The sequence below is a fragment of the Sphingosinicella sp. CPCC 101087 genome, assembly GCF_004151485.1.
GTDB lineage: Bacteria > Pseudomonadota > Alphaproteobacteria > Sphingomonadales > Sphingomonadaceae > Allosphingosinicella.
In genome coordinates this window covers 279,409-459,962 of the sequence record NZ_SBFF01000002.1, presented here as the reverse complement: position 1 = coordinate 459,962, position 180,554 = coordinate 279,409, and the positions used below count along the sequence as shown (strand labels likewise).

156 protein-coding genes, 2 tRNA genes and 1 pseudogene (1 of these 159 running past the window's edge) are annotated in these 180,554 nt (G+C 67.1%); 90 read left to right on the top strand and 69 right to left on the bottom strand.

The window, feature by feature from the left end:
- A partial coding sequence (locus EKM57_RS05360; RefSeq protein WP_165357188.1) for a FecR domain-containing protein occupies nucleotides 1-921 on the bottom strand: 921 nt, incomplete at its 3' end.
- 176 nt (nucleotides 922-1,097) lie between these two features.
- Between EKM57_RS05360 and EKM57_RS05355 the strand changes: the two genes are divergently transcribed.
- Nucleotides 1,098-2,780: a ShlB/FhaC/HecB family hemolysin secretion/activation protein gene (locus EKM57_RS05355; RefSeq protein WP_129791426.1), complete on the top strand. Its 1,683-nt coding sequence runs from the start codon at nucleotides 1,098-1,100 to the stop codon at nucleotides 2,778-2,780.
- Between the two features lie 179 nt (nucleotides 2,781-2,959).
- Here the strand turns inward: EKM57_RS05355 and EKM57_RS22645 are convergent, their stop codons facing one another.
- Both EKM57_RS22645 and EKM57_RS05350 read right to left on the bottom strand, forming a co-directional pair.
- Nucleotides 2,960-3,094 (bottom strand): hypothetical protein, encoded by a 135-nt coding sequence (locus EKM57_RS22645; RefSeq protein ID WP_256386856.1) that lies wholly within the window; start codon nucleotides 3,092-3,094, stop codon nucleotides 2,960-2,962.
- 172 nt (nucleotides 3,095-3,266) lie between these two features.
- On the bottom strand, nucleotides 3,267-3,923 hold the full coding sequence (locus EKM57_RS05350) for a DUF4893 domain-containing protein (protein ID WP_165357187.1): 657 nt from the start codon (nucleotides 3,921-3,923) through the stop codon (nucleotides 3,267-3,269).
- Between the two features lie 234 nt (nucleotides 3,924-4,157).
- On the opposite strand from EKM57_RS05350, the gene EKM57_RS05345 reads away from it, so the two are divergent.
- The 8 genes from EKM57_RS05345 (at nucleotide 4,158) to EKM57_RS05310 (ending at nucleotide 8,925) form a co-directional block, all read left to right on the top strand.
- Nucleotides 4,158-4,481 (top strand): hypothetical protein, encoded by a 324-nt coding sequence (locus tag EKM57_RS05345; RefSeq protein WP_243450894.1) that lies wholly within the window; start codon nucleotides 4,158-4,160, stop codon nucleotides 4,479-4,481.
- Between the two features lie 128 nt (nucleotides 4,482-4,609).
- Nucleotides 4,610-4,744, top strand: a complete 135-nt coding sequence (gene rpmH, locus EKM57_RS05340) for a 50S ribosomal protein L34 (protein WP_129791470.1) — start codon at nucleotides 4,610-4,612, stop codon at nucleotides 4,742-4,744.
- On the top strand, nucleotides 4,741-5,100 hold the full coding sequence (rnpA, locus tag EKM57_RS05335; protein ID WP_243450902.1) for a ribonuclease P protein component: 360 nt from the start codon (nucleotides 4,741-4,743) through the stop codon (nucleotides 5,098-5,100). Before rpmH ends, rnpA begins: the two co-directional genes overlap by 4 nt.
- A complete protein-coding gene (yidD, locus tag EKM57_RS05330; protein ID WP_129791424.1) occupies nucleotides 5,100-5,312 on the top strand; it encodes a membrane protein insertion efficiency factor YidD in 213 nt (70 codons plus the stop codon). Before rnpA ends, yidD begins: the two co-directional genes overlap by 1 nt.
- A gap of 21 nt (nucleotides 5,313-5,333) precedes the next feature.
- Complete coding sequence (gene yidC, locus EKM57_RS05325; RefSeq protein ID WP_129791423.1) at nucleotides 5,334-7,133, top strand: membrane protein insertase YidC; 1,800 nt, start codon at nucleotides 5,334-5,336, stop codon at nucleotides 7,131-7,133.
- An 8-nt stretch (nucleotides 7,134-7,141) separates the two neighbouring features.
- Nucleotides 7,142-7,777, top strand: a complete 636-nt coding sequence (gene yihA, locus EKM57_RS05320) for a ribosome biogenesis GTP-binding protein YihA/YsxC (protein WP_129791469.1) — start codon at nucleotides 7,142-7,144, stop codon at nucleotides 7,775-7,777.
- A 21-nt stretch (nucleotides 7,778-7,798) separates the two neighbouring features.
- Complete coding sequence (locus EKM57_RS05315; protein WP_129791422.1) at nucleotides 7,799-8,470, top strand: glutathione S-transferase family protein; 672 nt, start codon at nucleotides 7,799-7,801, stop codon at nucleotides 8,468-8,470.
- Nucleotides 8,467-8,925, top strand: coding sequence for a nuclear transport factor 2 family protein (locus EKM57_RS05310; protein WP_129791421.1), 459 nt, complete (start codon nucleotides 8,467-8,469; stop codon nucleotides 8,923-8,925). Before EKM57_RS05315 ends, EKM57_RS05310 begins: the two co-directional genes overlap by 4 nt.
- Before the next feature lie 146 nt (nucleotides 8,926-9,071).
- Here EKM57_RS05310 and EKM57_RS05305 read toward each other — a convergent pair whose 3' ends face one another.
- The gene (locus EKM57_RS05305; protein WP_129791420.1) at nucleotides 9,072-9,521 is read right to left on the bottom strand and encodes a cupin domain-containing protein; all 450 of its coding nucleotides are present in this window, start codon (nucleotides 9,519-9,521) and stop codon (nucleotides 9,072-9,074) included.
- A gap of 81 nt (nucleotides 9,522-9,602) precedes the next feature.
- Here EKM57_RS05305 and dapE point away from each other — a divergent pair, with 81 nt between their 5' ends.
- Nucleotides 9,603-10,754 (top strand): succinyl-diaminopimelate desuccinylase, encoded by a 1,152-nt coding sequence (dapE, locus tag EKM57_RS05300; protein ID WP_129791419.1) that lies wholly within the window; start codon nucleotides 9,603-9,605, stop codon nucleotides 10,752-10,754.
- Here the strand turns inward: dapE and EKM57_RS05295 are convergent.
- The 4 genes from EKM57_RS05295 to EKM57_RS05280 form a co-directional block, all read right to left on the bottom strand.
- Nucleotides 10,739-10,990, bottom strand: coding sequence for an excalibur calcium-binding domain-containing protein (locus tag EKM57_RS05295; RefSeq protein WP_129791418.1), 252 nt, complete (start codon nucleotides 10,988-10,990; stop codon nucleotides 10,739-10,741). The genes dapE and EKM57_RS05295 overlap by 16 nt on opposite strands.
- A 94-nt stretch (nucleotides 10,991-11,084) precedes the next feature.
- Nucleotides 11,085-11,651: a Smr/MutS family protein gene (locus EKM57_RS05290; protein WP_129791417.1), complete on the bottom strand. Its 567-nt coding sequence runs from the start codon at nucleotides 11,649-11,651 to the stop codon at nucleotides 11,085-11,087.
- Nucleotides 11,629-12,834, bottom strand: coding sequence for a murein transglycosylase A (locus EKM57_RS05285; protein WP_129791416.1), 1,206 nt, complete (start codon nucleotides 12,832-12,834; stop codon nucleotides 11,629-11,631). The genes EKM57_RS05290 and EKM57_RS05285 overlap by 23 nt, the downstream gene beginning before the upstream one ends.
- 69 nt (nucleotides 12,835-12,903) lie before the next feature.
- Nucleotides 12,904-13,527 carry a Tim44/TimA family putative adaptor protein gene (locus EKM57_RS05280; RefSeq protein WP_371414121.1) on the bottom strand — a complete coding sequence of 208 codons (624 nt, stop codon included), beginning with the start codon at nucleotides 13,525-13,527 and terminating at the stop codon, nucleotides 12,904-12,906.
- Between the two features lie 221 nt (nucleotides 13,528-13,748).
- Here EKM57_RS05280 and secB point away from each other — a divergent pair, with 221 nt between their 5' ends.
- From secB to EKM57_RS05260, 4 genes are all read left to right on the top strand, one after another.
- Nucleotides 13,749-14,261, top strand: a complete 513-nt coding sequence (gene secB / locus EKM57_RS05275; protein WP_129791414.1) for a protein-export chaperone SecB — start codon at nucleotides 13,749-13,751, stop codon at nucleotides 14,259-14,261.
- A 43-nt stretch (nucleotides 14,262-14,304) separates the two neighbouring features.
- Nucleotides 14,305-15,879: a murein biosynthesis integral membrane protein MurJ gene (gene murJ, locus EKM57_RS05270; RefSeq protein WP_129791413.1), complete on the top strand. Its 1,575-nt coding sequence runs from the start codon at nucleotides 14,305-14,307 to the stop codon at nucleotides 15,877-15,879.
- Entirely contained in the window at nucleotides 15,879-16,883 is a 1,005-nt protein-coding gene (trpS, locus tag EKM57_RS05265) for a tryptophan--tRNA ligase (protein ID WP_129791412.1), read from the top strand. Before murJ ends, trpS begins: the two co-directional genes overlap by 1 nt.
- A gap of 209 nt (nucleotides 16,884-17,092) precedes the next feature.
- Nucleotides 17,093-17,758, top strand: coding sequence for a DUF4136 domain-containing protein (locus EKM57_RS05260; protein ID WP_129791411.1), 666 nt, complete (start codon nucleotides 17,093-17,095; stop codon nucleotides 17,756-17,758).
- A 72-nt stretch (nucleotides 17,759-17,830) separates the two neighbouring features.
- On the opposite strand, the gene dnaA is transcribed toward EKM57_RS05260, so the two are convergent.
- The 3 genes from dnaA to mutM all read right to left on the bottom strand — a co-directional run bounded on the left by dnaA (nucleotide 17,831) and on the right by mutM (nucleotide 20,836).
- Nucleotides 17,831-19,219 carry a chromosomal replication initiator protein DnaA gene (gene dnaA / locus EKM57_RS05255; protein WP_129791410.1) on the bottom strand — a complete coding sequence of 463 codons (1,389 nt, stop codon included), beginning with the start codon at nucleotides 19,217-19,219 and terminating at the stop codon, nucleotides 17,831-17,833.
- Between the two features lie 436 nt (nucleotides 19,220-19,655).
- Nucleotides 19,656-19,919 (bottom strand): 30S ribosomal protein S20, encoded by a 264-nt coding sequence (gene rpsT / locus EKM57_RS05250; protein ID WP_129791409.1) that lies wholly within the window; start codon nucleotides 19,917-19,919, stop codon nucleotides 19,656-19,658.
- A gap of 101 nt (nucleotides 19,920-20,020) precedes the next feature.
- Complete coding sequence (gene mutM, locus EKM57_RS05245; RefSeq protein WP_129791408.1) at nucleotides 20,021-20,836, bottom strand: bifunctional DNA-formamidopyrimidine glycosylase/DNA-(apurinic or apyrimidinic site) lyase; 816 nt, start codon at nucleotides 20,834-20,836, stop codon at nucleotides 20,021-20,023.
- Nucleotides 20,837-20,894: 58 nt separating this feature from the next.
- On the opposite strand from mutM, the gene EKM57_RS05240 reads away from it, so the two are divergent.
- Genes EKM57_RS05240 through EKM57_RS05215 form a run of 6 tightly spaced genes read left to right on the top strand, consistent with a single transcriptional unit; the run spans nucleotide 20,895 to nucleotide 26,042 of the window.
- Nucleotides 20,895-21,623 (top strand): class I SAM-dependent methyltransferase, encoded by a 729-nt coding sequence (locus tag EKM57_RS05240; RefSeq protein WP_129791407.1) that lies wholly within the window; start codon nucleotides 20,895-20,897, stop codon nucleotides 21,621-21,623.
- Between the two features lie 34 nt (nucleotides 21,624-21,657).
- On the top strand, nucleotides 21,658-23,190 hold the full coding sequence (gene ubiB, locus EKM57_RS05235; protein ID WP_129791406.1) for a 2-polyprenylphenol 6-hydroxylase: 1,533 nt from the start codon (nucleotides 21,658-21,660) through the stop codon (nucleotides 23,188-23,190).
- Between the two features lie 4 nt (nucleotides 23,191-23,194).
- Nucleotides 23,195-24,388, top strand: a complete 1,194-nt coding sequence (coaBC, locus tag EKM57_RS05230) for a bifunctional phosphopantothenoylcysteine decarboxylase/phosphopantothenate--cysteine ligase CoaBC (RefSeq protein ID WP_129791405.1) — start codon at nucleotides 23,195-23,197, stop codon at nucleotides 24,386-24,388.
- Nucleotides 24,389-24,392: 4 nt separating this feature from the next.
- A complete protein-coding gene (locus EKM57_RS05225) occupies nucleotides 24,393-24,815 on the top strand; it encodes a DoxX family protein (RefSeq protein WP_129791404.1) in 423 nt (140 codons plus the stop codon).
- A gap of 34 nt (nucleotides 24,816-24,849) precedes the next feature.
- Nucleotides 24,850-25,287 carry a dUTP diphosphatase gene (dut, locus tag EKM57_RS05220; RefSeq protein WP_129791403.1) on the top strand — a complete coding sequence of 146 codons (438 nt, stop codon included), beginning with the start codon at nucleotides 24,850-24,852 and terminating at the stop codon, nucleotides 25,285-25,287.
- Entirely contained in the window at nucleotides 25,284-26,042 is a 759-nt protein-coding gene (locus EKM57_RS05215; protein ID WP_129791402.1) for a HesA/MoeB/ThiF family protein, read from the top strand. The genes dut and EKM57_RS05215 overlap by 4 nt, the downstream gene beginning before the upstream one ends.
- A gap of 48 nt (nucleotides 26,043-26,090) precedes the next feature.
- On the opposite strand, the gene EKM57_RS05210 is transcribed toward EKM57_RS05215, so the two are convergent.
- The 4 genes from EKM57_RS05210 to plsY form a co-directional block, all read right to left on the bottom strand.
- The gene (locus EKM57_RS05210; RefSeq protein ID WP_206185297.1) at nucleotides 26,091-26,624 is read right to left on the bottom strand and encodes an SHOCT domain-containing protein; all 534 of its coding nucleotides are present in this window, start codon (nucleotides 26,622-26,624) and stop codon (nucleotides 26,091-26,093) included.
- A 93-nt stretch (nucleotides 26,625-26,717) separates the two neighbouring features.
- Entirely contained in the window at nucleotides 26,718-29,261 is a 2,544-nt protein-coding gene (gene topA / locus EKM57_RS05205; RefSeq protein ID WP_129791401.1) for a type I DNA topoisomerase, read from the bottom strand.
- Nucleotides 29,262-29,423: 162 nt separating this feature from the next.
- Nucleotides 29,424-30,506 (bottom strand): DNA-processing protein DprA, encoded by a 1,083-nt coding sequence (dprA, locus tag EKM57_RS05200; RefSeq protein WP_129791400.1) that lies wholly within the window; start codon nucleotides 30,504-30,506, stop codon nucleotides 29,424-29,426.
- 1 nt (nucleotide 30,507) lies between these two features.
- Complete coding sequence (plsY, locus tag EKM57_RS05195; protein WP_129791399.1) at nucleotides 30,508-31,122, bottom strand: glycerol-3-phosphate 1-O-acyltransferase PlsY; 615 nt, start codon at nucleotides 31,120-31,122, stop codon at nucleotides 30,508-30,510.
- Nucleotides 31,123-31,211: 89 nt separating this feature from the next.
- On the opposite strand from plsY, the gene murI reads away from it, so the two are divergent.
- Together murI and hemA are read left to right on the top strand one after the other, a co-directional pair.
- Nucleotides 31,212-32,009 carry a glutamate racemase gene (murI, locus tag EKM57_RS05190; RefSeq protein WP_129791398.1) on the top strand — a complete coding sequence of 266 codons (798 nt, stop codon included), beginning with the start codon at nucleotides 31,212-31,214 and terminating at the stop codon, nucleotides 32,007-32,009.
- A 103-nt stretch (nucleotides 32,010-32,112) separates the two neighbouring features.
- Nucleotides 32,113-33,327 carry a 5-aminolevulinate synthase gene (gene hemA / locus EKM57_RS05185; protein ID WP_129791397.1) on the top strand — a complete coding sequence of 405 codons (1,215 nt, stop codon included), beginning with the start codon at nucleotides 32,113-32,115 and terminating at the stop codon, nucleotides 33,325-33,327.
- A 130-nt stretch (nucleotides 33,328-33,457) separates the two neighbouring features.
- Here the strand turns inward: hemA and EKM57_RS05180 are convergent, their stop codons facing one another.
- The gene (locus EKM57_RS05180; protein ID WP_129791396.1) at nucleotides 33,458-34,315 is read right to left on the bottom strand and encodes a DUF5694 domain-containing protein; all 858 of its coding nucleotides are present in this window, start codon (nucleotides 34,313-34,315) and stop codon (nucleotides 33,458-33,460) included.
- A gap of 127 nt (nucleotides 34,316-34,442) precedes the next feature.
- On the opposite strand from EKM57_RS05180, the gene rpiB reads away from it, so the two are divergent.
- From rpiB to rpsD, 5 genes are all read left to right on the top strand, one after another.
- On the top strand, nucleotides 34,443-34,901 hold the full coding sequence (rpiB, locus tag EKM57_RS05175) for a ribose 5-phosphate isomerase B (protein ID WP_129791395.1): 459 nt from the start codon (nucleotides 34,443-34,445) through the stop codon (nucleotides 34,899-34,901).
- Complete coding sequence (gene glyA / locus EKM57_RS05170; protein ID WP_129791394.1) at nucleotides 34,898-36,205, top strand: serine hydroxymethyltransferase; 1,308 nt, start codon at nucleotides 34,898-34,900, stop codon at nucleotides 36,203-36,205. The genes rpiB and glyA overlap by 4 nt, the downstream gene beginning before the upstream one ends.
- A gap of 3 nt (nucleotides 36,206-36,208) precedes the next feature.
- Nucleotides 36,209-36,661 (top strand): transcriptional regulator NrdR, encoded by a 453-nt coding sequence (gene nrdR / locus EKM57_RS05165; RefSeq protein WP_129791393.1) that lies wholly within the window; start codon nucleotides 36,209-36,211, stop codon nucleotides 36,659-36,661.
- A 295-nt stretch (nucleotides 36,662-36,956) separates the two neighbouring features.
- Nucleotides 36,957-38,048 (top strand): TrmH family RNA methyltransferase, encoded by a 1,092-nt coding sequence (locus EKM57_RS05160; protein ID WP_371414118.1) that lies wholly within the window; start codon nucleotides 36,957-36,959, stop codon nucleotides 38,046-38,048.
- A gap of 205 nt (nucleotides 38,049-38,253) precedes the next feature.
- The gene (gene rpsD, locus EKM57_RS05155) at nucleotides 38,254-38,868 is read left to right on the top strand and encodes a 30S ribosomal protein S4 (protein ID WP_129791392.1); all 615 of its coding nucleotides are present in this window, start codon (nucleotides 38,254-38,256) and stop codon (nucleotides 38,866-38,868) included.
- Between the two features lie 55 nt (nucleotides 38,869-38,923).
- Here rpsD and EKM57_RS05150 read toward each other — a convergent pair whose 3' ends face one another.
- Nucleotides 38,924-40,903, bottom strand: a complete 1,980-nt coding sequence (locus EKM57_RS05150; protein ID WP_165357186.1) for an alpha/beta fold hydrolase — start codon at nucleotides 40,901-40,903, stop codon at nucleotides 38,924-38,926.
- Nucleotides 40,904-41,030: 127 nt separating this feature from the next.
- Between EKM57_RS05150 and EKM57_RS05145 the strand changes: the two genes are divergently transcribed.
- From EKM57_RS05145 to aguB, 3 genes are all read left to right on the top strand, one after another.
- Nucleotides 41,031-42,677, top strand: a complete 1,647-nt coding sequence (locus EKM57_RS05145; protein ID WP_129791465.1) for a M28 family metallopeptidase — start codon at nucleotides 41,031-41,033, stop codon at nucleotides 42,675-42,677.
- A 148-nt stretch (nucleotides 42,678-42,825) separates the two neighbouring features.
- The gene (locus tag EKM57_RS05140; RefSeq protein ID WP_129791391.1) at nucleotides 42,826-43,803 is read left to right on the top strand and encodes an agmatine deiminase family protein; all 978 of its coding nucleotides are present in this window, start codon (nucleotides 42,826-42,828) and stop codon (nucleotides 43,801-43,803) included.
- 151 nt (nucleotides 43,804-43,954) lie between these two features.
- Nucleotides 43,955-44,803 carry an N-carbamoylputrescine amidase gene (aguB, locus tag EKM57_RS05135; protein WP_129791390.1) on the top strand — a complete coding sequence of 283 codons (849 nt, stop codon included), beginning with the start codon at nucleotides 43,955-43,957 and terminating at the stop codon, nucleotides 44,801-44,803.
- A gap of 375 nt (nucleotides 44,804-45,178) precedes the next feature.
- Here the strand turns inward: aguB and EKM57_RS05130 are convergent, their stop codons facing one another.
- Nucleotides 45,179-45,838: a uracil-DNA glycosylase gene (locus EKM57_RS05130; protein WP_129791464.1), complete on the bottom strand. Its 660-nt coding sequence runs from the start codon at nucleotides 45,836-45,838 to the stop codon at nucleotides 45,179-45,181.
- Between the two features lie 137 nt (nucleotides 45,839-45,975).
- On the opposite strand from EKM57_RS05130, the gene folK reads away from it, so the two are divergent.
- Both folK and EKM57_RS05120 read left to right on the top strand, forming a co-directional pair.
- A complete protein-coding gene (gene folK / locus EKM57_RS05125) occupies nucleotides 45,976-46,482 on the top strand; it encodes a 2-amino-4-hydroxy-6-hydroxymethyldihydropteridine diphosphokinase (protein WP_129791389.1) in 507 nt (168 codons plus the stop codon).
- Nucleotides 46,483-46,496: 14 nt separating this feature from the next.
- Nucleotides 46,497-46,572 (top strand) — tRNA-Lys (locus EKM57_RS05120).
- A 495-nt stretch (nucleotides 46,573-47,067) separates the two neighbouring features.
- Here EKM57_RS05120 and EKM57_RS05115 read toward each other — a convergent pair.
- Nucleotides 47,068-47,523: a hypothetical protein gene (locus EKM57_RS05115; RefSeq protein WP_129791388.1), complete on the bottom strand. Its 456-nt coding sequence runs from the start codon at nucleotides 47,521-47,523 to the stop codon at nucleotides 47,068-47,070.
- A gap of 254 nt (nucleotides 47,524-47,777) precedes the next feature.
- On the opposite strand from EKM57_RS05115, the gene EKM57_RS05110 reads away from it, so the two are divergent.
- Together EKM57_RS05110 and EKM57_RS05105 are read left to right on the top strand one after the other, a co-directional pair.
- Nucleotides 47,778-48,497: a response regulator gene (locus tag EKM57_RS05110; protein WP_129791387.1), complete on the top strand. Its 720-nt coding sequence runs from the start codon at nucleotides 47,778-47,780 to the stop codon at nucleotides 48,495-48,497.
- Nucleotides 48,494-49,909 carry a cell wall metabolism sensor histidine kinase WalK gene (locus EKM57_RS05105; protein ID WP_129791386.1) on the top strand — a complete coding sequence of 472 codons (1,416 nt, stop codon included), beginning with the start codon at nucleotides 48,494-48,496 and terminating at the stop codon, nucleotides 49,907-49,909. Before EKM57_RS05110 ends, EKM57_RS05105 begins: the two co-directional genes overlap by 4 nt.
- A 78-nt stretch (nucleotides 49,910-49,987) precedes the next feature.
- Here the strand turns inward: EKM57_RS05105 and EKM57_RS05100 are convergent, their stop codons facing one another.
- From EKM57_RS05100 to EKM57_RS05090, 3 genes are all read right to left on the bottom strand, one after another.
- A complete protein-coding gene (locus tag EKM57_RS05100) occupies nucleotides 49,988-50,179 on the bottom strand; it encodes a hypothetical protein (protein ID WP_129791385.1) in 192 nt (63 codons plus the stop codon).
- A gap of 244 nt (nucleotides 50,180-50,423) precedes the next feature.
- Complete coding sequence (locus tag EKM57_RS05095) at nucleotides 50,424-50,975, bottom strand: EF-hand domain-containing protein (RefSeq protein WP_165357185.1); 552 nt, start codon at nucleotides 50,973-50,975, stop codon at nucleotides 50,424-50,426.
- Between the two features lie 126 nt (nucleotides 50,976-51,101).
- On the bottom strand, nucleotides 51,102-53,261 hold the full coding sequence (locus EKM57_RS05090) for a TonB-dependent receptor (protein WP_129791463.1): 2,160 nt from the start codon (nucleotides 53,259-53,261) through the stop codon (nucleotides 51,102-51,104).
- 207 nt (nucleotides 53,262-53,468) lie between these two features.
- On the opposite strand from EKM57_RS05090, the gene bla (EKM57_RS05085) reads away from it, so the two are divergent.
- Both bla (EKM57_RS05085) and EKM57_RS05080 read left to right on the top strand, forming a co-directional pair.
- A complete protein-coding gene (gene bla / locus EKM57_RS05085; RefSeq protein WP_243450893.1) occupies nucleotides 53,469-54,638 on the top strand; it encodes a class A beta-lactamase in 1,170 nt (389 codons plus the stop codon).
- Between the two features lie 58 nt (nucleotides 54,639-54,696).
- A complete protein-coding gene (locus tag EKM57_RS05080) occupies nucleotides 54,697-55,302 on the top strand; it encodes a TetR/AcrR family transcriptional regulator (protein WP_129791383.1) in 606 nt (201 codons plus the stop codon).
- 67 nt (nucleotides 55,303-55,369) lie between these two features.
- Here the strand turns inward: EKM57_RS05080 and EKM57_RS05075 are convergent, their stop codons facing one another.
- Together EKM57_RS05075 and EKM57_RS05070 are read right to left on the bottom strand one after the other, a co-directional pair.
- Complete coding sequence (locus EKM57_RS05075) at nucleotides 55,370-56,833, bottom strand: aldehyde dehydrogenase family protein (RefSeq protein ID WP_129791382.1); 1,464 nt, start codon at nucleotides 56,831-56,833, stop codon at nucleotides 55,370-55,372.
- Between the two features lie 183 nt (nucleotides 56,834-57,016).
- Nucleotides 57,017-58,741: an acetolactate synthase large subunit gene (locus EKM57_RS05070; RefSeq protein ID WP_129791381.1), complete on the bottom strand. Its 1,725-nt coding sequence runs from the start codon at nucleotides 58,739-58,741 to the stop codon at nucleotides 57,017-57,019.
- Nucleotides 58,742-59,008: 267 nt separating this feature from the next.
- Between EKM57_RS05070 and EKM57_RS05065 the strand changes: the two genes are divergently transcribed.
- The 4 genes from EKM57_RS05065 (at nucleotide 59,009) to EKM57_RS05050 (ending at nucleotide 68,494) form a co-directional block, all read left to right on the top strand.
- Complete coding sequence (locus EKM57_RS05065; RefSeq protein WP_129791380.1) at nucleotides 59,009-60,385, top strand: multiheme c-type cytochrome; 1,377 nt, start codon at nucleotides 59,009-59,011, stop codon at nucleotides 60,383-60,385.
- Nucleotides 60,386-60,408: 23 nt separating this feature from the next.
- The gene (locus EKM57_RS05060) at nucleotides 60,409-62,337 is read left to right on the top strand and encodes a heme-binding protein (protein WP_129791379.1); all 1,929 of its coding nucleotides are present in this window, start codon (nucleotides 60,409-60,411) and stop codon (nucleotides 62,335-62,337) included.
- 158 nt (nucleotides 62,338-62,495) lie between these two features.
- A complete protein-coding gene (locus tag EKM57_RS05055) occupies nucleotides 62,496-64,331 on the top strand; it encodes a hypothetical protein (protein WP_243450901.1) in 1,836 nt (611 codons plus the stop codon).
- Nucleotides 64,332-64,342: 11 nt separating this feature from the next.
- Entirely contained in the window at nucleotides 64,343-68,494 is a 4,152-nt protein-coding gene (locus tag EKM57_RS05050) for an LVIVD repeat-containing protein (protein WP_129791378.1), read from the top strand.
- A gap of 138 nt (nucleotides 68,495-68,632) precedes the next feature.
- Here the strand turns inward: EKM57_RS05050 and EKM57_RS05045 are convergent, their stop codons facing one another.
- Together EKM57_RS05045 and EKM57_RS05040 are read right to left on the bottom strand one after the other, a co-directional pair.
- The gene (locus tag EKM57_RS05045) at nucleotides 68,633-69,274 is read right to left on the bottom strand and encodes a response regulator transcription factor (RefSeq protein WP_129791377.1); all 642 of its coding nucleotides are present in this window, start codon (nucleotides 69,272-69,274) and stop codon (nucleotides 68,633-68,635) included.
- On the bottom strand, nucleotides 69,271-70,434 hold the full coding sequence (locus EKM57_RS05040) for a sensor histidine kinase (RefSeq protein WP_129791376.1): 1,164 nt from the start codon (nucleotides 70,432-70,434) through the stop codon (nucleotides 69,271-69,273). The genes EKM57_RS05045 and EKM57_RS05040 overlap by 4 nt, the downstream gene beginning before the upstream one ends.
- Before the next feature lie 157 nt (nucleotides 70,435-70,591).
- Between EKM57_RS05040 and EKM57_RS05035 the strand changes: the two genes are divergently transcribed.
- Nucleotides 70,592-72,535: a TonB-dependent receptor gene (locus tag EKM57_RS05035; RefSeq protein ID WP_129791375.1), complete on the top strand. Its 1,944-nt coding sequence runs from the start codon at nucleotides 70,592-70,594 to the stop codon at nucleotides 72,533-72,535.
- A gap of 22 nt (nucleotides 72,536-72,557) precedes the next feature.
- Here the strand turns inward: EKM57_RS05035 and EKM57_RS05030 are convergent, their stop codons facing one another.
- From EKM57_RS05030 to EKM57_RS05015, 4 genes are all read right to left on the bottom strand, one after another.
- Nucleotides 72,558-73,415, bottom strand: a complete 858-nt coding sequence (locus EKM57_RS05030; protein ID WP_129791374.1) for a phosphodiesterase — start codon at nucleotides 73,413-73,415, stop codon at nucleotides 72,558-72,560.
- A gap of 95 nt (nucleotides 73,416-73,510) precedes the next feature.
- Nucleotides 73,511-75,382, bottom strand: a complete 1,872-nt coding sequence (locus EKM57_RS05025; RefSeq protein ID WP_129791373.1) for a cytochrome c3 family protein — start codon at nucleotides 75,380-75,382, stop codon at nucleotides 73,511-73,513.
- Between the two features lie 13 nt (nucleotides 75,383-75,395).
- Nucleotides 75,396-76,241: a hypothetical protein gene (locus tag EKM57_RS05020; protein WP_243450892.1), complete on the bottom strand. Its 846-nt coding sequence runs from the start codon at nucleotides 76,239-76,241 to the stop codon at nucleotides 75,396-75,398.
- 82 nt (nucleotides 76,242-76,323) lie between these two features.
- Nucleotides 76,324-78,762 (bottom strand): NAD(P)-binding domain-containing protein, encoded by a 2,439-nt coding sequence (locus tag EKM57_RS05015; protein WP_129791371.1) that lies wholly within the window; start codon nucleotides 78,760-78,762, stop codon nucleotides 76,324-76,326.
- A gap of 147 nt (nucleotides 78,763-78,909) precedes the next feature.
- Here EKM57_RS05015 and EKM57_RS05010 point away from each other — a divergent pair, with 147 nt between their 5' ends.
- Nucleotides 78,910-79,857 carry a tetratricopeptide repeat protein gene (locus EKM57_RS05010; protein ID WP_165357184.1) on the top strand — a complete coding sequence of 316 codons (948 nt, stop codon included), beginning with the start codon at nucleotides 78,910-78,912 and terminating at the stop codon, nucleotides 79,855-79,857.
- A 100-nt stretch (nucleotides 79,858-79,957) separates the two neighbouring features.
- Here the strand turns inward: EKM57_RS05010 and EKM57_RS05005 are convergent, their stop codons facing one another.
- Nucleotides 79,958-80,629 carry an OmpA family protein gene (locus tag EKM57_RS05005; protein WP_206185296.1) on the bottom strand — a complete coding sequence of 224 codons (672 nt, stop codon included), beginning with the start codon at nucleotides 80,627-80,629 and terminating at the stop codon, nucleotides 79,958-79,960.
- Nucleotides 80,630-80,895: 266 nt separating this feature from the next.
- Here EKM57_RS05005 and tagH point away from each other — a divergent pair, with 266 nt between their 5' ends.
- Complete coding sequence (gene tagH / locus EKM57_RS05000) at nucleotides 80,896-82,059, top strand: type VI secretion system-associated FHA domain protein TagH (protein ID WP_129791369.1); 1,164 nt, start codon at nucleotides 80,896-80,898, stop codon at nucleotides 82,057-82,059.
- 182 nt (nucleotides 82,060-82,241) lie between these two features.
- On the opposite strand, the gene EKM57_RS04995 is transcribed toward tagH, so the two are convergent.
- The gene (locus EKM57_RS04995; protein ID WP_129791368.1) at nucleotides 82,242-84,284 is read right to left on the bottom strand and encodes a serine/threonine-protein kinase; all 2,043 of its coding nucleotides are present in this window, start codon (nucleotides 84,282-84,284) and stop codon (nucleotides 82,242-82,244) included.
- 4 nt (nucleotides 84,285-84,288) lie between these two features.
- Entirely contained in the window at nucleotides 84,289-85,041 is a 753-nt protein-coding gene (locus EKM57_RS04990) for a PP2C family serine/threonine-protein phosphatase (RefSeq protein WP_129791367.1), read from the bottom strand.
- Between the two features lie 346 nt (nucleotides 85,042-85,387).
- On the opposite strand from EKM57_RS04990, the gene EKM57_RS04985 reads away from it, so the two are divergent.
- Nucleotides 85,388-85,463 (top strand) — tRNA-Glu (locus tag EKM57_RS04985).
- 304 nt (nucleotides 85,464-85,767) lie between these two features.
- Nucleotides 85,768-86,268, top strand: a complete 501-nt coding sequence (locus EKM57_RS04980) for a GNAT family N-acetyltransferase (protein ID WP_206185295.1) — start codon at nucleotides 85,768-85,770, stop codon at nucleotides 86,266-86,268.
- Nucleotides 86,269-86,396: 128 nt separating this feature from the next.
- Here EKM57_RS04980 and EKM57_RS04975 read toward each other — a convergent pair whose 3' ends face one another.
- Nucleotides 86,397-87,563: a hypothetical protein gene (locus EKM57_RS04975; protein ID WP_165357183.1), complete on the bottom strand. Its 1,167-nt coding sequence runs from the start codon at nucleotides 87,561-87,563 to the stop codon at nucleotides 86,397-86,399.
- A 659-nt stretch (nucleotides 87,564-88,222) separates the two neighbouring features.
- On the opposite strand from EKM57_RS04975, the gene EKM57_RS04970 reads away from it, so the two are divergent.
- The 4 genes from EKM57_RS04970 (at nucleotide 88,223) to EKM57_RS04955 (ending at nucleotide 91,016) form a co-directional block, all read left to right on the top strand.
- Nucleotides 88,223-89,104, top strand: a complete 882-nt coding sequence (locus EKM57_RS04970; RefSeq protein WP_129791364.1) for a creatininase family protein — start codon at nucleotides 88,223-88,225, stop codon at nucleotides 89,102-89,104.
- Between the two features lie 151 nt (nucleotides 89,105-89,255).
- Nucleotides 89,256-89,639 carry a hypothetical protein gene (locus EKM57_RS22125; RefSeq protein WP_206185294.1) on the top strand — a complete coding sequence of 128 codons (384 nt, stop codon included), beginning with the start codon at nucleotides 89,256-89,258 and terminating at the stop codon, nucleotides 89,637-89,639.
- 349 nt (nucleotides 89,640-89,988) lie between these two features.
- Complete coding sequence (locus tag EKM57_RS04960) at nucleotides 89,989-90,549, top strand: DUF1579 domain-containing protein (protein ID WP_206185293.1); 561 nt, start codon at nucleotides 89,989-89,991, stop codon at nucleotides 90,547-90,549.
- Nucleotides 90,546-91,016: a DUF1579 domain-containing protein gene (locus EKM57_RS04955; RefSeq protein ID WP_129791362.1), complete on the top strand. Its 471-nt coding sequence runs from the start codon at nucleotides 90,546-90,548 to the stop codon at nucleotides 91,014-91,016. Before EKM57_RS04960 ends, EKM57_RS04955 begins: the two co-directional genes overlap by 4 nt.
- Before the next feature lie 34 nt (nucleotides 91,017-91,050).
- On the opposite strand, the gene EKM57_RS04950 is transcribed toward EKM57_RS04955, so the two are convergent.
- The 3 genes from EKM57_RS04950 to EKM57_RS21780 are packed head-to-tail and all read right to left on the bottom strand — an operon-like array spanning nucleotide 91,051 to nucleotide 93,397.
- Nucleotides 91,051-92,706: a GMC family oxidoreductase gene (locus tag EKM57_RS04950; RefSeq protein ID WP_243450891.1), complete on the bottom strand. Its 1,656-nt coding sequence runs from the start codon at nucleotides 92,704-92,706 to the stop codon at nucleotides 91,051-91,053.
- A gap of 40 nt (nucleotides 92,707-92,746) precedes the next feature.
- A complete protein-coding gene (locus EKM57_RS04945) occupies nucleotides 92,747-93,220 on the bottom strand; it encodes a DUF3237 domain-containing protein (protein WP_129791360.1) in 474 nt (157 codons plus the stop codon).
- Nucleotides 93,221-93,241: 21 nt separating this feature from the next.
- A complete protein-coding gene (locus tag EKM57_RS21780) occupies nucleotides 93,242-93,397 on the bottom strand; it encodes a hypothetical protein (protein ID WP_165357182.1) in 156 nt (51 codons plus the stop codon).
- A gap of 247 nt (nucleotides 93,398-93,644) precedes the next feature.
- Between EKM57_RS21780 and EKM57_RS04940 the strand changes: the two genes are divergently transcribed.
- From EKM57_RS04940 to EKM57_RS22755, 3 genes and pseudogenes are all read left to right on the top strand, one after another.
- Nucleotides 93,645-94,574 carry a MarR family winged helix-turn-helix transcriptional regulator gene (locus EKM57_RS04940; protein ID WP_165357181.1) on the top strand — a complete coding sequence of 310 codons (930 nt, stop codon included), beginning with the start codon at nucleotides 93,645-93,647 and terminating at the stop codon, nucleotides 94,572-94,574.
- A 361-nt stretch (nucleotides 94,575-94,935) separates the two neighbouring features.
- Entirely contained in the window at nucleotides 94,936-97,260 is a 2,325-nt protein-coding gene (locus tag EKM57_RS04935; RefSeq protein WP_129791358.1) for a TonB-dependent receptor, read from the top strand.
- A pseudogene (locus tag EKM57_RS22755) lies at nucleotides 97,260-98,333 on the top strand (spinster family MFS transporter); the annotation flags it as partial. The gene EKM57_RS04935 and the pseudogene EKM57_RS22755, both read left to right, overlap by 1 nt.
- A gap of 281 nt (nucleotides 98,334-98,614) precedes the next feature.
- Here EKM57_RS22755 and EKM57_RS04925 read toward each other — a convergent pair.
- Nucleotides 98,615-100,081, bottom strand: a complete 1,467-nt coding sequence (locus EKM57_RS04925; RefSeq protein ID WP_129791357.1) for a PLP-dependent aminotransferase family protein — start codon at nucleotides 100,079-100,081, stop codon at nucleotides 98,615-98,617.
- A gap of 60 nt (nucleotides 100,082-100,141) precedes the next feature.
- On the opposite strand from EKM57_RS04925, the gene EKM57_RS04920 reads away from it, so the two are divergent.
- Nucleotides 100,142-100,783: a YitT family protein gene (locus EKM57_RS04920; RefSeq protein WP_129791356.1), complete on the top strand. Its 642-nt coding sequence runs from the start codon at nucleotides 100,142-100,144 to the stop codon at nucleotides 100,781-100,783.
- Nucleotides 100,784-100,820: 37 nt separating this feature from the next.
- On the opposite strand, the gene EKM57_RS04915 is transcribed toward EKM57_RS04920, so the two are convergent.
- The 7 genes from EKM57_RS04915 to EKM57_RS21770 form a co-directional block, all read right to left on the bottom strand.
- Complete coding sequence (locus EKM57_RS04915) at nucleotides 100,821-101,249, bottom strand: nuclear transport factor 2 family protein (protein ID WP_129791355.1); 429 nt, start codon at nucleotides 101,247-101,249, stop codon at nucleotides 100,821-100,823.
- The gene (locus tag EKM57_RS04910) at nucleotides 101,242-101,730 is read right to left on the bottom strand and encodes a nuclear transport factor 2 family protein (protein ID WP_129791354.1); all 489 of its coding nucleotides are present in this window, start codon (nucleotides 101,728-101,730) and stop codon (nucleotides 101,242-101,244) included. The genes EKM57_RS04915 and EKM57_RS04910 overlap by 8 nt, the downstream gene beginning before the upstream one ends.
- Nucleotides 101,727-102,809, bottom strand: coding sequence for an aromatic ring-hydroxylating dioxygenase subunit alpha (locus tag EKM57_RS04905; RefSeq protein WP_129791353.1), 1,083 nt, complete (start codon nucleotides 102,807-102,809; stop codon nucleotides 101,727-101,729). Before EKM57_RS04905 ends, EKM57_RS04910 begins: the two co-directional genes overlap by 4 nt.
- On the bottom strand, nucleotides 102,806-103,855 hold the full coding sequence (locus EKM57_RS04900; protein WP_129791352.1) for an amidohydrolase family protein: 1,050 nt from the start codon (nucleotides 103,853-103,855) through the stop codon (nucleotides 102,806-102,808). Before EKM57_RS04900 ends, EKM57_RS04905 begins: the two co-directional genes overlap by 4 nt.
- Before the next feature lie 24 nt (nucleotides 103,856-103,879).
- A complete protein-coding gene (locus EKM57_RS04895; protein ID WP_129791351.1) occupies nucleotides 103,880-105,349 on the bottom strand; it encodes a carotenoid oxygenase family protein in 1,470 nt (489 codons plus the stop codon).
- Nucleotides 105,346-106,821 carry an aldehyde dehydrogenase family protein gene (locus EKM57_RS04890; protein ID WP_129791350.1) on the bottom strand — a complete coding sequence of 492 codons (1,476 nt, stop codon included), beginning with the start codon at nucleotides 106,819-106,821 and terminating at the stop codon, nucleotides 105,346-105,348. The genes EKM57_RS04895 and EKM57_RS04890 overlap by 4 nt, the downstream gene beginning before the upstream one ends.
- A gap of 282 nt (nucleotides 106,822-107,103) precedes the next feature.
- Nucleotides 107,104-107,268, bottom strand: a complete 165-nt coding sequence (locus EKM57_RS21770) for a hypothetical protein (protein WP_165357179.1) — start codon at nucleotides 107,266-107,268, stop codon at nucleotides 107,104-107,106.
- 194 nt (nucleotides 107,269-107,462) lie between these two features.
- On the opposite strand from EKM57_RS21770, the gene EKM57_RS04885 reads away from it, so the two are divergent.
- Nucleotides 107,463-108,050, top strand: a complete 588-nt coding sequence (locus EKM57_RS04885) for a superoxide dismutase family protein (protein WP_129791349.1) — start codon at nucleotides 107,463-107,465, stop codon at nucleotides 108,048-108,050.
- Nucleotides 108,051-108,205: 155 nt separating this feature from the next.
- Here the strand turns inward: EKM57_RS04885 and EKM57_RS04880 are convergent, their stop codons facing one another.
- The 4 genes from EKM57_RS04880 to EKM57_RS04865 form a co-directional block, all read right to left on the bottom strand.
- Nucleotides 108,206-109,474: a copper resistance protein B gene (locus EKM57_RS04880; protein WP_243450888.1), complete on the bottom strand. Its 1,269-nt coding sequence runs from the start codon at nucleotides 109,472-109,474 to the stop codon at nucleotides 108,206-108,208.
- The gene (locus EKM57_RS04875; RefSeq protein WP_129791347.1) at nucleotides 109,471-111,204 is read right to left on the bottom strand and encodes a copper resistance system multicopper oxidase; all 1,734 of its coding nucleotides are present in this window, start codon (nucleotides 111,202-111,204) and stop codon (nucleotides 109,471-109,473) included. The genes EKM57_RS04880 and EKM57_RS04875 overlap by 4 nt, the downstream gene beginning before the upstream one ends.
- Nucleotides 111,205-111,291: 87 nt before the next feature.
- Nucleotides 111,292-111,576, bottom strand: coding sequence for a hypothetical protein (locus tag EKM57_RS04870; RefSeq protein WP_129791346.1), 285 nt, complete (start codon nucleotides 111,574-111,576; stop codon nucleotides 111,292-111,294).
- Nucleotides 111,577-111,615: 39 nt separating this feature from the next.
- The gene (locus tag EKM57_RS04865) at nucleotides 111,616-111,942 is read right to left on the bottom strand and encodes a hypothetical protein (protein ID WP_129791345.1); all 327 of its coding nucleotides are present in this window, start codon (nucleotides 111,940-111,942) and stop codon (nucleotides 111,616-111,618) included.
- Nucleotides 111,943-112,055: 113 nt separating this feature from the next.
- Between EKM57_RS04865 and EKM57_RS04860 the strand changes: the two genes are divergently transcribed.
- From EKM57_RS04860 to EKM57_RS04825, 8 genes are all read left to right on the top strand, one after another.
- Nucleotides 112,056-114,431, top strand: a complete 2,376-nt coding sequence (locus EKM57_RS04860; protein WP_129791344.1) for a heavy metal translocating P-type ATPase — start codon at nucleotides 112,056-112,058, stop codon at nucleotides 114,429-114,431.
- Nucleotides 114,428-114,814, top strand: coding sequence for a Cu(I)-responsive transcriptional regulator (gene cueR, locus EKM57_RS04855; protein ID WP_129791343.1), 387 nt, complete (start codon nucleotides 114,428-114,430; stop codon nucleotides 114,812-114,814). The genes EKM57_RS04860 and cueR overlap by 4 nt, the downstream gene beginning before the upstream one ends.
- A gap of 79 nt (nucleotides 114,815-114,893) precedes the next feature.
- A complete protein-coding gene (locus EKM57_RS04850) occupies nucleotides 114,894-115,697 on the top strand; it encodes an inositol monophosphatase (RefSeq protein ID WP_129791342.1) in 804 nt (267 codons plus the stop codon).
- A gap of 289 nt (nucleotides 115,698-115,986) precedes the next feature.
- The gene (locus EKM57_RS04845) at nucleotides 115,987-116,346 is read left to right on the top strand and encodes a Rap1a/Tai family immunity protein (protein ID WP_129791341.1); all 360 of its coding nucleotides are present in this window, start codon (nucleotides 115,987-115,989) and stop codon (nucleotides 116,344-116,346) included.
- Between the two features lie 243 nt (nucleotides 116,347-116,589).
- Entirely contained in the window at nucleotides 116,590-117,000 is a 411-nt protein-coding gene (locus EKM57_RS04840; RefSeq protein WP_129791340.1) for a GreA/GreB family elongation factor, read from the top strand.
- Between the two features lie 176 nt (nucleotides 117,001-117,176).
- A complete protein-coding gene (locus tag EKM57_RS04835; protein WP_129791339.1) occupies nucleotides 117,177-117,728 on the top strand; it encodes a hypothetical protein in 552 nt (183 codons plus the stop codon).
- Between the two features lies 1 nt (nucleotide 117,729).
- Complete coding sequence (locus EKM57_RS04830) at nucleotides 117,730-118,176, top strand: META domain-containing protein (RefSeq protein WP_129791338.1); 447 nt, start codon at nucleotides 117,730-117,732, stop codon at nucleotides 118,174-118,176.
- A complete protein-coding gene (locus tag EKM57_RS04825; RefSeq protein ID WP_129791337.1) occupies nucleotides 118,154-118,489 on the top strand; it encodes a hypothetical protein in 336 nt (111 codons plus the stop codon). Before EKM57_RS04830 ends, EKM57_RS04825 begins: the two co-directional genes overlap by 23 nt.
- Before the next feature lie 141 nt (nucleotides 118,490-118,630).
- Here EKM57_RS04825 and EKM57_RS04820 read toward each other — a convergent pair whose 3' ends face one another.
- The 4 genes from EKM57_RS04820 to bla (EKM57_RS04805) form a co-directional block, all read right to left on the bottom strand.
- The gene (locus EKM57_RS04820) at nucleotides 118,631-119,050 is read right to left on the bottom strand and encodes a hypothetical protein (protein ID WP_129791336.1); all 420 of its coding nucleotides are present in this window, start codon (nucleotides 119,048-119,050) and stop codon (nucleotides 118,631-118,633) included.
- Between the two features lie 395 nt (nucleotides 119,051-119,445).
- Complete coding sequence (locus EKM57_RS04815; RefSeq protein ID WP_129791335.1) at nucleotides 119,446-120,777, bottom strand: cyclopropane-fatty-acyl-phospholipid synthase family protein; 1,332 nt, start codon at nucleotides 120,775-120,777, stop codon at nucleotides 119,446-119,448.
- 99 nt (nucleotides 120,778-120,876) lie between these two features.
- Entirely contained in the window at nucleotides 120,877-121,689 is an 813-nt protein-coding gene (locus tag EKM57_RS04810) for an alpha/beta hydrolase (protein ID WP_129791334.1), read from the bottom strand.
- Between the two features lie 198 nt (nucleotides 121,690-121,887).
- Nucleotides 121,888-122,793, bottom strand: coding sequence for a subclass B3 metallo-beta-lactamase (gene bla / locus EKM57_RS04805; protein WP_129791333.1), 906 nt, complete (start codon nucleotides 122,791-122,793; stop codon nucleotides 121,888-121,890).
- A 115-nt stretch (nucleotides 122,794-122,908) separates the two neighbouring features.
- Between bla (EKM57_RS04805) and EKM57_RS04800 the strand changes: the two genes are divergently transcribed.
- Nucleotides 122,909-123,781 (top strand): LysR family transcriptional regulator, encoded by an 873-nt coding sequence (locus tag EKM57_RS04800; protein ID WP_129791332.1) that lies wholly within the window; start codon nucleotides 122,909-122,911, stop codon nucleotides 123,779-123,781.
- A 19-nt stretch (nucleotides 123,782-123,800) separates the two neighbouring features.
- On the opposite strand, the gene EKM57_RS04795 is transcribed toward EKM57_RS04800, so the two are convergent.
- Together EKM57_RS04795 and EKM57_RS04790 are read right to left on the bottom strand one after the other, a co-directional pair.
- Nucleotides 123,801-125,060, bottom strand: a complete 1,260-nt coding sequence (locus EKM57_RS04795; protein WP_129791331.1) for a PepSY domain-containing protein — start codon at nucleotides 125,058-125,060, stop codon at nucleotides 123,801-123,803.
- An 11-nt stretch (nucleotides 125,061-125,071) separates the two neighbouring features.
- Nucleotides 125,072-127,237, bottom strand: coding sequence for a TonB-dependent siderophore receptor (locus EKM57_RS04790; RefSeq protein ID WP_129791330.1), 2,166 nt, complete (start codon nucleotides 127,235-127,237; stop codon nucleotides 125,072-125,074).
- Between the two features lie 250 nt (nucleotides 127,238-127,487).
- Between EKM57_RS04790 and EKM57_RS04785 the strand changes: the two genes are divergently transcribed.
- Both EKM57_RS04785 and EKM57_RS04780 read left to right on the top strand, forming a co-directional pair.
- Nucleotides 127,488-130,031, top strand: a complete 2,544-nt coding sequence (locus EKM57_RS04785) for a PAS domain-containing protein (RefSeq protein ID WP_165357178.1) — start codon at nucleotides 127,488-127,490, stop codon at nucleotides 130,029-130,031.
- Nucleotides 130,032-130,179: 148 nt separating this feature from the next.
- Nucleotides 130,180-130,968, top strand: coding sequence for a hemerythrin domain-containing protein (locus EKM57_RS04780; protein ID WP_165357177.1), 789 nt, complete (start codon nucleotides 130,180-130,182; stop codon nucleotides 130,966-130,968).
- A gap of 83 nt (nucleotides 130,969-131,051) precedes the next feature.
- On the opposite strand, the gene EKM57_RS04775 is transcribed toward EKM57_RS04780, so the two are convergent.
- The 3 genes from EKM57_RS04775 to EKM57_RS04765 form a co-directional block, all read right to left on the bottom strand.
- Nucleotides 131,052-131,600 carry a sugar O-acetyltransferase gene (locus tag EKM57_RS04775; RefSeq protein WP_129791327.1) on the bottom strand — a complete coding sequence of 183 codons (549 nt, stop codon included), beginning with the start codon at nucleotides 131,598-131,600 and terminating at the stop codon, nucleotides 131,052-131,054.
- Between the two features lie 93 nt (nucleotides 131,601-131,693).
- Nucleotides 131,694-132,218 carry a DUF1993 family protein gene (locus EKM57_RS04770; RefSeq protein WP_129791458.1) on the bottom strand — a complete coding sequence of 175 codons (525 nt, stop codon included), beginning with the start codon at nucleotides 132,216-132,218 and terminating at the stop codon, nucleotides 131,694-131,696.
- A 231-nt stretch (nucleotides 132,219-132,449) separates the two neighbouring features.
- Nucleotides 132,450-133,196, bottom strand: a complete 747-nt coding sequence (locus EKM57_RS04765; protein ID WP_129791326.1) for a helix-turn-helix domain-containing protein — start codon at nucleotides 133,194-133,196, stop codon at nucleotides 132,450-132,452.
- A gap of 147 nt (nucleotides 133,197-133,343) precedes the next feature.
- Between EKM57_RS04765 and EKM57_RS04760 the strand changes: the two genes are divergently transcribed.
- The 15 genes from EKM57_RS04760 to EKM57_RS04690 all read left to right on the top strand — a co-directional run bounded on the left by EKM57_RS04760 (nucleotide 133,344) and on the right by EKM57_RS04690 (nucleotide 157,673).
- Nucleotides 133,344-135,338 carry a serine hydrolase domain-containing protein gene (locus EKM57_RS04760; protein WP_129791325.1) on the top strand — a complete coding sequence of 665 codons (1,995 nt, stop codon included), beginning with the start codon at nucleotides 133,344-133,346 and terminating at the stop codon, nucleotides 135,336-135,338.
- A 40-nt stretch (nucleotides 135,339-135,378) separates the two neighbouring features.
- Entirely contained in the window at nucleotides 135,379-136,389 is a 1,011-nt protein-coding gene (locus EKM57_RS04755) for a dipeptide epimerase (protein ID WP_129791324.1), read from the top strand.
- The gene (locus EKM57_RS04750) at nucleotides 136,386-137,732 is read left to right on the top strand and encodes a peptide MFS transporter (protein WP_129791323.1); all 1,347 of its coding nucleotides are present in this window, start codon (nucleotides 136,386-136,388) and stop codon (nucleotides 137,730-137,732) included. The genes EKM57_RS04755 and EKM57_RS04750 overlap by 4 nt, the downstream gene beginning before the upstream one ends.
- Before the next feature lie 87 nt (nucleotides 137,733-137,819).
- Nucleotides 137,820-138,971, top strand: a complete 1,152-nt coding sequence (locus tag EKM57_RS04745; RefSeq protein WP_129791322.1) for a dipeptidase — start codon at nucleotides 137,820-137,822, stop codon at nucleotides 138,969-138,971.
- 96 nt (nucleotides 138,972-139,067) lie between these two features.
- On the top strand, nucleotides 139,068-141,410 hold the full coding sequence (locus EKM57_RS04740) for a TonB-dependent receptor (protein ID WP_129791321.1): 2,343 nt from the start codon (nucleotides 139,068-139,070) through the stop codon (nucleotides 141,408-141,410).
- 38 nt (nucleotides 141,411-141,448) lie between these two features.
- The gene (locus tag EKM57_RS04735; RefSeq protein WP_129791457.1) at nucleotides 141,449-142,510 is read left to right on the top strand and encodes a DUF1611 domain-containing protein; all 1,062 of its coding nucleotides are present in this window, start codon (nucleotides 141,449-141,451) and stop codon (nucleotides 142,508-142,510) included.
- Nucleotides 142,510-143,652, top strand: coding sequence for a hypothetical protein (locus tag EKM57_RS04730; RefSeq protein WP_129791320.1), 1,143 nt, complete (start codon nucleotides 142,510-142,512; stop codon nucleotides 143,650-143,652). Before EKM57_RS04735 ends, EKM57_RS04730 begins: the two co-directional genes overlap by 1 nt.
- Before the next feature lie 100 nt (nucleotides 143,653-143,752).
- Nucleotides 143,753-145,267, top strand: a complete 1,515-nt coding sequence (locus EKM57_RS04725; protein WP_371414117.1) for a serine hydrolase — start codon at nucleotides 143,753-143,755, stop codon at nucleotides 145,265-145,267.
- A gap of 46 nt (nucleotides 145,268-145,313) precedes the next feature.
- Nucleotides 145,314-146,936 carry a serine hydrolase gene (locus EKM57_RS04720; RefSeq protein ID WP_129791456.1) on the top strand — a complete coding sequence of 541 codons (1,623 nt, stop codon included), beginning with the start codon at nucleotides 145,314-145,316 and terminating at the stop codon, nucleotides 146,934-146,936.
- Nucleotides 146,937-146,964: 28 nt separating this feature from the next.
- The gene (locus EKM57_RS04715) at nucleotides 146,965-148,686 is read left to right on the top strand and encodes an amidohydrolase family protein (RefSeq protein WP_129791318.1); all 1,722 of its coding nucleotides are present in this window, start codon (nucleotides 146,965-146,967) and stop codon (nucleotides 148,684-148,686) included.
- Nucleotides 148,687-148,733: 47 nt separating this feature from the next.
- Complete coding sequence (locus EKM57_RS04710) at nucleotides 148,734-150,245, top strand: serine hydrolase (RefSeq protein WP_165357176.1); 1,512 nt, start codon at nucleotides 148,734-148,736, stop codon at nucleotides 150,243-150,245.
- A 47-nt stretch (nucleotides 150,246-150,292) separates the two neighbouring features.
- Nucleotides 150,293-151,021: a helix-turn-helix domain-containing protein gene (locus EKM57_RS04705; RefSeq protein WP_243450886.1), complete on the top strand. Its 729-nt coding sequence runs from the start codon at nucleotides 150,293-150,295 to the stop codon at nucleotides 151,019-151,021.
- Nucleotides 151,022-151,162: 141 nt separating this feature from the next.
- A complete protein-coding gene (locus EKM57_RS04700) occupies nucleotides 151,163-153,046 on the top strand; it encodes a CocE/NonD family hydrolase (RefSeq protein ID WP_206185292.1) in 1,884 nt (627 codons plus the stop codon).
- A gap of 244 nt (nucleotides 153,047-153,290) precedes the next feature.
- Complete coding sequence (locus EKM57_RS04695; protein ID WP_129791315.1) at nucleotides 153,291-154,376, top strand: DUF1611 domain-containing protein; 1,086 nt, start codon at nucleotides 153,291-153,293, stop codon at nucleotides 154,374-154,376.
- Nucleotides 154,377-154,958: 582 nt separating this feature from the next.
- Entirely contained in the window at nucleotides 154,959-157,673 is a 2,715-nt protein-coding gene (locus tag EKM57_RS04690; RefSeq protein WP_129791314.1) for a TonB-dependent receptor domain-containing protein, read from the top strand.
- A gap of 182 nt (nucleotides 157,674-157,855) precedes the next feature.
- On the opposite strand, the gene EKM57_RS04685 is transcribed toward EKM57_RS04690, so the two are convergent.
- The gene (locus EKM57_RS04685) at nucleotides 157,856-158,524 is read right to left on the bottom strand and encodes a TetR/AcrR family transcriptional regulator (protein WP_129791313.1); all 669 of its coding nucleotides are present in this window, start codon (nucleotides 158,522-158,524) and stop codon (nucleotides 157,856-157,858) included.
- Nucleotides 158,525-158,626: 102 nt separating this feature from the next.
- Between EKM57_RS04685 and EKM57_RS04680 the strand changes: the two genes are divergently transcribed.
- Genes EKM57_RS04680 through EKM57_RS04670 form a run of 3 tightly spaced genes read left to right on the top strand, consistent with a single transcriptional unit; the run spans nucleotide 158,627 to nucleotide 160,704 of the window.
- Nucleotides 158,627-159,535 (top strand): CPBP family intramembrane glutamic endopeptidase, encoded by a 909-nt coding sequence (locus EKM57_RS04680; RefSeq protein WP_165357174.1) that lies wholly within the window; start codon nucleotides 158,627-158,629, stop codon nucleotides 159,533-159,535.
- Between the two features lie 13 nt (nucleotides 159,536-159,548).
- Nucleotides 159,549-160,013 (top strand): Rrf2 family transcriptional regulator, encoded by a 465-nt coding sequence (locus EKM57_RS04675; protein WP_129791311.1) that lies wholly within the window; start codon nucleotides 159,549-159,551, stop codon nucleotides 160,011-160,013.
- A complete protein-coding gene (locus tag EKM57_RS04670; protein WP_129791310.1) occupies nucleotides 160,003-160,704 on the top strand; it encodes a class I SAM-dependent methyltransferase in 702 nt (233 codons plus the stop codon). Before EKM57_RS04675 ends, EKM57_RS04670 begins: the two co-directional genes overlap by 11 nt.
- A 21-nt stretch (nucleotides 160,705-160,725) precedes the next feature.
- On the opposite strand, the gene EKM57_RS04665 is transcribed toward EKM57_RS04670, so the two are convergent.
- A complete protein-coding gene (locus EKM57_RS04665; RefSeq protein ID WP_206185291.1) occupies nucleotides 160,726-162,087 on the bottom strand; it encodes an amidohydrolase family protein in 1,362 nt (453 codons plus the stop codon).
- Between the two features lie 315 nt (nucleotides 162,088-162,402).
- Between EKM57_RS04665 and EKM57_RS04660 the strand changes: the two genes are divergently transcribed.
- Entirely contained in the window at nucleotides 162,403-162,621 is a 219-nt protein-coding gene (locus EKM57_RS04660) for a hypothetical protein (RefSeq protein ID WP_129791308.1), read from the top strand.
- A 34-nt stretch (nucleotides 162,622-162,655) separates the two neighbouring features.
- Here the strand turns inward: EKM57_RS04660 and EKM57_RS04655 are convergent, their stop codons facing one another.
- The 4 genes from EKM57_RS04655 to EKM57_RS04640 are packed head-to-tail and all read right to left on the bottom strand — an operon-like array spanning nucleotide 162,656 to nucleotide 166,841.
- Nucleotides 162,656-162,949, bottom strand: coding sequence for a hypothetical protein (locus EKM57_RS04655; protein WP_129791307.1), 294 nt, complete (start codon nucleotides 162,947-162,949; stop codon nucleotides 162,656-162,658).
- A gap of 1 nt (nucleotide 162,950) precedes the next feature.
- Nucleotides 162,951-165,530: a cytochrome c oxidase subunit I gene (locus tag EKM57_RS04650; protein ID WP_129791306.1), complete on the bottom strand. Its 2,580-nt coding sequence runs from the start codon at nucleotides 165,528-165,530 to the stop codon at nucleotides 162,951-162,953.
- Nucleotides 165,527-166,507 carry a cytochrome c oxidase subunit II gene (gene coxB, locus EKM57_RS04645; RefSeq protein ID WP_129791305.1) on the bottom strand — a complete coding sequence of 327 codons (981 nt, stop codon included), beginning with the start codon at nucleotides 166,505-166,507 and terminating at the stop codon, nucleotides 165,527-165,529. The genes EKM57_RS04650 and coxB overlap by 4 nt, the downstream gene beginning before the upstream one ends.
- Nucleotides 166,470-166,841 carry a cytochrome c family protein gene (locus EKM57_RS04640; protein WP_129791304.1) on the bottom strand — a complete coding sequence of 124 codons (372 nt, stop codon included), beginning with the start codon at nucleotides 166,839-166,841 and terminating at the stop codon, nucleotides 166,470-166,472. The genes coxB and EKM57_RS04640 overlap by 38 nt, the downstream gene beginning before the upstream one ends.
- Before the next feature lie 65 nt (nucleotides 166,842-166,906).
- Here EKM57_RS04640 and EKM57_RS04635 point away from each other — a divergent pair, with 65 nt between their 5' ends.
- Nucleotides 166,907-167,611 carry a c-type cytochrome gene (locus tag EKM57_RS04635; protein ID WP_165357172.1) on the top strand — a complete coding sequence of 235 codons (705 nt, stop codon included), beginning with the start codon at nucleotides 166,907-166,909 and terminating at the stop codon, nucleotides 167,609-167,611.
- On the opposite strand, the gene EKM57_RS04630 is transcribed toward EKM57_RS04635, so the two are convergent.
- On the bottom strand, nucleotides 167,520-168,179 hold the full coding sequence (locus EKM57_RS04630; protein WP_129791302.1) for a cytochrome b: 660 nt from the start codon (nucleotides 168,177-168,179) through the stop codon (nucleotides 167,520-167,522). The two genes, EKM57_RS04635 and EKM57_RS04630, sit on opposite strands and share 92 nt — an antisense overlap.
- A 4-nt stretch (nucleotides 168,180-168,183) precedes the next feature.
- Complete coding sequence (locus EKM57_RS04625; protein WP_129791301.1) at nucleotides 168,184-168,936, bottom strand: cytochrome c oxidase assembly protein; 753 nt, start codon at nucleotides 168,934-168,936, stop codon at nucleotides 168,184-168,186.
- An 85-nt stretch (nucleotides 168,937-169,021) separates the two neighbouring features.
- Between EKM57_RS04625 and EKM57_RS04620 the strand changes: the two genes are divergently transcribed.
- Nucleotides 169,022-171,463, top strand: a complete 2,442-nt coding sequence (locus EKM57_RS04620; RefSeq protein WP_129791300.1) for a membrane-bound PQQ-dependent dehydrogenase, glucose/quinate/shikimate family — start codon at nucleotides 169,022-169,024, stop codon at nucleotides 171,461-171,463.
- Between the two features lie 50 nt (nucleotides 171,464-171,513).
- Nucleotides 171,514-172,554, top strand: coding sequence for a sodium:calcium antiporter (locus EKM57_RS04615; RefSeq protein WP_129791299.1), 1,041 nt, complete (start codon nucleotides 171,514-171,516; stop codon nucleotides 172,552-172,554).
- Between the two features lie 12 nt (nucleotides 172,555-172,566).
- On the opposite strand, the gene EKM57_RS04610 is transcribed toward EKM57_RS04615, so the two are convergent.
- Nucleotides 172,567-173,007 carry a PilZ domain-containing protein gene (locus EKM57_RS04610; RefSeq protein WP_165357171.1) on the bottom strand — a complete coding sequence of 147 codons (441 nt, stop codon included), beginning with the start codon at nucleotides 173,005-173,007 and terminating at the stop codon, nucleotides 172,567-172,569.
- A 568-nt stretch (nucleotides 173,008-173,575) separates the two neighbouring features.
- On the opposite strand from EKM57_RS04610, the gene EKM57_RS04605 reads away from it, so the two are divergent.
- From EKM57_RS04605 to EKM57_RS04595, 3 genes are all read left to right on the top strand, one after another.
- Nucleotides 173,576-175,051: an AMP nucleosidase gene (locus tag EKM57_RS04605; protein ID WP_129791454.1), complete on the top strand. Its 1,476-nt coding sequence runs from the start codon at nucleotides 173,576-173,578 to the stop codon at nucleotides 175,049-175,051.
- Nucleotides 175,052-175,225: 174 nt separating this feature from the next.
- Entirely contained in the window at nucleotides 175,226-178,645 is a 3,420-nt protein-coding gene (locus tag EKM57_RS04600; RefSeq protein WP_129791297.1) for a TonB-dependent receptor, read from the top strand.
- Nucleotides 178,642-179,178, top strand: coding sequence for a cytidine deaminase (locus tag EKM57_RS04595; RefSeq protein WP_371414120.1), 537 nt, complete (start codon nucleotides 178,642-178,644; stop codon nucleotides 179,176-179,178). The genes EKM57_RS04600 and EKM57_RS04595 overlap by 4 nt, the downstream gene beginning before the upstream one ends.
- A 9-nt stretch (nucleotides 179,179-179,187) precedes the next feature.
- On the opposite strand, the gene EKM57_RS04590 is transcribed toward EKM57_RS04595, so the two are convergent.
- Both EKM57_RS04590 and EKM57_RS04585 read right to left on the bottom strand, forming a co-directional pair.
- Nucleotides 179,188-180,138: an isopenicillin N synthase family oxygenase gene (locus tag EKM57_RS04590; RefSeq protein WP_129791295.1), complete on the bottom strand. Its 951-nt coding sequence runs from the start codon at nucleotides 180,136-180,138 to the stop codon at nucleotides 179,188-179,190.
- A gap of 61 nt (nucleotides 180,139-180,199) precedes the next feature.
- Nucleotides 180,200-180,554, bottom strand: partial view of a NupC/NupG family nucleoside CNT transporter gene (locus tag EKM57_RS04585; RefSeq protein WP_129791294.1) — the 3' portion only. It continues 902 nt past the right edge of the window; only the last 355 of its 1,257 coding nucleotides appear in the window; its start codon lies off the right edge, out of view; its stop codon occupies nucleotides 180,200-180,202.

The following is a 180,554-nucleotide window of genomic DNA, read 5'->3' as shown; positions in this document are numbered from 1 at the left end:
ATCGTCGACCGGCGGCGGCGGCGGAACCTCGTCGTTATCGTCGACGGGCGGCGGCGGAACCTCCCCGCCATTGTCGACGTCGACTCGATGGACGGCGTCGGCAACATCCGCCATGGCCAGCTCGAAGCTCGCTTCCTCATCATCCAGATCGAAGCCGGCCCGTCCCTCGATCAACCCGTCGGTGGTCTCGGACAGAAGAACGGGGTCCTCGGCGACGGCGACGGCCAAAGTCGCGGCCGGGGTTGAGGGTCCGACATAGGGGGTGTTCGAAGCAGGAGCCACGGCGGTCGTCACCACGCCCGCCGGAGGCGCCGACGGCGACCGGATCGATCGGCTCGTCTCACCGTCGATATTGAGCTGGTACAGGTCGTCCGCGTCGACCGACGCGATCATGCCCGGACGAATCAACTCCACCGCGCCGCCGTCGGGGGTCGAGACCTCGACCGCGCCCTCGGTGACCTGCACCGACGCGCCGGCCGGCCCGACCGTTACCGTGAAGGTCGTTCCCTTCACGACGGCCGCCAGATAGGGGGTCTGGACCCCGAAATGCGGCGTTTCTCGCCGCTCGATGCGAAACAGGGCCGTCCCCCAGTCGGAAAGCCACTGCATGACACCGCCGCGCGCCTGTCCGGTCTGGCTCGCGCGCTGCGCGAGGCCCGGCTCGGGAATCCGGATCTGGCTGTTGGGCGACACGATGACGAACTCTCGCCCTCGAACGAGCACGGCCCGCCCCTGCGCGGCGGTGGCGATCGCGGATCCGGAGGCCAGCAGCGCTCCGCGCGTTGCCGCGCGCGTGCGACCATCCTCGATGACACGGACCGTGCCGCTGACCTCGCTGATACGCCAGGCACTCGACTGCGCGGCGGCGGGCCCGCCGCTGGCCAGCATCAGGGGCGCGATTCCCAGGAACAGCTTCTTCATGTCGGTTCCCCTGGTCCCCAATGAACAATGGGACCTGTCCAGCCTGGCGGCGTAACCCGCGTGCCTTGCCAAGCCGTGAAACGATTGCGTTAACTCTCTCCTAATCCATTGTTGGCGCACAGGAATTCGATTGCCACGCAAGGGAATGTTTACGATCGCCCAGTAGGGACCGCACGATGTCGTCCGCGATCCCGACAATCTCCTCGCGCCTGCGGGGCATGTTCCTCGCGATGACCCTGCTCGCCGCGCCCTGGGGCGCATCAGCCTCGGAGATGCAGTCTCCGATCGACCGAGCCGATCCGGCCGTGGTGGCCGAGGAACAGCAAAGCGCGGAGCCGGCGGATGCTACGCAAACGCTTCCGCAAATCCGCGCGGCACCTCCGGCCGACGACGTCACGGCGCCCGAACCGGGCTTCCTCGTCGGCGCGGTTCGCGTCGACGGTTCGGGAGTGCTGCCGCCGGCGGTCTTCACGCCCGCGATCGAGCCGTATCTCGGTCGCCGGCTCGACGAAGTCCAGCTGCGCGCGCTGGCCCGCGAGATCGCCGACGTCGCGCGTCAGGAGGGCTATGGCCTCGCCAGAGCCTGGATCCCGGCCCAGTCCGTCGCGAAGGGCATCCTGCGCGTGAGGCTCGACGAAGGCCATATAGACGGAATCGAAGTCTCCGGGCCCGCACGCATCGTCGTCGACCGACAGCTGGCGCCCCTCGCGCGTGGCCGCCCGCTCAAGACCTCCGAAATCGAGCGGCGGCTGCTGCTCGCTGCCGATCTCGCCGGGGTGAGCGTCGGGCAGGCGCGCATGGTTCGCCGCGGCGACCGGAATGTCCTTGCCGTGGCGACTCGCCTCCTCCGGTCGCGCACCCGCGTTTCGCTCGACAATTGGGGCTTCGATACGGTCGGCCCCATACGTCTCCACGTCTCCACGGAGCTGAACAGCCTGGCCAAATGGGGCGACAGCTTGCGCGTTGGCGGCAGTTCCACGCCGTTCCAGCCTGCAGAGTTCAAGATGGCACATATCGGTTACCGGCTACCGGTCGATCGGAATGGAACCGAGGTCCAGGCGTTCGCCTATGTGGCGCAGAGCCAACCCGGCGCGGGACTGGGCAATCGCGACCTTGAAGGCGACAGCTACGCGCTTGAGCTTGCCATATCGCAGCCGCTGAAGCGCAGCCGGCGCACGAGCCTTTGGGCCACGGTCGATATGACCGTTCGCGACAGCGAGTTCAGGCGTGAAGGCGAGTTGACGCGCAATGACCGGATCGTCGCGGCCACCGCCAGCCTCTACGGAACGGCCCGGGTCGGAGAGGGCCGGGCGAAGGCCCGTCTTTCTCTCGTCCAGGGCCTCGATCTGCTGGATGCCACCGAGCGGGGAGACCCACTCGCATCTCGCGACGACGCCGACGGTAGCTTCACCCGGCTCGAGCTGTGGGGCCACTTCGTGCACGAGCTCGGCGGCGATTTCAGCCTGATGGCAAGCGCGGAGGGGCAGCTCGCCTTCCAGCCCTTGCTCAGCAGCCAGGAGATGGGCTTGGGCGGCCGCTACTTCCTGCGCGGCTACGACTATCGGGAGTTTGCCGGAGACCAGGGCGCCGCCGGCGCCATCGAGCTTCGCTTCGACCTGCGCGATCTGCCGCGGCCGCTGCGGCGGGCACAAATCTATGCCTATGCGGATGCCGGCCACGTTTCCAACCTGCGCGGCGGCAGAGGCGGCGGCTCCTTGGCTTCTGCCGGGGCTGGCGTGCGGGTCTGGGCCCTCCACGGCATCGAGGCCTCGCTCGAGCTGGGTGTGCCTTTGAGCGACGGCGCCGGCGGGCGTCGCCCCGATCCGCGCCTCTCCTTCACGCTCGGTACCCGTTTCTAGATTCCGCGCGCGTCGCCCGCGGAGCCGCTTCTCGCATATTTCTCCGGCGCGCTCGAGCCGCCCGGGACCCCCAAGCTTCGCAAGAAATCTGAGTTCATCGGATATCGTTCTCACACAGAATGATATATGATCAGTATCTACTTGATTTTTGACTACTTTGTTCCCCGGTGATGTGGATCTTAGGCCGGAGGTCGCCGTCGCGCGGCCAGCGAGATGGCAATGGTGCCGCCGACGATGAGGAGGCTGGCGCCGCGCGCCGCCCAGATCGGGATATGAACGAAGCGCTCCCCGATCCTCTTCAGTGCGATGAGCACGAGCAGCTACGCGAGGCCCGAACGCAGATAAACCAGCTTCACTAGCAGGCCGGCCACGGCGAAGATGTTGGAGGTGTAGATGGCCGCCTCTCTCCCATGCCGAAAACAAGACGTCCGGCAAGAGGTTGCCAAGCGGCCGTGCAGCGGCGCCGCGACGCCGAGCCGCTTCTTGTCACTCGTCCGGCTGGACCGGCGCCGGAGTCAGCTCGTAGACGTCGATGAGCACCCCATCTCGAGGCTGCGGGACCACCAGCCTGAAGCGTAGCGAGCCGACCCGTTCGAACACGCCCGCGACGTTGGTCGCCGGATCGGTGCCGTAGGGCGGCGGCGTCTCCTGTCCGTCGGTCATCATGGACCCCAGGAAGATCATGCGGCGCGAATTGTCGTCGCCCCACAAATAGCCGAACGGCCGGTCGGTCCCGGTTTCCTTGGTGAGGAAGAGGGATTCGCCCTCGACGCCGACATGGCAGAAATGCTCCGGAAAGGCGGTCAGGACGCGCTCCTGGCTGCCGGGACGCACGATTCGGATCACCCGGCACCGGTAGGCTCCGGGAGAAGGAGCCGGCCACTCGAGCGCGCCGTCGGGATCGAGCAGCCCGCCTTCTATTTCGAGCCGGCGCTCGAAGCCGGCGCGGCGCGCCTCGATCAGCGCTTCGTCCCATATCCCCTCGATCCGCCCAAGCCGCTCCGCATCCGCGCCCGAGACCATGGTCATCCAGCGCGGCTGCTCCGCGACGATCACCGCGGGCTGCACATCCGGCTCGGCCGTCGGCGTCTGACAGGCGGCGGCGGCCCAGGAGAGGATGAAGACAGAGAGGAAGCGGGACATTTGCTCCACTTGTGGCCGTTCACGCATCGCCGTTCAGCTAGCGGTGTGGATAGTAAAGAAGTCGTTAAGAAATAGCGACGGACGCGACCGCCGGAGCTTGGACGAAGGCGGAGAGCGGATGTGTAAGCTCGGAATGGTCTACTCCCCGGTCGCGACCCGAAGCCTGCGAAGAGCCGCGCCGACCGCGGTCGCGCTCGATTGCACTCGCCGCCCCCCGCCCCCACATGCGAGGCCATGAGCATCAGGCGGAAATGGTTCGCGTGGGGACGCATTCCGATGGTCAGGCAGATCCTGTTCCTCCTCGGCTGCGTGATGATCATCGTCGCGCCTCTGGTGGGCGTGATACCGGGTCCCGGCGGAATTATCGTCTTCGGCTTCGGCTTGGGCCTCGTTCTCAAATATAGCGAATGGGCGAAGCGGCAATATGTCCGATTCAAGCGTCGTCACCCGAACAAGGGGCGCTGGGCCGATTGGGGCATGAGGCGATCGAGCGCCCGCCGCCGCGAGGCGCGGCTCCGGCGCGACGGCGGCATGTCCGACCGGCTTGCCGGCGATTGACTTTGCGGGCGCTTTTGCCTATCGGCGCCATCGATCCGGCCGCCCAGGCGGGGCTCACGACTAGCCACGGCTTTCGCGGGTTCCCACAGGCGGCCCTTTTCTTTCAGCGATCTTACGAGGAATGAGCGATGAAGCGCACCTTCCAGCCGAGCAATCTCGTGCGCAAGCGCCGGCACGGCTTCCGCGCCAGGATGGCGACCGTGGGAGGTCGCAAGGTTCTGGCGGCCCGCCGCAACCGCGGCCGCAAGCGCCTGTCGGCCTGAACCCGGCGATCGGCCGGCTCACTCGCCGCGCCGACTATCTCGCCGCCAATCGAGGCCTGCGTGCGCCCACGCCGGGTTTCGTGCTCCTCGTTCGCCCGCGCCGGGACCAGGATCCCTCGATCCGCCTCGGCATCACCGTCTCCGGCAAGGTGGGCGGCGCGGTCGTCCGCAACCGGATGAAGCGCCGCTTCCGCGAACTCGCGCGCATGGTGCTGCCGCATTCGGGCATCGCCGGGGCCGATCACGTCCTGATCGGTCGCGCCGGTGGAATCGAGAAGGCCTTTCCGGAGCTGCGCGCCGATCTTGAAGGCGCACTTGCTCGCCTGAGGCCGAAGGCCGAGCGGACGGCCGCCTGATGCTGGCGCGCTTGCTCATCCTGATCGCGCGCGGCTGGCAGCTAGGGCCGTCGCGCGTGCTGCCGCCGAGCTGCCGCTACACGCCAAGCTGCTCGGCCTATGCAATCACCGCTCTTTCCCGCTATGGCGCGCTCCGCGGAGGGTGGCTCGCCGCCAGGCGCCTGCTCCGCTGCCATCCCTGGGGGGGATCCGGCGAAGATCCGGTACCATGAGCTTAGAGGGGCCCGACCCAAGTGAACGAACATAAGAACATGATCCTGGCGATCGTCCTCTCGGCGATCGTGCTGATCGGGTGGGGCTTCGTCAGCGAAATCTGGTTCCCCGCGGCCAACCCTCCCGTGACCAGGATCGAAGACGGGCGCCAGGTCCCCCTGCCGCAGCCCGGCGCCGATCCGGCCGCCGATTCGCCGGCCGCGATTCGGGACCGAGCCGTCGTCCTCGCCGAGACTCCGCGGGTGCAGATCGAGACGCCGAGCCTGCGCGGATCGATTAACCTGAAGGGCGCGCGGATCGACGATCTCGTCCTGCTGCGCCATCGTGAAGGTCTCGCCAAGGATTCCCCGCCGGTGCGTCTCTTCTCGCCGGCAGGCACGCCCAATGCCTATTTCGGCACGTTCGGCTGGATCGGCGAGGGAGTTCCGACGCCGGGGCCGGACACGGTGTGGCAGGCGAGCAATGAACGCCTCACGCCCGCCAGCCCGGTAACGCTGAGCTGGAATAACGGCCAGGGCCAGATCTTTCAGATCGAACTGACCATCGACGACGGCTATCTGATCGCTTCCCGGCAGAGCCTGATCAACCGCGGGGCCGCGCCGGTGCGGGCGCGGCCTTATGCTCTGGCGAGCCGGGTCGGCCCGTCGGCGGATCCCGACACCTGGACCGCCCATGTCGGGCCGATGGGCGTGTTCGACGGCGCGGCCGACTATGACAATGATTATGACGACATCGCCGAGGAAGGCGAGCACCGCTCCCGAAGCCGCGGCGGCTGGGTCGGTTTCACCGACAAATTCTGGCTCGCGGCGGTCATCCCCGACCAGTCGAGCACGGTCGACTCCGCGATTCGCTACAACCCGGAAACCAACAGCTATCAGAGCGAGTTCGTCGCGCCGGCTGCGCAGGTCGCGCCCGGAGCGATCGCCTCCTACCAGTCGCACCTGTTTGCCGGTGCGAAGGAGATCGAGCGTCTCGACGCCTACAGCGAAGCGCTCGGCACGCCGCTCGAGCGAGCAATCGACTGGGGCTGGTTCCGCTGGTTCATGCAGGCGATCTACACTCTGCTGAACTGGCTTTTTGCCCTGATCGGCAATTTCGGCGTGGCGATCATCTGCCTCACCATCATCGTCCGGCTGCTGCTCTATCCGGTCGCCCAGAAGCAGTTCGCCTCGATGGCGGCTATGCGGGTCATTCAGCCCAAGCAGAAAGCGCTTCAGGAGCGCTACAAGGACGATCGGGTCCGCATGCAGCAGGAGATCATGAAGCTCTACAAGGAGGAGAAGGTCAACCCGATGGCGGGCTGCCTTCCCATCCTGCTGCAGATCCCGATCTTCTACGCGCTCTACAAGGTGCTGCTTCTGGCCGTCGAGATGCGCCACGAGCCGTTCGCGCTGTGGATCCGCGATCTCTCCGTGCCCGATCCGCTTACCCCGGTGAACCTGTTCGGCTTCCTCCCCTTCCAGCCGCCGGCTCTGATCGCCGTCGGAATCCTGCCGATCCTGCTCGGCGTGACGATGTGGCTGCAGATGCGCCTCAACCCGCAGGCGCCGGATCCCGTACAGCGCCAGGTGTTCGCGCTGATGCCTTGGGTGCTGATGTTCTTCATGGCGCCCTTTGCGGCGGGGCTGCAGCTCTACTGGGTGACCAACAATATCCTCTCGATCGGTCAGCAGCGGCTGCTCTACGCCCGTCACCCGGTGCTCAAGCAGGGCCTCGATGCCGCAACTGTGACGGGCCCCGCGCCGCCTCCCCAACCGGAATCGCCGGAGCCCAAGCCGGCGAGGAGCGGACGACGCAAGCCGAAGCCGCGCAGCCAGTGAGCGGCGAGATGGAGCCGGCATCGCTCGATGACGCCGCCCGGAAGCTCTTCTCGGGACCGGTCGCCTTCCTCAAATCTGCGCCTCAGCTCCAGCATCTGCCGCCGCCGGTCCTGCCCGAGATCGCCTTCGCCGGCCGTTCCAATGTCGGCAAGTCGTCGCTGCTGAACCGGCTGACCAACCGCAACGGCTTGGCGCGGACGTCCAACACGCCCGGCCGCACCCAGGAGCTGAACATATTCGACGTCGGCGATCCGCCCCGGCTGCGGCTGGTCGACATGCCAGGCTATGGATTCGCCAAGGCGCCGAAGGATCTGGCCCGACGCTGGCGATATCTGGTGAACGACTATCTGCGTGGGCGGGTCGTGCTCAAGCGCACCCTGCTGCTGATCGACGGCCGGCACGGAATCAAGGACGTCGATCGCGACGTGATGAAGATGCTCGACGACGCTGCGGTGGGCTATCGGATCATTCTCACCAAGACCGACAAGGTGAAGCCGACCGAGCTGGCCGAGGTGGAGCAGCGCACCGCCGAGGAGGCGCGGCGGCATCCCGCCGCCTTTCCCGAGATCATCGCGACGTCGAGCGAAACCGGCGCGGGGATGGAAAAGCTGCGGTCCGCGGTGTTAGAGGCGGCGCAGACCTGAACGATCGAACATAAGGAGTGGATGGCGTTGCTCAAGCTCATCATCGGCAACAAGGCCTATTCCTCCTGGTCGCTGCGCGGCTGGCTGGCCGTGAAGCAGTCTGGCCTGCCGTTCGAAGAAATCACCGTGCCGATGTTCGACCAGAATTGGAGCAAGCGGACCGAGGGCGACGAATTCGCGCCCTCCGGCGGAAAGGTTCCGATCCTGTGGGACGACCAGACGGTGATCTGGGACAGCCTGGCGATCGTCGAATGGCTCGCCGACAAGACCGACAAGGCGCGCTACTGGCCGCGCGACGATGCGGCGCGAGGCATGGCCCGGTCCATGGCCGCGGAAATGCACTCCAGCTACCCCAATATTCGCCGCGAGCTTTCGATGAACGTTCGCAAGCAGTTCCCGACACCGAAGCTGAGCGAGCCGGTGCGGACCGAGCTGCTGCGGATCATGGAATTGTGGGCTCAGGCGCGCGCGCGCCACGGCAGCGGCGGGCCCTATCTGTTCGGCGAGTTTGGTGCCGTCGACATCATGTTCGCACCCGTCGTCACCCGTTTCGTCACTTATTCGATCCCGGTCCCGCGCTTCGCCGCGGCCTATATGGAGACGATCCTCGACCATGCCTGGATGAAGGAATGGATCGAGGCTGCACAGGAGGAACCCTGGGTGATCGAGCAATATGAGCAGCCGGTCGGATGAGGCTATGGCTCATTGCGGCTGCCGCCGCGCTGGTGGGGCTCGGTATGCCCGCTTTCGCCCAGTCCGCCCCTTCGCAGGAGGCGATGCGCGAGCTCGCCGACCGGTTCGACCGGGCGCAGCTCGGCAAGGATCTCGAGACGCTGGAGGCGATGGTTGCCGAGGACCTCGTGTTCGTCGGCAGCGATGGGCGGCGCCAGGGCCGGAGTGAGTTCATCGCAGGATGGATGGATCCGCAGGTGACGTTCGAGCCGGTGACGATCACCGACCGCTATTTCCTGCCTTTGGCCCCCGATGTCGCGGTCGTCGGCGGCGAGGCGGTGCTGCGCGGGACCGCCGGCGGCCAGGCCTTCTCCAGCCGCATCCGCTTCTCCGACACGTTCCGCCGCATCGCCGGCGAATGGAAGGCGGTCCACATCCAGGCGACACGGGTGCCGGAAGCGCGTCCGCAGGAGTAGGATGCTCATCCGCCTGAGCGGACATCGACGCGACGGAAATCGGGCGGCGCGCAGACGCAAAGGTTGCTCGCCCGTCTGATCGTGACGAGATGATGGCGGCCGGCGGACCGGCAGAGGTTCCTCGCGTCTCCGCGCCGGGGGGCTTGTCAGAAGTCGCTTCCGTCCTTGCGGACGAACCGCTGGGTGGCGCCGTCCAGGTGCATGTCGACATCGGGATAGTGGCAGTCGGTGGTCGACGCCTTGCCGAACGCGAAGAAAACGCACGGCGCATCGCTCCGGTTGATGAGGTGATGGCCGTTGGGCACGCCCTTTGGAAAGGCTGCGCAATCGCCAGCGCGAAGCAGCGTCTCCCCCTCATCCTCGACCAGCACGGCCTCCCCCTGGATCATGACGACGAACTCGTCCTCACCCTCGTGCCAATGCCGCTGGCTGGAAATTCCGCCGGGCTCGAGCACGACATGAGAGACGCCGAAGTCGGTCAGGCCCGAGGCCGGGGCCAGTCGCCGGTAATGGCGCTTGGCCATCACCTCGGCATAAGGCGGCGGATAACCGGTCCGGCTGGTCTGCTCGATCGATTCCAGGGCAAGCTTCGGCATGGCGTTTCTCCGGTCCCGTGTTAGACGGCGTCGCACGGGCAAGGAAACGGGTTTTGCGGCCCGTCGACGATCCGGAGGCGCATGACGACGACGATTGACCCGGTCGAACTGGCCGGCCGCCTGATTGCCTGCCCCAGCATCACGCCTGCCAGCGGCGAGGTGTTCGACGTGCTCGAAGCGGCCCTGCTCCCCTTGGGGTTTGCCGTGCATCGGTTCGTCGAAGGCGAGCCGCCGGACGGGCCGGTGGAAAATCTGTTCGCCACCCGCGGTTCGGGCGCCCCGCATTTCGGATTCGCCGGCCATCTCGACGTCGTTCCGCCTGGCGACGGCTGGGCGACCGACGCTTTCGTGCCCGAGCTGCGCGGCGGCCTGATTCACGGCCGCGGGGCCGTCGACATGAAAGGTGGGATCGCGGCCTTCGTTGCCGCCTGCGCCGACCTTCCCCGCCACGCCGGCACGTTGAGCCTGATCATCACCGGCGACGAGGAGGGGCCCGCTACGTACGGAACGCCGCGACTGATCGAATGGATGAAGGCCCGCGGCATCCGGCCGGACATGATCCTGATCGGCGAGCCGACCTCGGAGGCGCGGCTCGGCGACGTCGTCAAGATCGGCCGGCGCGGCTCGGTCAACATGTGGATCAAGCTGCCCGGCATCCAGGGCCATGTCGCCTATCCGCACCGGGCGGACAATCCGGTGCCCCGGCTCGGACGGCTGATCGACGCGCTTTGCGCCCTGAAGCTGGACGATGGCAATGACGCGTTCCAGCCCTCGAATCTCGAAATCACCGCCGTCGAGACGAGCAGCAAAGCGACCAATGTCATACCGGGCGCCGCCTTCGCGCAGCTCAACATCCGGTTCAACGACCTGCAGAGCGGCGAGGCGCTCGTCGAACGGGTACGGCGCACCGCCGAGGCCGCCGCCCCGGGAAGCACGGTCGAGGCGAAGATCTCGGGCGAGGCGTTTCTGACCCCGGCGGGCCCGATTTACGAGATCGTCAGCGCCGCCATTGAAGCGGAAACCGGCGCCCGGCCCCGCCTCTCAACCCACGGCGGCACATCGGACGGGCGGTTCCTGATTGAAATGTGCCCGGTGGTCGATTTCGGCCTGCCCAATGCCACCATGCACAAGCTGGACGAGGCGGCGGCGGTGGATGACATATTGGCGCTCCAGCGCATCTATGGCCGCGTCATCCGCGCAGCGCTGGGTATCGAGCCTCAACCGCCGGAATAGAGTTCGCAGGCGATTCCGTCTCCGTCCTCGTCCAGAGCGGCGCGGTAGCCCGGCTCGCGCGGGTAGATCGGGGCATCGCCCGAAGCTCGCGCCTCGCTGCAGTCGCGGAAGTAGCGCGTCGAGGATTCGTCACGATCGGTTGGGGGCTCGGCCCGCGGGACCAGGGCATGGGCGGTCAGATAGGTCGCGATCGCGACAGCAGACGCGGCAAGCACATCCCTTCCGAAGCGGGTCATGGCTCGCCAATAAGGAGCATGACTTTACAAATTGCAAATATAACGACCCAATACTGTGCCTCTACTCGGCAAGTCGCTCATACGTCTTACCAATTTACGGCGGGTTTCTTCCAGGTCGTCCGTCCCGCTTGCGCCGAAGGACGATATAAAGTGCGCCGGTGCCGCCGTGGCGCGGATGAGCGTTGCGCACCGCGGCGATGTCCGCGGCATGCCGCGACGCCTGCAGCCAATCCCCGACTGCGGCGCGGATGGCGCCGCGGACGACCGGGCGGCGATCGTCGCGCGGCGGCTTGCCGGTGACGAGCAACAGCAATCTCCAGCCACGGGCGATTCCCTCCTCCAGATTGCGGTCGAGGCGGGCATAAGCGCCGGCGAGGTCGTGGCCATGAAGGTCCACGACCGCGTCGGGTGCAACCAGGCCCCGGGCCAGGCGGCGATCCCAGCCGCCGTCGAGCGTGGTGCCAGGCGTTGCCCTGCCCGCGCCCGCCCGCTCCGCAGGCGGCACGCGTCGGCGCTGGGGTGGCGCCGCTGCTGCCGCCGAATGACCCGGATTGGAGGCCGCGGTTTCGGGCGCAGGCACCGCCATGCCTTCGAACGGCCGTACCGTCTCCACGACCTTGCGCCAGAGCGCGCGCTCCTCAGCGCTGAGGCGTCGCGCCATCGATCCGGCCGGCGAGGCGCGCGACGGTTCCGCGCGGAAGCAGCAGATAGGCGCGGCCGCGGGCCGACATTCCGCCGGCAATCTCCGCCGCCTCAGTACCGGCGCCCCAGAATGTGTCGAACCGGTTGGCACCGCGGATCGCGCCGCCAGTGTCCTGAGCGACCCAGATTCCGTCGGCCAGGCGGTTGTCCATGCCGGCGAGCACGACCGGCGCCCCCAGTGGCACGAACCGCGGGTCGGCGGCGATGCTGACCCGCGGCGTGACCGGCCGGCCGAGGGAGCCGAGCGGGCCGGGGCCGGTCAGCTCATGGAAGAAGACGTAGCTGCGATTCTCGCGCATCAGAGCGCGGCCCGCTTCGCGATTGGCCCGAAGCCAGTCGACGATCGCCTGCATGGTGATCGGGCTCTCCAATATGCCACGCTCGCGCAGCAGCCGTCCGATCGCGACATATTCGCGGCCGTTCTGCCCGGCATAGCCGATCCGCATCACCGATCCGTCGGGAAGACGGAGCCGGCCCGAGCCCTGGATCTGGAGGAAGAAGAGGTCGACCGGATCGGCCGCCCAGGCTATTTCGAGGCCCCGGCCCGCGAGCGCGCCCTCCTCTATGTCCGCTCGCTCGTAATAGAGGACGTATCGGCCATTCTCGTCCAATCGTCCCCGACCGGCTTCGCCGGTGAGGGGATTGCGGTCCAGCAGGTCGCCTGGCTTGGAGTAGATCGGCACGTCATAGCCCGGCCGACGCTCCCGCGAGCCCGGAATTTCCGGCTCGTAATAGCCGGTGGCGAAGGCATTTCCGTCCCCGACGATGACCGCCTCCAGGTGAGCGGCGAGGAAGGCGGAAGCATCCGCCTCGGTCCATGACCCCGCGGCGGCACAGGTCGTGCTCCAGTCGGAGGGGCGGGTCAGGCCGGAGGCATCGTCGCGACGGAGAAGATCGGGGCAGGAAATTCTGAACGCCTGCAGCGCGGCCGCGGCTGCGGCGGGCGAGATGCCGAGCGCACCGATCGGCGGCCCCGCCACTACTCCCGCTTCGAGCGCGACTTCCGGCTCCGGCGGCGATTCGGGAACGGGCGGGGCCTCGCGCGGGGGCGGAACGGTGCGCGCGCAACTTCCGATCGCGATCAGCAGGCCGAGCAGGAGCAGCGGGCGGAAGGTGAGCAAGGGGGAATCGGAACGCGCCATTGCCCCGCATAGCCTGCGAGGTCAGTCGATGACGAGGCGAAATCGCCGTTCGGCGACGGGCTTGCCGGTTCAGGCGACCTCGTCGGTCTCGACGAGCAGCCAGTTCGGGTCGCGGGCGTTGAGGTCGCGACGGAAGGTCCAGACATCGTGGGTCGGAATGGCGTCGCTGAGCGAGCCGGCGACGAGCTCGCCTTGCGCGTCGCGGGTGACCGCGACGACGAAGGCGTCGAAACGCACGTCGATCTGGGCCGTACGGCCGTCCAGCCGCGCATCGTCGATGGCGGCCCGCTCGATCGCTACCAGTCGGTTGTCCAGCTTGTGGCCGGCAGCCTCGCGCTCGTCGATGGCTGCCTCGAAGGTGGCGCGAACCTCGTCTCCCACCAGATGGGCCAGCTCTGCACGGTCGCCCCTCCAGAAGGCCTCGAGGATCATCCGATAGGCCGCCTGAGCGCCTTCCAGGAAGCGCGCGACGTCGAAGTCGGAATCGGCCGCGATGATCGACCGGATGCCGGCGGCGGCGCCCTGCTCGAAGGCCAGGCTGCTGGGCTCGGCAGCGCCCGACTTGGTCTCGGCCGGCGCCGTCATGGGCTCGAGGCCGGGGGTAGCCTCCGGTCGCGTCACCGGCTGCTGTTCATGACCCGTCCTTTGTCCGAGCACGGCGTAAAGCCGCAGGCCCACGAACAGCGCGATCATGGCCAGCAGCACGATTCCGACGGTCAATTCCATTCTCCTTGGCGGACTTCCTACATAGGCGCGAACCGGGTACGATTCAAATCCGCATTCCCTGCAACGAACGAGCGTGCCGGATGTTGCGCCCCGCCCGGGCGCCTGCTACCCGCGCGCAGGCGTCGCCGCGCGCCGCCGCTTCCGGCGGGGGCGCGGCATTTCCATTGTGATTCCGGGGATTTGAAGAGATGGCCGAACAGGAAGGCGCCAACGGCGCGGGCGAGCAGGAATTGGGCGTGGCGGGCGGAGCGCCGCAGGTCGGCGTCATCGCCCAATATGTGAAGGACCTTTCCTTCGAAAACCCGAACGCGCCGGCCGTCTACCAATGGCAGGGCCAGCCCCAGATGGACGTCCAGTTCAACATCGGCTCGCAGCCGGTCGGCCAGGATCTGCACGAGGTCGTGCTCAAGGTGGACATCGCCGCCAAGTCCGCCGAGGGCACCGCCTTCCAGATGGAGCTGCTCTACGGGGGCCTGTTCGCGCTGAGGAACCTGCCGCAGGAGCAGTTGCAGCCTTTCCTCCTCGCCGAGGCGCCGCGCATCCTTTTCCCCTTCGCGCGCCGGATCATCTCGGACGCGGTCGTCGACGCCGGATTCCCGCCGCTGCTGCTAGATCCGATCGACTTTGCCAGCCTCTACATGCAGCGCGCCGCCCAGCAGTCGAACGGAGGCCAGATCGGAGACGTGACCGGCCAGGCCTGAAGCGGCTGATGCTAGCCGCTGCGGCAGGAATCGGGGCTTTGCAATGAGCCTGCTCAGGTCCACCGGAATCATCGGCGGCCTGACGATGGTCAGCCGGCTTGCCGGCTTCGCGCGCGAGATGATCTTCGCCCGCATCCTGGGTGCGGGAGCCGTCACGGACGCCTTCCTGATGGCGTTCCTGCTGCCCAACACCTTTCGCAGGCTGTTCGCGGAAGGCGCCTTCTCGGCCGCCTTCGTGCCCATGTTCAGCAAGCGCCTTCACTCCGACGGCGGCCTGGATTCGGCGCGGGACTTCAGCAACGACGTCCTGTCCGTGTTCGTCCCGATCCTGGTCGTGATCGTCGCATTGTTCGAGCTCGCCATGCCGGCCGTGATCTGGATGCTGGCCAGCGATTGGCAGGCGATTCCGGGAAAGTTCGAGTTCGGCGTGACGCTGGCGAGAATCACCTTTCCCTACATCCTGCTCATCAGCCTGGTCACCGTGTTCGTGGGCATGCTGAACTCGGTTTCACGCTTCGCGCCCGGAGCATCCTTCCCGATTCTGCTCAATCTGGTGATGATCGTCGCCTTGCTCGCAGGCGCGCTGCTGCAGCGCGAGGGCGCCACGCCGGGAGACATTGCGATCCTCCTTGCCTGGTCCGTCGCCGCAGCCGGGCTGCTTCAGCTCGCCTGGGTCTATTATTGGGTACGCCGTTCGGGGTTTCGGCCGCGCATCGGCCGGCCGCGCTTGACGCCTGAGGTCAAGCGCCTGGGCTGGATCGCCCTGCCCGCCGCGCTCGGGACCGGCGCTTACCAGGTCAATCAGCTGCTTCAGGTCTACTTCCTCAACCAGCTGCCGAGCGGCGCGCTCAGCTATGTGAACTATGCCGACCGGCTCAATCAGCTCCCGCTGGGAATCATCGGGATCGCGCTCGGCACCGCCATCCTTCCCGCACTGTCCAGGCATATCGGGGGAAATGAGCGCGCGGCCGCGGACCGGGTGCAGTCCGACGCGATCGAGATCGCGATGCTGCTGACCCTGCCGGCGACGATCGCGCTCGCCCTGTGCGCGCTCCCGTTCGTCACTATCGTCTTCCTGGGCGGCCGGTTCACGCCGGGAGATGCCTTGGTCACCGCCAACGTGCTGAGTGCGCTGGTGGCCGGCCTGCCCGCTTACGTGCTGATCAAGGTGCTGACGCCGGCCTTTTATGCACGCGCCGACACCCGCACGCCCGTCTATGCGGCGCTCGTGGCGCTGGGCTTCTTCTTCGCCTTCAATCTGCTGTTTCTTTATCGCTTCGGCGTCGTCGGCGTCGCCGCCGCTAGTGCGATCGGGGCCTGGCTCAACTGCCTCATCCTCTACTTCATCCTGGTGCGCCGCGATCATTATCGCGCCGATGGCCGGCTGCTCTCCCGGATCGCGCGGCTGCTGGTCGCCGCGGCCGCGATGGCGGCAGCCTTATGGTTCGTGCGCGGCGGCATGTCGGATTATTATGCGGGCAACCTGTTCGAGCGAGTATTGGCGCTGGTCGTGCTGGTCGGCGTAGGCTCCGCCACCTATTTCGGTGTCGCCTTCCTGATCGGCGCGATCGACCGGGATCGGATCAGGGTGCTGACGAGAAAGGGAAGGAAGAATTGATGCGCGTCGTTTCCGGAATCCAGCCGACCGGCAACCTTCACCTCGGCAATTATCTCGGGGCGATCCGGCGCTGGGTGAAGATGCAGCACGAAGCCCAAGGACGCGACAATTTCCTGATCTTTCTTGCCGACCTGCACGCGATCACCGTCTACAAGGATCCGGCGGAATTGCGGGCGAACGTCAACGGCATGGCCGCAGCGCTGATTGCCTGCGGCATCGATCCCGCCAGAACTGTCCTGTTCAACCATGCACGCGTGCCGGCCCACCCGGAAATGGCTTGGATCCTCGGCTGCACGGCCAGGATCGGCTGGCTGAACCGGATGACTCAGTTCAAGGAGAAATCCGGCAAGGACCGCGAGGGAGTGAGCGTAGGCCTCTTCGCCTATCCGGTGCTGCAGGCGGCCGACGTGCTGCTCTACCAGGCCACCCACGTTCCGGTCGGCGAGGACCAGAAGCAGCATGTCGAGCTGATGCGGGACATCGCGACCAAGTTCAACACCGACTATGGCGTCGATCTGTTCACGATCCCGGAGCCGCATATCGGCGAATCGGCGGCACGGATCATGTCGCTGCGCGATGGCACGGCGAAGATGTCTAAGTCGGACCCTTCGGACATGAGCCGAATCAATCTCAGCGACGATGACGACCTGATCGCCCAGAAGATCCGCAAGGCGAAGACCGACGCCGACCCCCTCCCCGACCAGTTCGAGGCTCTCGCGGCGCGGCCCGAGGCGCGCAACCTGGTGTCCATCTATGCGGCGCTCACCGACCGGACTCCCCAGTCGGTCGTCGAGGAATTTGCCGGCAAGGGCTTTGGAGCGTTCAAGCCGGCGCTGGCCGAGCTTATGATCGAGACGCTCGCGCCAATCCGGTCCCGGCTCGAGCAGTTCGCCGCCGATCCGGGCATGCTCGAGAAATATCTCGTCGATGGATCTCAAAGGGCTGCCGAACTGGCATCGCCGACCCTCGAGGGCGCTTATCGCGCGCTCGGGCTGCCGCGCTGAAGCGGATTTTCGCCGAATGACCGCGTCGCCCGAGTCAGTGGGAAATCGCGGCTGCGCAAGGACATAGAAGGATGGCGCGGTGCGGCCGGCCGCAGGGGACGCCGGCCATGCGGGGTTGAGGACCTTCATCGGCCATTCAGCGGGACTTTGCGAAAAGGCAAGCTGTTCTATATACGGGACAAAAGTTCCCGCGTCGAAAGGCTTGCCAGATGTCATTGAGAAAGAAGATGCTGGCGCTCGCCGCGCCCGCAGCATTGCTCGCGCTCAGCGCCTGCGCCACCGGTTTTCCCGCCCAGGTGCAGCGTTTCCAGGCGATGCCGGCGCCGCAGGGCCAGACCTTCGTCATCCAGGCCGCCGATCCCGAGAAACGGGGCGGTCTCGAGTTCGCCCAATATGCCAATCTGGTTCGCCAGCATCTGACCGCGCTCGGCTACCGCGAATCGGCTACGCCGGACTCGGCGACCATGGTGGTCGAGCTTGATTATGGGGTCGACGACGGCCGTGAGCGGGTGGTGGCGAGACCCGATCCGTTCGGCTACGGCTACGGTTTCGGCTATCGGCCCTTTTACAGCCGTTTCGGCTATTATGGCCGACGCCACCCCTTCTACTGGGGCTGGCACGATCCCTTCTTCGGGCCTGGCTTCGGCGGCTACGACATCGACAGCTACACCGTTTACACGAGCTTCCTCGATCTCGACATTCGCCGCACCGCCGACGGCCAGGCCCTCTTCGAGGGGCTCGCCCAGGCGCGGTCGCGCAGCAACGCGCTACCCACGCTGGTGCCGAACCTGGTCGAGGCGATGTTCACCGGATTCCCGGGCAATTCGGGCGAGACGGTCCGGATCACGGTAGCGCCGGAGCGCGAGCGGGGCTGAGCCGGGCCGCCCTATCGGATGAGCGAAGGGCCGGGGGAACCCGGCCCTTTTCATTGTAAGCGGTGCGGGGCCTCAGCTCTCCAGCTGACGCGTCAGCAGCCGGATGTCGGCGTCGAGCTCGGCATCCTGGGCACGCAGTTTCTCGATCTGGCGGACGGCGTGGATCACCGTCGTATGGTCGCGGCCGCCGAAGCGCCGGCCGATCTCCGGCAGCGATCGCGGCGTCAGCTGCTTTGACAGATACATGGCCACCTGGCGCGGCCGGGCGACCTCGCGGGCGCGCCGGGCGCTGGTCATCTCGGCCTTGCGGATGCGGTAATGGTCCGACACCCGGGTCTGGATCTCGTCGATGGAGATACGGCGCTGGTTGGCGCGCAGGATGTTCGCGAGCACCTCGCTGACGAATTCGAGGTCGATCGTGCGGTTCTGCATCATCGCATAGGCGGCGATGCGGTTGAGCGCCCCCTCCAGCTCGCGCACGTTCGAGCTGATCCGCCGCGCGAGGAACATCACGACCTCGTCGGGGACCTTCACGTCCGGCAGCTGCTCGAGCTTCTTGGTGATGATGTTGAGCCTGAGCTCGAGGTCGGCGGCGTTGATGTCGGCGACCAGTCCCCAGCTCAGCCGCGACAGGATACGCGGCTCTATTCCGTCGAGATCCTGCGGCGCCCGATCCGAGCTGATCGCCAGCCGGCGGCCGGCCGAGATGATCTCGTTCATCGTGTGGAAGAATTCTTCCTGGGTCGATTCCTTGCCCGCGATGAACTGGACGTCGTCGATCATCAGCAGGTCGGCCGAACGCAGCTGCTGCTTGAAGCGGATCGTTTCGTTGGCACGCAAAGCGGCGACGAACTCGACCATGAACTTCTCGGCCGACATGTAGATGATCTTCGCGCGCGGCCGCATGCGGTGGAATTCGTGGCCCAGAGCGTGCAGCAGGTGGGTCTTGCCGCGGCCGGTGCCCCCATGAATGAACAGCGGATTGAACGCGACATTCTCGGCTGTCGCCAGGGTGCGGGCCGCATTGAAGGCCACCTCGTTGGCCTTGCCGATGACGAAATTCTCGAACCGGTAACGCGGCTCGAGCGCCACCGAATAGAGGCTCGCGGCCTCCTCGGGAGCAGCCGACTCCGATTCATCGTCCCGCGACGACGGAATCTCGACGACCGCTGCGGTACGCGGCGCGGCCGGGCCGACCCCGATCCTGATCTGGCGGACGTCCGGCAGGCGCTGCCGCCAGGCCAGGGCAAGCCGTTCGGAGAAATGAGTCTGGACCCAGTCGGCCATGAACTGGGACGGAAGCTCGAGCCGCAGCGTGCCGGCCTCGGCATCGAAACCGCCGAGCGCGATCGGGCGAAGCCAGCCGTCAAAGGTGCGCGCGCCGCATTCCCGCCGAAGACTCGCGCGAATCGACTCCCAGGCCGCCCCGAGCACGTCGGTTGCGCCGGTCTCCGATAACATGGCGGTCCTTTCGGCCTGCGTCTGCACCTGCGAGCACCCCCTCGAGTTTCGTGCTGCCGCTGGAAAGGCGGCGCGTGTGAGCGCAAAACTTCCCCAAGCGGCGAATCACCCCCGGGCGCCGCTGTAGAGCATCATTTTGCAGTTGCGTCCGGCGCGGATTCGCCCGGCCGGAAACTCTGTTCTAGGAACCTGAACTGAGTCCGATCAAGGGGTAAAAAAACCGTCACATCAATTAAACCGGGTTGACAGGCAAAAAAGCACGCAACTTCGTAGACTTGCAATTATTACTTATACTTTTCAATGGGTTATACTGTGCGCCGCTCCGCAGCATGGCGCGAATCGCGGGAAAACCTAGGGTTTCGCGGACGGCCTGCTGCGGGCACGAAAAAGCCCGCCGGCGAGGGCCGGCGGGCGCATCGTTCGCAATTGGGAAAGCTTAGCCGAGCGCGACGAGCCGGCGAGTCAGGCGGGACAATTTCCGGGCCGCCATATTCTTGTGCAGCACGCCCTTGGAAACGCCGCGCGCCAGCTCCGGCTGGACCCGCTTCAGCGCTTCGCGCGCCTGCTCCTTGTCGCCGGCCGCGAGCGCCGCCTCGACCTGCTTCACGAAGGTGCGGATGCGGCTGACGCGGGCGCCGTTGATGTCGGCGCGGCGGGCGTTGCGGCGGATACGTTTCCTTGCTTGCGGCGTGTTCGCCATCTGACTGCCTCGTAACTGTAAATGAAAAGGGCGCGGCTTCACCCGCACCCGCTCAGGCGAGCCATCTAGGCGCTGAAGCCGCCCAGGTCAACCACGACGCGTCAGCGTTGGCATCGCCCGCAGAAGAAGGTTGAACGGCCGCCGTCGACCCTCCGGCGGATCGGCGCGCCGCAAGCGGGACAGGCCTCCCCCTCCCGTCCATAGACCCGCCAGCGCGCGGAAAAATAGCCCAGCTCGCCATTGGGCTGGGCATAATCGCGCAGCGTCGAGCCCCCTGCCTCGATCGCCGCCCTCAGCACCGCCTTGACTGCCTCGGCGAGCCGGTCGAGCCGCGGCCGCGATATCCGGCCGGCCGGGCGGCCGGGCGCAATGCCGGCCAGGTTCAGGGCCTCGCAGACATAGATGTTGCCGAGGCCGGCGACGATCCGCTGGTCGAGCAGCATCGCCTTCACCGACGCGACTCGTCCTCTCAGGGCTCGTGCCAGATAGGCTCCGTCGAAGCCGTCGCCGAGCGGCTCGGGGCCCATGCGGAGGAAGGGCTCGCTTCGCTCCAGCGCGTCGGTCGGCACCAGGTCGAGCGATCCGAAGCGCCGCGGATCGTTGAGCGTCAGCCGCCTCCCCTCGTCGGTCAGGATCGTGACATGGTCGTGAAGCCCGGTTTCGGCAGGATCGATCCGCCACGATCCCGACATGCCGAGATGAAAGACCAGGGTGTCCCCGCGGTCGGTGTCGATCAGGCCGTATTTCGCGCGCCGGCGCAATCCGGTGACCCGCGCCCCGGTCAGCCGCTGCCGCAGGTCCGGCGGGAATGCCCGCCGGAGGTCGCCGCGCCGGAGCTCGATCGAGGCGATCTCCCGCCCTTCGAGCACGGGCGCTAGCCCCCGCACGGTCGTCTCTACCTCGGGAAGCTCAGGCATCGGAAAGTTGGATTAGAGAAGTGCACATCCTCATTCTCCCCTGCTAGAGGCACGCGCGATGGACAAGGTATCTTTCGGCCACGAGCAAGTCGAACCGGCGGAAAAGACGCGGCGGGTGCGCGGCGTCTTCTCCAGCGTCGCCTCGCGCTACGACCTCATGAACGATCTGATGTCGGGCGGGCAGCACCGGCTGTGGAAGGATCATTTCGTCCGCCTCGTCCGCCCGAGGCCCGGCGAGAAAATCCTCGACATGGCGGGCGGCACCGGCGACGTCGCCTTCCGTCTCGCCCGCCGGGGCGCGGAGGTGACCGTCGCGGACATCAACCCCGACATGCTCTCGGTCGGCATCGACCGCGCCGGGCGGCGCGGCCTGGAGGGCCTGACGTGGGCCGAGGAGAATGCCGAGCGCCTCTCCTTCGCGGACTCGACGTTCGACGCCTACACCATCGCCTTCGGGATAAGGAACGTCACCCATATCGCCGATGCCCTGGCCGAAGCCCATCGTGTGCTGAAGACGGGCGGGCGCTTCTTCTGCCTCGAATTCTCGCAGACGCGCTGGCCGGGCTTCCAGGAGGCCTATCGGACCTACAGCCGATATCTGGTGCCCCGCATCGGCCGCATCGTCGCGCAAGATGCCGACAGCTATCGCTATCTGATCGAATCTATCGAGCGCTTCCCCGACATGGCCGCCTTCTCGCGGATGATCGGGAAAGCCGGTTTCGGGAACGTCGCCGCCAGGCCGATCCTCGGCGGACTGGTCGCCATCCACAGCGGCTGGAAGGTCTGAGCATGGCTCGGCCGGACCGGATCGGCAGCCACGCATGACCCAGCCGATCGTCCATGTCTGGCGGCTCCTGAAATGGGGCCGGGTGCTGGCGCGGCACGGCGCGCTGCGCGGGATCGAGCGGGACGTCAACACGCCGACGCCCGTGCGGCGGCTGGCCCGGATCGCCCGCTTCGGCGCGAGGATCCCACCCGTGCCCACCTATTCGGAGGCCTTTCAGGAAATCGGGCCGGCGGCGATCAAGTTCGGCCAGGCGCTGGCCACCCGCCCCGATCTGGTGGGCGAGGAAGCGGCGCACGACCTCCTGCGTCTCCAGGACAGCCTGCCGCCCGCGCCGTTCGAAGCGGTCCGACGCGCCATCGAGGAGGGGCTCGAGCGGCCGATCGACGAGCTCTTCTCCCATATCGACCCGGAGCCGGTCGGCGCCGCCTCGATCGCCCAGGTCCACCGCGCCGTCACGACGGACGGCCGGCTGGTGGCGGTCAAGGTGCTGCGTCCGAACATCGAGGAGGATTTCGCCAGGGCGCTCGACACCTACGAATGGGCGGCCGCCCAGGTGGAAGCGATGGGCGGGGAAGCGGCCCGACTTCGGCCGAGGCTGGTCGTCGCCACCTTCCGCCAGTGGACCAATCGCGAGCTCGACCTTCGCCACGAAGGCGCCTCGGCCTCCGAACTCAGGGAGAATCTCGCGGCGGAGAGCGGCTTCTTCGTTCCGCAGATCGATTGGGCGCGCACCGGGCGCCGCGTGCTGACCCTGGAGTGGATCGACGGAATCAAGCTTACCGATCGCCAGGCGCTGGTCGCGGCCGGCCACGATCTCAAGGCGCTCGCCGCCACCTTGGTCCGCGCCTTCCTGCGCCAGGCCGTGATCGACGGCTTCTTCCACGCCGATCTGCACCAGGGCAATCTGTTCGCGCTGCCGGACGGCCGGCTCGCCGCGATCGATTTCGGGATCATGGGCCGGATCGACCGGCAGGCGCGGGTCTGGCTGGCCGAGATCCTCTACGGGCTGATCACCGGAAATTACCGCCGCGTCGCCGAAATCCATTTCGAAGCGCAATATGTCCCGGCGCACCACAATATCGAAGAGTTCGCCACGGCGCTGCGCGCGGTCGGCGAGCCGATCCGGGGGCTTCCGGTCAAGGACATATCGGTCGCCCAGATGCTCGACAGCCTGTTCAAGATCACGCGCGACTTCGAAATGCCGATACAGCCGCATCTTCTGCTGCTTCAGAAGACGATGGTGATGGAGGAAGGGGTGGCCACTGCGCTCGATCCCGACATCAACATGTGGGAGACTGCCGAGCCGTTCCTGCAGGAATGGGTGCGCGGCGAGCTTGGGCCCGAGGCGCGCATCGCCGACGAGATCGTCCGCAACGTGCGCCTGTTGCGCCGGCTTCCCGACCTTATCCGCCGCATCGACTATTATTATCCGCCGCCCGGCGCCGCGCCGCCCGCGCCCCCGCTCCCGCACATCGCCGTGGTCAGGCCGCCCCGCTACGGATTGGTCGTCCTGACCGCGCTGATTTCAACCGCCGCTGGCGCCGCCGCCGTCTGGCTCCTAGGTTGAGGGCATGCGGGGAAAGCGAATCCTGCTCATCGTCGGCGGCGGCATCGCCGCCTACAAGGCCTGCGAGCTCGTCCGGCTCATCCGGAAGGCCGGCGGAAGCGTGCGCTGCGTCCTGACCAGGAGCGGCGCCGAATTCGTGACGCCGATGACGCTGGCGGCGCTCTCCGAGCAGCCGGTCCATACCAGCCTGTGGGACCTCAAGGACGAGGTCGAGATGGGCCATATCCAGCTTTCCCGCGAGGCCGACCTCATCCTGGTCTGTCCGGCCACGGCCGACCTGCTCGCGAAGATGGCGGCCGGGATCGCCGACGACCTCGCCACCACCCTGCTGCTGGCCACCGACAAGCCGGTATTCGCCGCGCCGGCGATGAACGTGCGGATGTGGCTGCACGCGGCGACCCGGCGCAACGTCGCTCGGCTGCGCGCGGACGGTATCCACATTCTCGAGCCTGACGAAGGGGAGATGGCCTGCGGCGAATATGGCCCGGGCCGGCTTCCCCAGCCGGAGGCGATCCTCGCCTGGGTGGGCCGGGCGGTCGGCGACGCCGGCGCGCGGCCGCTCGAAGGAAGGCATGTCCTCGTCACCGCCGGTCCGACCCACGAGCCGATCGATCCGGTCCGGATGATCGCCAATCGCTCGTCCGGCAAGCAGGGCTTCGCCATCGCCGGCGCGCTGGCCGATCTCGGCGCGCGCGTCACCCTGGTCGCCGGACCCGTCGCGCTCCCTACGCCTGCCGGCGTGGCGCGGGTGGACGTCGAAACCGCCGATCAGATGGACGCTGCGGTGCGCGCGGCGCTCCCTGCCGATGCCGCGATACTGGTGGCCGCGGTGGCCGACTGGAAGGTCGAGGCGGCCCCGGCCAAGCTCAAGAAAGCGGAGGGCCCGCCCCGGCTCGAATGGTCCGCCAATCCCGACATCCTCGCCAATCTCGCCGCCTCCCCTCAGCGTCCGCCCTTGCTGGTCGGCTTCGCCGCCGAGACCGGCAATGTGGTCGAGACAGCCCGGAACAAGCGCTCCGCCAAGAATGCGGACTGGATCGTCGCCAATGACGTATCGGGTGATGTCATGGGGGGCGAATCCAACCAGGTCCACCTGATCACCGCCGAAACGGTCGAAAGCTGGGAACAGGCGCCCAAGACGGAGATCGCGCGGCGCCTGGCCGAGCGGATCGCCGGCCGCCTGACGGAAAGGACGTGACGGAATGCGCTGGCTGCTCCTGACCCCGCTGGCCGGATTCGGCGATCTGGGCCTTCTCCTGCTGCGCTGGGTTACCGGCGCCTTCCTCATCTACCAGAGCCACGACAATATCTTCAGCACCGAGCGGATGGAGGAATTCGAACATTTCCTCGTCCAGTTCGGCTTCGTGGCTCCGGAGATCATGGCGCCGCTGTGCGTGTGGGCTCAGTTCCTGTGCGGGATCGCGCTGATCCTCGGCCTGCTCACGCGCTGGGCCGGCCTCGTCACCACCTTCGTCTTCATCGTCGCGGTGTGGATGGTCCACTGGCCCCAGGACTTTCCGGGCTGGTGGCCCGCCTTGATCCTCGTCTTCCTCGGGATCTTCTTCGCGACTGCCGGCGGCGGGCGCTACGCGCTCGACGCGCTGATCGCTCCGAAGACCCGATGATCCACGCGCTTCGCCGACTCTGCCCGGAGAAAAGATGATCGACATCAAGTTGAAGCGGCTGCCGCACGGCCGCGACCTGCCCCTCCCCGCTTATGCCTCGGACCAGGCCGCCGGCCTCGACGTCGTGGCGGCCGAAACCCTGACACTCGCGCCCGGTGAGCGCCACGCGGTCGCCACCGGCTTCGCGATCGCCATCCCCCATGGCTATGAGGTCCAGGTGCGGCCCCGCTCCGGCCTGGCGCTCAAGCACGGCCTTTCGGTGCTCAACACGCCCGGCACGATCGACAGCGATTATCGTGGCGAGGTGAAGGTCATCCTCGCCAACCTCGGCAGCGAGCCGTTCGAGATCGTCCGCGGCGAACGGCTTGCCCAGCTCGTCCCCGCCCCCGTTCTCCGGGGCCGGTTCGAGGAGGTCGAGGACCTGGACGAAACGGCGCGCGGCGGCGGCGGCTTCGGGTCGACCGGGCGTTGACGCTCACCGACGCCCAGCTCGACCGCTACGCCCGCCATATCGTTCTCAAGGAGATAGGCGGCGAGGGCCAGCGCCGGCTGCTCGGATCGACGGTCGCGATCGTCGGCGCCGGCGGCATCGGTTCGCCGGCCGTCCAGTATCTCGCTGCGGCCGGGGTCGGCGCGTTGCGCGTGTTCGACGACGACACCGTCAGCCTCGACAATCTCCAGCGTCAGGTGCTGTTCGGCACGGCCGACGTCGGACGGCCGAAGGTGGAGGTCGCCGGCGAGGCGGCGGCCCGGCTCGATCCGGACCTTCGCTTCGAGGGAATCCGGGCGCGCCTGGGGCCGGACAATGTGGCAGACCTGCTCGCCGGTGCGGACGTGATCCTCGACGGCAGCGACAATTTCGCCACCCGGCTGCTGGTTTCGGACCGGGCCACGGCGGCCCGGATTCCGCTCGTCTCGGCGGCGATCGGCCAGTTCCAGGCGCAGATCGGCACGTTCCGCGGCTGGGAAACGGACAAGCCCTGCTATCGCTGCTACGTCGGCGACGCGTTCGATGCCGAGGATTGCGACACCTGCTCCGCGCTCGGCGTGCTCGGCGCGCTGACCGGCATCGCCGGGAGCTGGGCGGCGATGGAGACGATCCGTCAGATTACCGGCTTCGGCAGCGATCAGGCCGGCCGGCTACACGTCTTCGACGGCCTCGGACCCACACTCAAGTCGATCAGGATCGTCAAGGATCCGGCCTGTCGGACATGCGGAAAGGGATGAATCCGAGGAGCGGCGATATCGCGACCCGGTGGCCGCGCCGCCTCGGGGTCACGCTCCGAGCAGGCGCAGCGCCTCATCGATGAAGCGCAGGGTCTCTCGCGGCTGGATCGCATACGAGAGGCCCAGGCCGGCGGCGAGCGCAAGGATAATGAGCCGCCAGTCGAGCAAGCGGGACAGCAGCGAGGGGCCCTGCGCCCGGTGCGGCCCCTGGAAGGCCGACGGCTTCGGCTCGGGCACCGCCGAATGCAGCAACAGCTCGTCCGCGGGCAGCGCCAGGATCAGCGCTTTCTCCGCTTCATATTCCGACTCGCTCAGCGCTCCCTGGTCGCGCAATCGGGCAAGCCGTTCGATCGCCGTCAGCCGGTCATGGACGAGATGATATTCCGGGGATGCGGGTACGGCCGCCGGCGGCTCGAAGGAAGGCGCCGCCGGCACGGGGGCCGGCGGCGTCTTAAGCTGCACAACAGAAACAGGCGCGCAGGCGGCGGGCTCTTCCCGAGGAACCAGCGAGAGGCGAGGCATTGGAGCCGTCGCCTCACCGATCTGGTGCCCGCGGCCGATACTGAGCTTGCCGGTACGCACGACGTCACCTCTTTAAGCCAACAAGGTAAACCTCGTTGCAGCGGTTGTCGTTAACGAGGCGTCAACGCCGGCCTTCGGGATTCACGGTTCTTGCTAGGACTTCTTCTTCCGTGCGGCGGCCTTGGCCGGGGCACGCCGTCCCTTTTTCTTCGCCGGTCCCTTGGCCGCGCGCGCATCGATCAGCTGCGCCGCTTCCTCCAGGGTCAGGGCGTCCGGAGAGGCGGTGCGCGCCAGCGTGGCGTTCGTCACCCCGTCCGTGACATAGGGTCCGAACCGTCCCTCCATCAGGCGGATCTCCGCGCCGGACGTGGGATGGGCCCCGAGCACCCGCAATGGCTCGCGCGAGCCGCGGGCACGCCCGCCGCCGGCCGCCGCGTCTGCGAGCTTCGCCACCGCCGCGTTCATGCCGACCTCGAACACCTCGGCGGTCGAAGCGAGCTTCGCATATTTGCCGTCATGGGCGAGATAGGGGCCGTATCGGCCGATGCTCGCGGTGATCGGCTTGCCGCTTTCGGGATGGTTTCCGATCGTGCGGGGGAGCGAAAGCAGTTTCAGCGCCATGTCCAGGTCGAGCGCCTCCGACGGCACGTCCTTGGGAAGCGAGCTTCGCTTCGCGTCCTTGCCCTCGCCGAGCTGGACATAGGGACCGAAACGGCCGGAGCGCAGGCTCACCGTCTCGCCGGTCTCGGGATCTTCCCCGAGCACCTGCGGCCCCTGGTCCTCCTCGCCGGAATCCGCCCCGAAGCGGCGGGTGAACTTACAGTCGGGATAGTTGGAACAGGCGACGAAGGCGCCGTAGCGCCCGCCGCGCAGTCCGAGCCGCCCCTCGCCGCAGGCCGGGCAGAGCCGAGGGTCGCTGCCGTCGCCTTTGTCGGGAAACAGCCAGGGCGCCAGGAAATCGTCGAGCGCCGCCGTGATGTCGGAGGGCTTCTGCTCCATGATCTCGGCGGTCTTCGGCTTGAAGTCCCGCCAGAATTCTTCGAGCACCCGCCGCCACTCGGTGCGGCCGCCGGATATGTCGTCCAGCTCGTCCTCGAGGTGGGCGGTGAAATCGTAGGAGACGTAGCGCTCGAAGAATCGCTCGAGAAAGGCGGTCAGCAACCGCCCGCTTTCCTCCGGCACCAGCCTCTTCTTCTCCTCGCGCACATATTCGCGGTCGCGAAGCGTCTGGATCGTCGAGGCGTAGGTGGAAGGCCGCCCGATGCCGAGCTCCTCCATCTTCTTGACGATGCTGGCTTCCGAATAACGCGGCGGCGGCTGGGTGAAATGTTGCTCGGCATGGACCGCCTTCATATGCGGCCGGTCGCCGTCCCGCAGCCGCGGCAGGCGGCGCGATTCCTCGTCCGCCTCATCAGCGGAGGCATTTTTGCCGGAGCTGCGATCAGGATCGTCGCGCCCCTCCTCGTACAGCGCGAGGAAGCCGGGGAAGAGGACCACCTGGCCAGTCGCGCGAAGCGCGTGCCGGCCGGTGCCGTCGGTCAGCTCGGCGGTGGTCCGCTCCAGCCGCGCCGAGGCCATCTGGCTGGCCAGCGCCCGCTTCCAGATCAGCTCGTAGAGGCGGGCATGGTCGCCCGATCCCGCACGATCGCGGGAAAAATCGGTCGGCCGGATCGCCTCGTGCGCTTCCTGCGCATTCTTCGCCTTGGTCTCGTAGTGGCGCGGCTTGTCCGGAACGTAGCCGGAATCGTAGCGGTCGGCGACGGCGCGGCGGGCAGCGGAGATCGCCTCGGGCGCCATCTGGACCCCGTCGGTTCGCATGTAGGTGATCGATCCGTCTTCATAGAGGTCCTGGGCAAGGCGCATCGTCCGGGTGGCCGACAGTCCGAGCTTGCGGGCCGCCTCCTGCTGGAGGGTCGAGGTGGTGAAAGGCGGCGGCGGATTGCGGCTGAGCGGCTTGGTCTCGACCGATGCGACCGTGAAGCGCCCCTGCTCGACCGCCAGCTTGGCGGCCTCGGCGGTGCCCTGGTCGCCGATCGTGAGGCGGTCGATCTTCTCGCCATTGTAGCGGACGAGGCGGCCGAGAAACTCGGTTCCGTCGGCCTCCATCGTCGCCGTGACGCTCCAATATTCCTGGGCGCGGAACAGCTCGATCTCGCGCTCGCGGTCGACGATCAGCCGTAGCGCCACCGACTGGACCCGGCCGGCCGACTTGGCGCCGGGCAGCTTTCGCCACAGCACCGGCGAGAGGGTGAAGCCGACCAGATAGTCGAGCGCGCGGCGGGCGCGATAGGCGTCGATCAGGTCCTCGTCGAGGCCGCGCGGGTGCAGCATCGCCTCGGTCACGGCCGCCTTGGTGATGGCGTTGAACGTGACTCGCTCGACCGAAGCGGGCAGCGTCTTGCGCTTCTGCAGCACCTCCTGGACGTGCCAGCTGATCGCCTCGCCTTCCCGGTCAGGGTCGGTGGCGAGGATCAGGGAATCGGCCTTCTTCGCCTCGTCGCTGATCGCCTTCAGCTGGCGCGCCTTGTCGGGATAGGCCTCCCACTGCATGGCGAAGCCGTCGTCGGGATCGACCGACCCGTCCTTGGCGGGAAGGTCGCGGACATGGCCGTAGGAGGCGAGCACACGATAGCCGCTGCCGAGATATTTTTCGATGGTCTTGGCCTTGGCCGGGGATTCGACGACGACGAGCTTCATGAAGGTCTGGTCTTTCTACACGTACACGCGCGAGAGTGGTGAGGCGGCCGGCGCCGCGTCAAGGGCCGCCGCCGAGGATTCGGCGCAGGATCCGAATGAGACGCTGCGGCCCGCCTGGCCGACCGGCGCCCCTGGTCCTTCGGGTCGCCCAGCTTCGATCCTTCAGGCCAGGCTCACCCGCGCGCCGGCATGCCGCTCCAGACGCCCGGCGAGCTCGAGCTCGAGCAGCACCGTCTGGACGACGCCGGCCGGCAGTCCCGCCTGCCGGACGATCTCGTCGACGGCGACCGGAGTCGGCCCGAGCAGGTCCTCGATGCGCCGGCGCGCCGGATCGTCCGCATCGCCGGTCGCGCCCGGATCATAGCCGGCCTCCGGTTCGCGAAAAGCGACGTGGAGGGGCCGGATCGCCTCGAGTACGTCCTCGGCATTCTGGACCAGGGTGGCGCCGTCGCGGATCAGCTGGTTGCAGCCCTGGGCGCGCGGATCGAGCGGCGAGCCGGGCACCGCCATGACCTCCCGTCCGAAATCGGCCGCCTGGCGCGCGGTGATCAGCGACCCCGACTTCGGCGCCGCCTCGACGACGACCGTTCCGAGCGAAAGGCCGGCGATGATCCGGTTGCGATAGGGAAAGTGCCGCGCCCGCGGCTCCGTGCCTGGCGGCTGCTCCGCGAGCAGCAGGCCCCGCTCCGCGATGGCGCGCTGCCGCGCCTCGTTCTCGGGCGGATAGACGATGTCGATGCCGCCGGCGATGACCGCGATCGTCCCCGTATCGATCGATCCGTCATGGGCCGCCGTGTCGACGCCGCGCGCCAGTCCGGAGACGATCGACGCGCCGCGCGCCCCGAGCTCGCGCGCCAGTACGCGGGCGAAGCGGCAGGCGGCCGCCGAAGCGTTTCTCGCGCCGACCATCGCGATCGGCGTCCGAAGGGCGATATCGACATCGCCGCTCGCGATCAGCGCCGGCGGTGCCGCCTCGATCTCGGCGAGGAGGGGCGGATAGCCAGGCGAGCCGGCGAAGAGATAGCTAGCGCCGAGCCGCTCGACCCGCTCCATCTCGCGCGCGATCTGGTCGGTCCCGGCCAGGCGCGGCGGGCGCCCGCCGCCGCGCGCCGCCAGCTCGGGGATCGCCTCGAGCGCGGCCGCCGCGGAGCCGAACCGGGCGAGCAGCTGGTAATAGGTTATCGGCCCGATCTGGTCCGAGCGGATCAGGCGCAGCCGGGCAATCTGGTCGGCGCTTGCCGCCATGTCAGTCGCGGCCCGCCCCCACCTTGGGCTCGGTCCCGCCGATCAGCCGGGCGATATTGGCGCGATGCTTCCACAGCACGAGCAAGGCGAAGCCGGTGAAGAGCGGGACCAGGTCGAAGCGGCCGATCAAGGCGGCGGCGACCGGCGCCGCGACTGCCGCGCTCATCCCCGCCACGGAGGAATAGCGGGTCAGCCGCAGTCCGAGGATCCAGACGGCGGCGGCGATCAGGGCTGCCGGCCACATCAAGCCGCCGACGACGCCGAACAGGGTGGCGACGCCCTTGCCGCCGCGAAACCCCAGCCAGGCCGGATAGAGATGGCCGAGGAAAGCGGCGAGGCCGGCCAGCGGCGCGAGCATCGGCGTCTCCGGCCAGATTGCCGTCGCGAGCAGCACTGCGGCCGTGCCCTTCGCCGCGTCGAGGATCAGGGTCGCCGCGGCGAGTTCCTTTCGCCCGGTCCGCAGCACGTTGGTGGCGCCGATATTGCCGGATCCGATGGCGCGGACGTCGCCGAGGCCGGCCAGCCGGGTGAGCAGCAGGCCGAAGGGAATCGATCCGAGCCCGTAGCCGAGCAGGATGGCAAGCAAGGGCTCGGCGAGGGTGTCGAAGGTGATCATGTCGGCGCCTGGATGCGTGGGTAAGCAATGGGCCGGTGCCGCGCAACTGCGTTTGCCGAGCAAAGCCGGCGCGGTTAGAGGCGCCGTGAATGACTGCCGCGCGTCCCATCCTCCTGTTCGACTCCGGGGTCGGCGGACTTTCCGTCCTCCAGGCCGTGCGCGTACGGCTTCCCCGGGCTCCGATCGTCTATGCGGCGGACCGCGCCGGCTTTCCCTACGGGACCAAGACGGCGGCGGAAATCGAGGCGCGGGTGCCCGCTTTGCTCGGCCGGCTGGCGGAGCGCTACGATCCGCGGCTGATCGTGATTGCCTGCAACACCGCCTCGACGATCGCGCTGGACGCCGTCCGTGCCGCGCTCGACCTTCCGATCGTCGGCACCGTGCCGGCGATCAAGCCGGCCGCGGCCGTGTCGAAGTCGCGCGCGGTCGGCGTCCTGGGAACGCCGGGGACGGTGATCCAACCCTATGTCGACCGGCTCGCGTCCGATTTCGCGTCGGACTGCCTGGTGATCCGGCACGGCTCGCCCGAGCTGGTGGAGCTGGCCGAGGCCAGGCTGCGCGGCGAGCCGACCGCGCCCGACGCCTATCGCCGGATCCTGGATGGTCTCCTCTCCCAGCCTGGAGGCGAACGGATCGACACGATCGTCCTGGCCTGCACCCATTTCCCTCTCGTGCAGGCCGAGCTCGAGGCGGCGGCGCCGCGGCCGCTGACCTTCGTCGACGGCAATGCCGGCATCGCGCGCCGCACGGCCTGGCTGCTGCGCCAGGAAGTCTGGCCGGACATGCCGGGCGAGGGCGTCGCCGTCCTCATCGGGCCCGGCGCCGAAAGCGAGGAATTCCGGCGCGGGCTCGCAAGTTTCGGCCTGACGCGGATCGAGCGCCTCTAGATCGGAGCCGCTTCGGGACGCCTTCAGATTGTTGCGAGCGATTCGCGCTGGCGCTCTGGGGTCGATTTCCTATATTGGGCGCCCGAACGACGGGGACGGTATCTTGGATTATCAGCGCATCTTTGCGGAAGCGATCGAGCGGCTGCACGCCGAGGGGCGTTATCGAGTCTTCATCGACATATTGCGCAACCGCGGCTCCTTTCCCAATGCGCGATGCTTCGCCGGCCATAACGGCCCGAAGCCGATCACCGTCTGGTGCTCCAACGATTATCTCGCCATGGGCCAGCATGCGGACGTGATCGCGGCGATGGAAGAGGCGCTGCACGACGTCGGCGCCGGCTCGGGCGGAACCCGCAACATCAGCGGCAACACCCATTATCATATCGATCTGGAAGCCGAGCTCGCGGACCTGCACGGCAAGGACTCGGCGCTGCTGTTCACTTCGGGCTACATCTCGAACGAGGCGACGCTCTCGACGATCGCTCGCATATTGCCCGGCTGCATCATCTTCTCGGACGCGCTCAACCATGCGTCGATGATTGCCGGCATCCGCAATTCGGGCTGCGAGAAGCGCGTATTCCGCCACAACGATCTCGAGCATCTCGAGCAGCTGCTCGCCGAGGCGCCGGCCGACGCGCCGAAGCTGATCGCCTTCGAAAGCGTCTATTCGATGGACGGCGACGTCGCGCCGATCGCCGAAATCTGCGACCTCGCCGACCGATATGAAGCGCTGACCTATCTCGACGAGGTCCATGCCGTCGGCATGTACGGGGCGCGCGGCGGCGGCATCTCGGAGCGCGACGGGATCGCGCACCGGCTCACCATCATCGAAGGCACGCTCGGCAAGGCGTTCGGCGTGATGGGGGGCTATATCGCCGCCGAGAAGAATATCGTCGATGTCGTCCGCAGCTACGCGCCCGGCTTCATCTTCACGACCTCGCTCTCGCCGGTCCTGGTCGCCGGCGCGCTGACGAGCGTGCGTCACCTCAAGAAATCGTCCGCCGAGCGCGAAGCCCAGCAGGCGGCTGCCGAACGCATGAAGGCGATCTTCGCCGACGCGAAACTGCCGGTCATGCCGTCGACCACCCATATCGTCCCGCTTCTGGTGGGCGATCCGGCGAAAGCCAAGAGGATCAGCGACATCCTTCTCGCCGAATATGGCATGTACGTGCAGCCGATAAACTATCCGACCGTGCCGCGCGGCACCGAGCGGCTGCGCTTTACCCCCGGCCCCGCCCATAACGATGCGATGATGCGCGAGCTCGCCGGCGCTCTGGTCGAGATCTGGGACCGCCTGGAGATGAAGCTCGCGGCCTGAGGGCTGCGTCGCCCAGCCGAAACAGCGTCCTCTTCATGCCGGCGAAGGCTGGCATCCGCACGGAATTCACCGCCGGGCTGGGTCCCCGCGGAAGATCAGGCTGAGCATCGCTGCAGGCGGTGTCCAGGCGCTATTCCACCGCGGTTTCCCTCTCCTCGGCGACCGCGCGCTGGAGCCAGGGACGCGGGTCGACCGAGGTGAAGCCGGGCGTTGTCTCGGCGAAATGGGTCAGCCAGTATCGGTGGCCGGAGCCGACGAGCACGAGCAGCCGGTCGCCCGGCTCGGCGATCAGCGCCGCCTTCGCGAACATCTTGGCGTTGCGCATGTACCAGTAGCTGTTGAGCTCGGCGCCAACCTGGTCCTCGGCATCGCCGAGCGGGAGAAAGGCATAATAGCCACGCGCATGGCCCATCCGGTCGCGCGCGGGATCGTTGTGGATCAGCAACATCTCCGCGATCGAATGGTCGGCCAGCGCCCTCCCCTCCTCCGCCACCATCGCGCGGAAAAAGCTCAGCGTCTCATCGACGACGGCGCTTCGCCCATGCGCCGCGGCCCAGCCCTGCACCCGGTCGAACGGGAAATAATCGGGCTCGCCGTCGCCGCCCTGCTCGTCGAAGCCGTACACCTCGCCATGGCCGAGCCGGCGGGCCAGCCGGAAGCCGATCTGCACGACTTCGTTCCGGTCGGTCAGCAGGTCCTCCGGCCCGAAGGCGCGATAGCGCTCGACGGTGAACGGCGCCGGACGCTCCCACTCCACCAGGATCTTGGTCGGGCGCCAGCCGGCCAGCGCCTCCGCGAGGGCCTCCATCTCGGCCTGTCGGCGCGGCCTCGTGACGTCGTCCGCTTCCATGTTGGCGAGGTCGCGACCGGGATTGCCCATATGGTAGGTGCCGAGGATCATCACTTCGGCCGGCGCGGCTTCCTTCGCCACCGCCGGCGCCGCAATCACGGCGAGGCAGGCCGCCGTCCCGATCAACACTTCTCGCATCGCACCCCTCCCACTGTGTTACTACAGTCACACACTAGGCGATCCTACCCGCGGGCGCAATATGCGGTGGCGAATCCGGGCCGCATTGCCTACAGCGGGGGCCACCCGAAACCTGCGGAGTCTGCCCATGGGCGAGCGGATCGTCATCGCTTCCGATCACGCCGCGGTCGAGATGAAGGCGATGCTCGTCGCTTATCTCCAGGCCGCGGGACATGAAGTCGTCGACCTGGGACCCGGCGGCGTCGATTCGGTCGACTATCCCGATTACGGCTACAAGATCGCCGAAGCGGTCGCGCAGGGCCGCGCCGGCCGCGGCATCGCCTTGTGCGGCTCGGGCATCGGCATCTCCATCTCGGTCAACCGCCACCCGGCCTGCCGTTGCGCTCTGGTTTCCGAGCCGCTCTCGGCCCGGCTTGCGCGCGAGCATAACGATGCCAACGTCATCGCGATGGGAGCGCGGCTGATCGGGCCGGAAATGGCCAAGGCCTGCGTCGAAGCCTTCCTCTCCACGCCCTTCGGCGGCGATCGCCACCAGCGACGCGTCGACAAGCTCTCCAACCCCGTCTTCGCCAAGGAACCCGCATGAGCAGCCGACCGATTTCCGACGTCCAGCCCGACGGCTTCTTCACCGAAACCCTGCGCCGGTCCGACGGGGCGGTCGCCGACGCGATCGCCGCCGAGCTCGACCGGCAGCAGAACCAGATCGAGCTGATCGCGTCGGAGAATATCGTCTCGCGCGCCGTGCTCGAGGCGCAGGGTTCGGTGCTCACCAACAAATATGCCGAAGGCTATCCCGGGCGGCGTTACTATCAGGGTTGCGGGCCCTCGGACTCGGTCGAGACGCTGGCGATCGAGCGGGCGAAGAAGTTGTTCGGCTGCGGCTTCGCGAACGTCCAGCCGCACAGCGGCGCCCAGGCGAACGGCGCGGTCCTGCTGGCGCTGTGCAAGCCGGGCGACACCATCCTCGGCATGTCGCTCGATGCGGGCGGCCATCTCACCCACGGCGCCAAGCCGGCTCTGTCCGGCAAATGGTTCAACGCGATCCAGTACGGAGTCCGGCGCGAAGACCATCTGGTCGATTTCGACGAGGTCGAACGACTCGCCAGGGCGCACAAGCCCCGGCTGATCATCGCGGGCGGCTCGGCCTATCCGCGCCACATCGACTTCGCCCGTTTCCGCGCCATTGCGGACGAGGTGGGCGCCTTGTTCCAGGTCGACATGGCCCATTTCGCCGGCCTGGTCGCCGCGGGCGAGCACCCCTCTCCATTCGGCCACGCCCATGTGGTCACCACGACCACCCACAAGACGCTGCGCGGCCCGCGCGGCGGCATGGTCCTGACCGACGACGAGGACATCGCGAAGAAGGTCAATTCCGCGGTCTTCCCGGGCCTGCAGGGCGGTCCCCTGATGCACGTCATCGCCGCCAAGGCCGTCGCCTTCGGCGAAGCGCTCGAGCCCGGCTTCAAATCCTATGCGCGGGCGGTGATCGCCAACGCCAAGGCGATGGCCGGCCGGCTCAAGGAACGCGGCGCCGACCTCGTCGCCGGCGGCACCGACACCCACCTGGCGCTCGTCGACCTCCGGCCGATCGGGATCACCGGCCGCGACGCCGATGAGGCGCTCGAGCGGTCGGCCATCACCTGCAACAAGAATGGCGTTCCGTTCGATCCGTTGCCGCCGGTTCAGACCAGCGGGATCCGCATCGGCTCCCCTGCGGGCACCACGCGCGGCTTCGGCATCTCCGAATTCCGCGACATTGCCGACATGATCGCCGACGTCCTGGAAGGGGTGAGGGCGAACGGCCATGACGGCAATGCGGCGGTCGAAGCCGCGGTGCGGACGCGGGTGCGCGAACTGTGCGGGCGCTTTCCGATCTACCAGGACTTCTAGCCCTTGCGCTGCCCGTTCTGCGCCCATGAGAACAGCCAGGTGAAGGACAGCCGTCCGACCGAGGACGGCTCGGCCATCCGGCGGCGGCGCCAGTGCGAGGATTGCGGCGCGCGCTTCACCACCTTCGAGCGGGTGCAGCTTCGCGAGCTCGTCGTCGTCAAGTCCGAGAACCGGCGCGAGCCCTTCGAGCGCGCCAAGCTGGAACGCTCGATCGCCATCGCCTGCCGCAAGCGCCCGGTTCCGGCCGAACGGATCGAGCGGCTTGCCTCGTCGATCCAGCGCCAGCTCGAGACCAGCGGCGAAAGCGAGACTCCGTCGACCCGGATCGGCGAAATGGTGATGGAAGGACTGAAGGCGCTCGACCCGGTCGCCTACATACGCTTCGCCTCTGTCTACAAGGACTTCCGCGAAGCCAAGGATTTCGAGCAGTTCGCGGGCTCCGTTGGTGACGGGTGAAACCCCGTATCGAAGGACCGCTCATCCTGAGTAGGGACTGAGCCTGGCGAAGCCCCGGATCGAAGAACGCGAAGATGGGATTTCTCCGGACGGCCGGGATCCGCAAATCGGATTTTCTTCGTCACCGATTCTTCCCCTGCCCGCTCATCCTGAGTAGGGGCTGAGCTTGGCGAAGCCCCGTATCGAAGGACCCGCTCATCCTGAGTAGGGGCCGAGCCTGGCGAAGCCCCGTATCGAGTACCCGCTCATCCTGAGTAGGGGCCGAGCCTGGCGAGGCCCCGTATCGAAGGACCCGGTGAGGTTGGATTTCTATACCTATATCCTGCGTTGCTCCGACGGCAGCTACTACACCGGCCACACCGATGATCTGCATGCCAGGTTGGCGCAGCATCAGTCTGCGGCGCTTCCGGGCCACACGCATAGCCGTCGCTCCGTCACCCTTGTCTGGTCCGAACGCTTCCCCGATCGCGACCAGGCATTCACGGCAGAGCGGCAGATCAAGGGCTGGTCCAGGGCCAAGAAGGAAGCGCTGATCAGAGGTGACTTGGAAGCGTTCCGTCTCCTCTCGAAGAAGCCTGTCCTTCGATACGCGGCTTCGACAAGCTCGGCCGCTGCTCAGGATGAGCGGTCTGGTGAACCCGGCGCCCCTCCCCCGCCCGCCATCGTCCTCGTCCGCCCGCAGCTCGGGGAGAATATCGGCAAGGCGGCCCGGGCCATGCTCAATTTCGGGCTCACCGACCTGCGGCTGGTGAGCCCGCGCGACGGCTGGCCCAATCCGTCGGCGGGTCCGGCCGCCTCGGGGGCGGACAGGGTGCTCGAGCATGCCCGTGTCTTCGACAGCGTCGCTCAGGCCGTGGCCGACTGCCCGCACGTTTATGCGACGACGGTGCGAAAGCGGGGGCTGGTGATGCCGGTCGTCTCGCCCGAGACGGCGGCGCGCGAGATCCGGGCCAATGACGGTCCTTCGGCCATTCTCTTCGGCGCCGAGCGCTCCGGGCTGGAGACGGACGAGGTCGCGCTCGCCGGAAAGATCGTCACCGTGCCGGTCAATCCGGAATTCCGTTCGCTGAACCTCGCCCAGGCCGTGATCCTGATCGCCTATGAATGGTCCAAGGGCGCCGACCTGGCGGTGCCGACCTTGGGCGACGAAGCGGAGCCGCGGGCGCCGCACGAGCATCTCGAGGGCCTCATCGGCCAGCTCTACGAGGCGCTCGAGGCGGCCGATTATTTTCATCCGCCGGACCGCACGCCCGCGACGAAGAACACGATCCGGACGATCCTGACCAAGGCCGGCTGGTCGACGCGCGAAGTGCAGGCCATGCGCGGCATCGTCCGCGCGCTCGTGGACCCCAGAAAGGGGCGCAGGGCCAAGGGAAGGTCCGGCTAGAGAGGGCGGCCGGTTGACTTTGCACGCCTTTTCGACCATGTGCCCGCCTTCGCAATTGGCCCCGCACCCCTGGTGAAGCGGTGGCCGCGCCGGAACTGTCATGGTCCGGCGGTGCGGTTCCAGGGACATACGCCCTTCCCGGAAAGCGGGAATCGGTTCTCGGACCGGGGGGGTGGCCACGACACGAAGCAAATTGGAGTAAGACATGTCGAAGCGCTCAAGCGCCAAGTACAAGCTCGACCGCCGGATGGGCGAGAACGTCTTCGGACGTCCCAAGAGCCCGGTCAACCGCCGCGAATATGGTCCCGGCCAGCATGGCCAGCGCCGCAAGGGCAAGCTTTCCGACTTCGGAATCCAGCTCCGCGCCAAGCAGAAGCTGAAGGGCTATTATGGCGACGTAACCGAAAAGCAGTTCAAGCGGACCTTCCAGGAAGCGAGCCGCATGAAGGGCGACACCTCGCAGAATCTGATCGGCCTGCTCGAGCGCCGGCTCGACATGGTCGTCTACCGCGCCAAGTTCGCGCCGACCATCTGGGCCGCGCGTCAGCTGGTGAATCACGGCCACATCCGGGTCAACGGCCGCAAGCTCAACATCGCCTCCGCCCGGGTGAAGGTCGGCGACGTGATCGAGCTCGGGCCGAAGGCGCAGGAAATGGCGCTGGTGATGGAGGCGCAGGGCCTCGCCGAGCGCGATATCCCCGAATATGTGGTGCAGGACGGCGCCACCAAGGTGGTGTTCAACCGCGTCCCGACCCTCGACGAGGTTCCCTATCCGGTGCGGATGGAGCCGAACCTGGTGGTCGAATTCTACTCGCGCTGAGCCTGAACGGGCACGGCTGAGTTGGTGAAGGGCGGCCCGACTGGGCCGCCCTTTCTCATTCCATCGCCATCGCTTCGCGCAGGAACGCATCGCTCCGGCTCAGCATCCGCGTCCGCGCCTCGCTGTCCTGGATCGAATGATCGAGTCCCGGGAAGATGACGAGCTCGGAACGGCCGCCGGCATCGCGCAGCCGTTCGTCCATCAGCCGCGACTGGCGGTCGCTGACGTTGCGGTCGAGATCGCCGTGGAACATCAGCACCGGCACGCCGATCGCCCCGGCATTCTGTGCCGGCGAGCCTTCCCGTATATGCGCGCCGCTGCCGATGAAGTCGCGCATCGCCGCGAAGTTGGTCCAGCCCCGCCATTCCTCCTTGAGCAGGTTGAGGTCGGCGACCGGAGCGATCGCCACGACGGCCTTGAACAGGCCGGAATCGAGCACGTTGGATTGGAGCGCGGCATAGCCGCCATAGGACCAGCCGACGATCGCCAGCTTCGCCGGATCGGCGATACCTTCCGCCGCCAGCCAGCGTCCGCCGTCATTGACGTCGCCGATCGCCGTCCGCCACGCTTGGAAGCCGTTTTCCCGGAACCAGTCGTCGCCATAGCCGGAGGAGCCGCGGAAATTGGGCTGCAGGACGGCAAATCCACGGTGGGCGAAATATTGCGGCAGCCAGTCGAAACCCCATTCGTCGCGCGATTCGGGGCCGCCATGCGGCAGGACGATCGCCGGGAGCCCCCGGCCGCTGCTTCCGGGCGGCAGGGTCAGATAGGCGGGGACCTCGGTCCCGTCGCGGGCGCGGTAGGTCACGGCGCGGACCTCCGCCAGCGGCACGCCTTCGAGCTGCGGCCGGCTGAGCATGATCTCGTTGAGTCTGCGCGACTCCCGGTCGTAAGTATAGTAACGGCCCGGATCGCGATCGCTGCCGGCCCAGATCAGCAGCCGCCCCTCGTCCTCCGAAGAATCCACGAACCGGATCAGCGGCAGTCCGGGAAGCGCGCGCGACAATTGCTCGGCGAGCTGCTTCAGCTCCGGATCGAAATAGACGAGCTGGCGCCGCTCGGTGGCGAAGCTCGCGCCCACGACACGGCCGCGCCGGCCGATCCGGACGAGCCCGTCGACGTCCACCCGGTCGTGCGAGAGGACCAGCTCGCGCCGCCCCGAACCGTCGAGCGCGAGACGGTAGAGCGCCAGGCGCCCGTCCAGCTTGTCGAAGGCGTAGGCGGCATCGAGATCGGGATCGACGGCCTTGGGGTTCGGGCCGTCGCGGCTCTCGAGATTGTAGCTGCCGAGAGGAAGCCACTCGCTCGACCCCGCCCGCCGGTAGAAATAGTTGACGACGTCGCCGGCCATGCGGGTCTCGCCGCGCGGCGGCTGCATGCCCATGATCCGAACATTGCCCCGGCCGTCCGATATATAATCGGCGGCATGCAGCCGCGGCGTCTCGACCCGACGCGTGGCGAGCGTCGCCGTGTCGACGCGGACGACGCCGAATCCCTCTTGCCGGCGCTCGATATTGGTATTGGCACGCTGCTCGGGCACGAAGATCTGGCCCATCAGGACCGCGCCGTCCTCGCCCGGCAGCCAGTCGATGATCTCGCCGCCCCACAGGTTGGCATAGCGCTGGTAGAAGCTCTGGGTCTGGCCGAGCTGACGGACGTTCGATCCGTCCATGTCGAGCGCGACGAGCCGCGACACGCCGACCAGCACGCCGGGAGAATCGCTCAGGACGAAGACCGTGCAGACCAGTCGCGTGTTCGATGCCCAGCTGCAGCGGCCGAGCCGCTGCCCGACTCCGTCGACGGCGGTCGTCTGGCGGGATTCGCCGGTATCGAGGTCCACCGTGTACAGGCGCGAGGCCGGGCCCGCCGCCGGCGCGACATAAGCGAGCCGGCGCCCGTCGGGAGACATGGCGATGCTCTCGATACTCTCCCGCACGCCGAACATCGCCGCCGGATCGCTCGCCTGCGCCGACGCCGCGGCCGCCCAGGCGCCGACGATCAGCGGCAGCGCCGCCTTGCGAATCCACTGAAACATATTCCCCCCCTGAAGTCCCCTGCCGTTCTGATGCCAAGGCCAAGGGCCGCGCGCAAGGTTGCGCCGGCAGAGGCGTGCTGCCAAAAGCTCGGCCGTTCCGGACCCAGGAGAATGTGTGATGCGCTTGATGCGGACCTTCCTCTTGCCCTCGGCGGCGATGCTGATTGCGGCCTGCACCACGGCGGGCACGCCCGATAGCGGGACGGGTGCGCAGATCTCGCTACCGACACTCCAGCGGGTGACGCAGCAGCTCTCCGCCGACGAATTTCAGGGCCGCGCCCCTGGCACCGAAGGCGAGACGCGGACCGTCGAGCTGCTCGCGCGGGAATTCGAGCGCGCCGGGCTCCAGCCGGGCAACGATGGCAGCTGGTTCCAGGACGTGCCCCTGGTCGAGATCACGGCACAGGGCAGCCCGAGCCTTCGGGTGACCGGCACCGGCGGCGACATGAACTTCGCCTACCGGACCGACATGGTCGGCGCCTCCTATCGCGTCCAGCCGCGCGTCGAGCTGTCGGACAGCGAGATCGTCTTCGTCGGCTACGGGATCAACGCGCCGGAGCGCGGCTGGAACGATTATGAGGGCTTGGACGTCCGCGGCAAGACCGTCATCATCCTGGTCAACGATCCGGACTGGGATTCGCCGACGCTGGAAGGTCCCTTCAACGGCCGGGCGATGACCTATTATGGCCGCTGGACCTACAAATATGAGGAAGCGGCCCGGCAGGGCGCCGCCGCCGCCTTCATCGTCCACGATACCGCCCCGGCCGCCTACGGCTGGAACGTCGTCGAGAACAGCTGGACCGGCCCGCAGCTCTACATGCAGTCCGCCGACGGCGGCGCCGACCAGACGGCGGTCAACGGCTGGCTCACCAACGAGGCGGCGCGGCGACTGCTCTCCGCCGGCGGCCAGGATCTCGACGCTCTGGCCCGTGCCGCCCGCCAGAGCGGCTTTCGCGCCGTTCCGCTCGGCCTTCGCGCTTCGATGACGGTCGACCAGACGATCCGAACCGCCCAGTCGCGCAACGTCGTCGGGATCCTGCCGGGCACGGCACGTCCGCAGGAATATGTCCTCTACACCGCCCATTGGGACCATCTCGGCATCTGCCGCGAGGAGGGCGAGGACCGGATCTGCAACGGCGCGGTCGATAATGCCACCGGTACCGCGGCCTTGGTGGCCCTCGCCGAGGCGCATGCCCGCGCCGGCCGGCCGGACCGCTCGATCGTCTTCATCGCCGTCACCGCCGAGGAATCCGGTCTGCTCGGCTCCGCTTATTATGCCGCCAACCCGATCTATCCGCTCGAGCGGACCGTGGGCGGGATCAATATCGACAGCCTGACGATGCACGGCGACGCTCGCGATTTCTACGCGGTCGGTGCCGGCAAGTCCGAGCTCGACGCCTATCTCGAGCGCGCCGTGGCGGCCGAGAATCTGGCGCTGACCCCGGAGCCGTCACCGCAGGCCGGCTATTATTACCGGTCCGACCATTTCAGCATGGCCAAGCTCGGCGTGCCGATGGTCTATGCCAAGCTCGGCCCCGACCTCGTCAATGGCGGCCGCGCCGCCGGAGACGCCTGGCAGGCCGAATATCGCGCCAGCCGCTACCACGCGCCCGGCGACGAATATGATCCCGGCTGGGACTGGTCCGGCGCCATGAAGGAGATGCGGATCTTCTATCGCCTCGGGCGCGATCTCGCGGAAGGCGGCGAATGGCCGAACTGGTACGAAGGCGACGAATTCCGGGCGATCAGGGACCGCTCGCAGGCGGGGATGTAGGTCGTGCACGCTGCCGCGAACAGGTCCGGGCGGAGCCGTTCCGGCGAAAGTCGGAACCGGTGAACAGCCGCCTGGTTGGTTCGGCTGCCAGCCTGTTCACCAATCCCGGAAGCCGCCGGGACGACCTCATGGCGAAAGGGAGCCATAGATGAGCGCGCGCCAGCCGCCCGAATGGGCGCCGCACGATTGCGTGTGGATCGGCTTTCCGAGCCATGCCGATCTTTGGGAGACGGATCTCGAGCCGGCGCGGGAGGAAGTGGCGGCGTTCGCGCGAGCGGTGCATGCCGGCGGCCGGGGCGAGGAGGTCCGGCTGGTCGCCGCCGACCCGGATTCGGTCGAGGCAGCGAAGCGCCTCGCGCCCTTCGCGGCGATCGTCCAGGAGCCGTTCGGCGACATCTGGCTGCGCGATACCGGGCCGCTCATCCTCAAGCAGGACGGGCGGCGCCTCGCCCGCAGCTTCCTGTTCAACGGCTGGGGCGGCAAATATGAGCTGGAGGGCGACGACACGGTCGGCTTGCGCCTCGCCGAGACGATCGACCTCGAGCCGGTCCGCTACGATTGGGTGCTGGAGGGCGGCGCGATCGACGTGGACGGGACGGGCCTCGCCGTCACGACCGAGCAGTGCCTGCTCAATCCCAACCGAAATCCCGGCTTCGACGCGGCCGAGATCGAGGCAAGGCTCGAGCGCGCGCTCGGAATCGAGCGGCTGCTCTGGCTCGGCAACGGCCTGCTGAACGACCATACCGACGGCCACGTCGACAATCTCGCCCGCTTCGTCGCCGAGGGGAAGCTGGCGGTTCCGGTGCCCGAGAGCAGCGCCGATCCCAACCAGCAGGTCTATGCCGACGCCCGCTATCGGGCCGAGGCGTTCGGGCTCGAAGTGGCGCCTGTCCCCTCCCCCGGACGGGTCGAACGGGACGGCGAGATCATTCCGGCTTCCTACATGAACTTCTACGTCGGCAATGCCGCCGTGGTCGTGCCGGTCTACGGCGCCGCCAATGACGATGCGGCGGTCGAGCTGATCGGCGCGCTCTTCCCGGGACGCGAGGCGATCGGCCTGCGCGCCGACCATGTCCTCACCGGCGGCGGCAGCTTCCACTGCATCAGCCAGCAGGTGCCGAGATAGGCCGCAGCCTGCGAATGAAGCTGAGCAGCCCTCCACATTGTCCTGAGGACGATGCGACCCCATCATGGAGTTGCACCGGCCTTGCCAGCCGAAGTTCCGATCACCAAAGCGAAATTCCCGCCGTCGCGGAAATGACGGAGACATTGAGAGCATGACCACGATCAAAGTCGCCGCGCTGCAGCTCGCCTTCGGCGACGACACGCAGGAGAATATCCGCAACGTCTCCGAGCTGGTGCGCGAGGCCGCCGGCAAGGGCGCCAGGGTCGTGCTCCCGCCGGAGCTGTTCGAGGGTCCCTATTTCTGCCGAACGGAGGATGAGGGCCTGTTCGCCGGCGCCAGGCCGACCGATCGCCATCCGGCGGTGCTGGCGATGCGCGAGCTGGCGGCGGAGCTCTCCATCTACATACCGACCAGCTTCTTCGAGGCGGACGGGCCGCATTTCTACAACAGCCTGGCGATGATCGACGATCGCGGCGACGTCATGGGCGTCTACCGCAAGAGCCACATTCCCGACGGGCCCGGCTATGAGGAGAAGTTCTACTTCCGGCCCGGCAATACCGGCTTCAAGGTCTGGCCGACGCCGGACGCGACCCTTGGCGTCGGCATCTGCTGGGACCAATGGTATCCGGAGACGGCGCGCTCGCTGATGCTGATGGGCGCCGAGATCCTCTTCTATCCCACCGCCATCGGCTCCGAGCCGCACGACCCGGACCTCGACACCAGCCGCCTGTGGCGGCGGGCGATGATCGGCCACGCCGTCTCCAACGTCGTGCCGGTGATCGCCGCCAACCGGATCGGCAATGAAGGCGGCCAGATCTTCTACGGCCGAAGCTTCATCTGCGACGAGCGCGGCGACATGCTCGCCGAGTTCGGCGCGACGGAGACCGGCGTGCTCACCGCCTCGATCGACCTCGACCGCGTCAAGCGCCACCGCGCCGCCTTCGGCTTCTTCCGCGACCGCCGGCCGGAACTGTACGGCCGGATCGTCCAGGACATCTGACCCCCAGCCGAGACCACACCGGCCTCCCTCTTCTCGTCACCCCAGCGAAGGCTGGGGTCCATGCTGACTCAGCTTGAACGCCAGCCTCCGCTGGGATGCGAACGGCGACCCCGACCATCGTGCCCCCCGCCTCGATCGATCGCCTCAACCGCCAAGTGCCGCCCTCGCCTTCGTCAACCGACGCCCGGAGATGGACGGCCGATCCTCCAGCACGTCTGCCCCCCAGCCGAGACCACACCGGCCTCCCTCTTCTCGTCACCCCAGCGAAGGCTGGGGCTTCTCGTCACCCCAGCGAAGGCTGGGGTCCATGCTGACTCACCTTGAATGCCAGCCTCCGCCGGGCATGACGAACGGCCGGATCAGACCGGCCGGGGCCTAGAATCCCGCCCGCAACTCCACCGCCCGCTCGAACACCGCCTCGAACATCTCGCGCGTCAGCCGGCCCGTATTCTGATTGTAGCGCGAGCAGTGGTAGCTATCGAGCAGCAGCAGCCCGCCGGGGAGCCGGTGCTCGGCGAGATGGCCGAACTTGTAGTCGGCCTGCCGCCCGCCGGCCGTGCGCACCGCATTGACGTGGGCAATCTGGCCCAAAGCGACGAGCAGCCGCACGTTCGGAAGCACCGCCAGCGCGCCGCGATAATAGACGCTGCAATTGGCGACCTCTGCCGGCAGCGGCTTGTTGGCCGGCGGCAGGCATTTGACCGAATTGAGGATGACGCAGCCGGTCAGCCTCAGGCCGTCGTCGGTCCGCTCCCGATAGACGCCCTCGGCCAGGCCATATTTGATCAACGTCTCGTAGAGGAGGATGCCGGCATAGTCCCCGGTGAACGGCCGGCCCGTGCGGTTGGCGCCGAACATCCCCGGGGCGAGGCCGACGATGCCGAGCCAGGCACCGCGATCGCCGAATGCCGGCACCGGCGCGTTCCACCAGTCCGGATGTTCCTCGCGCAACGCCTCGCGAAGGGCGACCAGTCGCGGGCAGAGCGGGCAATCGCGCGGCGCTTCCGCCTCGGAGACGGGACTTTCCAAGAGCATGTCGGTCAGCGTCGTTTCCATCCTGGTCGAGCGGTCGTTCCCGGCAGGGGCCGGGCCCGGTGCGGATAAGGGGGACTCGTTCCAGCCGCACCGGGAGGCGATTCCCTTGGCGGGCGGTTGGGTCTAAGCGCCTCGCCATGGTCGAGACAAGCTACCTGATCGCCTTGGGCTCGAACCGCCGCCACGGTCGCCACGGCGCGCCTGCGAAGGTCGTCCAGGCCGCGATCGGCACGCTCGGCGATCTCGGCACCGTCGAGCGCGTCTCGAGGATCCGCACGACGCCTGCGCTCGGGCCCGCCGGCCGTGCCTTCGCCAACGCCGCAGTGCGCCTTCGCACCGATCTCGACCCGGAGGAGCTTCTCGACGCTCTGAAAGCCATCGAGCGCGAATATGGCCGCCGGCCGGGCCGGCGCTGGGGCGCGCGCGTGCTCGACCTCGACATCATCCTCTGGTCGGAAGGCGCGCGCGGCGGCCCCGGCCTTATCGTTCCGCACCCGGAATATCGCAACCGGCGCTTCGTTCTCGATCCGCTCGCCGATATCGCGCCCGACTGGGTCGATCCGCTCACCGGAGCCACGGTGCGGCAGTCCCTGTACAGACTTGGCCGCCTTGCTCCGGTTGACCGCGCCCTCCGCCGCTCCTAGGTGCGCTTGCGAACGGGCCCATAGCTCAGTCGGTAGAGCAACTGACTTTTAATCAGTAGGTCGCAGGTTCGAATCCTGCTGGGCTCACCATAAACCGCTATTTTATCTGCCGAGTTTTTGCGAACTCTCGGTAAGCGATTGTACGCTGTAGGTAACAGATTAGGTAACAGCGGAGATTGATTCCGGCCGTTCACCTTTTTTCGAGGGTGGCGACGATCAATGTTGCCCAGCGGGCCCTGAGGCAACCGACATAGCGGCAACATCGCTGCGCCCCTCGAATGTCGGCGATGCGAGCCGTCGACGCCCACCCGGACGCGGGAGGTCAAGACTCCTTGATATCGTGAAGCGCCCCTTCTCGGGGATCGCGTCGGCATGTCCGCGATTGCAGCGGGATGCCGGCACGGATGGCGCTCGCGCCTGCGCGCGCCAGGGCGTGCGCGCGTGGCAGGTGTCAATTTCGTCAACTTCGTACCTTTTGGCCGCCCACGAAGCCCGTGAAGGACCGAAAAAGGCAGGGTTGCGCATCGTCGCCGCACTCGGGAGGAACGAACCGGTACTAAGCCTCTAGTCCGTCCATCGCGCCCGCTACCAGGTCCGCTCGTCGACGGCGACGTGCCGGCCGATCAGCATGGCCAGAGCGGTCGAGCCGAAGAAGGTGATGGTGTGCGGTGCGCTGTCCGGAACGAAATATTCGCCGTCGACGCCCCTACTCCACCACAGGCGGTCGAAGAGCAGGCCGAGGCCGGCCATGCCGGCAAGGCCGGTGGCGAGGACGAGATTGCCGGTCCGCGCCGCGCCGAGTCGGCCGCTCCACTCGCCCTTTCCCGCCCGCGACGCCCAATGACCCGCGGCGCCGAAGACGATGAATCCGGTGAAGATCCCAAGCACGGACCAGATCGCATAAGGCGAGGCGCCGCTGTCGAAGCGCAGCGGCGCGACGTCGAACAGGAAGCAGGCGACGACGCCGATCAGGTCGGCCGCGGCCAGATAGAAGCTCAGTACGACGAGCGTCTTGAGCATGATCCTGCCGTCGTTCAGCATAGGCGCTCCCCCCTCCCCCGCACTTTAGGCGAATTCGCGCGCGCGTCACTCGCGCTTGTGCGATAAATGGGACGAGCCGGGTCGCGCTTCCGCGCACGCGGGCCGGCCCTCCCTGCCGACGAGCGGCGAGGCCGAGGGCGGGTGCGGCCGCGCCCGATCATCCGTCGGCGGCGACAGCGGACACAATTCACGACAAAGTTGCGACACACTTATGCTGGCGTCGATGGGCGGGGCGGCCTTAAGGGAGACCGTAGATGGCCGAGGAACCGCACATCCTGCTGGTCGACGACGAACGCGACATACGCGAGCCGCTCGCCGCCTACCTTTCCCGCAACGGCCTGCGCGTGTCCAAGGCCGAGAATTCGGCGGCGGCGCGGCAGACCCTGTCCGCCTTCGCCATCGACCTGGTGCTGGTCGACATCATGATGCCCGGCGAGGACGGGCTCCAGCTCACCGGCTATATCCGCGCGACAAGCAACATCCCCGTGATCCTGCTCACCGCCAAGGCCGAGGAGACCGACCGGATCGTCGGGCTCGAGATCGGCGCCGACGATTATGTCACCAAGCCCTTCTCGCCGCGCGAGCTGCTTGCCCGGATCAAGGCGGTCCTCCGCCGCGCCGGCGAGTCGGTCAACCGGGTGCGCGCGCCCGACACGGACAATTACGCCTTCGGCCCTTGGGTGCTGAAGTCGGGCGAGCGCGAGCTGGTGGACCAGGAAGGCGTCGCCATCCCGCTGTCGACCGGGGAATATAATCTGCTGCACGCGCTGGTGACGCGTCCGCGGCGGGTGCTCAGCCGCGACCAGCTGCTCGACCTCACCCAGGGCCGCGAGCTCGCGGCGTTCGAACGCAGCATCGACAATCATATCAGCCGGCTGCGCAAGAAGGTCGAGGAGAATCCGTCCGATCCCAAGCTGATCAAGACGGTCTGGGGCGGCGGCTACATGCTCGCGGCCGAGGTCAGGAAGATTTGAAGCGGTTCCTTCCGAAGAGCCTGATCGGCCAGATCGCGCTGGTGATGGCCGCAGCGATGCTGATGGCGCAGGCGATCAACTTCACCCTGATCCTTTCCGAACGCCAGAGGGTCAGCCGGGCGCAACGGGAGGGGCCGGCGATCAGCCGCTTCGTTACCTATGCGCAACGCGCCGCGCCGCTCAACGCTTCGGAGCGCGAGATACTCCTTCCGCGCCTTGGCCGCCGCAGCCGTCTCTGGGCCGACGACTCGAGCGCGGTCGCCGCGGGCGCAAGCGACCGCCATCTCGTCGACCGGCTGCGCGAAAGTGCCGCCCAGGCGGGGCTCGCCGTCCGCGAAGTCCGCGCCACGACGGACGACGACGTCAGGCTGCCCCGCCACGTGCGCATGCGGGTGTCGCCCGATCAGGGCCAGCGGATCGAGCGGCGGATGGACCGGCTGAGGATCCTCATCCTCTCCGTGCAGCTTCCGGACGGCGCTTGGATCAACGCGCGGATGATCACGTCGCGGCCCGATCCCTGGCTTGCCGCCCGCCCGCTGGCCGCCACCCTGCTGACCTATCTGATCATCCTGGCGGCCATGGTCTGGGTCGCCGCCCGCCTGGCCCGGCCGCTGCGCGACCTCACTGCCGCTGCCGAGCGGTTCCAGGGCCGGGGCGAGGCTCTCCACGTCGAGCCCCGGGGGCCCGCCGACCTCGCCCGGGCCATCCGCGCCTTCAACGCCATGGGCGAGCGGGTGAGCGCGATGCTCGACGAGAAGGATCGAATGCTCGGGGCGATCGGCCACGACCTTCGCACGCCCCTGGCCTCGCTCAGGATCCGCGCGGAGAGCGTCGAGCCCGAGGAGGAGAGGCTGCGAATGATCGCGACCATCGAGGAAATGACCGCGATGCTCGACGATACGCTGGCGCTGGCCCGATCCGGCCGCGCCGTCGAGCCGCCGCGCATCGTCGATCTTTCGGCGCTCGCCGATGCCGTCGTCGAGGAGTTCCGCGCGCTCGGCCATGACGTCGAGATGGAACCCGGCGGACGGGTGACCGGCCGGGTCCAGCCCAACCTGCTGCGCCGCGCGATCCGCAACCTGATCGAGAATGCCGTCAAATATGGCGGCTCGGCCCGCGTCGCGGTCCTCGGCGCCGGACCGGAGCCCGGCACGGACGAGAGTATCGCGATCGAGATCAGCGACCGCGGCCCCGGCATCGATCCTTCCGAGCTGAGCCGGGTCCAGGAGGCCTTCTACCGCGTGGAACCCTCGCGAAGCCGCGAAACCGGAGGATCCGGCCTGGGCCTCACCCTCGCCCGCGCCGCCGCGCAGGCGCATGGCGGCACGCTGGAACTCGAAAATCGCTCCGAAGGCGGGCTGCTCGCCCGACTGCGGCTTCCGAAGGACGGAATCGGCGACCCGCCGTCCTGAAGGGCCCGCCCGTCGCTCCGGCCTCGGCCCGACACCTTGCGCACCAGCGGTCGTCGAACGGAACGGCGCTGCGGCTACTTATTCCGGGGTTTCTTCCTTAGCGGCGAAAGCCTTGACCTTGCGCTTGCCGCACCAGAGCTCGAGCGGCTGTGGACCGCAATGGCCTTCGGCGACCCGCACGGCTTCCACGTCGTCGGGCGCGTCGATCTCCTCGAAGCCGACGAAGCGGCCTTCCGGGCCGCTCAGCACATAGAGCCGATAATAGACCACTGTTCCCCTCGCCCGGCAGGCCCGGCCGCCCTTGTGCCATGAATTCGCCGGCCATGACTTAAACGAAATCAATACCTGTCGCAGCCGGGGAAAATACCGAGGCGCGGCCGAAGCGAAGTAATGGCGCAATCGGCCCGAGACGACCGGACCAAGGCCGCCTGGCGGCGCCCGGTCGAGATGGTCGCGGACAAGAAAAAGAGCGACCCCAAGGCTGCCCTTTCCCGTTATGGCTCGCGCCGGACCTTTAGCTGGTCTGGCCGCGACGCTCCTGCATCCGCTGTTGGCGTCCCTGGCGGCGCTCCTCGGCCGTCAAAGTCCCGTCGCGATTGGCGTCGAGGCGGTCGAACCGGGCCAGCGCGCGCTCGCGCATCTGGTCGCGGGTGACGAAGCCCTGCTCGCCGAACAGGCGTTCGCCCCGACCCTCGCCCATGCCGCGTCGGCCGTGGCGCATGCCGCGCCGCTCGCCCCGCTCCGCCCGGCGCTCGGCGCGCTGGGCGCGGGACTGGTCGAACTCGGCCCGGCTGATGCTGCCGTCGCTATTGGCATCGAGACGCTCGAACATCCGGTCGGCGCGCTCGCCGCGCCGCTGCTCATGGGCCTGGCGGGCCTCCTCCGGAGTGGCACGGCCGTCATTGTTCACGTCCAGGCGCGCGAAGCGCTGGTCGGCCCGCTCGATCACCTGCTGGCGGGTGACGTCGGCATTGCGGTCGATCCGCGGCTGGGCCGCATTCTGCGCGACCGCCGCGCCGGTGACGGCAATCAGCGCCGCGCCGCCCAGGATCATATACTTGTTCATCTGAGACATCCCTCTGAAGATCGTCGATGACGCCGATATGCGAAAGCGATGTCCCGCAACTTTGTCCGGACTCATGAATGTTGTCGCAGATTGTCGCCGCGGTCGAGACCCTCGGGACCTGGAGCCCTAGAAGCTCACCCGCGCGCTCACCCTGAAATCGCGGCCGGCAAGGGGTACGAAGTCCTTGGTGAACGAGGCGTGGCGGCGGGCCTCGACGTCGAAGATATTGTTGGCCGCGAAGATGAGGCTCGTCGGATTGCGATTGCCCCAGGGCCGCCACGTCACCGAAGCGTTCACCAGGGTGAACCCCTCGGTCGGCGTCTCGAAGGCGGCGATCCGGTCCTGCTCGAAGATGTGCTCCACCTCGACCCGGCCGTCGAACTGGTCAGATTCCGCCTCGAGTCCGCCGAGCAGCCGAAGCGGCGGGATGCGCGGAACCGGGCCGCCGCCGTCGCTGATCGTCGCACGAACATAATCGGCGACGGTGTCGGCCTTGATCCGCCACTTGCCGACATAGCCGAGCGGCGCCGACGCCCCGAGCTCGACGCCCCAATAGGTGGCATCGCTCTGGAAATATTGGAAGACCGGAAGCTCGTCCTCTTCCTCGCCCGTCGCCGCCTGGAAGATATAGTCGTCGAAGCGGTTGGCGTAGACCGTCGCGCTAAGCTGGAAGCCCGAGACGTTCGCCCGCGCATAGAGCTCGCCGCCAAGGCTGCGCTCCTTGTCCAGCGTCGGGTCGCCTACCTCGAAGGCCTGGGTGGCGACGTGCGGTCCGTTCGAGAACAGCTCTTCGGCCGAGGGCGCCCGCTCGGCGCGGGAGACGTTCGCACCGACCCGGATCCGCGGCGCGACCTCGTAGGAAGCGCCGCCGGCGAGCGAGAAGGCATTGAAGGTGCGGCTGAGGCCCAGGTCGGGAGCCGAGACGCTGCTATGCTCGTAGCGCACGGCCCCTTCGAGCTCGAGCGGACCGAACTCGACCTCCTGCAGCGCGAACAGGCCGATCTGGCTGGTGTCGTTGGGCGGCACGAAGGCCTCGGCACCGATCGCCTCGAAGTCGCGGACGAAGAACTGGCCGCCGATCACGCCGCGCCAGCCGCCGCGCTCGGCCTGGACCGCCTCGATCCGGCCTTCCATGCCCTGGGTGCGGAAGATCGTGCCCACCTCGTCACCCTCGAATTCGGTATGCTCATAATCCGCCGCGGCAAGGCGGACCCTGATCCGGTCGAGGAAGCCGCCGCCCGTCTCGACCTCGGCGCGCAGGTCGCCGCGATACTGGCGCATGTCCAGCGATACCGGCACGTCTCCATGCTCGTGACCGCCTTCCTCCTCTTCCTCGCCTTCCTCCCCTTCCTCATGGGCATGGTGGGCGCCGGGACGGGCCGGCACGCCGTAGCGGCTGTCATAGATGCCGAACGAAACACCGATATTCCCGCGATCGCGGATCAGCGCCAGCCCGAGGCCCGCCGTCCAGGTCTCCGTCGCGCTGTTGGGCAGCCGCCCGCGCAGGCCGGCCAGCTCGCGCGCCTCCGCTGCCTCCTCGGCATGGCCTTCCGCTTCCTCTTCCTCGGCGATCTCGAGCTGTTCGGCCCGAAGCTCGGGTGAAAGGACGAAGCCGCCGACGCGCAGGTCGTCGGTGTCGCGCCAGCTTCCGTCGACATGGAAGACGAAGCCGTCGCCGAGGGGCACGTCGACGCCGCCCGCGACGCTGACCTCCTCGGCTGCGGACGCATAAGCGGCGATCGCGTCGACATGGGCGGGGTCGTCGGGCACGCTGCGGGGAATGCGGCGGTCGAAGACGTTGACGGCGCCGCCGATCGCCTGGCTGCCGAACAGCAGCACTGCGGGGCCGTGAAGCACCTCGATCCGCTCGGCCGTGATCGGATCGATCGTCACCGCATGGTCGGCCGAAGTGTTGGACACGTCGATCGAGCCGATGCCGTCGACCATCACCCGCACCCGCTCGCCCTGGAAGCCGCGAAGAACCGGCCGCGAGGCGCCGGGGCCGAACGACGTGGCCGACACGCCGGGCAACCGCGCCAGCGTCTCGCCGAGCTGCGGGCGCATGTCGCGAACCAGGTCGCTGCCGCTCAGTGTCGCCGTCCCGGCGAGAATATTGAGATTGCGGACGCCCGGGGCGGTGATGATGATCTGCTGGCCCAGATCCGCATGGACATGGTCCTGCGCCTCTTGCCGATCAGGGCTCGTCTCCGAATTCGCAGGGGTCTGCTGGGCCGCAGCGGGCGCGGCGGCAAGAGCGGTCGAGGCGAGCAGGAACGCAAACTTCATCATATTCTCCGGGTGGACGGTCGGGGCGGCGTAGCCGGCTGTTAGCCAACATGATACGTTATATCAACGTGACTCGCGCCTGAACAGGATTCGGTCCATCGCGCGCACGGCACGGCCTGTCGGCGCGACAAGGGGATTAAGCTGACATAAACCACGTCTTGGCTAAGATGAAAAATCTTGGGGTAGAAGGTGTTAGGAGAGCGTGGAGTGGCCAGTGGGGAAATATTTCGGAGGGCGGCGCATATCCTCGTCCTCCTTCCGGCGCTCGCGCTGAGCGGGTGCATCCCCCAGGCTCAGAGCGCGCAGGCGGTGGGCACCGGTCAGGCTCGGACGCAGGCCGACGCGCCCAAGGTGCGGCCCGCCCGCTCCGCGCATCTCGTTCAGGTCCAGCGCCGGCAACCGGCGGCGCCGACCGCGCTCGAGATCGGCCAGCGGATCCTCGACACCCGAATTCGCCAGCTCGCGCAAGGCTTTGACGGCGACGTGGGAATCGCGGTGCGCGACGTGGAGAGCGGCTGGACGACGAGCTGGAACGGCACCCGCCATTTCCCCCAGCAGAGCGTCAGCAAGTTCTGGGTCGCGCTTACCGCGTTCCAGCGGGTCGATGCCGGCGAGCTCGACCTCTCGCAACGGGTCACCCTGCGCCGCGAGGACCTGACTCTCTTCCACCAGCCGATCGCGAGCCAGATCGGATCCAACGGCTATACGACGACGCTGGGCGACCTCCTCTTCCGTGCGCTGACGCAGAGCGACAATACGGCCAATGACGCCGTGCTTCGCCGCGCCGGCGGCCCCGAGGCGGTCCGCGCGATGCTGGCGCGCAAGGGCATTCAGGGCGTCCGGTTCGGGCCCGGCGAGCGGCTGATGCAGAGCCAGATCGCCGGCCTCCAGTGGCAGCCCAGCTATTCCGTCGGCCGCGCCTTCTACCAGGCACGGAGCAACGTTCCCCTCGAACGGCGACGCACCGCCTTCGAAAGCTATGTCGAGGATCCGATCGACGGAGCCACGCCGGAAGGCCTGGTGGAGGGGCTCGCCCGCCTGCAGCGCGGGGAGCTGCTCTCCCGGGCATCGACCGAGCGCATGCTGTCGATCATGTCGCAGACCCGCACCGGGCGTCAGCGCCTGACCGGCGGCCTGGCGCCGGGTTGGCGGATTGCCCACAAGACCGGAACCGGCCAGGTGCTCGGCTCCACCCAGACCGGCTACAATGACATCGGCATCCTGACCTCGCCCGAAGGCCGTCATTATGCGGTGGCGGTGATGATCGGGCGGACGAGCGTGCCGATCCCGCGGCGCATGGAGCTGATGCAGGACGTGACGCGCGCCGTGATCTCGTTCGATCGAACCCGGGAGGCCGGCACCGCCGCTACCCGCTAGCGGCGCCCGAGCCGCCGCAAGGGCTGGACTCCTGACGCCGCGGACGTGACGATGGGTCATGGCCCGTCCGCAATCGCCCGATTACGACCTGCGCCGCGACGCGATCCTCGCTGCCGCCGCCCGCCTCTACGCGCGGCGCGGATTTCGCGGCGCTTCGATCGCCGATCTGGCAAAGGCGTGCAAAGCGTCCAAGTCGCTCATCTACCATTATTTCCCCTCCAAGGAGGACATCCTCCACCAGGTCATGACCTCGCATCTCGACGCGCTCGTCGCAGCCGCCGGCGAGGCGACTCGAAGCGGAAGCGCCGAGACGCGGCTGCGGACGCTGACCCTGGCCTTCATGCGCCTCTATGTCGGCGCGCAGGACAGCCAGAAGGTGCTGTTGAACGAGCTCGACAATCTCCCCCCCGGCCCGCGCGCGGAAGTGATCGACAAGCAGCGCCGGATCATCGCGACGGTCGAGGCGCTGGTCGCGGAGGTCCGACCGGAGACCGGGCCCCTGTCGCTGCCGCTCACCATGCTCTTCTTCGGCATGATCAACTGGACCCACACCTGGTTCCGGCCGGAGGGGCGCGTCGCCACCGACAGCCTGGCAGACATGGCCGTGGACCTGATGCTGGAGGGCTTGGGATCGCCGGCGCTCGGCAGCCGGGGCGAGACCTGAGCAAGCCGTCAGGGCGCTTGCCTTCGAACTTCCCGCGAGCGCCGCGGCGCTGCAGACGGCTCCGCCCTTATTCCCCCATCTGCCTGAGCGCCGCACCGGCGCCGCGGCGAATGACGAGATTGCGGATCTCGGTCATGTCCTCCATCGCGAAGCGAACGCCCTCGCGACCGAGCCCGGATTCCTTGACGCCGCCATATGGCATGTTGTCGACGCGATAGCTGGGCACGTCGTTGACGACGACTCCGCCGACGTCGAGCCGGTCCCAGGCGTCGAGCGTCTTGAACAGGTCGCGGGTGAAGATCCCGGCCTGAAGGCCGAACTTGGAATCGTTGACCTCGTCGAGCGCGGCATCGAAATCGGTGAACCGCGACAGGAGCGCGACCGGGCCGAAAGCTTCCTCGCGATAGACCCGGCAGTTCCGGTCGACTCCTTCGAGCAGGGTCGCCTCGAGCATCGCCCCTTCCCTCTTGCCGCCGCACAGCAGCCGGGCGCCGGCGCCGAGCGCTTCCTGGACCCATTCGTCGAGGCGGCGCGCCTCGCCTTCGCTGATCATCGGCCCGATGAAGGTGTCGCGGTCCTTGGGGTCGCCGGCGACCAGCTTGCTCGCCTTGGCGCAGAGCCGGTCCCTGAACTCGTTGTAGATGTCGGCATGGATGACGATGCGCTGGACGCCGATGCAGCTCTGGCCCGACTGGTAGAAGGCGCCGAAGATGATCCGCTCGACCGCATCGTCGAGATCGGCGTCGCGGTCGACGATCACGGCGGCATTGCCGCCCAGCTCCAGGACGACCTTCTTCTTGCCGGCGCGCGCCTTCAGGTCCCAGCCGACCGCCGGAGAGCCGGTGAAGGAGAGCAGTTTCAGCCGCTCGTCGGTGGTGAACAGGTCCGCGCCCTCGCGATGGGCCGGCAGGATGGAGAAAGCGCCCTTGGGCAGGTCGGTCTCGGCGAGGATCTCGCCGATGATGATCGTGCCCAGCGGCGTCCGGCTCGCCGGCTTGACGACGAACGGGCAGCCGACCGCGAGCGCGGGCGCGATCTTGTGGGCGGCGAGGTTCAGGGGAAAGTTGAAGGGCGAGATGAAGCTGCAGGGGCCGATCGGCACCCGTTTCCAGATGCCCTGATAGCCCTTGGCGCGCGGCGAGATGTCGAGCGGCTGAACCTCGCCCGTCATTCTCACCGATTCCTCGGCCGCGATCCGGAACGTGTCGATCAGCCGGGTGACCTCGCCCTCGCTGTCCTTGATCGGCTTTCCCGCCTCCACGCACAGGGCATATGCGAGTTCGTCATACCGTTCCTTGAAGCGGTCGACGCAATGCTGGAGAACGTTCTGGCGCTCGTAGCTCGCCATTCGCGCCATTGGCTCGGCGGCCGCGGCGGCGGCGGCGATTCCCGCGTCGATGGTGGCGGCGTCGGCTTGCGCCACCCGAAACGCGACCTCGCCCGAATATTTGTCGGTGACCTCGAGATCCGCGTTGGGCTGCTTCGCCTCGTTGGCGAGGTAGAGCGGATAGACGTCCTTGAGCTTCACCATCGTTGAGTGTCCTTAACTCCGTTCGCCCGGGCCCGTGCTTCGGTACGGCGTTTCGACTTCGCTCAATGCCTACTCAGCATGAGCGGGGATGGAAAACCCTTCCTCCGCTCATCCCGAGTAGCGGCTTAGCCCGTCGAAGCCGCGCATCGAAGCACAGGCTCGTCGCGAACGGCCTTCCGTGGGTCAGGCCGGCGTTGGACCGACCGAGACCGGTGCGGCCGCTTCGGCGGTCTCGAAGGTGAGGCCCGCAGGTCGGCCGGCCTGCAGTGCGGCGCTCAGCTCCTTGATGTCCTTGTTGAGGATCCGGTCATTCTCCGAATAATCGACCGGGCAATCGATCAGGTGGACGCCCGGCGTGTCGAGGCAGCGCTCGAGCAGGCCGGGCAGCCCTTCGGCGCTGTCGACGCGGTAGCCGCTGGCGCCATAGGCCTCGGCATATTTGACGAAGTCGGGATTGCCGTAGGTGAGGCCGAAGTCGGTGAAGCCCATATTGGCCTGCTTCCAGCGGATCATGCCATAGGCGTCGTCGCGCAGGATCAGCACGGTGAGGTTGAGCCCGAGCCGAACCGCGGTCTCCATCTCCTGGCTGTTCATCATGAAGCCGCCGTCGCCGCAGATCGCCATGACCTTGCGGTCGGGATAGATCATCGCCGAGGCCATCGCCGACGGCAGGCCGGCGCCCATCGTCGCCAGCGCATTGTCGAGCAGCACCGTGTTCGACTGGCGCGCCGGATAGTTGCGCGCGAACCAGATCTTGTAGACGCCATTGTCCAGGCAGATGATGCCGTCGGCCGGCATCGCCTCGCGCACGCGCTTGACCAGGCAGGGCGGGAAGATCGGGAAGCGCATGTCGTCGCACAAGCTCGCGCTATGCTCGAGCTCCGCCTCCCGCGCGCGCAGCATGCGGTCGAACGTCCAGGTGCCGGACGGGACGATGTCCTCCTTGATCTGCCACATTGCGTTGGCGATGTCGCCGATCACCTCGACCTGGGGGAAATAAACGGGGTCGACTTCGGCCGTCTTCGTGCTGACATGGATCACCTCGGTTCCGCCCTGCATCATGAAGAAAGGCGGCTTCTCGATCACGTCATGGCCGACATTGATGATGAGGTCGGCCGCCTCGATCGCCTTGTGGACGAAGTCGCCGGCGGACAGCGCCGCGCAGCCGAGGAACTTGGGATGCATCTCGTCGATGACGCCCTTGCCGAGCTGGGTCGTGATGAAGGGGATGCCGGTCTTCTCGATGAACTGGAGCAGCATCCGGCTCGTCATCTTGCGATTGGCGCCGGCGCCGAGCACCAGGACCGGCGAACGCGCCTGCTCGATCTTGGTGACCGCGGCGCGCACCGATTTCTCGTCCGCCAGCGGCCGCCGCACCAGGCTTCGCTTCAGCGGGCGCGATTCGGTCGTCTCGTCGGCAATGTCCTCGGGGAGCTCGAGATGGACGGCGCCGGGCTTCTCCTCCTCCGCGAGCCGGATCGCTTCGCGCACCCGGCTCGGAATATTGTCGGCGGAGGCCAGCTGGTGCGTATATTTGGTGATCGGACCCATCATGTCGACGACGTCGAGAATCTGGAACCGGCCCTGCTTGGATTTCTTGATCGGCTTCTGGCCGGTGATCATCAGCATCGGCATGCCGCCGAGCTGGGCGTAGGCCGCGGCGGTCACGAAATTGGTCGCGCCGGGGCCCAATGTAGCGAGGCAAACGCCCGTGCGGCCGGTGTGGCGGCCGTAGGTGGCGGCCATGAAACCCGCTCCCTGCTCATGCCGGGTGAGGACCAGCTTGATGCGGCCTGAGCGCGACAGGCTGTCGAGAAAGTCGAGATTCTCCTCGCCGGGGACGCCGAAGATATACTCCACCCCTTCCTCTTCGAGGCACTGGACGAACAGATCAGAGGCTTTGGTCATCTCGCCGCTCCGATGGCGCCCGCACGGGCGATGGATCATGGCGGAGGCCGGCCGAGACGGCCACGATCCGCCCGGTCCCCCCCATTTCTCCCCTTGATGTACCGAGGATTGTTTCAACTGTCATCAGCAGCTTGCAAGCCACCCCTTCGCGCGGCTCGCAAGCATCGGGGTCGGGCTTTCCGGCTTGCGCAGGTCGGGCGTTTCGGTCCATAGTTTCGGACACGTTCTGTGGCTGCTCTGGGGGAAACGGGGCGGCATGGAGGGCAGATGGGGGGCAGCCGTAAATTCTTCGTGGGCTTCGGCGCGCTGGCGTTCGCCGCGCTGGCCGGATTCCTGCTGCTCGTCCGGCCGGCCGAGGCGCCGGCCCTCGCGCAGGCCGGCGGCGCCACGTTCGTCGGCGTCGCGAGCTGTGGCGGGACGACCTGCCACGGCCGCAGCGAGGGCGACGGACCCGTAGTCCGCCAGGACGAAATCATGCTGTGGCAGGACCCGTCGAGCGCCGCCGGCGCGCACAGCCGGGCCTATGCCGTGCTGAGCGATCCCCGGAGCAAGGTCATTGCCCAGCGCCTGGGCATTGGCGAGGCGAGCAGCGCCGAAATGTGCCTCGGCTGCCATGCGACGCCCGCCGCGGCGCGCGGTGCGCGTTTCCAGCTTTCCGACGGCGTCGGCTGCGAATCCTGTCACGGCCCGGCCTCCGGCTGGCTGTCGAGCCACTATTCGGTGGGCGGCACGCACGCCAACAACGTGTCGCGGGGCCTGGTGCCGCTTGAAAATCCGCGCGCCCGCGCCGCAGTCTGCCTCGACTGCCATTTCGGCAGCGCGGACGAGGGACAGTTCGTCACCCACCGCATCATGGCGGCAGGCCATCCCCGCATCTCGTTCGAGCTCGACCTGTTCACGACACTGCAGCAGCATCACCAGGAAGATGAGGACTATCACAATCGAAAGGGCGCTATAGATTCCGTCCAGATGTGGGCGGTCGGGCAGGCGATGGCGCTCGACCGGTCGCTCGGCCTGTTCACGACGGCCGGCCGCGGCACCGACGGCATCTTCCCCGAATTCTACTTCTTCGACTGCCACAGTTGCCACCGCCGCATCTCGGACGAGCCGAATTTCCGGCCGACTGCCGTGGCCAATCCGAGCCGACCGATCCCGTCCGGCATGCCGCCTTACAATGACGAGAACATGATCATGCTCGCCGCCGCGGCTCGCGTCGTCGCCCCGGACCTGTCGCAGCGGTTCGAGCGCGACAGCCGCGCCTTCCACCAGGCGCTCGCGCGCGACCGCGCCGCCGCGGTACGAGCGGCCGGGACGTTGCAGGAAACGGTTCGCGCCCTCGCCACCGCTTTCAGCGGCGCCCGGGTGGGCCGCGGCCAGGTATTCGCGATCATCGATTCGATCACCAGCGGCGCGATCAGCCCGCGCTTCACCGATTATGCCGGAAGCGTGCAGGCGGTGATGGCGACCGATACCCTGCTCTCCGCCCTGGTCGACGAGCGCCAGGTCTCCGAGAGCTCGGCCAACGACATCCGGGTGGACATCAATTCTGCGTATCGGGCCGTCCGAGATCCCAACGCCTACAGCCCCGGTGAATTCCGCGCTGCGCTCGGACGGGCCGCCGCCGCCATTCGGAGGCTCAGGTGAGGCGTAGCGTATCGTTGATTGCCATGGCCGCCCTTCTCGTCGCCTCCTGCGGCGGCGGCGGGGGAGGCGGCGGCAACGAGAATCCCGTGCCGCCCCCTCCCCCGCCGCCGCCGCCGGCGCCACAGGCGTTGTTCCAGACGCCGGCACTGGTGAACCTCACCGTCTCCGACGTCGAACGAATCATCGCGCAGGGGGTGGCGGAAGCGCAGGCCCAGGGTCAGCCCTCCGGATTCATCGTCATCGACCGGGTCGGCAACGTCCTCGCCGCCTTCGTCATGAACGGGACCGACCTGACGCTGCGAACGCCGCCCGCTCCGAACGGCCGGAGCACCGATCTGCAGGACCTCGACCTGCCGGCGCCGGCGGCGCTTGCCGGAGGCATCTCCAAGGCGCTCACTTCCTCTTATTTCTCGTCCATGGGGGCGGCCTTCTCCAGCCGCACCGCGAACGACATCGTTCAAGAGACTTTCCCGCCATCGCGCGGCACCCGAGGCCTGGAAAGCGGCCCACTGTTCAGCGTTCAGTTCAGCCAGCTTCCCTGCTCTGACGTCGCAAGCCGCTTTCCGAACCGGGCCGGAAGCCACCGAGGTCCACTCGGCGTCGGCGCCGATCCCGGCGCCTTCCCGCTGTACAAGAACGGCGCGGTGGTCGGATCCGTCGCGGTCATCGGTGATGGCGTCTACGGATTCGATACCGAGTTTCTGGACAAGGACGGCAACGTCGAGGAGGTCATCGCCCTCGCCGCCACCGCCGGCTTCGAACCGGCGCCGCAGATCCGCGCCAACCGGATAGCGGTGGACGGCACCCTGCTGCGCTATTCCGATGCCACGCCGGCCGATTTCCGAAGCAGTCCTGGCAGCGCCCCCGCCTTCGCGTCGATCAACGGCACCGTCGGCAACCTCGTCGCCATCCGCGGATACAATGATGCGGTGATCGTGCCCGGGACGGTCTACGGAAGCGAGGAGTCCGGAATCCGCCCGGCTGCCGCCGGCGAGTATGACGTGCCGGAAGTCTGGGTGGTCAGCGACGGCGCCGGGAGCAATCGTTATCCCGCCCGCGCCGGCACGGACGGGGCCGGCGCGCTGTCCGCCTCGGAGGTGCGCGCGCTGCTCGAGGAGGCCTTCAAGGTCCAGCGCGCGGCTCGCGCGCAGCTGCGCTATCCGCTCGACAATCGTGCTCAGAACACCATGGTCGTGGTCGATACCAATGGCGAGATTCTCGGCCTGGTGCGCGGTCCCGACGCATTGGTCGATGCGATCGACGCGGTTCCTCAGAAGGCGCGGACCACGGTCTTCTTCTCCAGCCGTTTCGCGGCTCCGGACCTGCTGGCCAATCCTACGTCGGGCGTCTCCGATTATGTCGCCGCGGTACGCACCTTCCTTGGCGATCCCTCGGCGCTCACCGGCAACACGGCATTCTCGCTGCGCGGCATCGGCAATATCGCCCGGCCCTGGTTTCCCGACGGGCAGCTCGGCCGCCCGCCCGGACCGCTGTCCGGCCCGATCGAGCAGTTCAACATCTTCTCGACCGGACTGCAGTCGCGGCTGATCACCGACGACATCCTGGGGCACGTCGGCTTCGTGCTCGGCGCCAATGCCACCGATGTACCGCGGAGCTGCACGCGCTCCCCGCAGGTCAGGCCGGGCCGCAACCGGATCAATAACGGGATCACCCTGTTCGCCGGCGGCGTGCCGATCTATCGCGGCAACCAGCTCGTCGGCGCGATCGCCTCGTCCGGCGACGGCAACGACCAGAGCGACATGATCGCCTTTCTGGGCCTTCACAATGCTGGGATCCGCCTTGGCGGTTCGATCGGCAATGCCGATCCGGCGAACCGTTCCGATCGGATCCAGATCCCGACCGGCAGCACGACGACCCGGCTGCGCTGGGTGCTGTGTCCGTTCAATCCGTTCGTCGGCACCAACGAGCAGAATGTCTGCCAGGGCAAATGACGCTCGCGGCCGCCTTCGTTTCACTGCTGACGTCGGTGGATCCGGCCGCCCTTGCCGCGTCTCCGCCCGATCGGTCAGCGCCGCACCCGGCTGCCGCCTCGTCGCTCGCCCTCGTCTCCCAGGACGACGAAGTCGCTCCCACGGAAGGGGCGGCCTCGATGTCGGAGGCGCAGCCACTGCCGCCCAACGAGCGAGGCGAGCCCCCGCCCGTGCCGCTGGATGAAGAACTGATCGAAGGTCGACGGCGGCCCGACATCGAGCGCGACCTTCCCGACGCGGTCGAGCAAGTGAATCCCGGCGCGATCCGCTCACCGCCGCCGGAGGCCTTTCCGGGCTTCAACATTCCGATTCCCGACCGCTGGCGGCTTATCGAGAGTCTCGGCATCGTCACCGAACGCTGGTGGGACCCGTACAACCAGAACACGCTCAAGGGCGATCGGCCGCTGTGCATTCCGACCGAGGAGGAGCAGGAGCGGCGGCGGCAGGCCGGACAGCGGCGGTGCGCCACACCGCGCTGGCTCGGTCTGCAAAGCAATGACTGGTTCTTCGTCGCCAGTGCCGTTTCCGATACCGTGTTCGAGCCGCGCAGCTTCCCGATCCCGGTCGGCGTCCAGTCGACGCAAAATCCGGACAGCAACGACGTCTTCGGCCGGAACAACAGCATAGCGGCGGTCCAGACCTTCATCTTCGGGGCCGCGCTGATCAAGGGATCGACGGCCTACAAGCCGCCCGACATCGAATGGCGCGTGACGTTCGCCGCCCAGGCCAATTATGTCGACGTGCCGGAGCGGCGTGTGCTCGACGTACGCCCGACGGTGGGCAGCAATCGGTTCGACTATGCGCTCGGCGTGCAGGAGGCGTTCCTCGACTACCATCTGGGCGACACCTCCTATCGCTATGATTTCTACAGCTTTCGGTTGGGCATACAGCCGTTCAACCTCGATTTCCGGGGTTTCCTGTTCCAGGATCAGCAGCTCGGGTTCCGGCTGTTCGGCAATCGCGACAACAACCGCTTCCAGTTCAACCTGGCCGCGATCTGGCGGCTGGAGAAGGACACCAATTCCGGCCTCAACAACCTGTTTCAGCGGCCGCGGGACGACTGGGTCCTGCATGCGAACGTCTATCGCCAGGATTTTCCCGTCATCAACGTGACGAGCGAACTCAGCCTGACCTGGAACATCAATCGCGAACGCGGCGAGATCGAGGTCGACGACAACGGCTTCCCGGTGCGCCCGGCACTGATCGGCAATCTCCTGACGCGCAATTACGACGCATTCTACGTCGGCTATAATGCCGACGGCCATATCGGCCGGCTTAACCTGTCCGCCTCGACCTATGCCGTGTTCGGGTCGGACCGGAGGAACATCTTCACCGGCGAGAATGCCCGCATCGAGGGCTATTTCGCCGCGATCGAGCCGTCCGTCGATTTCAATTGGATCCGCGTTCGCGGCGCAGGTCTGTTCGCCAGCGGCGACGGCGATCCCTATGACGACGTCCAGCACGGCTTCGACGCGATCTTCGAAAATCCGATCTTCGCCGGCGCCGACACCAGCTACTGGGTTCGCCAGACGATCCCGTTCGCCGGCGGCGGCCGCGCGGTTTCGCTCAACGGCCGCAACGGCATCCTCAACACGCTCCGCTCCTCCAAGGAGCAGGGCCAGTCCAACTTCGTCAATCCAGGGACGATGCTGCTCGGCGTCGGTGCCGACCTGGACATTTCCCAGCAGCTGCGCGTGTCGGGCAACGTCAATCACCTCTGGTTCCACCGCACCGAATCACTCGAGGCGCTGAGGATGCAGGGGACGATCCGCCGCGACATCGGCTGGGACATCAGCGCCGCCCTCATTTACCGGCCGACGGCGATCCAGAACGTCGTCTTCCGCCTGTCGGGTGCGGTGCTTCAGCCCGGCACCGGCTTTCGCGATCTGTTCGACGATCAGCCGCAGGACGACCGCTATTATTCCGTCCTGCTCAACACCATCCTGACGTATTGAGAACGGGGGCGATGCGTTTCAGCGAACTTGGCAGAAAGGGCCTTATCGGGGCTGCGATCGCGGTCTCCGCCCTGATCGGCGCGTCCAGCCTGGGCGCGGCCGAAAAGGAAAAAGCCTATGTTCGCGACTACAGCCTGGTCCGAGCGGCTCCAGCGCCGCGCACGCAGGACTGGGCGGAGGCGGAAGCGAAGAGCGCCGGGTGCCAATCCTGCCATACGGACAGCGACGCCCACACGATGCACCGATCGCCGGCGGTCGTGCTCGGCTGCACCGATTGCCATGGCGGCAATCCGACCATCACAGCGCCTGCCGGCGCGCATGGCGCAGACGATCCGGCCTATGTCGTCGCGCGCGACCAGGCGCACGTGCTGCCGATCTACCCCGACAGCTGGCACTGGCCCTCGAGCGCCAATCCGAGCCGGACCTATACCCTGCTCAACCGCGAGGCGCCGGAATTCGTCCGCTTCGTCAACCCGTCCGACTACCGCGCCGTACGCGACAGCTGCGGCGCCTGCCACATGGAGATCATCGAAGCGGCCGAAAGATCGATCATGGCCACCGGGGCGATGCTGTGGGGCGGCGGCGCCTACAATAACGGCATCCTGCCTTTCAAGAACTACATGTTCGGCGAAGCCTATACGCGCGACGGCCAGCCCGCCCGGATCCAGTCGCCCATCGGCGGCCAGATCACCGAGCAGCAGCGCGCCCGCGGCGTGCTTGCGGAAATGTACCCACTGCCGACCTGGCACGTCGTGCCGCCGGGCGACATCTTCCGGGTGTTCGAGCGGGGCGGTCGCAACATCAATACGCAGTTCGCCGAGGTCGGCCTGCCCAATCCGACCGGATCGATCCAGCGGCTCGAGGAGCCCGGCCGGCCGGACCTCAGGCAGTCGAATCGCGGCCCGGGCACGGGGCTTCGCGTGTCGATCCCGATCCTCAACATCCACAAGACTCGCCTCAACGACCCGTTCATGTGGTTCATGGGGACGAACGACCAGCCCGGCGACTATCGTCATAGCGGCTGCGCCGGCTGCCACGTCGTCTATGCCAACGACCGCGAGCCGCGGCACAGCCTGACCTACAGCCAATATGGCCGCGACGGGCAGACGGCGACGGTCGATCCCGCGATTCGCAACCTGGTCCAGCACGATTCCGAAGGAGAGGCGGCGCACGAGGCCCCGGCCGATTCGAACCACGCAGCCGTGCGCGAGCGCGGCCATCCGATCCGGCACGTCTTCACCCGCGCCATCCCGACCTCGCAGTGCATGACCTGCCACATGCACCAGCCGAACATCTTCCTGAACTCCTATCTCGGCTACACGATGTGGGATTATGAATCCGACGCCGACCTGATGTGGCCAGGCCCGGAGAACCGCCTGCCGGCGCGCAATGCGGAAGAGGAAAGGCAATTCCGGCAGCAGCGCTATCCGGACCAGGAAGAGGTCCACGACGTGCTGGACCGCAATCCGGAAGGCGCGGCGCCCCGCGGTCTGTGGGCGGACGTCGAGTTCCTGCGCGAGGTCTACGACCGGGTGAACCCGCTGGCCCGCCACACCCAGTTCGCCGACTATCACGGCCACGGATGGAACTTCCGGGCGATCTTCCGCCGCGACCGGGAAGGCAACATGGTCGATGCCGACGGCAACATCATCCCGCCCGGGGATCCCGACACCTTTCGCCGCGAGGGCGAGGGGCTGTTCGCGCCCGTCGGCACGAATCCGGGCAAATCGGTGCACATGATGGACATCCACGCCGAGCGCGGCCTGCAGTGCGCGGACTGCCATTTCAGCCGCGATTCCCATGGCAACGGCTTCCTCTACGGCGAAGTGGCGAACGCGATCGAGATCGGGTGCAAGGACTGCCACGGCACCGCGCGCGAATATGCCAATCTGCGCACCTCCAACGTCGCCGCCCCGCCTCGCGGCACCAATCTAGAGCTGATCCGCAACGAAGACGGACGCAGGCGCTTCGAATGGGTCGAGCGCGAAGGCCGCCGCGTGCTGATCCAGCGCTCGATCGTCGATCCCAACCTCGAATGGGAAGTGAGCCAGGTCCGCGACAGCGCCGATTCCGCCCTGCCCCCTTGCGATGCTCGAGGCGACGAGGCGACGCAGGGCCCGTGCTTCAACATTCGCTCCGCACGCGCCAAGCTGATGTCGCGCAGCGGCGCGGAGACCGGCAAGTTCCTGTTCGGCGAGGGCGTCTCCGACAACGATCTCGCTCATCCGGACGACGAGATGGCCTGCTTCACCTGCCATCTGTCCTGGACGACGAGCTGCGCCGGCTGCCACCTGCCGATCGAGGCCAACAACCGCTATGTGTCGCACCATTATGAGGGCGGCCAGACGCGCAATTTCGCAACCTACAACCCCCAGGTGGCTCGGGACGAGATGTTCCAGCTCGGCCGGCACCAGACCACCAAGGGCAACATCATTGCGCCGGTCCGTTCGACTTCGGCGCTGATCCTGTCCTCGACCAACGTGAACCGCGAGCGGATCTACATCCAGCAGCCGCCGATCGCCGCGTCCGGCTTCTCCTCCCAGGCCTTCGCGCCCCACTTCCCGCACACGGTGCGCCGCACCGAGACCAAGACCTGCACCGACTGCCATCTGTCGGCGAGCAACGACAATAATGCGATCATGGCGCAGCTGCTGCTGCACGGCACCAACTTCGTGAACTTCGTCGGCCTGCACGCCTTCAGCGGCATGGAGAGCGGCTTCCAGGCTACGCGAGTGACCGAGTGGGAAGAGCCCCAGGCGGTGATCGGCTCGTACCTGCACCGCTACGCCTATCCGGACTATTGGCGCATGCATGTCGATCGCAACGGTCGCGAACTGATAGAGTGGACGCGCGGCCAGACATTCGACGAGAATTTCAGCGGCGAGACGCGCGCGCTCGAGCAGTTCGCCAACATCGTGCAGGGCACGCGCGGCGCAGTCCGCTGCCTCCAGCATCGAGGCGAATATATGTTCGTCGCGGAGGGCGATGGCGGCTTCATGGCGTACGACATCGCCAGCCTGGGCAACAAAGGCTTCTCGGAGCGCATCGTCACCGGACCGGTCTCACCGCTCGGCCACGACACGCGCGTCGGATCGACCAACGCGACCTGCATGGCGCTGCCGACCAACCAGCCGATCCGCCCCGACCGCAACGTCAGCATGGCCGAGACGGTGCGGCCGCAGCCGGACGGCAGCACGATCAGCCTGCTCGAGGAGAATCAGGAGCAGCGTTTCCATCCCATCTACGATTATGCGGTGGTGACCGACTCCGCGGAGGGGCTGTTCCTCGTCAACGTCAACACCTTGTCCGACGGCGAGCCTCGCAACAACTTCCTGCGCCGCGCGCGTCTGGCCTCGGGCGCGACGACGTGGAACGAGAACGGAGTCCTGAACGGGGCGCGCCACATCATCCTCGCGGGCCATTATGCCTACATCACCGCAGACATCGGCCTGGTGGTGGTGAACCTCGACGACCCGCTCCAGCCGCGCCTTACGGCAACCCTGCCGCTCACCGACGCCCGCGCGTCGGCCCTTCAGTTCCGCTATCTCTGGGTCACCGACGCGGAGGGGCTCAAGCTCTTCGACGTCACCGACATGTCAGCGCCGCGGCCCGTGCCGGAGGCGACCGTGCCGCTTGCAAATGCCCAGCGCATCTATCTCGCCCGCACCTATGCCTATGTCGCCGCCAAGCATCAGGGCCTGGCGATCATCGACGTCACCAATCCGGAACGGCCTGGCACACCGACCTTCGTCACCTTCGACGGGCGGATGAACGACGTCGAGGACGTGATCGTCGCGTCGACCAACGCCTCCCTGTTCGCCTATGTCGCCGACGGCCGGAACGGCGTGAAGGTGCTGCAGCTCACCTCGCCGGAAAGTCAGCCGAACTTCTACGGCTTCTCGCCGCGTCCAGTGCCGGAGCTGATCGCCTGGGCGCGCACCCCCTCCCCCGCTCTGTCGCTCTCCAAGGGCCTGGACCGCGACCGTGGAGTCGATGAGACCGGCGGCCAGATCGCCGTGTTCGGCCGGCTCGGCTCGCGACCGTTCAACCGGGAGGAGATGGAGCGCCTGTTCCTCAACAGCCGCCGCATGCCTTATTATGTCAGCGACACCGGCACGATGCAGGAATGGGTGCCGATAAGACAGGCGGCGGTGCAGCGCTGATCCTCCGTTTCCGACGAGGAAAGGCAGGCGCCTTCGGGCCGGTCGGCTGGGGTCGCACCTGGCCTGGAACCATAAGCTGAAAATCAGCGGTTCGCCGGGGCCGCTCGCGCTAAACCCCTGCGGCGGCGCGGCCGAGCGTCACACGAGCTGTTTGTGGAGCGCAACCAGGACAGCCTTGGTGCGATCGGCGACTCCGAGCTTCGAGAATATGTTCGAAACGTGGTTCCTGACCGTGCCTTCGCCGAGATTGAGGGCCGCGGCGATCTGGGAATTGGAGATGCCGCTGGTCAGTAGCTTCAGCACGTCGCGTTCGCGGGCGGTCAGCGCCTCCGGCATTTCGAAGGCGTCGTCGCGCCAGGATGCGTCGGCCATGGGTTGGATCGCGCCCGAGCTGAGCGGCGCGTAGAGAAACCTCCCGCCTGAAGCGACCGTGCGGATTCCCTCGACGAGCGTTTCGGCCGACACGCCTTTGAGAAGAAAGCCGCGGGCCCCTGCGCGCACGCCGCCGACGAGCGCTGCATCGTCTTCGAACGTCGTGAGGAGCAGAGTCGGCGGCAGGGCGTCGCGCGCTGCCAGCGCGTTTATCACCTGCACGCCATTGAGCCTGGGCATCCGCACGTCGAGCAGCAGCACGTCCGGCGTGGTGGAGAGCACGGCGTCGACCGTCTCGGCGCCGTCCGACGCCTCGGCGACGACTTCGATGCCTTCGAACAAGCCCAGCAGCGCGCGCAATCCGCTGCGGATCAGGGCCTGGTCGTCGGCCAGGCAGACGCGGATCATGCGAGCGCTCCGAAGGCGGGAATCCGTCCGCTGACGGTAAGGCCGCGACCCATAGAGGAGGTGATCGAGAGCTTGCCGCCGAGAAGCTCGAAACGCTCGCGCATGCCGGCGAGGCCCGTCCCTTCCACGAACGTGCCGCCGTGACCATTGTCGCTGCCGGTGATGTCGAGCGTTCCATCCTCGGCCTGCCGCAGTTCGATCACCAGTTCGGTCGCATCGGCATGGCGCAGCGCGTTCGTGACAAGCTCCTGCACGCACCGCAGGATCGTGTCGGCGCGCGGCGCATCGATCGCGAAGAGCTCCTCCGGGAAGATCAGCCGGACCTCGAGGCCGACGACGCCATCGACCAGTGAATGGAGCGTGTCGCGCAGGTCGACCGGCTGGATGCGGACATGGTTGACGGCGCTGCGCACCTTGTCGAGCAACCCACCGGCGAGCTCGCGAGCTTGCCGGACATGCTTGGCTGATCGCCCCTCCGCCATGCGGCTTGCGACGTCGAGGTGAATGGCGAGCGTCGTGAGGTCATGGCCAAGCACATCGTGCAGGTCGCGCGAAATTCGCACGCGTTCGGCCACCCGCGCGCTTTCGGTCACGAGCGCCTGCGTGGCCCGCAACTCATCATTGGCCTTCGCAAGTTTCGCCCTCGCGTCAGCCTCGCGTCGGGCCAGGTGCGCCGCGCTGACGGCGAAGAATTCGAAACCGAAGGTGGTGATCAGCACCAGCCAGTTCATGGCATCCGGCGACGGGACGCAGTTCAGCAGCGCCAGCAGCGCCGATTGCACGCCGACGGCCATCAGGGCGACCCGCAACGGGGCCGCCCAGGCGATCTGCCAGGCAATCACCACCATCAGCACCGTTACGATGAAACTGGGATAGATGGCGATCATGCCCATCGCGGCGGCGCTCTGGGTGACCAGCAACACGGCGTGCGCACGGCTTCCGGGATCGACTCGCGACGCCAGCACGTAGGCGCCGATCAACGCGAAGAAGCCGAACCCCATCTTGATCGGCCAATGGGCCGTCCCGCTGATCATCTCCTGTTCGAAGAAGCCGCTATAAGTCGCTTTGGCGACTGCCGCCGCGATCAGCAGCCCGCAGCCGATGCTGACGAGCCTGGTGTCGAGCCCCAGTTGCCCGGGGACGTCGCGAGGCGGTTTCATAATGTCCGGAACATATCGCCGCTTTCGACTCGTGTCACATGACGCATGTCATGGATCGGACAGGTGACGGCGCTCACTGGCCGCAACGAGCCATGGCCCACCATCATCTCGCTGCAACGAGGGGCGCTTCGCGGCGCCGGCAGCAGGCGAGGATCCAATGGACAATGCTTATCGGACTTGCGGCATCATGGCCGCGCACATCTGCGCATTCGTGGCCGTCCCGGCTCATGGGCAACGAGTCGGCGAGAATGCCGTAACGGCGGCGTCCGACGCCTTCGGCGTGAGCGTCGGCGCCGAGCGGATCGGAGTCTATGCCACGGACAATGTCCGCGGGTTCAGCCCGATCACCGCCGGCAATCGTCGCATCGAAGGCATGTATGTCGACACGTTGACGGCGGGGCTGACATCGCGGCTGGTCACCGGATCGACGATCCGCGTCGGCCTGGGTGCGCTGGCTTATCCGTTTCCGGCGCCGTCGGGGATCGTCGACTATGGCCTTCGCCCGGCGGGTGATGAATTCGTTGCCAGCGTCGTCGCCGGCCGTCCGGGCTATGGCGGCGCCTATGTCGAAGTCGATGCCCAGGTTCCTCTCGTCCGCGGGACGCTAAGCTCCGCGGTCGGGGCGGGCTATTCCAACAATGAATATTCGGACGGACGATCGACCACCGACCTGACTCTCGGAGTCATCCCGCGGCTGCGATTCGAGGGCGGTACGCTGACCGCATTCTGGACCTATGACGAGTATCGCGGCGCCAGCGGATCGCTCATGGTGACGGCCGGACCGTTCCTGCCGCCAAGTTTCGAGCCCGGCCGTTTCAAGGGACAGAGCTGGGCCGACCGCCTGCAGCGCACGCATAATTACGGCGCGATCGGCCGTTTCGACCTCGCTCGCGACTGGCGCTTGAGCATCGCCGCATTCGAGGCGCGCTCGACACGCCACCGCACCTTCATCGACCTCTTCCTCGACGTGCAGCGGGACGGAACCGCGAGCAACGTCATGATCTCGGAACCCGTACTGCCCGCCCGCTGGACGTCGGGCGAAGCGCGTCTGGCCTGGTCGCCCAGGAGCGAGGATTTCGCGCATCAGTTCGAAATGTCGCTGCGCGGCCGGGACAAGAAGGCCGAAGGCGGCGGGGGCGGGTCGGCCCTACTCGGGCCGGCCCGGATCGGGGTGCCCAATCCGGCGCCCGAGCCGCAGTTCGAGTTCCAGCCGACCACGCTCAATTCGGTCACCCAATGGTCGGCGGGTCTGTCCTATATCGGCCGCTGGCGCCGCTTCGCGGAGCTCAATCTGGGAGTCCAGTCGACGGACTATCGCCAGACCGTCGAACGTGACGGCACGACCGGCGAGACCAGGGATCGGGAACTGATCTACAGCGCCTCGGTGGCCGTACAGCCGATCGAGTGGATGACGATATATGGCGGCCGAACGATCGGCCTGGAAGAGACGCCCGCGCCGCCGCAAAGCGCAGTCAATCGCGACGATGCACCGCCCGCTTCGCGAACCGAACAATGGGACGCAGGCGTGAGGCTGACGTTCGGCGACACGCGTATCGTGGCCGGAGTCTTCGAAGCGCGACGTCCCTATTTCGCGACCGACGAGGCCAATATCTACCGGCGGCTCGGAGAACGGCGCAATCGCGGCGTCGAGCTCTCGGTGGTGACACAGCCGGTGACGGGGCTGCGCGCCGTGGCGGGGCTCATCTACTACGATCCCCAGGTGCTCGGGCCCGCCGTGACGCTCGGCCAGACCGGACCGAGGCCGTTAAACTCGACGCCCGTCAATGCGCGCCTCGACCTCGATTATGCCATCCCTCTGATCGAAGGCTTGTCGATGCAGTTGGCCGCCATCCACACGGGCGATGTCGTTGCAAGCACCCGAACCTATGCGGAGCTCGGCGGCAAACAGCTTCGGGTACCGGCCGTTACGACGCTGGACGTCGGCGCACGTTACCGCTTCGCCGTCGGAGAGGTGCCGATGGCCGCACGGGTCAGCCTCCAGAACGTCACGGGCGAACACTTGCTGCAGGTGGCCGGAAGCAACAGCTTCTTTCTGAGGGATGCGCGCCGGATCAGCTTCCAGCTGTCGGCGGACTTCTGATCGATTCTGCGGCGCCCTTCGTTCAGTGGCGCTGCTGCTTCTCCTGGCTCAGCATCCTCACCAAGGGCTGGAGGTTGGGCGTGTAGCGGGCGAGGACCTCATGATCCTGGGCGGTGTCGAAGTGGGTCGTGAGGTGTCGCCCGTCCCACAGATGAAGCGCATAGCCAGGCGGCTCGGCGACGATCATCGCCCGGTCGTCCGGCGTCTCGGGATCGATCGGGCTCAAATCGAGCGCGAGCTGCGGCGCCGTGGACGAGCAAACGACCAGGGGCGTTCCAGCCCAACTGGTCACGATCGGGCGATGGACATGCCCGGCGACCATGGCGACGATGTTGCCGCGCCCCTCGACGATGCCGCGAAGCCGCTCCACCCAGTCGGCATCTGGATCCTCGGTCAGCCAGTCGATTCCGGTCGCGATCGGCGGATGATGGAGCGCGATCAGGGTCGGCCGATCCGGCGCCTCGTCGAGCCGCTCGCGCAGCCAGGACGCGCGCGTTTCGCAAAAGCCGCCGCCGTGGCGCCCGACTTCGAGCGTATCGAGGACCAGTATCCGCAGGGAGTGGTCGTCGATCGCATATTGGATGAAACCATCCACGCTCGGAGTTTCGGGAAACAGCTCGAGAAAGGGTTCACGGCTGTCGTGATTGCCCATCAGCGGGAATGACGGGATCGGCATGCCCGCCATCGCGTCGCGGTAACGGTGATAGGATTCGATATCGTCGCCGTCATTGACGATGTCGCCGGTGACCAGCAGCAGGTCCGGCCGCGTCGACAAACCCCTCAAGGCCGCGAGGGTCGCGTCGAGGCGCTGGCGGTTGAACTCGTCCGGGTTGGAGCGGTCGAAGCCCAGGTGGATGTCGGTGATCTGCGCAATGAGCATGCGTTTGTTCCTGACCTGATTCGACCGGGCGCAACGCTCGCCTGGCCGTGGCGAGCGTGACGCTTCGACGCTTCAAATCCGTTTATCGTCTCCCGCTATCGGCTTCGTCCCCCAGCCGCCTGTTGCGACTGTACCGGAATCACCGTGGTGGTCCAGCGACGGCCCCGCACCTGCTGCCGAAGCAGCTGAGCCGGGACGCCTTCGTCCATATGGTAATCGTGGCACATGGCGCAGGTCGATTCGACCGGGAGGCTGCTCGTTTCGCCACCATGGCAGTCGCGACAGCTTGCCATGTTCGGCAACAGCAGGTCGCCGGAATCGGACGACGCATCGGCGCGATGGCAGCTGAGGCAGGCGGCCGAACCTTCAAGCTGACGCTGCCCCGGACGCTGCACCACCTGGTGAGCCTTATGGTCGAACCAGCCGTGCAGCATGTAGCGGGTCGGGAAGGCGACCGGCCGGATTCCGAACGCGCCCGAGCCAGATGCCGGTGCCTGTACCTCGTGGCAGTCGAAGCAGGCGCCGCCTTCGGAGAAGACGGCGCGCACCATCTGCTCGGCGCGCAGGCTCGTCCCGGCTTGCGCCCGCGAAGCCTGGGCGGTCGTTCGAAGCTGATTCACGTCGCCGGGCCGGCTGCGCTCGACGCTGCCGAGGGAGGCCGGCCGCGGCCGCAACCCGGTGCGATAGAAGGCGCGGATGTCGGCAACGACCTGCTGCGGTTCACCATGGCGAAGCGTGCGGACGGTCCCGTCGACCAGTTCGAAGGCGAGGCTGTGGCACATGCCGCAATCGCCCTCCATGCTGGGCGGCTGGAAGCGAACGCCGTCCGGCGTCGGCACGTGGCAGTCGGCGCACTCGAGCTGCTGCCCGAAGCCATGGCTCGGCGCGAGGCGTCGCGCCATCTGGGCGACCCCGCCGGTCTGGTCGAGATGCAAGGCGTGCGGGAATTTGAGGTTGCTGGCCTCGCGCGGCCGCCGATCGAGCGACACGCGCTGCAGCCGCGGCTGGTCGCCGTCCCAGCGCACCAGCACCAATGGCTGGAATTCGGGGTGAAGCTGCTCGAAATCGCTCGCATCGCCAAGGCCGGTATCGGGCAGGCGCGCGTCCAGATCGGCGTGGCAGTCGGAGCAGAATTGCTGCGGCGTCGCCGGTATTTCCTGCGGCCCCTCATGCTCGGTATGGCAGTCGACGCAGCGCCCCGGCGTCTGCCCGAACGCCTCCTGGATGCGCATCTGTGCGCGCCGGAAGAAGGGCAGGTCCGGAGTCGCCTGGGCGAGGCGGCGCGGATCGGCATGGTCGTGGATTGCGGTGTGGCAGGCCGTGCAGGATTCATCCCGCACCGATTCGAAGGCCTCGACGTGGCAGGCGGTGCAATTATTGGCGAGCGCGGCATGGCCTTCCGAAAGGCTTCCGCTGAGCCACAAACGATCGCCGTGGAAGCCCTGGGCGATCTGCGGCTGACCCCGTTCCTGGCTGTAATAGGCCCAGATGGGCCAGGCCAGGAACAGGCCGAGCACGAGGACCATGCCGGCCCAGGCGATCGGCCTCTTGCCCGGCATGACCGAGGCGAGGGCGAAGCGGCGCGTGTCGAATTTCTCTTCCTCGGCCTCGTCGTCCTGCGGCCGCTCCACATCGATCGCGATGTCTTCCGAACCCATTTCCTGCGGCAGGACGCGCAGGCGGAACGGCCCGATCTTGATCGTGCCGCCGGTGGCGAGATCGAGCTGGCCGAACTGGGTGACGCTGCCGTCGAGGTCGACGGTGAGCCCGGCCTCGGCCGAGACACCGAGGCGCGACGAGGAGACCTGCTCCAGCGTCGCGTGGTGGAGCGCTACGGCGAGATCGTTGAGAACAACGTCGCTTTCGGGACCGCGCCCGATCTTGAGAAGGTCGTCCGGCACCCGCGAGCTGCGGATGATCTGCCGACCTTCGGCAGTATAGCTGATGTTCCGAAGAACGAACGCCATGCCCCCTACCCCCCTACCAGTAGAAGAAGACGCTGATGATATGCGCGAGGAGCGCGACGATGAGCACGAACGTCAGCGGGATGTGCACGAACAGCCAGATCTCCAGCATGGCCCGCCGCTGGACGTAGCCCCGCACCCGCTGCAGTGCCGCCGCCTTGCGCTCGAGCAGACCGACAACCTGCTCGATCGCTTCCGCCTGCCTGCCGCTCACCTCGGTGAGCCGGCCGCGCATCACCTGCAGCGCCCGACGGTTTCCGCAACGCGGATAGCTTCCGGTCAGCCGACGCCACACCCCGCCGCCGAACGGGTCCTCGCCGAGCGATCCCAGGACCACCTCGCTGTCGGCGTCCGACAGCGGCTGGGCGGCGGCCTGGATCTGCTTGTCGAGGCTGTTGACCGCATCGATCATCTGCGGCCCGGTCATTTCGGACCGAGCATCGCTGAGCCCCTGCGGCAGCACGCTGTAGACCGAGACGCCGTAAATTCCGGACAGGATGACCAGCATCATCAGCACATAGGCGGCGGTATGGACGTTCCAGCCGAACTGAAAACCCGTGTGGAACGAGCCGATCGCGATCAAGGCGAGACCGAGATAGACGTGCGCCGAGGTCCAGGCCTTCAGCGACCATCGGCCGCGGGTGATGGCGCGCTTGCGGATGCCGAGCATCGCCAGCCACACGATCAGAGCGGCACCGAGGGTACCCAGCGTGTAGCCGAGCCAGCTGCCGCCATTATGGCGCGGCTGAACGTCGACGACGAGATAGACAAGCCACGTCAGCAGGAAAATGCCGAGCGCGACCTTCAGCCAATAGAAACGCCGGTAGCGGAGGAAGCTCTCATGAGCCACTCCCTCACCCACGACCGACCGTCCAACCCCCCTGCTCGCCACCCCGCTCGGCCCCCCTTTGGCTCTGGAACGTGTTTCGACTGCGAAACGAAGCTTAGCCTGTTTGACCCATCCTCGCCACTGTCAGGAATTCTTCCGGCGACACGCGGATAGCCGCGCCGGTAGGGCAGGCCCGGACGCAGGCCGGACCGCCGTCTATGCCGAGGCACATGTCGCACTTGATCGCCTTCTTGGGCGTCTCCGCGCCGACCCGTTTCTCGGTCCATTTCTTGTCGGCTTCGCCCGGACCCGGGCCGCTGCCGAAGAACAGCCAGCGCAGCAGGCCGGGCTTCTTCGGCGGAACCTTGGCCATGCGAATCACGCCGTAGGGGCAGTTGCGCTGGCAATTGCCGCAGCCGATGCAGGTGTCGTTGATATAGACCTCGCCGTCCGGCCCGCGGTTCAGCGCATTGGGCGGGCAATCGGCCATGCAGTGCGGATGCTCGCAATGGCGGCAGCTGGTCGGCACGTGGAGGTGGGCATAGGTGCGGCCGGCCTCCCGATCGAGCCGCGACAGGCCCTCATGGGCGTCGGCGCAGGCACGCTCGCAATTGTCGCAGCCGATGCAAAGCTTCTCGTCGATCAGCAACACGTCGGTGGCTTCGCCGATTCCGTTCTCCACCAGGAACCCGGCGACGGAGGAATACATGTCGACGACGCCGCCGAAACTGTCCTTGCGCGCCTCGACGAAGCTGGTCAGCTCCTGGCGCGACGACATGTCCTTCCTGAACTTGCTCAACAGCTCCGGCTCGCGCCTGAGCAAGTTGCGGAACGCTTCGCCGTCGAGCTTGATCACCTCGGACTTGATTGCCGCCCGCACCGTCGCGGTACGCCGCCCGCCGTCGATCAGCGCCATCTCGCCGACATAGGATCCTGCCGGCAGATAAGAGAGGAAGACCGGCTTGCCGCCGATATTCTTCTCCACGACCATCGATCCCTGGCGGATGACGAAGATGTCGTAGCCGTCCTCGCCTTCGTTGATGATCGCCTGGCCGGCGCGGATCTCCATGATCTCGGCCGAAGCCAGCACCTCGGCCAGGTCGTCGCTGGAGACCGAACCGAACATCTGAAGCAGCTGCCGCTCCGTCGAGATGCGGGTGATCTCCCGCTTCGCCGCGGCGTTGGTCGCCATCAGCTTCAACGCCGCACTGCGCGGTATTTCGATGACGATGGCGCCTTCCGCCGTCCGCACCGTCGCGCCGCGCTTGCGGCCCGAAATGAGGCCGACCTCGCCGACGATCGATCCCTGCTGGATAGGGACGGTGCGGGACGGGTCGTTCGGATCGACTTCGACCAGCACCGACCCGTCGGCGATCGCGAACAGCGACGCGCCGGGATCGTTGCGCTCGAACAGCACGTCGCCGGCGCGGTAGGCGCGCGGCTCGGAATCGAGCATGAACTCGCGCATCTGCAGCATCGACAGATCATTGAGGATGGTCACGCGGCGCCGCAGGAAAGCCAGCCATTCCGTGACGCTGCGCTGTCCCGGCAGGACGCTGAACTTCTCTTCCAGGATCGGCTCGTCGGCCGGCTTCAGCTCCCGGTTGCCGTTGATGAACTCGATGACGTCATAGCCCTGGTTCATGCAATGCTTGATCAGCGGATAGCCGGCGAGCGCGCCGATCACATAGATGCCGGGAACGGTCGTCTCGAACTCGGGCGAGAGCTGCGGATAGGCGTCGCGATCATCGCTGGTGAACTTGATCCCGCATTGCTCGACGAACTTGCGCGGCGGCGCCGATCCCATGCGGGCGATGATCCGATCGCATTTGATCTTCTGCTCGCCATCGCGCGTTTCGACATGCAGCCAGCCGGGCAGCACCTTCACGGGCGAGGTCTCGCACATCACGTTTATGCGGCCGCTTGCCTTCGCCTCCATCAGCAGGTCGACATTGGCCGTCTTGGCGCGCGCGAATTCGGCGCTGCGATTGAGGATGTAGACGGTATTGCCCTGCTCGGGATCGGCAGCAAGGCCGAGCGCATTCTCGATGCCGGCATCGCCCGATCCGATCACCGCGATATGCTCGTCGACATATTCTCCGGGATCGTCGAGCTGGTACTGGATATGCGGAAGGTCGCCGCCCTCGCAGCGCATCTTGTTCGGATTGCCCTGGGTGCCGATGCCGAGGATCACATATTCGGCCTTCACCTCCTCGCCGCTGGTCAGGAGGAGCGTGAAGTCGCCTTTCTGCCCGGTGATCTGCTTCACCTCGGCATTGAGCTTCACGTTGATCTTATGCTCTTCGGCCTGGCGGTCCCAGGTGCCGAGGATCACTTCGCGCTTGCCGGCGTCGAAGCCCATGTCCGAGCGCAGCACGAGCTGGCTCGGGGTGGCCATGACGTGCTTGCCCTTCTGATATTTGTAGATCGTGTCGGACAGATGGTCCGTCTTCTCGAGCAGCACGTGACTGAGGCCGAGCTGGGCGGCGCGCGCCGCGGCGCTGAGCCCGGCGGGCCCAGAACCGACCACGGCAATCTTGAAGGCCGACGCCACTCCCGATCACTCCCCAAATCCGCCCGCCGCGCGCAGGGCGCACGACCCCCAAGGCGCGGGCGCACACCGGCATCGGACATCCTAGCAGCTTCTTTTGGGGACGCCAGACTTGACGTCGTGATTTTTGCCGTAATGATCCGCCGACAAATGATTGAAACCACATCGCCAGGGCGGCGATTTTCGTCCGCCACGCTCGCACTCGGCGCGGCCGGCCTGCTCGCCGTCACCGCGGTCGGGATCGCCGTCTTCCGTTCGGGAGACACCGCCGAAGCCCAGCCCGAGGCGAATGCCGCCGCGGCCGATCCGGGCTCGCCCGGAACGATCGACGATGTCGTCGCCAGCCTGCAGGAGCAACTTCGCCGCGACCCTGACAATCACGGCAATTGGTTCCTGCTCGGCATGGCGTATCGCGGCAGCGAACGCTTCGCGGAGGCCGAGCAGGCCTTCCGGCGGGCGATGGAGCTGGAGCCGGACAATGCCGACTACCCGGCCCATGTCGGCGAGGCCCTGCTCCTTCAGGGCGGCGACACGCCGCCGCCCGAAGCCGAGCAGCTGTTCCGGCGCGCGCTCGAGCTCGAGCCCGGTAACGCCCAAGCACGCTATTATCTCGCCACGCTCGACGATCTCGAGGGCGAGCACCAGGCCGCTGTGGACGCGCTGATCGCGCTGTTGCGGGATGCGCCGGCGGACGCCGTATGGGAGCCGCAAGTACGTCAGGCAGTCACTGCGATCGCCGAGCGCAACAGCATCGACATAGAAGGCCGCCTGCCCCCACCGCCCCAGCCGGCGACTTCGACCGCAACCGCGGCGATACCCGGCCCGAGCCGCGAGCAGATGGAGGCAGCCCGCACGATCCCGCCGAGCCAGCAGGACGCGATGGTGCAGGGCATGGTCGACCGGCTCGCCAGCCGCCTTCGCCAGAACCCGCGCGACGCCGAGGGCTGGATCCGCCTGATGCGGTCACGCATGGTGCTGGAAGATCCTGGTGCCGCCCGCGAGGCACTGGAATCCGGCCTCTCCGCCTTTCAGGACGATTCGGCGACCCAGCAGCGGCTGCGCACCGCCGCCCAGCAACTGGGCGTACCCGCAGGCTGAGCGAAAGCCGCTCTCATCGCATTGCAAAAACAGCCTGCATGAATCTGACGAACCGAGGTTTTTGGCTCGACAAATCGGATAAGGCGGAGCGCCCGGAGCTTCAGCTGATGCGCACGGCCTCGACGCGACGATTCGCACTCGCCGATGCGGGAAGACCGGGCAACGGGCGATCATAGGCAAAGCCACGGACTTCGAGCCGGGTCGGGTCGATCCCCTGGCCGGCCAGGAAGTCGGCCACGGCCTGAGCGCGGCGCTGCGACAGCGCCTCGTTGATCGCCCGGCCTCCCGAGGAATCGGTATGCCCTTCGATGCGGACCCGGACAGTGGCGAGTTGCGGCCGCTTCAGCGCCTCGGCGAAGGCCTGGACCTGGGCCAGATCGGCCGCGGACAGCTCGGCCGAGCCTGGACGGAAGGACAGGCGTAGATCCACCCGCCCCTGCTGCTGAGTCGCCGGTCGCGTGGGCCGCTGCGCCGGACGCGAGGCGGTCTGCCGACGGTTCGGCCGCGTCGCCGGGGCCTGCGCCTTGGGGCGGCTGGTCGCCGGGCGGGTGGTCGACAGCGAGAATCCCCGCGTCGCCGATACGCGCGGCTGGCCGGCGGGCTGCGCCGTCGGATCGCCATCTTCGGTCTCGACATCGGCCTCGTCGCCGCAGTCTCCGGCGAGCGCACAGGCGAACTCGTCCGCGGTGGAAGGGCCGCTATCCTGGGAGAAGGCCGCATAGGGAACGGCCACCAGGGTGCCGGCCAACAGGGCCATACCAAGCTTGCGCATAATGCCTCCTGATCGTCGACGATCCGTGCACGGGTGTCGATGAGCGGGGAACATTAGCCCATGCGCAAGCAGGCGGCAAGGCGACGGAATGCGAGCGGCAGCACGGGGCTGGCGCTGCGGCGAACGGCCATCTCGACGTTGTCGGGCCCTTGTCACCCTGCTAGTTTCCGGCCCGGGGGGAAGGGAGCGCAGAGGATCTGCCGCCTTTCCGCTGCCGCCGCTTCCCGCGCAGCGGCGATGACAGCAGCAACGAGGTGCCAGGCCGCATGAGTTTGACGCTGACCATTCGCAATGCCGAGATCGCGCCCGAAGGCGTGACGCCCCGCTTCACCGTGGAGGGCGACAGCGCGGTGATCGGCAGGTCCAAGAATTGCGACTGGAACCTGCCCGATCCGAGCAACGTCATCTCGTCGCGCCACGTCGAGCTGCGCCGCGACGGCGATCACTATGTCCTCAAGGATACCAGCACCAACGGCACGTTCCTGAACGGCGCCGCCGAACGGCTGGCCGGCGAGCATCGGATTGCCGAGGGAGACGTGATCCGGATCGGCAAATATGAGCTGGTCGCCTCGGTCGCCGCAGCGGCCCCGCTTGCTCCGCCGCCGCTCGTGCCCGAGCCGGCGCGGGAGCCTGTGCCGGAGCGCACCGTGATCCAGCCGGCCGGCGCCGACGTCCCCGTCGGGGAGGCGGAGGACCAGCCGCCGGAAAATGTGACCGTGATGTGGGACTCGCTTGCCGACATCAACAAGGTCGATTGGGCGCGTGGCGGCCTCGGCTCGAAGGAGGAGGCGGCAACAGCCGCGGCAGCGGCGGGCGAGGCGCAGACCGCAGCCGAGCTGATCGACGCCTTCGTCGCGACCCTGGCACTCGGAGAGAGTGCGGTGCCCCGCTCGCCCGACTTGGTGAGCCGCGCCGGATCCCTGCTCAAGCGCCTTGCCGCCGGCATGGTCGTGATGGTCGAGGCGCGCGCGCGGGCGAAGGCGCAGATGGGCGCCGAAGCGACCGGCCTGCAGCTCGAGGGCAACAATCCGATCAAGTTCGCCCGATCGCCCGACCAGGCCCTGGCGAGGCTGCTGAGTCCGCCCGAACCCGGGTTCATGGATGCCGACCGTGCGGTCGAGGACGCCTTTCTCGACCTGCAGTCACACCAGATGGCGACCCTGCGGGCGATTCCGGGTGCGCTGCGCGCGACGCTCGACCGCTTCTCGCCGGGCGCCATCCGCCGCCGCGCGGAGAAAGCCGGCCTGCTGGCGCGGATCATGCCGGCGCTGCAGGACGCGGCGCTGTGGCGCAATTACGAGCGCGAATATGTGAAGGTGAAGAACGAGTCGGACGAGGCCTTCATGGAGGTCTTCGCCAAGGAATTCCGCAAGGCCTACGAACGCCAGCTGCGCGAGGGTTTCGAGGAGCCGAAGTCGAAGGGGCTCTAAGGCGGAAGCGGGGCTGCCGGTCCCCCTCACCCGGCCCTCTCCCCGGACATTCACTGTTATTGCCCGTCATCCCAGCGAATGCTGGAGTCGATTCGGCCTCGTTTTCCGGGCACCAGGTCCGCTTGGATGCCAGACTTCGCTGGCATGACGAACGGTGCTCCAGCGGTTGATCCGATGCGGCTCTATCGAGGCCTGCTGTCGCCGGAAACGCGGTCGACCGATTCGAACCAGGCCATCTCGACCCGCCAATTGCCCTCGGCGGCTGCACTGAGAAAGCGCTGCTGCCAGTCCGGGCCCCTGGAGCCGAACGGCGGCGCCACGAGATCGCTCTCGAACGGGCCTTGCCCGGACACCAGGATGATGCCCGACCAGCCCTGATGATCGAGATCGATGTTCAGGCGGTACCGGCCATTGCCCTGGTCGACGATCGGGCTGCCGGGGGCCGCCATGGCCTCCCGGAAGCTCGCCCGGTCCGGCACCAGGTTGGTGATCGCGCCGGAAGGTTCGATCGCCAGGATCGCGAAGTCGAGATCCGCCTCGCCGAAATTGAAGTCGACCACCGCATTGGCGGCCGGCCTGCCGGCATAAGGCGTGCCGGGCGGCTGCATCATCATCTCGAAGCGCGGCTCGGCGACCGAAAGGCGATAGTCGGACGACTGCCGCACCTGCCGGTAGGTGTCGAGCGCGGCGCATCCCGCCGGCGTGATCGGCGCGACATTGCCGAAATCGAGCCGAGAATCGTCGATCCCCGCGCCCGAAAGGGCTTGCGCAATCTCCCGCTGCGCCGCCGCATCGTCGCCCGCGACGCCGCGCAACGCGATTTGGAGTCCGTTCGCGCCGGATTCGATCCCGCCTATGTCGAGCCAGGTGCAATTGACCGAGGGCAGCACCGAGTTGATCGCGCCGCGGGCCGTCTCGACCGGATCCCCGGCGACGACCTCACCCCCCTCCCCGGCCACCTGGTTGGTGTCCGCCGGCCCGGTGCCCGCGACGTCCCGGAACAAGTACCAGATTCCGGCCGCGACGATGAGCAGCACCGCGAGCACGCCGACGACCAGCAGGGCCTTGGGCGGTCCGCCGCCCTGGAGCGGCGGCTGGCCGGTCGCGGCGCCGGCGCTTTCCGCCGGCGGCGGGGCGGGCGCTCCGCCGAGCCGCGCCAGAACCTCGTCCATCGAACGAACACGCTCCTTGGGATCGGGGCGAAGCATGTCCGTCAAGAGGCCGCGCAGGTTCGACGGTACCGCCGAAAGATCCGGGCCCTTGCGCCGCTTGTCGATCGCGTCGACGAGCGATCCGCTCATGTCGACATTCTTGCCCTGGGCGACGGCGAGGATGACCAGAGCGAGGCTGTAGACGTCCGTCCATGGTCCGACTTCGCGGCCATAATCGCCGAGCTGCTCGGGAGCGACATAGTTCAGCTTGCCGGCGAACCCGTCGCCGACGATCGTCGCCGAACTCGCGTCCAGATCCTTGGCGATGCCGAAATCGATGATCTTCGCCTGGTGAACGTCACCGCCGGGAAGCAGGACGTTGTCCGGCGACATGTCGCGGTGGATCGCGCCGAGCCGATGGGCGGCGGCGAGACCCGAGGCGAGCCGGCCGAGCAAGCCCGCCAGCTCCTCAGGCGTCCGTTCAACCTTGCCGAGCATCTCGCCCAGCTCGACCCCTTCGATGAACTCCGTGACGATGTAGAGGACGCCGAGCTGCGGTTCCTGGGCCAGCACCCGATACTGGACCAGGGCCTCGTGCTGCAGTTTGGTGAGGGTGCGCGCCTCCTTGCGGAACATGGCGACGACCTTCTCGTCGGCGGCCATGGCCGGCAGCATCACCTTGATCGCGACTCGCTCGTCGGTGTTGACGTTGCAGCCTTCGAACACCTCGCCCATGCCTCCCCGGGCGAGGAAACGCTTCACCTCGAAGATGTGGTTGAGCACGTCGCCGACCTTGATCGGCCTGGCTGCCTCGCGCGGCTGGAAGGCGGCTGCAGCAGCGGTGCCGGCGCCGGACGCCGAAGCTGCGGGCGGAGCCTGGTCCCCGGCGGGCGCCGCGCCCGCTGCCGGCTCCGGCGGCGGCGCCGGCTCCGGCTCCGGCACCGCGGGTTCGGCCGGGGCACCCTCGCCGGCCGGCGGCGGGGTCGGCTGGGCGCCACCGGCGTCTCCGGCCGGCATGAACACCGTCCGCTCCTCGCCTTCCTCCGGAGGCTTCCTGTCCTTGTCGTCGCTCATGCTCTCACTTCCCGGGGAATGACAATAAGGTCGGGTCGCTCGCCCAGACCGCGACCACGGTGACATTGTCCGGAGCGCCGTTGGCCAGCGTCACCTCGACCAGCTCTTCGGAGGCCGCTTCGGGCGAGCGGCGCGCAAGCAGCCGGGCAATTTCCTTCTCGTCGACATAGCCGTGCAGCCCGTCGCTGCAGAGCAGGAAGATGTCGCCTGGCCGGACTTCGCCCGTCGCCTGATCGATCGCCATCTCCTCACGCACGCCGATCGCACGGGAAAGGACGTGCCCCATCGGGTGGTTGACCGCATCCTCGGGCCGCAGGATCCCTCGATCGACCATTTCCTGCACCTGGGTATGGTCGCGGCTCAGCTGAACGAGATCGCCGTCGCGCAGGAGATAGGCGCGGCTGTCGCCGACCCAGAGGATGGCATAATGCTGATCCTGGACGAGCAGGACGACGACGGTCGAGCCCATCTGCTTGCCGCGCCGGCGGGCCTCGGCAAGGATGGCGCGATTGGCCGCTTCGATCGCTTCGACGACCACCGCGCGCGCCTGTTCCAGGTCGTTGGGAAGCTCGACAGCGGCAATCTTCTCGACCAGCTTGGCCGAGGCCCAGTCACCGCCCTCATGGCCGCCCATCCCGTCGGCAACCGCCCAGAGCCCCTGACGCTCATCGGCGCAGTAGCTGTCCTCATTATGGTCCCGGACGCGGCCTTCGTGCGTCCTGGCCCAGCTCTCGATGCGGAATGGCGCGAACTCCATGCGAGGCGCCTCGTTCACGGCCGGCCGACAGGAGCGCAACAGACGCGCGACTGATTGTTCGAACCCGTCATGCGCTTCCCCCCTGTCAGAACCACGGCATCTAAGCACAGCTTCGCGCGGCGATAAAGCGGCTCTTCCTTCGGCGCGTGCCGTTCGACGGACGGTCGCCCGGCTTTTCTCGGGCTTGCGGGCCGGGACGGGGCCGCCGGCGCCGGTACGCGGTCGACAAGCGGACCGCGTGAGCCGAGCCGAAGGTAAAGCTGATCCCAGGGAGCGGCCCTTCCTCGTGCGCCTCGCTTGACAGCGGTGGCGATACCCCCATATGCGCCCTTCCGCAGCTTATTGCGGCCCCTTCGTCTAGCGGTCTAGGACGTCGCCCTCTCACGGCGAAAACACGGGTTCGAGTCCCGTAGGGGTCACCATTTCCAAGCCAGAAGCACCTGATACCGCGTATCTTGCGTGAGTGGGCCCTCTGAGCTTCCACGATTGGCTCACGGAACCTCTGCGCTTTTGTGGGCGCTGGCCGGGTCCCCGGGAATTTCCTGTTCAACCTCGTGTCTCCGCGGTTATGGCCGGTTTGCGCCCAATCCCGCTGTTCAAAGGCCGAATAGCGGAGCTTGGAAGCTGCCAAGCACTCAGGGCCGATAGGCAGTGTTGATTGCGCGCGGCCGCATGGACCCTCGCTCGAAAGATGGAGCCGAGCGTATGAAGCGAACGCCGTTGAATGTGAGCATCAGAAGAGCCGACGGATCGGATTGGCCGGAGCTCTGGCCGATCATCCGGGAGATTGCCGCTGCCGGCGAGACCTTTCCCTACGACCGGGATCTGAACGAACAGCAAGCGCGAGAATTGTGGATCGAAACGCCACCCGGCCGGACGGTAGTTGCGGTCGATCAGGGGCAACGCATCGTCGGCTCGGCGAAGATGGGGCGCAACAGGGGTGGCCCGGGCTCCCATGTGGCGACTGCGAGCTTCATGGTGGCCGAGCATGCACGCGGCCGCGGCGTAGGCCGTGCGCTCGGCCAGTACGCGCTTTCGTGGGCTCGCGAAGAAGGCTTCCTCGCGATGCAGTTCAATGCCGTTGTCGAGGTCAACAGCGCCGCAGTCCGTCTCTGGAAGGACCTCGGCTTCTCGGTCGTCGGCACCGTTCCCGAGGCCTTCGACCACCCCACGGACGGTCTCGTGGGATTGCACGTCATGCATCGCTACGTGAACGCCGCGGATTAGGCAGCCAAGCTCGACGCATCTGGCGTGGAAGTGAGTTCTCAATGAGCAGGGCGGGCCAGAAGAACGGTCGCGACCGCAAATCGAAACGGCCGGCGTCCGAAGACGCCGGCCGTCGATGATCAGCGCGATCAGGTTCCGATCGGGGCAGTGCCCTGCGTCACGGTGGCGCTGTTGCCGGTTCCAGACTGCATGACGTCGGAGACGTTGCCGTCCGAATACTGGCTCACCGTCGCGCTGTGACCGCTGCCGGTCTGGGCGATGTCGGAGATCGAACCCACGCCTTCCTGCGTGACGGTCGCGCTCATGCCCGATCCGTCCTGCAGGATGGTGGACTGGACGCCGATGCCGCCTTGCGTGACGGTGGCTTCATTGTCGTGGAAGAACCACCCGCCGGTCTGGGTGATGCTCGAGCTGGCATTATCCGAGTCGGCCGTCTGGGTCACCCGGGCCGTGTCGCCATACTGCTGGCTGATTCCCGATGTCCCGTCGGTGCCGAGCTGGTCGACTTCGGCATAGCTCTGTTCGCCCTGAGCGACATTCGAGGTGTTGCGGGCGCCGGCCTGGTAGACGTTGGCCGTGCCGTTCGAGGTGCCGTACTGGCCGACATCGGACACATTGTCCTCGCCCAGCTGCTCGACATAGACGCCGTCATTATTGCCGAAGATGAAGACGTTCGAACGGCCGCGGTCACCCGACTGAATGACGGTGGCCGACGTGTTCGAACCGCCCTGGTCGATCGTCGACTGATTCGCTTCCCCGCTCTGCAGGTTGAGGGCGGAGTGATTGCCCTGATATTGCAGGATGGTCGACTGGTTGTCGCCGCCGCTCTGCTCGATCGTCGCATCGGCCGAGCCGCTGAGGCGCTGCCGGATTGCGGCGGTCGACCCGCCGGCATTTCCGTCCTGACTGACGATGGCCTCCACCTCGCGGGTAGCGCCGCCGTCGACCGCGATCTGATCGACGGTCGCAACGGCGGCCGAGGCCTGCGTCACGGTCGCTTCGGCGCCGCTGCTCTCATAGATGCCCGACATGCCGAAGCGCGTCTGCTCGCCGGCATTGGGCTCGCCGCCCTGATTGATCGTCGCGCTGGCGCCGGAGCCGCTCTGGCTGACAGTGGCGAGATTGTTGGTGCCGAGTTGGTTCACCTCCGAGGAGGCGCCAGAGCCGGACTGGCCGACGACCGCCTCGTTGGCGGTGCCGTCCTGGTTGACGGAAGAGCCGTTATTCTGGGCCAGCGCCGGAGCGGCCGAGAACAGGGCAAGTGCGGATACGGTTGTGTAAATGCTGCGCTTCATCTTTGTGCCTTCCCTCATATGGCAAGCTGAACGGCCGAGGCGTTGACGCGCCGCGGTCGCAGGGCGCTTGCTCGAGCATCCCTTGAACCACCCGCCCGAGCTGCCACTCGACCGGCTGGCATTCTTGGCCTGCAGATAGTTCATCGTCGCCCAGGCCCCCGGCGACGATCCGATCCAAGCTTCCCGTACGACGCTCGCGCGTGGATGAGGCGCAGCGCGAAGAGCGGGTGCCCGGATCGTTAACAAAATCTTAGTGCGGCTTTTACGGTATCGCATCCCCGACATGGGGTACGCGACGTGAAACGATCGATACTTGCGCAACCTGGCCGAGGAAATCTGGGCGGGCGGGCAAGACTGAGCCGAATCGGGACAGGCAGGGCGGAAAGATTACCGTGCGTCCGGCAGGGCGGCACGGGTCCGGCCGGCCCCCCATGCCCTTGATCAAAGTTACCGCACGCGCCTTGGGCGTCTTGAGGTGGTCGCGCTTGTCGCGCTAGGTGCCACCGCTGTGTTGCGGGAGCCCGGCCCGCGAGCCGAAGCCAGCCTCCGCCTGACGCTGTTTCGAAGGCCGCTCGTCAGCTCATCCGTCCCGAGCCGACCCGTCCCGGCTGGCCGATAGGTTCAAGACGGCGCCATGCCGCTCTGTCAGGAGTAAGCCGATGTCGTTCCACGCCCTTCTCGCTGCAACGGTCGCCCTGGCCAGTCCGGCGCCTTCGGAGCCGGCAGCGGCCCTGTTCGCCGGGACGGCCGGCGAACTCAGCCATGTCGAGCTGTCGGCCGCCGCGCAGCGCGGCGCGGTCGTGCTGTGGGCGCTCGGCGCGCTCGAGCAGCACGGACCGCACCTTCCCCTGGCCACCGATGTCTACATCCCGCAGGCACAACTGGCGGGCGTCGCGGGCCGCCTGCGCCAGCAGGGCATCGAGAGCGTGACGCTTCCGCCCTATTTCTGGGGCGTCAATCACGTCACCGGCGCCTTTCCCGGGTCGATCAACATCCGCCCCGAGATCATGGCCGGGTTGATGGAGGACGTGTTCGCCAGCCTCGAGGCGGCCGGCTTCCGCGAGGTCTATTGCCTCACAGGCCATTGGGACGCCGCCCATGTCCGGACCATATCCGAGGCGGTGCGGCGGGCTGACGCGGCCGGTTTGCGGGTCCGCTTCCTCGCTCCGACGGTGCTTGCGGACCGTCTCGGACTGACCGGACCAACCATCGTGCGGGTGGAGCTGCCGACGAAAAGCCCAGCCTTCCCCGACCTCCACGCCGGCGAGGACGAGACCTCGGCAATGCTGGCGATCCGGCCGGAGACGGTCCGGACCGACATTGCGCGTCGGCTGCCGCCGGCCGAACTCGATCCGGAAAGGCTCGCCCGCTGGCGGACCGGCGGCGAGGAGGCCCGGCGTATCACGCCGGACGGCTATGTCGGCGACCCCGCCCGCGCCGACGCCAGGCGGGGCCGCGAGCGCCACGAGGCCATCGTCGAGGCGCTGACAAGGGCGCTAACGGAATCCCGCGCCGGCCGGGGATCGACACCTCGTCCATGACCGCGGATCGGCGCGCCCATTGCCCACCCTTCCCTGCCCGCTGCTCACCGCTCGGCAGCGGCACCCCTCCCATTCCCGTTGCGGGTCCAGCGGGTCGGCGCCGTCCGGGTATCGGCATGGCCGCCAAGCCCATCAGGAAAGCCATCAGCTCATGACCCACGCGAACGCCGGCAAGCCTCTCGTCCGCTCGAGCCCGGACACGGGCCTGCACCGGCGGCCGGTCCGTCACTCTGGCGGGCCGGGCCGGGCCGCATGGGCGCTCGCCGCCGTCCTGCCCATGGCCTGCGCCAGCGGGGAATCGCGACCGGTCGATCCGGCGAGGACCGGCCTGCAGGCCCAGCCGGATACGTGCGGCGCCGCGGCTTTCGGCCATCTCATCGGCGAACCGCGATCCGCCGCGCCGGATCCGCGCGAGCGCCGCGACTATCGCCTCGCTTCCGATCGGGATCCGATCACCGAGGATTTCAACCCCGACCGGCTCAACATCTTCTACGACAGCCGGACCGGGCGGATCATCGGAATCCGCTGCTTTTGACATGCCGCGAGGCATGGATCGCGCGCCAGGCGCTCTGCGCGCATCAACGCGATCGACCACGAATCCGTGCGCATTCTGATCCCCCATTGGAACGGGGCCGGGAATCTGCCGCCGCAGCGCGCCGTGCCCAGGGCCCTCGTCGCCCGCGGCCATGACGTCCATGCACGCGGCCGATTTCGGCGCCAACGCGGGGCGGCTAACCCCGACTCCATCCTCCTCGACGCGCATTCGCTCGAGCCCAAGAAAAGAGTCCGGCCAGGAATAGCTGACACGGATTGTCAGCTACCATCCTTCATAGCGGGTCCAACAGTCGGGGAGATCCTATGTGTTGGACCATGGAGCATTCGAATTGTCACGCCGCCAGTTGCTGGCCGCGGCCGCGCTTGCAGGGCTCGCCATTCCCGGCGGAGCCGCATCCATGAGCCGCCCGCCCAGGCCGGCCGGCGCGGACGGATTCGACTTCCTTCACGGCTCCTGGCGCGTACGGCACCGGAAACTCAAGGATCGTCTCGTGGGTTCGTTGCAGTGGCTGGAGTTCACCGGAACGCTCGACGTCAGGCCGTTCATGGGCGGCCTCGGCAATATCGACGAGAATGTCCTCGACGACCCGTCGGGCCGCTATCTCGCGACGTCGATCAGGGTGTTCAGCCCCCGCGACCGAAACTGGTCCATCTACTGGGTGGACGGGCGACGCGCGGGGCTGGACAAGCCGGTCGTCGGCCGGTTCGAAGGAAAAGTCGGACGCTTCTACAACGAGGACGAGCATGAGGGGCGGCCGATAAGGGTCCGCTTCACCTACGAGGATCTGGGGCCAGAGCAGGCGCGGTGGAGCCAAGCCTTTTCCGACGACGCAGGAGCCTCATGGGAGACGAACTGGACGATGGACTTCGTTCGGGAGGCGCGGACGTGAGCGACGCCGGCAACGCCTTCGCCTTCCAGACCGGAACCTGGCGGGTGCGTCACCGAAAGCTGTCGGGTCGGCTCGTCGGAGCAACCGACTGGGTCGAATTCGACGGCACCTGCAGCGCGTGGGAGCTGCTTGGCGGGGCCGGCAATGTCGACGACCATTTCCTGAACGATCCGGCCGGGCCGTATCATGCCGCGACCTTCCGCCGCACCGATCCCGACACGGGGCTCTGGTGGATCTGGTGGATCGATCCCCGCTACCCGTCGCTCGAGCCGCCGGTCAGCGGGCGATTCGTCGATGGCGTGGGCACCTTCCATGCCGATGACCAGCTTGGCGGCCGCCCGATCAAGGTCCGCTTCATCTGGTCGGAGATCGATTCGAACAGCGCGCGCTGGGAGCAGGCATTTTCAGGCGACGGCGGAGAAACCTGGGAGACCAACTGGATCATGGCGTTCGAACGGACGGCGTGATCGCGCCGGAACGTCTTCCCGCCTGACCTGAGGCTCAGGCGGCCGCCTGCAGGTCCAAGTCGTCGCGCGGCAGCGAACGGCCGCGAACCAGGTCGGCCGCCTTCTCCCCGACCATGATCGTCGGCGCGTTCGTGTTGCCGCCCGGCACGGTGGGCATGATCGACGCGTCGCACACCCGAAGGCCCTCGATACCGTGGACCTTCAGCTTCGGGTCGACCACCGAGTGCGAACCGATTCCCATTGCGCAGGTCCCGACCGAGTGGTGCGACGTCGCGATCGTTTTCCGAAGGAAATTCTCGATCTCCTCGTCGGTCTCGATCGCCGCACCGGGGCGGACCTCGCGGTCGACCAGGCTTGCCATCGGCTCGGTGCGGTACACGTCACGGGCGATCCTCACCCCCCGGATCAGGGCGTCGACGTCGCGCCGGTCGGCCATGAGGTTGAGCGTGATCCGCGGCGGATCGGCGGGATCGGCGGAGCGCAGCTTCATCCACCCGCGGCTGGCCGGTTGCAGCAGGCAGCCGACCGCCGTGACCAGATGCTCCTGCCGCCTGCCGATTCCAGGAAACCAGGGCTTCGCATCCGCCCGTACCGGATTGAAGTAGAATTGGAGGTCGGGCTGCTCCAGGCCGGGGCGCGAGCGGATCTCGGCGTGGCAGGAGTTGCACTGGCTGGCGAGGACGCCCGTTCCGAACAGCGCCCAGCGGACCAGCGAGAGCGCAAGCCGGTCGACCCGCAACTCGTTCAGCAGCGAGATCGGCTCGCGCGTCGCATATTCCACCCAGAAGGCGGCATGCTCCGAGAGGTTGGCGCCGACCCCCGGAAGGTCGAACAGCGGCTTGATGCCGAGCTCGCGCAGATGATCGGCGGGCCCGATGCCGGAGAGCATCAGCAGCTGCGGCGAATTGTAGACGCCGCCCGCGAGCAGCACCTCGCGCTCGGCGCGGACCGTCTCGGCCGTTCCGCCGCGGCGATATTCCACGCCCACGGCGCGCGCATTCTCGATCTGGATGCGGGTGGTCAGTGCGCCCGTGCGGACGGTGAGATTCGGGCGGCTCGTGACCGGATGCAGATAGGCCTGGGCTGCGCTGGAGCGGCGGCCGCGGCGCGTGGTCGTGGTGTCCCCGCCCCCGAACCCCTCGGGAAAGGCGCCATGATGGTCGTCGGTGATCGGATAGCCGAGCCGCTGCGCCGCCTCCATGTAGGGCTCGTGCAGGAGCTTTCGCGTGTCGATCCGGCTCACCTGCAAGGGCCCGTCGCCGCCATGCCAGAGATTCTCACCCCGCCAATTGGTCTCGGAGCGCCGGAAATATGGGAGGACGTCGGCGAAACCCCAGCCCTCGCAGCCCATCTGGCGCCAATGGTCGTAGTCGCGAGGGTGACCGCGCGAGTAGAGCATGCCGTTGACCGTGGACGAGCCGCCGAGCACCCGGCCGCGCGGGATCGGAATCCGGCGCCCGCCGAGATGCGGCTCGGGCTCCGTCACATAGCCCCAATTGGTCTCGGGATAGCGCCAACTGTGGAAGCCGAGCGCCAGGCGGTAGAAGAATTGGCGGTCGCGGCCGCCCGCCTCGAGCAGCAGCACCGTCGTATCGGGATCCTCGGTGAGACGGTTGGCGAGGACGCAGCCGGCGGATCCGGCGCCGACGATGACATAGTCGTAACGCTCAGGGTCGTGACGTTCAGGCACCCGATCGACTCCTCTCCTGAAATCCTGCCCCCGGCGCGCCTCAGCCGACCAGATAATAGCGAAAGATCGAGTGATCCGGATTAGAGCGCCGCTCGCCCGCGCCCAGCAGCACCGAGCGCGCCAGCCAGTCATGCGGCCCCTGCGGCACCCTGAAGGTAGGCGTGAAGCGGAAATAATCGGGCTGCGGCGTCCCGTGCGAGATCCGCCCGCTGCCGGCCGGCGCACGAACCAGATAGCCGTTGTTGCGAATATAGATCTTCGTCCCGTCGTCGGTCTCGAGGAGGTAATGCGAGTTGATCTCGATCACACCATCGGGACGCACGGTGGCGAAGTCCGCGCCGCTGTTCGGGACGACCCGTCCCGACAGCCGGGGTCCCGAGATGGCGCCGCCGGTCGTCGGCGTGTAGCCCTGGCTGTGGCCGCCCGGAAGCGGACCGAACGTGCATCGCTCGTCGTTGAATTCGACGCGGATGTCGAAGACATGCTCGAGGGAGACGGCGAGTGGGTCAAACATGGGCTGCTCCGGCAAGGTTGGTCAATCTAGGGTCTTGAAGCGCGCACCCAGGATCCGGGCGATCTTCCCCTCCTCGAGATAGTAATAGCCGAGACTCTCGATCCTGATCGTCTCCCCCTTCATGAGCCGCCCGGCGATGAAGTCGGGCCCGGTTGAAGCAGGCGATATAGTCTTCATAATCCCGAGCATTCATGGGCTTCTCCGTCGCGTCGGCCTACTTCCGGCGCACCGGCACCGCCCCTCTCGGCTGGCGCGGGCTAGGCGAGAAGTCCCCTCATCGCAAGCCGCGCCCCCGAGCCTCGGACCGCGGGCCCCGAGTTGCCTTTCGCATCGTTCTGGTCAAGTTGCGGGACGCGAAAGGACGGACATGCACCACGCCGCACCCCAGGCCGAATTCCGGGTCTCCGATCGAACGAGGTCGGCCGTGTCAGACGAAGCGATCATGTCGCGCTTCCTGGCCAGGCCCGGCTTCCTGCTGGCACGCATCGACCAAATCTGCACCGCGATCTACGGCAGCCTGGACGGTGGGGAGACGCTCGCCCAAGCCGAACTCCTCATGCTGCTCGGGGTGCTCGGGCCCAGCCCCCAGATCAAGCTCGCCCGCTGCGCCGGGGTCGACAAATCGACCACGGCTTACATCATCGAAAACCTGAACGCCCGTGGATGGGTGGAGCGCGGCCCGTGCCGCGAAGATCGCCGCCGCGCCCTCGTCTCCCTGACGCCGACGGGCCAATCGCAGATCGCGCGCATCGAGCGGCAATTCGCGGACTTGCAGCGCCAGCTGGCGCGGCCCCTCGACGCGGACGCGTTGCCGCGCGCCGTCACCCTACTGCACAAGCTGGGTTCGAACCCCATGAGCCCCGCGCCCTTGTGGGTACCTGCCTGCCATCCCGCCGTCGGCATTCTGGACACATCGCTGAGCTTCCTGTGCCGTCGCGCCCTGCAACTCTTCCAGGCCCAGTTCGTCGCCTGCACGCCGGGGCTCAACCTGACGCTCCGGCAATTCTCCCTGCTCTACATCGTCTCGGCCCGAGAGGCGATCACCCAGGCGGCATTCGCGCGCCTGTTCGGGCTCGACCCGTCAACCTGCGCCGTCATCATACGGGGTCTGGTGTCGCGCGGGCTGATCGCCGGCACCCGCTCGGCGCAGGACAAGCGCGAGCGGATCTACGCCATTACGGACCAAGGCCGATCCATCCTGCTCAAGGCCCAGCCCCTCGTGGATCGTTCGGAGCGGCTCATCTTCAGGGGGGAGCCCGCCGCCCGGACACGATGGCTCGTCCGCCAGCTGCAGGCGATCGTCCGCGACCACAGCCATCGCCTCCGCTTCCCCGGCGTCATGGCCGCGCCTTGACTGTATCCGCCGTGCGGATACAACGACGTCGGACGATTGAGAGGAGGCCGCTAGAGCCTCGCCGCGATGGGAGAGTGGAATGGCCGCCGCCGTATTGCCCAAGCCGCGGACCGGCGGCGAGGCGAATGACCGATCGCCTGGAAGGCGTATGCAACGGATCGCTCCGGCCATGCGAAGTGCGGATCTGGTCAATCGCCGAAGCGCTCCGACAACATTGCAAGGACCCGCTTTCGCGGGGCCGGTGCCCGACGATTCACGGCCCCGGACGCCGAAGCCGTGGTGGGGTCCGGCGCCGGCACTCAGGGCCGCCTAAACACCGCACTTCGCGCAGAACGAGATCAATCCGAGGGATGGAAAGACCATGAAATATCTGCTCCTGATGGCAAGCCTGGCCGCCTTGACCGAGACGGCCGCGCACGCCCAGCAGGCCGAAGCGCCACCGGGTGCGGAAGAGGCGGGTGCGGCGGCCCGGCAGGACGGTGTGGAAGATATCATCGTCACGGCGTCGCGCCGGGCGGAATCGGTGCAGGATTCGTCGCTGTCGATCTCCGTGCTCGGCGGCGACAGCCTGGCAGAGGCGGGAGTCACGCAGGCAACCGACCTGGGTGCGGTCGTTCCCGGGCTTACCGTCAGCCTCGGCGGCGGCACCACGCAGACCTATTTGCGCGGGGTCGGCAGCTTCGCGACCGACGCGGCGGCGGAATCGGCGATCGCCTACAACATCAACGGCGTCTACATCTCCCGCCCGAACGGCATCGGCCCGATCTTCTTCGACCTCGAGCGGGTCGAGGTGCTGAAAGGCCCGCAGGGCACGCTCTACGGCCGGAACGCGACCGGCGGCGCGATCAACCTGATCACCCGGCGGCCCGAGGCCGGCATTTCCGGCGAAGCCAGCATCGACATCGGCAATCACGACCTCGTCCGCCTGACCGGCGCGATCGGCGGCGGCAGCGACACCTTCGCGGTGCGCGCCGCCGTGCAATATAGCGACCGCGACGGCTATCTGAGCGACGGCTATGACGACGAGCACAGTATCGCCGGCCGGCTGTCCGCTCTGTGGCGGCCCGCGCACAATATCGACCTGCTGGTGACCGGCGAATATGTCAGCGTCGACAGCCAGGGCGCGGCGACGGTCAAGCGCTCGACCCTGACCCCGGTGCCCGACGACCCCTGGGAAGGACCATCGGTCGGAGACGTGCAGCAGCCGCCGACCGCCTTCATCCCCGGCGGCACGCGGATCCGCGATGACGGCTTCAACGACATCGACGTGTGGGCGGTCAGCGCCGAGCTGAACATCGACCTGGGCGCGGCCACGCTCACCTTCATCCCGGCGTATCGCGACACGCGGGCGAGCTACCTGACCTATACGCCAGGTTTCCGTTTCGACACGCAGGAGACCTCCCAGCAGCAGAGCTACGAGCTTCGGCTCGGCAATGACGGCGACCGGCTGAAATGGGTCGCGGGCGTCTATTATTTCGACGAGGACCAGACCCAGCTCTACGAGCTCCAGGCGCTCCCGATCCAGCGCAGCATCGTCGACACCACGCTAGACACGCGCAGCTGGGCGGCGTTCGGCGAAGCGACCTACAGCCTCACCGACCGCTTCCGGGTGATCGGCGGGCTGCGCTATTCCGAGGACCGCAAGCGCCAGGGCGGTTTCACCAACGCCTTCCTTCCGACCGTCGCGACGATCGACAATGAAGGCCGGCGCACCTTCGACGACATAAGCTGGCGAGCCGGCGTCGAATATGATGCGGGCCCCGAGAACATGTTGTTTGCGACCGCGGCGCGCGGATACAAATCGGGCGGCTTCTTCCCCTCGGTGCCGGCGCCGAACAACGACTTCGAACCGGAAACGCTGACCGCCTTCACCGTCGGCTCGCGCAACCGGTTCTTCGGCAACACGCTCCAGCTGAACCTCGAGGGATTCTACTGGAAGTATCGGGACAAGCAGGAACGGTTCCTGGGCGCCACGCCGTCGGGCACGACCGGCCTGCTCACCACCAATGCGGGCCGGGCCACGCTCTACGGCGCCAGCGTCGACCTGGTCTGGAGGCCGACCCGACAGGGCACTTTCCGCGCCGCGGCGGAATATCTGCACACCAATTATGACCGGTTCGTCTACGACGTTTACAGCCCGCCGATCGCCCCACCCTTCCCCGGTTTCGTCAACAGCTATCCTGCGGAAGCCACCGGCTGCACGCTGGGGCCGGTCAGGCCCTATACGCTCAACGACAACCCGCCTTTGCCGCCCGGCGTGCCGGTGCCGCCAGCCCTGCTCACCGATTCGCAGCAGAGCGTCGACTGCTCGGGCATGCCGCTCGTGCGCGCGCCGAAATGGTCCGGCAGCGCCGGCTACGAGCATCGGTTCGACATCGGCGCCGGCCATCGGATCGTCGCGGGCGCCGACCTCCAATTCGCCAGCGGCCAGTATCTGTCGCCCGACTTCATCGAGTCGGGCCGCGACGAAGGCTATGTCGCGCTCAATGCCGACATCAGCTTCGAATCCACCGACGGCTATACGATCACCTTGTGGGGCCGGAACCTGACCAAGGAAGCCATCCATACCGGCGGCGGCCGCTACGCCTTCTCGCGCGGCGTGGCGGCGGGTGGCGATCCGACCCTGTTCTACGCCAACATCCGCGCGCCGCGGACCTATGGCGTGACACTCAGGGCGGGATTCTGATGGACGCAGCCGTCGCGGCGCCGCCGCCTGCGAGCGAACGTTTCTCCCGCGCCTATCGCGGCTGGCTGCTGACGGTCCTGCTGATCGTCTGCGCGATCAACTATGCCGACCGCTCGGTGGTCGGCGCCGTCGCCGAGCCGCTGCGGCGGGACCTGGGCCTCAACGACCTTCAGCTCGGGCTGCTCCAGGGGCTGAGCTTCGCCTTGCTCTATTCGGTGCTGGGCATCCCGTTCGCGCGGCTGGCGGAACGGCGCAGCCGGGTGAACATCATCGCCGCCGCGACCTTTCTGTGGTCGGCAGCAACGATGGTCTGCGGCGCCGCCGCCAATTTCGCCCAGCTGCTGCTGATGCGGATCGCGGTCGGCGTAGGCGAGGCCGGCTTCATGTCGCCCGCCACCTCATTGCTCGGCGATCATTTCAAGCGCGACCGCCGCGCCTTCGCGACCTCGATCGTGATGCTCGGCGTCCCGTTCGGCGCGCTCATCGGCGCCATGGCGGGCGGCATGATCGCCCAGTCGATCGGCTGGCGCTGGGCATTCGTCATCATGGGCGCGCCGGGCGTGCTGATCGCCTTGCTCGTCTTCCTGACGCTGCGCGAGCCCCCACGCGGCCATGCCGAGGCTGAGCAGGCCGACGAGGTTCCGCCGCTGCGCCATGTCGCGCGTCAGGTCTTCGCCGATCCGGTCTTCCGCCACGTCCTTGCCGGCGGAACGCTCGCCGGCTTCGGGCTGCACGGGCTCGGCCAGTTCCTCGGCGTCTATTTCGTGCGCGTCCACGGACTCCCATTCTCCCTGGCCGGAATGATCTACGGTCTCGTCACCTTCGTCTCGGTGGGCGGCGGCCTGCTGATCGGCGGCTGGCTCGCGGACCGGCTCGGACGGCGAGACCTTCGCTGGTATGCCGGCATCCCGGCCATCGGCCTCTTCCTCGCCGCACCGCTCTACATCGCCGCATTCACCACTTCGGGACTGACGCTGAACATCGCGCTGGTCGTCGCCGCCGGAATCTGCCTGCTCCTGCATTACGGACCCGGCCTCGCCATCGTCCAGAACCTGGCGACCGCCCGCACCCGCGCTTCGACCATCGCCATCTACATGCTCGTGGTGAACGCCGTCGCCTTGTCGCTGGCCCCGACGCTGATAGGCTTCCTCAGCGACCTTTCGCGGGCTGGGAGCTGCTGCAGCGCCCGGGCCTCGTCTGCCCGCCGGGATCGGCAAGCCCGGCCTGCGTCGAAGTTGCCGGCATCGGCCTGCGCCACGCCTTCATCGCCTCGACGCCGCTCTACGCCTGGGCCGGAGTCCATTATCTCATGGCGGCACGGGCCGGCGAGAGATACGCGGCGGCGGCCTGACCGTCAGATAACGGGCTCGAGCCGGGTCGCACCCTCCGCGGAGGCGGACCGGCGCCCTGCCGGCTCGCGGACCAGGCGCCAGGCCGCGGCGAGCCGCTCCATCGCCGACTCCAGCAGCTCGGGCTCGAGCGTGAACGGAAGCCGCACGAACCGCTCGAACGCGCCCTCGATTCCGAACCTGGGGCCTGCGCCGATCCGAACTCCGCACGCCTCCGCCGCCGCGGCAAGCGGCGTCGCGCAGGGGAAGGGCAGCTCGGCCCAAAGGCACAGCCCTCCCTCCGGCCTGGGCAACGACCATTCCGGCATCAGGCGCCGGGCCAGCTCAATGACAAGGTCCCGGCGCTCGCACAGCGTGGCGCGGCGCCGCGCCAGCGGCTCGTCGGGCGCCCGGAGCAATGACGCAACCGCCAGCTGCTCCAAGACCGGTGTGCCGAGGTCGAGCGAGGCGCGCGCCCGGGCGAGCGCGGCGATGACCTGCGCATCGGCCCGGATCCAGCCGACGCGCAGCCCTCCCCAGAAGGTCTTGCCGGTCGATCCCAAGGCGATCACGCGTCCGGCCCGGTCGAAGCGGGACAAAGGCGGCGGGGGCGGCGCTTCGAGCCACATGTCGGCCATCGTCTCGTCGACCACTACCGACGTGTGCGCCCGGGCGGCCGCCTCGGCGACCGCCCCCCTGGTGCCCGCGTCCATGCAGCGCCCGGTCGGGTTGTGGAAATCGGGCTGCAGATAGGCCAGGCGCGGGGCCGTCTGGCGCAGCGCCGCGACGAGCGCATCCACGTCCCACCCTTGAGCGGGAAGCGCAACCGGAACCGCGCGGCATGAAGCCCGGCCAATGGCGTCGATGGCGAGCGGATAGGTGGGATGATCGATCACGACGCGGTCGCCGGGGCCGGTCAGCAGCCGCAGGACGAGCGCGAAGCCGTGCTGCGCACCGTGGGTGATCATGATTTCGTCCGGGTGCGTCGGTACCCCGCGCGCTGCGTAGAGCTCGGCCACCGCCGCCCGCAGCTCCGGGAGGCCGACAGGCTCGTATCCCGTGCCCGGCAGGTGTGCCGGCAGGGCGGACATCGCGTCGACATAGGCGCGATGCACCGCCTCGCCGGCCGGAAGCGCCGCGATCGAGAAGTCGATCATGCCTCGGCCGAGCGCGCCGTCCTGCGGCGGCTCCGGCGGCACTGCCCCCGACCTTCCCGGCAGCGACGTGACGCTCCCTGCACCGTGGCGGCTGGCGAGAAATCCCTCCTCGCGAAGCGCGGCGAAGGCCGAGCTCAAGGTAGTGCGGCTGAGGCCGAGCGCCTCCGCCAGCTGCCGCTCCCCCGGGAGCCGCATGTCGAGTCCGAGCCGTCCGTCGAGGATCAGGAGGCGCAACGCGTCGGCGAGCTGACGATAAGCGGGCAGCCCACGGCTCGCCAGCCGCCATTGCCCCAGCAGCCGCACCAGGGACGCTGCACCGATCTTTCGCCGAGTCACAAAGCCAGTGTCGGCAAAGTGGACCTTACATTCAAGGCCATTTCCTGCGATCCGCGTCGCATGATGACCCGCCGCCTCGTCCAGCTTTATGTGGGGCTGCTGTTCTACGGTCTGTCGATGGCCCTGCTGATCCGGGCGGATCTCGGCCTCGATCCGTGGGACGTGTTCCACCAGGGGCTCGCCGATCGATTGTCGCTCAGCTTCGGCACGGTCGTGATCATCACCGGTGCGGTCGTGCTGCTCCTCTGGATCCCGATGCGCCAGCGGCCCGGCATCGGGACCGTCAGCAACATCTTCGTCATTGGCCTCGCCGCAGATCTCGGGCTCTGGCTGATACCGGACCTCCAATCGCTTACGCTCCGAGTCGCCTTCCTCCTCGGCGGCATCCTGATCATCGGCGTGGCCAGCGGCGCCTATATCGGCGCCGGGCTCGGGCCGGGGCCCCGCGACGGGCTGATGACGGGAATCGTCGCCCGCACCGGCGGGTCGGTCCGAGTCGTGCGGACCGGGATCGAACTCTCGGTCCTCGCTATCGGCTGGATGCTCGGTGGCACGGTCGGCGTCGGTACCCTGCTCTATGCGCTGGCCATCGGACCGATCGTGCACGTGACGCTGCCGTTCTTCACGATCCGAGGATCCGACGAGGCCCCCGCCACCCGGGCGGGCGAGCTGGCCGAGGCGAAGACCTGCCCCGCCGAGTGAGAGAGAAGCGGTTCAAATTCCGAGCTATCGACGCGGATCAGCGAGCCGCCTCCGACTGGCCGACCCGGCGCCATTCGCGGCGGAAAACAGCGGCACGGATGCGCGCATAAAGCCCGTCGCGCAGATCGTAGAGGGCGAAGCTGTTGATGAAGAGCCGATCGCCCCGAGCCATGGGACCCGAGGTGAAGTCGGGCGCGTCGCGAAGCGCCAGGAATTCCGACCGCAGCTCCGCGGCAAGCACCTCGCCGTCCGCGAAGGCCTGGACGATCTCGATCTCCCGGGTCGTGGCATCGTTCACTTCGCTGTAGAAATCGACGATCGCCTGCCGACCTTCGAGCTGAGTACCGTTGCCGATCACCAGGACGATGTCGGGATGGTAGTAGCCGATCAGAGCGGCATAATCGTGTCGGTTGAAGGCGGCGATATAGTCGCGGAAGCGCGCGACCTCGGCCTGCGGCTCAGCCATCGTCGAGCCTGCGGAACCGGGCCGAGCGAATACGGACGAAACGGCCGTCCTCGATATCGTACATCGCGAAATTGAGGCTCTGCCGCCGCTGACCACGGATCAGCGCGCCGGTCGGGAAATCGGGCCAGTCCTCGCGCGCGACCAAGGTGGTGCGGAGCTCGGCCGCGATCCGCGCGGAGCCGCCGCTCACGAAGGTCAGCAATTCGACCTTCTCGTCGATCCGGGCATGGACCTTGCGATAGAAATCCACCACCGCCGCGGCCCCCTCCAGCGTCGCCGCTTGGCCGAAGAAACGCAGGCCCGGGGCGTAGAAAGCGGAGAAGCCGGCATAATCGCGGGCATTGAAGGCTTCGAGATAGGCGTCGAACCAGGGGCGCGTTCCCGGCAATTGCGGTGCCTGCGCCTTTGCCAGCGCCGGGCCCAGCGTCAGCATCGCGCCGCCCGCGGCGAGCAGCTCCCGGCGGCTCGGCGATCGGCTCATGCGACTTCGGCGACAGCGCGTCCGCCCGCCTCCGCCTCCTCGCGCAGCAGCCGCTTCAGGACGCCGGCATAAGTGAGCACGGCCTTGTCCATCGCCATCGGCATCATCCGCGGCGCCTCGGTCGCCTGGATGGTCCGGTGCTGCGCCTCGATCATCTGCCGGTCCTCCTCGAAGGCACGGCGGCCGAGATCGGCGAAGAAGGCCTTGCGCTCCGATTCGCGCGACCAGGGCCCGTAGGCGAAGAAGTAGCAGGCCGTCTTCTCGGTGAGGGGCGTGACCGCCTGGCAGGTGAAGGTTTCGAAGAGAGTCTCGCCGCCGCGCGGTCCGCCATCCTCCCCCACCTCATAGGCACCGCTGCGGTAACGCTGAGTCTTCTGCAGGAAGATTCCGGGCGCGAGAAAATCGTACGAGGTCCACACGTCCATCGCCTCGCCGGCCTTCACCTGCCCCGGCGCCGGCCCGGCGGCGGACGGCGGCATTCCCTTCATCCAGCGCGAAACCCGAACGCCGCGCGGCAGCGTGGTGTAGATCGTGTCCGCGTCGATCCAGCCCCGCCCCGATGCCGGGTTGCCGCCTGAAAAGCTGTTCAGGTGGACATAAGCGATATGGCTGAGGTCGAGCAGATTGTCGTGGATGAGCCTGGCCGGCGCCTGATAGTCAATGCGCCCCGGCTCCATCGCCCAGGCCGAGTCGCGATAGCCGACGAAGGGCGGGATCAGAGCCTCGTCGGCGAGCGCCGGATCGCCCATCCAGATCCAGACGCCCGCGTGCCGCTCGACCACCGGATAGGCCCGGACGCGCGCCGCCTTCGGGATCACCTCCTGGCCCGGAATCTCGATGCACATACCCGACGGATCGAACAGCAGACCGTGATACATGCAGCGCAGATTCTTCCCCTCGCACCGCCCGAGGGAAAGCGGCGCCAGCCGATGCACGCAGCGATCCGCCAGCGCGGCGGTCCCGCTTTCCGTCCGATAGAGGACGATCGGCTCGCCGAGGATCGTCTCCGCTTTGGGCGTCTCGGGCGCGAAGTCGCGGTCCCAGCCGGCCATGTACCAGGCATTACGGAGATAGGTCATTGCACCGCCTCCGCAGGCGCGATCCGGAAGACGCGTTCGGCGTTGCGATGGAAGAGTTTGGCCTTGGTCTCGTCGTCGACCGGGGCGCTTTCCATGAATTCGACGGCGGGAGCCATCGGCTGATAGGGATAGTCGATTGCCCAGAGCACATTGTCCGCGCCGAGCTTCCGGATCGCGTAATCGAGCGCGAGATGGTCCTCGACGCCGCTCGTCGTGATCACGAAATTGCGAAGGAAATATTCCTCCATGCTGAGCTCGGTCTTCGGAGACCGCCCGCCGGCCTGGGCGCGGCTGTTCATGAAGTTGAGGCGCCACAGCCAGAAGGGGATCGCCTCCCCCATATGCCCGAGGCAGATGGTGAGCTTCGGGAATCGATCGAACAGGCCGGAGACCATCATCCGGACCGCATGGGTGCCGGTTTCCATGCCATAGCCCCACATCGCCGAGTCCAGGCCGTAATCCTGAAGCGGGCCCTTGAACCCGTAGGAGGCGGCGCGCGGATGGATGTAGATGCAGGCGCCCAACGCCTCGGCGGCCTCGAGCACCGGCCAATATTTCGGGTCGTCGAGATATTCGTCGTTGGTGTGGCTGTTGAGGATGAAGCCGTTGAGCTTCAGCTCGTTGATCGCCCGCTCCATCTCCTTCGCCGCCCGCTTCGGGCTCTGCGGCGCGAAGCTGGCGAGACCGGCGAAACGGGTGGGATGGCGGGCGCAGATGTCTGCAAGCCGGTCGTTGGCCAATGCGGCGAGATCGGTGGCGGTGTCGGCATCGAACATCTGCACCCCCGGCGCGGTGAGCGACAGGAGATGCATGTCGACGCCGAACTCGTCCATCTGGGCAAGCCGGCGCTCCTCGACGTCGAGCAGGCCGCCGAGGAAGTTGAGAGCGTCATAGCCCTTGCCGGGCGTGTCGCTGTCGTAGATGCCCTTGACCAGCACCCGATCCAGGCTCTGGCTCGGAGAGCGGGCGACGTCGCGCAGCGACTCGGCGACCTCCGGTATCGAGAAGGCCTCCTCGGTCGCGATCTTCCGGAATTTCGCCGCCATGCCTTCTCCTCTTTCTCGTGTTCGTCAGGAAGGTTGAGCCGTCCCCGCCCCCAGACTGTAGGGATAGAGCCCCGTCTTCAGCGTGTCCGCCGGCACCCAGGTCCCGTGGAAAGTGGAGCGCACGCGGACCGGCAGCTTGACCGTCGCGACCGGCCCTGCGGCCAGGTTCTGCGCATCGAGGATGACGAGGTCGCTTCGGACCTTCGACACCCGCCCCACGGGCACGAGCAGCCAGCCATCGCCTTCCGGGCTGTCCGGCGTGCGCGGGACGAACTGGCATTCCTGGACCGTATCGCCCGGCCCCGGCGACCAGACGTCGAGCGCGCCGGTCTCCTGGTCGATCCGGCCGATCGAGCTGGAGCCGTCGGCCGAGCGATAGACGATCATGTAGCCCTGGCGGTAGGGTCGCCCCTGGTAGCGATCGTCCGTGCGCGGCATTTCCGACGGGACGTTGCAGAGCCGCCGCTTGCCGAACGCATCGTCGTTGCGCGACAGGTCCATCGTGATCCGGGTGAGGAAGGGCGGAACCGGCTCGGTCGTCTCTCCCGACGGGGTCGTGAAGAACGGAAAGCAATTGCCTTCGTACAGGCACACGTCGAGGTGGATCTTCGATCCATCGCGATAGGCGTTCATCATGTGCCCGGCGCTCGTCGCGGGGCCCCGGAACCAGCGTATGCCTTCCGCATCGCCGTAGCGCGGGACGAGCGCGATCACCGTCTCCTCGTCGGGGTGCCACTGGAAGAAGGAGCCGCCCGCCTTCACCGCGTCCATGTCGGTGATCAGCGGGAAGAAGGGCAAGACGATCCATTCGTCGGTGACGGCGAAATCGTGGACGCAGGCCGCATAGGGCATCTCGAACCAGATTTCCTTGATCTTCCGGCCGTCCTTGTCGAACAGATAATAAGCGATGTCCTTCGTTCCGTCGCCGCGCGCCTGGTAGGCGAAGCCGAGCAGCTCGTTGGAGATGGGGTCGACCTTGGGATGGGCGGTGAATCGGGTCGCGCCGATCTGCCCTTGCATGTCGGTCCTGCCGATCGTCGCCAGCGTGTCCGGATCGACCTCATAGGGGAGATCGTCCTCCTTGAGGGCGTAGAGATGGCCGGCGTGGAACATGGCGGTCGTGTTCGCCGTGCCCATGTGCACGCCCTGGACCGACGGATCGTTGGTGAAGGTGTTGCGATAGCGTCCGAACAGGCCGCGCCGCGCTTGCTCCTGGACCTCGAAGCGCGCCGTGCGGACCCAGCGGCACTTATAATCCACCTGGCCGCCGCCGAAGCGGAACATGTGGAACATGCCCTCGCCGTCGATGAAGATGTCGTCGTCCCGTCCCGACGGATATTGGCGGTCGGCGCCGTTGCGGTAGAGCGTGCCCTCGAGACCGGCCGGGATCTCGCCCTGAACGATCTCGAGCGCATCGATCGTGCACTCGGTGCGCATCGGCTCGCCCCAGCCCGAATAGAGCTGGATTTCGGGAAATCGGATCGGCTGCGTCATCGTTTCGCTCCGCCGGGCTGGCCCGGCTTTCCTAGGTGGTGATCGTCGAGAATGTCGGCCACGGGGCCATGCTGCGTCATCAGCGCCTTGCGGCGCACGAAACGCAGGATCGACTCCGGGCCGGTGCGCGAGCCACCCAGGCCCGACCAGCCGAACGAATGGGTGCCGACGGTGCGGTTCTTGCCGAAGGTGAGGAAGGTGTCCTGAATGAAGACGGCACCGGCATTCACCCGGCGCGCGATCGGCAGCGCCTCTTCCTCGCTGCCGGCGATGACGGAGGCGGTGAGGCCGAAAGCGGTGTCGTTGGCGAGCGCCACCGCCTCGTCGATCGTTTGGTAGCGCATCACCGGCAGGATCGGCCCGAACGTTTCGTCGCGCATGATCGTCATGTCGTGGGCCACGTCGACGATCACGGTCGGCCGCATGTAGAGGCCGCCGCCGATCGTCTCGACCTGGCCACCGGTCAGCACCCGGGCGCCTTTCGCCACGGCGTCGGCAACATGGCTCGCCACGATTTCAGCCTGAGGCGCGAAGGTGAACGGATGGAGATGGCCGGCGCGCGGATCGTCGCTGTTGAGACGGACCTTGCCCGCCTTCTCGACGAGCAAGGCGACGAAATCGTCATGCGCGGACGCGTCGACATAGATGCGTTCGACCGAGAAGCAGACCTGGCCGGTGGCATGGACGGCACCGCGCAGGACCGAAGTGGCGGCGCGGTCGAGGTCGGCGGACGCGGTCACGATCGCCGGATCCTTGCCGCCAAGCTCGAGGAAGCAGGGGATCAACCGCTCGGCGCAGGCGACGGCGACCTTGCGTCCGGTCGGCACGCTGCCGGTGAAGCAGACCAGGTCGGCATTGGCGATCAGGTCCTGACCGGTGCGCCCGTCGCCCATCACATGGTCGAACACCGCCGCCAGCTCGGGCACCTCCGCGACCGTCTCGAAGAGGGGCTCGACGAAGCGCGGCGTGACCTCGGACGGCTTCAGCAGCACCGCCGAGCCCGCGAACAGCGCCGGCACGGCGTCGAGCAAGGCCAGCATCATCGGCGCGTTCCAGGGCGAGATGATGCCGACCAGCGGATAGGGAACGAGCTGCGAGCGCACCTCCACGGTCGGCATCGACCTGGACGGCCCTTCGTAGAGGGCCCGGTCGAGCGCGGCCTCGGCATCCTCGATCCAGCCGCCGATATTCCCCATGGTGATGAAACCCTGGAGATAGGAGGTGTGGCAGCCGCCGGTATCGACCGCGTCCGCCTCGGCGAGCGCCTGCGCCTTGCGGGAGACCGCTTCCAGCCAGCGCCGCATGACGGCCACGCGCTCGGCAGTCGTCCGCGCCGCCCAGGCTTTCTGATTCGCGCGCAGCCGGGCGGCCTTGGCGGCGACTTCCTCGGGCGGTGAAACCTTGAGCTGGAAATCGACCGCGCCGGTGCGCGGATTGCGCACGGGGATCAGGCGTTGCTCTGCGTCCGCCATTCGTCCACTCCTCGATTTCGTCGTCACCGAAACCTAATGATCGGCGCGAAATTCGTATGACGTCGTCCTATCTTTCCCGCCTCGCGAGTCAAGCTTCCTGGCGACGGGACACGGTATATCCGGCACGCAACGCGGTCATGCGGAGGCGGATTGGATCTCCCGGGCGTGCGGGACCCTGAAGTGAGCCGCCATCCCGGCCAACGACCCGGTCGCGCCCGGGCAGACTCGGCTCAGGCGCGACGCGCCGAAGGCGATCGAGAGCAATGCGGGTCGCGGCCGAACTCAGATCGCTGCTGCCAAGCGCAATCTCACGGCAAGCCGCGCGAAGCCGACCAGCCCGGCGATGAAGATCACGCGCCGGCGCCGCGTACGGAGAATGATCTCGCCGCCGCGGACGTCTTCGGCCTTGTGCGTCGCGGAGCGGTCGAATTCTTCGTTCGGCTCCATGGACCGGCAACTGCCGGCTGGGCCGGGGGTTCCTGCCGCGCTTCAGTCGCGGGGCTGCGGTGACGCCTTGCCGGGCCTTTGCGAAGGTTGCGTCATCCATTGGCCCGAGGCTAGTGGGATCGAATCGGGCGTGAAACGGAACGAACTGGGCGCCCGATAGATTGTTTGCGGGCCACAACGAAGCGGAGTCGACGATGAACAGATCAGGCTGGATGGCACTCGCCCTGGCGGTCGGGCTGAGCGGTTGCGGAGCGCCCGACACGACGCAGGAAGCCGGAAACGAGGCGGTGGGGTCGCCCGATAATGGAATGGCGTCGAACGACATCGGCGATTCCGGAACGGCCAGGCAGGCGGTCGCGACGCTGCAGACCGCCGAGGGCGCGGCTGCGGGAACCGCCACTGCAACCGCCGGTGAGGGCGGCATCATGTTGTCCTTGAGCGTCGAAGGGCTCCCGCCGGGCCAGCATGGCGCCCATGTCCACATGACCGGCCAGTGCGACGCCCCGGGCTTCGAAAGCGCTGGGGGGCATTGGAATCCGGCCGAGAGGCAGCATGGTCTGGAGAATCCGCAAGGGCAGCATGCCGGAGACATGCCCAATCTGGTGGTCGGCGAAGATGGCCGCGGCAGCATGGAATATCAGCTGGTTGGCGGGACCCTTGAAGGCCTTTCCGATGACGACGGATCGGCGATGGTGATCCACGCGTCGGCGGACGACCAGAGGACGGACCCGTCCGGCAATAGCGGCGACCGCATCGCCTGCGGGGTGTTCGCCGCAGGCTGAATGCGGACGGCACGATCCGATTCGGCGGAATCGGACCGTGTCGCCGGATGAAAGTTCCCCGCGCGGACGCTTGCGGATGTTCGGCGTAGCGGCCCGATCGCCGCGGCATTCTCAGGCGCGCATGCGAGGAGCCATAAGGCGGCCCCCTGCAGGGCCTAGAACCAAGCCCTCAGACCGAGGAGCAAGGACCAGCCGCCGGCATCCTCGCCCTCGGCACGCCAGTAGTCCGCGGTGTCGCCGAAGGCCCGCTCATAGGCAATGCCGACATAGGGGGCGAATTCCGGCGCGATTTCGTAGCGCAGCCGCAGCCCCAGTTCGGCGGTGGAAAGGCCGGCACCAACACCGAGCTCGGGCATGTCCTGGGCGGCGAGTTCAAGCTCCGCTTGCGGTTGCGCGATCAGGCGCGGGGTCAGGCGCAAGTCGTATTCAGCCTCCAGGCGGGCGCTGACTTCTCCTTCGTGGGAGAGGAAGAGAGCGCCATCGATTTCAAACCAATAAGGTGCCAGCCCTTGGAAACCGACAACCAGATGGGTACGGTCTGGCGCAGGCCGGAAGTCGTGGCGCACGCCGACTTGGAGATCGAACCAGGGGTCGATCGCCCGGCTCCACAGTCCCTGGACCTCGGCCGACTCGACACCTCGATCGAAGACTCCCTCGCCTTCAGTCTTCAGCCATAGCTTGTCGACGTCGCCGCCCCACCAGAATTGCGCGTCCCACAGGTAGCCGTCGTCACCGTCGCGGAGGCGCGCCTCGAACCGGTCGATGAGCAGCCGAGACGTTCGAACATCGCCGTGAGTCTCGCGCAGCGCTTCGCGCGCGGCGGCCATGCGCGCCTCGCCGAAGACCGAATCGGCGGCGTGTACGGGACCCGAATGGGCCTCGGCCGGCGGCGCGGCCGGAGCGGGCGCCGGGGCCGCCGGCATGACGTGCCCGGCATGCGGGTCGGCCTGGGCCGGGCCGTGCGCGCCGTGACCCTCCGGCATCGAATGGCCGGCATGCGGATCCGGCCGTGCCGTGGAGGAGGCCGGGAACTGGGCCGGAGGCTCCGCCGGCATGGCGTGACCGGCATGGGGACCGGTCTGTCCCTCGCCATGATCGGCGCCCATGTCATGGCCTGCGTGCGGATCGGCGGGCGCCTCATGGCCGGCATGGGAATCCGGCCGTTCCGGGGGCGTTGTCGGGGGCTGGGCCTGAGGGTTCGCCGGCATTGAGTGACCGGCATGCGGGTCGGCCTGTCCTTGGTCATGATCCGCCGCCATGTCATGGCCGGCATGAGGATCGGCGGGCGTCTCATGGCCGGCATGCGGGTCCGCCGGCTGCGGGGGCCCCACCCCTCGATCAGCCTGCGCCGTGGCGGGCGCGGATTGGGCCAAGGCCGGGGCGGACAAGGCGGTCGCCGCCAACAAGAAGATCATCGGTTTCATGCTGCCTCTCCGCCGAGCGGCCGAACCGTAACCACCCGCATCATGCCCGCGTGCATGTGGAGCAGGAGGTGGCAGTGGAAGGCCCAGTCGCCGGGTGCGTCGGCGGTGACGTCGAAGGCGGTGACGCTGCCCGGCAGCACGTTGACGGTGTGCTTGAGCGGCTGGTGCGGTCCGTGTCCGTTGACGATCTCGAAGAAATGACCGTGGAGATGGATCGGGTGCGACATCATCGTGTCGTTGATCAGCCGGACCCGCACCCGCTCGTCGCGCGCGAAGCGGATCGGTTCGGCGCCCTCGCTGAACTTGACCCCGTCGAACGACCACATGAATCGCTCCATGTTCCCGGTCAGATGCACATCGACGGTGCGGCTCGGCGGACGGCTGTCGCGATTGGGGGTCAGCGCGACGAGGTCGCGATAGGTGAGCACCCGATGGCCGACATTCTCCAGGCCTATTCCCGGATCCCCCGTCCGGTCCACCGGGTTCGGCGCGATCATGTCGACGCCGACGCCAACCGGAAAGCCGACCCGGCTTTCGTCACGCATGTCCATGTCGTGCCCCGCGGCGGCGCCGTGGCCGCCGCCGTGACCCGAGCCATGATCCATGCCGCCCATTCCCATGTCGGCCATGCCGAGCAGAGGACGCTCGCGCAGCGGCGGGACGGGCGCGACCATGCCTAGACGCGGCGCCAGGGTGGCGCGCGCCAGGCCGGACCGGTCGATCGATTCCGCGACGATCGTGAAGGCACGGTCCGCGGCGGGCGTCACCACGAGGTCGTATGTCTCGGCCGGCGCGATCTGAAGCTCGTCCACCTCGACCGGGCGTACGAGCTGCCCGTCGGTTCCGACGACGGTCAGCGGCAGGTCCGGGATGCGAAGGTTGAAGATGGTCATCGCCGCCGCGTTGATGATGCGCAGCCGCACCCGCTCGCCGGGCCGGAACAGCCCGGTCCAATTCTCGTCCGGCGAATGGCCGTTGATCAGATAAGTGTAGGCGGCGGCGGTGACGTCGGCGATGTCGGTCGGGTCCATGCGTGCCCTCGCGAACATCTCCCTGTCCTCCCGGCTCAGCCGCGGCTCGCCCTCGCGCGCGCCGAGCAGGGTCAGGCGCTGCCGGTTGAAGAAGCCGCCCTCCTGCTTCAGGCGGCTGAAGATCTGGTGCGGATGGAGGAAGCTCCAGTCCGACAGCAGGACGACATGTTCGCGGTCTGCCGCGACGGGATCCTCACCCGCCGGATCGATCACGATCGGGCCGTAATGGCCCTGCTGCTCCTGCAGGCCCGAATGGCTGTGATACCAATAGGTCCCGCTCTGCCGGACCGGAAATTCATAGACGAAAGTCTCGTGCGGGCGGATGCCTGGGAAGCTCACGCCGGGTACGCCGTCCATCGTGAAGGGAACGAGCAGCCCGTGCCAGTGGATCGACGTGTCCTCGTCGAGGTGGTTCGTGACGGCGAGGCGCACATTCTGCCCTTCGCGCAGGCGCAGGAGCGGTGCGGGCAAGGTTCCGTTGATCGTCACCGCATGCCCCCTTCGGCCGTCGACGGTGAAGGCGCTGTTCGCGACGGCCAAGGCAATCTCCTGGCCGGTGAGCGTGGCAAAATCCTTTGCCGCGATGCCGTGACTTCCGGTCCGTGCCCAGGCGGGCAGCAGGCCCGGCCAGGCAAGGCCGATCCCGCCCAGTGCGGCGGCGCCGAGCAGGCCTCGGCGGGTCAATCGTGAATCGATCATAAGTCTCTCTCAGCGGCTGCGTCGGGCGCCGCTTCCATTCTGGCCGGGTGAAGGGCGGCGACCCGGCCGCCGCCCTCCGATCCGTCGTTACCGGGCGGGCTGGTCGGCCGAAAGACGGGGCTCGCTGCCCTGCCCTTCGACATGGCCCTGGCGGTGCCGTTCGGCGCCGGCATTTCCGTCACGGGCGCAGCAGGCGCAAGCATGGCCCTGCTGCTGGCGATGCTGCTCCTGCCCGCGATGCCCGGCGGCCTGGCCGTGCGCCTGCCCGCCATGCTGGGCGTGCTGGGGCAGCGGCTGGGCGCCCAGCGGCTGAGCCTGGGCAACGGCGGGAAAGGCGATGGCGAGCGCCATCGCAGCGATGAAGGTCTTCATTCCAATCTCCGTCGAAAAAGAGGGTCTGTCTCTGTTCGTTCAGGAGAATCGGGGAGGCGGCGTTGCGGCTTCAGGCTGCAGGCCGTGAAGCGAGCGCAACGGCGCTTCGTCCGGACTGACCGCGGCCGGCGCCACGGCGGACGGCGCGGAAGGCGGAATGGCCGGCACTCCCGCACAGGCGATCATGCAGTCGATCGCCGTCCGGTCCTCGTCGCCGCGATGGTCCGGCGCGGGCGCTCCGGCGCAATGGACGGCAGCAGCCTGCGGCTGGTGATGCGGCATCGCCATGGCCGTCCCGCCGATCATGCCGATCGGCGCGACCAGGAGGGCGAAGAGCGCGATGATCGACAGCAGGTAACGGGACATGGAGCTTGCAACCTATGCCGCCGCCATCCGCTTTTCAACAAGCCCCTTGACCTTCCAGCTGCTGGAATCCCCATCTCGCGGTTCGTCTGCAAGAGTCTGAATTGGAAGACCGAATGCCGAAGAACGATTGTCACGCGCATGCCCATCACGAACCGGCCCAAGCGGAGCCGTCGCAACGGCAACACCTCGCGACGGATCCGGTCTGCGGAATGACCGTGGATCCGGCGACGACTCCCCACCACGCGCGGTTCGACGGTGAGGATTATCATTTCTGCTCGGCCAAATGCCGCGACCGGTTCGAATCCCGCCCCGAGCTGTTCATTGGACAAGATCGGCCCCGCCCGCAGCCGCAGAAAGTGGCCGAGGACGCCGTCTATACCTGTCCGATGCATCCCGAGATCGAACAATTCGGTCCCGGCGCTTGTCCGATCTGCGGCATGGCGCTCGAGCCGAAGACGTTTGCGTCGACGCAGGAGCCTTCCGAGGAATTTCGGGACATGCGGCGACGCTTCATCGTCTCCGCTCTGCTCACGGCGCCGCTGTTCGTCATGGTCATGCTCCGCCATTTCTGGCCGGCGACGGTCGACGCGATCGGAGCGCGCTCGCTCGACTTGACCGAACTCGTGCTGGCGACGCCGGTCGTGCTTTGGGGCGGCTGGCCCTTCTTCGTGCGCGGGTGGCACAGCCTGGTATCGCGCCACCTCAACATGTTCACTCTCATTGCCGTGGGCACGGGCATCGCCTGGACCTATTCGGTGATCGGCGCGCTCGCGCCGCAAATCTTCCCGCCGGCCGTGCGCGACGCGCATGGCGGGGTCGGGCTCTACTTCGAGGCGGCGGCGGTGATCGTCACACTGGTGCTGCTCGGCCAGGTGCTGGAGTTGCGCGCCCGCGAGCAGACCGGATCGGCGATCCGTGCCTTGCTCGATCTCGCCCCCAAGACGGCGCACCTGGTGGCGGACGGCGGCGAGCGGACGATCCCGCTCGATCTGGTTCAAGTCGGCGACCGCCTCCGGGTGAAGCCCGGGGAGAAGGTGCCGGTGGACGGGAAGGTCACCGAAGGCAGCTCGGCCATTGACGAATCGATGCTGACCGGCGAGCCGCTGCCGGTCGAAAAGTCGCCGTCCGACCTCGTCACCGGCGGCTCGATCAATGGTGACGGCAGCTTCGTCATGACCGCCGAGCGCGTCGGCGCCGAGACGATGCTCGCCCGAATCGTGCAGATGGTCGCGCAAGCGCAGCGCAGCCAGGCGCCCATCCAGCGCCGGGTCGACAGGGTCGCCGCCTGGTTCGTGCCCAGCGTCATCGCGGTGGCGGTTGCAGCCTTCATCTTCTGGTCGTTCGCTGCCCCGGCGCCCAGCCTGCCCTTCGCTCTCGTCGCGTCGGTATCGGTGCTGATCATCGCCTGCCCCTGCGCGCTCGGGCTGGCGACGCCGATGTCGATCATGGTCGGCGTCGGCAAGGGCGCGCAGAACGGCGTGCTCATCAAGAATGCCGAGGCGCTGGAGCGGTTCGCGGCGGTCGACACGTTGGTCGTCGACAAGACGGGGACCCTGACCGAGGGCAGGCCGGCGCTGGTCTCCGTCGAAGCCGCCCAGGCCGGCGGCGAGGATCGCATCCTGACGCTCGCCGCGTCGCTCGAAAGTCGCAGCGCCCATCCGCTTGCCCAGGCCATCCTCGCCGGGGCGGAGGAAAAGGGCCTCGCGCTGGAGGACGTGCTCACCTTCGCGTCGGTCGCGGGCAAGGGCATCACCGGAACGATCGGGGGGCAGCGGATCGCGGTCGGCAATGCGGCCCTGTTGACCGACGAAGGCGCCGACGTCGCGGCTCTGGACGCTCTTGCGGGAGCGCATCGCGATGACGGGGCAACGGTGATGTTCGTCGCCATCGACGGCCGAGCGGCCGGGCTCGTTGCCGTCGCCGACCGGATCAAGCCGAGCGCCGGGGCGGCGATCGCGGCGCTGCATCGGGAGGGGTTGCGGATCATCATGCTGACCGGCGACAATCGCCGCACGGCCGAAGCGGTGGCGCGCCGGCTGGGCATAGACGAGGTGGTCGCCGACGTGCTGCCCCAGGACAAGGATGCGGCCGTGGCGCGGCTGCGCGAGGAAGGCCGCACGGTCGCCATGGCGGGAGACGGCGTCAACGACGCCCCGGCGCTGGCGCGGGCCGATATCGGGATCGCGATGGGCACCGGCGCGGATGTCGCCGTCGAGAGCGCCGACGTCACGCTAATAAAGGGGGACCTGGCCGGGCTGGTGCGCGCACGGCGCCTGTCCCGTGCGGTGACGCGCAACATCCGGCAGAACCTCATCTTCGCCTTCGGCTACAATGCGCTCGGCGTACCGGTCGCGGCAGGATTGCTCTATCCCCTGTTCGGAATCCTGCTCAGCCCGATGATTGCTGCGCTCGCAATGAGCCTTTCGTCCGTGTCGGTGATCGGAAATGCGCTGAGGCTTCGCGGTCTCGGCCTGGAGGGAGACGCATGAATATCGGCGAAGCGTCGCGACGCTCCGGCCTGCCGGCGAAGACGATCCGCTATTATGAACAGATAGGCCTGATGACACCGGCGAGGCGCGACAATGACTATCGCGATTATGCCGAGCGCGACGTACACGAACTCCGCTTCGTCGCCCGGGCGCGTGCCCTTGGGTTCAGCATCGAGGAGTGCCGCCGCCTGCTCGCGCTGTATCGGGATCGCACGCGCTCGAGCGCGGACGTGCGCGAGGCGGCAGAGCGCCATCTCGCCCAGATCCGGTCGAAAATCGCTGAATTGCGCGAGATGGAGCGGACCTTGAACCGCCTGATCGACGCCTGCCATGGAGACGACAAGCCCGACTGCCCGATCCTCGACGGCCTCGCCTCCGAATGATCACGCACGCCGTGGATGGACAAGCCGGAATCCGCCCTGCAAGCAGGCACGCCATGCGGAGGAGGCCGAGACCAGCGCCATGAACCGTGACCCCCTCGAGCGCGTCGAAGCGCTGATGCGCGAAGCGGCCGACCGCGCCATCCTGCCGCGTTTTCGTCTGCTCGCGGAACATGAGGTGGAGGAGAAGTCTCCGGGCGAGCTCGTCACCGCCGCCGACCGCGATTCCGAGGCGATCCTCACGGCGGGCCTCGCCGGCCTGATCGAGGGCGCCCGCGTCGTCGGCGAGGAAGCCTGCGCCGTCGATCCGGCCTTGATGGAGGGACTGGATCAGGGGTTGGTCTGGTTGGTCGACCCGCTCGACGGCACCTCCAACTTCGCCGCGGGCGAAGAGGTTTTCGCGGTCATGGTCGCCCTGCTTCGCGACGGGACGACGGTGGCGGGTTGGATGCTCGATCCGCTTTCCGGCCGCCTCGCCCGCGCCGAGCGCGGCGCCGGCGCCTGGCTTGGCGGAGAGCGCCTCGTCGCGCCGCCGCATCGGCCGGGCACGGCGCTGCGCGGATCGATCGGTCGCTTCATGCCGGCGGCGATGGAGCAAGAGGTGGTGAGGCGGGCAAGAGCCGGCGGCGAGCTGCTGCCCATGCTCAAATGCGCGGGCGCCGACTATCCGTTGCTCGCTTTGGGTGAGCGGGACTTCGTCTTCTACTGGCGAACCTTGCCCTGGGACCATGCTGCCGGGGCGCTCTTCCTCGAGGAAGCGGGTGGAAAAGCGGTGCGGCCCGACGGGTCCGCTTACCAGCCCGCGAGCCGCGGTTCGGGCCTGCTCGCCGCCTCCACCCCGGAGGCTTGGGAGGAAGCGCACCGGCGCTTGCTCGGCAACGCCTGATCCGGCGTTCGGACGAGGGTCGACTGCTGCACCCGAGGATCGATCGGAGTCCTTCCATCCACAAACCACGGCAAGTCCGGACTCCACATCCTCGAAAAGCAAGGCCAGGCGAGGATTTGGCCTGTCGAGGCGGCCGGCTCCGGTTGCGCCGCGGCACGGGCCAAGATAGTCTTCCCGGCGATCCCGCCCCGCCCGGCAGCCGCCTCCCTTCGGCCGCTGCCGACTATCGCGCCGGGATCGCGCTCGCGCAGCCGCGCGGCGCGACGCCAAGGCAATGGATGGACTCCTCATGACCGCGACTGCCCTGCTGCTCCTGTTCGGCATCCAGGCCGCGGGCCAGCCGCCGCTTATCCCGGCCTTCTTCACCGGTCAGTCGCTCTACGAGATCTGCAGCCGCCCGAATGGCGGCCAATGTTCGATGTACGTCGCCGGCGTTCTCGACGGCCTCTTCTATGCAGGCTCGCGCGACGCCGAGCCGTTGCTCTGCCCGGCCCCGCTGAACAATCGCCAGGCGGCCGAGCTGGTGACGGACTATCTGGAGAGCCATCCGGACATGCTGCCCCGGGCCGCGGCCCTCGGCGTCCGCCAGGCGCTCGCGGAACGCCTGGAATGCCGCGAGCAGCCGGAGGCGGAGACGGTAAGCCGCTAGGGCCGAATCCGCCCCTCCGGGCCTAGGCTATATTTGACTTGCCGCCGTCTGCCCCTAGGCTGACCGCATGCACAAGCGCGCGGCTCGCCTCTTCACGCACGCAGGGCAATTGCCCGCACGCCTTTAGCCCGGGCTCGATCCCGCTCGATCGAGTTCCGGGTCAGCCGCATCCTTCTTCGAGGCCGCCCCGGCAAGCGACGGGTTCGGCCGGGACGTGCCTCTTTTTCCAAAAGGAACAATATCATGAACCTGCCCGCAGGCAGCCTTGCGGCAAAGCCGCCCATTCGCCTCGTCGACGCCGAGGCCGACCTCCTCGCCGATCTCGCCTTGGTGATCGAGCCGCAATCACCGGAGCTGTCCCGGCTCATTCTCGAGGAGATCGACCGCGCGGAAATCGTCGCGTCGCGGCAGCTGCCGTCGGACACGGTGCGGATCGGATCGGACGTCGAGTTCATCAGCGAAAGCACCGGCCGCACCCACCGCGTGAAGCTCGTCCTGCCTTACGAGGCAGATATCGAGAAAGGCGCCATCTCGGTGCTTACGAAGGCGGGCGCGGCGCTGATCGGCCTCTCGGCCGGACAGTCCATCGCCTGGCCGGACGGTCATGGCGGCGAACGCCTGCTGACGCTCGTCTCGGTCGATCCACCGGTCTGACGGACCACCGCGCTCGGCCGGCAGCGCCGAGCGGCATACTCGGCCGGACAAATCGGGGTTTCCCCCGATGCCATGGCGCACCCGTTCGGGAGATGGAGGCGCAAGCGGGGCAGCCCGCCGATGGGTCGCGCGCTCGGTAACGGGCAGCCGGGGACGCCACGGCGATGGAGGAAGAGATGCGGAAGCTGACCCTTGCCCTTTGTGCCGCCGCCGCAGGCACCTGTTTCCTTTCGACCCCGGTGCCGGCGCAGAATCGCGGCGAAGTAATCCTGTTCAGCCAGATCGGCTTTCGCGGACAGACGTTCGTCATCAGCGGCGAGCGGCAGACCGTGCGAGTCCCTTGGGCGGTTCGAAGCGCGCGTGTCGCCTCCGGCGAGCAATGGGAGCTGTGCTCGCGCACGCGATTTCGCGGCCCCTGCAATCGGCTTTCCCGGAACGTCGCGAATGTCCGCTGGGCGGTCGCGTCCGCGCGCCCGACGGCCATCATGCTGCCGGAGCCCGGCGGCGGCGAGTCGCTGCGCGGCATGAGCGCCGAATTCTTCCCACGTCCCAGCGACGGGCGGGGCCGCGTCATCTCCTGCGCATCGGGCGCGGCAGCGTGCGCGGCCGACAGTGCCCGCGCCTTCTGCCGGTCGCGCGGCTGGAACGGCGCCGGCTATCACCGGCAGGAAACGGTGGGCGGGCGCAATTTCCTGGCCGATCTGCTCTGTACCCGGGCCGCCTTCTGAGATGCGCGCGCACGTCATCTCGCTCGTCGCGGCTGGGGCGGCCTTGCTGCAGCCTGGCTGCGCGACGCCTCCCTCCCCTTCCGGCCCGTCACTGGTCGGGACGGAATGGCGCCTGGTTCATTTCGAGTCGTCGAAGGACGCGATCGGCAATGTCCGACCGGGGCCGGAGGAAAGCTATACCTTGCTCCTGGCCCGCGACGGCACGGCGTCGATGCAACTTTCCTGCAATCGCGGCACGGGTAGCTGGTCGTCCCCGGACGCCGCGCAGACCAGAGGAAGGGTTACGATCCAGCCGCTCGCATCGACGATGGCCGCCTGCCCGCCCGGGCAGATCGAACGACTTCCGGCGGACCTCTCAAACGTGCGGACGTTCGTGATCGCCGATGGCCGCCTTCACCTCAATCTGATGATGGATGGAGGAGACTATGTCTGGGCTCCGGTGGGCTGAAGGCCGGCTCCGTCCCAGCGCGTGGACGGCGGCAGCGGCCGCCGGAGCACTGCTCGCGGCAGGTTGCGCCACCGCGCCCAAGACCGGCCGGGTCACCTACGTCTGCGAGCGAGGTCCCCGCCTCACGGTAATCTTCGAGGGCGGCCGGGCGCGGCTCATCACACCCGGAGGGCCGCCGGTCGAGTTGCAGAGGCGCCGCGCGCTCACCGGCTTCTGGTACGAATCGTCGACCCATTCGATACGCGGGCGCGGTCAGGCGCTGACCTATACCGTCGGTCGAATGACGCCGATGCGCTGCCGTGCCGTCAGCTAGAGGGCCTCGCGGGCACGAGCCGCGATCGCCCCACGTCCGGAATCCGCGCGCTCATGCCCACCGGCTCTGGGAGCCTGCGCGACCGAAGCGCTCCGGCACATCGGATATGTCGGCCGCCACCAAGCCGAACCGCGGCTCGCGTCAGGCCTCGACCTTTTCCTCGGATGCGGTCATGGCCCGGACCATCACCCAGAAGGCGTCGCACCAGACCGAACGCACCTCATGAGGAAGGTTGGGCCCGAGGACGTCCCCGAGGACGGCCACCAGCGCGTCGCCGAAGCGTGAATAATGGCGCCCGGTGATTCCGAGCGCGCGCTGCGCGACCAGCGTCCCCTTGACCCCGCTCGTTCGACCGGTGTCGGCCAGATGGCGCCCCTGGGCGATCAGCATCTCGACGAGCGAGGTAGCGGCGGTCCCGGCGTCCCCGAAGCCTTCCTCGCGCTCGCCAGCCGTCCGGAAGCTGGCTTCCATGGCTTCTTCGATAGCGTGCTTGTTCGCCTGCAGCAGGGGAAGCGACCGGGCGAGGATCGTCCGGGCGGATTCGTCGATGACCAATGACATGATATGCTCCCGCGCCGGCCGTCGGCCCGCGCTTTCGTGAATCGTCCGGGAATGGCCCGGCTACCGCGCGCCATCGCGCCTATGGCGACGGAGCCCGAGGTGGCGCGTCTGGCACCGGACCGGCTGAGCGACCCTCGGCGGCGGCTAGAAGCCGCGCACCGAGGGCAAGGTTCGCGACATCAGGCTGCTCCCGTGCAGCCGAAACCGCCCGACGACGGAGAATTTCATCATGAATCGAAGGTAGGTCTCGGCGGGGGCAACCGCAAGGCGATCGGAGGTCGACGACCGCATTGGCCGCCCGGTCCGGCGCCCTCGCCCGTGCGGTGCGATTCGCGCGGCCTTCCGCTCCCATGCGTGGAGCGGCGATCATTCCGGCGAGGGTTGTTCGCGGCCGCTTATTGCGGCGTCTGTATCTCGGCCGGGACGCTGCGGAGGTCGGTCCGGCCGGGCATATCCGCCGCCGGCTCCGGCTCGGAAAGTGCGAGCTCGATCGGAGGCATAGCCTGAGCGCCGGCGCGCAGCCGCCGCTCCTCGGCCTCCATATAGTCGCGGGTGATGGGCAGCGCGCCACGGTGGCGGACATATTGAACCTGAAATACGCAGCCGGCCCCGGTCTCGAACATCGCAAGCGCCGCCGCGAGATAGACCTCCCACATGCGGAAGAAGCGCTCGTCATACATTTCGACGATGTCCGCACGGTGTGCGCGGGTACGATCCAGCCAATGGCCGAGAGTCAGGGCGTAATGGAGCCGGAGCGTCTCGACGTCGGAGGCGATGAGGCGGCTGCGCTCGCTCGCCTGGATGATCTGCGACAGATTGGGCAGATGATATCCGGGGAAGATATATTTGTCGGCGAAGGGGTCGCCGGACTTGGGATGGTCGAAGCGGCCGATCGTGTGCAGCAGCATCACGCCCTGCGGCACCAGAAGCTCGGCGCACCGGCGGAAGAAGGCATCGTAATGCGCGGCGCCGACATGCTCGAACATTCCGACCGAGACGATGCGGTCGAACTGACCGGTCACGTTTCGGTAATCCAGCATCTCGAACCGCACCCGGTCCGCGACGCCTGCAGCGGCGGCGCGTTCGCGCGCCACCTGAAGTTGCGCCTCCGACAATGTGACGCCGAGCACGTCGACGTCGTAGTGCCGATGGAGATAGAGCGCCATTCCGCCCCAGCCACAACCGATGTCGAGGACCTTCTGACCCGGCTGCAGGAATAGCTTGGCCGCGATGTGCGCCTTCTTGTCGGCCTGCGCCTGGTCGAGCCCGTTGGCCGGATCGGTGAAGTAGCCGCAGCTATATTGCCAGTCCTCGTCGAGGAAGAGGGCATAGAGCCGGTTGCCGATGTCGTAATGGTGCGCAACGTTGCGGCGCGCCCTGGCCTCGTGATTGCGGGCCGCGAAATAGCCCCGGATGGCACCCAGCCGCCTCCGCCACTCCGGCGGCGGCGGCGCATCCTCCCAGCGTCGATTCGCGCTGACCAGCCGTATCAGCGCCAATATGTCGCCGCGCTCGAACAGGAGGCGGCCATCCATGTAAGCCTCGGCGGTGCCGAGTTGAACGCTGCGCACGATCTCGCGCGCAACGCGCGCATCGGTGAGGCGGATCGAAACCGGCTCGATCCCGGCCGCGGGCGCCCCGACCCGATGAACGCTGCCGTCATGATCGACGATGGTGAGCTCGCCACGATGAAGGAAGCGCCGAAGCATCCTGTCGAGAATCCACACGATCTGGTCCTTTCCGGTTCGCGGATCCGATTCGCCTGTCTGACGCGCCCGCTCGTACGGCCGAACCATGGCGGCCTTGTGGCGCCCGTCTCTCGCACGTCAGGCCGCGATCGGCCGATCGGCCCGAACGGCCTTCGGCACACGCGCATGGTCCACCGCCCAGTCCAGCGCAAGATCGGCGACCTGCTCCCAGCCGGGCTCGAGACAGGTCCAATGCGAGCGGTCGGGGAAAATGCGCAAGTCCGTCCGCGACGGAGCACGGCTCTGCTTGCGGTAGATGGCGCGTGTCATGGCGGCATCGGCGATCAGATCCCTCCCCCCGCCGATCAGCAGCAGCGGCGCGCGATCGGGATTGTCCCAGCGGATCCTGAGCGGATTGACGATTCCGTCCCAATAGACCTTGCCTGCCGTCGGCACGATGTAGCGGTCGTAGACTGCGCCGCTCTGCTCCGGCGGTACGGATTGAGCGAAGCGGCGCCGGAAGTAACGGCGCGACATCGTCTTCAGTCGCCGGAAACTCAGCGGATCGAGGAAAACCGGAAGCGCCGAGACGATGGCGTGGGGATAGAGCGGCACGCCAGGCGTCGGCGCGGGATCGATCGCAACGCCGGCGACACCGAGACCGCGGCCGAGCAGGTGCTGGACGAGAACGCCACCGAGCGAATGGCCGATCAAGATCGGCTCCTCGGCGAGGGCGCGGATCATCCGCTCGTAATGATCGACGATGGCACGTTGGCCGCTGCCGGCGAGCCCGGGATGCGGCGCAGCCCGAAGCTCCGCCGGCGGCCGGTCATCGAGCGGCCAGTCCGGCGCGAGGACCGTGAATCCCTTTGCCTCATAGCGCGCCTTGAAACCCGCCCAGCTCGCAGAATTGAGCCAGGCGCCGTGGATGAGCATGACGGTCTTGGACATGGCGAAACTCCTCCCTGATCATGGCGAGAGGATAAGCCTTCCTCGTGCTCCCGTTCATTCTACGCTCGGCTCGCACGCTAACACCTTGGTATGGTCGGCTCTGCCGGGGCGTTCATTGCGTCGCGAAGACAAAGGCAACGCTCACGCAGGGGGCAAGGGAGGCGCTCACTGACAGGGCCAGCGCCTCCTGCGCCTCGCTCATGGCGTGGAACCCGCCGCCTCCTCTGCCAGACGCTCGTCCAACTTCCGCTCGGCCCCGTCGGCATAAGCACGGCAGGCCCGCGGATCGAAGAAGGGATTGTGTTCCGGCCGCTCCCGCAATTGCTCGACCTTCGACTCCCCGTCGGACTGGGCCGGATGAGAGGTCAACAGAATGTCGCACGGGAGGGAACGCAGACGTTCCAGAGTATGGCGAAAGGCGGCGAGATGAGCGCGGTTCACCGGTGCCGAGAACCGGTAAGGGTCGGCGGCGAGCGGATTCAGGCTCGAGCCGAACACGACCCGGGCGCACCGTTCCCCCTCGCACGACTGCCAGGTCCAGCTCATCGAGCCGGGTGTGTGGCCCGGAGTTGCGACGGCGGTCACGGTGACGTCGCCCAGGCGCAACGCCTCGCCGTCCCGGACGGCACGAACGCGCTGCACCGGGGGAAAGCTCGCCAGCCACGCCATCTGCGGATCGTCCGGCCCGCTTCGCCCTGTGCGAAGAACCTGCGCCGCCGACGCGCTCGCCACCACGGTGGCACCGGTGTCCCGTTCGAGCGCAGCAATGCCGCCGGCGTGATCCCAATGGGGCTCGGTGCTCAGGATGAGCTTGATGTCGCGCAGGTCCAATCCGAGGCTTCGCACATTGTCCTCGATCCGCCGCACCGCCTGCGGCACACCTCCGTCGATGAGGATGAGCCCGGCGCTGGTGCGGATCAGCGCGACGTTCAGCCCGCCGAAGCCGACGAGATAAGTGTTGCCGAAGATACGGGTTGGTGGCTGCGGCGTCAGCCACTTGCTCGCCTGCTCGGGTGCGATCGGGCGTACAAGCGGATCGTCCACCTCCTGCGCAGGCGCCGCGGCGGCCAGCGTGACCCCAATCAGGCTCATGATGAATCGCATGTCTCGTCTCCCGTGAAGATTGTCGGCCACCTGCTCAGGCAAAATGGCGCGGGCCTCCATCGGCGACAATCAATCATTCCTCGACAGAGTTATGAGATCATCTCATGATTGATCGATGGATCGAGCTCAGCTTCCCCTCAATGCCCTGCGCGCTTTCGAAGCCGCCGCCCGGCATCTGAACTTCACCCGCGCCGCCATCGAACTGTGCGTCAGCCAGGGCGCGGTGAGCCATCAGGTCGCCTCGCTCGAACGCCGCCTCGGAATGCCTCTGTTCCGACGCCTTCCCCGCGGCCTCGCGCTCACCGACGAGGGACAGGCGCTCGTTCCCGTGCTGGCCGATGCTTTCGAACGGATCGGATCGACTCTCGACCGCTATGCCGACGGACGACTGCGCGAGGTGCTGACGGTCGGCGTCGTCGGTACCTTCGCTGTCGGCTGGCTGCTCGACCGCGTCGACCGCTTCACGCGCGAGCATCCCCAGATCGACCTGAGGATCATGACCAACAATAATCGGGTCGACCTGGCGGGCGAAGGGCTGGATCTCGCGATCCGGTTCGGCGACGGTGCGTGGCATGCGACACATGCCGACCTGATCATGGCGGCGCCGCTTACTCCGCTTTGCGCGCCGGCGGTGGCGGAGCGGCTGACCGGGCCCGGCGCCCTGACGGGAGAGCGACTGCTGCGCTCCTACCGCCCCGACGAATGGATTCGCTGGTTCGACGCGGCCGGGGCGGGCTGCCCCCCGCTCCGGGGCATGGTCTTCGACAGCTCGACGTCGATGGTCGCCGCGGCGATCGCAGGCCGAGGCGTTGCGCTCGCGCCCGTGGCGATGTTCGAGAAGGAGCTGCTCGCCGAACGCCTCGTCCGCCCCTTCGACATCGAGGTCGATTGCGGCGCCTACTGGCTGACGCGGATGATGTCCCGGCAGGACACTTCGGCGATGCGGACCTTTCGCGACTGGATCAAGGGCGCGGCGGCGCACGGCTAGACCGTGAACGCTCCGCGCCTCAATCCCCGACCGAAAAGAGCGTCGGCAGCAGGATGAAGGAGACCAGGACGAGCGCGGTCGCGGGCCATCGCCAGGGACCCATGCCCATCCAGCCGCGCGCAAGCATGCCCTTGCCCTCGCCGCGCAGGCGCTTCGACCGGCCGATACGCATCGCATAGAGCATGACGCCCGAAATCGAGAGGCCGGTCAGCAGCAAGCCGAAAAGGAACCAGGGGATCTTGGTCCAGTAGCCGCCGAAGGTTCCGAAATGGAGTGGGTCGGCCGCCTCGGCAATGCGCTGATGAACGCTCATGTCGCGGGCGTCGGCGAGCATGACCGGCGCCCCGCTGCGCGCATCGGTCCACACGGCATTGGCGCGCGGGCGCACCAGGATCGCCGCCTTCTGCCCTTCGAACTTGAAGGCGCCAAGGCTGTCGGTGGGGAACGCGATCCGCTCGATCCGCAGGTCCGGATCGGCGGCGCGGGCGGCGGCTAGACCGGCGGCGAGTCGGTCCGGGAGCGCTTGCACCGGCATGGGGACGGCGGCGAGCTCCGGGCGCGGCGCGGGCGGCGCTCCGGCCGCGACCTCCTCGGCTAGGTACCACAAGCCGGTGAGGATCATCAGTGCCACGAACCACAGGCTCCAGACGCCGGCGAGCCGGTGGAAGTCGCCGATTCCGGTGCGAGCGTCGCGCGTGCGAATCGGCCGCGCAAAGCCGCGCCACCATTTCTTGTAGACGATCAGCGACGTGACCAAGCTGACCAGCAGCAGCAGCGCCAGCGAGGAGACGATCGGCACGCCGAGCCATATCGGCATGTTCAGGTGACGGTGCATGTTCCTCAGCACGCGCTTGGCGCCGACCCAGTGGCCCTCCCCCTGGATCTCGCCGGTGATCGGGTGGGCGTAGAGGAAGACGAGGCTGCCGTCGGGTCTTTCGGCAGTGACGGTCGCGGCGAAGGCGCGGGCCGGCGGAGCCTCGATCGACCGGAACCGGTGATCCGGCCGCGTTCTCGCCGCCTCCCGCGCGATCGCCGGAAAGTTCACCGAACCGGACACGCTGGCCGGGTCGACGCGCAGCGCCGGCCGCGTCGCCCAGTCGAGCTCGGCGCTGAACACGGCAAGCGTACCGGTAAGCAGGACGAAGCTCAGCAGCACGGAGAATTTCAGGCCGGCCCATTGGTGAACCAGCCACCAGAAGCGGGCGCGCTTGGTCGCCGGCGCCGCGGCGGCGGAATCGCGGGCACCGGTTCCGGCGCCGGCGGGGTCGCTCCGAGCCATGGCGGCCGGCCCTACCACCGGTGTGCGATCTCGAGAAAGACGGTCCGCGGCTCGCCCGGAAAATGACCCGAGCGCTCGATGAAGCCCGACGCGGCGTAGGTCTTGTCCAGCAGATTGTCGACGCGCAGCAGCGCGCGCCACGGCCCGCGCTCCCAGATCAGCGACGCGTCGAATATCATGTAGGGCCGAACCCTCTGACCATCGATGCTGAGCCGCTCGGACACATAGTCGCCGCCGAGCGCGACGGCGATGCCGGGCCGCGGGAACTGGTAGCGGGTCCAAAAGCCCAGCGTGTGCTCGGGCGCATTGGCGAAGCGGTCGCCGACATTGTTGGAGAAGCCGCCGCCGGTGCCGGAATCGCGGGTGATCCTCGTGTCGTTATAGGCATAAGCGACGACCGCGACCCAATTCGGGGTGATGTCGGCGGCGAGATCGAACTCTATTCCCTTGGAGGTGATCTCCCCGAACGCGACGAGATCGTCGACGCCGTCATTTCCAGAATCGCCGTCGGGATCCGCCTGGAGGAGGTTGGTCCGCCGGATCCGGTAGCCCGCGAGGGTCGACTGGAGGCGGCCGCCCATCAGGGCCGTCTTCACCCCGCCTTCGACAATGTCTCCTGCGGTGGGGGCGAACGGGCCGCCGGCGAGCGGATTCTGGCTCGAAATGTCCTGCGGCTGGAAGCTCTCGGCATAATGGCCGAACAGCGACACTTCCGGCGTAACGCGATAGACGAGACCGGCGCGGACCGTCTCGTCGCTGTCGCTGAAGCGGTCGGCGCCGTCGCGATCGTCGAATCGGTCGTGCCGGATTCCCAGCACTGCGATCACCGGCCCGACCGTGAGCTCGTCGAGAAGGTAGAAGCCCTCGCGCTCCTGCGACGTGTCGGTGACGGTGAACGGGATCTGGTTGTAGGTGTTGGGGTCGGTGCGGCCGTAGACCGGATCTCTCAGGCTGATCGGGCCCGGCAGGCCTGGCGTGTCGACGGTTGCGCCCCGCAGGCTGCGGCCGCGAAAGTCGAAGTCGCCGGTGAACCGGTCGTACCCGATCAGGACTCGGTTGCGCACGTTCGGGGCCACGTCGGCGCTCCACACGGCGTTGGTTCCGAACGACCAGGTCTCCTGCCAGCGCATCTGGTCACGGAATTCGCGGGTGCTCGAATCGACGACGCCGTCGCCGTCGGAATCGAACAGGCCGCGCGGCTCGTGATATTGCTGCTCTTCGAACGCGTCATTGTAGCGAAGGGTCGCGTCGAAGGTCACGCCGGCGAGCGGTTCCACCTCGAGCCGCGCCTGGGCGACGTCCGAGCGCAAGTTGAGAAAGTCGGTCGCCTCATTGTGGTTCCAGCTGATGTCGGCGAGAAAGCGACCATCATCGTCGGCCGGGATGCCGCGCAGCCGGTTGCCGGGAAGGTCCTGGTCGTAGCGGGTCGCCTGGACAATCAGGCGGGCGGGGCCGAAATCGTAGCTGAGGCCGCCGTCGGCGATGAAGGTTTCGCTGCCGGCGTTGATGCGGAAGGAATCCTGCTCCTCGTAGAACAGGGCGGCGCGGCCGGACAGCCCGCCGGCGAGCGGACCGGTAATCTCCGCGGAGGCGCCGTAGCGGTCGCGATTGCCGAGCACTGCCGAGGCCGAAGCGGAAAAAACGTCCGCGGGCTTCTTGGTGATGTAATTGAACAGCCCGCCGGGCGCGCCGGGTCCGTAAAGCATCCCGGCCGGCCCCTTCAGGAACTCGACGCGCGCAATGTTGAACAATTGCGGGACCGAGAAGCCGGCATAGGGATCGCCACGCAGCCCGTCATAGAAGATCTCCTCCTGGCGGAAGCCGCGCGCCGTCACCCCGGCATAGCTGAAGAAGCTGACACCCGGAATGTTGCGATAGAGATCCTGCGCATCGCGCGCTCCTTGATCCTGGATGAGCTGCTCGGTGATGACGTTGATCACCAACGGGCTTCCAAGCGGATCGGAAGGCAGCTTGCCGCTCGCGGTCTCTCCCGCTCGGTAGAGCCGGCTCGCGCGGCCGGTGACGATTATGTCTGCCTGCCCGCCCGCTCCGTCCGGACCAACCGGCCCTGAATGCTCCTCCGTCTCGGCGAATGACGTATCGGCGATTTCCGCCTGCGCACCCACCGCGGGTGTAAGTGTCCCGGCGAGCAGCCACGCGGCCCTTCTTAATGTCATGTCGCCCACCCCTTTTGCGATCTGTTATCAATTCCCCCGCTAATGATAATCGATCGCAATAAGTCAAGTGCGAACCCTTGCATGTGTTCGGAAGCGGGATGCAGCGCGGCTATCCTGCATGTCGGAGCCGAGCCGTTCGAAGGGCCGGCCGATCCGAGCGGCCGACGCGTGTTCCGGCGCCATTCGCACTTTCCTCGGCGGCACGACGGCTTCACATGGACTTTTTCCGAGAATCGACAGTCCGGAGTCCATGAAGACCATCTACATCATCGACGACGACGCCTCGGTACGTAGCGCGACAAGCTTCCTCCTCAGCGGCCACGGATATTCCACCCAGGTATTCGCGAGCGGGAAGGAATTCCTCGCGCGAACGCCGCTACGCGAGGGTTGCGTCCTGCTCGATCTGTGCATGCCGGACATGGACGGCGGCCAGGTGCTGGCGGAGCTCACCGCCCGTGGGCTGGACCTTCCGGTGGTGATCGTGAGCGGCCGGGGCGATATTCCCGCCGCTGTCCGCGCGCTCAAGGGCGGAGCGGTCGACTTCATCGAGAAACCGTACGACGAGACCGAACTGATCGTCGCAATCGACCGCGCCATCGAGGAAGCCAAGCGAGCGACGGATCGGGATCGCGGCCGGAGGGCGGCTGCAGCCCGGCTGCAGGGCCTGTCGCAGCGCCAGCGCCAGATCCTGCGCGGCGTACTCGCCGGCATGAGCAACAAGGAAATGGCCCGGCGCCTCGATCTCAGCCCTCGCACGGTCGAGATGCATCGCGCCATGATGATGACGGAACTCGGTACCGCCTCGGTGGCCGAGGCGATCCGGATGGCGATCGCCGCCGAGTTGAGCCCGCTCGAAGACAGCCCCGGAAACACACCGACGGCGGCGGCGCTGGCCCCCTTCCCCGGGCGTGGCGGCGCGAAGAGACTTTCGGCGGGGCGAAAGCTGGCGAGCCAAGAATTGCTTCCGCCGGTCATGGATACGCTCGAAGGGACGACCGACGGTGTGTACCTCGTCGACCGGGACTTCAACATCACCTACGTCAACCGTAATGCCCAGGAGATGTTCGGGCTCGACGACATGGTCGGGCGGAACTTGTGGGACGTCTTTCCCGGCGCGGCCCGAACGCGCCTCTACCTGGAAGCGCACGCGGCGGCCGAGGAGCGCCGGTCAGCACGCTTTCAGTTCTTCGGGCCGCACCTCGGCCGCTGGCTTGACGTCAGCATCCGGCCGATGGCCGGCGGGCTGCAGGTATTCTTCCACGACATCACCGGGACGCGGACGGCGAACGCAGCGCTCGAGCAGGGCGAGGAGCGTCTTCGGCTCGCGCTCGAAGCATCCGGAGACGGCGCCTGGGATTTCGACATCGCAACCGGGCGAATCACGCTGTCGCCGCGCTTCCTCGCCCGGCTGGGCTACGCCCAAGGCGAGCTCGATGAGAATCTCGATGCGATCAGGGAGCTCATCCACCCGGACGACTGGCCGGAAGTGGAGCATCAGCTTGCGGAGCATCTGGCCGGACGCAGCGAGATATTCGCCTGCGAGTATCGCCTGAAGGCTCGGAACGGGGATTGGCTATGGAATCGCGATCGCGGCCGGATCGTCGAACGCGATCCCGGAACCGGGGCTCCGGCAAGGATGGTCGGCTCGGGCAACGACGTCACGGCGCTGAAGGCGATGCAGGAGCGGGCCGAGGCGGCGAACCAGCGGATCGCGCTGGCGCAGGCCGGTGCCGGTGCCGGCACCTGGGATCTCGACCTCGACGAGGGGACGGTTCGATTGTGTGCGCGCGCGCTGGAGATGCACGGTCTCGAGGGCGACTCGCTTCGCGAGCTGCCCCAGGCGAGCTGGTCGGCCAGTGTCCATCCCGACGATTTTCCCGCCTGGAAAGCCGCGCTGGAAAGCGCGATCGCCATCGGGACGACTTATAGCTGCCGCTATCGGGCCGTGCATCCGAGCGGTGAGGTCCGCTGGCTGCTCGCGCTGGGCGATGCCGTCGCCGCGGCGGATCCGCGCTCCCGACGCCTGGTGGGTATTGTGCTCGACGAGACGGAGCGGGAGCGCACCGAGATCGAATTGCGGCGCCTTCAGAATGAGCTGGTGAGCGCGGCCGGCACTAACGCCATGGCTGCAATGGCCTCGACCTTCGCCCACGAACTCAATCAGCCGCTCGCCGCCTTGACCAGCTATGCCGGCGGGCTGCGCAGGGCGATCGGGGCCGACATGGAGGACAAGGCGCACCTGGCCGATGCGATCGAGGGGATCGAGAGCAGCGCCCGTTTGGCTTGGCAGATCGTGGACCGGCTGAAAACGCAGGCGTTGCACGGGCCGCTCGAGCGCAAGCGGGAAAACCTTCGTCAGATCGTCGAGGATTCGGCCAGGCTGGTGCTCGCCGGCCATCCCGAGGTCGTGCTGGCGATCGACATCGCCGACGAAGCGGAATGGGTCCGCGCCGATCGCATCCAGCTTCAGCAGGTGATGATCAACCTCCTGCGAAACGCGCTCGACGCGATGGCCGGGGCGCCGCGAAAGACGATCCGGATCGGAGCCGCGGCCGGGGGTGACGGACAGGTGGAGGTTCGGATCGAAGACAGAGGCCGCGGCATGGCCGAGGAGGTTCGGAACAGCCTCTTCTCCCCTTTCGTCACCACCAAGCCGAACGGGCCAGGCATCGGCCTGTCGATCTGCCGGGCCGTCATCGAGGCGCATGGCGGGCGGATCCGGTGGGAGCCCGCGGCCGGGGGTGGCACCGCAATATGCTTCAACCTGGAGCCTTCGGTTCCTCCCCAATCATGACTGCGGAACCAGTCCGCACGCTTCGCTGCCTGCGGCAAGGAGGCCGCCGGCCGACCTGATTACGTGTTCATACGGTATGGTCGACCGGGCGAACGCGCGGCAGGCACCCGGCAGGGGTGCCAGCAGGAGTGCAGGCCGGGGGATCCGCGTGGATCAGGTTGACTATCTGTACGGCGAGCACCGCCACTTGGAGCGGCTCGCCCGCAGGCTCGAGGCGATTGCCGACCTCCCGGACGCGCCGGAGCCGTTCGGCTTTCTCCAGCTCAGGCGCGCGTTCCGCGAAGCCGTCATGAACCATCTGAAGCGCGAGGCCTGGGCGATCTATCCGCTGAGGGGGTTCGTGAGTTCCGAGATATGCGCTGCGCTCGCCGAACTCCAAGCCGAGGGCGGGACATTCTCGGACAGGCTGGCCGAACATGAGCGCCGCTGGACGGCCATTGCCATCGAGGCGCATTGGCGTGCTTATTGCGAGGAATTGGCGGCGCTCATCGCCAGTCTGCGCCAACGCATCGCCTTCGAAGAGCGCATCCTCTATCCGCTGCTCGAGCAGGACGGCGAGGGGTCGGCGGACAAGCTTGCCGGGGCGACGATGGCGACGCTCGGGTCCGGGTTGATGATGGACCACGCTGAGCCGGGCCGCGAGCCGCCCTCAGACCCGCCGCTCGCGATCCTTGCTGCGAAACGGAACGACCTTCCCCACGGCTCGGCGACGGTCGAAGCACTTTCCTTCACTTCGGCCGGAGGGAGAAGAAAAGGCGCTCGACAGGATTCCGGCGTACGAAGTCAGGCCGCGATGTTCCGCGGCTATGGCCATGCCGTCCGGGGCACGGCCTACCGGCTCGCGCCCGACGACCTCCGGAACGCCGATGAACCGCGATCCGGCGACCGGGATGAAGGCCGGGCCGATACGAAGCTCACAGACCCGGACCTTCTCTGATCGTTGGCTCCCTCGAGTCGTCAGGCCTGGCCGGCGGAAATCAGGCGGGCCGAATAGGCCGTGGACAGCGAGGCCATCGTTTCTCAGCTCCGCACGCGGGCCGGATTTCCAACCGCCGTCGCCCCGGCAGGGACGTCGCGCGTAACGACGCTTCCTGCGCCTATCACCGCATCATCGCCGATCGTGATTCCCGGCAGGATGATCGCGCCGCCGCCGATCCACGTATTCGCGCCGATCGTCACCGGCCGCCCAATTTCGAGCAGCCGAGCGCGAAGCGCTGGATCGCGCGGATGATCCGCGGCCAGGATCTGGACATTCGGGCCAATCTGCGCGCGATCGCCGATCGTGACCCGTGCGACGTCGAGGATGATGCAGCCGAAGTTGAGGAAGGCGCCACCCCCCAGGTGGATGTTCCAGCCATAGTCGCAGTGGAAAGGCGGGCGGACCTCCGCTCCCTCCCCCACTGATCCGAGCAGCGTGCGCAGGAGCTCTTCCCGCTCGGCCGGGCTGTGCGCACCGGCGGCGTTGTAGGCGTCCATCCACACGGCGGCGCGCTGCCGGTCCGCGACGAGCTCGGGATCGTCGGCTCGATAGAGCTCGCCGGCGAGCATCTTGCGTTTCTCGGCCGTCATCCGGAAGGCTCCGCCGCAATCAGGCAGGCGCCGGCGGCCCCTGGGTGCAGGGCGACTGCGGCGGTTGCGGCGAGCAGGGCCCTGGCGATCCGCTCACGAGCCGGCCGGCACAAGATTGGGCGGGCCGAGGTGCTGGAGGAAATCGGGCTTGCCGAGACTTATGCCGGCGGCGCGAAGGATGGCGTAAGCGGTCGTGACGTGGAAGAAGAAGTTCGGGAGCGCGAAGCCGGTAAGATAGTCGCGGCCGATCCAGCGATAGCCGGTTCCGCCGGGGAAGCGCAGCTCCACCTCCCGCTCTTCGCTCCCGGCTATGGCGGCGGGATCGATGCTCTCGACATAGGCGATGGTCTTTTCGCAGCGTTCCTTCAGTTCGGCGAAGCTCGTCTCGGTATCGGCCATGGACGGCGCCTCGATTCCGCACAGGCGGCCGATCGCGTTCTTGGCCGTATCGGAGGCCATCTGGTACTGCGCGGGAAGCGGGCGCATGTCGGGCGCAAGACGCGCCGCGAACAGATCGGCCTCGGATTTCTCCATCGCCGCCTTGTCGAGCCAGGCTCGCATGTCGGTGAGCGAGCGCACGAAGATCGGCACGGAAGCGTCGTAGAGCGTGAACGTCATAAGCGCGTGTCCCAGGCTGTGGTCCTCGCGCGCATTGTGCAGGGGTTCGACCGCTACGCCAAGGGCGGAGGACCGCCCGCGCGGCACGGACATCCGGGCAAGGGCAGAGTCTTGCGCTGGCCGGTCGCGTGCGCTCGACGTCGGCCCTGCAAGGGCGACGAAAATGAGGTCGAGTTATCCCGTTGCGGCCGTGAATGAGCGCGGCTTCCCTTCAGTCTCGGCAAGCCGCGCTTATCCCTCCACCAGCTTTCGAGTCGGAGACTTTCCGTCGCGCTTCGTGCGCTGGGGAGACGCCGTCGCGTTGCGACGCTGGGGACGGCGATCCGGCAGATGGACCCTGCCCTCGCCCTCGGCCCTGTCGGTTCCGTGGAGGCTCATCAACGAGTTCATCAATCCTTCGTCGGCGCTGGAGCAGACTCCGAGCACGACCGCCTCGTCGCAATCTTCCGCGACGACGTAAGCGTGGCCCATCTGCGAATCGATGTAGATCGATTCGCCCTCCTCCAGGACGACCGGGTCGTAAAATTCGGTATGCACCTCGATCCGGCCTTCCAGGACGTAGATATATTCCTCACCCGAATGCCTGACGAGCTCGCCGAACTCCTCGGCGGTCTTTGCCCGAATCCTTGTCAGCACCGGGATCATGCGCTTCCGCCTCAACTCCGGGCAGAGATAGTGATAGTCGTAGTTGGGCGTGGTCACTTGGATCGCTCGATCGGTCCGGCCGATGCTGCGCCGCGCAGTGACCACCGCCTCCGCCCCTTCCGCCGGCTCGGCGAACAACTCGGACATGCGGATGCCGAGTCGCTGGCTCAGCTGCTGGAGCTTGTCGTAGGTCAGCGTCAGCCGGTCATGCTCGACCTTGGATAGGGTCGACACCGGAATGCCGCTGCGATCGCTCATCTGCTTGAGTGTCCAGCTGTTTCGGGTCCTGAGGCCCCGCAGCAGCTTGCCCAAGGTCGGCTGGTCCGCCGCCATTCCCGATCGTCCTTTCAATCGCGTGTTTGACAAATTTTCCAACTAGGACATTATGTCCCGTACAGGTTAAAGTCTGCTTAGGTTCGGTAAGCTTAGCCGCACAGCGGGCACGAGGCAAACGGCCGTGCCAATGCAGGGAGGGGTGAAATGCGCGCATTCAAGTTCCTGGTCGCCGGGGCGATCGCCCTCATCGGAATAGGCACCGCGGCGCAGCGTACCTCGCCGCTCGAACCACCGGTAACGGAAGAAAGGGTCGAGGAAGGCGCGCCGCGGCCGCCCGCCCCCGCCGCGCCGGGAGGCGCGCGCCAGCTCACAGCCGAGGACGTCAACGCCTGGCTGGACGGATTCCTGCCTTACGCGCTCGGAACCGGCGACATCGCCGGGGGCGTCGTCGTCGTCGTCCGTGACGGCCAAATACTCACTCAGCGCGGCTTCGGTTTCGCCAACGTCGAGCGTCGCACACCAGTCGATCCGGCGCGCACACTCTTCCGACCGGGATCGATCTCCAAGCTGTTCACCTGGACCGCGGTGATGCAGCTGGTCGAGCAGGGCCGAGTGGACCTCGATGCCGACGTCAACCGCTATATCGACTTCGAGATCCCGCCGCGCGACGGACAGCCGATCACGGTCCGCCACCTGATGACGCACACGCCTGGCTTCGAGGAGCAGGTCAAGGACATCATCTCGACCAGTCCCGACGGGGTGACCGACTATGTCGAGCTGCTGAAGCGGTGGACTCCCGAGCGGGTCTTCCCGGCCGGCGAGACGCCGGCTTATTCCAACTACGCCACCAGCCTCGCCGGCTATATCGTCGAGCGCGTGTCGGGCGAGCCGTTCGACGCCTATGTCGAGCGCCACATCTTCCAGCCGCTCGGCATGGCCAACTCTTCCTTCCGCCAGCCTTTGCCGGACCGGCTGCAGCCGATGGCCGCGACCGGCTACAGCCAGGCGTCGGGCGAGCCCGTCCCGTTCGAGCATGTCGGCCCGCGACCGGCCGGCTCCCTGTCTGCGACCGGGGAGGACATGGCGCGATTCATGGTCGCCCACCTCAACAATGGCGCAGGGCTGCTGAGGCCGGAGACGGCCCGGCTGATGCACACCACCGCCGCGCCCGGCGTGGGGCCGCTCAACCGCATGATGCTCGGCTTTTACGAGACCAGCATCAACGGCCGTCGGGTGATAGGCCATGGCGGCGACACGATCGCCTTCCATTCCTACCTGCACCTTTTCATGGACGACAATGTCGGCCTGTTCGTATCGTTCAACAGCAGCGGCCGCGAGGGCGCCGTCAGCAACCTGAGGAACGCCCTTTTCGAGCAGTTCGCCGACCGCTACTTCCCGGCCCCGGCCGACACCCGCCGGGTCGACCCCGAGACGGCCGCCGAACATGCGCGGATGATGACCGGAACCTGGGTGATGTCCCGCGGTTCGAAGTCCAACTTCCTGAACATCGTCGAGCTGCTCAGTCAGGTGAAGGTCAGCCTCGGAGCCGATGGCGAGCTCATCGTCCCGCTCGCCACCGGCCTTGACGGGCAACCGCGCGACTGGGTGGAGGTCCAGCCTTTCGTCTGGCACGATCTGAACAGCCACGAGCGGCTCGCCGCGGTGGTCGAAGACGGCCGGATCGTGCGGTGGAGCCTGGACGGCTTCGCGCCTTTCATCGTGCTCGACCGTACGCCGTGGCATCGCGACACGGCCTGGCTGATGCCCGCGCTGATCGCCAGCCTCGCCATCCTGTTCCTGACCGCCCTGCTCTGGCCGATCCGGGCGGTGGTGCGCCGCCGGTTCGGCGCGAAGCTGGCGCTCGAGAAAAGGGAATTGCAGGCCTATCGGGCGAGCCGCATCGGCGCCCTGGCAATGCTCCTCGCGGTGATCGGCTGGGTCGCGGCCATCTCCATGATGATGGGGGATCTCGTCAATCTCAGCGCCGCCTTCGACGGGGTGATCATCGTCCTGCAGCTCTTCACCTGGATCGCCTTCTTCGGGGGGCTGGCCGCGATCCTGTGGAACCTGTGGTCGGTGTGGCGGAGCAAGCCGGGCTGGAAGGCGAAAGCCTGGAGCGTCGCTTTGCTGTTCGCGGCGGTGATCGTGATCTGGGTCGGCTTCGCTTTCAACATGCTCGACTTCGGGACCAACTACTGATGCCGGGGCGGACAATTGGGCGCCACCGGGAGGGACGCTGATGGCGCAGCGGACCCTCGAGGTCCGGGCGGAGAAGCTTCGGCTCGCCGCGCCGTTTCGGATCTCGGGCTATGTGTTCGAGGCGACCGACGCGATCGTCGTCACCCTGACCGAGGGTCCGCACCACGGTCGCGGCGAGGCGTCGGGCGTTTATTATCTCGGAGACGACCTCGACCACATGCTCGGCGAAATAGAGCGATACCGCGAGGCGATCGAAGGCGGGGCGGATCGCGCGGACCTGCGCGCGCTGATGCCGGCCGGTGGCGCCCGAAACGCGGTCGACTGCGCCATGTGGGAGCTGGAGGCGGCGCAGGCCGGCCGCGCCGCCTGGGAGCTGGCGGGCCTTCCCTCGATGAAGCCGCTGGTCACGACCTTCACGCTGGGAGCCGACGCGCCCGAAGCCATGGCGGCCGGAGCGCGAGGTCATGAAGGTGCCAGGGCGATCAAGATCAAGCTTACCGGCGAGCTCGACCTCGATCTGGCGCGCGTGAAGGCGGTGCGCGATGCGCGTCCCGACGTATGGATCGGCGTCGACGCCAATCAGGGCTTTGCCCGCCGGGACCTCGACCGCCTGGTCTCCGGGTTGATGGACCAGCGCGTGTCCCTGCTCGAGCAGCCGCTCGCCCGGGGCAGCGAGGCCGATCTCGAAGGTTATCGGTCGGCAATCCCCATCGCGGCCGACGAGAGCGCGCTCACGCTGGCCGACATACGCGGCCTCCCCGGCCGGTTCGACATCGTGAACATCAAGCTCGACAAGTGCGGCGGCCTTACGGAGGGCCTGATGATGGCCGAGAAAGCGCGCCGGCTCGGCCTCGGCGTGATGGTCGGCAACATGGTCGGCACCAGCCTCGCCATGGCCCCGGGCTTCCTGCTCGGCCAATTGTGCGACTATGTCGACCTGGACGGGCCCATCTTCCTCGCCGCCGACCGAAGCCCGAGCGTCACCTATCGGGACGGTGAGATCTTCTGCAGCGACGAAGTTTGGGGCGGCGGCGCAAGGGTCGCGGCGTGAGCGACGCCGGGGCGGCGAGTCACCGCCCGCAACATCCCGGAGAACTGACCTGGTTCGGCCAGCCGCGCGGCCTCACCATCCTGTTCCTCACCAACATGTGGGAGACCTTCTCCTACTACGGCATGCGGGCGCTCCTGGTCTATTACATGACCCGATCCCTCCTGCTCGAGCAGGAGGCCAGTTCCCTCATCTACGGCTTCTACACCGCCTTCGCCTATTTCACGCCGATCGTCGGCGGCACGATCGCCGATCGCTGGCTCGGCAAGAGGCGGGCCGTGATCTCCGGCGCGACAATCATGGCGGCGGGCCATTTCATGATGGCGTTCGAGCCGGCTTTCTACTTCGCGCTGGCGACGATCGCGCTCGGCAACGGGCTTTTCCTCCCCACCCTGCCGAGCCAGATCAACGATCTCTATTCCGCGGGCGATCCGCGCCGGCCCTGGGCCTACAATGTCTATTATGTCGGCGTGAACCTGGGGGGATTCCTGGCGCCCCTGATCTGCGGCACGCTGGGCGAGCTATATGGTTGGCACTGGGGCTTCGGGGCGGCCGGTATAGGCATGCTCGTCGGCCTGCTCATCTATGTCGCGGGAGGCAAGTATCTGCCGCCCGAGGCGCCGCGGGCGGCAGCCAGGCCGGCGCAGCCGGCGCCGGTTCCGACGGGCAGACAGGTCTATGCACTGCTGCTCGCGGTCGGCCTCGCGGTTACCGTGTTCCGGGGCGCCTACGAGCAGGTCGGCAACACGGTGGCGCTGTGGGCGGCCGAAGGCGTCGATCGCGCCGCCGGCGCCTTCACCATTCCGATGACCTGGTTCCAGTCGCTCAATCCGCTGCTGGTCATCCTGTTAACGCCTGCCCTGCTCGCCCGCTGGAAGCATCGGGCGGCGGCCGGGCGCGAGCATTCCACGATGCAGAAGATGGCGATCGGCGCGATCATCGTCGCGTCCGCTTATGCCCTGCTGGCCGTCGCCTCCGCCCTTGCGGGGGATGGGCGGGCGAGCTGGCTTTGGCTGGCAGGCTTCTTCCTCATCTTCACCCTGGGCGAGCTCTACATCCTCCCCAACGGACTAGGGCTGTTCGCGCGGCTCGCGCCGCCGCGGTTCGGCGCGACGACCGTCGCGGCCTGGTTCCTCGCCATCTTCGCAGGCAGCCTTACGGCGGGACTGGTCGGCACCCTTTGGAGCGTCATGAGCCAGGCATCCTTCTTCGTCCTGCTCAGCGTCATTGCGAGCGCCGCAGCGGCGCTGCTCCTCGCGCTCGACCGCCCGGCGCGACGGGTGCTGGCGTCTCGCGAAACGCGCGATGCGGTGTCGCCCGAGCCGATGATGCGCAGCGGCAGGTGACCGCCGGAAGCGTTTGACAATTCTCTGCTCAGGATCCTATTGTCCCAACGAGATATAGAAACGCCGAGGGAGGAACGATTGGCCGGGATGAATCCGAATCGGCGTCGGCTACTAATGGGCGCGGCCGCGACCGGACTGCTTGCCTTCCCGATGATCAATATCGGCCGCTACGCCGTCGCCGGCGCCAGCGAGCGGACCTATTCCGCCCGCGCCATCGCCCTGGTCGAGCGCTCGCTCGTCGTCGACATGCTGTTCGTGCCGCGGATCGACTTCAGCCCTGCCGGCCACAGCCGACCGCTGTCGGCGCAGGAGATCGCCGACTTCCGGGCTTCGGGCATCAACGTCATGCACAATGCGGTCGGCGTCGGCTCGCGCTCCAGCGCGCTCGAGTTCCTCGCGGCGCAGCAAGGCCTGGCCGGCCGGCATCCCGATCTGTTCGAGCTCGTCGATACGGCCGAGGACCTCGACCGGGCCAATGACGGCCGCAGGATCGCGATGATCATGGGCCTGCAGAACGCGTCGCCATTCGAGAGCATCGAGGACGTCGCCACTTTCCACAGCCTCGGCCTGCGTTGCGCCCAGCTCACCTACAACAATCAGAACCGGATCGGTTCGGGCAGCACCGACCGAGCCGACGGCGGCGTCAGCAGCTACGGCGCGGAGATCGTCGCGGCCATGAATGCCGCGGGCATGCTCGTCGACGTGTCGCATTGCGGCGACCGCACGACCCTGGACGCGATCGAGCTTTCGCGGCAGCCGATCGCGATCACTCACAGCAACTGCCGCGCGCTCGCCGAGCATCCGCGCAACAAGAGCGACGAGGCGATCCGCGCGCTCGCCGCCAAGGACGGGGTGATGGGCATCACCGGCGTGCGCATGTTCGTGCGCACCGAGGAGCCGACCGATATCGGCCATATGGCCGACCATATCGAGCACGTCGCGCGGCTGGTCGGGATCGAGCATGTCGGCATCGGGTCGGACGCCGATCTCAACGGCTATGACGACATGCCGCCCGATCAATATGAGCAGCTCAAGGGGGCCTACACCTCCGCTTACGCCTTCCGCGAGAAGATCGACACCGACGGCTTCGATCATCCGCGCAAGGTCTACGACCTGACCGAGGAACTGATCCGGCGCGGCCACAGCGACGCCGACATCGCCTTGATCCTCGGCGGCAATTTCCGGCGCCTGCTCGGCGCCGTCTGGGGGGCGCGACAGCCGGCCGAGGCGCCGGCTTAGCCATTCCGGCCGCCGGCAGGCGGTCGGGGGGAGGCATGGTCCAGTGAGCACCGACCAGACATAGGTCGGGCTCCCGGGACGAACGGGAGAAGGGGTATGGGCAAGGGTCGCTTCATGGGCGCGTCGGCGGCAGCGCTCGCCGCGCTCGCGGTCGCCGGTCCTGCACGGGCGCAGGACGCTCCGGTGCAGCAGGAGCAGCAGCTGGCGCAGGAGGAGAACCAGCAGGAGATCCTCGTCACCGTGCAGCGGCGCGAGCAGGCGCTGGCGGACGTGCCCCAATCCGTCTCCGTGGTCGGAGATGAAACGCTCGAGCGCCAGAGCGCGACGAGCTTCATCGACTATGCCCCGCTCATTCCCGGGCTCAACATCACCCAGGAGAATCCGGGCGAGTCGCGCGTCATCATCCGCGGCATCAACACCAATTCCGTTGGCGCGACGGTCTCCATCTATGTCGACGACATCCCCTTCGGATCGAGCGGCAGCCTGATCAATGCCGGCTTGCTGGCGGGAGACTTCGACACGTTCGACGTCGCACGGGTCGAGGTGCTACGCGGGCCGCAGGGCACGCTCTACGGGTCCAACGCCCTGGGCGGGACGCTCAAGTTCGTCACGGCCCAACCCGAATTCGACACCTTCGCGGCGCGCGCCCAGGGCGGCGTCGAATTCGTCGACGAGGGCGGTACCGGCTGGTCCGGCAATGCGATGGTGAACGTCCCGCTCGCCGAGAACCTGGCCTTCCGCGCTAGCGGCTTTTATCGGCGCAATGCCGGTTACATCGACGCGGTGGGCCGCACCGGCGAGAATATCAACGATTCCGCCAGCTATGGCGGACGCGCCTCGCTCCTGTTCGAGCCTACCGACAATGTGTCGATCAGGCTCATGGCGATTGCGCAGAATATCCGCGTCGACTCGCCTTCCTCCTTCGAAGCGGATCCAATCACCCTGGAGCCGGTCGACGTGCTGACCGGCCTGCCGAGCGACGAGCGCACACGCTTCGAGCGCATCGCCGAACTGAACGATGTCGACTATCGGCTCTACAATGCCACGCTGAACTGGGATCTCGGCTTCGCGAACCTGACTTCCGCGACGAGCTACGGCACCCTGGACCAGCGCCAGCTGAACGACATCAGCGACGGCGGTGAACGGGATCTCGCCAATGGCCTCTATGCGCCGACGGCGCCCGGGACGATCGGGCTGGCCTTTCACAACAATACCGATTCAGAGAAGTTCACCCAGGAGCTGCGGCTCGCATCGCCCAATTCGGACCGGTTCGAATGGCAGATCGGCGCCTATTACACGAAGGAGGAGGCGCTTCTGTTCCAACGCTTTCAGCCCTTCTCGCTGGCGACACAGGAACTGCTTCCAACCGCGTTCGACCTTGGCGGGGTGACGATTCCGGAGCTCGTCCTCGTGACCCTCGAATCCAGCTATGAGGAGATTGCGGGATTTGCGAGCGCGACCTGGTATATTTCCCCGCGATTCGACATCACCGCCGGCGGCCGCTTCAGCCACAACAGCCAGGATTCCGAGCAAACGTCGCTCATCGTCGGCACGCCCCAGAATTTCACCGGCCAGTCTTCGGAGGACGTCTTCACCTGGTCGATCGCGCCTCGCTACGAGATCAACGATCATGCGTCCGTCTACGCGAGAGTAGCCAAGGGATACCGCCCAGGCGGCCCGAACGCCGTTCCGCCCGGTGCGCCGCCGGAATTCCTGGCTTCGTTCGAGGCCGATACATTGGTCAGCTACGAAGTCGGTTTCCGTGGCCAGACCGTCGACAACAGCTTCAGCATCGACGCCTCGCTCTATCGGCTCGACTGGGACAACATCCTGATCAACACCGTCTTCATCGATCCCAATACCGGAACGCAGTTCGGGGCCAACGGCAACGGCCGGCGGGCGCGAAGCGTCGGCGCCGACATCACGGCCATCGTGCGGCCGATGCGCGGACTGCGTGCCGTCGCAACACTCGCCTTCACCGATGCCGAATTGCTCGACGACACCACTCCGGCTCCCGGCGTTCCGAACCTGACCGGCGGTCTTGCCGGCGACCGGCTCCCCTACACGCCGGAAATCTCGGCCAACCTCGCCGTCGACTATGAATGGGCGCTCTCCAGCTCCGCCGACGCCTTCGTCGGCGCCAACGTTCGCGCGGTGAGCGACCAGGCCGCAGGGTTCGACCAGCAATATCGTGCCGCGTTCGGCCGGCGGCTCATCATCGACGGCTACGAAACGGTCGACTTGCGCGCCGGGGCCTATTTCGGTCGCTATACGCTGACTGTGTATGTGCGCAATCTCACCAATTCCAACGGGTTGACCAGCGCCGGCGGCTACCCACGGCAGATTCCGCCGGTCGTAGGAGGGACCGATCTGCCGTTCGCCACCGCCGCCTCGATCCGTCCGCGCACGATCGGCGTGACGGTCGGCGCAACCTTCTGATCCTCCGGCTGCTCCGCCCCTTCGAAAGGCTCTATGTGCTGTACGATCGTCTCGACCACCGGCGGAAGCAGCTGAGCAGCAGGGCGCCAGGGCTCGATCTGCCCTCACCCTATCTCCTGTTCCTCGGCGACGCCGTGGACGCAGGCTATGCGAAGACAGCCTTCGGCCTGCGCGACTGGGCGCCGGAGAAGTGCATCGGCGAACTTGCCTTGCCGGCCGCCACGGTGACGACCGGCCTGCCCCGGCTTTCCCCGGCCGAGGCGGCGGCGGCGGGCGCCAGATCGATGGTGATCGGAATCGCCAATTCGGGCGGAGTGATCGCGCCTCAGTGGATGCCGGCACTGCTCGATGCGCTAGACGCCGGGCTCGACCTGGTCAGCGGCATGCACAACCGCTTGAACGACGACGCCCGGCTGGGCGAGAAGGCGGAAAGGCTCGGCCGCAGGCTGATCGACGTGCGCACGCCACCTGCCGAGATCCCGGTGGCGACCGGGGAAAAAAGAAGCGGCAAGAGGCTGCTCACCGTCGGCACCGACTGCGCGCTGGGCAAGAAATATAGCGCGCTGGCGATCGCGCGCGGCTTTGTCGGGCGCGGCGTGCGTTCGGATTTCCGGGCGACGGGGCAGACCGGCATCATGATTGCCGGCGGCGGCATTCCGATGGACGCGGTGGTAGCCGATTTCGCTGCCGGCGCAGCGGAGATGCTGAGCCCGGCCGCCGATCCGGGACATTGGGACGTTATCGAGGGCCAGGGCTCGCTCTTCCATCCGGCCTATGCCGGAGTCTCGCTGGCGCTGCTGCACGGCAGCCAGCCGGACGTGATCGTCGTCTGTCACGACGCGTCGCGCCCCACCATGCTCGGCCATCCCGATTTCCCGCTTCCGCACGTCGCGGAGGTGATCGAGCTCAATCTCCGGCTCGGCTCGAGGACGAACCCGGCGATCCGCTGCGGCGGCGTGACGTTCAACACGGCGGCGCTCGAGCCGGACGAGGCCGAAGCGATGCTCGCCCGCGAGGCCGAGCGGCTGGGCCTTCCGGTAGCCGACCCCATTCGCGGCGGGTCACGTTTCGAACGCCTGCTCGACAGCTGCCTCGGCTAATGGCGAGCGGGACGTCAGCACGGTCTACCTGGTTCCAGCGCTTCCTGCTGCCTGCTCTGGCCTTCAAGGCGGTGGTGATCGGCGGCGGCTACGCCACCGGCCGGGAAATTGCCGAATTCTTCCTCACCGTGGGCCCGATCGGCGGCCTCTACGGCATACTCCTCGCCATGGCGCTGTGGAGCGCCGTCTGCGCCCTCACCTTCCTGTTCGCTCGCGCCTTCGCCGCCACCGATTATCGCGCCTTCTTCAGGGCCTTGCTCGGCCCCTTCTGGTTCCTGTTCGAGATCGTCTACGTCCTGCTCATGGTCCTGATCCTGGCGGTGATGGCGGCGGCGGCGGGAAGCATCGGCGCCGCCTTCGGCCTTCCGCACTGGGCCGGAACCGCCGCCCTGATGGCGGCGATCGTCGGGGTAACCGGCTTCGGCACCGCGGCGGCGGAGCGGATGTTCCGCTTCTCGTCCGCCTTCATCTATCTCGTCTACGGCGGCTTCCTGGTCCTCGCCCTGGCGAGCTTCGGCGGGCGGATCGCACCGCAGTTCGCGGCAGCCGAGGCCGGGCCGGCGGCCGCCTGGATCGCCGGCGGAGCAACCTATGCGGGCTACAATCTGGTGGCGGCGGTCGCCATCCTCCCTTTCCTTCGCCATCTGACCAGCCGACGCGACGCCGTCGCAGCGGGCCTCCTGTGCGGTCCCGTCGCGATGCTGCCGGCCCTGCTCTTCTTCCTGTGCATGGTCGCCTTCTATCCCGAGGTCGGCGGTGAGGCCCTGCCCTCCGATTTCCTGCTGCGCCGGCTGGAAGCGCCCTGGTTCCACCTCCTGTTCCAGGCGATGATCCTATGCGCCTTGCTCGAGACCGGCGTCGGAATGGTCAATGCGATCAACGAGCGGGTGGCGGCGAGCCTGGAGCGTCGCAGGCAACGGTTCGGCCGGGCGCAGCGGCTCGCCTTGAGCGCCGCCCTGGTGATCGGCTCGGGCGTGGTCGCGGCCCGCTTCGGCCTCATCGACCTGATCGCCCGTGGCTACGGCGCCTTCGGCTGGATCATGCTCGCTTTGTTCGTGCTTCCGCTCGCCACGATCGGCGTCGCGCGTCTGATGGCGCGCAAGGGCGGCGAACCGGAGAGGGGAGAAGCTCATGCGGCCTAGTGTTCGTCGTCGCCGAGGTGCCCCCGCGGGCGCAAGGCTCCTTCTCGCCCTCGTTTTCCTTTTCGCACCTGTCGCCGCCGCGTCCGAGCCGCCCGCGGGCTTGGCCCAGCGAGTCGAGGCATTGCGGGAAGCGCTCGGCGTGCCGGGGGCGACGTTCGCGATAGTCGAGGATGGACGCACCACGTTCGCCCGCGGCTTCGGAGTCACGGACCTTTCCGCGCCGCAAGCCGTGAATGCCGACACGCTGTTTGCCACCGGATCCACCGGAAAGGCCTTCACCGTCGCTGCGCTCGCCTTGCTGGTCGATCAGGGAAGGATCGGCTGGGACGACCGGGTGATCGACCATATGCCGGATTTCCGGATGTGGGATCCGTGGGTCACGCGCGAGATGACGGTCCGTGACCTGCTCGTCCACCGAAGCGGTCTCGGGCTCGGCGCCGGCGACCTCCTGTTCGTGCCGCGCAGCGACCTTTCGCGCGAGGAGACGGTGCGCCGATTGCGCCACATCCGGCCGGCGACGAGCTTCCGCAGCGGCTATGCCTACGACAATGTGCTCTACATCGTTGCCGGGCAGCTGATCGAGGCGGTCACCGGACGCACGTGGGAAGAGTTCGTCCGCGAGGACGTGATGCGCCGGATCGGCATGCGCCGGTCGACCGCGAGCGATGCACAACTGCTTGCCGAACCCAATCGGGCCCGTCCGCACGCCCGGCTGAACGGTGCGATCCGCGGCACCGGAGACCAGGTCCCGCTCGACGAAAGACTGAACGTCGCGCCCAATGCGGCGCCGGCCGGCGGCCTGGCGATCAGCGCCGACGAGATGACCCGCTGGCTCGCCGTACAGCTCGCGCGAGGTGCCCTTCCCGAGGGGGAGCGCCTGTTCAGCGAGGCGGCGTCTCGCGAGATGTGGACCCCCGTCGTGCTCCAGCCGGTGGCGGAATGGCCGGCCAACCTTGCTGCGACCCAGCCGAACTTCTCGACTTACGCGCTGGGCTGGGACGTGCAGGACTATCGCGGCGCGCGCCTGGTCTGGCACGGCGGGGCGGTGTTCGGCTCGCTCGCCGCCGTCGCCTTGCTGCCCGACCGCAATGTCGGCCTGTTCATCGCGGTGAACAGCGAAGAAGGCGAGATGGTGCGCGGGCTGATGTACGAGCTGCTCGACCATTATCTCGGCCTTCCGCATGCAGGCTGGCCCGAGCAGCTGCGCGACTTCAAGCGGGCCCGAACCGAGCAGGCGATAGCGGCGTTGCAGGCGCCGGCAGCAGCGCCCGCCGAAGTCGGCCCTTCGCTTCCACTCGCCCGCTACGCCGGCGACTTTGCGGATCCCTGGTACGGCACGATCGGCATCAGGGAGGCCGGCGGCCGACTTACGGTTTCCTTCCCGCACGCATTCGGGCTCTCGGCCGAGCTCGAGCACTGGCAATATGACACGTTCCGGACCCGCTTCGACGATCCGAACATGGAGCCGGCCTACGTGACCTTCCAGCTCGACGCCGACGGCAAGGTCGAGCGCATCACCATGCGCGCCGTCTCGCCGCTCGCCGATTTCAGCTTCGACTATCACGACCTTCTGTTCACGCCCGTCGCCCAGGGAGGGGATCATGCCGCGCCTTAGGATCGGGATCGAAGCCGGACGGACTTCCCAGCGAAGACCGCATGTGATGAACACGTACCCGATACGCCCGCGCCGGCTTCGGCGGGATGGCTCCCCCTGGGTTCGTCTGCTGGTGGCGCTGGCTCTTCTCCTGGCGCCTTCCTCCGCCCTCGCCGACCCGCCGGCGGATCTCGCCGAGCGCGTCGAGACCCTGCGCCAGTCGTTCGGAGTCCCCGGAATGACCGTGGCCATCGTCGAGAACGGCGAGACGACCTTCGCCCGCGGCTTCGGCCGGACGGAGCTGGAGGGCGGACGCGCCGTCGACGCAGACACCAATTTCGCGACCGGATCGACGGGCAAGGCCTTCACCTCCGCCGCATTGGCCATCCTTGTCGATCAGGGGCGGATCCGCTGGGACGATCGCGTGATCGATCATATGCCGGACTTCCGGATGTACGATCCCTGGGTCACGCGCGAGATGACGATCCGCGACCTGCTCGTCCATCGCAGCGGTCTCGGGCTCGGCGCGGGCGACCTCCTGTTCGTACCGCGCAGCAATCTCTCGCGTGAGGAAACGGTGCGCCGGCTCCGTCACATCCGCCCTGCGACCAGCTTCCGCAGTGCTTATGCCTATGACAATATCCTCTACATCGTCGCCGGGCAGCTGATCGAGGAGGTGAGCGGCCAGAGCTGGGAGCGTTTCATGCTGGAGCAGGTGCTGCGACCGGCCGGAATGAACCGCGTGACCGTCGACGGTTCGGGTCGCCGTGCCACCCGCAACCTCGCGCTTCCCCATGCTCGTCTCAACGGCCCGGTCCGCGGCCTCGGCGACCTCGTCGAGCTGGACGAATCCGCCGCCATCTCGGACAATGCGGCGCCGGCGGGCGGGCTCACCGTCAGCGCCAAAGACATGACGAAATGGCTCGCCCTCCAGCTCGCTCGCGGCGACCTCCCGGGCGAAGCTCGGCTGTTCAGCGAGGCGCAGGCGCGCGAAATGTGGAACCCGGCCGTGCTGATGCCGGTGCGGCCACTGCCCGGACCGCTCGCCGCGACGCAGCCGATGTTCAGCACCTATGCGCTCGGCTGGAACGTGCGCGACTATCACGGCCACCGCATCGTCATGCATTCGGGCGGAGTGTACGGTTCGATCGCGATGGTCGTGCTCATCCCGGAGCGCAACACCGGCTTCTACATCGCCTTAAACTCCGAGGATGCGGCGCTGCTGAGCGGACTCACCTACGAGCTGCTCGATCACTATCTCGGCGCCCCGCGCGCGGACTGGCCGGCGCATTTCAGAAGCTTCCTCGATCAACGCCTCGCCGCGGCGGCCGCTGCCCTGCAAGCGCCCGCGGCGCAGCCGGCCGAGGTCGGCCCGTCGCTCCCCCTTGCTCGTTATGCCGGCCGCTACACGGATCCCTGGTTCGGCACGATCGCGATCCGGGAGGAGGGAGGGACGCTCCACGTCGATTGGCCGCACTGGCCGGGGCTGACGGCAACTCTGGAGCATCACCAATATGACACGTTCCGCACGCGCTTCAGCGATCCCGCGGTTGAACCCGCCTTCGTCACCTTTGCGCTTGGGCCGAACGGAGATGTCGACCGCATCACCCTGCGCGCCGTCTCGCCGGCGGCAGACTTCAGCTACGATTATCATGACCTGCTCTTCACACCGGCCGATGAAGCCGAATGAGGCGGCACCAAGTTCCTGGAGCGGAAAGATGACGAGGCGGAGCTTCCGGCTTGCACTGATGTGGGCGGTGCTGAGCGCTCCCGGGGCGATCGCGGCCACACCTGTGCCCGCGCCGGCCTATGATCTCGTGATCCGCGGCGGCACCGTCTATGACGGTTCGGGCGGCGCGCCTTATGTCGGGGACGTCGCCGTCGAGAACGACCGCATCGTCGCGGTCGGTGAGGTCGACGGGACGGGGCGGCACGAGATCTCCGCCGCCGGAAAGGCCGTTGCACCCGGTTTCATCAACATGCTGAGCTGGGCAACTCGGTCGCTCCTCGAGGACGGACGCGCGATGTCCGACATCTATCAGGGGGTGACGCTGGAAGTGTTCGGCGAAGGCTGGACGATGGGGCCCGTCAGCGAGGCGATGCGGCACCAGATGCGGGAGGAGAATGAAGGCGCCTTCCCGGTGGTCTGGACGACGCTCGGCGAGTATCTCGACCACCTCGAGAATCGGGGCGTCTCGCCCAATGTCGCAAGCTTCGTGGGCGCTACGACGATCCGCATTCACGTGCTCGGGGAGGCGGATGTCGATCCGACGCCCGAACAGCTCGGTCGAATGCGCGCGCTGGTCCGCCAGGCCATGGAAGAAGGTGCGCTCGGGGTCGGATCGGCGCTCATCTACGCGCCGGCCAATTATGCCGAAACGCCGGAACTCATTGCGCTGGCGAGCGAGGCGGGCCGGTGCGGCGGCATGTACATCAGCCATATGCGGTCGGAAGCCGACGACATCGACGACGCCATCGACGAGGTCATCACCATCGCTCGCGAGGGGAACCTGCCGGCCGAAATCTATCATCTAAAGCTCGCCGGAACGCGCAATTGGGATCGGCTGCCGGAGGTCATCGCGCAAATTGAAGCAGCGCGCGCCGCCGGGCAGAGGATCACGACCAACATGTATCTCTACACCGCCGGCGGAACCGGCCTCGATGCGGTCATGCCGCCGTGGGTGCAGGATGGCGGCCGCGATGCGTTCCTGGCGCGGTTGCGCGACCCCGAGATCCGGGCGCGAGTGCTGGAGGCGATGCGCGCGCCGGAAAGCGATTGGGAAAATCTCCTGCGCGCCTCCGGCGGCGGCGAAGGTGTCCTGCTGGTCGAGGTGGAGAATCCGGCACTGAGGCCAATCCTCGGAAAAACCCTGGCGGAAGTGGCGGCAACGCGCGGGACGAGCGTGGAGGATACCGCCATCGACCTCGTGCTGGAGGACAGCCGGATCGGGGCCATCTATTTCATGATGTCCGAGGACAATGTCCGGCGTCAGACAGCATTGCCCTGGATGAGCTTCGGATCCGACGCCGCCGCCCCTGCCGCCGAAGGCGAGGCTCTCGAAAGCAGCGCGCATCCGCGCACCTACGGCAATTTCGCGCGGCTGCTCGGAAGATATGTCCGTGAGCAGCGGGCCCTGCCGCTGGCGCAGGCGATTCACGGGCTGACCGCGTTGCCCGCCTCCAATCTGGGGCTGCGCGATCGCGGCCGCCTCGCCGCCGGCAATTTTGCGGACATCGTGATCTTCGATCCCGAGGAAATCACCGACCACGCCACCTATGCCGAGCCGCACCGATATTCGACCGGGGTGAGCGACGTTTTCGTCAACGGCATCCAGGTAGTCGCCGGCGGGCGCCACACGGGCGCGACACCCGGCCGCGTCGTGCGTGGGCCCGGCTGGAAGGGTTGGCCGGACAGGGGCGCGTGCGGCCGGCAAGGCTGAACGGTTCCGGGATGCCTATGATCCATTGGAAAACGGAGAGACACGGGATGATCCATTTCGGGCGCAATCGGACGGCGCGGCGCGGCTCCCGCATCCTGCTTCTCGCGGCCGCTGCCGCGGCCCTGTCCTGGACCCCGGCCGCTGTCGATCCGATCTCTGCCCAGGCTCCCGCGGAGGCGGGGACTTTCGATTCCGCGCGATTGCAAGGCCTGGCCGATTTCGTCGACGGTGTCATGGCCGAGCAGATCGCGGCTCGCGAGGTCGCCGGAGCCGTCGTCACCGTTGTGCATGACGGGCGGATCCTGTTCACGCGAGGCTATGGTTTCGCCGATGTCGACGAGCGGCGCCCGGTCGACCCGATGCGCACGCTCTTTCGACCTGGCTCGGTTTCCAAGCTGTTCACCTGGACAGCGCTGATGCAGCAGGTCGAGCTCGGCCGCGTCGACCTCGATGCCGATGTGAACACCTATCTCGATTTCGAGATTCCACCGCACGGCGACCGGCCAATCCGCGTGCGCGACCTCCTGCAGCACACGCCGGGCATGAGCGACGTCGGCGGCATCATCACCCGCGACCCGGAGAAGGTCGCCGAATATGGCGAGTGGATCAAGGCGCACATACCCGCCCGCCTATGGGAGGCCGGAACCGAGATTGCCTATTCCAACTACGGCTCTGCGCTGGCCGGCTACATCGTCGAGCGCGTCTCGGGCGAGCCGTTCGCCGACTATGTCGAGAATCACATCTTCGCGCCGCTCGGCATGGCGTTGACGACATTCCGCGAGCCGCTCACCGGCGCGCTGCACGAACATATGGCCACCGGCTACGAGCTGGTCGACGGGCGGTTCATGGCCCAGCCCTTCGAGCTTATCGGCTCGATCATGCCTGCCGGCTCGTCGGCCGCGACGGCGCCCGACATGGCCCGTTTCATCATGGCGATGCTCGGCGGCGGGCAGCTCGGACCGGCGCGCATCCTCCGGCCGGATTCGGTCGCCTTGCTGTTCGGCGATTCCATCGCCAACGCGCCCGACCTTCCCGGGATGGCACACGGCTTCTACGTCATCCGGGAGGCCAATCCGCGGCTGGTCGGCCATGGCGGCAATACCGGCGACTTCCATTCCAACCTGGTGATCGCGCCTGAGCGGGGCTTCGGCTTCTTCGTGTCGACCACCGGAGGCCGGGCCAGCGGCGCGGGCAGGACCGACCTCACCAATGCGATCATCGGCCGGGTCTTCCCGCAGCAGCCGGCGCCACGTTGGACGGAGACGGACGATCCGCTGCCGCCGATGGGTTCCTATCGCGGCAACCGCCGCGATTACGGCCAGGCCGCCAAGCCCGAATATGACCTCAAGGTCTCGTTGCCGGAGCCGAATGTCGTCGTGGTCGAGAGCTTCGACGGAAAGACGGCGTGGGAGCAAATCGGGCCCTATCTCTACGAGCAGGTCACCGGCGCGCGCGAAGGAGGACCGTACAACAGGCTGCAATTCTACGGATTGCCCGACGATCCGCGCCTGTCATTCTCCTATGAGCCGTACCAGACCTATCGCCTCGTCGAGCCATGATCTTCGGCTCTGCGCAGTCCTCCGCAAGTTCTCGGTGCTTGCTGTAGTTGCGTACTCCATCCGCCATCGATATCAATCCGGAACAACTCCAGCAGGCGCATGCAGGCGATGGTCCTGGTCGGGAAATCAGAAATGCACGGCAGGGCTGGAGGATGACCAAGGCACAGCCGACGCTCGGCACGCTCATCCGTCAAATCCGCACAAGCCATTCTTGGACGCTGAAGGAGATGAGCGAGAAAGCAGGCATCCCGGTCTCGACGCTCTCGAAGGTGGAGCATGACCGGCTGACGCTCACCTATGACAAGCTTCAGCAGCTGAGCCGGCGCCTCAATATCAGTATGTCCGATCTGTTCGCCGAGAGCGAGGACCCGGTCGAGCGGCAGGTGATGGGCCGGCGCAGCATCGGCAAGGTCGACCGCGCCGTTCGCGTGAAAACGCCCAATTATGACTATCACTACCTTTGCACGGATCTTCGCCGAAAGCGGATGATTCCGATCCTGACCCGAATACGCGCAAAGAGCGTCGAGGCATTCGGAGAATTCGTCCGACATCAGGGCGAAGAGTTCATTTTCGTGATCGAAGGGCAGATCGAGGTACACACCGAATTCTATGATCCGGTCACGCTGGGTGAGCAGCAGTCGATCTATATCGATTCCACGATGGGGCACGCCTACATCGTCGCCGAGGGGTGCGAGGAAGCGCTAGTTCTGGGCGTTTGTTCGAGCGAGGAAGACGGGCTGATGGATTCACTCATCAACCTGCATGGAGATCGGTGATCTGGAGCGCGCCAACGAATTGAAGCAGAGCGCTTCCCGGCAACCCGGTCGTTCCGTGATGCAGGGAAGCGACAAAGACCGAAGTCGGATCCGGCCGGGGGATAGTCCATGAACTTCAGATGCCGCATTGCAAATCGCTGCATGGCCGGAATGGCTGCGCTGATGCTGGTCGTTTCCAGCCTACCGGCCAGCGCGCAGGGCATTTCGGATTTCAGCGATGAAGCGGTCGCGCGCGCCTTGGCCGAGCAGGCGGACGTGCGCATGATCGAGATGGTCCCGATGCGCGACGGCGTCCGGCTCGCCACCAACATCTACCTGCCCGGAAATGCGCGAGGTCCGCTCCCGACGATCTTCTGGAGGACGCCGTACAACGAGCTCTCCTACCAGGCCCGGACAAGCCGCCGGGCGCTCGAGGCCGTATCGAGGGGTTATGCCTTCGTCGTCCAGAACGAGCGCGGTCGCTATTATTCGGAAGGACAGTATGAGATTCTCGGCCACCCGCAGACGGACGGCTACGACGCGCTGACCTGGATCGCCGATCAACCCTGGTCAAACGGGAAGGTGGGCACGCTCGGCTGCTCTTCCTCGGCCGAATGGCAGCTTGCGCTCGCCGCGCAAAACCACCCTGCGCATGCGGCGATGATCCCGATGGCGGCGGGGGCCGGCATCGGCGAGGTCGGCCGATTCCACGAGCAGGGCAATTGGTATACGGGCGGCGTCCCGCGCACGTTGTTCTTCGTTTGGCTGTACGGCGTCGACAATCCCCTGCGCGCCCAGCTCCCGGGCGACCTCGACCAGCCGAGGATGGCCCGGATCGCGCGCTATAACGACCTCGCGGCGCGCAAGCCGGACGTCGAGTGGACGCGCCAGATCCGCCATCTGCCCGTCGCCACCCTGTTGGCCGACCTCGGCGAGCCTCCGGCGACGTTCGAAGAGCTGATCGCGCGCGCGCCAGCCGATCCGGCCTGGCATCGAGGCGGGCTGTATCACGACGATATGGGCTGGGGCGTGCCGGCGCTCTGGTTCAATAGCTGGTACGACGTCTCCATCGGACCGAACATGGAGCTGTTCAATCATGCGCGCAGCGTCGGCAGCGACCCCGAGGCGAGCGCCAACCAATATGTGGTCATCGGCCCCAACAACCATTGCCGCTTCGACGGACTGGGACCGGATTTCGTATCGGGGGACCGCAATCTGGGCGACGCCAGTTTCGACGTCGACCGCGAAGTCTACGCCTTCTTCGACCGATGGCTGAAGGGCGACAGCAATGCCTTTCCGCAATCCACTCCGGCGGTGCGCTATTTCGCGATGGGCGCCAACCGGTGGCAGTCCGCCACGCAGTGGCCCCCGGCCGGCGCCGAAGAGGTGCGGCTCTATCTTCGTTCGGCGGGTTCCGCGAACAGTCTTTACGGCGATGGCAGGCTGTTGGCCGAGCCGCCGCCGGACCGGGAGCCGCCGGACGCCTATGCCTACGACCCCGCCAATCCCGTTCAGACGATCGGCGGCGGCGACTGCTGCAATGGCGGCCTGGTGACCGCCGGCGCGTTCGACCAGCGCGCGATCGAAGCGCGCGACGACGTCCTGGTCTACACCAGCGAACCATTGACCGAGCCGATGGAGGTTTCGGGCTTCGTCGAGGCGGTGCTCAACGTCTCGTCCGACGCGAAGGACACCGACTTCGCGGTCAAGCTGGTCGATGTCGCCCCCGACGGGACCGCTTACATCCTCGGCGATACCATCATGCGCGCGCGATATCGCGACGGGTACGAACGGCCGCGGCTGATGGAGCCCGGGCAGGTCTACACGGTGAGGCCGACTCCGATCACCATCAGCAATACCTTCCTTGCGGGCCACCGCATCCGCATCGAGGTGACCTCCTCCAATTTCCCCAAGTTCGTGCGCAATCTGAATACCGGCGGGCCCAATGAAACAGAGACGCAGATGGTCGTCGCTCGCAATCAGGTCCATCATTCGGGTGATGCGGCCTCATACATCGTCCTGCCAGTGGTTCGGCCTTCCGAATAGAGCCGGCCGGCCTGACTCACCCCGCCCCTGCCCTGCCCTTTGCCGGCTGCGACCGACGAGGAGGAATAAGCACGACGCGATAATCGAATTGACAATGTTCTGAATAGGACCCTTCTGTCCTCAATAGGATCGATTGTCATTTGCGAGGTCGACTGGTGCAAAGGCGTGAAAGCGGACATGCTGTTCGAGACGGCGTGGGGAGAGCCTCTGGATTCGCGGCCGCGGCCTTCCCGGGGATTGTCTGATGGGCTTCGCCGCCAAGCCGGGTGCAGGGGTAGTCGAGAGCCGGCAGGACGACCTGGAAAAGCCGGGCGCGAATCCGCTGGTGCTGCCGCGCCCCTACCTCCTGTTCCTCGGGGCAGAGCGCGATCCCAGCTTCGCGAAGACCGCCTTCGGATTGAAGGACTGGGCCCCCGCCGACTGCGTCGGCGAATATGCCTATGGCGATTCGACTCTCGGCTTGGGCTTGCCCTCGCTGACGCCGCAGCAGGCTAGTCGCCGGGGCGCCCGCTCCATGGTGATCGGGGTGGCCAATGCCGGCGGAATCATCCTGGACGAGTGGATACCGCACCTCCTCGCCGCGATAGAGGCGGGCCTCCATATCGTCAGCGGCATGCATGCACGGCTCGGCGACGTTCCCCAGCTGAGGGACGCGGCGCAGCTCCATGGGGTCGAGCTCATCGACATTCGAAGCCCGCCGGCGAATATTCCGATAGGCTCGGGGCGGAAGCGGTCGGGCAAGAGGCTCCTCACCATCGGCACCGATTGCGCACTCGGGAAGAAATATACGGCTCTGGCCGTCGCCCGAGCCTTGAAAGCCCGGGGGCTGGATGTCGACTTCCGGGCAACCGGGCAGACCGGCATCCTGATCGCGGGCGGCGGAATGCCGATGGATGCCGTCGTTTCCGATTTCGAATCCGGCGCTGCCGAAATGCTCACCCCCGATGCCGCTCCCGGTCATTGGGATGTAATCGAGGGTCAGGGCTCGATCCTCCATCCCGCCTTCGCCGCCGTCTCCGTCGGCCTGCTTTATGGCAGCCAGCCGGACATCGTCATCGTGTGTCACGATCCGGATCGCGACCACCTTCTCGGATATCCGCATCTGCCGGTCCCGCGAATCGAGGAAGTGATCGAGGCCGCCCTCCTGTTGGGGCGGCGCGTGAATCCCGACATTCGCTGTGCGGGCATCAGCCTGAACACGGGGAGCCACGACGGAAGCGAGGCGGAACGACTGATGAAGTCCACGGCCGAACGCTTCGATCTGCCGGTGGCCGATCCGATCCGCGCCGGCGAGCGCTTCGAGGCGCTGGTCGACAATTGCCTAGCCTGAATCCGCGGATGCGGCCTCGGGCATAGCAGGCGGTGTCCCGCGTGTCGCTGGCCGCATAGAACCCCATCGTGACGGTGCCGATCACCTCCAGCGGCTCGGCGAGCCGCTCGGTCGAATAGACCAGGACGGCGTGCCTGAACCTCGTTGCGGTCTGCATCGAAGCTATTTCCATTGGCCCTGGGTCGTCTCGATAGCCTGAATGGGATCACGAGGACCCGTAGGAGACATTCAAACCGGCTCGTATTCCTACCATGCGAGGTTTTCAGCGCACGATGGTCTGCCTGCCGCGGCGCGTGGCACGCCTTGGCTCAATCCGTCACAGCTCGGGCCGAAAGCCACGATCCCGAAATATTGCAGGATCGTTGCAGAGAACCCACAGCCCGCATCTTTGCGCACGGAGGCGTTGACAAATTTCCAAATTGGCCGATTGTTTCTCCGTACAGGCCTATCCCGTCTCAATTGGGCCATCGTCTCGTGAATTGGAGCAAGCGGCTCCCACCGACGGCCGAGGCGGACAGGCGAAAGAAAATATCGCTCGCTGGGTGGCACTCTGACGCGCCAGCTTCATGGGGGAGAAGGAATATGTTTCTACGGCAGTTCGCGCGTCGCAATGTCCTGGCAGCGTCGGTCGCAGGCATCGCTCTGTGCGCCGCAAGCCCGGCCTACGCGCAATCGGCCCCCGCTGCGGCAGACGAAGCCGATGACCCGAGCGGCGAAGAGGCCATCGTCGTCACAGGCTCGCGCATCGAGCGCGCAGGCTTCGACCAGCCCACGCCGACCACGGTCGTCGGTGGCGCCGAGATCCAGCAATCCGCGCAGGTCAACCTCCAGCAGGCGCTGAACGAGCTGCCGCAGATGCGAAACTCGGTTTCGCCGAACCAGTCGATCGGCAACACGTCCGCCGGCACGGCGCCTGTCGAGCTTCGCGGCCTGGAAAGCGCCCGGACGCTCACTTTGGTCAACGGCCGGCGCTTCGTCGGCGATAACAATCTCAACTTCGTTCCGACCAACCTCGTCGAGCGCGTCGAGCTGGTGACCGGCGGTGCGTCGGCGGCCTGGGGCTCCGGCGCCGTGGCCGGCGTCGTGAACATCATCCTCAACGAAGATCTCGAGGGCCTGAGCGTAGGCGCGCAGAGCAGCATTTCCTCGCGCGGCGACGGATGGCGCTATGCGATCGACGGGTCGTTCGGCACCCACTTCGCCGGCGGTGCCGGTCACTTCATGATCGGCGCCGAATATTTGAAGGACGAGGGTATCGGCATCGAAGGCCGGCGCAGCCGTCCCTGGTTCGGCGCCGGTGTCGTCGACATCGGCGGCGGTCAGTTCGAGATACAGCCGGACGTGAACGATCTGGCGCCGATCTCCTTCGGAGGAACAGTCCTCAGCGGCGCTTTCGCCGGCCAGGTCTTCAATCCCGACGGCACTCTGCGTCCCGCCCAGCCTTCGGATTTCTTCAGTATCTACGACACGCTCATCGTCGCCAGCCCGCTCGAGCGCCTCGGCAGCTATGCGCGGCTGAGCTACGACATAGGCGAAGCGACCTTCTGGGTCGACGCGGCGTACGGCCGCTCCGATGTCAACCAGCCCTTCTTTCCGGACCCTGCGAGCCCGGTCCTGGTTTTCTCGGTGGCGGCGAACAACCCGTTCCTGTCGTCGCAGATCCAGCAGCAGCTCGCCGCGGCCGGAGAGCCGAGCTTCTTGGTCGGGCGCTTTTCCCGAGACACCTTCCTCTTCCAATTCGACGCGGTCCGCGAGACCAAGGAGATCGCCTTCGGCGTCGACGGCAGCTTCGGCGACGGATGGCGATATGACGCACATTTCAGCCACGGCGAGGTCGACAGCCGCCAGAGATTCGCCAATTCCTCTATCCCCGCCAACTTCCTCAATGCGATCAATGCCGTCGAAGTCGGCGGCCAGATCGTCTGCTCGGTCAACGCCGATGCGGATCCGGCCAATGACGATCCGGCCTGCGTTCCGTTCAATCCGTTCGGAGAGGACGCTGCCTCGCCCGAAGCGATTGAATATGTGCGCGGAACCCAGATGCAGGATGAAGTCACCAAGCTGGATTCCGCTGCCGTCCGGCTGCAGGGCGACCCCTTCTCCCTTTGGGCGGGACCTGTCTCGATCGCTGTCGGCGCGGAAGCGCGCTGGGAGGAGCAATCGCAGGAGATCGGAGAACTGGATGCGGCGGGAGTCTTCGGCACGCCCCTGTTCAACGATCCTCTCGAGGGCGGGTTCAATGTCAAGGAGGCCTTCTTCGAGACGCTGGTGCCGCTGCTGGACAGCGAGGAGGTCGATCTCGATCTGAACGGCGCCGCCCGCTATTCGGACTACAGCCTCAGCGGGGGCATCTGGTCCTGGAAGATCGGCGGAACCGCACGCCTGTTCAGGGACGTGCTACTGCGCGCGACCCGGTCCCGCGACATCCGCGCGCCCAGCATCGGAAATCTCTTCTCGGTCAGTTCGATCAACATCGCGCCGGTCGTCGACAATGACAGCGAAGGGCGCGACTCCAATCCGGGCTACGATCCGAACCCGAACGCGACGATCTTCAGCGGCGGCAATCCGGACCTGGTCCCCGAGGTCGCCAAGACCTGGACGGCGGGCGCAACCTTCTCACCCTCCTTCCTGCGCGGGTTCAACCTGTCGGTCGATTATTACGACATCAGCATCGGCAATGCGATCGCGACGCCAAACACGGCGGACATCACTGCCGCCTGCGCGGCGGGCGACCAGGATGCGTGCGACCGGGTCATCCGCGACGGCACGGGGACGATCACGACTGTCTTCGCCTTCGCCCAGAATATCGCCCGCTTCCAGACGAGCGGCTTCGACATCGAGGCGTCGTACCAGATGCCGATGTCCCGCATCGCGGACGTGCCGGGTACGCTGAGGCTCCGCGCCCTGGCGACCTATGTGGACAAGTTGGTCTTCGAGACCGGCGCGAACGTGCGGGATACGGCCGGCGATGTCGGTGATCCGGTGGCCAACGGCCTACCGAAGTGGCGCGCCAATTTCAGTGCCGCATACCAGACCGATTCGATCACGGTCGACGCCCGCATTCGCTATGTTGGCGGTGGTCAGTTCAATGACGAGTTGAACATCGTGAACGGCGACATCGGCGCGCGCACCTATGTCGATCTCGGCGCGGAGTTCAGGGTCATGGACAGGTTCACCTTCTTTGGAAGAGTGCGCAACGTGTTCGATGTGAACCCACCGCTGATCACGACGACGTACAACGCCCATTACGACGTCGTCGGGCGATTCTTCACCGTCGGCGCGCGTGTGAACTTCTAGCGCCCGGAGCCGAGGTCGGGAGCCATCGGTCCCGGCAATATCGACGGAAACAGGACCGGGCGGCGGCGAACGCATCACATGCGCCGCCGCCCCGGCGGCCATCTTCAGCGACGGTCTTACCGGGGTTCCGAGTTCAACCAGGCGGAAGAGAGTCGCGAGCCTGGGATCGGCGCCGAAAGAGGTCAAGGTCGACGGCCTGGTGGCATGCCTCGCTCGGTGCGCTCGTCCTCGGCCGCCATGACCGCCATCGCCATCAGCTTCTCGACGATCTCGTGGGAAAGCCGTGACGAGTTCGAATAGATCATCGCGTGCATCGCAAGCCCCGAGGCGACGGCGCTCGCCGCATCCAGCCGCTCGATGAGGCGATGCGTGGCGCGGCGGTCCAGTCCCTTCGCCTCGAAACTTCCCGCCAGAGTCTCTCTCAACTCCAGGCGCTTTTCCCGCACGAATTCCTGCAGGTCGCGATTGCGACAGACCTCCGCGGCGATTTCGAACATCAGGGCCAGGCGCTCACGCTCCCCCGAGCCTTCGGCCACGCGCTGCGTTATCAGTTGTGGCAAGCGGCCGAGATCGTTCGAAGCCTCTTCAAGCGCGAGAGCCGTCTGCCGGAGCTGAAGTTCGACGTCCTCGACGATAATCGCTTCGACGATCGCGGCCTTCGACTTGAAGAAGCGATAGAGAAGGCCGACGCTGACTCCCGCCTCCGCCGCGATCTGGTCGACCGTGGTCGCCTGCAGGCCGAACGTGCGAAAGCTCCGCTTGGCGGCTTCGACGATCTGGGCACGCCGCACCGCCGGGACCTCGCGTCGCCTCTTCCGACCGCCTGACATCTCTCCTCGCTCCAGCGCCATCACCCCTATTGGCGAGCAAGCGACCGCGAATGCAAGGCTTGCAGTATTTCCCTGGCGCAGTTAATGAGTGAGCGCTCACTTACTACCTGCGGGAGAAACTGCATGCGCGGACCGGCCTGGTTTTTGGGAATCACCTTCGGCGTCGCCTGGACATGGTGGGAGATCGTCATCCGTTCCGGTGTCTCGGTGCTGAGCTGGCAGTTCCAGCTCTATGTCCTTCCGGGCGCCTTCGCGCCGGCCGTAGCGGCCCTGATCGTCCGCAAATGGATCACGCGCGAAGGCTTCGCCGACGCCGGTCTGCGTCTCCAAGGACGCCAGTGGCGCTATTACCTGCTGGCCTGGCTCATGCCCCTTGGGATCGTGGCGGCCATCGTCGCGCAAGCGGTCCTGCTCGGCATAGCCGAACCTGACTTCACGCTGGCCCGAGCATCGGCTTCAGGACTGGCCGGCCGCACCACGGACGGGCTGCCGGTCCTGGGCTGGCTGATCGTGGCGCAGGTAATGATCATGGCCGTTCTGACGACTCCTCTGCTCTGGGGAGAGGAATTCGGCTGGCGCGGCTATCTTCAGCCGCGACTGTTCGCCGGCAGGCCGGTCCCGGCCGCCGTCGCGACCGGGTTCATCTGGGCGGCATGGCATTATCCCGTCACCTTGCGCGGCTACAACTATCCGGATCAACCGGTGCTGGGTTCCCTCCTTTTCGTCGCCATCGCCGTGACCACGTCATACATGTTCGGCTGGTTCAAGGAGAAGACGGGGAGCATCTGGGCTGCGAGTCTGGCCCATGCCGCAACCAACTCGATCGGCGGTCTCGCCACCTTGTGGTTTGCCGGCGCAGCCGGACCCCTTGTCGCTAGCTATGCGGGCCTGCTCGCCGTGCCGCCTCTCCTGCTGTCCTGTTTCTGCATCTACTGGTTCGGCTATCGCGGAAAAGCACGTGGGGCCAGCGGGATCACAACCGCGCCAGATGACGACCATTCGGTCGCTATTGACGGATCCCGACTCTCGTAATATCTGATGTTACATGAATCGGGACAGCAGACTCTCGGGCGTGCTTCACGTCCTGCTGCACATGGCGGAGCAGAGCAGGCCAGTGACCTCCGAGGTGCTGGCGAAGGCGATGCAGACCAACCCGGTGGTCATCCGGCGGACCATGGCCGGCCTCCGAAAGCAGGGATATGTGCGGTCCGAAAAGGGGCATGGCGGCGGCTGGACGCTGGCGCGGGATCTCGATTCGATCACGCTACGGGACATTTACGAGGCCCTTGGCCGGCCCTCCCTCCTCGCCGTGGGCAATCGGAGCGAGGCACCTGATTGTCTCGTCGAGCAGGCGGTGAATGCTGCCCTCGACAGTGCATTCCGGGATGCGGAGCGGCGGCTGCTTTCGCGCTTCGGCGAAGTCACCCTGGCCATGCTGAGCGCCGACTTTCACGCGCGCCTGCTGGCCAGCAAGGGATCGCACCATATGGAGAATGATCATGCCGGCTGAGATTGGCCCGCAATATTTCCTCGACACCTTTTCCGATCCCGAGGCGGTAAGCCGCTACGCCGAGGGCCCCCGGCGCTTCGTGCCCGGATTCGAAGCGATCCACCGCATGACCGGAATCCTTCTGGCCGAGCGTGCACCGCGGGACGCAAAGGTGCTCGTCCTCGGCGCCGGCGGCGGGCTCGAGCTGAAGGCTTTGGCACTGGCCCACCCCGACTGGACCTTCGTCGGCGTCGATCCTTCGGCGGAGATGCTGAAGCTGGCCGAAAAGGGGCTCGGCGCGCTGGGCGCGCGCGTCCAGCTCGTCGAAGGCTATATCGACAATGCGCCCGAAGGCCCCTTCGACGCGGCGACCTGCCTGCTGACCCTCCACTTTCTCGACGCAGCGGAACGTCAGCGCACGCTTCTCGAGACCCGGCGCCGGCTCAGACCCGGCGCGCCTTTCGTGGCTGCGCATTCCAGCTTTCCCCAGGAGGGCGAGGATCGCGCGCTTTGGCTGCAACGATATGCGGCTTACGCCATCGCTTCGGGCGCGGAGGTCGAACATGCACACAGCGCCCGGGCGGCGGTCGACGCCAGCCTGAGTCTGCTCAACCCCGAACAGGATGAGGCGGTCATGCGGGATGCCGGCTTCTCCGACGTATCGATGTTCTTCGCCGCGTTCACCTGGCGAGGCTGGGTAGCCTATGCCTGAACGGGGCGAGCATTGCCGCCTTCATTCCCCGGCAGCCTGCGCGGCAATCCTCTCGAGCCCGGCCTGTATCTCCTCTTCCGGCAGCCACCGCCCGCGCACCATCACGCCCGCGCGGCGCTCCACGTTCGCCAGGTCCTCCAGCGGGTTCGCCTCTAGGAGGATCATGTCGGCGCTTCGTCCCGGCGCGATCGTCCCGAACGCGTCCGGCGTGCCGAAATAGCGGGCCGCATCGCGCGTGCCGGTCGCCAGCACCTCGAACGGACTGAGTCCGGCCGCGGCCATCATCCGCATCTCGTGGTGAATCGAGAAGCCGGGCACGTTGAAGAATTGCGGCGCATCGGACCCCAAGGCGATCGGCGCGCCGGCTGAGTGCAGCGCCCGAACGAGCCGTCGCCGCAACTCCACCAAAGCCCGCGTCGCGTCGGGCTGGAAGTCCTCGCGTGCCGAGAATTCCTGCTTGGCGCGCACCCAGCCGTCCAGCACGCGCCGAGGCATGTAACGCATCTCCGGGCGCCGGATCATCGCATCGCCGGACTCCGGCGAGGCGAGATGCTCGACCAGGCTCAAGGTCGGGACGTTCCATGTCCCGGCGGCCAGGGTACGGGCCACCGCTTCCTCGAGCCGTCCTTCGTCGACCAGGTGGATCCAGCGGCTGCCGAAGAAACCGGAATCCTCCCCGTCGGGTCGGCGATCTTCCGGCACCAGATACTCGACATACCGATCGAGATGATCGATCGAGGACTGCCTCGCGTCGAGTGCACCGACAAGCCCGACGTCCGCAGGAATGTGGCCACCGAACGGCATGCCGATCTCATGCGCTGTTTCGGCCATGGCCGGATAGGCATCGCGCGTGAGGCTGCCGATCTTCAGGAGGTCGAATCCGGCCGCGCGATGGTGCCGCACCGCCGCCCGGGCACCCTCCGGCGTTCCCGCCACATCCGGGCCGAGCCAGGGGCTGGCGACGTGCAGGGTCGGGCCGATCAGGTCGCCGCGTGCTATGCGGTCGCGAAGGGCGGGATGGGAGGGATGCCCTGCCATGTTCCGCACCGTCGTGACCCCGTTTGCGACGTAGAGGAACAGGACGTTCTCGGCATAGTCCGGATCGCGCGGTCCCGGCACATGCCCGTGCATCTCGGCGAGGCCCGGCAGCAGCCAGCGGCCGGTGCCGTCGATCCGACGCGTGCCGTCGGGGAGCTCCGCCGTTCGCCGCGGCGCGACTGCGATGATCCGGCCTTCGCGAACGATGACCGTGTAATCTTCAAGCACCCGCTCGGAATCCATCGGGACCACATTCACCCCGACGAACGCGATCGTTTCGCTAGGCGCGCCGGACGCCTGCGTGGCCGCCGCCGAAGCCGAACCGGCGAGCGCAAGCGACGTCATGGCCAGAAACAGGGGACCGAGGAACGGCAGGAAGCGGGAATATGAAAGGCGGCATGACACGGAGACGCCTCCTGTTGCTGCACCGGATCGAAGCCGGTAATTTGAGCGACGGCCGATCGTAAGGCCGGGGGGATTCAGGCGCAAGAAACAGGGATGCCGCGTCGCATGATCCGGGTGAACATTTCGCGCGGAATCCGCGGTTCGCACTTGCGGCATTTACGAGATTTGCGAACCCTCCGGGCTGCGGTTTCTACGGCGACCGCCGCCGGCTGCGGCGAGATCTGTCTGCTCAGGCTTTGATCGTGGAGGACGCTTATGGTCGATCTGCTTCTGTCCGCCTTGCTTCTCACCGTCCCGACGGCGCCCGCTACCGAAACGAGCGCCGAAACGCCCCGCCAGGAAGAGCCGGAGCAGGATGAACAAGCGATCTGCAGGCGCAGGCTCGTTCCCTCCGAGCGGCTCGGCGAGCGCTTCCGTCGCCAGGAAGTGTGCATGACGCGGGAGGAGTGGGACGCGGAGCGGCGCCGCCGCTGATGCGCGCGCTATGGATCTGATCGTCGGCACCGGATCAGGTGAACAGGGCGGGAAAGGCCTGCCACGCGACGGAGACGATCGACAGGACGGCGACCGGAGCGCCCAGCCGGGCGGGCCAGCCGAGCACCGACTCGCGGTCGGCAGTGCGCGCGATACGCATGCACGTGACGAGAATGGCGAGGTTCGCGGCGAGGCAGGCGAGCGTGACCAGCAGCGTCCCGATCCGCGCCGTGGGGGTCGTGCCGAACAGGCTGCCGAGTCCGTAGAGGACGAAGAAGTGGATCGTCCAGACCAGCATTCCACCGAGCAGGAGAAGCCAGGCGCGCATTTCAGACCGCACCCGGGAAGAGTCGTACCAGAGCGGCGCCGAGCACGCCTTGCGCGCCGGTGTAGATCAGGAACAGGACAGCGAGGTCGAAGCTGTTGTTGCGCGGCCGCGTGACCAGCCCGCGGCTGTTGCGGGCCGCCACGTAGAGCGCGATCAGGACCGCGACACCGGTGACGAAGCCCTGGATGGCCAGCAGGCCGTAGACGGTGGCACCCTGCCCGCTCGCCTCCGGGTCGAGGCCGGACCAGCGCCAGCTCAAGCAATCCAGGACGAAACCGGTGAGCAGTGACGCGGCGCCGAACAGCAGGGCCGTCGCCGGCGACCAGAGGGTCGACCGTCGCCGGGCCAGCAGCACCCGCGCCAGCCAGGCGAGACCCATTCCCGCTCCGTAGAGCGGCAGCAGCAATGCGAGCCATGAAGGCGCCGGCGGCGCGGTCCAGAAGGAGGTGTGAACGCCGTAGAGATAAAGATAGGAGAAGGCGGCCATCAGGAAGATCATGCCGATGACGATCTGGAGCACGACCATGGCCCACCAACCGTGGGTCGATGGTCCGGTGACGTAGGTCGGAACCTCGATGCCTGCGCCGATGTCCGCTGTGGGCGGCCTTACCGGCCGATCGGTCTCCCACAGCCATCGGATCATGCACCAGATGGCAACCAGGCCGCTGACGACTCCGACCAGATAGGCCTGGACCGTCAGCAGCAGGAAGAAGCCCGCGGTGAAGATGGCCGAAAGCAGCGGCCAGACCGAAGGCCCGGGCATGATCTGGAGATATTGCGGCTCGGCCCTCAGCGGACTGGTGATGATCGTTTCGCGATTGCCGGTCGCCGAGCCGGGCAGGAAGTAGCGCCCCTCCTCCACCTCGCGCGAAAGGCCCGGGCGGTCCCACAGGGGCTCGCGGCTGGTGACCAACGGTATGCTGCGCGTCGAGTAGAGGCCGGTCGGCAGCCACTCGAGCGTGCCACCGCCATAGACGTTGCCGGCATTGCCCTCGGCGGCAAAGCGGAAATTGCGGATGAGGTCGACCAGGAAGATGAGGATGCCGGCGGCGAGCATGAACGCGCCGACCGTTGAAATCATGTTGGTGATCTCCCAGTCACGGCCCGGAAGGTAGGTGTATACACGCCGGGGCATGCCCATGAATCCGGTGAGGTGCATGGGCAGGAAGGTCACCTGCATGCCCGCGAACATCAGCCAGAACACCCATTTGCCGAGCCGTTCCGACAGCGGGCGCCGGCTCATCATCGGCGTCCAATAATAGAAGCCGGCGAACATCGGAAACACCATCCCGCCGATCAGGACATAGTGAAGGTGGGCGACGATGAAGTAGCTGTCGTGCACCTGCCAGTCGAAGGGCACCATCGCCACCATGACTCCGGTAAGGCCGCCCAGGACAAAGGTGACGAGACCGCCGACCAGGAACAAGGTCGGTGTCTGGTAGCGTGGACGCCCGACGCTCAATGTGGCGATCCAGGCGAAAACTTGGATCCCCGCCGGCACGCTCACCGCCATGCTCGCCGCCGAAAAGAAGCCGACCGAAAGGCGCGGCATGCCGACGGCGAACATGTGATGTGCCCAGACGCCGAAACTGATGAAGGCGGTAGCTACCAGCGCCAGCACCACGAGCCGGTATCCGACGAGGGGCGTGCGGGACAGCGCCGCCACCATCATCGACACGAGGCCGGCGGCGGGGAGGAAGATGATGTAGACCTCCGGATGACCGAAGAACCAGAACAGATGCTGCCACAATAGCGGATCGCCGCCCCGCGTCGGATCGAAGAACGGCCAATTCAGCGCCCGCTCGAGCTCGAGAGCGAGCGTGCCGAAGATCACCGCCGGAAAAGCGATGATGATCATGCCGGCGAAGACCAGCATTGCCCAGGCGAAGATCGGCATCTTGTCCAGGCTCATGCCCGGTGCCCGGGTCTTGAGCACGCCGACGATGATCTCGATCGCCCCGGCGATTGCGGAGATCTCGATAAATCCGATTCCGAGCAACCAGAAATCGGCGTTGATCCCGGGCGAGTAAGCGGTGCTCGTCAGCGGCGGATACATGAACCAGCCGCCGTTCGGCGCAAGCCCGACGAAGATCGAGGCGAAGAAAGCGAGGCCGCCGACCAGATAGGCCCAGAAGGCATAGGCGGAAAGACGCGGAAAAGGCAGGTCCCGCGCCGCCAGCATTTGCGGCAGCAGCAATACGCCGAGCGCCTCGACCGCAGGCACGGCGAACAGGAACATCATCACCGTGCCGTGCATGGTGAAGAATTGGTTGTACGTCTCCTGCGGCAGCACGCCGTTCAGCGGCAGCGCAAGCTGGACGCGCATGACCAATGCGAGAATGCCGGCGAGCAGGAAGAAGAGGAAAGCGGCGCCTACATAGAAGATCCCGACATAATTGTTGTTTACGACCGTGAGCAGCCCCCAGCCGCGCGGCGCCCGCCATACATGCTCGAGCTCGCCGAGCTCGCCTTCGGGCCGCTCCCCGCTTGTGGGAAACCGATCGAACAAGGTGGGATCGAAACCGGTTTCGGAGACCGAAGCGGCGGGCGGGACCGCGCCCGAGGTTCGGGACGCGTTCACCGCTGCGCCTCGAGATAGGCCGCGAGCGCCTGCAGATCCTCACCCGGGAGGACGGTATAGGGAGGCATCCGGTTGCCGGGCTTGATCGCCTGGCTGTTGCCGATCCAGCCGATCATCGTGCCCCGATTGTTGGGGAGGATTCCGGCCCCGAGCGTGCGGCGCGAACCGACATGGGTGAGGTCGGGCCCCGCCTGGCCGTTAGCGGGAGTGCCGGCGATTCGGTGGCAGGCGGCGCATCCTGCGGAGACGAACAGGGCCGCGCCGCGTGCCGACTGCCGGTCCGGCGGCGCCGCGCGCGGCGCCCGGCGCGCGGCCAGCCAGCGCGCATAATCGTCCGGCGCATGTGCGACGACGAGAAAACCCATCAGCGCGTGCGGACCGCCGCAATATTCCGCGCAAATGCCGGCATAGGTTCCGGGGCGATCGGCCTGTATGCGGATGAGGTTGCGGCGCCCGGGCACCATGTCGAGCTTGCCCGAGAGCTGCGGCACCCAGAAGCTGTGAATCACGTCGGGTGAGACCAGCTCGATCGCGATCGTACGGCCGACCGGAATGTGAAGCTCGTTGGCGTCCTGCATGAACGCCCGGCCGTTCCCGTCGAGATAGGAAACCCGCCACCACCACATTTCGCCGCTCACCCGCATCCGCAGTTCCGGGCCGCCCGCCGGTTCGGAGAGGTTCCGCGTGAGCGTCAGGCCCCAGATCAGGAGCGCGGTGAGGACCACGACGGGGAAGACCACGCCGCCGATCCATATCGCGCGCTCGCCGCCGAGCCGCGCGCGAAGCCGCTCCCGGCCCCGAAGCGCGATCCACAAGGCGGCGAGCACGATCAGGAAGATGCCGGCCGCCAGGGCGATCAACGCCCAGCTCAGCGCTGCGACCGACCCGGCATAAGGCCCTGCCGGGTCCAGCACCGGCGGCGGCCAGCCGGCGAGGCCTTCAACGATCCCGGAGGGTGTAGAGATACGCGGCCACATCGCGCGACTCCCTTTCACTGATCGGCATGGCCGGCATGGTCGTGCCGGGAATGAGAGCTGGCGCGTCGCGCACGAAGGCCGCGAGGAGGTCCGGACGGTTCGGCACCCGGCCGCCTATCAGTCCCTGGTCGGCAAAGTCGCCGAGGTTCGGCCCGAGCGCGCCGCGCGGCCAGCTGATGTCCGGAAAGACATGGCAGCTGGCACAGCCGACCCGCTGCACCACATCCCGGCCCGCCGCGGGATCCGCCTCCGGCATATGGTGGCGGCCTTCGGGCGGGGGCTTGCAGGCAGCCAGCAGCAGGAGGGCGGCCGGGAATGTATAAGCGGAGTTCAAGCTTTCCCTGTTCGGCGGGTGGTTTCCCGAACGGAACAACGTGGCCCGGCTGTGGTTCCCGAACCATGATTCCGGTCAGGTTCCTGTCCGCGGCCTTGCTCCTCGCCGGGGGCTGCGCGCCGGCCGATCGGCCCGCCCCCGATCCCTTTTCAGAATCGGGCGAGCTGATCGCGCTCAGCGGCGGGAGAAGCGGCGCCCAAAATGCCTGCTTCACCTGTCACGGGCTCGACGGCGGCGGCAACGGCGCCGGCGCGCCGAGGCTCGCCGCGCTCGATGTCGGCTATCTGGATGCCCAGATGGAGGGCTATGCTTCGGGCCTGCGCCGCCATTCCCAAATGGAATATATTGCGCGCCAACTGAGCGCCGCCGAGCGGCAGGCCGTATCGCTGCACTATGCACGAATGCCGAGGCCGGTACCGCCGCCGGGCGACGCCCTCCCCGCTCCCGCCGTCCCCGCCTCCGGCCTCCCGGCTCAGGCCCTATACGGCTCGGGCGATCCGGCACGGGGATTGCCCGCCTGCGCCGCCTGCCACGGCCGGTCCGGTGAAGGCGTCGGCGCGGGCAACCCGCCCTTGGCCGGCCAGCCGGCCGCCTACCTCGCGGCCCAGCTCGATGCCTGGCGGGCCGGCAAGCGGCGCAACGATCCCGAAAATCTGATGCTGCGGATCAGCCGCCGGCTCACGCCGGACGAGATTCGATCGGTCTCGGCTTATGCTTCGGCGCTTGGGGGCCCGATTCCTCGTCCGGAACCTCCGGAATCATTCCCCTGAGCACGTCGTGTCGATCCCAGAAATGATGCTTCAGCGCTGCCGCGACGTGGAGCGGAACTAGGCCGGCAAGGGTCAGGACGAGCAGGTGATGGACGTCCTCGGCATAGTCCATGATCGCCCATTGCAGGGAACTCGGGAGCTCCTCGAACGGAAGCGCCGGCCACGGTACGAGGCCGGCGATCGCCAGCGGAGCATTCTCGCCCAGCGCAGACCACATCGCCCAGCCGCTCAAGGGCAGACCGAAGAAGCAGATATAGAAGACATAGTGGGTGGCGTAGGCGATTTTGCTCTGGATGCCGGGTAGGTCGGCGTCATTGATCGGCCCGGGAATGATCAGGCGCCAGGCGAAGCGTCCGATCGCGAGGAGGAGGATCAGCAGCCCGACGTCGCTGTGGATTCGGTAGGCGGCGAGCTTGTCCCCGCCGGCCGCCAGGAAGCCGGTATACCAGCCCCAGCCGAGCTGAAACAGGACCAGGGCCGCCATAACCCAGTGAAAGACGATGCCGACCGGGGAGTAGCGGCTTCGCTCGGTATGGCGCCGCGCCCAGGCGCGCAGGGCCGCGATCACAGGGTCATCCGGCGCGCGCCCGTTCCGGATCGGGGCCGATCATCCGGGCGAGCAGCAGCAGGGCCGCGCCGAGGTAGAGGGCGGCGGCCGGCGCCCACATGATGAGCCCGGCAAGCTGCTGGTCCTCGAGGGGCGAATAGCCCCAGCCCGCAGTGGCAGCGAAATGGGGTGCATAGAGCGCCCGGGGCGCGAAGGTGATGAGCGCCCCGAGCAGGCCCATCTGCACCATCGTCGCGAGCAGGGCCGCGGACGCAGCCGGCGCCGAGGCGCGGCGGATGGCCGCCCAGAAGGCGGCAGCAGCGGCGAGCAGGCTGGCTTGCATCAGCCAATAAGCGGCGTCGGATGACAGCGCCCATCCATAAACCGGTGGCGCGTGCCACAGCCAGAAGACGATGGCTTGGGCGGCGGTGGTCGCTGCAAGGACCGAGCGCGCGCCAGGCCGCGCCGCCAGCGGGAAGGACCGGACCAGCAGCGGCGCCACAATCGTCACCAGCAGGACGTGATGAACGACTCGTGCCGAGAAGAGGGCCGAAGTCAGTGCGCAGAAGGGGGAAACGAACAGAACCAGCAGCAGCGCCGTCGCAGCAGCGAAGCGCATGCGCCGCGACCGCGCCCAGGTTCGTGTCGAGAGAGCATAGCCGGCCGCCGCGGCCAGCAGAACGGCAAGCAGCAGGGGATCGAGGTTCCACCGCTGCCATAGCTCGGCCGGCAGCGGGGCCGCGCCGCAATAAGGCGTCCAGATTGTCCCTGCGGGCATGACGGCGGAGGTCCCTTCGCGGTCCCGAAACTCCCCTTCGGAACCGATCTGGTGCGAGTCGGTTCCGCAGCCAAGGGAGAGCGATATGGCCCACGACGCGTCTCAGCGGCCCCGCAGCAAGTCGCTGATCGTGATGTTGCTCGGGGCGCTGTTCGCCTTGATCGGCCTGGTTCTCGCCATCGGCGGCGTCTGGCTCGCCTCCCTCGGCGGCTCCGTTTACTATCTTGCGGCCGGCCTCGGCCTGCTCGCCTCGGGCGCGCTACTGATCCGCGGCCGCCCTTCCGGCGCATGGGTCTATCTCATCGTCTTCCTGCTGACGCTGGTCTGGGCCCTGTGGGAAGTCGGGCTGGACGGATGGGCACTGGTGCCGCGGGTGATCGCTCCCACCGTGCTGCTGGTTCTCCTCCTGTTGATCATGCCCCTGCTTCAGCCTGAACGGTGGAAATGGCGAACGGCGTTGGCGGGGGTCGCTGCGGTCGTTCTGCTGGTCGTAGCCGGCGGCCTCCTGGCATCGAGCGCGAACCGGCCGGCCATCGCTGCGCTACCCTCTCCGCTGGGGCCCGGAATGGGCGATCCGTCGCTCATGACCGTCGGCTCCGATTGGCCGGCTTATGGCGGCACCTACGCCGCGCGCCGCTATTCGCCGCTCGCGCAGATCAATCCGGACAATGTCCGCCGGCTGGAGCGCGTCTGGACCTATCACACTCGCGACCTGCCCGGCAGCGCAGCAGCGCAGGACAAATATGGCGCGGAGACGACCCCGCTCAAGGTCGGCGACACGCTCTATCTCTGTTCGGCGAAGAACATCATGATCGCGCTCGATCCGGCGACGGGCCAGCAAAGGTGGCGCTACGATCCCGGAGTAACCGACGAGTGGATCCCTTACACCGCAGCCTGCCGTGGCGTGGCCTATTTCGCCGTTCCAGGCGCGCCGCCGAACCAGGTCTGCGCGGCGCGGATCATTCAGGGCACGCTCGACGGCCGGATCATTGCCGTCGACGCGCGGACCGGCCGACTCTGCCCCGGCTTCGGCAGGAACGGCCAGGTGGACATCAAGGCCGGCCTCGGCCCGATCGTTCCCGGAATGGTCTCGATCACCTCGCCCCCGACGATCGTGCGCGGGATCATCGTCACGGGACACCAGGTCCTGGACGGGCAGCGGCGCGACGCGCCGTCCGGCGTGATCCAGGGGTACGACGCGGTGACAGGTGAGCGACGCTGGGCCTGGGACATGGTCAATCCCGACTGGAGCCCCGATCCGCCGGCCGGACAGCAGTTCGCGCGCGGAACGCCCAACATGTGGACCATCGCCAGCGGCGACGAAGCGCTCGGGCTGGTCTATTTGCCGATGGGCAACAGCGCGGCCGATTATTGGAGCGGCAGCCGCCGTCCGGCGGAAAATCGCTATGCCACATCGCTGGTCGCGCTGGACGTCCTGACCGGGCGGCCCCGCTGGAATTTCCAGACCGTTCACATGGACGTGTGGGACTATGACCTGGGAGCCCAGGCGACGCTCGTCGACTTTCCCGGCGACGGCGCGCCGGTGCCGGCCCTCGTCCTTCCGAGCAAGCAGGGCGACATCTATGTGCTCGACCGGCGCACTGGGCGGCCCCTCTTCCCGGTCGAGTCGCGGCCGGTTCCCCAAGGCGGCGTGGAGCCCGAGCGGCGCACACCGACCCAGCCTTTCTCGACCTTCCACAGTCTCGCCAAACCGACCCTCACCGAGCGCGACATGTGGGGCATGTCGCCGATCGACCAGATGATCTGCCGCATCCAGTTCCGCCGGGCCTCCTATGAAGGCCAATATACGCCGCCGACCGTCGACCGCCGCTTCATTCAGTATCCGGGCTATAATGGCGGCACCGACTGGGGCGGGATCGCCATCGATCCGGTGCGCGGTGTGATCGTCGCCAATTATAATGACACCCCCAACTACAACCGGTTGGTTCCGCGCGCGGAAGCGAACGAAGAAGGCTGGTTCCCGCGCGGCTCGCCGCAAGCGACGCAGCAGCAGCAGGCCCGCGGCGGCGACATGGGTGGAAGCCCCGAAGGTGCCGGCGATCCGCAATGGGGAACGCCCTTCGCGATCGACGTCAATGCCGGCTGGAGGCTGCCGCTGACCGGACTCCTGTGCAAGCGGCCGCCTTATGGCGGAATCCGTGCGATCGACCTCAGGAACGGCCGCACGGTTTGGGATCGCCCGTTCGGATCGGCGCGGCGCAACGGGCCGTTCGGCATCCCTTCGATGCTGCCGCTTACCATCGGCACGCCCAATAATGGCGGCGCCGTCGTGACCGCCTCCGGCCTGATCTTCATCGCCGCGACCACCGACAACCTGATCCGCGCGATCGACATCCGGACCGGAGAGACGCTGTGGCAGGATGTGCTGCCGGCAGGAGGCCAGGCGACGCCGATGACCTACGAGGCGGGCGGCCGACAATATGTGGTGATCATGGCCGGCGGTCACCACTTCATGGAGACGCCGATCGGGGACGAGCTCCTCGCCTACGCGCTGCCGGCGAACTGAGCTCCAGGCTTCCCGCCGGAACGCCGCAGGACCGTCTCCGTTAGCGAGGAATGGGTCCGCTCGACCTTTCCGGCGCTCCGCTCTGGGTGAGCGCCGCGGTCTTCGCCGTCGCCGCCGCCGTCGTCTGGATCGTCGGCGGCCGGCTTACCCGCTCCGTCGATGCGATCGCCGATCGGACCCGGGTGGACCAGGCGTTCGCCGGAATGCTGCTGCTCGGCGGGATCACCTCGCTTCCCGAGGCCGCGAACATCCTCACCTCCGGTTCGATCGGACGGCCGGAGCTCGGCCTCAACAACCTGCTCGGCAGCGCGGCGATCAACGTGTTGCTGCTTGCCATCGGCGACGCCTTCCTCGGTCGCGAGGCCGCCACCGGCATCGTCGCGCGCCCATCCGTGCTGATGATGGGGACCTTGTGCATGCTCGTCCTCATCCTGGTGGCCGGCGCCATCCTTCTGGACGATTACGCCTTCGCCCGTATCGGCGTCTCCAGCCTCGTAATCTGTGCCGCCAGCCTCGGCGCCTTCTGGGTAGCGACCGGCTACGATCGCCGCTCGCCCTGGTCCGTCAGCGGCGAGGCGGTCCGCAGGGCGCCGACCGCAGCCGGCGACGAGGCTGCCGTACCGGTGTCGACGCTTTGGAGTAGGACGGCCGCTTACGGCGGGCTTATCTTCGCCGCCGGCTACGCCTTGTCCCAGGCCGGAGATTCGATCGCCGTCCAGACCGGCCTCGGCAGCGCCATGGTCGGCTTCGCGCTGATCGGAATCGCCACCTCCCTGCCGGAGCTCTCCACCATCGTCACCGCGCTGCGCCTGCGCCGTGCGGAGCTGGCGTTCGGACAGGTGCTCGGCACCAATTTCATCAACCTCTCGTTCTTCCTCCCTTCGGACCTCGTCTATCGGGGAGGGCCCGTGACGGAGAGGCTTGGGACGTTCGAGATCGTTTCGGCCCTCCTCGGGGCGATGCTGATCGGAATCTTCATGGTCGGTCTGCTCGAGCATCGCGACCGCACCATCCTGAGGATGGGTTATGACTCCCTCGCCGTGATCCTCATCTTCATCGCCGGCCTCGCCTTGCTCGCTACGCTGATCTGACGACCAACGGCATCAGGCCGCCACGATGTGTTCCATCGGCACGCCCTTCGCCTTGCGGGCGACGTGGGCAGCATGAATCCGCTCGACCATGTCGGGGTCGAGCGGCCGGTAGAAGCGGAGGCCGACCATGACGTTCCTGACCCAGCGAACCTCGGCGGCGTGGAAGCGGCCCTTCTTCAGGGTGAGGAAAACCATGGCTCCCACCGCGACCGGCAGGTCGGTGATCCCGCAGGCACCGTGGCAGGAGAGATCCTTGAGGTGGAGCAGCGCCAGCGTGCGGCGACTGCGGATCACGATCCTGTGTCCGATGAAATCATGGCGCACGGAGAGGCGGCGCTCCTTGGCCGACAGGGCGCTGGCCTCATCCTCTTCCCCGGCCGGAATCGTCTCGGCCTCGACCGGTTCGTCCTTCGGGTCTTCGTCCCGGACCCAGTCCCGAATCGCTTTCAGCACGCCAGACCACTCCCGTCTCTGGCGCCAAGCCCGCCCCCTGCGGTCTTGGCAGCTCGTGCGTCCCCTCGCCCGTGCCGCCGCCATTATCGCGACAAATCGTTACCGTTTCGTACCGTAGATTTCGCAGCGTTTTCGGCACCGCAGCCGACGGAATGTTCGCGGTCGACCAAGGCTGCCCGCTTCCTCGGTCAGGGCTCGCGCGGCCACCCCCGCGGTCTCGAAAACCGCTAACGTAAGCGGCCCGGACGGTCTTCCTCGATCTCGCCCGGAACGACCCACCGGACGTCCTGAGGGCCCTCGAATCGCACCTGCCGCGCGCGCTCGGCATCCCGGAGCGCCTGATCGGGCGAGTCGCGCCACGGCCCGGCCAGAGCCGGAGTTCGGTATCGATATCTTCGCAAGGCCTGTCCTCCCTTGCATGGTTAGTCTCTCGTTAACCGCATTCCTGTCGCCGCACGGAGCGGTTCATCAAAAAAAGAAGCTGCTTCCCGTCCATTTGACATGCCGGAGCAGGAGGCGAAGGGAGGATTGACCCGGAACCGACACCTCCGCGGTGCAGTGGATGGCCATGCAGAGAAAGCTCAGATCCTTGACCAGCGTCGACGACATTCCGGACATCATCGCGAAGCTCTCCGCGGTTTACGACGAGTCCGTCGCCAACCTGAGGAACGCGCTCGCCGCCTATCTGGCGGACGGGACCGTGCCCGACGCCGAGGCGCGGGCGTCCGGGCTGTTTGCCTATCCGGAGCTGCGCATCGACTTCGACCGAATGCGGCCAACCGAGTTTCCTTCGCGCGCCTTCGGCCGGCTGAACCATCCCGGCCGCTACGCCACCAGCATCGCCCGGCCGCGCTTGTTCCGCAAATATCTCGAGGAGCAGGTCGGTCTCCTCGTCAACGACTATGAAGTGGAGGTGTCGGTCGGCCGCTCCCGGAGCGAGATTCCCTATCCTTATGTTCTCGACGGCAGCGATGACCTGCACCTCGAGGAGGGCCGCGCGGCCGAGCTGGCGCGCACCTTCCCCACCCCGGAGCTTGTCCATATCGGCGACGAGATTGCTGACGGAGCCTGGAACTATGCGACTCGGCCCGAACGGCCGCTCTCGCTGTTCGACGGGCCGCGGGTCGATTTCAGCCTCGCTCGCCTTCGCCACTATACCGGCACGCCGGCGCACCACGCCCAGCGCTACGTCCTGTTCACCAACTATGTCCGCTACGTCGACGAGTTCGTGCGCTGGGCGGTCGAAGAGCTGCGCCGCGAGGACAGCCCCTACGAAGCCTTGTCCGCGTCGGGCGGGGTCTATGTGACCCGCGATACGCCCGACGCCGAGGAGATGGTGGCGCGAGGCGGCTGGCGGCGTCACCAGATGCCTGCCTATCACCTGATCGCGCCGAAGGGCGAAGGCATCACCCTGGTCAATATCGGCGTGGGGCCGTCCAACGCGAAGACGATCTGCGATCATCTGGCGGTGATGAGGCCCGAAGTATGGCTGATGATCGGCCATTGCGGCGGCCTCAGGCCCAGCCAGACGATCGGCGACTATGTGCTCGCCCACGCTTACCTGCGCGACGACCATGTGCTCGACGACATGCTGCCGGTCGAAGTTCCGCTGCCCGCCATCGCGGAGATCCAGCAGGCCCTCTTCACCGCCGCGGTAGAGGTGACCGGCGAGGACCCCCAGCAGCTCAAGCATCGGCTGCGGACCGGGACGGTCGTCACCACCGACGATCGCAATTGGGAGCTGCGCTACACGCTGTCGGCGCTGCGCTTCAACCAGTCGCGGGCGGTGGGCATCGACATGGAATCGGCCACGGTCGCCGCTCAGGGTTATCGCTTCCGTGTGCCCTACGGCACGCTCCTTTGTGTGTCCGACAAGCCACTACATGGAGAAATTAAGCTGCCGGGGCAGGCCAATGCCTTCTATGAGCGCGCCATAAGTCAGCATCTCAGGATCGGCATCGAAACCCTTAAAATCCTTAGACGCGAGGGCGGCAAATTGCACTCGCGCAAGTTGCGCAGCTTCGACGAACCCCCCTTCCGCTGAAAATCCCGGTTCGCTAATCCGGCGGGGACTCACGTCGGGGATGCCGAAAAGCAGGAGGCGACCGGTTCGGGCCGTATTCGGGGCCGGGCGACACTCCTCGAGATTGTCACACAACTTTCGCCGAATCGTTGCAGGGCCTGCGGGCCAGCGAATCGCGCTATCGGGGGAATATTCATGAACAAGTTCAAATTGCTCTGCGCGGCGGCGGCCATTGTCGCTCCCGCGTCCGCCTTCATTGCGCCCGCCGCCTATGCACAGCAGATCACCGCATCGGTGTCCGGACGCGTCGCCGACGAAGCGGGAGCCCCGATTTCCGGCGCAACCGTAACCGTTACCGACACGCGCACAGGCGCCACTAGGACGAGCACGACCGGCGGCGATGGGCTCTTCGTCGCCCAGAACCTCGTCACGGGCGGTCCCTACACCATTACGGTCCAGGCACCCGGATTTCAGGGCCAGACCGTCGAGAACGTCACCCTCACCGTCCAGGGCACTACCACCTTCGACTTCGCGCTGTCGTCGGCGGACGGCGGCGAAGCGATCATCGTCACGGCGCAGCGCGCGAATGTGCAGTTGCGGGCGATCGGGCCGGGCACAGCGTTCAGCCAGACCGTTCTCGAGACCGCTCCGAGCTTCAATCGCGACGTCCGCGATATCATCCGCGTCGATCCGCGCGTCAGCCTCGACCGCGATGACGGCGGCTCGGGCTCCGACCGCATCTCCTGCCTGGGCGGCAACGACCGCGGCAACAGCTTCACCGTGGACGGCATTCTGCAGAGCGACCTTTACGGCCTGAACGATACCGGCTTCTCGTCGCGCAGCTCGACTCCCATCCCTTATGACGCGATCCGCGAGGCGCAGGTCCAGTTCGCGCCCTTCGACGTCGAATATGGCCAGTTCACCGGCTGCGCGATCAACGTCGTCACCCGATCGGGCGGCAACGAATTCCATGGCGACGCCTTCTTCGAATATTCGGATAACGGCCTGCGCGGAAGCTCGGTCGACGGTCAGCCGGTCGGCCCGATCGATGCTGACAAGCGCTGGGGCGTTGCTCTCGGCGGACCGATCCTGCGCGACCGTCTCTTCTTCTTCGGTGCCTACGAGCATCAAGAAGCCGGCGAGTCTCAGGACGAAGGTCCCACCGGTGCCGGCTTCCCGAACGAGGTGCGCGGCGTTTCGATCGACCAGTTCAACGAAATCTCGGACATCCTGAGCAGCGTCTACGGCATCGAGACCGGCGCGCCGCCGACCAATCTTCCCTTCGAGAACGACCGCTGGTTCGGCCGCCTCGACTGGCAGATCAACGACGACCATCGCCTCGAACTGACCTATCAGCGACTCGAGGAATCAACGGTTCGCGCGGACGATCTCTTCACCGGCTCTTCGCCGCAGATCGTGGGTCTCAACACCTTCTATCTCAGCGGCACCAAGTCGGATTACTACTCGGCCCGCCTCTACTCGCAATGGACGGACAATCTGTCCACGGAGATCCGCTATTCGCGGTCGGACATCCAGGACCTTCAGGATCCGATCGGCGGAGGCGAGGCGCAGTCGGCCAATCCGATCCCGCGCATCATCGTCGGCATCGACAATCCGGACGGCACGCCTGACGCCACCGTCCTTGCCGGCCCCGGGAACTCGCGCTCGGCGAACGACCTGCAGACGAAGGTGGACCTGTTCCGCTTCGTCACCAATCTCGATGCCGGCGATCACCAGTTCAAGGTCGGATTCGAGGTCAACCGCGCGGATATCTTCAACCTGTTCGTCCAGAATGCCACCGGGACCCTCGTCTTCCGGAACGTGGACGACCTGCGAGCGGGTTTGTTGTCGCCCGGTACGTCGACCTCGACCTTCCCGAGCAGCGTTGTCAGTGGTGGGACCGTGGGCGCTTTCGGTAATTTCTCGCGGACCGGCGACGTCAACGACGCCGCCGCGGATTTCAACCGGACCATCTATTCGGTCTACCTCCAGGACGATTGGAGGGTGAACGACCAGCTAGAGGTCGTGCTCGGCGTCCGCACCGACCTCTTCTCGGGAAGCCGGCCGGACGCGAATCCCAACTTCGCTGCCCGGTACGGCTTTCCGAACACCACCGGCTTCAGCAGCCTGGAGCCGGTGTTCCTGCCGCGCGCCGGCTTCACCTACGACTTCGACGACTTTGCGGTCTTCTCGCGGTCCCAGTTGCGCGGCGGCGTCGGCATCTTTTCCGGCGGCGATCCGCTCGTCTGGTTCGGCAACGCCTTCCAGAATAACGGTTTCGGCTTCGCGGAGGGGAATACGACGTCCGCGAACTGCCCCGACGGGCAGATCTCGGTCGTTTCGGGCGGCCAGTTCGCCGGCGTTCCGGCCTGTATCCGGGCCGACGGGATCTCGCGGGCCGCGAACGGGCTCGGCGACACGCAATCGATCGATCCGGACATCAAGGTGCCCACGGTCATCCGGGCGAATATCGGCTTCCAGTCGGAATTCGGCTTTGCGGCCAGCGGGCTCTTCAGCGGCTGGAGGATCAATCTCGACTATATCTACAGCCGCTATCGGGATCCCTATACGCTCGTCGACCTGTCGCAGACGCCGATCGGCGTCACCACCGACGGTCGTCCGATCTATCGGGCCATCGACCCGACAGTGGCCGGATGCGACGCCCGGCTGGTCGACACCAACCCGGCGCCGGTCTACGAGAACCTCTCCGCAGCCTGTTTCGTGACGGGCCGCGACGACGAGCTCATGCTGACCAACTCGGGCGGCTACAGCAGCCATGTCGCCTCGATCATCCTGTCGAAGAATTTCGATGGCGGCCTCTTCACCAGCGGCGGATCGAGCTTCTTCACGGCCGGCTACGCCTTCACCGACTCGCGCGATCGCCGGAACATGTACAACTCGACCGCTGGGTCCAATTACGATCTCAGCGCGGCTTTCGACCGTCAGAATCCGGCATCCTCGCGCGGCTTCTACAACAGCCGTCACAACTTCACCTTTTCGGGCAATTTCGCCGAGGAATTCTTCGAGGGCCTGGAGACGCAGTTCGGCTTTACGTTCGTCGCCCGCTCGGGCCGTCCGTACAGCCTGACCTTTGCCGGCGGCGGCGTGTTCAACGACACCGCCTCGGGCAACAACAACGCGCTGCTCTACATCCCGAGCGGCATCAACGATCCGAACGTCTCCCCGCTGTCCGACGCGGGCGCGGTCGAGGAGCTGACCGCCTTCGCCAACTCGCTGAGCTGCGCCAAGGGCCATGTCGGCCGGACGATCGAGCGCAACACCTGCTCGAACGACTGGTATTTCGACCTCGATCTGACCTTCTCGCAGGACCTGCCGGGGCCGGGCCGGTTGATCAGCGGCGGTCGGTTCAACGACCGAATCCGGCTCTATGCGATGTTCGACAACTTCCTGAACTTCGTCGACAGCGGCTGGAACGTCCAACGCCGTCGTAATTTCGCGGGCCTTCAGGAGGTCGCCTCGCTCGGTGGAGTCGACGATCAGGGCCGATACATCATCACCGACTTCATCGGCCAGGACGCCTTCGAGGAAGACAATCTCATCAATGTCTCGTCATCGGTTTGGCGGATCAAGGTCGGCGTCAGCTATAATTTCTGACGCGCCAGCCTAGGCGACATGCAAGGGCGTCGCGGCCGTGCCGCGGCGCCCTTCTCTTTGCGGCGCCGTCGGCTATCGTCGGGCCCATGAGCAACGACATCCTCGTCCGTCATGCCCGCGACGCCGCGCTGGCGGCTTATGCCCCTTATTCCCGCTTCAGCGTCGGCTGCGCGGTCGAGTCCGTCGACGGCGAGATCGCGAAGGGCTCGAACATGGAAAATGCCTGCTACCGGCTCGGCGTCTGCGCCGAGCTTGCGGCGCTGACCGCGGCCAAGCAGGCCTTCGGACTCGAGAAGATCGCCCGCATCGCGGTCGCGGGCGGCCATGTCGGCTCGGACGGAGTGCTGGCCGGAGAGTCAGTCGTGACTTCGTGCGGCGGCTGCCGCCAGGCCATCCTGGAGGCAGCCCATGTGTCGGGGCGCGACCTGGAAGTCATCTCGGCCAATGGCGGCGGCACGATTGTGACCGTCCACCCCATTTCCGAGCTGCTGCCGCTGGGATTCGGTCCGGCCAACCTCACGGATTCAGCCTGATCGTTCCCGTCAGACCAGCTTGATCTCGCGCAGCCGCTCCAGGAGATATTCGTGGGCGGTGATCGGCTCCGGAAAACGGTTCGGCCGATCGGTGGTGATGCAGTCGGGCAAGGTCTCGATCAGGAAATCGGGACGGAAGTGCAGGAAGAAGGGCATCGAATAACGGGAGTGGCCTCGCCGCTCGGGCGGCGGATTGACGACCCGGTGCGTGGTCGAGCGCAGCTTCATGTTGGTCAGGCGCTGCAGCATGTCCCCGATATTGACGACGAGTTCGCCCTCGTTGGGCGTGATCGGCAGCCAATTGCCGTCGCGGTCGAGCAGCTGCAGGCCGGCCTCCTCGGCGCCGAGCAGTAAAGTGATCGTGTTGATGTCCTCGTGCGCGCCGGCCCGGACGTTCGGGCCATCGCTCGGGATCGGGGGGTAGTGGAGCAGCCGCAGGACCGAATTGCCGTCCTTGACGCTACCTTCGAAATAGTCGGGCTCCAGGCCGAGATAGCGGGCGATCGCCTCGAGGATTCGAAGCCCGGCCGTGTCGAACGCCGTATAGAGTTCGAGGAAGATCTCGCGAAAGCCCGGCACCTCCCTCGGCCAGAGGTTGGGCGCCATCAGCCCGGCGAAGCGGTGGCCGCCCGGGAGCTCGCGGCCGACGTGCCAGAATTCCTTGAGGTCGTAGTCGGTTGCGCCCTTGGCGGTCTCAATCCCGAACGGCGTATAGCCCCGAGCACCGCCGCCGCCGGCCAGGTGATAGGATTTCTTCACGTCTTCCGGCAGCGCGAAGAACTCGCGCGCCTTCTGCTCGGCGCGGCCGATAAGCTCGGCGGGGATACCGTGGTCGGCGATGACGGCGAAACCGAACCGCTCGAACGAGCCGCCCAGCTCCTGCGCGAAACCCTGTGGGTCCGCGGCCGAGGCGGCCAGCGAGACGGAGGCGATTGCGGGGCGCGCAGCGACGTCGGTCATGCCGGCTAAGTAGCGGTTCAGGGGGCGGATTCCAATCCGCGGGTGGCCGGACTGGCGCGCTTCAGACCGGGATCAGCATCCCCGCGAGCGCCGCGCTCATGAGATTGGCGAGCGAGCCGGCGATCAGGGCTCGTATGCCCAGCCTGGCGATCACCGGCCGCTGGTTTGGCGCCAGCCCGCCTGTCACCGCCATCTGAATGGCGATCGAGCTGAAATTGGCAAATCCGCAAAGCGCGAAGGTGACGATGGCGACGGTCAGCGGCGAAAGGGTCCCCTGCTGCGCGCCGAGGCTGATGAAGGCCACGAACTCGTTCAGCACCAGCTTCTCGCCGAACAGGCCGCCGGCGCGCAGCGCCTCCTCCCACGGCACGTTGATCAGATACATGACGGGCGCGAAGAGATAGCCGACGAGGCGC

What these genes read in the sequence shown, in the direction of transcription:
- EKM57_RS05355 (WP_129791426.1), top strand. Translation starts at nt 1,098, where the DNA reads ATGTCGTCCGCGATCCCGACAATCTCCTCGCGCCTGCGGGGCATGTTC.
- EKM57_RS05350 (WP_165357187.1), bottom strand. Translation starts at nt 3,923, where the DNA reads ATGTCCCGCTTCCTCTCTGTCTTCATCCTCTCCTGGGCCGCCGCCGCC.
- EKM57_RS05345 (WP_243450894.1), top strand. Translation starts at nt 4,158, where the DNA reads ATGAGCATCAGGCGGAAATGGTTCGCGTGGGGACGCATTCCGATGGTC.
- rpmH (WP_129791470.1), top strand. Translation starts at nt 4,610, where the DNA reads ATGAAGCGCACCTTCCAGCCGAGCAATCTCGTGCGCAAGCGCCGGCAC.
- yidD (WP_129791424.1), top strand. Translation starts at nt 5,100, where the DNA reads ATGCTGGCGCGCTTGCTCATCCTGATCGCGCGCGGCTGGCAGCTAGGG.
- yihA (WP_129791469.1), top strand. Translation starts at nt 7,142, where the DNA reads ATGGAGCCGGCATCGCTCGATGACGCCGCCCGGAAGCTCTTCTCGGGA.
- EKM57_RS05315 (WP_129791422.1), top strand. Translation starts at nt 7,799, where the DNA reads ATGGCGTTGCTCAAGCTCATCATCGGCAACAAGGCCTATTCCTCCTGG.
- EKM57_RS05310 (WP_129791421.1), top strand. Translation starts at nt 8,467, where the DNA reads ATGAGGCTATGGCTCATTGCGGCTGCCGCCGCGCTGGTGGGGCTCGGT.
- EKM57_RS05305 (WP_129791420.1), bottom strand. Translation starts at nt 9,521, where the DNA reads ATGCCGAAGCTTGCCCTGGAATCGATCGAGCAGACCAGCCGGACCGGT.
- dapE (WP_129791419.1), top strand. Translation starts at nt 9,603, where the DNA reads ATGACGACGACGATTGACCCGGTCGAACTGGCCGGCCGCCTGATTGCC.
- EKM57_RS05295 (WP_129791418.1), bottom strand. Translation starts at nt 10,990, where the DNA reads ATGACCCGCTTCGGAAGGGATGTGCTTGCCGCGTCTGCTGTCGCGATC.
- EKM57_RS05290 (WP_129791417.1), bottom strand. Translation starts at nt 11,651, where the DNA reads ATGGCGCGACGCCTCAGCGCTGAGGAGCGCGCGCTCTGGCGCAAGGTC.
- EKM57_RS05285 (WP_129791416.1), bottom strand. Translation starts at nt 12,834, where the DNA reads ATGGCGCGTTCCGATTCCCCCTTGCTCACCTTCCGCCCGCTGCTCCTG.
- EKM57_RS05280 (WP_371414121.1), bottom strand. Translation starts at nt 13,527, where the DNA reads ATGATCGCGCTGTTCGTGGGCCTGCGGCTTTACGCCGTGCTCGGACAA.
- secB (WP_129791414.1), top strand. Translation starts at nt 13,749, where the DNA reads ATGGCCGAACAGGAAGGCGCCAACGGCGCGGGCGAGCAGGAATTGGGC.
- murJ (WP_129791413.1), top strand. Translation starts at nt 14,305, where the DNA reads ATGAGCCTGCTCAGGTCCACCGGAATCATCGGCGGCCTGACGATGGTC.
- trpS (WP_129791412.1), top strand. Translation starts at nt 15,879, where the DNA reads ATGCGCGTCGTTTCCGGAATCCAGCCGACCGGCAACCTTCACCTCGGC.
- EKM57_RS05260 (WP_129791411.1), top strand. Translation starts at nt 17,093, where the DNA reads ATGTCATTGAGAAAGAAGATGCTGGCGCTCGCCGCGCCCGCAGCATTG.
- dnaA (WP_129791410.1), bottom strand. Translation starts at nt 19,219, where the DNA reads ATGTTATCGGAGACCGGCGCAACCGACGTGCTCGGGGCGGCCTGGGAG.
- rpsT (WP_129791409.1), bottom strand. Translation starts at nt 19,919, where the DNA reads ATGGCGAACACGCCGCAAGCAAGGAAACGTATCCGCCGCAACGCCCGC.
- mutM (WP_129791408.1), bottom strand. Translation starts at nt 20,836, where the DNA reads ATGCCTGAGCTTCCCGAGGTAGAGACGACCGTGCGGGGGCTAGCGCCC.
- EKM57_RS05240 (WP_129791407.1), top strand. Translation starts at nt 20,895, where the DNA reads ATGGACAAGGTATCTTTCGGCCACGAGCAAGTCGAACCGGCGGAAAAG.
- ubiB (WP_129791406.1), top strand. Translation starts at nt 21,658, where the DNA reads ATGACCCAGCCGATCGTCCATGTCTGGCGGCTCCTGAAATGGGGCCGG.
- coaBC (WP_129791405.1), top strand. Translation starts at nt 23,195, where the DNA reads ATGCGGGGAAAGCGAATCCTGCTCATCGTCGGCGGCGGCATCGCCGCC.
- EKM57_RS05225 (WP_129791404.1), top strand. Translation starts at nt 24,393, where the DNA reads ATGCGCTGGCTGCTCCTGACCCCGCTGGCCGGATTCGGCGATCTGGGC.
- dut (WP_129791403.1), top strand. Translation starts at nt 24,850, where the DNA reads ATGATCGACATCAAGTTGAAGCGGCTGCCGCACGGCCGCGACCTGCCC.
- topA (WP_129791401.1), bottom strand. Translation starts at nt 29,261, where the DNA reads ATGAAGCTCGTCGTCGTCGAATCCCCGGCCAAGGCCAAGACCATCGAA.
- dprA (WP_129791400.1), bottom strand. Translation starts at nt 30,506, where the DNA reads ATGGCGGCAAGCGCCGACCAGATTGCCCGGCTGCGCCTGATCCGCTCG.
- plsY (WP_129791399.1), bottom strand. Translation starts at nt 31,122, where the DNA reads ATGATCACCTTCGACACCCTCGCCGAGCCCTTGCTTGCCATCCTGCTC.
- murI (WP_129791398.1), top strand. Translation starts at nt 31,212, where the DNA reads ATGACTGCCGCGCGTCCCATCCTCCTGTTCGACTCCGGGGTCGGCGGA.
- EKM57_RS05180 (WP_129791396.1), bottom strand. Translation starts at nt 34,315, where the DNA reads ATGCGAGAAGTGTTGATCGGGACGGCGGCCTGCCTCGCCGTGATTGCG.
- rpiB (WP_129791395.1), top strand. Translation starts at nt 34,443, where the DNA reads ATGGGCGAGCGGATCGTCATCGCTTCCGATCACGCCGCGGTCGAGATG.
- glyA (WP_129791394.1), top strand. Translation starts at nt 34,898, where the DNA reads ATGAGCAGCCGACCGATTTCCGACGTCCAGCCCGACGGCTTCTTCACC.
- rpsD (WP_129791392.1), top strand. Translation starts at nt 38,254, where the DNA reads ATGTCGAAGCGCTCAAGCGCCAAGTACAAGCTCGACCGCCGGATGGGC.
- EKM57_RS05150 (WP_165357186.1), bottom strand. Translation starts at nt 40,903, where the DNA reads ATGTTTCAGTGGATTCGCAAGGCGGCGCTGCCGCTGATCGTCGGCGCC.
- EKM57_RS05145 (WP_129791465.1), top strand. Translation starts at nt 41,031, where the DNA reads ATGCGGACCTTCCTCTTGCCCTCGGCGGCGATGCTGATTGCGGCCTGC.
- EKM57_RS05140 (WP_129791391.1), top strand. Translation starts at nt 42,826, where the DNA reads ATGAGCGCGCGCCAGCCGCCCGAATGGGCGCCGCACGATTGCGTGTGG.
- aguB (WP_129791390.1), top strand. Translation starts at nt 43,955, where the DNA reads ATGACCACGATCAAAGTCGCCGCGCTGCAGCTCGCCTTCGGCGACGAC.
- EKM57_RS05130 (WP_129791464.1), bottom strand. Translation starts at nt 45,838, where the DNA reads ATGCTCTTGGAAAGTCCCGTCTCCGAGGCGGAAGCGCCGCGCGATTGC.
- folK (WP_129791389.1), top strand. Translation starts at nt 45,976, where the DNA reads ATGGTCGAGACAAGCTACCTGATCGCCTTGGGCTCGAACCGCCGCCAC.
- EKM57_RS05115 (WP_129791388.1), bottom strand. Translation starts at nt 47,523, where the DNA reads ATGCTGAACGACGGCAGGATCATGCTCAAGACGCTCGTCGTACTGAGC.
- EKM57_RS05110 (WP_129791387.1), top strand. Translation starts at nt 47,778, where the DNA reads ATGGCCGAGGAACCGCACATCCTGCTGGTCGACGACGAACGCGACATA.
- EKM57_RS05095 (WP_165357185.1), bottom strand. Translation starts at nt 50,975, where the DNA reads ATGAACAAGTATATGATCCTGGGCGGCGCGGCGCTGATTGCCGTCACC.
- EKM57_RS05090 (WP_129791463.1), bottom strand. Translation starts at nt 53,261, where the DNA reads ATGAAGTTTGCGTTCCTGCTCGCCTCGACCGCTCTTGCCGCCGCGCCC.
- EKM57_RS05080 (WP_129791383.1), top strand. Translation starts at nt 54,697, where the DNA reads ATGGCCCGTCCGCAATCGCCCGATTACGACCTGCGCCGCGACGCGATC.
- EKM57_RS05075 (WP_129791382.1), bottom strand. Translation starts at nt 56,833, where the DNA reads ATGGTGAAGCTCAAGGACGTCTATCCGCTCTACCTCGCCAACGAGGCG.
- EKM57_RS05070 (WP_129791381.1), bottom strand. Translation starts at nt 58,741, where the DNA reads ATGACCAAAGCCTCTGATCTGTTCGTCCAGTGCCTCGAAGAGGAAGGG.
- EKM57_RS05065 (WP_129791380.1), top strand. Translation starts at nt 59,009, where the DNA reads ATGGGGGGCAGCCGTAAATTCTTCGTGGGCTTCGGCGCGCTGGCGTTC.
- EKM57_RS05060 (WP_129791379.1), top strand. Translation starts at nt 60,409, where the DNA reads ATGGCCGCCCTTCTCGTCGCCTCCTGCGGCGGCGGCGGGGGAGGCGGC.
- EKM57_RS05055 (WP_243450901.1), top strand. Translation starts at nt 62,496, where the DNA reads ATGTCGGAGGCGCAGCCACTGCCGCCCAACGAGCGAGGCGAGCCCCCG.
- EKM57_RS05050 (WP_129791378.1), top strand. Translation starts at nt 64,343, where the DNA reads ATGCGTTTCAGCGAACTTGGCAGAAAGGGCCTTATCGGGGCTGCGATC.
- EKM57_RS05045 (WP_129791377.1), bottom strand. Translation starts at nt 69,274, where the DNA reads ATGATCCGCGTCTGCCTGGCCGACGACCAGGCCCTGATCCGCAGCGGA.
- EKM57_RS05040 (WP_129791376.1), bottom strand. Translation starts at nt 70,434, where the DNA reads ATGAAACCGCCTCGCGACGTCCCCGGGCAACTGGGGCTCGACACCAGG.
- EKM57_RS05035 (WP_129791375.1), top strand. Translation starts at nt 70,592, where the DNA reads ATGGACAATGCTTATCGGACTTGCGGCATCATGGCCGCGCACATCTGC.
- EKM57_RS05030 (WP_129791374.1), bottom strand. Translation starts at nt 73,415, where the DNA reads ATGCTCATTGCGCAGATCACCGACATCCACCTGGGCTTCGACCGCTCC.
- EKM57_RS05025 (WP_129791373.1), bottom strand. Translation starts at nt 75,382, where the DNA reads ATGGCGTTCGTTCTTCGGAACATCAGCTATACTGCCGAAGGTCGGCAG.
- EKM57_RS05010 (WP_165357184.1), top strand. Translation starts at nt 78,910, where the DNA reads ATGATTGAAACCACATCGCCAGGGCGGCGATTTTCGTCCGCCACGCTC.
- EKM57_RS05005 (WP_206185296.1), bottom strand. Translation starts at nt 80,629, where the DNA reads ATGCGCAAGCTTGGTATGGCCCTGTTGGCCGGCACCCTGGTGGCCGTT.
- tagH (WP_129791369.1), top strand. Translation starts at nt 80,896, where the DNA reads ATGAGTTTGACGCTGACCATTCGCAATGCCGAGATCGCGCCCGAAGGC.
- EKM57_RS04995 (WP_129791368.1), bottom strand. Translation starts at nt 84,284, where the DNA reads ATGAGCGACGACAAGGACAGGAAGCCTCCGGAGGAAGGCGAGGAGCGG.
- EKM57_RS04990 (WP_129791367.1), bottom strand. Translation starts at nt 85,041, where the DNA reads ATGGAGTTCGCGCCATTCCGCATCGAGAGCTGGGCCAGGACGCACGAA.
- EKM57_RS04975 (WP_165357183.1), bottom strand. Translation starts at nt 87,563, where the DNA reads ATGAAGCGCAGCATTTACACAACCGTATCCGCACTTGCCCTGTTCTCG.
- EKM57_RS04970 (WP_129791364.1), top strand. Translation starts at nt 88,223, where the DNA reads ATGTCGTTCCACGCCCTTCTCGCTGCAACGGTCGCCCTGGCCAGTCCG.
- EKM57_RS22125 (WP_206185294.1), top strand. Translation starts at nt 89,256, where the DNA reads ATGACCCACGCGAACGCCGGCAAGCCTCTCGTCCGCTCGAGCCCGGAC.
- EKM57_RS04945 (WP_129791360.1), bottom strand. Translation starts at nt 93,220, where the DNA reads ATGTTTGACCCACTCGCCGTCTCCCTCGAGCATGTCTTCGACATCCGC.
- EKM57_RS21780 (WP_165357182.1), bottom strand. Translation starts at nt 93,397, where the DNA reads ATGAAGACTATATCGCCTGCTTCAACCGGGCCCGACTTCATCGCCGGG.
- EKM57_RS04935 (WP_129791358.1), top strand. Translation starts at nt 94,936, where the DNA reads ATGAAATATCTGCTCCTGATGGCAAGCCTGGCCGCCTTGACCGAGACG.
- EKM57_RS04920 (WP_129791356.1), top strand. Translation starts at nt 100,142, where the DNA reads ATGATGACCCGCCGCCTCGTCCAGCTTTATGTGGGGCTGCTGTTCTAC.
- EKM57_RS04915 (WP_129791355.1), bottom strand. Translation starts at nt 101,249, where the DNA reads ATGGCTGAGCCGCAGGCCGAGGTCGCGCGCTTCCGCGACTATATCGCC.
- EKM57_RS04910 (WP_129791354.1), bottom strand. Translation starts at nt 101,730, where the DNA reads ATGAGCCGATCGCCGAGCCGCCGGGAGCTGCTCGCCGCGGGCGGCGCG.
- EKM57_RS04905 (WP_129791353.1), bottom strand. Translation starts at nt 102,809, where the DNA reads ATGACCTATCTCCGTAATGCCTGGTACATGGCCGGCTGGGACCGCGAC.
- EKM57_RS04900 (WP_129791352.1), bottom strand. Translation starts at nt 103,855, where the DNA reads ATGGCGGCGAAATTCCGGAAGATCGCGACCGAGGAGGCCTTCTCGATA.
- EKM57_RS04895 (WP_129791351.1), bottom strand. Translation starts at nt 105,349, where the DNA reads ATGACGCAGCCGATCCGATTTCCCGAAATCCAGCTCTATTCGGGCTGG.
- EKM57_RS04890 (WP_129791350.1), bottom strand. Translation starts at nt 106,821, where the DNA reads ATGGCGGACGCAGAGCAACGCCTGATCCCCGTGCGCAATCCGCGCACC.
- EKM57_RS21770 (WP_165357179.1), bottom strand. Translation starts at nt 107,268, where the DNA reads ATGGAGCCGAACGAAGAATTCGACCGCTCCGCGACGCACAAGGCCGAA.
- EKM57_RS04885 (WP_129791349.1), top strand. Translation starts at nt 107,463, where the DNA reads ATGAACAGATCAGGCTGGATGGCACTCGCCCTGGCGGTCGGGCTGAGC.
- EKM57_RS04880 (WP_243450888.1), bottom strand. Translation starts at nt 109,474, where the DNA reads ATGAAACCGATGATCTTCTTGTTGGCGGCGACCGCCTTGTCCGCCCCG.
- EKM57_RS04875 (WP_129791347.1), bottom strand. Translation starts at nt 111,204, where the DNA reads ATGATCGATTCACGATTGACCCGCCGAGGCCTGCTCGGCGCCGCCGCA.
- EKM57_RS04870 (WP_129791346.1), bottom strand. Translation starts at nt 111,576, where the DNA reads ATGAAGACCTTCATCGCTGCGATGGCGCTCGCCATCGCCTTTCCCGCC.
- EKM57_RS04865 (WP_129791345.1), bottom strand. Translation starts at nt 111,942, where the DNA reads ATGTCCCGTTACCTGCTGTCGATCATCGCGCTCTTCGCCCTCCTGGTC.
- EKM57_RS04860 (WP_129791344.1), top strand. Translation starts at nt 112,056, where the DNA reads ATGCCGAAGAACGATTGTCACGCGCATGCCCATCACGAACCGGCCCAA.
- cueR (WP_129791343.1), top strand. Translation starts at nt 114,428, where the DNA reads ATGAATATCGGCGAAGCGTCGCGACGCTCCGGCCTGCCGGCGAAGACG.
- EKM57_RS04850 (WP_129791342.1), top strand. Translation starts at nt 114,894, where the DNA reads ATGAACCGTGACCCCCTCGAGCGCGTCGAAGCGCTGATGCGCGAAGCG.
- EKM57_RS04845 (WP_129791341.1), top strand. Translation starts at nt 115,987, where the DNA reads ATGACCGCGACTGCCCTGCTGCTCCTGTTCGGCATCCAGGCCGCGGGC.
- EKM57_RS04840 (WP_129791340.1), top strand. Translation starts at nt 116,590, where the DNA reads ATGAACCTGCCCGCAGGCAGCCTTGCGGCAAAGCCGCCCATTCGCCTC.
- EKM57_RS04835 (WP_129791339.1), top strand. Translation starts at nt 117,177, where the DNA reads ATGCGGAAGCTGACCCTTGCCCTTTGTGCCGCCGCCGCAGGCACCTGT.
- EKM57_RS04830 (WP_129791338.1), top strand. Translation starts at nt 117,730, where the DNA reads ATGCGCGCGCACGTCATCTCGCTCGTCGCGGCTGGGGCGGCCTTGCTG.
- EKM57_RS04825 (WP_129791337.1), top strand. Translation starts at nt 118,154, where the DNA reads ATGTCTGGGCTCCGGTGGGCTGAAGGCCGGCTCCGTCCCAGCGCGTGG.
- EKM57_RS04820 (WP_129791336.1), bottom strand. Translation starts at nt 119,050, where the DNA reads ATGTCATTGGTCATCGACGAATCCGCCCGGACGATCCTCGCCCGGTCG.
- EKM57_RS04810 (WP_129791334.1), bottom strand. Translation starts at nt 121,689, where the DNA reads ATGTCCAAGACCGTCATGCTCATCCACGGCGCCTGGCTCAATTCTGCG.
- bla (WP_129791333.1), bottom strand. Translation starts at nt 122,793, where the DNA reads ATGCGATTCATCATGAGCCTGATTGGGGTCACGCTGGCCGCCGCGGCG.
- EKM57_RS04800 (WP_129791332.1), top strand. Translation starts at nt 122,909, where the DNA reads ATGGATCGAGCTCAGCTTCCCCTCAATGCCCTGCGCGCTTTCGAAGCC.
- EKM57_RS04795 (WP_129791331.1), bottom strand. Translation starts at nt 125,060, where the DNA reads ATGGCTCGGAGCGACCCCGCCGGCGCCGGAACCGGTGCCCGCGATTCC.
- EKM57_RS04790 (WP_129791330.1), bottom strand. Translation starts at nt 127,237, where the DNA reads ATGACATTAAGAAGGGCCGCGTGGCTGCTCGCCGGGACACTTACACCC.
- EKM57_RS04785 (WP_165357178.1), top strand. Translation starts at nt 127,488, where the DNA reads ATGAAGACCATCTACATCATCGACGACGACGCCTCGGTACGTAGCGCG.
- EKM57_RS04775 (WP_129791327.1), bottom strand. Translation starts at nt 131,600, where the DNA reads ATGACGGCCGAGAAACGCAAGATGCTCGCCGGCGAGCTCTATCGAGCC.
- EKM57_RS04770 (WP_129791458.1), bottom strand. Translation starts at nt 132,218, where the DNA reads ATGACGTTCACGCTCTACGACGCTTCCGTGCCGATCTTCGTGCGCTCG.
- EKM57_RS04765 (WP_129791326.1), bottom strand. Translation starts at nt 133,196, where the DNA reads ATGGCGGCGGACCAGCCGACCTTGGGCAAGCTGCTGCGGGGCCTCAGG.
- EKM57_RS04760 (WP_129791325.1), top strand. Translation starts at nt 133,344, where the DNA reads ATGCGCGCATTCAAGTTCCTGGTCGCCGGGGCGATCGCCCTCATCGGA.
- EKM57_RS04755 (WP_129791324.1), top strand. Translation starts at nt 135,379, where the DNA reads ATGGCGCAGCGGACCCTCGAGGTCCGGGCGGAGAAGCTTCGGCTCGCC.
- EKM57_RS04745 (WP_129791322.1), top strand. Translation starts at nt 137,820, where the DNA reads ATGAATCCGAATCGGCGTCGGCTACTAATGGGCGCGGCCGCGACCGGA.
- EKM57_RS04740 (WP_129791321.1), top strand. Translation starts at nt 139,068, where the DNA reads ATGGGCAAGGGTCGCTTCATGGGCGCGTCGGCGGCAGCGCTCGCCGCG.
- EKM57_RS04730 (WP_129791320.1), top strand. Translation starts at nt 142,510, where the DNA reads ATGGCGAGCGGGACGTCAGCACGGTCTACCTGGTTCCAGCGCTTCCTG.
- EKM57_RS04720 (WP_129791456.1), top strand. Translation starts at nt 145,314, where the DNA reads ATGAACACGTACCCGATACGCCCGCGCCGGCTTCGGCGGGATGGCTCC.
- EKM57_RS04715 (WP_129791318.1), top strand. Translation starts at nt 146,965, where the DNA reads ATGACGAGGCGGAGCTTCCGGCTTGCACTGATGTGGGCGGTGCTGAGC.
- EKM57_RS04710 (WP_165357176.1), top strand. Translation starts at nt 148,734, where the DNA reads ATGATCCATTTCGGGCGCAATCGGACGGCGCGGCGCGGCTCCCGCATC.
- EKM57_RS04700 (WP_206185292.1), top strand. Translation starts at nt 151,163, where the DNA reads ATGGCCGGAATGGCTGCGCTGATGCTGGTCGTTTCCAGCCTACCGGCC.
- EKM57_RS04695 (WP_129791315.1), top strand. Translation starts at nt 153,291, where the DNA reads ATGGGCTTCGCCGCCAAGCCGGGTGCAGGGGTAGTCGAGAGCCGGCAG.
- EKM57_RS04690 (WP_129791314.1), top strand. Translation starts at nt 154,959, where the DNA reads ATGTTTCTACGGCAGTTCGCGCGTCGCAATGTCCTGGCAGCGTCGGTC.
- EKM57_RS04685 (WP_129791313.1), bottom strand. Translation starts at nt 158,524, where the DNA reads ATGGCGCTGGAGCGAGGAGAGATGTCAGGCGGTCGGAAGAGGCGACGC.
- EKM57_RS04680 (WP_165357174.1), top strand. Translation starts at nt 158,627, where the DNA reads ATGCGCGGACCGGCCTGGTTTTTGGGAATCACCTTCGGCGTCGCCTGG.
- EKM57_RS04675 (WP_129791311.1), top strand. Translation starts at nt 159,549, where the DNA reads ATGAATCGGGACAGCAGACTCTCGGGCGTGCTTCACGTCCTGCTGCAC.
- EKM57_RS04670 (WP_129791310.1), top strand. Translation starts at nt 160,003, where the DNA reads ATGCCGGCTGAGATTGGCCCGCAATATTTCCTCGACACCTTTTCCGAT.
- EKM57_RS04665 (WP_206185291.1), bottom strand. Translation starts at nt 162,087, where the DNA reads ATGACGTCGCTTGCGCTCGCCGGTTCGGCTTCGGCGGCGGCCACGCAG.
- EKM57_RS04660 (WP_129791308.1), top strand. Translation starts at nt 162,403, where the DNA reads ATGGTCGATCTGCTTCTGTCCGCCTTGCTTCTCACCGTCCCGACGGCG.
- EKM57_RS04655 (WP_129791307.1), bottom strand. Translation starts at nt 162,949, where the DNA reads ATGCGCGCCTGGCTTCTCCTGCTCGGTGGAATGCTGGTCTGGACGATC.
- coxB (WP_129791305.1), bottom strand. Translation starts at nt 166,507, where the DNA reads ATGTGGCCGCGTATCTCTACACCCTCCGGGATCGTTGAAGGCCTCGCC.
- EKM57_RS04635 (WP_165357172.1), top strand. Translation starts at nt 166,907, where the DNA reads ATGATTCCGGTCAGGTTCCTGTCCGCGGCCTTGCTCCTCGCCGGGGGC.
- EKM57_RS04625 (WP_129791301.1), bottom strand. Translation starts at nt 168,936, where the DNA reads ATGCCCGCAGGGACAATCTGGACGCCTTATTGCGGCGCGGCCCCGCTG.
- EKM57_RS04620 (WP_129791300.1), top strand. Translation starts at nt 169,022, where the DNA reads ATGGCCCACGACGCGTCTCAGCGGCCCCGCAGCAAGTCGCTGATCGTG.
- EKM57_RS04615 (WP_129791299.1), top strand. Translation starts at nt 171,514, where the DNA reads ATGGGTCCGCTCGACCTTTCCGGCGCTCCGCTCTGGGTGAGCGCCGCG.
- EKM57_RS04605 (WP_129791454.1), top strand. Translation starts at nt 173,576, where the DNA reads ATGCAGAGAAAGCTCAGATCCTTGACCAGCGTCGACGACATTCCGGAC.
- EKM57_RS04600 (WP_129791297.1), top strand. Translation starts at nt 175,226, where the DNA reads ATGAACAAGTTCAAATTGCTCTGCGCGGCGGCGGCCATTGTCGCTCCC.
- EKM57_RS04590 (WP_129791295.1), bottom strand. Translation starts at nt 180,138, where the DNA reads ATGACCGACGTCGCTGCGCGCCCCGCAATCGCCTCCGTCTCGCTGGCC.